At 65.4% G+C, this 222,160-nt stretch carries 228 protein-coding genes, 1 tRNA gene and 1 riboswitch (2 of these 230 only partly in view); of the genes, 126 read left to right on the top strand and 103 right to left on the bottom strand.

All coding sequences use genetic code 11. The features are described 5' to 3' along the window. Both AC2EAL_RS04315 and AC2EAL_RS04310 read right to left on the bottom strand, forming a co-directional pair. On the bottom strand, positions 1–1,234 hold the 5' portion of the coding sequence (locus tag AC2EAL_RS04315) for a TldD/PmbA family protein (protein ID WP_484722932.1). The gene continues 110 nt to the left of window position 1, outside the view; 1,234 of the gene's 1,344 nt are visible here — the first part of the coding sequence; it begins with the start codon at positions 1,232–1,234; its stop codon lies off the left edge, out of view. 60 nt (positions 1,235–1,294) lie between these two features. Beyond that, the gene (locus AC2EAL_RS04310) at positions 1,295–2,803 is read right to left on the bottom strand and encodes a DUF2125 domain-containing protein (RefSeq protein ID WP_484722931.1); all 1,509 of its coding nucleotides are present in this window, start codon (positions 2,801–2,803) and stop codon (positions 1,295–1,297) included. Between the two features lie 106 nt (positions 2,804–2,909). On the opposite strand from AC2EAL_RS04310, the gene AC2EAL_RS04305 reads away from it, so the two are divergent. Genes AC2EAL_RS04305 through AC2EAL_RS04290 form a run of 4 tightly spaced genes read left to right on the top strand, consistent with a single transcriptional unit; the run spans position 2,910 to position 6,905 of the window. Then, complete coding sequence (locus AC2EAL_RS04305) at positions 2,910–3,527, top strand: enoyl-CoA hydratase/isomerase family protein (RefSeq protein WP_484722930.1); 618 nt, start codon at positions 2,910–2,912, stop codon at positions 3,525–3,527. Beyond that, positions 3,524–4,468, top strand: a complete 945-nt coding sequence (gene speB / locus AC2EAL_RS04300; RefSeq protein ID WP_484722929.1) for an agmatinase — start codon at positions 3,524–3,526, stop codon at positions 4,466–4,468. The genes AC2EAL_RS04305 and speB overlap by 4 nt, the downstream gene beginning before the upstream one ends. A gap of 3 nt (positions 4,469–4,471) precedes the next feature. After that, a complete protein-coding gene (locus AC2EAL_RS04295; protein ID WP_484722928.1) occupies positions 4,472–5,761 on the top strand; it encodes a mechanosensitive ion channel family protein in 1,290 nt (429 codons plus the stop codon). Continuing rightward, positions 5,748–6,905, top strand: a complete 1,158-nt coding sequence (locus AC2EAL_RS04290) for a TIGR03862 family flavoprotein (RefSeq protein ID WP_484722927.1) — start codon at positions 5,748–5,750, stop codon at positions 6,903–6,905. Before AC2EAL_RS04295 ends, AC2EAL_RS04290 begins: the two co-directional genes overlap by 14 nt. On the opposite strand, the gene AC2EAL_RS04285 is transcribed toward AC2EAL_RS04290, so the two are convergent. From AC2EAL_RS04285 to AC2EAL_RS04270, 4 genes are all read right to left on the bottom strand, one after another. Next, entirely contained in the window at positions 6,902–7,348 is a 447-nt protein-coding gene (locus AC2EAL_RS04285; RefSeq protein ID WP_484722926.1) for a hypothetical protein, read from the bottom strand. The two genes, AC2EAL_RS04290 and AC2EAL_RS04285, sit on opposite strands and share 4 nt — an antisense overlap. Continuing rightward, positions 7,349–7,876, bottom strand: coding sequence for a hypothetical protein (locus AC2EAL_RS04280; RefSeq protein WP_484722925.1), 528 nt, complete (start codon positions 7,874–7,876; stop codon positions 7,349–7,351). Further along, a complete protein-coding gene (gene pheS / locus AC2EAL_RS04275) occupies positions 7,869–8,942 on the bottom strand; it encodes a phenylalanine--tRNA ligase subunit alpha (protein WP_484723399.1) in 1,074 nt (357 codons plus the stop codon). Before pheS ends, AC2EAL_RS04280 begins: the two co-directional genes overlap by 8 nt. Before the next feature lie 72 nt (positions 8,943–9,014). Beyond that, a complete protein-coding gene (locus tag AC2EAL_RS04270) occupies positions 9,015–9,440 on the bottom strand; it encodes a VOC family protein (protein WP_484722924.1) in 426 nt (141 codons plus the stop codon). A 62-nt stretch (positions 9,441–9,502) separates the two neighbouring features. Between AC2EAL_RS04270 and AC2EAL_RS04265 the strand changes: the two genes are divergently transcribed. Continuing rightward, positions 9,503–10,072, top strand: a complete 570-nt coding sequence (locus AC2EAL_RS04265; protein WP_484722923.1) for a TetR/AcrR family transcriptional regulator — start codon at positions 9,503–9,505, stop codon at positions 10,070–10,072. Here the strand turns inward: AC2EAL_RS04265 and AC2EAL_RS04260 are convergent. Then, on the bottom strand, positions 10,069–10,734 hold the full coding sequence (locus AC2EAL_RS04260) for a class I SAM-dependent methyltransferase (RefSeq protein WP_484722922.1): 666 nt from the start codon (positions 10,732–10,734) through the stop codon (positions 10,069–10,071). The two genes, AC2EAL_RS04265 and AC2EAL_RS04260, sit on opposite strands and share 4 nt — an antisense overlap. 98 nt (positions 10,735–10,832) lie before the next feature. Beyond that, on the bottom strand, positions 10,833–11,588 hold the full coding sequence (locus AC2EAL_RS04255) for an AfsR/SARP family transcriptional regulator (RefSeq protein WP_484722921.1): 756 nt from the start codon (positions 11,586–11,588) through the stop codon (positions 10,833–10,835). Positions 11,589–11,920: 332 nt separating this feature from the next. On the opposite strand from AC2EAL_RS04255, the gene AC2EAL_RS04250 reads away from it, so the two are divergent. After that, the gene (locus tag AC2EAL_RS04250) at positions 11,921–13,066 is read left to right on the top strand and encodes an aminotransferase class I/II-fold pyridoxal phosphate-dependent enzyme (RefSeq protein WP_484722920.1); all 1,146 of its coding nucleotides are present in this window, start codon (positions 11,921–11,923) and stop codon (positions 13,064–13,066) included. Here the strand turns inward: AC2EAL_RS04250 and ubiG are convergent. Further along, a complete protein-coding gene (gene ubiG, locus AC2EAL_RS04245) occupies positions 13,063–13,800 on the bottom strand; it encodes a bifunctional 2-polyprenyl-6-hydroxyphenol methylase/3-demethylubiquinol 3-O-methyltransferase UbiG (RefSeq protein WP_484722919.1) in 738 nt (245 codons plus the stop codon). The two genes, AC2EAL_RS04250 and ubiG, sit on opposite strands and share 4 nt — an antisense overlap. 56 nt (positions 13,801–13,856) lie before the next feature. Between ubiG and pip the strand changes: the two genes are divergently transcribed. Next, positions 13,857–14,828 carry a prolyl aminopeptidase gene (gene pip / locus AC2EAL_RS04240; protein WP_484722918.1) on the top strand — a complete coding sequence of 324 codons (972 nt, stop codon included), beginning with the start codon at positions 13,857–13,859 and terminating at the stop codon, positions 14,826–14,828. A 107-nt stretch (positions 14,829–14,935) separates the two neighbouring features. Then, positions 14,936–15,703 carry a sulfite exporter TauE/SafE family protein gene (locus AC2EAL_RS04235; RefSeq protein ID WP_484722917.1) on the top strand — a complete coding sequence of 256 codons (768 nt, stop codon included), beginning with the start codon at positions 14,936–14,938 and terminating at the stop codon, positions 15,701–15,703. Here the strand turns inward: AC2EAL_RS04235 and dxs are convergent. The 6 genes from dxs to AC2EAL_RS04205 form a co-directional block, all read right to left on the bottom strand. Next, positions 15,700–17,613, bottom strand: a complete 1,914-nt coding sequence (gene dxs, locus AC2EAL_RS04230) for a 1-deoxy-D-xylulose-5-phosphate synthase (protein ID WP_484722916.1) — start codon at positions 17,611–17,613, stop codon at positions 15,700–15,702. The two genes, AC2EAL_RS04235 and dxs, sit on opposite strands and share 4 nt — an antisense overlap. A gap of 19 nt (positions 17,614–17,632) precedes the next feature. Next, positions 17,633–18,502, bottom strand: a complete 870-nt coding sequence (locus AC2EAL_RS04225; protein WP_484722915.1) for a polyprenyl synthetase family protein — start codon at positions 18,500–18,502, stop codon at positions 17,633–17,635. Further along, positions 18,499–18,738 (bottom strand): exodeoxyribonuclease VII small subunit, encoded by a 240-nt coding sequence (locus tag AC2EAL_RS04220; protein ID WP_484722914.1) that lies wholly within the window; start codon positions 18,736–18,738, stop codon positions 18,499–18,501. The genes AC2EAL_RS04225 and AC2EAL_RS04220 overlap by 4 nt, the downstream gene beginning before the upstream one ends. Further along, positions 18,735–19,646 (bottom strand): histone deacetylase family protein, encoded by a 912-nt coding sequence (locus tag AC2EAL_RS04215; protein WP_484722913.1) that lies wholly within the window; start codon positions 19,644–19,646, stop codon positions 18,735–18,737. Before AC2EAL_RS04215 ends, AC2EAL_RS04220 begins: the two co-directional genes overlap by 4 nt. Positions 19,647–19,755: 109 nt before the next feature. After that, positions 19,756–20,451 (bottom strand): response regulator, encoded by a 696-nt coding sequence (locus AC2EAL_RS04210; RefSeq protein WP_484723398.1) that lies wholly within the window; start codon positions 20,449–20,451, stop codon positions 19,756–19,758. Further along, positions 20,448–20,942: a MarR family winged helix-turn-helix transcriptional regulator gene (locus AC2EAL_RS04205; RefSeq protein ID WP_484722912.1), complete on the bottom strand. Its 495-nt coding sequence runs from the start codon at positions 20,940–20,942 to the stop codon at positions 20,448–20,450. Before AC2EAL_RS04205 ends, AC2EAL_RS04210 begins: the two co-directional genes overlap by 4 nt. 139 nt (positions 20,943–21,081) lie before the next feature. Here AC2EAL_RS04205 and AC2EAL_RS04200 point away from each other — a divergent pair, with 139 nt between their 5' ends. Then, positions 21,082–21,948, top strand: coding sequence for a branched-chain amino acid aminotransferase (locus AC2EAL_RS04200; protein ID WP_484722911.1), 867 nt, complete (start codon positions 21,082–21,084; stop codon positions 21,946–21,948). 205 nt (positions 21,949–22,153) lie between these two features. Further along, on the top strand, positions 22,154–22,933 hold the full coding sequence (locus tag AC2EAL_RS04195) for a hypothetical protein (protein WP_484722910.1): 780 nt from the start codon (positions 22,154–22,156) through the stop codon (positions 22,931–22,933). Between the two features lie 57 nt (positions 22,934–22,990). Here the strand turns inward: AC2EAL_RS04195 and AC2EAL_RS04190 are convergent, their stop codons facing one another. Beyond that, positions 22,991–23,419, bottom strand: coding sequence for an organic hydroperoxide resistance protein (locus AC2EAL_RS04190; protein WP_484722909.1), 429 nt, complete (start codon positions 23,417–23,419; stop codon positions 22,991–22,993). A 105-nt stretch (positions 23,420–23,524) separates the two neighbouring features. On the opposite strand from AC2EAL_RS04190, the gene AC2EAL_RS04185 reads away from it, so the two are divergent. Next, positions 23,525–23,956: a MarR family winged helix-turn-helix transcriptional regulator gene (locus AC2EAL_RS04185; RefSeq protein ID WP_484722908.1), complete on the top strand. Its 432-nt coding sequence runs from the start codon at positions 23,525–23,527 to the stop codon at positions 23,954–23,956. A 69-nt stretch (positions 23,957–24,025) separates the two neighbouring features. Here the strand turns inward: AC2EAL_RS04185 and AC2EAL_RS04180 are convergent, their stop codons facing one another. The 6 genes from AC2EAL_RS04180 to AC2EAL_RS04155 form a co-directional block, all read right to left on the bottom strand. Continuing rightward, positions 24,026–24,193, bottom strand: coding sequence for a hypothetical protein (locus AC2EAL_RS04180; protein WP_484722907.1), 168 nt, complete (start codon positions 24,191–24,193; stop codon positions 24,026–24,028). A gap of 81 nt (positions 24,194–24,274) precedes the next feature. After that, entirely contained in the window at positions 24,275–25,039 is a 765-nt protein-coding gene (locus AC2EAL_RS04175) for an SDR family NAD(P)-dependent oxidoreductase (protein WP_484722906.1), read from the bottom strand. Next, the gene (gene queG / locus AC2EAL_RS04170; RefSeq protein WP_484722905.1) at positions 25,027–26,070 is read right to left on the bottom strand and encodes a tRNA epoxyqueuosine(34) reductase QueG; all 1,044 of its coding nucleotides are present in this window, start codon (positions 26,068–26,070) and stop codon (positions 25,027–25,029) included. Before queG ends, AC2EAL_RS04175 begins: the two co-directional genes overlap by 13 nt. Positions 26,071–26,124: 54 nt before the next feature. Beyond that, on the bottom strand, positions 26,125–26,790 hold the full coding sequence (fzlA, locus tag AC2EAL_RS04165; protein WP_484722904.1) for an FtsZ-binding protein FzlA: 666 nt from the start codon (positions 26,788–26,790) through the stop codon (positions 26,125–26,127). Positions 26,791–26,858: 68 nt separating this feature from the next. Further along, positions 26,859–27,626: a monofunctional biosynthetic peptidoglycan transglycosylase gene (gene mtgA / locus AC2EAL_RS04160; RefSeq protein ID WP_484722903.1), complete on the bottom strand. Its 768-nt coding sequence runs from the start codon at positions 27,624–27,626 to the stop codon at positions 26,859–26,861. Continuing rightward, on the bottom strand, positions 27,623–28,147 hold the full coding sequence (locus tag AC2EAL_RS04155; protein ID WP_484722902.1) for a DUF1269 domain-containing protein: 525 nt from the start codon (positions 28,145–28,147) through the stop codon (positions 27,623–27,625). The genes mtgA and AC2EAL_RS04155 overlap by 4 nt, the downstream gene beginning before the upstream one ends. Before the next feature lie 232 nt (positions 28,148–28,379). Between AC2EAL_RS04155 and AC2EAL_RS04150 the strand changes: the two genes are divergently transcribed. Then, positions 28,380–28,880: a DUF1643 domain-containing protein gene (locus tag AC2EAL_RS04150; RefSeq protein WP_484722901.1), complete on the top strand. Its 501-nt coding sequence runs from the start codon at positions 28,380–28,382 to the stop codon at positions 28,878–28,880. Positions 28,881–28,883: 3 nt separating this feature from the next. Here the strand turns inward: AC2EAL_RS04150 and AC2EAL_RS04145 are convergent, their stop codons facing one another. After that, on the bottom strand, positions 28,884–29,888 hold the full coding sequence (locus AC2EAL_RS04145) for a calcium-binding protein (protein ID WP_484723397.1): 1,005 nt from the start codon (positions 29,886–29,888) through the stop codon (positions 28,884–28,886). A gap of 311 nt (positions 29,889–30,199) precedes the next feature. Here AC2EAL_RS04145 and rpsO point away from each other — a divergent pair, with 311 nt between their 5' ends. Together rpsO and hslV are read left to right on the top strand one after the other, a co-directional pair. Then, positions 30,200–30,469 (top strand): 30S ribosomal protein S15, encoded by a 270-nt coding sequence (gene rpsO, locus AC2EAL_RS04140; protein ID WP_137109424.1) that lies wholly within the window; start codon positions 30,200–30,202, stop codon positions 30,467–30,469. Between the two features lie 96 nt (positions 30,470–30,565). Further along, on the top strand, positions 30,566–31,129 hold the full coding sequence (gene hslV, locus AC2EAL_RS04135) for an ATP-dependent protease subunit HslV (RefSeq protein WP_484722900.1): 564 nt from the start codon (positions 30,566–30,568) through the stop codon (positions 31,127–31,129). Positions 31,130–31,132: 3 nt separating this feature from the next. Here hslV and AC2EAL_RS04130 read toward each other — a convergent pair whose 3' ends face one another. Next, positions 31,133–31,417, bottom strand: a complete 285-nt coding sequence (locus AC2EAL_RS04130) for a BrnA antitoxin family protein (RefSeq protein ID WP_484722899.1) — start codon at positions 31,415–31,417, stop codon at positions 31,133–31,135. Between the two features lie 193 nt (positions 31,418–31,610). Here AC2EAL_RS04130 and AC2EAL_RS04125 point away from each other — a divergent pair, with 193 nt between their 5' ends. The 3 genes from AC2EAL_RS04125 (at position 31,611) to mutS (ending at position 37,189) form a co-directional block, all read left to right on the top strand. Next, a complete protein-coding gene (locus AC2EAL_RS04125) occupies positions 31,611–32,684 on the top strand; it encodes a hypothetical protein (RefSeq protein ID WP_484722898.1) in 1,074 nt (357 codons plus the stop codon). After that, a complete protein-coding gene (hslU, locus tag AC2EAL_RS04120) occupies positions 32,681–33,979 on the top strand; it encodes an ATP-dependent protease ATPase subunit HslU (RefSeq protein WP_484722897.1) in 1,299 nt (432 codons plus the stop codon). The genes AC2EAL_RS04125 and hslU overlap by 4 nt, the downstream gene beginning before the upstream one ends. 594 nt (positions 33,980–34,573) lie before the next feature. Next, on the top strand, positions 34,574–37,189 hold the full coding sequence (gene mutS / locus AC2EAL_RS04115; protein ID WP_484722896.1) for a DNA mismatch repair protein MutS: 2,616 nt from the start codon (positions 34,574–34,576) through the stop codon (positions 37,187–37,189). 23 nt (positions 37,190–37,212) lie between these two features. Here the strand turns inward: mutS and AC2EAL_RS04110 are convergent, their stop codons facing one another. Together AC2EAL_RS04110 and hrcA are read right to left on the bottom strand one after the other, a co-directional pair. Then, on the bottom strand, positions 37,213–37,737 hold the full coding sequence (locus tag AC2EAL_RS04110; RefSeq protein WP_484722895.1) for a nucleotide exchange factor GrpE: 525 nt from the start codon (positions 37,735–37,737) through the stop codon (positions 37,213–37,215). Positions 37,738–37,752: 15 nt separating this feature from the next. Then, complete coding sequence (hrcA, locus tag AC2EAL_RS04105; RefSeq protein WP_484722894.1) at positions 37,753–38,820, bottom strand: heat-inducible transcriptional repressor HrcA; 1,068 nt, start codon at positions 38,818–38,820, stop codon at positions 37,753–37,755. Positions 38,821–38,887: 67 nt separating this feature from the next. Here hrcA and rph point away from each other — a divergent pair, with 67 nt between their 5' ends. Genes rph through hemW form a run of 3 tightly spaced genes read left to right on the top strand, consistent with a single transcriptional unit; the run spans position 38,888 to position 41,381 of the window. After that, a complete protein-coding gene (gene rph, locus AC2EAL_RS04100) occupies positions 38,888–39,604 on the top strand; it encodes a ribonuclease PH (RefSeq protein ID WP_484722893.1) in 717 nt (238 codons plus the stop codon). Continuing rightward, entirely contained in the window at positions 39,604–40,209 is a 606-nt protein-coding gene (gene rdgB / locus AC2EAL_RS04095; RefSeq protein ID WP_484722892.1) for an RdgB/HAM1 family non-canonical purine NTP pyrophosphatase, read from the top strand. The genes rph and rdgB overlap by 1 nt, the downstream gene beginning before the upstream one ends. Then, entirely contained in the window at positions 40,209–41,381 is a 1,173-nt protein-coding gene (gene hemW, locus AC2EAL_RS04090; protein WP_484722891.1) for a radical SAM family heme chaperone HemW, read from the top strand. Before rdgB ends, hemW begins: the two co-directional genes overlap by 1 nt. Here the strand turns inward: hemW and AC2EAL_RS04085 are convergent, their stop codons facing one another. The 7 genes from AC2EAL_RS04085 to AC2EAL_RS04055 form a co-directional block, all read right to left on the bottom strand. After that, on the bottom strand, positions 41,382–42,278 hold the full coding sequence (locus tag AC2EAL_RS04085; RefSeq protein ID WP_484722890.1) for a ParB/RepB/Spo0J family partition protein: 897 nt from the start codon (positions 42,276–42,278) through the stop codon (positions 41,382–41,384). It lies immediately after the preceding gene. A gap of 1 nt (position 42,279) precedes the next feature. Next, positions 42,280–43,092, bottom strand: a complete 813-nt coding sequence (locus AC2EAL_RS04080) for a ParA family protein (protein WP_484722889.1) — start codon at positions 43,090–43,092, stop codon at positions 42,280–42,282. Beyond that, entirely contained in the window at positions 43,079–43,711 is a 633-nt protein-coding gene (gene rsmG / locus AC2EAL_RS04075) for a 16S rRNA (guanine(527)-N(7))-methyltransferase RsmG (protein WP_484722888.1), read from the bottom strand. The genes AC2EAL_RS04080 and rsmG overlap by 14 nt, the downstream gene beginning before the upstream one ends. After that, positions 43,708–45,573, bottom strand: coding sequence for a tRNA uridine-5-carboxymethylaminomethyl(34) synthesis enzyme MnmG (mnmG, locus tag AC2EAL_RS04070; RefSeq protein ID WP_484722887.1), 1,866 nt, complete (start codon positions 45,571–45,573; stop codon positions 43,708–43,710). Before mnmG ends, rsmG begins: the two co-directional genes overlap by 4 nt. 9 nt (positions 45,574–45,582) lie before the next feature. Next, complete coding sequence (gene mnmE / locus AC2EAL_RS04065) at positions 45,583–46,866, bottom strand: tRNA uridine-5-carboxymethylaminomethyl(34) synthesis GTPase MnmE (protein ID WP_484722886.1); 1,284 nt, start codon at positions 46,864–46,866, stop codon at positions 45,583–45,585. Between the two features lie 11 nt (positions 46,867–46,877). Continuing rightward, complete coding sequence (gene rho, locus AC2EAL_RS04060; protein ID WP_484722885.1) at positions 46,878–48,149, bottom strand: transcription termination factor Rho; 1,272 nt, start codon at positions 48,147–48,149, stop codon at positions 46,878–46,880. Between the two features lie 120 nt (positions 48,150–48,269). Next, entirely contained in the window at positions 48,270–48,731 is a 462-nt protein-coding gene (locus AC2EAL_RS04055) for a CopD family protein (RefSeq protein WP_484722884.1), read from the bottom strand. Between the two features lie 413 nt (positions 48,732–49,144). Here AC2EAL_RS04055 and AC2EAL_RS04050 point away from each other — a divergent pair, with 413 nt between their 5' ends. From AC2EAL_RS04050 to dnaQ, 4 genes are read left to right on the top strand one after another with little or no spacing between them, the layout of a single operon-like run. Then, positions 49,145–49,744 (top strand): Maf family protein, encoded by a 600-nt coding sequence (locus AC2EAL_RS04050; protein WP_484722883.1) that lies wholly within the window; start codon positions 49,145–49,147, stop codon positions 49,742–49,744. After that, positions 49,741–50,580 carry a shikimate dehydrogenase gene (locus AC2EAL_RS04045; RefSeq protein ID WP_484722882.1) on the top strand — a complete coding sequence of 280 codons (840 nt, stop codon included), beginning with the start codon at positions 49,741–49,743 and terminating at the stop codon, positions 50,578–50,580. The genes AC2EAL_RS04050 and AC2EAL_RS04045 overlap by 4 nt, the downstream gene beginning before the upstream one ends. Beyond that, positions 50,577–51,173 carry a dephospho-CoA kinase gene (coaE, locus tag AC2EAL_RS04040; protein WP_484722881.1) on the top strand — a complete coding sequence of 199 codons (597 nt, stop codon included), beginning with the start codon at positions 50,577–50,579 and terminating at the stop codon, positions 51,171–51,173. The genes AC2EAL_RS04045 and coaE overlap by 4 nt, the downstream gene beginning before the upstream one ends. Continuing rightward, complete coding sequence (gene dnaQ, locus AC2EAL_RS04035; protein WP_484722880.1) at positions 51,166–51,903, top strand: DNA polymerase III subunit epsilon; 738 nt, start codon at positions 51,166–51,168, stop codon at positions 51,901–51,903. The genes coaE and dnaQ overlap by 8 nt, the downstream gene beginning before the upstream one ends. 98 nt (positions 51,904–52,001) lie before the next feature. Here dnaQ and secB read toward each other — a convergent pair whose 3' ends face one another. After that, entirely contained in the window at positions 52,002–52,526 is a 525-nt protein-coding gene (gene secB, locus AC2EAL_RS04030; protein WP_484722879.1) for a protein-export chaperone SecB, read from the bottom strand. 198 nt (positions 52,527–52,724) lie between these two features. Continuing rightward, a complete protein-coding gene (locus tag AC2EAL_RS04025) occupies positions 52,725–53,657 on the bottom strand; it encodes a LysR family transcriptional regulator (protein WP_484722878.1) in 933 nt (310 codons plus the stop codon). 164 nt (positions 53,658–53,821) lie between these two features. Between AC2EAL_RS04025 and chvE the strand changes: the two genes are divergently transcribed. The 8 genes from chvE to AC2EAL_RS03985 all read left to right on the top strand — a co-directional run bounded on the left by chvE (position 53,822) and on the right by AC2EAL_RS03985 (position 63,906). Next, positions 53,822–54,868, top strand: a complete 1,047-nt coding sequence (gene chvE, locus AC2EAL_RS04020) for a multiple monosaccharide ABC transporter substrate-binding protein (RefSeq protein ID WP_484723396.1) — start codon at positions 53,822–53,824, stop codon at positions 54,866–54,868. A 77-nt stretch (positions 54,869–54,945) separates the two neighbouring features. Further along, complete coding sequence (gene mmsA, locus AC2EAL_RS04015) at positions 54,946–56,475, top strand: multiple monosaccharide ABC transporter ATP-binding protein (protein ID WP_484722877.1); 1,530 nt, start codon at positions 54,946–54,948, stop codon at positions 56,473–56,475. Beyond that, the gene (gene mmsB, locus AC2EAL_RS04010) at positions 56,475–57,674 is read left to right on the top strand and encodes a multiple monosaccharide ABC transporter permease (RefSeq protein WP_484722876.1); all 1,200 of its coding nucleotides are present in this window, start codon (positions 56,475–56,477) and stop codon (positions 57,672–57,674) included. The genes mmsA and mmsB overlap by 1 nt, the downstream gene beginning before the upstream one ends. A gap of 7 nt (positions 57,675–57,681) precedes the next feature. Then, on the top strand, positions 57,682–58,650 hold the full coding sequence (gene araD1 / locus AC2EAL_RS04005) for an AraD1 family protein (protein ID WP_484722875.1): 969 nt from the start codon (positions 57,682–57,684) through the stop codon (positions 58,648–58,650). A 12-nt stretch (positions 58,651–58,662) separates the two neighbouring features. After that, complete coding sequence (gene araD / locus AC2EAL_RS04000; protein WP_484722874.1) at positions 58,663–60,408, top strand: L-arabinonate dehydratase; 1,746 nt, start codon at positions 58,663–58,665, stop codon at positions 60,406–60,408. Continuing rightward, positions 60,408–61,328, top strand: coding sequence for a Gfo/Idh/MocA family protein (locus tag AC2EAL_RS03995; RefSeq protein ID WP_484722873.1), 921 nt, complete (start codon positions 60,408–60,410; stop codon positions 61,326–61,328). Before araD ends, AC2EAL_RS03995 begins: the two co-directional genes overlap by 1 nt. Before the next feature lie 41 nt (positions 61,329–61,369). Then, entirely contained in the window at positions 61,370–62,878 is a 1,509-nt protein-coding gene (locus tag AC2EAL_RS03990) for an aldehyde dehydrogenase (NADP(+)) (protein ID WP_484722872.1), read from the top strand. A gap of 2 nt (positions 62,879–62,880) precedes the next feature. Continuing rightward, positions 62,881–63,906 carry an aldose epimerase family protein gene (locus AC2EAL_RS03985; protein ID WP_484722871.1) on the top strand — a complete coding sequence of 342 codons (1,026 nt, stop codon included), beginning with the start codon at positions 62,881–62,883 and terminating at the stop codon, positions 63,904–63,906. Between the two features lies 1 nt (position 63,907). Here AC2EAL_RS03985 and AC2EAL_RS03980 read toward each other — a convergent pair whose 3' ends face one another. From AC2EAL_RS03980 to AC2EAL_RS03970, 3 genes are all read right to left on the bottom strand, one after another. Beyond that, positions 63,908–64,606: an SDR family oxidoreductase gene (locus AC2EAL_RS03980; protein WP_484722870.1), complete on the bottom strand. Its 699-nt coding sequence runs from the start codon at positions 64,604–64,606 to the stop codon at positions 63,908–63,910. 242 nt (positions 64,607–64,848) lie between these two features. After that, positions 64,849–65,511, bottom strand: coding sequence for a flagellar hook capping FlgD N-terminal domain-containing protein (locus AC2EAL_RS03975; protein WP_484722869.1), 663 nt, complete (start codon positions 65,509–65,511; stop codon positions 64,849–64,851). A 7-nt stretch (positions 65,512–65,518) separates the two neighbouring features. Then, complete coding sequence (locus tag AC2EAL_RS03970) at positions 65,519–67,339, bottom strand: flagellar hook-length control protein FliK (protein WP_484722868.1); 1,821 nt, start codon at positions 67,337–67,339, stop codon at positions 65,519–65,521. Positions 67,340–67,488: 149 nt separating this feature from the next. On the opposite strand from AC2EAL_RS03970, the gene AC2EAL_RS03965 reads away from it, so the two are divergent. The 9 genes from AC2EAL_RS03965 (at position 67,489) to AC2EAL_RS03925 (ending at position 74,499) form a co-directional block, all read left to right on the top strand. Next, on the top strand, positions 67,489–67,761 hold the full coding sequence (locus tag AC2EAL_RS03965) for a rod-binding protein (RefSeq protein WP_484722867.1): 273 nt from the start codon (positions 67,489–67,491) through the stop codon (positions 67,759–67,761). Then, entirely contained in the window at positions 67,748–68,059 is a 312-nt protein-coding gene (locus tag AC2EAL_RS03960) for a flagellar biosynthesis protein FlgN (RefSeq protein WP_484722866.1), read from the top strand. The genes AC2EAL_RS03965 and AC2EAL_RS03960 overlap by 14 nt, the downstream gene beginning before the upstream one ends. A 194-nt stretch (positions 68,060–68,253) precedes the next feature. Continuing rightward, positions 68,254–69,459, top strand: a complete 1,206-nt coding sequence (locus tag AC2EAL_RS03955) for a flagellin N-terminal helical domain-containing protein (protein ID WP_484722865.1) — start codon at positions 68,254–68,256, stop codon at positions 69,457–69,459. A gap of 71 nt (positions 69,460–69,530) precedes the next feature. After that, positions 69,531–69,902 (top strand): flagellar biosynthesis regulator FlaF, encoded by a 372-nt coding sequence (gene flaF, locus AC2EAL_RS03950; protein WP_484722864.1) that lies wholly within the window; start codon positions 69,531–69,533, stop codon positions 69,900–69,902. Further along, positions 69,899–70,303, top strand: a complete 405-nt coding sequence (gene flbT, locus AC2EAL_RS03945; RefSeq protein WP_484722863.1) for a flagellar biosynthesis repressor FlbT — start codon at positions 69,899–69,901, stop codon at positions 70,301–70,303. The genes flaF and flbT overlap by 4 nt, the downstream gene beginning before the upstream one ends. Next, positions 70,300–71,091: a DUF1217 domain-containing protein gene (locus tag AC2EAL_RS03940; RefSeq protein WP_484722862.1), complete on the top strand. Its 792-nt coding sequence runs from the start codon at positions 70,300–70,302 to the stop codon at positions 71,089–71,091. Before flbT ends, AC2EAL_RS03940 begins: the two co-directional genes overlap by 4 nt. Positions 71,092–71,400: 309 nt before the next feature. Further along, on the top strand, positions 71,401–72,696 hold the full coding sequence (locus AC2EAL_RS03935) for an ATP-binding protein (protein WP_484722861.1): 1,296 nt from the start codon (positions 71,401–71,403) through the stop codon (positions 72,694–72,696). A 63-nt stretch (positions 72,697–72,759) separates the two neighbouring features. Further along, complete coding sequence (locus AC2EAL_RS03930) at positions 72,760–73,827, top strand: isopenicillin N synthase family dioxygenase (protein WP_484722860.1); 1,068 nt, start codon at positions 72,760–72,762, stop codon at positions 73,825–73,827. A gap of 3 nt (positions 73,828–73,830) precedes the next feature. After that, positions 73,831–74,499, top strand: a complete 669-nt coding sequence (locus tag AC2EAL_RS03925; protein ID WP_484722859.1) for a LysE family translocator — start codon at positions 73,831–73,833, stop codon at positions 74,497–74,499. A 17-nt stretch (positions 74,500–74,516) separates the two neighbouring features. Here the strand turns inward: AC2EAL_RS03925 and AC2EAL_RS03920 are convergent, their stop codons facing one another. Further along, positions 74,517–75,827: a FliI/YscN family ATPase gene (locus tag AC2EAL_RS03920; protein WP_484722858.1), complete on the bottom strand. Its 1,311-nt coding sequence runs from the start codon at positions 75,825–75,827 to the stop codon at positions 74,517–74,519. Between the two features lie 84 nt (positions 75,828–75,911). Here AC2EAL_RS03920 and AC2EAL_RS03915 point away from each other — a divergent pair, with 84 nt between their 5' ends. The 9 genes from AC2EAL_RS03915 to AC2EAL_RS03875 are packed head-to-tail and all read left to right on the top strand — an operon-like array spanning position 75,912 to position 80,428. Continuing rightward, positions 75,912–76,295, top strand: a complete 384-nt coding sequence (locus AC2EAL_RS03915) for a FlgB family protein (protein WP_484722857.1) — start codon at positions 75,912–75,914, stop codon at positions 76,293–76,295. 12 nt (positions 76,296–76,307) lie between these two features. Next, positions 76,308–76,691, top strand: coding sequence for a flagellar basal body rod protein FlgC (gene flgC / locus AC2EAL_RS03910; RefSeq protein ID WP_484722856.1), 384 nt, complete (start codon positions 76,308–76,310; stop codon positions 76,689–76,691). A gap of 12 nt (positions 76,692–76,703) precedes the next feature. Then, on the top strand, positions 76,704–76,994 hold the full coding sequence (fliE, locus tag AC2EAL_RS03905; RefSeq protein WP_484722855.1) for a flagellar hook-basal body complex protein FliE: 291 nt from the start codon (positions 76,704–76,706) through the stop codon (positions 76,992–76,994). 8 nt (positions 76,995–77,002) lie between these two features. Beyond that, positions 77,003–77,269, top strand: coding sequence for a flagellar biosynthetic protein FliQ (locus AC2EAL_RS03900; RefSeq protein ID WP_484723395.1), 267 nt, complete (start codon positions 77,003–77,005; stop codon positions 77,267–77,269). A 1-nt stretch (position 77,270) separates the two neighbouring features. Further along, a complete protein-coding gene (locus tag AC2EAL_RS03895; protein WP_484722854.1) occupies positions 77,271–77,984 on the top strand; it encodes a flagellar hook-basal body complex protein in 714 nt (237 codons plus the stop codon). A 9-nt stretch (positions 77,985–77,993) separates the two neighbouring features. After that, entirely contained in the window at positions 77,994–78,779 is a 786-nt protein-coding gene (gene flgG / locus AC2EAL_RS03890) for a flagellar basal-body rod protein FlgG (protein WP_484722853.1), read from the top strand. Then, the gene (gene flgA / locus AC2EAL_RS03885) at positions 78,779–79,198 is read left to right on the top strand and encodes a flagellar basal body P-ring formation chaperone FlgA (RefSeq protein WP_484722852.1); all 420 of its coding nucleotides are present in this window, start codon (positions 78,779–78,781) and stop codon (positions 79,196–79,198) included. Before flgG ends, flgA begins: the two co-directional genes overlap by 1 nt. 7 nt (positions 79,199–79,205) lie before the next feature. Then, a complete protein-coding gene (flgH, locus tag AC2EAL_RS03880; RefSeq protein ID WP_484723394.1) occupies positions 79,206–79,925 on the top strand; it encodes a flagellar basal body L-ring protein FlgH in 720 nt (239 codons plus the stop codon). Positions 79,926–79,927: 2 nt separating this feature from the next. Further along, positions 79,928–80,428 carry a flagellar basal body-associated FliL family protein gene (locus AC2EAL_RS03875; RefSeq protein ID WP_484722851.1) on the top strand — a complete coding sequence of 167 codons (501 nt, stop codon included), beginning with the start codon at positions 79,928–79,930 and terminating at the stop codon, positions 80,426–80,428. A gap of 105 nt (positions 80,429–80,533) precedes the next feature. On the opposite strand, the gene AC2EAL_RS03870 is transcribed toward AC2EAL_RS03875, so the two are convergent. From AC2EAL_RS03870 to AC2EAL_RS03825, 10 genes are all read right to left on the bottom strand, one after another. After that, a complete protein-coding gene (locus tag AC2EAL_RS03870) occupies positions 80,534–80,875 on the bottom strand; it encodes a hypothetical protein (RefSeq protein WP_484722850.1) in 342 nt (113 codons plus the stop codon). Then, positions 80,872–81,951, bottom strand: a complete 1,080-nt coding sequence (locus AC2EAL_RS03865) for an EscU/YscU/HrcU family type III secretion system export apparatus switch protein (protein WP_484722849.1) — start codon at positions 81,949–81,951, stop codon at positions 80,872–80,874. Before AC2EAL_RS03865 ends, AC2EAL_RS03870 begins: the two co-directional genes overlap by 4 nt. Beyond that, positions 81,948–82,730, bottom strand: a complete 783-nt coding sequence (locus AC2EAL_RS03860; protein WP_484722848.1) for a flagellar biosynthetic protein FliR — start codon at positions 82,728–82,730, stop codon at positions 81,948–81,950. The genes AC2EAL_RS03865 and AC2EAL_RS03860 overlap by 4 nt, the downstream gene beginning before the upstream one ends. After that, entirely contained in the window at positions 82,727–84,802 is a 2,076-nt protein-coding gene (flhA, locus tag AC2EAL_RS03855; protein ID WP_484722847.1) for a flagellar biosynthesis protein FlhA, read from the bottom strand. The genes AC2EAL_RS03860 and flhA overlap by 4 nt, the downstream gene beginning before the upstream one ends. Before the next feature lies 1 nt (position 84,803). Then, complete coding sequence (locus tag AC2EAL_RS03850; protein WP_484722846.1) at positions 84,804–85,475, bottom strand: transglycosylase SLT domain-containing protein; 672 nt, start codon at positions 85,473–85,475, stop codon at positions 84,804–84,806. Between the two features lie 89 nt (positions 85,476–85,564). After that, positions 85,565–87,724: a hypothetical protein gene (locus AC2EAL_RS03845; RefSeq protein ID WP_484722845.1), complete on the bottom strand. Its 2,160-nt coding sequence runs from the start codon at positions 87,722–87,724 to the stop codon at positions 85,565–85,567. After that, positions 87,721–88,590: a flagellar motor stator protein MotA gene (motA, locus tag AC2EAL_RS03840; RefSeq protein ID WP_484722844.1), complete on the bottom strand. Its 870-nt coding sequence runs from the start codon at positions 88,588–88,590 to the stop codon at positions 87,721–87,723. The genes AC2EAL_RS03845 and motA overlap by 4 nt, the downstream gene beginning before the upstream one ends. A 68-nt stretch (positions 88,591–88,658) precedes the next feature. Continuing rightward, positions 88,659–89,225 (bottom strand): MotE family protein, encoded by a 567-nt coding sequence (locus AC2EAL_RS03835; RefSeq protein ID WP_484722843.1) that lies wholly within the window; start codon positions 89,223–89,225, stop codon positions 88,659–88,661. After that, positions 89,222–89,614, bottom strand: coding sequence for a hypothetical protein (locus tag AC2EAL_RS03830; RefSeq protein ID WP_484722842.1), 393 nt, complete (start codon positions 89,612–89,614; stop codon positions 89,222–89,224). Before AC2EAL_RS03830 ends, AC2EAL_RS03835 begins: the two co-directional genes overlap by 4 nt. Positions 89,615–89,624: 10 nt before the next feature. Further along, a complete protein-coding gene (locus AC2EAL_RS03825) occupies positions 89,625–90,107 on the bottom strand; it encodes a flagellar basal body-associated FliL family protein (protein ID WP_484722841.1) in 483 nt (160 codons plus the stop codon). 72 nt (positions 90,108–90,179) lie between these two features. Between AC2EAL_RS03825 and fliF the strand changes: the two genes are divergently transcribed. The 4 genes from fliF to fliP all read left to right on the top strand — a co-directional run bounded on the left by fliF (position 90,180) and on the right by fliP (position 93,419). After that, entirely contained in the window at positions 90,180–91,838 is a 1,659-nt protein-coding gene (gene fliF, locus AC2EAL_RS03820; protein ID WP_484722840.1) for a flagellar basal-body MS-ring/collar protein FliF, read from the top strand. Then, positions 91,838–92,419, top strand: a complete 582-nt coding sequence (locus AC2EAL_RS03815) for a FliH/SctL family protein (RefSeq protein WP_484722839.1) — start codon at positions 91,838–91,840, stop codon at positions 92,417–92,419. The genes fliF and AC2EAL_RS03815 overlap by 1 nt, the downstream gene beginning before the upstream one ends. 8 nt (positions 92,420–92,427) lie before the next feature. Next, a complete protein-coding gene (locus AC2EAL_RS03810; protein WP_484722838.1) occupies positions 92,428–92,697 on the top strand; it encodes a FliM/FliN family flagellar motor switch protein in 270 nt (89 codons plus the stop codon). Between the two features lie 62 nt (positions 92,698–92,759). Further along, on the top strand, positions 92,760–93,419 hold the full coding sequence (fliP, locus tag AC2EAL_RS03805; RefSeq protein ID WP_484723393.1) for a flagellar type III secretion system pore protein FliP: 660 nt from the start codon (positions 92,760–92,762) through the stop codon (positions 93,417–93,419). A 283-nt stretch (positions 93,420–93,702) separates the two neighbouring features. Here the strand turns inward: fliP and AC2EAL_RS03800 are convergent, their stop codons facing one another. The 3 genes from AC2EAL_RS03800 to AC2EAL_RS03790 all read right to left on the bottom strand — a co-directional run bounded on the left by AC2EAL_RS03800 (position 93,703) and on the right by AC2EAL_RS03790 (position 98,061). Then, positions 93,703–94,545: a 4-(cytidine 5'-diphospho)-2-C-methyl-D-erythritol kinase gene (locus tag AC2EAL_RS03800; RefSeq protein ID WP_484723392.1), complete on the bottom strand. Its 843-nt coding sequence runs from the start codon at positions 94,543–94,545 to the stop codon at positions 93,703–93,705. Between the two features lie 16 nt (positions 94,546–94,561). Beyond that, complete coding sequence (locus tag AC2EAL_RS03795) at positions 94,562–96,289, bottom strand: tetratricopeptide repeat protein (protein WP_484722837.1); 1,728 nt, start codon at positions 96,287–96,289, stop codon at positions 94,562–94,564. 128 nt (positions 96,290–96,417) lie between these two features. After that, a complete protein-coding gene (locus AC2EAL_RS03790) occupies positions 96,418–98,061 on the bottom strand; it encodes an electron transfer flavoprotein-ubiquinone oxidoreductase (protein ID WP_484722836.1) in 1,644 nt (547 codons plus the stop codon). A 279-nt stretch (positions 98,062–98,340) separates the two neighbouring features. Between AC2EAL_RS03790 and greA the strand changes: the two genes are divergently transcribed. The 14 genes from greA to ureG all read left to right on the top strand — a co-directional run bounded on the left by greA (position 98,341) and on the right by ureG (position 107,468). Continuing rightward, positions 98,341–98,811, top strand: a complete 471-nt coding sequence (gene greA, locus AC2EAL_RS03785) for a transcription elongation factor GreA (RefSeq protein ID WP_484722835.1) — start codon at positions 98,341–98,343, stop codon at positions 98,809–98,811. 8 nt (positions 98,812–98,819) lie between these two features. Beyond that, positions 98,820–99,866: a hypothetical protein gene (locus AC2EAL_RS03780; RefSeq protein ID WP_484722834.1), complete on the top strand. Its 1,047-nt coding sequence runs from the start codon at positions 98,820–98,822 to the stop codon at positions 99,864–99,866. A 147-nt stretch (positions 99,867–100,013) separates the two neighbouring features. Continuing rightward, on the top strand, positions 100,014–100,664 hold the full coding sequence (locus AC2EAL_RS03775; RefSeq protein WP_484722833.1) for a peroxiredoxin: 651 nt from the start codon (positions 100,014–100,016) through the stop codon (positions 100,662–100,664). A gap of 140 nt (positions 100,665–100,804) precedes the next feature. After that, positions 100,805–101,650, top strand: a complete 846-nt coding sequence (locus AC2EAL_RS03770; protein WP_484722832.1) for an urease accessory protein UreD — start codon at positions 100,805–100,807, stop codon at positions 101,648–101,650. After that, positions 101,647–101,949: an urease subunit gamma gene (locus AC2EAL_RS03765; protein WP_484722831.1), complete on the top strand. Its 303-nt coding sequence runs from the start codon at positions 101,647–101,649 to the stop codon at positions 101,947–101,949. The genes AC2EAL_RS03770 and AC2EAL_RS03765 overlap by 4 nt, the downstream gene beginning before the upstream one ends. 9 nt (positions 101,950–101,958) lie before the next feature. Continuing rightward, entirely contained in the window at positions 101,959–102,129 is a 171-nt protein-coding gene (locus AC2EAL_RS03760) for a hypothetical protein (protein WP_484722830.1), read from the top strand. Beyond that, positions 102,126–102,434: an urease subunit beta gene (locus AC2EAL_RS03755; protein ID WP_484722829.1), complete on the top strand. Its 309-nt coding sequence runs from the start codon at positions 102,126–102,128 to the stop codon at positions 102,432–102,434. Before AC2EAL_RS03760 ends, AC2EAL_RS03755 begins: the two co-directional genes overlap by 4 nt. 63 nt (positions 102,435–102,497) lie before the next feature. Next, positions 102,498–103,313 carry a cyclase family protein gene (locus tag AC2EAL_RS03750; RefSeq protein ID WP_484722828.1) on the top strand — a complete coding sequence of 272 codons (816 nt, stop codon included), beginning with the start codon at positions 102,498–102,500 and terminating at the stop codon, positions 103,311–103,313. Further along, positions 103,313–103,708 (top strand): carboxymuconolactone decarboxylase family protein, encoded by a 396-nt coding sequence (locus AC2EAL_RS03745; protein ID WP_484722827.1) that lies wholly within the window; start codon positions 103,313–103,315, stop codon positions 103,706–103,708. Before AC2EAL_RS03750 ends, AC2EAL_RS03745 begins: the two co-directional genes overlap by 1 nt. After that, a complete protein-coding gene (locus AC2EAL_RS03740) occupies positions 103,708–104,022 on the top strand; it encodes an antifreeze protein (protein WP_484722826.1) in 315 nt (104 codons plus the stop codon). Before AC2EAL_RS03745 ends, AC2EAL_RS03740 begins: the two co-directional genes overlap by 1 nt. Positions 104,023–104,032: 10 nt before the next feature. Beyond that, positions 104,033–105,742: an urease subunit alpha gene (ureC, locus tag AC2EAL_RS03735; protein ID WP_484722825.1), complete on the top strand. Its 1,710-nt coding sequence runs from the start codon at positions 104,033–104,035 to the stop codon at positions 105,740–105,742. Between the two features lies 1 nt (position 105,743). Further along, a complete protein-coding gene (locus AC2EAL_RS03730; RefSeq protein WP_484722824.1) occupies positions 105,744–106,229 on the top strand; it encodes an urease accessory protein UreE in 486 nt (161 codons plus the stop codon). Then, a complete protein-coding gene (locus AC2EAL_RS03725; RefSeq protein ID WP_484722823.1) occupies positions 106,222–106,848 on the top strand; it encodes an urease accessory protein UreF in 627 nt (208 codons plus the stop codon). Before AC2EAL_RS03730 ends, AC2EAL_RS03725 begins: the two co-directional genes overlap by 8 nt. After that, positions 106,845–107,468 (top strand): urease accessory protein UreG, encoded by a 624-nt coding sequence (gene ureG / locus AC2EAL_RS03720; protein WP_484722822.1) that lies wholly within the window; start codon positions 106,845–106,847, stop codon positions 107,466–107,468. Before AC2EAL_RS03725 ends, ureG begins: the two co-directional genes overlap by 4 nt. A 52-nt stretch (positions 107,469–107,520) precedes the next feature. Here the strand turns inward: ureG and pnp are convergent, their stop codons facing one another. The 10 genes from pnp to regB all read right to left on the bottom strand — a co-directional run bounded on the left by pnp (position 107,521) and on the right by regB (position 122,694). Continuing rightward, entirely contained in the window at positions 107,521–109,662 is a 2,142-nt protein-coding gene (gene pnp, locus AC2EAL_RS03715) for a polyribonucleotide nucleotidyltransferase (RefSeq protein ID WP_484722821.1), read from the bottom strand. Positions 109,663–109,835: 173 nt separating this feature from the next. After that, the gene (locus AC2EAL_RS03710) at positions 109,836–110,783 is read right to left on the bottom strand and encodes an NAD(P)H-binding protein (protein ID WP_484722820.1); all 948 of its coding nucleotides are present in this window, start codon (positions 110,781–110,783) and stop codon (positions 109,836–109,838) included. Positions 110,784–110,850: 67 nt separating this feature from the next. Then, a complete protein-coding gene (trxA, locus tag AC2EAL_RS03705) occupies positions 110,851–111,177 on the bottom strand; it encodes a thioredoxin (RefSeq protein ID WP_484722819.1) in 327 nt (108 codons plus the stop codon). Positions 111,178–111,236: 59 nt separating this feature from the next. Further along, positions 111,237–114,557 (bottom strand): double-strand break repair helicase AddA, encoded by a 3,321-nt coding sequence (gene addA, locus AC2EAL_RS03700; protein WP_484722818.1) that lies wholly within the window; start codon positions 114,555–114,557, stop codon positions 111,237–111,239. Next, on the bottom strand, positions 114,554–117,451 hold the full coding sequence (gene addB / locus AC2EAL_RS03695) for a double-strand break repair protein AddB (RefSeq protein WP_484722817.1): 2,898 nt from the start codon (positions 117,449–117,451) through the stop codon (positions 114,554–114,556). Before addB ends, addA begins: the two co-directional genes overlap by 4 nt. Beyond that, positions 117,444–118,148, bottom strand: a complete 705-nt coding sequence (locus AC2EAL_RS03690) for a nucleotidyltransferase family protein (protein ID WP_484722816.1) — start codon at positions 118,146–118,148, stop codon at positions 117,444–117,446. Before AC2EAL_RS03690 ends, addB begins: the two co-directional genes overlap by 8 nt. Continuing rightward, complete coding sequence (locus tag AC2EAL_RS03685) at positions 118,124–119,140, bottom strand: aminoglycoside phosphotransferase family protein (protein ID WP_484722815.1); 1,017 nt, start codon at positions 119,138–119,140, stop codon at positions 118,124–118,126. The genes AC2EAL_RS03690 and AC2EAL_RS03685 overlap by 25 nt, the downstream gene beginning before the upstream one ends. Further along, positions 119,133–119,600 (bottom strand): tRNA (adenosine(37)-N6)-threonylcarbamoyltransferase complex ATPase subunit type 1 TsaE, encoded by a 468-nt coding sequence (gene tsaE / locus AC2EAL_RS03680; RefSeq protein ID WP_484722814.1) that lies wholly within the window; start codon positions 119,598–119,600, stop codon positions 119,133–119,135. The genes AC2EAL_RS03685 and tsaE overlap by 8 nt, the downstream gene beginning before the upstream one ends. 57 nt (positions 119,601–119,657) lie before the next feature. After that, positions 119,658–121,199: a PAS-domain containing protein gene (locus AC2EAL_RS03675; protein WP_484722813.1), complete on the bottom strand. Its 1,542-nt coding sequence runs from the start codon at positions 121,197–121,199 to the stop codon at positions 119,658–119,660. A gap of 103 nt (positions 121,200–121,302) precedes the next feature. Then, positions 121,303–122,694 carry a sensor histidine kinase RegB gene (gene regB, locus AC2EAL_RS03670; RefSeq protein WP_484722812.1) on the bottom strand — a complete coding sequence of 464 codons (1,392 nt, stop codon included), beginning with the start codon at positions 122,692–122,694 and terminating at the stop codon, positions 121,303–121,305. A gap of 93 nt (positions 122,695–122,787) precedes the next feature. Between regB and AC2EAL_RS03665 the strand changes: the two genes are divergently transcribed. The 3 genes from AC2EAL_RS03665 (at position 122,788) to AC2EAL_RS03655 (ending at position 124,377) form a co-directional block, all read left to right on the top strand. After that, on the top strand, positions 122,788–123,414 hold the full coding sequence (locus AC2EAL_RS03665; protein WP_484722811.1) for an SCO family protein: 627 nt from the start codon (positions 122,788–122,790) through the stop codon (positions 123,412–123,414). A 23-nt stretch (positions 123,415–123,437) separates the two neighbouring features. Next, the gene (locus AC2EAL_RS03660) at positions 123,438–123,992 is read left to right on the top strand and encodes an ActR/PrrA/RegA family redox response regulator transcription factor (RefSeq protein ID WP_484722810.1); all 555 of its coding nucleotides are present in this window, start codon (positions 123,438–123,440) and stop codon (positions 123,990–123,992) included. A 70-nt stretch (positions 123,993–124,062) separates the two neighbouring features. Then, the gene (locus tag AC2EAL_RS03655) at positions 124,063–124,377 is read left to right on the top strand and encodes an H-NS histone family protein (protein ID WP_484723391.1); all 315 of its coding nucleotides are present in this window, start codon (positions 124,063–124,065) and stop codon (positions 124,375–124,377) included. A 3-nt stretch (positions 124,378–124,380) separates the two neighbouring features. Here AC2EAL_RS03655 and AC2EAL_RS03650 read toward each other — a convergent pair whose 3' ends face one another. Next, positions 124,381–125,253 (bottom strand): LysR family transcriptional regulator, encoded by an 873-nt coding sequence (locus AC2EAL_RS03650; RefSeq protein WP_484722809.1) that lies wholly within the window; start codon positions 125,251–125,253, stop codon positions 124,381–124,383. Positions 125,254–125,350: 97 nt separating this feature from the next. Between AC2EAL_RS03650 and AC2EAL_RS03645 the strand changes: the two genes are divergently transcribed. Next, positions 125,351–125,509 carry a hypothetical protein gene (locus tag AC2EAL_RS03645; RefSeq protein ID WP_484722808.1) on the top strand — a complete coding sequence of 53 codons (159 nt, stop codon included), beginning with the start codon at positions 125,351–125,353 and terminating at the stop codon, positions 125,507–125,509. Between the two features lie 13 nt (positions 125,510–125,522). On the opposite strand, the gene AC2EAL_RS03640 is transcribed toward AC2EAL_RS03645, so the two are convergent. Further along, positions 125,523–126,113, bottom strand: a complete 591-nt coding sequence (locus AC2EAL_RS03640) for an HD domain-containing protein (RefSeq protein ID WP_484722807.1) — start codon at positions 126,111–126,113, stop codon at positions 125,523–125,525. Positions 126,114–126,188: 75 nt separating this feature from the next. Here AC2EAL_RS03640 and ahcY point away from each other — a divergent pair, with 75 nt between their 5' ends. Both ahcY and AC2EAL_RS03630 read left to right on the top strand, forming a co-directional pair. Beyond that, positions 126,189–127,589, top strand: a complete 1,401-nt coding sequence (gene ahcY, locus AC2EAL_RS03635; RefSeq protein ID WP_484722806.1) for an adenosylhomocysteinase — start codon at positions 126,189–126,191, stop codon at positions 127,587–127,589. A 181-nt stretch (positions 127,590–127,770) separates the two neighbouring features. Beyond that, positions 127,771–128,112, top strand: coding sequence for a DUF2853 family protein (locus AC2EAL_RS03630; protein WP_484722805.1), 342 nt, complete (start codon positions 127,771–127,773; stop codon positions 128,110–128,112). Positions 128,113–128,387: 275 nt separating this feature from the next. Here the strand turns inward: AC2EAL_RS03630 and AC2EAL_RS03625 are convergent, their stop codons facing one another. Continuing rightward, a complete protein-coding gene (locus tag AC2EAL_RS03625) occupies positions 128,388–128,783 on the bottom strand; it encodes a DUF1761 domain-containing protein (RefSeq protein WP_484722804.1) in 396 nt (131 codons plus the stop codon). A gap of 209 nt (positions 128,784–128,992) precedes the next feature. Here AC2EAL_RS03625 and AC2EAL_RS03620 point away from each other — a divergent pair, with 209 nt between their 5' ends. From AC2EAL_RS03620 to gltB, 8 genes are all read left to right on the top strand, one after another. Beyond that, a complete protein-coding gene (locus tag AC2EAL_RS03620; RefSeq protein WP_484722803.1) occupies positions 128,993–129,772 on the top strand; it encodes an L-fucose dehydrogenase in 780 nt (259 codons plus the stop codon). A gap of 37 nt (positions 129,773–129,809) precedes the next feature. Beyond that, positions 129,810–130,550, top strand: coding sequence for an SDR family oxidoreductase (locus AC2EAL_RS03615; RefSeq protein WP_484722802.1), 741 nt, complete (start codon positions 129,810–129,812; stop codon positions 130,548–130,550). 9 nt (positions 130,551–130,559) lie between these two features. Continuing rightward, positions 130,560–131,402 (top strand): fumarylacetoacetate hydrolase family protein, encoded by an 843-nt coding sequence (locus tag AC2EAL_RS03610; RefSeq protein WP_484722801.1) that lies wholly within the window; start codon positions 130,560–130,562, stop codon positions 131,400–131,402. Between the two features lie 218 nt (positions 131,403–131,620). After that, positions 131,621–133,057, top strand: coding sequence for an NAD(P)-dependent oxidoreductase (locus AC2EAL_RS03605; RefSeq protein WP_484722800.1), 1,437 nt, complete (start codon positions 131,621–131,623; stop codon positions 133,055–133,057). Between the two features lie 105 nt (positions 133,058–133,162). After that, entirely contained in the window at positions 133,163–133,858 is a 696-nt protein-coding gene (locus AC2EAL_RS03600; RefSeq protein WP_484722799.1) for a hypothetical protein, read from the top strand. Continuing rightward, a complete protein-coding gene (locus AC2EAL_RS03595; RefSeq protein ID WP_484722798.1) occupies positions 133,848–134,291 on the top strand; it encodes a GFA family protein in 444 nt (147 codons plus the stop codon). Before AC2EAL_RS03600 ends, AC2EAL_RS03595 begins: the two co-directional genes overlap by 11 nt. Positions 134,292–134,305: 14 nt before the next feature. Beyond that, entirely contained in the window at positions 134,306–134,905 is a 600-nt protein-coding gene (locus AC2EAL_RS03590; RefSeq protein WP_484722797.1) for a hypothetical protein, read from the top strand. Between the two features lie 4 nt (positions 134,906–134,909). Further along, positions 134,910–139,448 carry a glutamate synthase large subunit gene (gltB, locus tag AC2EAL_RS03585; protein WP_484722796.1) on the top strand — a complete coding sequence of 1,513 codons (4,539 nt, stop codon included), beginning with the start codon at positions 134,910–134,912 and terminating at the stop codon, positions 139,446–139,448. 48 nt (positions 139,449–139,496) lie between these two features. Here gltB and mgrA read toward each other — a convergent pair whose 3' ends face one another. Further along, positions 139,497–140,522: an L-glyceraldehyde 3-phosphate reductase gene (gene mgrA, locus AC2EAL_RS03580; RefSeq protein ID WP_484722795.1), complete on the bottom strand. Its 1,026-nt coding sequence runs from the start codon at positions 140,520–140,522 to the stop codon at positions 139,497–139,499. An 86-nt stretch (positions 140,523–140,608) separates the two neighbouring features. Here mgrA and AC2EAL_RS03575 point away from each other — a divergent pair, with 86 nt between their 5' ends. After that, positions 140,609–141,442 carry a YihY/virulence factor BrkB family protein gene (locus AC2EAL_RS03575; RefSeq protein ID WP_484722794.1) on the top strand — a complete coding sequence of 278 codons (834 nt, stop codon included), beginning with the start codon at positions 140,609–140,611 and terminating at the stop codon, positions 141,440–141,442. On the opposite strand, the gene AC2EAL_RS03570 is transcribed toward AC2EAL_RS03575, so the two are convergent. Further along, the gene (locus tag AC2EAL_RS03570) at positions 141,443–141,991 is read right to left on the bottom strand and encodes a DUF4202 domain-containing protein (protein ID WP_484722793.1); all 549 of its coding nucleotides are present in this window, start codon (positions 141,989–141,991) and stop codon (positions 141,443–141,445) included. A 400-nt stretch (positions 141,992–142,391) separates the two neighbouring features. On the opposite strand from AC2EAL_RS03570, the gene urtA reads away from it, so the two are divergent. The 6 genes from urtA to AC2EAL_RS03540 are packed head-to-tail and all read left to right on the top strand — an operon-like array spanning position 142,392 to position 149,415. Then, positions 142,392–143,678, top strand: coding sequence for an urea ABC transporter substrate-binding protein (gene urtA / locus AC2EAL_RS03565; RefSeq protein ID WP_484722792.1), 1,287 nt, complete (start codon positions 142,392–142,394; stop codon positions 143,676–143,678). A gap of 56 nt (positions 143,679–143,734) precedes the next feature. After that, positions 143,735–145,672 carry an urea ABC transporter permease subunit UrtB gene (gene urtB / locus AC2EAL_RS03560; protein ID WP_484722791.1) on the top strand — a complete coding sequence of 646 codons (1,938 nt, stop codon included), beginning with the start codon at positions 143,735–143,737 and terminating at the stop codon, positions 145,670–145,672. Between the two features lie 4 nt (positions 145,673–145,676). Continuing rightward, a complete protein-coding gene (urtC, locus tag AC2EAL_RS03555; protein WP_484722790.1) occupies positions 145,677–146,909 on the top strand; it encodes an urea ABC transporter permease subunit UrtC in 1,233 nt (410 codons plus the stop codon). After that, the gene (gene urtD, locus AC2EAL_RS03550) at positions 146,906–147,649 is read left to right on the top strand and encodes an urea ABC transporter ATP-binding protein UrtD (protein WP_484722789.1); all 744 of its coding nucleotides are present in this window, start codon (positions 146,906–146,908) and stop codon (positions 147,647–147,649) included. The genes urtC and urtD overlap by 4 nt, the downstream gene beginning before the upstream one ends. Further along, positions 147,649–148,344, top strand: a complete 696-nt coding sequence (gene urtE, locus AC2EAL_RS03545; protein ID WP_484722788.1) for an urea ABC transporter ATP-binding subunit UrtE — start codon at positions 147,649–147,651, stop codon at positions 148,342–148,344. The genes urtD and urtE overlap by 1 nt, the downstream gene beginning before the upstream one ends. A 57-nt stretch (positions 148,345–148,401) precedes the next feature. After that, the gene (locus AC2EAL_RS03540; RefSeq protein WP_484722787.1) at positions 148,402–149,415 is read left to right on the top strand and encodes an NAD(P)-dependent oxidoreductase; all 1,014 of its coding nucleotides are present in this window, start codon (positions 148,402–148,404) and stop codon (positions 149,413–149,415) included. Here the strand turns inward: AC2EAL_RS03540 and AC2EAL_RS03535 are convergent. The 8 genes from AC2EAL_RS03535 to AC2EAL_RS03500 form a co-directional block, all read right to left on the bottom strand. Beyond that, on the bottom strand, positions 149,412–151,076 hold the full coding sequence (locus tag AC2EAL_RS03535) for a thiamine pyrophosphate-binding protein (protein WP_484722786.1): 1,665 nt from the start codon (positions 151,074–151,076) through the stop codon (positions 149,412–149,414). The genes AC2EAL_RS03540 and AC2EAL_RS03535 overlap by 4 nt on opposite strands. A gap of 71 nt (positions 151,077–151,147) precedes the next feature. Further along, positions 151,148–152,815: a glycoside hydrolase family 3 protein gene (locus AC2EAL_RS03530; protein ID WP_484722785.1), complete on the bottom strand. Its 1,668-nt coding sequence runs from the start codon at positions 152,813–152,815 to the stop codon at positions 151,148–151,150. A 100-nt stretch (positions 152,816–152,915) separates the two neighbouring features. Then, entirely contained in the window at positions 152,916–154,217 is a 1,302-nt protein-coding gene (gene xylA / locus AC2EAL_RS03525; RefSeq protein WP_484722784.1) for a xylose isomerase, read from the bottom strand. After that, a complete protein-coding gene (gene xylB, locus AC2EAL_RS03520; RefSeq protein ID WP_484722783.1) occupies positions 154,214–155,650 on the bottom strand; it encodes a xylulokinase in 1,437 nt (478 codons plus the stop codon). The genes xylA and xylB overlap by 4 nt, the downstream gene beginning before the upstream one ends. Continuing rightward, positions 155,650–156,414, bottom strand: coding sequence for an ATP-binding cassette domain-containing protein (locus tag AC2EAL_RS03515; protein WP_484722782.1), 765 nt, complete (start codon positions 156,412–156,414; stop codon positions 155,650–155,652). The genes xylB and AC2EAL_RS03515 overlap by 1 nt, the downstream gene beginning before the upstream one ends. Positions 156,415–156,426: 12 nt before the next feature. Continuing rightward, positions 156,427–157,818, bottom strand: a complete 1,392-nt coding sequence (locus AC2EAL_RS03510) for a sugar ABC transporter permease (RefSeq protein WP_484722781.1) — start codon at positions 157,816–157,818, stop codon at positions 156,427–156,429. 137 nt (positions 157,819–157,955) lie between these two features. Beyond that, on the bottom strand, positions 157,956–158,981 hold the full coding sequence (locus AC2EAL_RS03505; RefSeq protein WP_484722780.1) for a substrate-binding domain-containing protein: 1,026 nt from the start codon (positions 158,979–158,981) through the stop codon (positions 157,956–157,958). 149 nt (positions 158,982–159,130) lie between these two features. Continuing rightward, the gene (locus AC2EAL_RS03500; protein ID WP_484722779.1) at positions 159,131–160,123 is read right to left on the bottom strand and encodes a substrate-binding domain-containing protein; all 993 of its coding nucleotides are present in this window, start codon (positions 160,121–160,123) and stop codon (positions 159,131–159,133) included. A 245-nt stretch (positions 160,124–160,368) separates the two neighbouring features. Here AC2EAL_RS03500 and AC2EAL_RS03495 point away from each other — a divergent pair, with 245 nt between their 5' ends. After that, a complete protein-coding gene (locus tag AC2EAL_RS03495; RefSeq protein WP_484722778.1) occupies positions 160,369–161,649 on the top strand; it encodes an ROK family protein in 1,281 nt (426 codons plus the stop codon). Between the two features lie 6 nt (positions 161,650–161,655). Here the strand turns inward: AC2EAL_RS03495 and AC2EAL_RS03490 are convergent, their stop codons facing one another. Beyond that, positions 161,656–162,501, bottom strand: a complete 846-nt coding sequence (locus AC2EAL_RS03490; RefSeq protein ID WP_484722777.1) for an SDR family oxidoreductase — start codon at positions 162,499–162,501, stop codon at positions 161,656–161,658. A gap of 90 nt (positions 162,502–162,591) precedes the next feature. On the opposite strand from AC2EAL_RS03490, the gene AC2EAL_RS03485 reads away from it, so the two are divergent. The 4 genes from AC2EAL_RS03485 (at position 162,592) to AC2EAL_RS03470 (ending at position 165,668) form a co-directional block, all read left to right on the top strand. After that, positions 162,592–163,233 (top strand): class I SAM-dependent DNA methyltransferase, encoded by a 642-nt coding sequence (locus tag AC2EAL_RS03485; protein WP_484722776.1) that lies wholly within the window; start codon positions 162,592–162,594, stop codon positions 163,231–163,233. 72 nt (positions 163,234–163,305) lie between these two features. Next, positions 163,306–164,784 carry an AMP nucleosidase gene (locus AC2EAL_RS03480; RefSeq protein ID WP_484722775.1) on the top strand — a complete coding sequence of 493 codons (1,479 nt, stop codon included), beginning with the start codon at positions 163,306–163,308 and terminating at the stop codon, positions 164,782–164,784. A gap of 165 nt (positions 164,785–164,949) precedes the next feature. After that, on the top strand, positions 164,950–165,237 hold the full coding sequence (locus AC2EAL_RS03475; protein ID WP_484722774.1) for an HU family DNA-binding protein: 288 nt from the start codon (positions 164,950–164,952) through the stop codon (positions 165,235–165,237). Positions 165,238–165,308: 71 nt separating this feature from the next. Beyond that, entirely contained in the window at positions 165,309–165,668 is a 360-nt protein-coding gene (locus AC2EAL_RS03470) for a VOC family protein (protein WP_484722773.1), read from the top strand. A gap of 45 nt (positions 165,669–165,713) precedes the next feature. Here the strand turns inward: AC2EAL_RS03470 and AC2EAL_RS03465 are convergent, their stop codons facing one another. Beyond that, positions 165,714–166,322: a glutathione S-transferase family protein gene (locus AC2EAL_RS03465; protein ID WP_484722772.1), complete on the bottom strand. Its 609-nt coding sequence runs from the start codon at positions 166,320–166,322 to the stop codon at positions 165,714–165,716. Between the two features lie 69 nt (positions 166,323–166,391). Between AC2EAL_RS03465 and AC2EAL_RS03460 the strand changes: the two genes are divergently transcribed. The 7 genes from AC2EAL_RS03460 (at position 166,392) to AC2EAL_RS03430 (ending at position 174,165) form a co-directional block, all read left to right on the top strand. Then, positions 166,392–167,096: a helix-turn-helix transcriptional regulator gene (locus AC2EAL_RS03460; protein WP_484722771.1), complete on the top strand. Its 705-nt coding sequence runs from the start codon at positions 166,392–166,394 to the stop codon at positions 167,094–167,096. Between the two features lie 52 nt (positions 167,097–167,148). Then, positions 167,149–168,075 (top strand): glycosyltransferase family 2 protein, encoded by a 927-nt coding sequence (locus AC2EAL_RS03455; RefSeq protein ID WP_484722770.1) that lies wholly within the window; start codon positions 167,149–167,151, stop codon positions 168,073–168,075. An 18-nt stretch (positions 168,076–168,093) separates the two neighbouring features. After that, positions 168,094–168,906, top strand: coding sequence for a glycosyltransferase family 32 protein (locus AC2EAL_RS03450; protein WP_484722769.1), 813 nt, complete (start codon positions 168,094–168,096; stop codon positions 168,904–168,906). Beyond that, positions 168,903–170,693 (top strand): glycosyltransferase family 2 protein, encoded by a 1,791-nt coding sequence (locus AC2EAL_RS03445; protein WP_484722768.1) that lies wholly within the window; start codon positions 168,903–168,905, stop codon positions 170,691–170,693. The genes AC2EAL_RS03450 and AC2EAL_RS03445 overlap by 4 nt, the downstream gene beginning before the upstream one ends. A gap of 147 nt (positions 170,694–170,840) precedes the next feature. Then, positions 170,841–170,941: riboswitch (TPP riboswitch) on the top strand. 35 nt (positions 170,942–170,976) lie between these two features. Next, positions 170,977–171,960 carry a thiamine ABC transporter substrate binding subunit gene (gene thiB / locus AC2EAL_RS03440; RefSeq protein ID WP_484722767.1) on the top strand — a complete coding sequence of 328 codons (984 nt, stop codon included), beginning with the start codon at positions 170,977–170,979 and terminating at the stop codon, positions 171,958–171,960. Further along, positions 171,936–173,480: a thiamine/thiamine pyrophosphate ABC transporter permease ThiP gene (locus AC2EAL_RS03435; RefSeq protein ID WP_484722766.1), complete on the top strand. Its 1,545-nt coding sequence runs from the start codon at positions 171,936–171,938 to the stop codon at positions 173,478–173,480. The genes thiB and AC2EAL_RS03435 overlap by 25 nt, the downstream gene beginning before the upstream one ends. Next, positions 173,467–174,165, top strand: coding sequence for a thiamine ABC transporter ATP-binding protein (locus AC2EAL_RS03430; RefSeq protein WP_484723390.1), 699 nt, complete (start codon positions 173,467–173,469; stop codon positions 174,163–174,165). Before AC2EAL_RS03435 ends, AC2EAL_RS03430 begins: the two co-directional genes overlap by 14 nt. A gap of 48 nt (positions 174,166–174,213) precedes the next feature. Here AC2EAL_RS03430 and AC2EAL_RS03425 read toward each other — a convergent pair whose 3' ends face one another. The 9 genes from AC2EAL_RS03425 to AC2EAL_RS03385 all read right to left on the bottom strand — a co-directional run bounded on the left by AC2EAL_RS03425 (position 174,214) and on the right by AC2EAL_RS03385 (position 179,967). Then, complete coding sequence (locus AC2EAL_RS03425; protein ID WP_484722765.1) at positions 174,214–175,005, bottom strand: cytochrome c1; 792 nt, start codon at positions 175,003–175,005, stop codon at positions 174,214–174,216. A gap of 13 nt (positions 175,006–175,018) precedes the next feature. After that, positions 175,019–176,341, bottom strand: coding sequence for a cytochrome b (petB, locus tag AC2EAL_RS03420; protein WP_484722764.1), 1,323 nt, complete (start codon positions 176,339–176,341; stop codon positions 175,019–175,021). A gap of 11 nt (positions 176,342–176,352) precedes the next feature. After that, positions 176,353–176,925 carry a ubiquinol-cytochrome c reductase iron-sulfur subunit gene (gene petA, locus AC2EAL_RS03415; RefSeq protein ID WP_484722763.1) on the bottom strand — a complete coding sequence of 191 codons (573 nt, stop codon included), beginning with the start codon at positions 176,923–176,925 and terminating at the stop codon, positions 176,353–176,355. Between the two features lie 182 nt (positions 176,926–177,107). Continuing rightward, entirely contained in the window at positions 177,108–177,716 is a 609-nt protein-coding gene (locus AC2EAL_RS03410; protein ID WP_484722762.1) for a glutathione S-transferase, read from the bottom strand. Then, positions 177,713–178,012: a hypothetical protein gene (locus tag AC2EAL_RS03405; protein WP_484722761.1), complete on the bottom strand. Its 300-nt coding sequence runs from the start codon at positions 178,010–178,012 to the stop codon at positions 177,713–177,715. Before AC2EAL_RS03405 ends, AC2EAL_RS03410 begins: the two co-directional genes overlap by 4 nt. 243 nt (positions 178,013–178,255) lie before the next feature. After that, a complete protein-coding gene (locus AC2EAL_RS03400; protein ID WP_484722760.1) occupies positions 178,256–178,726 on the bottom strand; it encodes a hypothetical protein in 471 nt (156 codons plus the stop codon). A 66-nt stretch (positions 178,727–178,792) separates the two neighbouring features. Then, entirely contained in the window at positions 178,793–179,416 is a 624-nt protein-coding gene (locus tag AC2EAL_RS03395; RefSeq protein ID WP_484722759.1) for an FMN-binding negative transcriptional regulator, read from the bottom strand. Positions 179,417–179,695: 279 nt separating this feature from the next. Beyond that, positions 179,696–179,821 (bottom strand): type B 50S ribosomal protein L36, encoded by a 126-nt coding sequence (gene ykgO / locus AC2EAL_RS03390; protein WP_023666132.1) that lies wholly within the window; start codon positions 179,819–179,821, stop codon positions 179,696–179,698. 71 nt (positions 179,822–179,892) lie between these two features. Further along, positions 179,893–179,967 (bottom strand) — tRNA-Val (locus AC2EAL_RS03385). Positions 179,968–180,155: 188 nt separating this feature from the next. Between AC2EAL_RS03385 and AC2EAL_RS03380 the strand changes: the two genes are divergently transcribed. Further along, on the top strand, positions 180,156–181,019 hold the full coding sequence (locus tag AC2EAL_RS03380) for an N-formylglutamate amidohydrolase (protein ID WP_484722758.1): 864 nt from the start codon (positions 180,156–180,158) through the stop codon (positions 181,017–181,019). Between the two features lie 105 nt (positions 181,020–181,124). Here the strand turns inward: AC2EAL_RS03380 and AC2EAL_RS03375 are convergent, their stop codons facing one another. Then, positions 181,125–181,712, bottom strand: coding sequence for a response regulator (locus AC2EAL_RS03375; protein ID WP_484722757.1), 588 nt, complete (start codon positions 181,710–181,712; stop codon positions 181,125–181,127). Between the two features lie 173 nt (positions 181,713–181,885). Here AC2EAL_RS03375 and AC2EAL_RS03370 point away from each other — a divergent pair, with 173 nt between their 5' ends. Genes AC2EAL_RS03370 through AC2EAL_RS03325 form a run of 10 tightly spaced genes read left to right on the top strand, consistent with a single transcriptional unit; the run spans position 181,886 to position 190,363 of the window. Further along, entirely contained in the window at positions 181,886–182,560 is a 675-nt protein-coding gene (locus tag AC2EAL_RS03370) for a FadR/GntR family transcriptional regulator (RefSeq protein WP_484722756.1), read from the top strand. Between the two features lie 10 nt (positions 182,561–182,570). Next, entirely contained in the window at positions 182,571–183,773 is a 1,203-nt protein-coding gene (locus AC2EAL_RS03365; RefSeq protein ID WP_484722755.1) for a mandelate racemase/muconate lactonizing enzyme family protein, read from the top strand. 32 nt (positions 183,774–183,805) lie between these two features. After that, entirely contained in the window at positions 183,806–184,777 is a 972-nt protein-coding gene (locus AC2EAL_RS03360) for a substrate-binding domain-containing protein (protein WP_484722754.1), read from the top strand. A 55-nt stretch (positions 184,778–184,832) separates the two neighbouring features. Then, entirely contained in the window at positions 184,833–185,822 is a 990-nt protein-coding gene (locus AC2EAL_RS03355) for an ABC transporter permease (protein ID WP_484722753.1), read from the top strand. Continuing rightward, positions 185,819–186,550, top strand: a complete 732-nt coding sequence (locus AC2EAL_RS03350; RefSeq protein ID WP_484722752.1) for an ATP-binding cassette domain-containing protein — start codon at positions 185,819–185,821, stop codon at positions 186,548–186,550. The genes AC2EAL_RS03355 and AC2EAL_RS03350 overlap by 4 nt, the downstream gene beginning before the upstream one ends. Before the next feature lie 7 nt (positions 186,551–186,557). Continuing rightward, positions 186,558–187,265, top strand: coding sequence for an SDR family oxidoreductase (locus AC2EAL_RS03345; RefSeq protein WP_484722751.1), 708 nt, complete (start codon positions 186,558–186,560; stop codon positions 187,263–187,265). Further along, the gene (locus AC2EAL_RS03340) at positions 187,265–188,128 is read left to right on the top strand and encodes an aldose 1-epimerase (protein WP_484722750.1); all 864 of its coding nucleotides are present in this window, start codon (positions 187,265–187,267) and stop codon (positions 188,126–188,128) included. The genes AC2EAL_RS03345 and AC2EAL_RS03340 overlap by 1 nt, the downstream gene beginning before the upstream one ends. Next, entirely contained in the window at positions 188,125–189,219 is a 1,095-nt protein-coding gene (locus AC2EAL_RS03335; RefSeq protein ID WP_484722749.1) for a fatty acid desaturase family protein, read from the top strand. Before AC2EAL_RS03340 ends, AC2EAL_RS03335 begins: the two co-directional genes overlap by 4 nt. An 11-nt stretch (positions 189,220–189,230) precedes the next feature. Further along, complete coding sequence (locus tag AC2EAL_RS03330) at positions 189,231–190,049, top strand: 3-methyl-2-oxobutanoate hydroxymethyltransferase (RefSeq protein ID WP_484722748.1); 819 nt, start codon at positions 189,231–189,233, stop codon at positions 190,047–190,049. Next, complete coding sequence (locus AC2EAL_RS03325) at positions 190,046–190,363, top strand: MocE family 2Fe-2S type ferredoxin (protein WP_484722747.1); 318 nt, start codon at positions 190,046–190,048, stop codon at positions 190,361–190,363. The genes AC2EAL_RS03330 and AC2EAL_RS03325 overlap by 4 nt, the downstream gene beginning before the upstream one ends. A gap of 45 nt (positions 190,364–190,408) precedes the next feature. Here AC2EAL_RS03325 and AC2EAL_RS03320 read toward each other — a convergent pair whose 3' ends face one another. Genes AC2EAL_RS03320 through AC2EAL_RS03310 form a run of 3 tightly spaced genes read right to left on the bottom strand, consistent with a single transcriptional unit; the run spans position 190,409 to position 192,873 of the window. Then, the gene (locus AC2EAL_RS03320) at positions 190,409–191,422 is read right to left on the bottom strand and encodes an ABC transporter ATP-binding protein (RefSeq protein WP_484722746.1); all 1,014 of its coding nucleotides are present in this window, start codon (positions 191,420–191,422) and stop codon (positions 190,409–190,411) included. A gap of 12 nt (positions 191,423–191,434) precedes the next feature. After that, complete coding sequence (locus tag AC2EAL_RS03315; RefSeq protein WP_484722745.1) at positions 191,435–192,172, bottom strand: sugar isomerase domain-containing protein; 738 nt, start codon at positions 192,170–192,172, stop codon at positions 191,435–191,437. After that, positions 192,169–192,873 carry a GntR family transcriptional regulator gene (locus AC2EAL_RS03310; protein ID WP_484722744.1) on the bottom strand — a complete coding sequence of 235 codons (705 nt, stop codon included), beginning with the start codon at positions 192,871–192,873 and terminating at the stop codon, positions 192,169–192,171. The genes AC2EAL_RS03315 and AC2EAL_RS03310 overlap by 4 nt, the downstream gene beginning before the upstream one ends. A 164-nt stretch (positions 192,874–193,037) precedes the next feature. Here AC2EAL_RS03310 and AC2EAL_RS03305 point away from each other — a divergent pair, with 164 nt between their 5' ends. Genes AC2EAL_RS03305 through AC2EAL_RS03280 form a run of 6 tightly spaced genes read left to right on the top strand, consistent with a single transcriptional unit; the run spans position 193,038 to position 198,839 of the window. Further along, on the top strand, positions 193,038–194,303 hold the full coding sequence (locus AC2EAL_RS03305) for an ABC transporter substrate-binding protein (protein ID WP_484722743.1): 1,266 nt from the start codon (positions 193,038–193,040) through the stop codon (positions 194,301–194,303). A gap of 3 nt (positions 194,304–194,306) precedes the next feature. Continuing rightward, positions 194,307–195,206 carry a carbohydrate ABC transporter permease gene (locus AC2EAL_RS03300; RefSeq protein WP_484722742.1) on the top strand — a complete coding sequence of 300 codons (900 nt, stop codon included), beginning with the start codon at positions 194,307–194,309 and terminating at the stop codon, positions 195,204–195,206. Next, a complete protein-coding gene (locus AC2EAL_RS03295) occupies positions 195,193–196,026 on the top strand; it encodes a carbohydrate ABC transporter permease (protein ID WP_484722741.1) in 834 nt (277 codons plus the stop codon). Before AC2EAL_RS03300 ends, AC2EAL_RS03295 begins: the two co-directional genes overlap by 14 nt. Positions 196,027–196,034: 8 nt before the next feature. Further along, entirely contained in the window at positions 196,035–197,369 is a 1,335-nt protein-coding gene (locus AC2EAL_RS03290) for a beta-N-acetylglucosaminidase domain-containing protein (protein WP_484722740.1), read from the top strand. Further along, positions 197,362–198,000: a GNAT family N-acetyltransferase gene (locus AC2EAL_RS03285; RefSeq protein WP_484722739.1), complete on the top strand. Its 639-nt coding sequence runs from the start codon at positions 197,362–197,364 to the stop codon at positions 197,998–198,000. The genes AC2EAL_RS03290 and AC2EAL_RS03285 overlap by 8 nt, the downstream gene beginning before the upstream one ends. Next, positions 197,997–198,839, top strand: a complete 843-nt coding sequence (locus AC2EAL_RS03280; protein WP_484722738.1) for a glucosamine kinase nucleotide-binding domain-containing protein — start codon at positions 197,997–197,999, stop codon at positions 198,837–198,839. The genes AC2EAL_RS03285 and AC2EAL_RS03280 overlap by 4 nt, the downstream gene beginning before the upstream one ends. Here AC2EAL_RS03280 and AC2EAL_RS03275 read toward each other — a convergent pair. Together AC2EAL_RS03275 and AC2EAL_RS03270 are read right to left on the bottom strand one after the other, a co-directional pair. After that, on the bottom strand, positions 198,823–199,047 hold the full coding sequence (locus AC2EAL_RS03275) for a hypothetical protein (protein ID WP_484722737.1): 225 nt from the start codon (positions 199,045–199,047) through the stop codon (positions 198,823–198,825). The two genes, AC2EAL_RS03280 and AC2EAL_RS03275, sit on opposite strands and share 17 nt — an antisense overlap. Positions 199,048–199,560: 513 nt before the next feature. Then, entirely contained in the window at positions 199,561–200,817 is a 1,257-nt protein-coding gene (locus AC2EAL_RS03270; RefSeq protein WP_484722736.1) for a DNA polymerase IV, read from the bottom strand. A gap of 114 nt (positions 200,818–200,931) precedes the next feature. Here AC2EAL_RS03270 and AC2EAL_RS03265 point away from each other — a divergent pair, with 114 nt between their 5' ends. The 7 genes from AC2EAL_RS03265 to AC2EAL_RS03235 are packed head-to-tail and all read left to right on the top strand — an operon-like array spanning position 200,932 to position 209,235. Next, positions 200,932–202,059: a GSCFA domain-containing protein gene (locus tag AC2EAL_RS03265; RefSeq protein ID WP_484722735.1), complete on the top strand. Its 1,128-nt coding sequence runs from the start codon at positions 200,932–200,934 to the stop codon at positions 202,057–202,059. Then, positions 202,052–202,819, top strand: coding sequence for a hypothetical protein (locus AC2EAL_RS03260; protein ID WP_484722734.1), 768 nt, complete (start codon positions 202,052–202,054; stop codon positions 202,817–202,819). Before AC2EAL_RS03265 ends, AC2EAL_RS03260 begins: the two co-directional genes overlap by 8 nt. A 14-nt stretch (positions 202,820–202,833) precedes the next feature. Next, the gene (locus AC2EAL_RS03255) at positions 202,834–203,580 is read left to right on the top strand and encodes a hypothetical protein (RefSeq protein ID WP_484722733.1); all 747 of its coding nucleotides are present in this window, start codon (positions 202,834–202,836) and stop codon (positions 203,578–203,580) included. Then, entirely contained in the window at positions 203,561–204,553 is a 993-nt protein-coding gene (locus AC2EAL_RS03250) for an alpha/beta hydrolase (RefSeq protein ID WP_484722732.1), read from the top strand. Before AC2EAL_RS03255 ends, AC2EAL_RS03250 begins: the two co-directional genes overlap by 20 nt. Before the next feature lie 52 nt (positions 204,554–204,605). Beyond that, positions 204,606–205,496: a glycosyltransferase family 2 protein gene (locus tag AC2EAL_RS03245; protein WP_484722731.1), complete on the top strand. Its 891-nt coding sequence runs from the start codon at positions 204,606–204,608 to the stop codon at positions 205,494–205,496. After that, positions 205,496–206,920: a hypothetical protein gene (locus AC2EAL_RS03240; RefSeq protein WP_484722730.1), complete on the top strand. Its 1,425-nt coding sequence runs from the start codon at positions 205,496–205,498 to the stop codon at positions 206,918–206,920. The genes AC2EAL_RS03245 and AC2EAL_RS03240 overlap by 1 nt, the downstream gene beginning before the upstream one ends. Further along, positions 206,920–209,235, top strand: coding sequence for a sulfatase-like hydrolase/transferase (locus AC2EAL_RS03235; RefSeq protein WP_484722729.1), 2,316 nt, complete (start codon positions 206,920–206,922; stop codon positions 209,233–209,235). Before AC2EAL_RS03240 ends, AC2EAL_RS03235 begins: the two co-directional genes overlap by 1 nt. Positions 209,236–209,300: 65 nt before the next feature. Here AC2EAL_RS03235 and AC2EAL_RS03230 read toward each other — a convergent pair whose 3' ends face one another. After that, a complete protein-coding gene (locus AC2EAL_RS03230) occupies positions 209,301–210,323 on the bottom strand; it encodes a TerC family protein (RefSeq protein WP_484722728.1) in 1,023 nt (340 codons plus the stop codon). Between the two features lie 310 nt (positions 210,324–210,633). On the opposite strand from AC2EAL_RS03230, the gene aroC reads away from it, so the two are divergent. Beyond that, a complete protein-coding gene (gene aroC / locus AC2EAL_RS03225; protein WP_484722727.1) occupies positions 210,634–211,734 on the top strand; it encodes a chorismate synthase in 1,101 nt (366 codons plus the stop codon). A gap of 14 nt (positions 211,735–211,748) precedes the next feature. Here the strand turns inward: aroC and AC2EAL_RS03220 are convergent, their stop codons facing one another. The 10 genes from AC2EAL_RS03220 to AC2EAL_RS03175 all read right to left on the bottom strand — a co-directional run. Beyond that, positions 211,749–212,858, bottom strand: coding sequence for a Gfo/Idh/MocA family protein (locus AC2EAL_RS03220; protein WP_484722726.1), 1,110 nt, complete (start codon positions 212,856–212,858; stop codon positions 211,749–211,751). Further along, positions 212,855–213,931, bottom strand: coding sequence for a Gfo/Idh/MocA family protein (locus tag AC2EAL_RS03215; protein WP_484722725.1), 1,077 nt, complete (start codon positions 213,929–213,931; stop codon positions 212,855–212,857). Before AC2EAL_RS03215 ends, AC2EAL_RS03220 begins: the two co-directional genes overlap by 4 nt. 11 nt (positions 213,932–213,942) lie before the next feature. Further along, a complete protein-coding gene (locus AC2EAL_RS03210) occupies positions 213,943–214,917 on the bottom strand; it encodes an ABC transporter permease (protein ID WP_484722724.1) in 975 nt (324 codons plus the stop codon). Further along, positions 214,914–215,864 (bottom strand): ABC transporter permease, encoded by a 951-nt coding sequence (locus tag AC2EAL_RS03205; protein WP_484722723.1) that lies wholly within the window; start codon positions 215,862–215,864, stop codon positions 214,914–214,916. The genes AC2EAL_RS03210 and AC2EAL_RS03205 overlap by 4 nt, the downstream gene beginning before the upstream one ends. A 169-nt stretch (positions 215,865–216,033) precedes the next feature. After that, a complete protein-coding gene (locus AC2EAL_RS03200; RefSeq protein WP_484722722.1) occupies positions 216,034–217,524 on the bottom strand; it encodes a sugar ABC transporter ATP-binding protein in 1,491 nt (496 codons plus the stop codon). 72 nt (positions 217,525–217,596) lie between these two features. After that, entirely contained in the window at positions 217,597–218,613 is a 1,017-nt protein-coding gene (locus tag AC2EAL_RS03195; RefSeq protein ID WP_484722721.1) for an ABC transporter substrate-binding protein, read from the bottom strand. A 37-nt stretch (positions 218,614–218,650) separates the two neighbouring features. Further along, complete coding sequence (locus AC2EAL_RS03190; protein WP_484722720.1) at positions 218,651–219,565, bottom strand: sugar phosphate isomerase/epimerase family protein; 915 nt, start codon at positions 219,563–219,565, stop codon at positions 218,651–218,653. A 3-nt stretch (positions 219,566–219,568) separates the two neighbouring features. Continuing rightward, entirely contained in the window at positions 219,569–220,717 is a 1,149-nt protein-coding gene (locus tag AC2EAL_RS03185; protein ID WP_484722719.1) for a Gfo/Idh/MocA family protein, read from the bottom strand. Further along, positions 220,710–221,435, bottom strand: coding sequence for an SDR family NAD(P)-dependent oxidoreductase (locus tag AC2EAL_RS03180; protein ID WP_484722718.1), 726 nt, complete (start codon positions 221,433–221,435; stop codon positions 220,710–220,712). Before AC2EAL_RS03180 ends, AC2EAL_RS03185 begins: the two co-directional genes overlap by 8 nt. Continuing rightward, a protein-coding gene (locus AC2EAL_RS03175) for a MurR/RpiR family transcriptional regulator (protein WP_484722717.1) crosses the window boundary here: on the bottom strand, positions 221,432–222,160 show its 3' portion. The gene runs 189 nt beyond the window's last position; the window shows 729 of its 918 coding nt (coding positions 190–918); the start codon falls outside the window, past its right edge — the gene reads right to left on this strand; the stop codon is at positions 221,432–221,434. The genes AC2EAL_RS03180 and AC2EAL_RS03175 overlap by 4 nt, the downstream gene beginning before the upstream one ends.

Raw genomic sequence — 222,160 nt, 5'->3', positions numbered from 1 at the left:
TCCCCGCAATCGTGCACTCATGCACCGGATAGGCCAGTTGCCCGTTCTCCACCCAGAAGCCAGAAGCCCCGCGCGAATAATCCCCTGTCGTCGGGTTGATCGTCGACCCGATCATCGAGGTCACCAAGAGCCCCGTCCCCATCTGCTTCAACAGGTCCTCACGCCCGATAACCCCTTGCGTCAGATCAATATTCGTTGTCGACGGCGACGGCGGAGCACTCGTCCCCCGCATCGCATTCGCCGTCGAAGCCATCCCCAGCTTCCGCCCCGTCGCCAGGTCCAGCACCCAGCCGGTCAGCACCCCATCCGCCACGATCTCGCGCCGCCGGGTCGCCAGCCCCTCCCCATCGAAGGGCCGTGAGGACCCGATCCGCACCCGATGCGGGTCCTCGACCAGCGAGAGGCCCTTGGGCAGCACCTGCTTGCCCAGCAGATCCCGCGCCCAGCTTGACCCCCGCGCAATCGACGTCCCGTTGATTGCCGAGAGCAGATGCCCAACCAGCGACGCCGCCACCCGTTCGTCATAGACCACCGGATAGGTCCCGGTCTTCGGCTTCACCGATCCCACGCGCTGCAGCGTCCGCTCTGCCGCAAGCCGCCCGATCTCCTCGGCCGAGGGCATGTCGGACGCGTATATACGCCCCTCGCCCGCATAGTCCCGCTGCATCTCCGTGCCGGAACCCGTGAACGCAACCGCCGACAGGCTGGTCGAGGTCCGCCCATACCCGCCCGAAAACCCGTTCGTCGCCGCCATGTGCAGCGCCCGCTGACTGTAGCTCGCCGCCGCCTCCACCTGGGTGATCCCCTTGGTCTCCAGCGCCGCCGCCTCCACCGCGCGGGCCGAGGCCTCCAGCACCGCCGCCCCCGGTTCGCCAGCCGGATCGGCCAGGTCCAAGGCCCCGACATCCCAAACAGACGCCAGCTCCGACGCCTCCGCCAGCCCCGCCGTGGCATCCTCCGGCGCCTCGCGCGCCATCGCCACGGCCCGCTCGGCCAGCGCCACAATCGTCGCGTCCGAGGTGTCCGAGGCCGACACGCAGGCCTGCCGCCGCCCGATCAGCACGCGCAGCCCGATCTCCACGTTTTCCGACCGCTCTGCCGTCTCCAGCGCACCCTTGCGGATCTCGATCGAAACCGCCGTCCCCTGCACCGCCAGCGCATCGGCACTGTCCGCCCCCGCCTTGCGCGCGGCATCCAGAAGGGCGTGGCTCAGGTCGGACAGGCTGCGGGTCATGGCTTTTCCTCTGCTCAGGTGCAGGAGGTAGTCCCGCCCGCCGCCGGGTGCAAGGCCGCCTTATTGCAGCTGCATCCCGTTCGCGAACATCCCGCCATCCCTGAACTCGACCTCCGAGACCAGCTCATCCGGTCCGGCCCCCGGCCGCGCGAACATCCCCAAGCCCATGCGGAAGCCCATCGCGTCGTCCTCGGTCAGAATGCCCAGCGCGATCAGGTTGTCGACCAGCTGGTTCACGCCCTTGATATTCACGGTGATCTTGCCGTCCGGCCGGGGCATCCCGCCAAAGGTCGCCAGGTCCGTGTTGTCAAAGGTCAGCCCACCGGCCGCCAAGACCTCGGCCCCCGCCGCCTTGGCCAGCACCTGCGTCAGGACCAGGGTATGCAGCTCTCCCGGAGGTTCCATCCCGTCCATCTGCGCTTCGGGGTCCATGATGTCCTGCGTCCAGAGCCCCGTGCCCTTCAGGTCGACGATCACACTCGCCGGTTCCCGCGACAGCGATCCCGCCGGATCGAACAGGCCCCAGACGTCTTCCGACACGGTGAAATCCACCAGCTTGGTCAGGAAGCGGAAGTCCTGCGGCGTGTCGGACTTGGTCACCGGCATCAGCACGTTGAACCCGCTTTCGGCAAAGGCGACCTCGACCTGCGGGAACGGGATCTCGGCCCCCGACATCACCAGCTTGCCGCCGTTCAGCGACGTACCGTAATCCAGCCGCACCTTGTCCATCGCCACGTTGAACCCGCCACCCGTGGCCGTCATCACGATCTTGGTGGGCCCGCTCGCTTCGGTGATATCGGCATCCACCGACATCGCGCCGAAGGTCATGGAGCTGTCCATGGTGAAGCCCGCATTCAGCGCCGCCGCCATGTTCGCCATCATCTCGGCCGGCAGGAAGTTGCCCTTCGTCACCCCGGCCAGGTCGGCAAAGCTGACCTTGACCACCCCCGTCCCGCCACCATCGTCCGCTCCGCCCGACAGGTTCAGCACCGCCGACTTCGCCGCAAAACTGGTATCGAGCCCCAGCGTCCCGCCCGTCTTGGTCATCTTGTAGCTGCCGGTCACCTCGGTCATCGCCAGGTCGCCCGTGGTGTCCAGCACCTTCCCCGTCTCGTCCGTGACCTCGTCCAGCGTCATGGCCATCTGAGGCGCGCTGAAGTCATAGCTCGTCTCGGTCGCACTGCCCCCGGCAATCACCTTCGCCCCCGGCTGGCTTATCGTCAGCTTCAGCGACCCCGGCCCGTCCTCCTGCGCCGGGAAGGCCATCTCCAGCGGATAGCTGTCCGGCATCGTCACCGTGACCGTCCCGTCGCCATTGTCGGTGAACACCAGCTTGTCAAACGTGACCGAGGTGCTGCCCCCCATCTGGTCCTTGTAGGCGACGACCACATCCGTCACCTCAACCGCACTGCCGCTGTCAGCCGTGTTCCCGACCGTCATTTCCTGCCCGGCCGAGGTCATCATCGCCTGCCAGCTCGCCCAGACCTCTTGCGGGGTCACCTCGGCGCCGGCGGAAGTGGCAAGGAACACCAGTGCAAGCGCCGAGGAACAGGTAAGCTGACGGGTCATCGCATATGCCTTTCGGGTTGAAATCGCTGCCCGCAACCTTTCTATCTCGTCCTGACAGCGTCAAGGGCTTCGCTGACGCAGGTTGGGAAACACGGACGGGGACCGCATGATACGGGTCGAACACACCGGAGACTGCTGCACGATCACGCTGGCCCGGCCCGACAAGGCCAACGCCCTGACCGAAGCCATGCTGGAATCGCTTGCCGCGGCCGTCACCCAAACCACCGCCAAGGTCCTGATCCTGACCGGAGAGGGCAAGGTCTTCTCCGCCGGGGCCGACCTCGACGGCATGAAGGCGGGCCTCGGCCTCTCCCCCGCCTGGGAAGCCGCCTCTGGCGCCATCGCCGCCTTCCCCGGCCTCTCCATCGCCGCCCTGAACGGCACCCTCGCTGGTGGAGCCATGGGAGCAGCCCTCGCCTGCGACCTCCGCATCGCCGTCCCCACGGCCAATTTCTTCTACCCGGTCATGCGCCTCGGCTACCGCCCGCAACCTTCGGACCCCGGCCGCCTCGCCGCCCTGATCGGCCCAGCGCGCGCCAGGATGATCCTGCTCGCAGGCCAGAAGATCGACGCCGACACCGCCCTTTCCTGGGGCCTCATCGACCGCATCTGCGAGGCCCACACACTTATCGACACCGCCATGTCGCTGGCCGAACATGCGCTCGCCGCCGATCCGGGGCATGTTGCCGCCCTGAAACGCATGACCAACTGGGAAACGCCATGACGAACGCCTACGAAACCGGCCGCCTGAACCTGCCCTTCGTCGGCATCTCGACCTTCGGCAAGAACCCCTACCAGCCCGACTGGTCGAACATCGACGCCGACTTCGCCATCCTCGGCGCGCCCTTCGACTTCGGCACCCAATTCCGCGCCGGAGCCCGCTTCGGCCCCCGTGGCATCCGCGAGGCCTCCACCCTCTTCTCCTTCGGCCACGCCGGGGCCTATGACCACGAAGACGACGTCACTTACCTCGAAGGCGTCCGCATCCTCGACATCGGCGACGCCGACATCGTCCACACCGACACCGAAACCTCCCACGCCAACATCGAAACCGGCGTCCGCGCTATCCTCGCCGCCGGCGCCGTCCCCGTGGTGCTAGGCGGCGACCACTCCATCAACATCCCCTGCATCCGCGCCTTCGCGGGCCGCCCGCTGCACATCGTCCAGATCGACGCGCACCTCGATTTCGTCGATGTCCGCCACGGCGTCCGCCACGGCCACGGCAACCCCATGCGCCGCGCCGCCGAACAGGACCACGTCAAGGGCATCACCGCGCTTGGCATCCGCAACGTCTCCTCCACCGCCAAGGATGGGTATGAGGCCGCGCGGAAGATGGGCGACGACATCCTCTCCGTCCGCCAGATCCGCAAGCTGGGGGTCGAGGCGACCCTCGCCCGCATCCCCAAGGGCGTCGACTACTACCTGACCATCGACATCGACGGCTTCGACCCCTCCATTGCCCCCGGCACCGGCACCCCCTCGCACGGAGGCTTCCTCTACTACGAAGTCCTTGAACTGATTGACGGATTGACCAAACAGGGAAACATCATCGGCATCGACCTGGTCGAGGTTGCCCCGGACTACGACCACACCGGCACCACCGCGATCCTCGCCGCGCAGATCCTGCTGAACACCATCGGGCGCATCGCCCATAACCGGAGGTAGGCTGTGGATCGGGTCCAGGACTGGCTGCAACAGGCAACCGATACCGCAATCGGCTGGCTTAGCTCCCCCGCCGCCTTGATGCAGTTCGGCCTCCTGATTGCCGCGTATATACTGGCCAGCCTTCTCGCCCGCCGCCTGACGCCTACGCTGGAAAAGACCCTCACCCCCAAGCCCGAGGCGACCCACATCATCGCCCGCCTCCGCCGCTTCGCGCTCCTCTTCCTGCCGCTCCTCCTCCCCCTCCTCGCCTACGCCCTCACCGCCGCCGGGGAAGGCCTGACCCGCGCCACCTTCGGCAGCGGAGAAGTCATCGCCTTCGGCAAACGCGTCTTCCTCTTCCTCGCCGCGCTCGCCCTTGTCCGCCAGGTCCTGCCCCCCGGCTTCCTGAAGCTGATGGGCCGCTACGTCCTTCTCCCCGTCATGGCGCTGCACGCGCTCGGGGTCCTCGATGACGTAACCACAAGGCTCGACGCCGCCCAGGTCAACCTCGGCAACATCCAGTTCACCGCCCTGGCCCTGATCCGTGGCCTGATCGCGGGCTCCCTCCTCTTCTGGCTCGGCGGCTGGTCCAACCGCCAGTCCGCCGGCTACATCAAGGCCCAACCCGACCTCCGCCCCGCGACCCGAGAGCTTGCGATCAAGGCCTCCGAGGTCGCCATCTTCGGAGCGGCCTTCCTCCTCCTCATGTCCATCATGGGCATCGACCTCACCGCAGTCGCCGTTCTCGGCGGTGCGCTGGGCGTCGGCATCGGCCTCGGGTTGCAACAGATCGCCGCCAACTTCGTCTCCGGCATCATCCTGCTACTCGAAGGCCAGACCACCGTCGGAGACTACGTCGAACTCGACGGGGGCGAGAAGGGCACCATCGTCAAGATGACCGCCCGCGCCTGCATTCTGGAAACCTTCGACGGCAAATGGATCGTCGTCCCGAATGAGCATTTCATCACGTCCCGCGTCGTCAACTACTCCGACCAGGGCAGCGCCAACCGGTATGAGGCTTTGTTTTCAGTGTCTTACGAGACCGACATAAACATCGTGCCCGATATAATCGAAAGCGCTGTATCCAAACTCCCCTTCGTCCTGCAGTCCCCCGACGGTCCCGACTGCGAACTACGCGGCTTCGGCGAATCCTCCGTCGACTTCGCGGTCGAGTATTGGGTGGCAGGCATAGACGACGGCAAGAACAAGTACGGCTCCCCCGTCCTCTTCGCGATCTGGAACGCGCTGAAAGAGGCTGGGATCGAGATGCCATACCCCCACCGCGTCGTCGAACTGCGCAATGCCGGGGCCTGACGCCCTCGTCATCGGCGCCGGCCCCGCAGGCCTGATGGCCGCCGAGGAACTGGCGAAGGCAGGCGTGCAAACCCTTGTTGTCGAAGCCAAACCCACCGTCGCCCGCAAATTCCTGATGGCCGGGAAATCCGGCCTGAACGTCACAAAGGACGAGGGATGGGAAACCTTCGTCTCCCGCTACGATGCCCCGCAACTCCTTCCAATCCTGAAGGAATTTGGCCCGGAGCAAGTGCAAGACTGGTGCCGCGCCCTTGGCCAAGACGTATATACAGGCTCGTCCGGCCGCGTCTTCCCCGTGGCGATGAAGGCCTCCCCCCTGCTGCGAGCCTGGCTCAACCGCCTGACCTCCCAAGGCGTCGAAATCCGCACCCGCTGGCGCTGGACCGGCTTTGACGGCCCCGCCCTGACCTTCGACACCCCCAACGGCCCGCAAACCCTCAGCCCCAAAGCCACCATCCTGGCCTTGGGAGGGGCAAGCTGGTCCCGCCTCGGCTCTGACGGCGCCTGGGTCCCGTGGCTGCGCGAGAAGGGCGTCCAGATCACCGACTGGCAACCCGCCAACATGGGCTTCCGCGTCGACTGGTCCCAGCACATGACACCGTTCTTTGGCCAACCCGTGAAAGGCGTCGCGCTGATCGCAGGCCCGCACCGCGAACGCGGAGAATTCATCATATCGGCCAAAGGCTTAGAAGGCGGCGGCATCTACAGTATATACAAGTATCTACGCGACGCATATACACTCGTCCTCGACCTCCTCCCCAACCTGAGCGCCGAGGAAATCACCCGCCGCCTGTCGAAAATGAAGCCCGGCGACAGCGCCACCAACAAACTCCGCAAACTCGGCCTTGACCGCACCCAGACCGCCCTGGTGATGGAATTCGCCCGCAAAGACCCCTTTGGCCATCTCAAGCACCTGCCCATCCCCCTGCAAGGCCCGCGCCCCTTGGACGAAGCCATCAGCGTTGCCGGAGGCATCGCCTGGGACGCCCTCACCCCCGACCTGGAACTGAAAGCGCTCCCGGGAATCTTCGCCGCCGGGGAAATGCTGGATTGGGAGGCCCCAACGGGCGGCTATCTCCTCACCGCCTCCTGGGCCACGGGCCGCTGGGCCGGCCAGGCCGCCGCGCGCCGGATTCGTCTCTAACCTTGCGGAAAATGCAGTGCGTCGAACCACGGCAGCACCTGCTCCTGCAGGATTTCCACCGCCTGATCCAGGCACTCCGGCGTCTCCAGCACGTCGATGAAGGCCAGCGTCCCCGGGTCCTTCACCGGCTGCTCGAAGAAATCAGCCAAAGTCACATCCTCGCCGCCCGGCCAGTCCGGATGATCCGGCACCTCGCCTGACGGTGTCACGAACCGCAGCACGATCCGCACATCCCAGCCATAGCGGTCCCGCTGCAGATGCACTGCCGACTTCCCCGCCGCCGTCACCTTGTTCCAGGTCGTCCGGCTCAGCACAAACCCCGCCGGCCCAAGCACCCCGTCCAGCGCCGCAACGATCCGCCCCCAGGCCTCCTCCCGCCGCGCCGGAAAGGCCGGGTCATTGGCGGCAAGGTGCTTTCGAGCGGAAAGGTCCGGATCGTCCATTCACGAGCGCTCCGGCTGCTCAGGCTTTGCTTGACCTGCAGAAGACACTCCCTGGTTCTCGACTGCTTTCACCATTCCAAACTTCAAGGTCCGAACAGGATCAGAGAGGTGCTCAAGTCCCATGCTCTCCCGAAACCTATCTCGCAATGCTGTAAGGAGCGGCTCGTACGTGATCCACGTCTCTCCTCGCGCGAAAGCTTCTGCAATCTCTCTAGCCTTCAAGCGCGTCGCGCTATCAGCATAGAGGTCTATCGTGTTGAATGCCTTCTCAAGCTTAAGTTTTCGGTCGAAAGCCTCCTTGGCGTCCATACCGGGGTACTCGAGCGCGTCACAAACCGAAAGATATGCTTCCTGAAGCTTTCCAGCGACATACTCGCGCCTTCTAGCCTCCCGATCATCTCGTTTCCGATACCAGCGAGTAAGCCAAGCGCCCACTGCCCCGGCAATTATCGGGGAGACAAAAGCCCAAATTTGGGCCGCGCTGAAGCCCAAGAGCAGTGGAACTTCGTACCACGCAACTTCAGGCACTCAACCCCCCCGCCAGGTCCGGCACGTCCAGCGCGCTGAACCCATAGTGCCGCAGCCAGCGCAGGTCCGCCTCGAAGAACGCGCGCAAATCCGGGATGCCGTATTTCAGCATCGCGATCCGGTCGATGCCCATGCCAAACGCAAAGCCCTGCCACTGCGAGGGATCAACCCCCGCAGCCTGCAGCACCTTCGGATGCACCATGCCCGAGCCAAGGATCTCCATCCACTTGTCGCCTTCGCCGATCTTCAGCTGGCCGCCGACGTTGGAATAGCGGATGTCGACCTCCGCCGATGGCTCTGTGAACGGGAAATGGCTGGCGCGGAACCGCAGCTCCACCTTGTCCACCTCGAAGAAGGCCCGGCAGAACTCCTCCAGGCACCACTTCAGGTTCGCCATCGAAATCGACCGGTCAATCGCGAGCCCCTCGACCTGGTGGAACATCGGCGTATGCGTCTGGTCCATGTCCATCCGGTACACGCGCCCCGGAGCGATCACCCGGATCGGAGCCCCCTGCGCCATCATCGCCCGGATCTGCACCGGCGAGGTATGTGTCCGCAGCACATGCGGAGGCCGGTTGTCCCCCTCGGCCCGCGCCATGAAGAACGTGTCATGCTCCTGCCGCGCGGGATGCTCCGGCGGGATGTTCAATGCGTCGAAGTTGTACCAGTCGGATTCCACCTGCGGCCCCTCGGCCACGGAAAACCCCATGTCGGCAAAGATCGCCGTCAGCTCTTCCATGACCTGAGACACCGGATGCACCGTCCCGCGGGGCCGAGGCCGGCCCGGCAAAGTCACATCCAGCCATTCCGACTTCAGCCGCTCATCCAGCGCCGCATCCGACAGAGCCACCTTCCGCGCCCGCAGGGCCGCATCGATCTCATCCTTCAGCGCGTTCAGCGAAGCCCCCGCCGCCTTCCGCGCTTCGGGGTCCATCTTCCCCAGACCCGCCATCAGGCCCGAGATCTCACCCTTCTTGCCCAGCGCACCCACGCGGACCTCTTCCAGCCCGGCCTCATCCGCCGCACCGGCCACCGCCGCCAGATACTTGGCCTTGAGCGTGTCGATCCCGTCCATCGCTGGTCTCCTGCAAATCGGCTTCCCTGCTAATGGCGAAGGCCCCGCGATGCAAGATCAGGCTCAGCTCGGCAGGGCCTCGGTCACATAGAGCGCGGCGTTCTCGGCATCGGGAGCAATCGGTCGGATCAGGTCGATCAGCACGCCATCCGGTCCTTGGACGATGAAGTGTCGTTGCCCGAACACCTCATCCCGCAGGCCCAGTGCGATCTGTACACCCTCGGCCCGAAGCCGCTCATGCTGCGCATCCACATCCTCGATCTCGAAGTTCAACAGCATCGCGCCTGTCTTGCCGCGCCCCTCCTTGGGGATCGTCTCATGGTCCTTCGTCACCAGCCCCAGATTCACCGACGTGTCCTCGACCGACTGAAGATGCACATACCAATCCGCCTGATACAGCGGCTGGAACCGGAAATGCCGGATGTAGAACTCCGCCGCCTGCGCCACGTCCGACGAAAGAAGCACGGGATAGTAGCTCGTCACCTTCATGGATTTTCCTTTCCTGCAAAGTTCGATACACTGTGTACGTAAATAACATACAGGCTGTATGTATGCAAGAAGCCACCCGCCGCTCCCAGAAAGACCGCAGCGACACCATGCGCGCCGCCTTGATCGCGGCAGGCAGGAAACTGTTCGTCGACAAGGGCTTCGCCGCCACCGGCACCCCCGAAATCGTCGCCGCTGCCGGGGTCACGCGCGGCGCGCTTTACCACCACTTCGCCGACAAAGAGGCGCTCTTCGCCACCGTCATCCGCGCCGAGGCTGAAGCCGTCGCCACTCTGATCGAATCAAGCGGCTCCCCCGGCCTGACGCCAGCCGAAGCCCTGATCCAGGGCGGCGAGGCCTTCCTGGCAGCCATGCGCCAGCCAGGCCGCGCGCGCCTGATGCTGGTAGAGGCCCCAGCTGTCTTGTCCCCGGACATCCTTGCCGACATTGACGCCACCACTGGCGGCCGCACTCTGGAAGAGGGTCTGCGCGCGGTCGGCATGGCAGAGCCAGGGCCTACGGCGGCCCTTCTTTCCGCCGCCTACGACCGCGCCGCGCTGGCCATCGAACGGGGCGACCTGCCCGGGCCGTGGCATGCCGCGCTGCGACGACTGGTCTCTGGGGTCCTGCCCTAAAAGATCGACCGCCGCCCCCGGACCTCCAGAATGCGACGCGACCGGCCCACCTGACCGTTCTGGACACTGATCGAGACCGGAGGCTCCTTCACCCGCTTTTCGATCACCACCATGCTGTCAAAGAACCGGATGCCACCGATCTCCCGCGCCAAAGGGTGCAGCGGAAACCCGGCGTCGTCCTCGGTGTACCAGGAGTGCATCTGGTCGATCAGGTCCTTGGCGAATTCGATGAAGCTTGCCGGTTCGCGCAGGCCCCCGCCGAAACCCGGCCAGTAACTGGTGTGGACATCTTCGACGATATACAGCCCCCGATCCTTCAGGCGCGGCCACAGATGCCGGAAACTGGTGATCTGCTGGTGCATCTTGTGCCCGCCGTCATCGACGATCAGCTCGAACGGCCCATAGGCCTGGCCTAGCCGCTCCAGAAACACCGGGTCCGCCTGATCGCCGATCTCGACCGTCGTCCCCGGCAAGGCCAGGTCCCGGCAGGCCGGGTCGATGTCGCAGAACACCAGGCGTGAGCCCGCCCCCAGGAACCCTTGCCACATCGGCAGCGAGCCCCCCTTGTAGATCCCGATCTCCAGGAACGACACGTCGCGGCCCTGCCATCCGGCCAGGATCTCGTCATACAGCTCCAGGTAATGCTCCATCTTGATCAGCATCCTGTCGCCGCTTTGCGCAGGATAATCGCGGAAGTATCGCGTCAATTCTGGGCCTCTTGCCTGCCTGTCCCGACCCGGTTCCGGGCCCGGCCGCAAGCCTACATGATCGGCGTGTCGCTTGTCTCGAACACCAGCGTGGGGACCGCGCCCGTGGCATCTTCCCCCTGGACCGAGCGATGGGCGATCAGCCGTTGGGTCCAGATCGTCTTCTGGCCCGACTGCGCCACCAGCCGCAGCTTCAGATGCGCGCGATCCTCGCTCCAGGCACCCTCGATTTGCAGGTCCAACCCCTCTGGCATCGGCGTCCCGGCCGAGCGCAACAGATATTCCGCCGCCAAACGGGCAATCGCCCCGGCGAGCTCGCGCGCCATCCCCGCTTCCATTCCTTCCGGCAGGGCGCCCAGCCGCAGCGTGAAGGGCTGGGCTCGTTGCGCCTCGTCCCCCTGACCAAACCGTTGCGCCAGCCGCTGCCGCTCATCGGTCAGCCATTCGCGGAAGGCCGCATCCAGGATGTCGATGCCCTCCAGGAACTCACGGCCATGGATCAGCGCCCGCCGCGCCGCTTCGGGGTCCTCGTCCAGATCGGTGACGAAGTCCTTCAGCATCACCTGGTCCCGGTCGCTGTGCAGGTGGTCGGCCAGGGGGCCAAGCGTCTTGCGCAGCTCAGTCAGCGCCTGCCGCAAACTGCCCGAAGCCTGTTCCGCCCCGCGATCCGACCAAAGCCGCGCCTCCAGCCAGCGCCGCGGGCGGCAATGACCCGGGGTCTGGCACAGCAATGCCAGGATCGCCCGTGCCTTGGCACTGCGGGGGGTGAAGTCCCGCCGCGTTGCGTCCTGTACCTGAAATTGTCCCATCAGCCGGATGAACATCCCTATCGCCTCGCATGTCCCTGCGTTTGTCGTCTTCCGGCAGATTCGGACAGCCCGCGTGAAATTTGCGTCAATCGCCGGGGGCCGGGCCGGTCCAGCGCTAGAAACTCGTGAAATCGCGTGAAATGCGCGGCTGCGCACAGCCCGTTCCGGTCGTGATTCGCGGCGTCAAGGCTGGGCCGGGCCCGCGGATTCCTGAAGGTTTGGGCGTTTCACGGGGAATTAACGGCCATTTTTCCCCCCTGATCGCAGGGTCAGACACAAGCCGCGGCCAGACATGGCCCGGCAGGACCCCGGACCCTGCGAAAGGCCACACCATGACCAGACCCGCACTTTCCGTTCTTGGCCGTTCCGATGTCGATGCTAACGAAGGTCTCACTCGGCTTCTGTCGGACGGCCTGCTCCCCGCCAGCCGGTCCCGAGAGCGAGAGACACTTCGCGCCGGGCTCGATTTTGTCAGCCAGAACGCCCTTGGCCTGTCATTTCTACCTGCGCAGGGGGCCGCTGGTCCAGCCGGTGCCGCCGCCCGCGCCCTGGAACACCGCATCGCCGAAATCCTGTCCCAGCCCGCCGCCCTGACCTTCGCCTCGGCGACCGACGCAGTCCGCGCCACCCTGGCCAGCCTCCTGCAGCCCGGCGATGAAGTGCTGATCGATGCAGGTGCCGATTCAGCCATGTTAGAGACTGTTTTGGCCACCCGCGCCAACCTGCACCGCTTTCCTTCCGGTTCGCTCGACGCGGTGGAACGCCGCCTCCAGCGCCTGTCCCGGCAACCCGGTCGCGGGCGTCAGGCGATTGCCGTTCCCGCCGTGTCCGCCCACGGCGCGCGCATCGCTGACCTGGCGGGACTGGCCGATCTGGCCCGCCTTCACGGGGCGACGCTGATCGTCGATGTCGCGCAGGATTTCGGCACCATGGCCCCGAACGGGGGTGGCGTTCTGGAACTGCAGAACTGCCTCGACCGCGTCGATGTCGTCATCGGCAGCTTCACCCGCTGCTTCGGGGCTGACGGCGGCTTTGCCGCTTTCCGCGATCCCGCCCTGGCGCAGGCCGCCCATCGCGCCGCGCCCCTGCCCGATGCCGCAGCCCAGGCGATCCTTGCAGCCGCCGAGACCGCCTTCAGCCCGCTCGGCACCCGCCTCCGCCGCAAGCTGATGGGCATGTCCCAGCGCCTGCGCAACCATCTGATGGCGGATGGCACCCGCGTCCTCGGCTCTGCCGCGCCATTCGTCCCGGTCCTGCTTCCGCCGCTCACCGCCCTGCCGCGCACCGCGCTTCTGGAAAGCGCCGGGCCCCGGGTCACGCTGCTGATGGCGCCGACCGTACCAATGCAGGCCCCGCGCTGGCGAATCGAGCTGAACGCGCGGCATATCCTCGCCGAAATCGACGACCTGGCCGAGCTGATCCGCGACGTCAGCCGCGCCTTCGATCGCCAGCCCTCGCGCGCCCGGGTGGCCGCCTAACCCTTGACCGAAGCCGTCACGTAGTTGCAGCTCAGATCCCGGTCCGACAGGCTCCACCGCCAGCTGACCGGGTTGAACACCATCCCCTTGCGGTCCACCGGCCGCAATCCCGCCTTCTCGATTAGCGCATAAAGCTCATCAGGGGTGATGAACTTCGCCCAGTCATGCGTGCCCTTCGGCAGCCAGCGCATCACCCATTCCGCCCCGATGATCGCCATCACAAAGCTTTTCGGGTTCCGGTTCAGGGTCGAGCAGATCATCAACCCGCCCGGCTTCAACAGCTGCTGACAGGCGGTGAGGTAGGCCTGCGGGTCGGCCACATGCTCCACCACCTCCATATTCAGGACCACATCGAACTGCTCGCCTGCTTCGGCCAAAGCCTCCGCCGTCGTGTGGCGATAGTCGATCACCAGCCCCGACTGCTCCGCATGCACACGCGCCACCGGAATGTTCCGCGCCGCCGCATCCGCGCCCACCACTTCCGCCCCCAGCCGCGCCATCGGTTCAGACAGCAATCCCCCGCCACAACCGATATCCAGGATCCGCAGCCCCTTGAACGGCGCCTGCGCCGAAAGGTCGCGCCCGAACTCGGCAGCGATCTGGGCGCAGATATAGTCCAACCGGCACGGGTTCAGCATGTGCAAGGGCTTGAACTTGCCGTTCGGATCCCACCATTCCGCCGCCATGGCCTCGAACTTGGCCACTTCCTGCGGATCAACCGTGTCGACTGCCATCGCCGTCTCCTATTGCCCTTCGACTCCAGGCTTTCCCTTGGCTATATAGAGTGGAGATGGATCAGAGATCAGGTCAAAAGCGCGCAGTCGAATACCTTTACCCGCCGATCGACCCCTTCGATCAGCGCGTGATCGATGTTGGCGACGGGCACCGGGTCTATGTCGAACAATGCGGCAATCCCGAAGGCATCCCGGTCTTCGTGTTCCACGGCGGGCCCGGCGGCGGCTGTTCGCCCGCCATGCGCCGCTATTTCGACCCCCGTGCCTTCCGCACGGTCCTCTTCGACCAGCGCGGCTGCGGCCGGTCACGCCCCCACGCCTCGGTCACCGCCAACACCACCTGGCATCTCGTCCAGGACATCGAGACGATTCGTCAGGCGCTGGGCATCGACCGTTTCATCGGCTTTGGCGGCAGCTGGGGCGCGACCCTGGCGCTGATCTACGCGATCACCCACCCCGACCGCGTCTCGCACCTTGTCCTGCGCGGCGTGTTCCTGGCGACAAAGGCCGAGCTCACCTGGTTCTATGGCGGCGGGGCAGGGGCCTTCTTCCCCGACCTCTGGTCGCGCTTTACGGAAGTCATCCCCGCGGCCGAACGGGGCGACCTGATCGCCGCCTACCACCGCCGGCTCTTCTCCGGCAACCTGGTCGAGGAAACCCGCTTTGGCCGCATCTGGGCCAACTGGGAAAACGCGCTGGCCTCGATCCAGAACGAAGGCGCGCTGGGCGAAAGCCCCTCCGACTATGCCCGCGCCTTTGCCCGCCTGGAAAACCACTATTTCCAGAACGCCGGTTTCCTGGAATGCGACGGCTGGATCCTGCGCGAACGCCACCGGATCCAGCATCTTCCCGCCACGATCATCCAGGGCCGCTACGACATGATCTGCCCGCCGCACTCGGCCTGGTCGCTGGCGCAAGGCTGGTCAAAATGCGAGCTGAAGATGGTCCCGATGGCCGGCCACGCCCTGTCCGAACCCGGGATCTCCGAGGCCCTCGTCCGCGTGATGGACAGCCTCCGCCAACCCTGACCCGGGCGTAGGTCGGGCTTCAGACCGACTCTCCTCCGCCCCGTAGGGTGGGCAACCTGCCCACCATCCGCTAGACAACGCCGAACCGGGACGACACGAAGGGCCCAATGTCCAGCCTGTTCGGCACCGCCGACTACCTCCCCGCGCACGGCCTTCTGGTCGCCGTCACCCTTGCCGCCAGCCTCGCCCGCGGCTTTTCGGGCTTCGGTGCCGCGCTGATCTTCATTCCCCTAGTCAGCGCGCTCCTCGGCCCCCAGGTCGCCGTGCCGCTTCTCCTCGTAACCGACGGCATCATGACCGCCGCGATGATCCCCGCCGCCGTCCGCCGCGCTGACCGCCGCGATGTCCTGACCATGTCCACCGGCGCCCTGGTCGGAGTGCCCGCCGGCACCTGGCTTCTGACCTCGCTTGATCCCCTGACCCTGCGCTGGGCTATCGTGGCCCTTGCCGGTGTGATGCTCGCCGTCCTCGTCTCCGGCTGGCGCTACCGCAACCGCCCAACCCCGCCCCTGACCGTCCTCGTTGGCCTCGTCTCCGGCCTCTGCTCCGGCGCAGCCCAGATCGGCGGTCCCCCGGTCGTGGCCTACTGGCTTGGAGGGACGAGCCCCGCCCAGACCGTCCGCGCCAACATCATCTTCTACTTCGCCATCACCAGCCTGATCGGAGCCGTGGGCTATGTCTGGGGCGGGCTCATCACCCTCCACATCCTCGCCCTCGCAGCCCTGATCGCCCCGGTCTACGGGTTTGGCGCCTGGGCCGGAACACGCATGTTCGGCCTCGCCTCCGAACAGACCTTCCGCCGCATCTGCCTCGGCATGATCGCCTTCGCCACCCTGGTCAGCATACCGCTCTTCGACCAATGGCTGCGCGGCTAGGCCCGCCTCCCCACCACCGCAACCCCCAGCGCCTGCAGCACCTTCGCCTCGATATGCGCCGCATCCAGCCCGGCTACCCGGTACATCGCCTCGGGTGAGGCCTGGTCGATGAAGATGTCCGGCAGGACCAGCGACCGGAACTTCAGCCCCCGGTCGAACACCCCTTCCTCGGCCAGAAGCTGCGCCACATGGGACCCGAAGCCCCCGACTGCGCCTTCCTCGACCGTCACCAGCGCTTCATGCCCCGCCGCCAGTTGCAGGATGAGCTCCCGATCCAGCGGCTTGGCAAACCGCGCATCCGCCACCGTCACCGACACGCCCCGGCCCGCCAAGGCCTCCGCCGCCTTCAGGCTCTCCGACAACCGCGTGCCAAACGACAGGATCGCCACCCGCGACCCCTCGCGCACCACTCGGCCCCGCCCGATCTCCAGCGGCACGCCCCGCGCGGGCATCTCCACCCCCACGCCCTCGCCACGCGGATACCGGAACGCAATCGGCCCCGCGTCATGCGCCGCCGCCGTCGCCACCATATGCACCAGCTCCGCCTCATCGGCCGCCGCCATCACCACGAATCCCGGCAGGTTCGCCAGGAACCCCACATCGAACGCCCCCGCATGCGTCGCCCCGTCGGCCCCCACCAATCCCGCCCGGTCGATGGCAAACCGCACCGGCAGCCGCTGAATCGCTACATCGTGCACGACCTGATCGTACCCGCGCTGCAGAAACGTCGAATAAATGGCGCAGAACGGCTTCATCCCGCCCGCCGCAAGGCCAGCCGAGAACGTCACCGCGTGCTGTTCCGCAATCCCCACGTCGAAACACCGCATCGGGAACCGTCCGGCGAACAGGTCCAACCCCGTCCCGTCCGGCATCGCCGCCGTCACGGCCACAATCTTCTCGTCCCGCTCCGCCTCGGCCACCAGCGACTGCGCAAAGACCTTGGTATAGCTCGGAGCATTCGACGCCGCCTTCACCTGCACGCCGGTCAGCACGTCGAACTTGCCCGTCGCATGCCCCTTGTCCCGCGCCGCCTCGGCCGGGGCATAGCCCTTGCCCTTCTTGGTCAGCACATGCAGCAGCACCGGCCCCGTCGCCCGCGCCTTCAGGGTGCGCAGGACCGGCAGCAGCTGGTCGAGGTCATGCCCGTCGATCGGCCCGACATACTCGAACCCCAGCGATTCAAACAAAGTCCCGCCAACTGCCATGCCCTTCAGCATGTCCTTGGCCCGCTTCGCCCCCTCTTGCAGCGGCCCGGGCAGCAAACCGACAAACCCCTTCGCCATCTGCTTCAGGTCCTGCATCGGCTCGGCCGCATACAGCCCGCTCAGATACGAAGACAGCGCCCCGACCGGAGGCGCGATGGACATCTCGTTGTCGTTCAGGATGACGAACAGCCGCTTTTTCAGGTGCCCGGCGTTGTTCATCGCCTCAAACGCCATGCCCGCCGACATCGCCCCATCGCCAATGACCGCAATCGCATCGCCGGGGTCCCCGCCCAGCTCTGACGCCATCGCAAAGCCCAGCGCCGCAGAGATCGAGGTCGAGGAATGCGCCGCGCCGAACGGGTCATAGGGGCTCTCCGACCGCTTGGTGAACCCACTCAGGCCCCCCTCCATCCGCAAAGTCCGGATTCGATCCCGCCGTCCGGTCAGTATCTTGTGCGGATAGCACTGGTGGCCCACGTCCCAAACCAGCTTGTCGCGCGGCGTGTCGAACACAGCGTGGATCGCCACCGTCAGCTCGACGACCCCCAGCCCCGCGCCCAGATGCCCGCCCGTCTCAGACACCGTCGAGATCGTCTCCGCCCGCAGCTCTGCCGCAAGCTGGTGCAACTCCCGGTCGCTCAGAGCCTTCAGGTCTGACGGAGCATGCACCCGGTCCAGCAGCGGAGTCTTCGGTCGGTCGGTCATCATGCCTGCCTTTGGCGGTTCAACTGTCCCGCGCGATAACGAAGCGCGCCGCGGCGATCAAGTTGTCCGCGCCTTTTCCATACCCGGCCAGCGCCGCCTCGGCCTCGGCCACCAGTTCCGCCGCGCGCGCCCGCGCACCCTCCAGCCCCAGCAGTGAGACGAAGGTCGCCTTCCCCGCCTCGGCATCCTTGTGCAGCCGCTTGCCCGTCTTGGCCTCGTCGCCGGTCACGTCCAAAATGTCGTCCGCGATCTGAAAGGCCAGCCCCAGGCTCGCGGCATAGCGCCGCAACGGCGCGCGATCCGCCCCCGCGATCACCGCCCCGGCCTCGGCAGCGAACCCAATCAAGGCCCCGGTCTTACCCGCCTGCAGCGCCGTGATCTCCGCCAGCGTCAGTGACCGCCCCGCCGTCTCGGCCGCGATGTCCAGCGCCTGGCCCAGCACCATCCCATCGATCCCCGATGCAACCGCCAGACCCCGGACCAGTTCCATCCGCACCTCGGCGGACCCCAAAGCCGGGTCGCAAAGCAACTCGAACGCCAGCGTCTGCAAGGCATCCCCCGCCAGCACCGCCGTCGCCTCGTCCCATTTCCGGTGCACCGTCGGCTGCCCCCGCCGCAGGTCGTCATCGTCCATGCAGGGCAAATCATCGTGCACGAGGGAATAGGCATGCAAGGCTTCAATTGCTGCGGCAGCCGACACCGCCCGGGTCTCGGAAACCCACAGCATCCGCGCGCCTTCCAGCACCAGGAACCCGCGCAGCCGCTTGCCCCCGCGCACCGCATAGCGCATCGCGGCGGTCACCGGCTGGTCCGCGCGCCCCTCCAGGGCAGCCAGAAGCCGGGCCTCACACAGCCCCGCATCCGCCGCCAACCGCTGCGAGAAATTCACATCCCCTCCGCCGGCGAGGTCCCCACCGCCCGGCCTTCCTGCGCCCGGATCAGCTCCACCTTCTCCTCGGCCTCGGCCAGTTTCTTCGCGCAATGCGCCTTCAGCGCGGCCCCGCGTTCATACAGCGCAATCGACTGCTCCAGCGGCACCTCGCCTCGCTCCAGCGCCCCGACGACCTGCTCCAGGGCGGCCATCGCCTCCTCGAAACTCAACGCATCAACCGGCTTTTCGCTCATCGGCCCCGCTCCTCCAGCACGCCCACATGCGCGGCAACGCATGCCGCCAGCGCATCCAGATCATAGCCGCCCTCAAGTGTCGAGACCACACGCCCGCCCGCGAAATCGCACAAGCGATTGGTCAGCCAGCGAAAATCCTCTGCCTGCCACTCCAGCCCCGCCAAGGGATCATCCGCATGGGCATCGAAACCCGCCGATATGAGCAACAACTCAGGTTTCCAATCCGCCAGCGCCGGGAACACCACGCCCTCATAGATCTCGCGCATAGCCCGGCCCCCGGATCCACCCCGCAATGGCACGTTCAGCACCTGCCCATGCGCCCCCCGCTCCTCCGGTCGCCCTGTCCCAGGGTACAGCGGCATCTGGTGGCTGGAGATGAACAGACACCGCCCTTCATCCCACAGCAGGTCCTGCGTTCCGTTCCCATGATGCACGTCGAAGTCCACGATGGCCACGCGCTTCAGCCCATGATGATCCAGCGCCCGCTTAGCCCCGATCGCCACCGTCCCGAACAGGCAGAACCCCATGGCAATGTCCCGCTCGGCATGGTGCCCAGGGGGCCGCCCCGCCACAAAGGCCGTCTTCGCCTCGCCCGAGACCACTGCATCCACCGCCGCGCAAATCCCCCCAACCGCCCGCATCGCCGCGTCGAAAGACCCGGGGGACATGAACGTATCGCCATCCAGCTGCGCCCAGCCTTCGTCCGGCACCGCCGCCTTCACCCGCGCCAGATAGCTTGCCGGATGACAGCGCAGCACCTCAGCTTCGTCGCCAAACGGACACTCCCGCCGCTGCACCGGAATCCCCTCAAGCCCCCGCTCCACCGCCGCAAGCCGCTCCACCCGCTCCGGATGCCCAGGAGGAGTCACATGGCGCGCGCAGTCCGGATGGGTGAACACCAGAACCATGTCTTTCTCTTCTCCAAACATCCCACGGGTGCGTTCAGTGGTGCGCCATTGGTTCGAGAACCACTGGACGCGGGGGGTGTGAAATCCCCGGTCCGACGCTAGCCAACCCTCAATCCGGCTGCAGCATATAGCCCTCGCCCCGCACCGTCTGCAGATAGCGTGGCACCTTCGGGTCGTCCTCGATCTTCCGCCGCAGCCGAGTGATCTGGACATCCACCGCCCGTTCCTGCGCCGCGTCCTCGCCCTGGTCGGCCACCAGCTTCTCGCGGCTCAAGGGCACCCCCGGCTGGGCGGCAAAGATCCGCATCAGCGCCGCCTCAGTCGCCGTCAGCCGCACCGGCACCTCGCCGCGCCACATCTCGCCCCGGTCCAGATCATACCTGACCGCCCCCAGATGCAGGAACTGCCGCGCCGGTTCCGCCGGCACCACCTGAGGCATCCGCCGCAGGATCGCGTTGATCCGCAACAACAATTCCTTCGGCTCGAACGGCTTGACCAGATAATCGTCCGCCCCCGCCTCCAGCCCCTCGATCCGGTTCGCCGCCTCGCCCCGCGCGGTCAACAGCAGGATCGGCGTCGTCATCCGTTTCCGCAAGTCCCGCGTCAGGCTGACCCCGTCCTCCCCAGGCATCATCACGTCCATGACGATCAGATCGAATTCCAGCCCGCCCAGAATCCGCCGAGCCTGAGATGCATCGCGCGCGACTGAAACCAGAAAGCCGTTTCTTACCAGGAACTTCTGCAACAGCCCCCGAATTCGCTCGTCATCATCGACGATCAGCAGGTGCGCGTCCGGAACCATCAGCCGCCCTCCTTCAGGCGATTGAACTGGCGCCGCATCTCCGGGTCCATCATCGCCTCCAGCACCTGCCGGAAGCCCGCCACTGCCTGCGGCCCCGCCGCGCGATACGCCGCCCGCATCCGCGCCCGCTGCGCGTCCGACAATTCCCGTTCCAGCATCTGTCCCTTGTCCGTCAAATGCAGATGCCGTTCCCGCGCATCCACCTTGCCCTTTTCACTGCGAACAAGGCCATCCTCGATCAGGGTGCGCAACACACGATTCAACGACTGCTTTGTAACACCCAGGATCGACAGCAGGTTCGAAACCGTCGTCCCGGGCGAGCGATGGATGAAATGGATCGCCCGGTGGTGCGCCCGGCCATAGTCCTTCCCCTCCAGGATCCGGTCCGGGTCCGCCGTAAAGCCACGATAGGCAAAGAACATCGCCTCGATGCCCTTCCGCAGCTGCTCATCCGTCAGGTACAGCAGGTTTTCCCCGCCTGGGTGCTCGGCCATGACGCCTCTCCTTTTCGGGGAATTTACGTCAGCCTTGTTGACTTTCCAAGCACGAACCCGTAACTCTCCCCCGATTTCGCGCAAGAATCTGTCCGAAGCGGACCTTTCAGGCGCAACATTCGCAAAGCTGGAGGGTGGAATGTCAGGCTACGACGATCGTGACGGGTTCATCTGGATGGATGGCAAGCTGGTGGAATGGCGTTCCGCGAACGTCCACATCCTGACCCACGCGCTCCACTATGCCTCGGCCGTCTTTGAAGGCGAACGCTGCTACAACGGCAAGATATTCAAGGGCCACGAGCATTCCGTCCGCCTGCTGAAGTCCGGCGAACTGCTTGACATGCCGATCCCCTTTACCGCCGACCAAATCGACGCCGCGAAAGAGGCGACCCTCAAGGCCAACGGCCTGACCGACGCCTACATCCGCGCGATCGCCTGGCGCGGCGCGGGGCCCGACATGGGCGTCGCCTCGCTCCAGAACCCCGTCCGCCTGGCCGTGGCCTGCTGGACCTGGGGCAGCTATTACGGCGACGCCAAGTTCAAGGGCGCGAAACTCGACATCGCCAAGTGGAAGCGCCCCTCGCCAGAGACGATCCCGTCCGAGGCCAAAGCCGCCGGTCTCTACATGATCTGCACCATGTCCAAGCACGCCGCCCAGGCCAAGGGCTGCTCGGACGCGATGATGTTCGACTATCGCGGCTATGTGGCCGAGGCGACCGGCGCCAACATCTTCTTCGTCAAGGATGGCGAGGTCCACACCCCCAAGGCCGACTGCTTCCTGAACGGCCTGACCCGGCAGACCGTAATCCAGATGCTCAAGGACATGCAGATCAAGGTCCACGAACGCCACATCATGCCCGAGGAACTGGAAAGCTTCGAACAGTGCTGGCTGACGGGTACGGCAGCCGAGGTCACCCCCGTGGGCCAGATCGGCGACTACAACTTCGAGGTCGGCGACCTGACCAAGCGCGTGGCGACGGAATACGAACGCCTCGTCCGCGCCTGATTGGCAGAGCAGTGCTTGGAAAGGGCTCCGCTGCCGGTGCGGCGGGGCCTTTCCTTTGCAAGGCCTGGGGCTTTCAACAGGCCTGCCCGGCCCGACTTTGTGGCCGACAATTGCTCAGACCAGCCATTATCTCGCCGCGTTACTGCGTGAATGCTACGCTTCCAGACTTGGTAAACCTGTCAGAAACGATTCGAAGTCGACCGAATTGGCCAGCGCGCGCAGCCTTCTCACCGCCTTATGTCCACCGCTCTTGGGTGGGTCCGGGCCGCTGCCAGACCACGCCCGCCCGCTTTCGTTCGTCAGCCAGTCCTTCAAGACGATCCTCATCGCCTTCATCGTCATCGACCTGACCTTCATCGGTCTGAACGCCCTGGCCATCGCGGCGCATGCCCTGGGCCTGATCGACGCCGTGCCCGAGCTGTTGAAAATCACCAAGGACCACGCCCTGCCCGAGGATTTCAACTATCTGAAGTGGGCCATCATCGTCCTGGCACTGATGTGGCTGTCGATCCGCGACCATTGGCTGCCCCCGCTGATCTGGGCCTTCGTCTTCGTGATGATCCTCGCCGACGATTCCCTGCAACTGCATGAAAAGCTGGGTTCTTTCCTGTCGTCCTGGTCGGAACTGCCGTCCAGCACCTACTTCTACGCCGATGACATGGGCGAGCTTCTGGCCTTTGCTTGCATGGGGCTTGTAGCCCTTCTGCTCACCGTAACCCTCTTCACCCGCGGTGGCGCCGCGGCTCGGGCGATCAGTCTGCGCTACGGGCTGGTGATTGTCGCCCTGGGAACCTTCGGGGTCGGGATCGACTCGCTTCACCAACTCGTCTCGCACCTGACCGAGGGAACTTCGGCAGCGACGATCCTGTCGCAGTTTTTTGGCGTCCTGGAAGAAGGGGGCGAGATGATCGTCGCCAGCTTTGCCACAGCCATGACGCTGGCCGGAGAGTTCGGCCCCCCGCCCAGCGATCACGACCTCATCTAGCGGCACGCCGGACCGGCGCCGGTTTCGTCGACGCCGGCCGGTTTGTGCGGCTCCGGCTCAGACCACTTCGGTCTCGACCTCGATATTGCCCTTGGTCGCGTTCGAATACGGGCAGATGAAGTGCCCGTGCTCGGCGATCTTTTCCGCCACTGCCCGGTCCACACCCGGCATGGCGACCATCAGCTTCACCTTCAGCCCGAACCCGCCATCCGACCGCGGCCCGATTCCGACATGCGCGGTCACCGTCGCGTTGTCCGGTACCGTGCCCAGCTTCTCGCTGGTGGCGGCAAAGCGCATCGCGCCCAGATAGCAGGCGCTGTAGCCCAGCGCGAACAGCTCTTCCGGGTTATGCCCCAGGCCCGAGCCGCCCAGTTCCTTCGGGCTGGCATGCGTCACGGTCAGCTGGCCATTCGCCAGGCTGGCAACCCCGTTGCGCCCACCGCCGGTGGCCTTGGCTTCGGTCCAGTATTTCGCATCAACTGTCATCCACATATTCCTTCCATTACGATTAAATCGTGCGCGATCTTTATTGTCCGCCCTGTCTTTGCTGTCAAGTCTTGAGTTTAGATCGCCCGCGATCTAAACTGAATCATGACCCTTGCGCCTTCTGACATGCTCTGCTTCGCGCTGCATTCCGCTGCCCATGCGGTCCATGCAGCCTATGCGCCGCTGTTGCAGCCGCTGGGTCTGACCTATCCGCAATATCTCGCCCTGTCGGCGCTGAATGTCGCCGACGGTCAGACCGTCACCCAGCTCGGGGCCGAACTGCGGCTTGAGTCGAACACGCTGACGCCGCTCCTCAAGCGGATGGAAACCGCTGGCTGGCTGACCCGCAGCCGCGACACCAGGGACGAACGCCAGGTCCGCCTGCGCCTGACCGAGGCTGGTCGTGCCCTCGCAACGCAGACCGCCACGATCCCCCGCGCCTTTGCCGAAATGACCGGGCTGCAGCAGTCCGAACTGGCGGACCTGCGCGACATCCTCGCCGCGCTGCGCGACAAGCTCAAGCCGACCAAAGCTTGACAGGGCGTTAACGCCCGCGCCCAAGCCGTTGATTCTGCTGGCCCCGAACCTCTGTCCACGGTGGACAGATCAGGCGCTCCGCCCCCGTTCGATCCGCAGGAACTGGACCAGCCGGCCTGTCCCCGAGGCCCCCCGCGGCCGCAACCAGGTATCCCGAGGCGTCCGGGACAGCCGCAGGAAATGCTTGACGCGGCCCCCGTTCGTCCGGGCGCGATGATCGGCAAGATGTCGGCTCATGCTCTCCTCCCACGGTTCTGCACGGTCCCAGCTTGCACCCGAATCGCCGGATTCCCAACCGAGATCCGCAGGGCCCCGGCGTCAAACTGCCGAAAAGCCGCCATCCACGAACAGCTGCGCCCCGGTGACGAAGTCCGACTCGTCCGAGGCCAGGTACAGCGCCGCCCGCGCCACATCCTCGGGCTGCCCCATCCGCCCCTGCGCCGCCGCAATCGCCGCGTCCGAGACGTCGACCCCCAGCTTCATCAGCCCCTCGACCTCGCGGTTGCCGTGCGGCGTCGCGATGAACCCGGGGCAGACCGCGTTGCAGCGGATGCCCCTGTCCCGGAACTCCACCGCAATCGCCCGCGCGAACATGTGGCAGGCCCCCTTGGTCGCGTCGTACAGCACCTCGTTCGGCGTCGCATAGACTGCGCTGATCGAGGAAGTGCAGACAATCGACCCGCCCCCCGCCGCTATCATCCCCGGCAGTACCGCGCGGGTCATCAGGTACATCGACTTGACGTTCACATCGAACAGGAAGTCCCAGTCCGCCTCCTCGGTCTCCAGGAACGGCTTGATGACGATGGTCCCCGCGTGGTTGAACAGCACGTTCACCGGCCCCAAGCCTTCGTTCACCGCCGCCACCGCCGCCTCGACCTCGGCTTTCGAGGACACATCCGCGCGTGCAAACACCGCCCGCTGCCCCTTGGCCACCAGTTCAGCCACCAGCGCCTCCCCGGCCTCGACGTTCCGGTCGATCACGCCGACCGCGGCGCCCTCTGCGGCGAACAGCCGGGCCGAAGCCGCGCCCATCCCCGTTGCCCCACCCGAAATGATCGCCGTCTTGCCCTTCAACCGGTCCATGCCTGCCCCCTCAGCCGCTCTACCGCCCAGCGCGCCGCATCCGCCACCGCTGGATCGGCGTCATTGACCAACCCCGCCGCCACGTCGGCCAGCGCCGGCGTAGCCGAGTTTCCAATCGCATAAAGCACGTTCCGCACGAACCTGTCGCGCCCGATCCGCTTGATCGGCGACCCCGCGAACCGCGCGCGGAACGCTGCGTCGTCCAGCGCGGCCAGCTCTGCCAACTCTGGCAGCCCGTGCCTAGGCTGATAGCCGATCTCCCGCGCCGCAACGGCGAATTTGTTCCACGGGCAGACCGCCAGGCAGTCATCACAACCGTAGATACGATTGCCAATACAGGCCCGCAGCTCTGTATCTACAGCGCCCTTGTGCTCGATGGTCAAGTAGGAAATGCAGCGCCGTGCATCCAGTTGATAAGGCGCGGGAAAAGCGCGGGTCGGGCAGACGTCCAGGCAGGCCGTGCAGGTCCCGCAATGACTGACCTCGGCCGCATCCGGCTCCAGCTCCAGCGTCGTGAAGATCGCCCCCAGGAACACCCAGTTCCCCAGGTCGCGCCCCAGAAGGTTGGTATGCTTTCCCTGCCAGCCCAGCCCCGCAGCCTGAGCCAACGGCTTTTCCATCACCGGAGCTGTATCTACAAACACCTTGATCTCACCCCCGGCCTGATCGATCAGCCACCGCCCAAGCCGCTTCAGCCGCCGCTTCACCAGGTCGTGGTAATCCTTCCCCTGCGCATAGACGCTGATGACACCCCGATCCCGCTGCGCCAACCCCGCCATCGGGTCACCGTCCGGGGTATAGGCCTCGGCCAGCATCACCACTGACCGCGCCTCGGGCCACAGCGCCGTGGGATCGGCGCGCCACGCCTCCCGATCGGCCATCCAGCCCATCTGCCCGTGCCGCCCCGCCTCCAGAAACGCCCGCAACCGCCCCGCCGCCTCTGGCACGGCATCGGGCCGGCAGACACCTGCCTTCACGAACCCCTCCTCCAAGGCCCGCGCCACCAGCTGCTCTTTCGTGAGCGTTTTCATCTGTCCAGAAATATCCCGGGGGTCCGGGGGCTGGCCCCCGGTCCGCCGCCAGCCTCAGAAGTCGAGGTCGGCATAATGCGCCGCTGGCGGAAAGCCGGAGATCTGGTCAGCCAGCAAGGGCCGGAACGACGGCCGCGACTTGATCTTCGCATACCAGTCCTTCAGCACCGCGTGCCGGTTCCAGTCCACGTCGCTGATATAGTCCAGGCAGCTCAGATGCGCGGCCGCAGTGAAATCGGCCAGCGTCATCACGTCCCCTGCCAGCCAGCGCCGCTGGTCCAGAAGCCAGGCCATGTAATCCAGGTGATACTTGATCCGTGTCGACCCCAGCTTGACGTTCTTCGAATCCGGATAGCCCTGCCCGGTGACCTTCTTGTTCACTCGCTCGTACAACAGCTTGGACGTGACCTCGTTGTGAAACTTGTCGTCAAACCAGGCACATAGCCTACGCACCTCGTAGCGGCCGTCCGGATCCTTCGGCATCAGCGGCACCTGCGGCGCGATCTCTTCCAGGTATTCGCAGATCGCCTGGCTCTCGCTCATCACGCGGTTGCCCATCTTCAGGATCGGCACCTTGCCCGCCGGGTTGCGGCGCAGGAAATCGGGCGAGGGCTCCCAGTACCGCTCCTCGACCAGCTCGGCCTCGATCTTCTTTTCTGCCAGCGTCAGGCGCACCTTGCGGCAGAAGGGCGACAGGGGGACGTGGTAGAGACGGTTCATCGGTCGGAGGCCTCCGGGCTTTCCCTTCATTGCCGCGCCGGGGGGCGAAATTCAATCCCCGGGCCGCGTCAGTCTTCGAAACAGGCGGATCTGCCGTCCGCGGCAATGGTCTCCGCGCCCGAGATGATCGACCGGGTCCGGCTGCGGACAAAGCTCGACGGGTTCGACGCGCTGCGCCCTTTCGGGTCCGGCAGGACCGCCGCCAGCCTGGCCGCCTGCAGCGCCGTCAGGTCCTTGGCGTCCACGCCGAAATGATGCTGCGCCGCCGCCTGGATGCCGAACACGCCCTCGTCGAACTCGGCCACATTCAGGTAGACCTCCAGAATGCGCTGCTTGGTCCACACGAGCTCCACCACCGGGGTCATCACCGCCTCCATCGCCTTGCGCAGATAGCTGCGGCCGTGCCAGAGGAAGACGTTCTTCACCACCTGCTGGCTGATGGTCGAGGCGCCGCGGTTGCCGCCTTCTTCGATGGCCTGCCGGATCGCGGCCATGTCAAAGCCCCAGTGGTTGCAGAAATTCGCGTCCTCCGCCGCCACCGCCGACCGTCCCACGACCGGAGCGATCTCCTCCCAGCTGACCCAGTCCTTCTCGATCCCGCCCAGCCGCCAGGATTCCCCCAGCTGGTACAGGTTGATCGGTGGCGGCACGACGGCGAACAGCAGGATCAGCACCGCATAGAACCCGGCCACCGCGCCAAGGCCACGCATCAGCCACCGGGCACCCCGGCGCAGGCGCGATTGCGGAACCGGGGCGGCCGCTTGGGCCTTTGCCTTCCGCTTGCGTGCAGTCCCGCCGGGCTTTGCCGCGGGCTTGTCGACAGAGTTCTCGGTCACGGCCCGTCCCACGCCGCCGACTGGTTCAGCGCCGCGTCCGGAATCTGGCCCTGCATGTCGACCAGCGCGTCTTCGGTATCGGGGCTCAGCCGCGTCCAGAGGATTTTCGGGTTGCCCTTCAAACTGGTCAGCTTGTCGATGACCCGGTCCTTGCCCAGAAGGCGCACCCGCATGCCGATTGCGGCACCGCCCTTGCCCAACGCTTTGGTGATCTCCGCCAGGAACCTTTCGTCCACACCAACCGCCCGGAACTGCGCCGCAAGCCCCTTGGCCCCCGGCTGCGCCTTGCGCCGATCCAGGAACATCGTGCCGATCAGCGTCCCCCAGCCACCGCCACCCAATGGCCGACCGGTAGCCAGGTCGATCGACTGGTTGACCGACACCCGCCCCGCCGCATCGCGGGTGATGACGACGATATCCTCCGGTTCCGTGCCCGCTTCCTGCTGAAATGCCGCCAGCGCCTCGCCTGCAACAAAGGCAGGATTCTGGGTGCGGTAGAAGGCCAGGATCAGGTCAGACATATGGCACTCCAGGATCGTGTCGATGCGACTGTATCCTTAGTCGGAAATCCTGCAGCAAGCAGAATCGGTGACCGCGCCGATTTCTGCCGCGCCTGGGGCTGTTCGCCACCCCCTCGCAGCCAGCTTTTGGGCTTGACCCTGCGCGCCGGTAGCGATTCCCTGCGCGCCCAAGTGACCGGCACGCCCTGCCAGAGCGATCCGCCGCGCCACGAAACACCAGGAAGCCGGACCCATGATCCTGCGCAGTCATGCCAGTGCCGGCACCAAGTCCGAGGCGGTCTACTCCGATTGCAAACGCTATCGCTATCTCTTGACGCGCACCTGGGGGCCGGGGCCGCGCGCCCTGTTCATCATGCTGAACCCCTCCACCGCGACCGAGCTGCAGAACGACCCGACCGTCGAACGCTGCCAGCGGCGGGCTCAAGCTTTGGGATATGGGGCGTTTCGGGTGACGAACATCTTTGCCTTCCGCGCCACCGACCCCAAGGTCATGCGGGCCGAGGTCGATCCGGTCGGTCCCGCCAATGACGCCGCGATCCTGGACAGCTTGCCCTGGGCCGACATGGTGCTGTGCGCCTGGGGCAATCATGGCCTGCATCTGGACCGCGGGGCCGCGGTGACACGGTTGCTGCGGCAGAACGGGGCGCCGCTGTTCCATCTGGGCCTGACCGGCCAGGACCAGCCGCGCCATCCGCTCTATGTCGGCTATGACCGCCAGCCTCAGCCCTGGTGAGCCTCACTCCGCGACCAGTCGGATATCGGCCAGATCGACCGGTTCGCCATGCACCACGGCGACCTTGGCGCCATCCAGATAGATCACCTGGCCCTGACCGCCGTCATTCGGGCCCATGGTCAGAACCGGATCGGTGTGAACGGTGGGGTCGTAAACGATGACCAGGTCATCGAATTCGGGGTCATAGTCGGCAATCTGCGAGACGTTGTCTTGCTGCGACCAGTCCTGGACCACGAACTCATCCGCGCCATCCCCGCCGGTCGCATAGTCGCCCGACCCCAGGACCAGCTGGTCATCCCCGGTGTCGCCGTTCAGGTAGTCGGTTTCCTGCTCTTTTCCGTCAGCCTCGACCCCGTACAGCGCATCATTGCCCCAGCCGCCATCCAGGATGTCCGACCCGGCGCCGCCGATCACGGTGTCATTGCCAAGTCCGCCGGTCAGCCAGTCGTCATCTTCCAGGCCATCCAGCCAGTCATCGCCTTCGCCGCCCAGAAGCGAGTCCTTGCCTTCGCCGCCATACAGGCTGTCATCGCCGTCCCACCCGGCCAGGCTGTCGTTGCCGGCGCCACCATACAGCTGGTCATTGCCCGCCTGACCAAGCAGGCTGTCTTCGCCCTCATCCCCCCAGACCGTGTCCTCACCGTCCCCGGCCCAGACCGCGTCGCTGCCCTCGTCGGCATCGATCCAGTCGTCGCCACCACGACCGTCGATCAGGTCCGAATCGGCCTTGCCATAGATTTCGTCGTCATTCCCAAGGCCCGACAGGAAGTCGACCCCCGGGCCGCCCTGCAGCGTCACCGGGCTATCGACCGGTTCCGGGATGTCGTCCGATACCGGGACCCCGGGCTCGTCGACGTAATCATCCAGAAGGTCGCCATGGTCGACCGAAAGCTCGTCGTCGTCCGGCGGAAGCTCGGACTCGTCCTCGTCCGGTTCATCCTCACGGTTAAACAGCACCGCATCCGCGGCAAGGCCGACCATGATGACCCCGAACAACCCAACCAACATAAGCACGCCGGTACACTCCCAGACGACGGGCACCATAGGCGCCCCACCCCTAACTCCCTGCGTTAACCGCCTGTTAACACACGGAAACCCAAGGAAAAAATATCACGGCTGGAAGAACCAACAAAGAACAGATGGGCGCCACGCCCCGGGAATCTGAACGGGTGGTTAATCCCGGTTTACCCTGCGCCTAGCCCCTTTCCTTTTCCGGCATTTCCGCCTATACGCCCGCATCCGCCTGAACGCGGACCCTCCAAGGGCCCTGCTGGACGACATCCCGGCTTGCGCCATAACCCTTTTGACAGGAGATCCCGATGTCGATCACCGTTGAAGAAAAAGCGAAGCTCATCAAGGAATACGCGACCAAGGAAGGCGACACCGGTTCGCCGGAAGTCCAGGTTGCGATCCTCTCCTCGCGCATCGCCACCCTGACCGAGCACTTCAAGGGCCACAAGAACGACAACCACTCGCGTCGTGGCCTTCTCATGCTCGTCGCCCAGCGCCGCAAGCTGCTGGACTACCTGAAAAAGACGGACGAAGCGCGGTATTCCTCGCTGATCACCCGCCTCGGCCTGCGCCGCTAATCCCGGTCACAGCCATACGGAACGCCCGTACCGAAAGGTGCGGGCGTTTTGCATTGCTGGCGCCGCCCGACTATATGGGCTGAAACGGAGGGCATCATGGCTGACGAAAAATTCCCCGGCTGGCACGGCACCACCATCCTCGCCGTTCGCAGCGGCGGTGAGGTCGTGGTGGCGGGCGACGGCCAGGTTTCACTTGGCCAGACCGTGATCAAGGGCACCGCCCGCAAGGTTCGCCGCCTCTCCCCCGGCGGCCACGACGTCGTCTGCGGTTTCGCCGGATCGACCGCCGACGCCTTCACCCTGCTGGAACGGCTGGAGAAAAAGCTCGAATCCGCCCCCGGCCAGCTGGCCCGCGCCTGCGTCGACCTCGCCAAGGACTGGCGGATGGACAAGTACCTCCGCAACCTGGAAGCCATGCTGATCGTCACTGATGGCAAGGCTCTGTTCGTCATCACCGGCGCCGGCGACGTGCTTGAACCCGAACACGACGTCGCCGCCATCGGCTCCGGCGGCAACTTCGCCCTCGCCGCTGCCCGCGGCCTGATGGCCACCGACCTCGACGCCGAGGCCATTGCCCGCCAAGCCATGGCCATCGCCGCAGATATCTGTGTATATACGAACGGCAACCTGACCGTGGAAAAGATCAGCCGCCCCGCCTGAGCCCTATCCCTGGCCCAACTCTTTCTTCACCTGCATGTAGGCCTGCAGCACCGCGTTCATCCGCGTCTGATACCCCGGCCCCTGCGCCTTGAAGAACTCGATCACGTCCGGGTCCACCCGCAGCGAGATCAGCTTCTTCCGCGACTGCTCGGGCAGCGCGGCATTTGCCCAGTCCGACAGCGCCTCGACCGGCAGCTCGTCGACCTGATCCTCGGCTCCCAGCACCAGAGGCGCGTTCATCGCGCGCTTTTCGGCGATGCTCAGCCGCTTCGGAACTTCCTCCACCATTGACCCACTCCTTCCCGGTGCCCCGGCCTTCGTGTTTTTCTTGTCTTGTCAGCTCTTTGCCGCCCGAAGCGCATGTATATATGCATGTAGCTGCATGTATATACGCCCGGTAGCTACTGTTTTACCTGACTTGGTTTGCTGCGACAAACCCCTTATCTGTGCCTGAACGATTTCCTGCCGAAGAAGGCCGAAGATGACCCCAGAAGATCTACGCGCCGCCGTCGCTGCCGGAATTCTCAGCGAAGCGCAGGCCGCCTCGCTGTCGGCACTCGCCAACGACCGCGCCGGCAAACGCGCCGCCCTCCCCCAAGAAGACGAGCCGTTCGAGTTCTTCCGCGGCTTCTCGGAAATCTTCATCTCGATCGGCCTTGTCATCCTCCTGACCGGCATCCTGGGCCTGTTCACCCTCCTCACCCGCGGCCTCCTCCTCACCGCACTGCCGCTCGTCACCGCCGCGGTCGCCTGGTGGTTCGCCAGCTACTTCACCCTGAAGCGCCGGATGACCCTGCCCTCGATGGTCCTTGCCGTGGCCTTCGGGGCCGGGCTCCTCACCTTCGCTTTCACCATCGTTGCCCCCACCGTGACCAACGGCCGGATGATCTCCATCCTCGGCTTCGGCCTCGCGGCTACCGGGATGGTCGCCTGGTACCTGCGCTTTCGCCTGCCTTTCGCCGCCTTCCTGACCGGCTGCTTCGCGCTGGGCCTGGTCTATTCCATCACCGCCTCGGCCACGAATGTCGGCGGGCTGGTGGCCGGAGGCGTGCTGGGTGAGGGCGGCTACCGCGCCTTCTTCGACCTGTCGGAAAGCCCCGCCTTTGCCACCGCCACGCTCCTCTTCGGGATCGGCGCCTTCCTGGTGGGCATGTGGTTCGACACCCGCGATCCCCACCGCCTCGGCCGCCATTCCGCCACCGCCTTCTGGTGCCACCTCCTTGCCGCGCCCGCCCTGGTCAACACCGTTGCCATCACGCTGATGAACGGCGGCGGCACCGGTTTTCTCGCCATCGCGCTGGTCCTGATCGCGCTTCTCGCCCTGGTCATCGACCGCCGCAGCTTCCTCACCGCAGCCATCGCTTACATCGCCATCGTCATCACCTGGGCCACGGGCGAAGGGAGCGGCATGGGCTGGATTCTCACCCTCCTTATCCTCGGCGCCTTCATCACCGCCATGGGGACCTGGTGGGTCCAACTGCGCGCCCGCGTGATGGCGCTTCTTCCCGATTTCCCCGGCAAATCCCGCCTGCCGCCCTATGGATCGACCGAATGACCGACCTGACCCCCCGCGAAATCGTATCCGAGCTTGACCGCTTCATCATCGGCCAGCGCGACGCCAAGCGCGCCGTCGCCGTGGCGCTCCGCAACCGCTGGCGGCGCAAGCAGCTGGGCGATGACCTGCGGGATGAGGTCTACCCGAAGAACATCCTGATGATCGGCCCGACCGGCGTCGGCAAGACCGAGATCAGCCGCCGCCTCGCCAAGCTTGCCAAGGCACCGTTCCTCAAGGTCGAAGCCACCAAGTTCACCGAAGTCGGCTATGTCGGCCGCGACGTGGATTCCATTGTCCGGGACCTGGTCGATGTCGCCATCAACGACACCCGCGCCCGGATGCGCGACGATGTGAAAGCCAAGGCGCAGAAATCTGCCGAGGACCGGGTGATCGAGGCCATCGCCGGCAAGGACGCCCGCGAGCAAACGCGCGAGATGTTCCGCGCCAAACTGAAACGCGGCGAGCTTGACGACACGATGATCGAGATCAACGTGACCGACACCGCCCCCGCCATGCCCTTGGGCTTTGGGATGCCGGGGATGGAACAGCAGATGCAGGGCCTGCAGGATCTCTTCAAGGCCTTTGGTGGCCGCTCGACCCGCAAGCGGATGACCGTCGCCCAAAGCTATGAGGTGCTGATCGGACAAGAGGCCGACAAGCTTCTTGACGACGAGGCCGTCCGCGCCGCAGCGATGGAAGCCGTGCAGGAAAACGGCATTGTCTTCCTGGACGAGATCGACAAGATCTGCGCCCGCAGTGACGCGCGGGGCGCCGACGTCAGCCGCGAAGGCGTCCAGCGCGATCTCCTGCCGTTGATCGAAGGCACCACCGTCTCCACCAAACATGGCCCGGTGAAGACCGACCACATCCTCTTCATCGCCTCGGGTGCCTTCCACATCGCCAAGCCCTCGGACCTTCTCCCCGAACTCCAGGGCCGCCTGCCAATCCGGGTTGAGCTTGCCCCGCTGACCGAGGAGGACTTCGTCCGCATCCTGACCGAAACGGACAACGCCCTGACGCGGCAATATACCGCCCTGATGGCGACCGAGGAGGTGCAGGTCACCTTCACCCCCGACGGCATCGCGGCGCTGGCCCGCATCGCCGCAGACGTGAACCGCAGCGTCGAAAACATCGGCGCCCGCCGCCTCTACACGGTGATGGAACGGGTCTTCGAGGAGCTTAGCTTCAACGCCCCCGACCGGTCGGGCCAGTCCGTTACCGTCGACGCCGGTTTCGTCGAAACCAACATCGGCGCCCTCGCCCGCTCCGCCGACATCTCGCGCTACGTGCTGTAACTCGGGCTCCAGACCGACTCCCGGCCAGCGACCACACCGGCAACCGATCTCCGCGCGACCCACAGGGTGCGTCACCTTCCCTCTTGCCCATGTCCAAAATACTCCCGCCGGAGGCATCCACGCCCCCAACTTGCCTACCGCTCCAACAGAGGCGCCCTGGCGCCAACCCCCAGACCTTGCTCTTTTCCCAAATACTCCCGCCGGAGGCTCCGCCCTTGCGGCCCTCCCGCCGTCAATAGCCGGGCACCACGGCACAACCCGCATTCCCTCTCCCCTTGGGGGAGAGGGTCAGGGTGAGGGGCGCGCGCCAGGTCACATCTCTCACGCCTGACCAAGGCAAGTGGCATCCGCCGCCAATGCCCGGCGCCGCCACCGGGCAGAAGCGCGCCAGTTCGCCCAGGGTCACCCCTCTCCCCTTGGGGGGAGGGGCCGGGGGAGGGGGGCACCCGGCCAGCATCAATTCCTAACGCCCGGTAAACGCCCACAGCCAACCCATTGAAACCAATAGACCTCCACAGATCGCCCAGCGTGGACAGCCCCCTTTCCCGACCCCAAGCAACCCGATACTCTCCCCCCCAACCCGGGGGAAACGCAGTGACCGAAGACACCGTCACGCCGATGATGGCGCAGTATCTGGAGATCAAGGCCCAGAACCCCGGCGCCCTCCTCTTCTACCGGATGGGCGACTTCTACGAGATGTTCTTCGACGACGCCGACGCCGCCGCGGCAGCCCTCGACATCGCTCTCACCAAGCGCGGCTTCCACCTCGGAGAGCCCATCGCCATGTGCGGCGTCCCGGTCCACTCGGCCGAGGGCTACCTCCTCACACTGATCCGCAAGGGCTTCCGCGTCGCCATCGCCGAACAGCTGGAAGACCCCGCCGAGGCGAAGAAGCGCGGCTCCAAGGCGGTCGTCCGCCGCGACGTCGTCCGCCTCGTCACCCCTGGCACGCTGACCGAAGACTCCCTCCTCGAAGCCCGCCGCCACAACTTCCTCGCCGCCTTCGCCGAGGTCCGTGACCAGGCGGCGCTGGCCTGGGCCGACATCTCTACCGGCGAGTTCCGGGTGATGCCCTCCTCCCTCACTCGCCTGGGCCCCGACCTCGCCCGCATCGCCCCCCGCGAGCTTCTCCTCTCCGAGGCCCGCGAACGCGACATCGCCCCCCTCCTCGACAACACCGCCGTCACCCCGCTCAGCCGAGGCAGCTTCGACTCCACCAATGCCGAGCGCCGCCTCTGCGACCTCTTCCACGTCGCCTCCCTCGACGCCTTCGGCACCTTCGACCGCGCCGAGATCTCCGCGATGGGCGCGCTGGTCGACTACCTCCACCTCACCCAGCGCGGCCGGATGCCCCTCCTCCGACCCCCGGTCAAGGAACCCCTCGGCGGCACGATGCAGATCGACGCCGCAACCCGCCGCAACCTCGAACTCACTCAGGCCCTTTCCGGCGGACGCGAAGGCTCGCTCCTGGCCGCGATCGACCGCACCGTCACCGCCGGCGGCGCGCGCCTCCTGGAACGCCGCCTCTCCTCCCCCTCGCTCGACCTCCACGTGATCCACGCGAGACAAGCCGCCCTCGACCACCTCCTCGAAACCCCCACCCTCCGCGACCAGCTCCGCGAGGCGCTCCGCCGCGTCCCCGACATCGACCGCGCCCTCTCCCGCCTCGCGCTCGACCGCGACGGCCCCCGCGACATGGCCGCCATCCGCGCCGGTCTCGAACAGGCTGGCCGCATCGCCGGATTGATTGCCGAAGCGCCACCCTTGCTGGCGGAAGCTGCCCAATCGCTGATCGGCCACGACCAACTCGTCCAACTCCTGACCCGCGCTCTCGTCGCCGAGCCCCCGCTCCTCACCCGCGACGGCGGCTACATCGCGCCCCACTACGACCCCGAACTCGACGAAACCCGCGCCCTCCGCGACGAAGGCCGCAGCGTCATCGCCCGGATGCAGGCCGACTACATCGACCAGACCGGCATCGCCTCGCTGAAGATCAAGCACAACAACGTGCTGGGCTACTTCATCGAGACCACGACCACCCACGAAGACCGCATGCGCGCCATGCCCGAGCTTTTCATCCACCGCCAGACCACCGCCGGGCAGGTCCGCTTTACCACCCTCGCGCTTTCCGACCTGGAAACCCGCATCCTCAACTCTGCCAACCACGCGCTGGAGATCGAAAAGCGTCACTATTCCGGCCTGAAAGCCGAAATCCTCGACCACTCCGCCGCCATCGCCCTAGCCGCCCGTGCCCTGGCCGAAATCGACCTCGCCGCCGCTTTCGCCGACCTCTCCGCCGAAGAAAACTGGTGCCACCCGGAAGTCGACGACAGCCGCGCCTTCCAGATCACCGCAGGTCGCCACCCCGTCGTCGAACGCGCCCTCCGCAAGGACGGCCAGCCCTTCGTCGCCAATGACTGCGCCCTCACCGACAAGGACACCCCGGCGATCTGGCTGCTGACCGGCCCCAACATGGCCGGCAAATCCACTTTCCTCCGCCAGAACGCGCTCATCGCCCTTCTCGCCCAGGCCGGCTCCCACGTCCCCGCCACGTCAGCCCGCATCGGCCTCGTCTCCCAGCTTTTCAGCCGGGTTGGCGCCTCCGACGACCTCGCAAGGGGGCGCTCCACCTTCATGGTCGAAATGGTCGAAACCGCCGCCATCCTGAACCAGGCCGACGACCGCGCCTTGGTGATCCTGGACGAAATCGGCCGCGGCACCGCCACCTATGACGGCCTCTCCATCGCCTGGGCAACCCTCGAACATCTGCACGAGGTCAACCGCTCCCGCGCCCTCTTCGCCACCCATTACCATGAGATGACGGCACTCGCAGGCAAGCTGCCGGGCGTGAAGAACGCCACCGTCACCGTCAAGGAATGGGAAGGCGAGGTCATCTTCCTGCACGAAGTCCGCGAAGGCGCCGCCGACCGCAGCTACGGCGTCCAGGTCGCCCGGCTGGCGGGCCTGCCCGCATCGGTCATCGAACGGGCCAAGGTCGTCCTCGACGCGCTGGAAAAGGGCGACCGTGAGGGCGGCAAACAGGCCACCCTGATCGACGACCTCCCCCTCTTCCGCGCCGCGCCCCCCGCTCCCCCACCGCAAAAGCAGAAGGTCTCAGCAGTCGAAGAGCGGCTGAAGGACATCCACCCGGATGAACTCACCCCGATGGAAGCCCTGAAACTGATCTATGAAATCAAGGGGCTGGCGTAGGGTGGGCGACGCGCCCACCGCCCTTATCCAGCCGTGTTCGACGACACCCCGACCTGCGCCGGGCGCAGCAGGCGGTCGTGCAGAAGGAACCCTTCCGTCGCCACCTGGATGATTTGCCCGGCCTTGGTCCCTGGCAGCGGCGCCTCGAACATCGCCTGGTGCAGTTGCGGGTCGAACTGGTCCCCCACCGCAGGAGAAATCATCGTGATCCCGTGCTTCGTCATCACATTGGTCAGCTCACGCAGGGTCAGCTCGACGCCCTCGATCAACGCCGCCGAAGCTGCCCGAGACTCCTCCGGGATCGCCTGGATCGCGCGGTTCAGGTTGTCGTAGACCGGCAGCAGGTCCCGCGCCAACCGCGTCCCGCCATACATCTCGGCCTCTTTCCGGTCCCGCTCGGCCCGCTTGCGGCTGTTCTCGGCATCCGCCAGCACCCGCATGAACTTGTCGCGCAACTCATCGCGCTCGGCCCGCAGGGCCTCCAGCTCATCCATCTGGGGTTCAAACTCTTCCAGCTCCACCGGCGAGGTGGCTTCTTCCTGCGACATTCGCAACGTCCTCTTTCAGCCCTTGCCGCGGTCAGAGACCAGGCGGCCCACCAGCTGGGCGGTGTAATCGACAATCGGGACGATGCGGCCGTAGTTCAGCCGAGTCGGTCCGATGACGCCCACCGCGCCGATGATCTTTCGATCAGCGTTCATATAGGGAGAAACCACCAGACTTGAACCGGAAAGTGAGAAAAGCTTGTTCTCTGAACCGATAAAAATGCGCACACCTTCGCCCGCCTCGGTCAGGTTCAGGAATTCGGCGATGTCCCGCTTGCGTTCCAGATCGTCGAACAGCACGCGAATCCGGTCGATCTCCGCTTGATCCGCCGCTTCGCCGATCAGGTTCGACCGGCCGCGCACGATCAGCCGCTCCGACGGCTCCCCGGCGTTTTCCCAGAGGGCCAGGCCACTTTCGACCAACTCCCGCGCCAGCGAGTCGATCTCCTGCCTGCGCCGGGCTATCTCATTGACCATATTGGCGCGAAGCTCCGACAGCGTCCGCCCCTCAGCCAAGGCATTGAGAAAGTTCGCCGCTTCCCGCATCGAGGATGGTGTCTGCCCCGGCGGTGGCACAAAGACTCGGTTCTCGACCTGTCCATCGGCAAAGACCAGCACCACCAGCGCCCGGTCCGGGCCAAGGCTCACGAACTCAATATGCCGGATCGCCGCTTCCCGCTTTGGCGCAAGCACTACGCTCGCCCCACGGGTGATGACCGACAGCGCGGCGCCGACCTCATCCAGCAGGGTCGTCACGTCGTGGTCATTGATTCCCAGCGTCGCGTCGATCTTTTCCTGATCCTCCGGCGCGACTTCGCCTACTTCCAGCAGGCTGTCGACAAACATCCGCAGCCCGGCCTGCGTCGGCACCCGGCCCGCCGAGATATGCGGGCTGTCCAGAAGGCCCAGATATTCCAGATCCTGCATGACATTCCGCACGGTCGCCGCCGAGACCTTTTCGGACAAGGTCCGGGTGAGCGTCCGAGACCCCACCGGCTCGCCCGAGTTCAGATAGCCCTCGACCACGCGGCGGAAAACCTCGCGCGTGCGGTCGTTCATGTCGGACAGGATCGGCTGGCTGGTCATGGTAATCGGGGTTGCATCCTTGGCCCGCGGTTGCATATGTGGCCGCATCCCTAGGAAAGGTTCGGCGATGCGTCCGTCAGGCAGAAAACTAAGCGATCTACGGGCGGTTTCAATCGAAACCAACGTGATGAAGCATGCCGAGGGCTCTTGCCTCATCAAGATGGGCGAAACGCATGTGTTTTGCTCCGCCACGATCGAGGACAAGGCGCCCCCCTTCCTGAAGAACACCGGGCAGGGATGGGTGACGGCGGAATACGGGATGCTGCCGCGCGCGACAAACTCGCGCACGAGGCGTGAGGCCGCGGCGGGCAAGCAATCCGGCAGAACCCAGGAAATTCAACGGCTTATCGGTCGATCCCTGCGCGCAGGCGTGGACCGCCAGGCCCTGGGCGAGCGCCAGATCGTCGTCGACTGCGACGTGATCCAGGCCGACGGCGGCACCCGCTGCGCCTCGATCACCGGCGGCTGGGTCGCGCTGCGTCTGGCGGTGAACAAGCTCTTGTCCTCGGGCGTCATCGTGTCTGACCCGATCCTCGACCACGTCTCGGCGGTTTCCTGCGGCGTCTACGCTGGCCAGCCCGTCCTTGACCTCGACTACCTGGAGGATTCGGCCGCCGGCACAGACGGCAACTTCGTGATGACCGGCGCGGGCAAGCTGATCGAGGTGCAAATGTCCGCCGAGGGCTCCGCCTTCAGCCAAGACGAGCTCCTGCACCTCCTCGACCTCGCCCGCCAGGGCAACGCCGCACTCGTCGCCGCCCAACGCGCGGCCCTGGGCCTCTGATGCTGCACCGCGGGGATCGCCTTCTCGTCGCCACGCACAACCGTGGCAAGCTGGAAGAGATCGCCGACCTTCTGGCGCCCTTCGACGTGACCGTCGTCGGCGCCGGAGACCTCGGCCTCCCCGAGCCTGAGGAAACCGAAACCACCTTCGTCGGTAACGCCCGCCTCAAGGCCCACGCCGCCGCGAATGCCTCGAGCCTCGTCGCGCTGGCCGACGACTCTGGCCTCGCTGTCGACGCGTTGGGCGGAGCCCCGGGCGTCTTCACCGCCGACTGGGCAACCACGTCCAAGGGCCGCGACTTCAAGGTTGGCATGGAGCGTGTCTGGCGCGAGCTGGAGGCCATTAGAGCCCCCGAACCCCGCACCGCCCAGTTCTGCTGCACCCTCGTCCTTGCCGCTCCAGACGGCCAAGACCTTGTCTTCGAAGGCAAATCCCTCGGCCGCCTCGTCTGGCCCGGTCGCGGCGAACAGGGCCACGGCTTCGACCCCATCTTCATGCCCGACGGCTACACCCAGACGTTCGGCGAGATGGACCGCTGGGAGAAGAACCGCCTCTCCCACCGCGCCGACGCCTTCCGTAAACTCGTCGCGGCGCTGTTTCCCTGATGGAGGACTGGCGCCACGCCGGCTTCGGCCTGTATATACACTGGCCCTTCTGCCAGTCGAAATGCCCCTACTGCGACTTCAACAGCCACGTCGCCGCGCGCGTCGACCAATCCCGCTGGCTGCAGGCCTTCCAGCTTGAAATCGACCGCATCGGCGCCCTGACCCAAGGCCGCATCCTCAACACCGTCTTCTTCGGCGGCGGCACCCCCTCCCTCATGGAGTCCTCCACCGTACAAGGCATCCTCGACCGCATCCGCGCGACTTGGACCCTTGCGAACGACATCGAGATCACGCTGGAAGCCAACCCCGGCTCTGTCGAGGCCGCGCGCTTCGAGGGCTACGCCAAGGCGGGCGTCAACCGCGTTTCCCTTGGAATCCAGTCCCTTGACCCAGGCGACCTCCGCCGCCTCGGCCGAATGCATACGGTGGACGAGGCCGCAAAAGCCATAGCCATCGCCCAATCCACTTTCGACCGCGTCTCCATCGACCTGATCTACGCCCGCCAGAACCAGACCCTGCCCGCATGGCGCGACGAGCTTCGCCGCGCACTCGACTTCGGCACCAGCCACCTCTCGCTCTACCAGCTGACCATCGAGGACGGCACCGTCTTCGGCCAGATGCACGCGAAGAACCTCCTCAAGGGCCTGCCCGAGGAAGACCTCTCCGCCGACATGTTCGAACTGACGCAAGAGATCACCCGTGCCGCCGGGCTCCCCGCCTACGAAGTCTCGAATCACGCCCGCCCCGGCGACGAATCGCGTCACAACCTGATCTACTGGCGCATGGGCGACTACGCCGGCATCGGCCCCGGAGCCCACGGCCGACTCACCCTCGATTCGACCCGATTCGCGACGGAGGCCGAGCGCCAGCCAACCCCTTGGCTGACTCGCACGCTCGCGTCCCCCGGTTCCGCCGAAACCACCGACCGCCTTTCGCCCGAGGACCGCGCCAGCGAATACCTGATGTTCGCTCTCCGCCTCCGCGAAGGCGCGTCGCTCTCCCGCTTCGCCGCCCTCGCCGGACAGCCCCTATCGGACCAAGCCCTCGCCGAAGTCGAAACCCTCGGCCTCCTCACCCGCGACGGCGACCGCATCCACACGACCGATCAGGGTGTGGTGATGCTGAACGGCATCCTCCGCGCGCTGCTGGCTGACCGTCAGTCTGCCGACTGATCAGTCTTCATCTGGTAGCTGCGAAAGGATCCGGCACAACCTATCGAGGTCATCCAGCGATCCATAGCGGATCACCAGCTCCCCGCTCTCTGCGCCCGCGGAGTGCTCGATCCGCACCGGCATCTTTAGATTGGCCGAAAGGTCGCCTTCCAGCGCCCGGGTGTCCGCGTCTTTCTCGGACCCCTTGGCGGGCTTCGGCGCAGACGGCTTCACCGACTCCTGCGCCTTCATCAGCCGCTCGACCTCACGGACCGACAGCCCCTTGGCCACGACCTGCGCCGCAAGCTCGCTGGCCTTCGGACTGCCGATCAGCGCCCGCGCATGACCCGCCGAAAGCTTTCCGTCGCGGACGTAGTCCTGAACGTCATCGGGTAGTGTCAGCAGCCGCAACAGATTCGCCACGTGGCTGCGGCTCTTCGAGAGCGCCTCGGCCAGCTTTTCCTGCGTATGCCCGAATCGGGTCATCAGCTGGCGGAACCCCAGCGCCTCTTCGATGGCGTTCAGGTCGGCGCGCTGGATGTTCTCGATGATCGCGACTTCCAGGACCTCGGTGTCGTTAAGTTCGCGCACGACAACAGGAACTTCGTGCAGTTGCGCCAGTTGCGCCGCCCGCCAACGCCGCTCGCCAGCGACGATTTCATAGACATCGCGGCCCGGCTTGCGGCGCACGATCAGTGGTTGGATCACGCCCTTCTGCCGAATCGAATCAGCAAGCGACTCAAGCTCGGATTGCTTGAAGTCCAGCCGCGGCTGTTGCGGGTTCGGCTCAAGCTTGTCGACCGGAACCTGCAGTTCGGCTTTCCGGGGGGCCGCCATCTGCTCCGGCCCGGCAAGATGCACGTCCGCCATCAGCGCGGAAAGCCCCCGGCCAAGGCCTCTTCTCTCATTCTTGGACATCTCAGGCCTCTGTCATCACTGGAGTTTTTCGGCGGTCGGCAATCTCTTTCGCCAAGGCACGATAAGCCTCCGCGCCCTTGGAGGCCGGGTCATAAGTCAGCACAGGCAGGGCGTAGGACGGCGCTTCGCTGATTCGCACATTCCGGGGAATCGTGGTCTTCATCACCAACTCGCCCATGTTGGCGCGCGCATCTGCTTCGACTTGCGCTGTCAACCTGTTGCGGCGGTCATGCATCGTCAACACAATCCCTTCGATCCTTAGGTCCGGGTTGGCCGACCTGCGTACGTCGCGAATTGTCAGCATCAGCTGCGACAGGCCCTCCAGGGCAAAGAACTCGCATTGCAGGGGCACGAGCACCGAATCACATGCGACAAGCGCGTTCACAGTCAGCAGGCTCAGCGCTGGCGGGCAGTCGATCAGAATGTAGTCGAAGCCATAGCTGTCCATTTCCGGCCGGTGCAACGCATCGTGGAGCAAGTAGCTGCGCTTTTCGTTGGACACGATGTCCAGGTCTGCCGACGAAAGATCCGCGTTCGCGGGAATGATGTGGACGTCAGGAATCCCGGTTTCGATCACAACATCCTGTAGGTCGACGCCGTCGACGATCAAATCGTAGCTGGTCTTCTTCCTGTTGTCTGGTCGGATACCCAAACCGGTGGACGAGTTGCCCTGCGGGTCGATGTCCACTAGCAGGACTTTCTTGCCAAGCTCGGCAAGGCCGGCAGCAAGATTGATCGCTGTCGTTGTCTTTCCAACGCCACCTTTCTGGTTCGCTAGAGCAAGGATGTACGGCTCTCGGTCAGTTCTGGGCACGATGGATGTTCCTGATCACAAGAATTGCAGCTTCGCTGTCGGACAAGCTTGGCAGCGTGTCCAGATCAAATGACCACGCCCGCCGAGCTTCCGCGATCTCTTCAGCATGACGCGCGCCTTTTGGAAAGATCGCGACGCCCTGCGCATTCAAGTGGAGTTCCGCGAAGGCCAATAGGTCGGAAAGGGGCGCGAGCGCACGTGCTGAAACAACATCGGCAGCAAGCGGGGCAAGCGATTCGATCCGCTGGCTACGGACCTCGGCTTCGAGGCCCAGCGTCTGGACAGCTTGCCGTAAGAACGTCGCTTTTCTCAAGTCCGACTCGACAAGCGTTACACGCAAGTCTGGCATGCTGTCCCTTGCAAGAAGAGCAACGACAAGCCCCGGAAAGCCACCGCCCGATCCGAAATCGGCCCAGCGTGTCGCTGATGGCGGACACAACGCAAAGATCTGCGCGGAATCTGCAATGTGACGCGCCCAGAAATCCTGCAGCGAGCCTTTGCTGACAAGATTGATGGCAGAGTTCCAGCGTCGCACAAGTGCTTCATAGGCCCGCAAGGCTGCGAATGTTTCACGTGAAACATTCACTCCACCAACTGAGGCTTCAGCAGCCTCCGTCATCCTGCAAGCCGCTCCCCTTGCGGCTTCCGCAAGTGCGCCAGGACAAGGAGCAAAGCTGCGGGCGTAACGCCTTCGATTCGCGAGGCTTGCAGAATCGTGTCTGGTTTCGCTCGCTGGAGCTTTTGCTTCATCTCGTTAGAGAGGCCGGAAATGCCGCTGTAGTCGAGCGACGAGGGGATTCGCTGCGTCTCCTGGCGCCGAAGGTCCGCGACTTCCTTCGCTTGCCGGTCCGAGTACTGGTCATAAGTCGCATCAATCTGCAACTGAACGAGCACGTCGCGCGACAACATCTGGTAGGCTGAGAACGCTGGCACGACTAGATCAAGCTCTGCCCCGGGAAGTGAAAGCACATCATAGGCAGACCGCTTTCCCCCGTCCCGACTTACAGCTATCCCCGCGTCATTCAGCGCTTTCGGACCAATCATTTCCGCCTGCAAGGCGAGCCGTCCCGATTCGAGCAATTCGAGCTTGGCTTCAAACACCTGGCGACGACGCTCAGTGACACAGCCGGCTTGCAGACCGATCGGAGTAAGGCGCCGGTCCGCATTGTCCGCCCGCACCGTCAGCCGGAACTCGGCGCGCGAGGTGAACATGCGGTATGGCTCTGTCACTCCGCGCGAGGTCAGGTCGTCGATCATGACGCCGATGTAGCTGTCCGTCCGGCTGAACTCCACGGGCGCCTTGCCACAAGCAGCGGCGGCGGCATTCAGGCCGGCTACAATCCCTTGTGCTCCCGCCTCCTCGTACCCGGTCGTTCCGTTGATCTGGCCCGCGAAGTACAGGCCCTGCACTGCGCGGGTTTCCAGCGTCCGGTGCAAGCCGCGCGGGTCGAAGTAATCGTATTCGATGGCATAGCCCGGCTGCAGGATCACCGTCTGCTCCAAGCCTGGAATCGTGCGGATATAGGCGTGCTGCACCTCTTCCGGCAGCGAGGTGCTCAGCCCGTTCGGATAGATCGTGTGATCGTCCAGCCCCTCCGGCTCCAGGAACACCTGGTGCGAGGTCTTGTCGGCAAAGCGCACCACCTTGTCCTCGATCGACGGGCAATAGCGCGGACCGACGCCCTCAATATGACCCCCATACATTGCGGAGCGCCCAAGGTTGTCCCGCACGATCTGGTGGGTCGCCTCACTCGTGTGCGTGATCCCGCAGGAAATCTGCCGCGCTTCCGGCGCGCGGTTCAGGAAGGAAAACACCGACGGGTCCTCGTCCCCCGGCTGGCTTTCCAGCCGCGCCCAGTCGATGGTTCGCCCATCCAGCCGGGGCGGAGTACCCGTCTTCAGCCGCCCCACCGGCAGCGCCAGCTCCGCCAGTTGCGCCGCCAGCAGCTTCGAAGGCGAATCGCCCATCCGGCCGCCAGACATCCGCCGGTCGCCGATGTGGATCACGCCGTTCAGGAACGTCCCCGCCGTCAGCACAACCCGGCCCGAGGACAACTCCACCCCAGACGCCAACACGACCCCAGCCACCGCGCCGCCCGCCATCCGAAGCCCGGCAACTTCGCCCTCGATCACATCCAGCCCTGAGGTCGCCAGCAACTCCGCCCGCATCGCCTCACGATAGAGACGCCGGTCGATCTGCGCCCGCGGTCCTTGCACGGCGGGCCCCTTCCGGCGGTTCAGCAGGCGGAACTGGATCCCCGCCCGGTCCGCCATCCGGCCCATCACCCCGTCCAGCGCGTCGATCTCGCGCACCAGGTGGCCCTTCCCAAGGCCGCCAATCGCCGGGTTGCAGGACATCGCGCCCAGCGTCTCCACCCGCAATGTCACCAGCGCCGCCCGCACACCCATCCGGGCCGCTGCCGCTGCCGCTTCGGCCCCTGCATGGCCGCCGCCGATCACGATGACGTCGTAGTGTTTCACGTGAAACCCTCACTTACCGATGCAGAAGCTGGCGAAAATCTCGCCCAGCAGGTCGTCGACATCCACTCGGCCAACCAGAGCATCCAGTGCCCGGACCGCCTGCCGCAGATGCTCCGCCGCCAGCTCGACGCGCGAGTCATCCCTTACCACTTCCGCCCGTGACTCGGCCAGAGCAGCAATCGCCGTTGTAACAGCCACGCGATGCCGTTCCCGCACCAAGGCGCCGGCGGACCCCACGCGGTCGCCCAGGATTTCGCCAATCCGGGCCATCAGCTCTGCCACGCCCTGCCCGGTCTTCCCCGAAACCGCCAGACCGGGACAACCAGATTTGGTGTCTGCCTTGCCCAAAACCACCAGATCATCGCCCACCGGCTCCAGCGGCAACTCTGAGCCATCCGTCAGGAACAGCCGCAAATCCGCCGCCTCGGCCCTAACCAAGGCCCGCTCGATTCCGGCGCGTTCCAGCCGATCCTCGGTGTCGCGCAGCCCTGCGGTGTCCAGGAACGTGACCGGCAGCCCGGCGATCTCCATCCGCACTTCGATCACATCCCGCGTCGTCCCCGCGATCTCTGAGGTAATCGCCGCCTCCCGCCCCGCGAGCTGATTGAGCAGCGTCGACTTCCCCGCATTCGGAGCACCGACGATGGCGACCTCGAACCCGTCCCGGATGCGTTCCGCCGCCGTCACCCCCGCCGCCTCACGCCCGAGGTCGGCCATCAGCCCGTCGATCAACGCCAGCACCTCGGGCGAGACGTCCACCGGCACGTCCTCATCCGCGAAATCAATCGTGGCTTCCAGAAGCGCCCCTGCCCGGATCAGATCACGCCGCCAGCCATCCACTTTCTGGCCCACCGACCCCGACAGCACCCGCACCGCCTGGCGCCGCTGCGCCTCGGTCTCTGCGTCTATCAGGTCCGCCAGGCCTTCGACCTGGGCCAGGTCCAGCACACCGTTCTCCAGCGCCCGCCGCGTGAACTCCCCCGGCTCCGCCAGACGCAGCCCCGGTTGCGCAGACAAAGCCCGCAACACCGCGCCCACCACCGCCGGGCCGCCGTGGCAGTGCAGCTCCACCACCGCCTCACCGGTGAAGCTGGCGCCTTCCGCGAATGAAACCACCAAAGCCTCGTCCAGCAGCTCTCCGCCCCAGACCAGCCGCCGCAACCCCGCCACCCGTGGCGCAGGCAGGGACCCACAAAGCGCAAGACCGGCCGCAAACGCGCCCGGTCCCGAGATCCGTACCACGGCGAGGCCCGACCGACCCCGCGCCGTGGCGAGGGCATAGATCGTATCCATCGCCGCCCGCCTTAGGTGTTCATCGACTCGAAGAATTCGCTGTTCGTCTTCGTCTGCTTCAGCTTCGAGATCAGGAACTCGATCGCATCGGTCGTCCCCATCGGGTTCAGGATGCGGCGCAGGACGTAGGTCTTCTGCAGGTCCATCTTGTCGACCAGCAGGTCCTCTTTCCGGGTGCCGGACTTGAGGATGTCCATCGCCGGGAACACGCGCTTGTCGGCCACTTTCCGGTCCAGCACGATTTCGCTGTTACCGGTGCCCTTGAATTCTTCGAAGATCACTTCGTCCATCCGGCTGCCGGTGTCGATTAGCGCGGTCGCGATGATGGTCAGCGACCCGCCTTCCTCGATGTTCCGGGCCGCACCGAAGAACCGCTTCGGGCGCTGCAGGGCGTTCGCATCCACACCACCGGTCAGCACCTTCCCAGAGGACGGGACCACGGTGTTGAACGCGCGGCCCAGACGGGTGATCGAGTCTAGCAGGATCACCACATCGCGCTTGTGTTCGACCAGGCGCTTGGCCTTCTCGATCACCATTTCCGCCACCGCGACGTGCCGTGTCGCCGGTTCGTCGAAGGTCGAAGCGACGACCTCCCCCTTCACCGTGCGCTGCATGTCGGTGACTTCCTCGGGGCGTTCGTCGATCAAGAGGACGATCAGGTAGCACTCCGGATGGTTGGTCGCGATGGAATGCGCGATGTTCTGGAGGAGCACCGTCTTGCCGGTCCGCGGCGGCGCCACGATCAGCCCACGCTGGCCCTTCCCGATTGGCGAGACGAGGTCAATGATCCGGGCAGAGCGGTCCTTGATCGTCGGGTCCTCGACTTCCATCTTCAGCCGCTCATCGGGATAGAGGGGCGTCAGGTTGTCGAAGTGGACCTTGTGCTTGGCCTTCTCGGGATCGTCGAAGTTGATCTTCGTGGCCTTGGTCAGGCTGAAGTAACGTTCGGTCTCGGACGGTGCCTTGATCACGCCCTCGATGGTGTCGCCGGTCCGCAAGGAGAACTGGCGGATCATCTCGGGAGAGACGTAGATGTCGTCAGGGCCGGGCAGGTAGTTGGCCTCGGGCGAGCGGAGGAAGCCGAAGCCGTCCTGCAGCACTTCCAAGACGCCGTTTCCGCCGATCTCCCAGCCTTCCTCGGCATGTTCCTTCAGGATCGAGAACATCATCTCGCCCTTGCGCATGCTGGGGGCGTTCTCGATCTCCCACTCCTCGGCCATGGCGAGGAGATCGGCCGGGGTCTTGGCCTTGAGGTCGGCGAGGTTCAAGCGTTCAACGGTCATGGAATACCTTTGGGCGGACCACGGCCTTTGCGGCGGGTCTCAGCGGATTTGCAACGGGAGATGCGACGGACCGGACGGCCCTGCAAGCCGCCACGTAAGACCTGGCGGCCCGAAAGTCAATCAGTAGCGCAGGATGACCGAGAAGACGATGACCAGCATCAGGATCGTCGGGACCTCGTTCATCAGCCGGTAGGTGCGACCGGTGCGGGTGTTGGTCCCTGCCAGGAACTCTTTCCGGCGCAGGCCCAGCCAGTGGTGGAACCAGGTCATCGCCAGCACGCAGGCGGCCTTGACCCAGGCCCAGGCGAAGGACCAGTCCACCACGCCCGGCGTGAAGACCAGCGCAAGACCGAACACCCAGGTCGCAATCATCGCCGGATTCATGATCCCGCGCAGCAACCGCCGCTCCATCGTCTGGAACATCTTCTCGGTACGACTGCCCGCCTCGACCTGTTCCACGTGGTAGACGAACAACCGCGGCAGGTAGAAGATCCCCGCCATCCAGGAAATGACCGAGACGACATGCAGTGACTTGGTCACCAGGTACCAGTCGGCCAGGAAATCGGTGATCGTCTCAAGCATGTCCCTGTCCCAAGTCCGGCGCGCCAACCTTCTTCTATAAAGAAAGAATGAAAGAAGGAATGTGGATGATGTAGGCCCTGTGGAGGACGGGATTTCTTCGCCAGTCCCCGGATCCGTCCACAGGGAGGGCGCTGGGGAAAAGTTTGGGAAAACTGTTGGCACACAGAGATACTCCGAGAAAAACACTTTAATTCCAGTTACTTAACAAAGAATAACACCGCACACTATCCACAGGAAACCGCCAGCCCCTCCCCCCGCACAACTTCTTCTCCCGTCCTTCGTGACAAACCCGCGCACAGCGGGATATCTCTGTCCCGACAATCCCGGGACGCCCCTTCCGTCCACAGACTCCCCGATGCGCCCGCAATCGCCCCCACCCGGGACCCAGGAACAAACCAAGGATATTCACAACCTTGCCCCAACCCCTCATCCTCGCTTCCACCTCACCCACGCGCCTGCAAATGCTCCGCGCCGCCGGCCTTGACCCCACCCCGATCGCGCCGCGCGTCGACGAAGCCACCATCCGCGATGCCCTGACGGCCGAGGGCGCCTCCCCCCGCGACATCGCCGATGCCCTGGCGGAAATGAAGGCCCGCAAGGTCGCCGAGAAACACCCGACCGCCCTTGTCCTCGGTTGCGACCAGGTCCTCGCGCTGGACCGTGAAACCTTCGCCAAACCCGAAAGCCCCGACCACGCCCGTACCCAGCTGCGCCAACTGAGAGGGAAAACCCACAAACTCCTCTCCGCCGCCGTCGTCTACGAAAACGCCGAACCCGTCTGGCGCCATGTGTCTGAGGCCCGCCTGACCATGCACCCCATTTCCGACGCCTATCTGGACGACTACGTCCAGCGGAACTGGGAAAGCGTCCGCCACTCTGTCGGCTGCTACAAGGTGGAAGAAGAAGGCGTCCGCCTCTTCTCGGCCATCACCGGCGACCATTTCACCATTCTCGGCCTACCGCTTCTCCCGCTGTTGGCATGGATGGGCAACCGGGGCATGATCGCCACATGACCGATCATCCCCGTATCCCGCTTGCCGCCGTTCTGGGTCACCCCATCGCCCACAGCCGCAGCCCCGCCCTGCACGGCTACTGGCTGAAACGCTACAACATCAAGGGCCACTACATCCCCATCGACATCGCCCCTGTCGATCTGCCCCGCCTGATCCGCACTCTGCCGGACCTCGGCTTCGTCGGCTGCAACGTCACTATCCCGCACAAGGAGGCCATCCTCCAGATCGCCGATGTCGTCACCGACCGCGCTGCGCTGATCGGGGCGGCCAACACGCTGATCTTCCGGAAGGACGGCAAGATCCACGCCGACAACACCGACGGCTCCGGCTTCATCGCCAATCTCCGCCAGAACGCCCCCGACTGGAAACCCGCCTCCGGCCCTGCCGTGGTCCTGGGTGCCGGGGGGGCTGCCCGCGCCGTCGTCGCCGCGCTGATCGAGGTCGGGGTCCCCGAAATCCGCCTTGCCAACCGCACCCGCGCCCGCGCGGACGCCATCCGCCAGGACTTCGGCGCCAAAATCCACGTCCACGAATGGGTGCAGGCCCCGAACCTTCTCGACGATGCCGTCACCGTCATCAACACTACCTCGCTCGGCATGACCGGCAAGGCTGAGTTCAGTGTGCCGATGCACCGCCTGAATCCCGGCGCGGTCTGCAACGACCTCGTCTATACGCCACTCAAGACCCAGTTTCTGATCGAGGCCGAGGACCGTGGCGGCATCATCGTTGACGGGCTTGGCATGCTCCTCCACCAGGCCGCCCCAGGCTTTGAGCGCTGGTTCGGTACCCGGCCCGAAATCGACGACGCCACCCGCAAGGCCGTCCTTTCGGCATGAAAAGGCCTTTCGTTCTTGGCCTTACCGGGTCCATCGGGATGGGCAAGTCCACCACGGCCCAGATGTTCGCGGAAGAGGGGCTTCCCGTCTGGGATGCCGACGCCACCGTCCATCGTTTGTATCAGCCCGGCGAACCTGCGGCATTGGCCATCGCCAACCTGTTCCCCGACGCGATGGACCCGGACGGCCGCGTCAACCGCCCCCGCCTGCGCGCGCTTATCAACGAAGACGCCTCGGTGCTTGACCGCCTGAACGCCGCAGTTCACCCGCTTGTTGCGACAGACCGTGCAAGCTTTCTGTCCCACACCCGCGCCCCCATCGTCCTCCTTGACGTGCCGCTCCTCTATGAAATCGGTCTCGACAAGGACTGCGATGCCGTGGCCGTCGTCTCTGCCCCTGCAGAGGTCCAGCGCGAACGCGTCTTGATGCGCGGCATGACCGAGGCGGAACTCCAGATGATCCTTGCCCGCCAGATGCCCGATGTCGAAAAACGCGCCCGGGCGGACTACATCATCCCGACAACCGGCCTTGAAGCGGCCCGGCAAGCCGTGAAAGATGTGCTGGCAGACATCCGGCGGAAACTTGATGCGTGAAATCGTCCTCGATACCGAAACCACCGGCTTTGAACCCGCCGAGGGCCACCGCATCGTCGAAATCGGCGCGGTCGAACTGTTCAACCACCTGCCAACGGGCCGCACCTACCACCAGTACATCAACCCCGAACGCGGCATGCCCGTGGGCGCCTTCGAGGTGCACGGCATCGGCCACGACATTCTGGAAACCCCCGCCCAGCCGGTACCCGGCGGGGTCACCCTGCGCGACAAGCCGGTTTTCGCCCGGGTGGGACAGGCCTTCCTCGATTTCATCGGCGACGCGCAACTGGTGATCCACAACGCCGCCTTCGACATGAAATTCCTGAACTTCGAGCTTGAGCGGATCGGCCTGCCCGGCCTGCCCTATGCGCGGGCCACCGACACGCTGGCCATCGCCAAGACGAAATTCCCCGGCTCGCCCGCCTCGCTCGACGCGCTCTGCCGCCGCTTCGGCATCGACAATTCGATGCGCGAAAAGCACGGCGCGCTTCTGGACAGCGAAATCCTGGCCGAAGTCTATCTGGAGCTGATCGGTGGCCGCCAACCGGACCTTGTCCTTGGGTCTGCCGCTCCGGCCCCGGCACGCAACGCCAGCGGGGAAGCCATCACCTGGCGTCCCCGCCCGCGGCCGGAACCCCTGCCGCCGCGCATCACCGAAGAAGAGCTCGCCGCCCATGCGGCGATGGTGGCCAAGCTGGGCGACGCGGCGATCTGGAAGAAAGACGTCTGACGTCCAAGGAACCGGGTGCTGCCCGTTCCCCAAGCGTCCCCTCTCCCCCAGGGGGAGAGGGTCAGGGTGAGGGGGCGCCGCCCCCCACCCGACAGAGGTCAGTTGACCTTTTCGGTCGGGGCCGCCGCCTGGGCCTGTGCCCGCCGCGCCAGTTCCTGCCGGTACAGCGCCATGAAATCCACCGTGTCCACGTTCAAGGGCGGGAAGCCACCGTCGCGCGTCACGTCCGAGATGATCCGACGCACGAAGGGGAACATCAGGCGGGGGCATTCGATGAGCAGGAACGGATGCAGCTGCTCTTCGGCGACACCTTCGATGTGGAAGGTCGAGCCGTACTCGACCTCCAGCAGGAACAGCACGTCGCCGTTGACCTTGTTCTTCGACGTGACCTTGTACTTGGTGACCACCTCGTACTGGTTGGCCACCGGGCGCTTGCGGGCATCAAGGCTGACCGCGACCTGGATGTCGGGCTGCACTTCGCCGGCGCTCAGGCCCTTCTGAACCACCATGTTCTCGAAGGACATGTCGCGCACGTACTGGGCCAGCACCTGCATCTTGATCTGGGCCGGTGCTTGGGCCGCTTCCGCTGCCGCGCCATTCCCAGCCGGGGTTTCTTCTGCCATGTACGGGTCTCCTTGGACGGATTTGAGGCCTTCTATCAGGTCGGGTGCCGGCCCTCAATGCTGCGGTTATCCTGGACGAAAAAGGCTGCTTTGCGGGGCATTTCCAAGTGTTAATTTTCCGTATACGTCCGCGACCAAGCTACTGAAATCTAAGACATTACCGGAAATGTCCACCGTGGACACTTTCGTGGCCCCCGGTCAGAGGCTGGCCATGATCGCGTCGACCAGCCGCTGGGCAGAGGGGGTCAGCTGCGATCCTGCCCGGGTGACCAGGCTGAAGGGGGCAACGGTCAGGCCCAGGTCGATAGGCAGCGACACGAAGGGCACTGACGGGTTGCCCGACAGGCTGTCCACCACCGGCGTCGCCAGCGGGGCGATGGCGTCGGTCTGGTTCAAGAGAGCCAGCGTGAACAGAAAGGATGAGGTCGAGATGCGGCGGTTCGGGACCGGCATACCAATCTCATCCAGCCGCGCCATCACCGTCTGGGTCAGCAGGGTCTCATCGTCCCCCATGACCCAGTCAAACTGCAAGAGATCCGGAACCGTGATCTCCGGCCGCAACAGAAGCGGATGTCCCCGCCGCACCACCAGCGAAAGCGGCTCGCTGGTCATGACGGTCGACTTCAGCTGACCGTCGCCCGCCGGCGCACGAGCCAGGGCGAAATCCAGCCGCCCCTCCCGCAGCATGTCGCAGAGGGTGATTGACGTGGTGACCGTCACCTCGGCGCGGAAGTCCGGCAAGGACCGCTGCATGGCGGTGAGGGTCGGCAGGATCAGGCTGAGGGCCGGACCCGTCACCGCGCCGACTCGGACGATCCCGGCGCGCCCCGTCGCCGCCTCGGCCACTTCCTGCGCCGCGTCGAACAGTTCCATCTCGATCCGCGCGGCCCGGCGTGCCAGGGCGGCCCCGACATGGGTCAGCCGCAGCCCGCGCCCCTGACGCTCGTGCAGGACAAGGCCCAGCGCGGCCTCCATCTCTGCCAGTAGCCGCGACGCCGCCGGCTGGGCGATTCCAAGCCGCTCTGCCGCCGCCCCCAGTGCGCCCACCTGTTCAAGCTGTGCCAGCAGCCGCAACTGGATCGGCTTCAGCCGACGAAGTTGCGACACCAGGGTCGCGGCGGCCTGATTCATGGCATTTCCGTTATCAATAACTTCCCAAACCCTATTTGACAGGTATGGGTCTTCTGCGCAATGTGCGCGGCATCCGTGAGGAGGTGCCGCGAATGCGGGCTTGATGCGGATGCAAACAAGATATCATCGGGAGGAAACAGATGATTTTGACCCGTCGCGGCCTTATGGCGCTTGCCGGTACTGCCGCCGCACTGTCGGCTCTGCCGGCCTTTGCCCAGGACAAGGGCACCGTTGGCATTGCAATGCCGACCAAGTCGTCCTCGCGCTGGATCTCGGACGGCAACTCGATGGTCGAGCAGTTCACGGCCGCCGGTTACGGCACCGACCTGCAATATGCCGAGGATGACATCCCGACCCAGCTGGCCCAGGTCGAGAACATGATCACCAAGGGCGTGAAGGTCCTGGTCATCGCCGCCATCGACGGCACCACCCTGTCGAACGCGCTGGAGAATGCCGCCGCCGCCGGGATCAAGGTCATCGCCTACGACCGTCTGATCCGGGAATCCGGCGCGGTCGACTACTATGCGACCTTCGACAACTTCAAGGTTGGTGTCCAGCAGGCGGAATCGCTGGTGGCCGGCCTGAAGGAACGCTTCGGCGATGTGAAGCCGTGGAATGTCGAGCTGTTCGGTGGTTCGCCCGACGACAACAACGCCTTCTTCTTCTACAACGGCGCAATGTCCGTCCTGCAGCCGATGATCGACTCGGGCGACATCGTGATCCCGTCGGGCCAGATGGGCATGGACGTGGTCGGCACCCTGCGTTGGGACGGTGCGGTGGCACAGGCCCGGATGGACAACCTCCTGTCCTCGAACTACGGCGACAAGCAGCTGCACGGCGCGCTTTCCCCGTACGACGGGCTGTCCATCGGCATCCTGTCGTCGCTGAAGGGCGTGGGCTACGGCTCGGGCGACCTGAAGATGCCGATCGTCACCGGCCAGGACGCCGAGATCCCCTCGGTCAAGTCGATGATGGCGGGCGAGCAGTATTCGACCGTCTTCAAGGACACCCGTGCGCTGGCTGGCGTGACCGTGAAGATGGTGGATGCGATCCTGCAGGGCGGCGAGCCCGAGATCAACGACACCACCACCTACGACAACGGCGTCAAGGTCGTGCCGTCCTATCTGCTGGAGCCGATCTCGCTTGGCGTCGCCGACATCGAGAAGGTTCTGGTGGAATCCGGCTACTACACCGCGGACCAGCTGAAGTAAGCTGACCCGACCCTGCCCGTCGCGCCCGGAAAGCTCCCCCGGGTGCGGCGGGCATCGGCACGACTTTGGGGAACCACATGCCTGCCCTTCTGGAGATGCGGGAGATCAGCAAGGTCTTCCCAGGCGTACGCGCGCTGGATCGCGTCAACCTGACCGTGGAACAGGGCGAAATCCACGCGATCTGCGGCGAGAACGGCGCAGGAAAATCCACGCTGATGAAAGTGCTTTCGGGCGTCTATCCGAATGGCACCTATGACGGCGACATCCATTATGACGGCCAGGTGCTGCACCTGAAGGGCATCCGCGACAGCGAGGCCAAGGGGATCATCATCATCCACCAGGAGCTTGCCCTGGTACCCCTGCTGTCGATTGCCGAGAACCTGTTCCTGGGCAACGAGGTTGCGCCCAGCGGCGTCATCAACTGGCGACAGACCTTTCAGCGGACCGAGGAATTGCTGGCCAAGGTCGGGCTGAAGGAAGCGCCAACAACGAAGGTCGAAAAGCTGGGCGTCGGCAAGCAGCAGCTGATCGAGATTGCCAAGGCCCTGGCCAAGGACGTGCGGCTTCTGATCCTGGACGAACCGACGGCCGCGCTGCAGGAAAACGACAGCCAGAAGCTGCTGGACCTGATGCTGGAACTGAAGGCGCAGGGCGTCACCCAGATCATCATCAGCCATAAGCTGAACGAGATTTCCCGTGTCGCCGACCGGATCACTGTCATCCGCGACGGCGCCACTGTGTCAACGATGGAGCGACACGAGATTACCGAGGACCGGATCATCCGCGACATGGTCGGCCGCGACATGGCCCACCGTTACCCGGAGCGCACGCCGAAGATCGGTGAGGTGCTTATGGAAGTGCGGGACTGGAACGTCTGGCACCCCGAGCAGGCGGGCCGCCAGGTCATCAAGTCCGCGAGCTTTACCGTCCGCAAGGGTGAGATCGTCGGGATCGCGGGCCTGATGGGAACCGGTCGCACCGAACTGGCGATGAGCCTGTTCGGTCGCAGCTATGGCCGAAACATCAGTGGCGAAGTGCGGATCGGCGGGCGGGAGGTCGACACCTCGACAGTGGCCAAGGCCATCGATGCGGGCTTGTCCTATGTGACCGAGGACCGCAAGGTTCTGGGCCTGGTGCTGGAAGAGCCGATCACCCGCAACATCACCTTGGCGAACCTGGCGGGTGTCGCGATGCGCGGCGTCCTTGACAAGCGGCGCGAGACGCGCGTGGCAGAGGACTACCGCAAGCAGATGTCAATCCGGACCCCCGGGGTCTACCAGAAGGCGGTAAACCTTTCGGGCGGGAACCAGCAGAAGGTGGTGCTGTCCAAGTGGCTGTTCACCGACCCCGAGGTGCTGATCCTCGATGAGCCGACGCGCGGGATCGATGTGGGCGCGAAATTCGAGATCTACGGGATCATGAACCAGCTGGCCGAAATGGGCAAAGGCGTGGTGATGATCTCGTCTGAAATGCCCGAGCTTCTGGGCATGTGCGACCGGATCTACGTCATGAACGAGGGCCGCATCGTGGGCGAGTTGACCCGCGAGCAGGCAAGCCAGGAGGCGATCATGGCGCTGATCCTGAAAGACAGCGGAAAGGCAGCGTGATGGAAGATACCGGGATCAAGGCTCGACTGGGCGGGCACTTGCGGGAAAACGGGATGCTGCTGGCGCTGGTCGCCATCGTGTTCTTCTTCACGGTGATCGTGCGGGCGACGATCGACGTCGACTTCCTGTCGGCGCAAAACATCACCAACCTGTTCCTGCAGAACTCCTACGTCATCATCATGGCGCTGGGGATGCTGCTGGTGATCGTCGCCGGGCATATCGATCTGTCCGTTGGGTCGGTCGCGGCCTTTACCGGCGCGGTTTCGGCGGCACTGACGGTACAGGCAGGCCTGCCGGTCTGGATCGTGATCCCGGCCACGCTGATCGTCGGAGGAATCATCGGCGCGGCGCAGGGCTATTGGATCGCCTTCTGGCGCATTCCGTCCTTTATCGTGACGCTGGCGGGGATGCTGGTCTTCCGTGGCCTGACGCTGTGGCTGTTGGGCGGGCAGAACATTGGCCCATTTCCCAAGGAATTCCAGGCGATGGCGAACGGGTTTGTCCCGGATCTGATGGGCGACTGGGACCAGGCGATGCTGGGGCTGGAGCGGTTGAACGGAACCGCCGTACTGGTCGTGGTCGTCGCCGCGCTGGTGCTGATCTGGCTGGGCCTGCGGGCGCGGGCGCGAGACGCGGAGTTCGGAATTGCTCCGGAACCGAGCGGCCTGTTCTGGGCGCGCAACATCGTCGTCTCGGCCGCGCTGATCTTTGTCGGCTGGAAGCTGGCGCAGTTCCGGGGTTTGCCCAACGTGCTGGTGATCCTGGTGATCCTGACCGTGCTTTATGCGTTCTTCACCGAGAACACGTCCGCCGGGCGCCGCATCTATGCGACCGGGGGGAATGAGAAGGCGGCCAAACTGTCTGGTATCCGCACCAACCGGCTGGTCTTCTGGTGCTTTGTCAACATGGGGGTCCTTGCGGCCCTTGCCGGCATGATCGTGACCGCGCGCCTGAACAGCGCCACGCCAAAGGCCGGGACCGGGTTCGAACTGGACGTGATCGCCGCCGTGTTCATCGGTGGAGCCTCGATGGCGGGCGGGTCCGGCAAGATCGTCGGTGTCGTGGTCGGCGCGCTGATCATGGGCGTGATGAACAACGGCATGTCGATCATGGGCATCGGCATCGACTACCAGCAGGTGATCAAGGGCCTCGTGCTTTTGGCCGCCGTGATCTTTGACGTCTACAACAAGAACAAGTGAGGCCAAGGTGCATCTTTCCACAGTCAAAGGGGCCGGCGTCGTCGTTCGCGAAGGCACCAGCGCGCATGTGTTGCGGAACACTGTCTCGGTCTATGAGTTGGCCATGGCCGCGATACTGGCCGGGCGCAGCCTGAAGGACGAGATCGCAACGCGCGGGCGGGGCGATAGCATCGACTTGTCGCGGGCTGAGTTCGACCTGCCTGTCAGTCACCTTGATCCGGCCCACCTGCATCTGACCGGCACGGGCTTGACCCATCTTGGCTCGGCCTCGGCGCGGGATGCGATGCATGCCAAGCTGCAGGGGGCAGAGACCCTGACCGACAGCATGAAGATGTTCCGCATGGGGCTGGAGGGCGGCCGCCCCGCTGCCGGAGACGTTGGGGCGCAGCCGGAGTGGTTCTACAAAGGCAACGGTTACGCTGCAGTGGCACCCGGTGCCGCACTGGAAGCGCCGGGCTTTGCCGAAGACGGCGGCGAAGAGCCCGAGATCGTTGGCATCTACCTGATCGGCCCTGACGGAACCCCGCACCGGATCGGCTGGGCGCTGGGCAACGAATTCTCCGACCATGTGACGGAACGGGTCAACTACCTGTGGCTCGCCCATTCCAAGCTGCGCGTTGCGTCCTATGGGCCGGAAATCCTGGTGGGTGACCTGCCGGCCGATGTGCGCGGCCATTCCCGCATCCTGCGCGACGGCAAGACCCTGTGGGAAAAGCCGTTCCTGAGCGGTGAGGCCAACATGTCCCACACGCTGGCGAACCTGGAACACCACCACTTCAAGTATTCCATTTTCCGCCAGCCAGGCGATCTGCATGTCCACTATTTCGGCACCGCCACCCTGTCCTTCGCCGACGGCATCAAGACGCAGGCCGGAGACACGTTCGAGATCGAGGTCGCCGATTTCGGGCAGCCGCTCCGCAATACCCTGACTTTCGCCCCGAAGGCGCCGGGCGCGACCAAAGTTCACCCCCTGTAAAGAGGCCAGCCGATGTCCAAGTTCAAGCCTGCCCCGTGGCCCCGCAAGCTTCGCAGCCAGGAATGGTTCGCCGGCACCTCGAAGGATGCGATCTACCACCGCAGCTGGATGAAGAACCAGGGCCTGCCCGCCGACCTGTTCGACGGTCGCCCGGTGATCGGCATTCTCGACACCTTCTCTGAACTCAACCCCTGCAACGCGCATTCCCGTGACCTGGCCGAGCGGGTGAAGCACGGCGTGTATGAGGCGGGCGGCTTCCCCGTCATCGTGCCGGTCTTCTCCGTTTCGGAATCCGGCTTCCGCCCGACCGCGATGATGTTCCGCAACCTCGCCGCTATGGCGGTCGAGGAAACCATCCGCGGCCAGCAGATGGACGGCGTTGTCTGCATCGTCGGCTGCGACAAGACCACGCCCTCGCTTCTGATGGGCGCGGCCTCGGTCGACCTGCCGACGATCATGGTCTCGGGCGGGCCGATGCTGAACGGCTACTACAAGGGCGAACGTGTTGGGTCCGGCACCCACCTCTGGAAGTTCTCCGAGGCCGTCAAAGCCGGTGAGATGACCGCCGAGGAATTCGTCGAGGCCGAGGCGTCGATGTCCCGCTCCCCCGGGTCCTGCAACACGATGGGCACGGCGTCGACGATGGCGAGCATGGCCGAGGCGCTGGGCATGACCCTCTCCGGCAACGCCGCTATCCCCGCCGTGGACTCGCGCCGCCGCGTCATGGCGCACCTCACTGGTCGCCGCATCGTCCAGATGGTGAAGGACGACCTGAAGCCGTCCGACATCCTGACGCGCGAAGCCTTCCAGAACGCCATCCGCACCAATGCGGCCATCGGCGGATCGACCAACGCGGTGATCCACCTCCTTGCCATCGCGGGTCGTTGCGGCATTGACCTGACGCTGAACGACTGGGACGCATGGGGCAAGGACGTGCCCACGATCGTCAACCTGATGCCGTCGGGCAAATACCTGATGGAGGAATTCTTCTACGCCGGCGGCATCCCCGCCGTGATCAAGCGACTGGGCGAGGCAGGCCTTCTGAACAAGGACGCGCTCACCGTATCCGGCGGCGCGATCTGGGATGAGGTCAAGGACGTGAAGTCGCACAACGACGACGTGATCCTGCCGACCGAAAAGGCGCTGACCCAATCCGGCGGCATCGTCGTCGTGAAGGGCAACCTCGCCCCCGATGGCGCGGTCCTGAAACCCTCGGCGGCAACGCCCGCATTGATGCAGCATCGGGGCAGGGCGGTCGTGTTCGAGGATATCGACGACTACAAGGCCCGGATCGAGGACGAGGCGCTGGATATTGATGAGTCCTGCGTCATGGTCCTGAAGAACTGCGGCCCGCGCGGATACCCGGGGATGGCTGAGGTCGGGAACATGGGTCTGCCGCCCAAGGTCCTGCGCAAGGGCATCACCGACATGGTCCGCATTTCTGACGCCCGCATGTCCGGCACAGCCTATGGCACCGTGGTTCTGCACACCAGCCCCGAAGCCGCCCGCGGTGGCCCGCTGGCCGTGGTCCGATCCGGCGACTTCATCGAGTTGGACGTGGCCAACCGCCGCCTGCACCTCGACATCTCGGACGAGGAGCTGAAGGCCCGCCTCGCCGCGTGGAAACCTGCCGTTGAACCGCCGGGATCGGGCTATGCGAAGCTGTACCACGACCACGTGCAGGGTGCGGACAAGGGCGCCGACATGGACTTCCTTGTTGGCTGCCGCGGCAACGCCGTCGCGCGGGAGAGCCACTGATGGCCAAGATTAAGGTGGCTCTGGTCGGCATTGGCAAGATCGCGCTTGACCAGCATGTGCCTGCCATCGCCGCCAGCCCGGATTGGGAGCTGGCGGCGACGGTCAGCCGCAAGGGGCAAGTCGCGGGGGTTGAGGCCTTCACCGACTTTGCCACCTTCCTGGCCGCACGGCCGGATGTGCCGGTCGTCTCGCTGTGCCTGCCGCCGGTGCCGCGCTTTGACTATGCGGAAGCGGCGCTGAAGGCCGGGCGGCATGTCATGCTGGAAAAGCCCCCTGGCGCGACATTAGCGGAAGTGCATCAGCTGCAGGCGCTGGCGGGTGATCGCGGCCTGTCGCTGTACGCGACATGGCACAGCCGGATGGCGCATGCCGTGGCTCCGGCAAAGGCCTGGCTGGCGGACAAGGCGGTGAAGTCGGCACATATCACTTGGCGCGAGGATGTGCGGAAGTGGCATCCAGGTCAGGATTGGGTGTTCGAACCGGGCGGGATGGGTGTGTTCGACCCGGGCATCAATGCGCTGTCGATCCTGACCGAGATCTTGCCGTCCCCGGTCCATTTGACTTCAGCAGAGCTTGAGTTTCCTGAGAACTGCCAAACCCCTATCGCGGCGAAGCTGGCATTCAGCAACAAGGTCACCGCCGATTTCGATTGGCGACAAGAAGGTCCGCAGACCTGGGACATCGTCGTCAGCACCGACAAGGGTGACCTAGCGCTGCGCATGGGCGGCAATGTGCTCGAGATCGATGGCAAACCGGCGGGCGGCGAGAATTCGATCATGGGTGAGTATCCCTCGCTTTACGCCCGCATGGCCAAACTTGTCCGCAACCGCGCTTCGGATGTCGATCTTGCGCCGATGGTGCATGTCGCGGATGCGCTGACCCTGGGGCGCCGTAAGACCACGGCGGCGTTTCATTTCTAGACCGCGCCGACATCAGGCGGACTGTACAAGAAAGGCACCTCATGCTGACCGGAAAACATCTGATCGCGGGCGACTGGGTCGGGTCTGCGCAAAGCTTCATGTCCTCGCCTGCCCATGGACCCGTGCGCAGCTTTGCCGCTGGTTCGCCGTCCCATGTCGAAACGGCCTGCGAGGCAGCCGAGGCGGCCTTTCCCGAGTATTCAACCATGGGGAGGGTCGAGCGCGCCGAGTTCCTGAACCGGATCGCGGACGAGATCGATGCAAGAGGTTCCGAGATCACAGAGATCGGCACCCAGGAAACCGGTCTGCCTGCAGGGCGTCTGGAAGGCGAGCGCGGGCGGACGGTCGGGCAGCTGCGCCTGTTTGCAACCCATATCCTGTCGGATGGCTGGCTAGACCGGCGCCATGACCCGGCACTTCCAGACCGCCAGCCTGCCCCACGCCCGGACCTGAAGCTCATCCAGCGCCCGGTTGGCCCGGTCGCGGTATTCGGAGCGTCAAACTTCCCGCTCGCCTTTTCGGTCGCCGGGGGGGACACTGCCTCGGCCCTCGCGGCTGGATGTCCGGTGGTGGTGAAGGGGCACTCTGCCCATCCCGGGACCGGAGAGATCGTCGCCCAGGCCATCCATGCGGCAGTGAAGGGCACGGGTGTTCCGGCAGGAACGTTCAGCCTGGTGCAGGGCGGCAAGCGCGATGTCGGCGAAGCACTGGTGCAGAACCCGTTCATCAAGGCGGTCGGCTTTACCGGGTCGCTGGCTGGCGGGCGAGCGCTGTTCAACCTGTGCGCCGCCCGCCCTGAGCCGATTCCGTTCTTTGGTGAACTGGGCTCGGTGAACCCGATGTTCCTGCTTCCGGCGGCACTGGCCGCGCGGGGGGAAGCCATCGCCAAGGGCTGGGCCGGCTCGCTGACCCTGGGCGCTGGCCAGTTCTGCACCAATCCCGGGATTGCTGTGGTGATCGACGGTCCCGACGCGGATGCCTTTGTCGAGGCGGCGAAGGCGGCTGTCGGCGCGGTCGGTCCGCAGACCATGCTGACCGATGGCATTGCGGATGCGTTCCGCTCGGGCCGCGATCGCGTCGCCAAGGGCGGTGGTGTCCGGTCCGTGCTGAACGGAGCCTGCGAACGGCGGACGGCCGCGCCCAGTCTCTTCGAAGTCTCCGGAGCGGACTGGTTGGCCGATCACAATCTTTCGGAAGAGGTCTTTGGTCCGCTGGGTCTGATCGTGCGGGTGCGTCATGCCGCTGAGATGCAGGCCGTAGCCCGCAGCCTTGTGGGGCAATTGACCTGCACGTTGCACCTTGATGCCAGCGACATGGACCTTGCCCGGCTCTTGATGCCTGTGCTGGAGCGCAAGGCTGGCCGGATCCTCGCCAATGGCTTTCCGACCGGGGTCGAGGTCGTTGACGCGCAGGTCCATGGCGGACCCTATCCGGCGTCGACCAACTTTGGCGCGACCTCGGTCGGCACGCTTTCGATCCGCCGCTGGTTGCGGCCGGTGGCGTACCAGAACGTGCCAGATGCCCTTTTGCCGCAAACCTGGTCGGCGTGACGATGGCTGGCCTTGTCTCAGTCGGCCAACTTGGCGGCACGGATGTACACCGGATCACCCTGAGCGGGCAGGATGGGCTGCGGGCCGCGATCCTGACCAACGGCGCAAGGCTGGCAGAGCTGTGGGTTCCCGACCGCAAGGGCGCTTTGGCAGACATCGTCCTGGGCTTTGACAAGCTGACGGACTGGCAGGATCAGGGTGGCTATCTGGGCGCGACCTGTGGGCGCTATTCCAATCGGGTCGCCGATGGGCAGTTCATCCTGGATGGTCGCGTGATCCAGCTGGACTGCAACGAAGGCCAGCAGCACCTGCATGGCGGCCGGTCGGGTCTGGACACCAAGCTCTGGCAGATCGAGGACCATTCGGACAAACATGTGACCCTAGCAACCCAGTCGCCCGCAGGAGAGATGGGTTACCCAGGGGCGATGACGGCGCGGGTGACCTATCGGGTCGCAGGTCTGGGGCTGACTATCGAGATGGAAGCCCGGAGCGATGCGCCGACGGTCGTCAATCTGGTCAACCATGCCTATTTCAATCTGGCCGGGCACGGCTCTGGCGATGTCCTGGGGCAAAGCCTGCAGGTCGACGCGGCCTACTACCTTCCGGTGGATGAACGGCTGATCCCGACGGGTGAAGTCCGGCAGGTCGCGGGGACGCCGTTCGATTTTCGTGTCTCGCGGACGATTGGCGCGGACATGCCGGGACCGGGCGGCTTTGACCACAACCTCTGCCTGTCCTCGCCCACGGACGCCGCGGGCTTGCGGCCCTGTCTTCGAGCCGAAGACCCGATCTCCGGCCGTCGGATGCAGGTCTCGACCACCGAGCCCGGCCTGCAGCTGTACACCGGCGCGCATTTCGACGGGACGCCCGGCAAGGCGGGGGCACGATATCCGCGCTTTGCCGGATTTGCGGCGGAAACCCAACGCTTCCCGAACTCTCCCAACAGCCCGCACTTCCCGTCGGCGCGTCTGGAGCCCGGTCAGGTCTACCGGCATGTCATGAAGTTCGACTTCACCCCTGCTGGATAGGCTAGACCGAACGGGTCAGGCCGCCATCGACCCGCAGGGTCTGGCCGGTGATATAGCTGCTGTCGTCCGACAGAAGGAACGCTGCGGCCTTGGCCTGTTCCTTGACAGTCCCGATCCGCTTCAAGGCGGCAAGCTCACCGTACTTTGCAACATCGAGGCTGTCGGTGAAGCCAGGGGCAAGGCAGTTCATTCGGATGTTGGCCGGACCGTAGCGGTCGGAATAAAGTTTGGTGAAGGTCGAGACGGCCGCGCGATAGGTGCAGGACGCCGGGAACCACAAGGACGGCTCATGGCTGGCGTAAGTGGTGACGTTCACGATGGACCCGGACTTCTGGGTTTCCATCACCGGGGTGACAAGGCGTGCCATCCGGATCACCGAGGTCAGGATCATGTCGTGTGCAAGGTCCCAGCCTTCGTCGGGGATCGACAAGAGATCGCCCTTCGGCGGATGGCCGGTATGGTTCAGCACGGCATCGATCCGGCCATAGGTGGACAGGGCAAGGTCGACCACGGCCTTCAGGTCTTCGCCATTCTGTGCAACGCCGCGATGGGCGACGCCACCGAGTTCGGCCGCAAGCGCTTCGCAGCTTTCCGAAGGAGACATCAGCACCAGGGCGTAGCCGCGATCGTGCATTTCGCGCGCAACAGCGGCCCCGATCCCGCGTCCGCCACCGGTAACCAGACAGACCTTGCTTGCCATTTCACGATCCTTTCCATCGGTGGGCCCTACGGGCGTTCAGGCCAATGGGCCAACCTGCGCCCAAGCGCGCTGAAAAGGCCGATGCCCGTGCACAAAACCGATACGAACTACACTGCGGCAGGTTCTTGCGCGCGGGCGCCGGTCTGGCACCCAACCCAATTGACGGCGCGGTATGCCTGCACAGCGAATGTTGTCAGACCCGCAGTCAAGCCGCAAGGCAGGTGACAACAGGAAAGACCTCGTCAGTCAGTGGGGCTCCGCAGGGCGGTCACCCGCGTGGCTGGAACCTCGATACCGCCTTCCAGAACGAGGGTCGTGCCCGAACCACCCGTCTTCGCCTCGACCACGCGCGCGTAGTGCTCTACCGGTGTTGTCGTGATCAGGGTTTCCCCGTTCAGGCTTTCCAGCTGGATCGAGTAGTTGCCCGGCGGCAGCGGCGATCCGTCCATGCCGCCACCAAGCCACTGGTAGGGCTCAGAGCTGACCGGAATCTCTTCGCGCGACACCAGGTTGCCGGCGCTGTCGCGGACGGCCAGCACCGCGCGGTTCGATCCGACAGCCGGGTTCACGGTGAGGGTGACGGGCTGCCCGTCGTACCGGACCGGGGCGTCGGATCTGGCTTCCTTGCCGATCCAGGTGGCCATTTCCGCCAGCCCCAACTGCTGGAACCGGCCCTGAAGATCAGCCAAAAGCTGGTTCGTGCGCACCTGCTGTTCCACCCCGGAGAAGGTGGCAAGCTGAACCGCATAGTCTGCGGAATCGATCGGATTCAGCGGATCCTGGTTCTGCATCTGCACGGTCAGCATGCGCAGGAAGGTATTGAAGTCCGAAGTGATCTTCGACGGGGCTGCTGCACTGTTGGCAGGGGAGGTGCTCATCGTCGTGGTGGCGGAAGTGACGTCCATCATTGCCTCACAGTCTGAGATCGAGAGAAGCCCCAAGGGCATGCGGGCGGGCGGTTTCGACGGGTCCGATCTCTTCGAACGGACTTCCCGGACCTGCGGAAGTTGATTCCCTTCTGTGCCCGGATCCGTTGTCCTGAGTGTTCTGGCCAAAGCTGATGTCGGCCCCCGAATACCCTGCATTTCTGATCGCTTCGGCCAAGTCGCTGGCATGACGGCGGAACAGGTCAAGGGTTTCGGGACGCTCAACACTGATCAGGATCACCATTCGATCGGGGTTCGCGGAATCCGGCTCCATCCGAAGCCTGACCTTTCCCAACTCCTCCGGCGCCAGCGCAAGCTCGGACATGTTCATATCGTTGCGGACCAGAACGCTTGCGATCTGCGAGGCGATGTACGGAACCGGGAACTGCGGGGTGACGACGGTGGCGGTTGGTGACCCTGGCGAAGGTCCGCCAGACAGGAAGGGAACAGAGGAGAGGGAAAGCTCAGGTCGCTGATCAGGTTGGGAAAGTTCGCCCTGCCAGTCAGCGAAGACGAGCTGTGGCAGTGCTTTCGACAGGATATCGCCAAGCAATTGCCTGGACCAGGCCGCCGCCTTCGACAAGGTCGGGCCGGTCGGTACCGCTGCGTGCGGTTCGACGACTGATGTCTCTTGGGCGATCACATGCTCCCGCTCCGGTTCAGAAAGCGGTCTTGCCGCAAGGGCGATCAGGGCGGCTGCAGGGGGTGGAACAGTCCCATTCGACACAGTGTCGGATGGAGAGCGTGATCCGGTCGGCGCGGACGCCGATCCTTCGGCGAAGAAGCGTTCCCAGAAACTGACGACGCGCGGGTGAGGGTCGGCTTCCATATCGGCAGGTGGAGTATCGGACGGATCGACAGCGGCCGGGTCCGGCACAGACTGATCCATCGCTGTGACGGCATCCAACCTCGCAAGCACGGGCTCGACCGGCCCGGGCAAATCCTGCCTGACCGGATGTTGCGACGATACTGTTGCCTGCCAGGTTTGCTCAGGAACATCTGGCTCAACCCGGACTGCTTTGCCCGGCAGGGCGGCAATTGCGGCATTCGCACGTTCTGCCCGCTTAACGGTCCCAATTCCGCGATCCATCGCCCAATCGGAGTTGCCTTGCGGATGATCTGCACTAGCAGCCGGCCCACCTTTCCCGGTCGATTGGTCGGCGGATTCCACAGTGGCGAGAGCAATGTCTGATGCATTCTTCGCAGGGACAGCAGCCACCGGCCTGACGGATTCGACCGAAGCCACCTTCTGCATGGCTTCAGACGAAACAGAGAGAGGCCCAACCGTCGGATCCGGACTCGGCGGAACCATTGCGGCGGACGGCACCTCAAACGACGTCGCTGAATAGGATGGCTCCGAAGGGGCCTGGATCATTCCAGCCGATGGTCCGACAGCAACCGGCACGCCCGCCGTCAGGTTGAGTTCGGTATCCGGCGACGGGAATGTTGAGCCGACCTGCGGCGAAGTCGGCGAAGAGTTTTCAGAAGCGGGTGGCTGATGAACCGAAGGTTCGGACACTGGACCAACAACAGTAGCCGAAGGCGCCAAACCGCTGAAATCGGCCACCGCGCCTTCCGACAAGAGAAGATCGGTATCCAGCGCCGAAGCGATCTCGGCCGAAGCGGACGCTGGTGGCGTAGCTAGGAAAAGCCCGCCCCAGGCCAACGGCGAAATTACCCCGATACCAGTGCCGTCATCCGACTTCGCGACCGGTTCAGATGACGACACGACATCGACAAACGTTTCACCAAACGAACCGTCTCCGACTTCGGTCGGGGACACGGCCGGGCTGACGGCCTCAGTCAAGGGTGCAATTGGCAACAGGGCTGCAAGAGGGTTCTGCATGGTTCCACGACTTCTGCCGCTACATCCCAAACTTATCCGGGGCAGAAGTTACCCAATCTTTACCCGCTTGCCGGATGGTTCCTGAAAATACGACCTATCGGGAGCATGACATGGACCTTTCCCCAATCACGACCGTCCCGCCCACGCGGCAACAGCAGCTCATGGTCAAGGCGCAAGAGCTGGAGGCGACGTTTCTTTCAGAGATGCTGGCACATTCGGGCCTGTCCGAGATGGAGGGCGCCTTCAGCGGCGGGCAGGGCGAGGCCCAGTTTACCTCGTTCCTGCGCCAGGAGCAGGCAAAGCAGATCGTACAAAGCGGTGGGCTCGGGCTGGCCGAGCTGATCTTCAACTCCATGACCGAGGCCGAAAATGCAGCACCTTGAAGCTCTACTAGATTCGGCGGCGGCCGCCTTGATTGCGGGAGATTTCGACGCGCTTGCCCGCCTGACGCCGCAGATCGAATCGCTGGAGCTCGTCCCGCCCGACCGCAAGACTGCCGAGATCCTGCAGGCCAAGGCGCTTAGAAACGCGCGGCTGCTGGATGCCGCGTCGCGCGGACTGAAGGCCGCAAAGCATCGCCTGGCGGAAGTCACCCGCGGTCCCACGCTTACCACCTATGACGCGCGCGGGCAGAAAGCGCAGATCAATCCACTGGCGAACGGCGCTGTCCGACGCGCGTGAAGTCATTCAAATTCGGCGCAGTTGGTCGGCGGGCATTAGGAATTGGTTAGGGGCTTTGCGGCCTGATGGGTCTCGCGCCTCATGACGGGGCGGCGCTTCCCGGATCCCGGGGAGCATGGACAGAATGCCCCTTCCGCCACGCCTTGTGGCTTCTCCGGCCGTGAAACCTGCGGCCTTTTGTGAAGGACTGAATAATGTCGTCGATCCTGACCAATACCAGCGCGATGGTTGCCCTGCAGACGATGAAGGGCATCAACGCCAACCTCAACAAGACCCAGGCCGATATCTCGACTGGCAAGACCGTGGCCAGCGCCAAGGACAACGCCGCCGTCTGGGCCATCTCGAAGGTGATGGAGTCCGACGTCGAGGGCTTCAAGGGCATCTCGGACAGCCTCTCTGTCGGCTCTGCCACCCTGACCGTGGCGCGCAACGCCTCGGAAACCGTCAGCAAGCTTCTGACGGAAATGAAGGGCAAGATCGTTGCCGCCCAGGCCGAAAACGTCGACCGCAGCAAGATCCAGACCGACATCGACGCGCTGACCGGTCAGATCGAATCCGTCGTCGGGGCCGCGCAGTTCAACGGCCTGAACCTTGTCGATGGATCGCAGACCCAGGTCAACGTGCTGGCCTCGCTGGACCGCAGCCAGACCGGCGTGACCTCGTCCAACATCACCGTCGGTGCCCAGAACCTGTCCACCAACGCGGGCGCGGCGCTGACCGCCGGCGGCGGTACGCTCTCGGCCGCGAACGTGGTCACCGGCACGCCGGTCACCCTGAACGGCTTCACGCTGCAGGGTGGGGCCGGGGCACTTGCCGCCAACGCTCCGACCGCCGCTCCCGCCACGCTGACGGGCATCATTGCCGGCGACAAGATCACGCTCAACATCGGGTCGGTCGCGGGCAGTTACGTGGTGCAGCAAGGCGATACCGCCGACTCGCTGGTGTCCGGCCTGAAGAACTCGCTGACCGAAAACGGCCTGTCGGACAGCGACTTCACCCTGTCGCTTGCGACTGGCGCGCTGACCGTTGCGAACAACACCAACCAGTCGGCCGCGATCTCGGTCGGTACCACGCGCGGCACCGGCGGCCTGGCCGGGCTTAACAGCATCGATGTGGTCAACCAGCCTGCCAACGCGCTGAATGCGATTGAAGGCATGCTGCAGACCTCGATCGACGCTGCGGCTGCCTTCGGTTCCTCACAGAAGCGCATCGACATCCAGAACGAGTTCGTCAGCAACCTGTCTGACTCGCTCAAGACCGGCATCGGCGTCATGGTCGACACCGACATGGAGGAAGCCTCGGCCCGGCTGCAGGCGCTGCAGGTGCAGCAGCAGCTTGCGACCCAGGCGCTGTCGATCGCCAACCAGCAGCCGCAGGGTCTGCTGTCTCTGTTCCGCTAAGCACTACCGGGCCGCGGGGATGATCCTCGCGGCCCACCCCACCCCTTCGCTTTCGAACAGATGGACACCCCATGACCCTTCAAACCGCCATCAGCTACGCCCGGCCCGAGGCACCGACCCGTTCGCTTCGCTCGGTCGAGTACGACCTTCTGGCATCGACGACCCAGCGCCTTCGCGCAGCCTGGGCGAATCGCACCACGGATTTCCCTGGCCTTGTCCGTGCCGTCGCCGACAACACCCGGCTCTGGTCGACACTGGCTTCCGATGTTGCGCTGCCCGGCAATTCCCTGCCCGCCGCCCTGCGCGCTCGCCTGTTCTACCTGTACGAGTTCACGGCAATGCACAGCCGTTCCGTGCTGGACGGCAAGGCCAGCGTCGATGTGCTGGCCGACATCAACCTGGCCGTGATGCGCGGGCTTCGCGGCGAAAGGGGGGCCGAATGACTGGCCTTGTCCTGAAGCTCGGCCCGCACGAGCGTGTGCTGATCAACGGCGCCGTGATCGAGAATGGCGAAAAGCGTTCCCGGCTTGCGATCATGACGCCGAACGCCAACATCCTGCGTCTGCGGGACGCGATCCACCCTGAGGCGGTAAACACGCCGGTACGAAGGGTCTGCTACATTGCTCAGTTGGTCCTGTCCGGTGATGCTGACCCGGAAGAAGCCAAGCTGCAGCTTCTCCGCGGGATCGAGCAGCTGTCCCAAGTGCTGACCGACTACGACAGTCGCACGCAGCTTACGCTTGCCAGCCGGGCCGTCATGGAAAACCAGCACTATCAGGCGCTGAAGGCCCTCCGCAGTCTCTTGCCCAGGGAGGAGCGGCTGTTCGCGGCCGGAAAGGCATGAGCTTCCAGCCCGTCCTGCCGCTTACCGGATTTGCCGGCTGGGGTTTCCTCAAGCGGACCATGGAACGTCAGCAGCAGGTGCAGCAGTCGCTTCCGGTCCAGCAGCGGGACGAGGCTTACTTTCGCGAAAAGATCGGCAAGGCAGATACCGCCGAAAAGCTGGTGAATGACAAGCGCCTGCTGCGCATCGCCCTTACGGCCTTCGGGCTGGAGGGCGATGTCAACAGCAAGGCGTTCATCCAGAAGATCCTGGAAGGTGGCACGCTCAAGGAAGGCAGCCTGGCCAACAAGCTGGCGGACAAGCAATACACGAAGTTCGCCGCCGCCTTTGGCTATGGCGATTTCTCGGTTCCGCGCACCAAGCTTTCGACCTTTCCCGATGAGATCCTGGCCCAGTTTCGCGCCCGCAGTTTTGAGACGGCGGTCGGCGCGCAGAACAACACCTATCGACTGTCTTTGAATGCAGAGCGCGAGATCCCCGCTCTTGCCGCCAAGTCCACCAGCGAGCTTGCGAAATGGTACACGCTCTTGGGCAACGCCCCCTTGCGTGAAGTCATGCGAACTGCGCTGGGTTTGCCGAAAAGCCTGGCGTCGATCGACCTTGATCAACAGGTTTCCGTGTTGAGAGCGAAGACCGACGCGATATTCGGATCGCCGGATCTCAGCCAGTTCAAGGACCCGTCCAAGATGGATGCGCTGGTCCGGAGATTCATCCTGCAATCAGAGATGCAAGGCCAGACCGCAGCATTCTCGCCAGCGGCAACAGCACTTGCCTTGCTGAGACGATAGGCCTTCTTGGCCGGGCAACTCCGTTGTCGGGATTGGGCGTCCCAAACCGCTCCAATCCGCTGCCAAACATTGCAGCAAGCTGCAGACACGTCAGAGGCATTCGTCGCATGAGCTATGGGCGCGGTCCATGTGCTGTCAGAATCACATGTGTCGCATCACAGTGCTCTTGGGCAGGATGTCGCTTTGGGGCGAACAATTTACCTTTGCCATGCTGTCGGCATTGCCTAACGTGTGCGCAAGAACAAGCCCAAGGGAACCAAAAGAGTGTCGCATCCTGCCGTCGCAAAGTCCGATCCACACGGCTTGCCGATGGACGTGTCCACGCTGCGGACCCTGAACCAATTCGCGGTCGATCTGATCCAGATACCCAGCATCGAGGATCTTTTTTGGTATGTGGCGCAGAATGTGGTCGGCAAGCTGCACTTCGTCGATTGTGTGATCTACAAGGCAAACGAAGATCAGACCACGCTGCAGCAGGTGGCAGCCTGGGGGGACAAAAACCCTTTCGGTCGCAATATCCTGAATCCTCTGGTTATCCCGTTTGGTCGCGGGATCACTGGAACTGTTGCCCAAACTCGCAAGCCGATGATCGTTGACGATCTGCTGACGGACAAGAACTACATTCCGGATACGCAACCGGCGCGGTCCGAGATCTGCGTTCCGCTGATGCTCCGAGGGCGGCTTGTCGGCGTGATCGACAGCGAACACCCCGAGCCGAACGCCTTTGGCGAGCATGAACTGGAAATACTGGACACGGTGGCGGCAATGGCCGCCGCCAAGCTGGAGCTCCTGGCAGAAGCAGAACGCTCTGCACAACGCTATCGAGACCTTGTGTCATCGCACGAGCAGCTGAGCCAGGAAATCAGCACGCGTAAGGCGCTGGAAGCGAGACTTTTCGAGGCGCGAAGAGCGGAAGCCATCGGTAAGTTGACTGGTCGTTTCGCGCACGAGTTCAATAATCTTCTTACAGTCGTGCTGGGGAACCTCGAAATTGTCGAGGCCGAGCCTCTGTCACCCCTGGGTCGCCAGGGATTGGCCGATGCCCAGCTGGCGGGAGAGCGCGGCGCCCGCCTTGTGCGGGACATGCTGACCTTTGCACAGCGCGCGCGGCTGAACCCGGTGGAGACAAACCTGAATCAGGTCATCCTGGAGCATGTCGAGCGTGAGTACGGAGCCCTTTCCGGGCGCCTGATGCTTGATCTGCAGCATGGACTTTGGCCGATTTCTGTTGATGCATCGGCCTTCAGCCAGATCCTGTCGCATCTGATCGAGAATGCGGTCCTAGCGACCGAACCGCATGGCAAGATATTGATCCGAAGCGAAAATGTGCAGAAGTCCATGGCGGAAAGTCTTGGCCGACCCGCCGACCCGCCCCCCGGACGTTATGTTCAGATAAGCGTGACCGATACCGGCATCGGAATACCGGCCGAGCGCCTGTCGCAGATCTTCGACCCCTTCTACACAACCAAACCCATCGGGTCCGGGACAGGTCTTGGTCTTTCCATCGTCCGGGGCCTGACTCAGCAGTCCGGTGGTTCCGTTCTGGTGACGTCGGAACCGGAGCGGGGCAGCACCTTCCAGCTATTGTTTCCAGCGCTGCGGTAACTCGGGAACACTTTGTTAACCATGAATTCCTAACCTCCTCCTTCCGTACAAGAGGAGGATTTCATGATAACTTCACTCGCCCGTCAGCAGGCGATTGCTGACGAACTTCCCTTGATCGATGTGGGAGCGCTGCGCTCTGGTTCCGCCCGCGATGTACTTCGCGTCGCCAACCAGATCGGTGCTGCCGCACGCGACATCGGATTCTTCCGGATCCGCAACCACGGCGTTAGCCTAGAACTCATCAACGAAACCTATCGCGCAGCCGAAAGGTTCTTCGCGCAGCCTGATGCAGAGAAGCAGAGATACTACATCGGGCGAAGCCGCAACCACCGGGGCTATGTTCCCTTCACCGAAAAGGGGGACTATGCCGATGAAGTCCACCGAAACTATGAGGCCTTCGATCTGGGGCTGGACTTGCCCGAGACCGATCCGGATTTCCTGGCCGGAAATCTTGTACTGGGTCCGAATGTCTGGCCAGAGCTCGCCGGCTTCAAGGTCGCGGTTTCGCGCTACTACTCTGAGGTCGCGCAACTGGGTCAGCTGATCTGCGGTGCACTTGAGATGTTCCTCGGGCTGCCGAAAGGCCTGATGACCGACCAGATGACCAAGCCGATCTCGCAGCTTCGCCTGCTGCACTACGTCCGGCCCGAGGTCGCAAAGGATCATGGGTCGGTCAACATGGGCGCCCATACCGACTATGAATGCCTCACCCTGCTGCACACCAGGAATGCAGGCCTTCAGGTGATGACCCAGGCGGATCATTGGATCGACGTGCCGGTCGACCATACGGCATATGTGGTCAACATCGGCGACATGCTTGAGGCCTGGACAAACGGCATCCTGCGATCCACGCCGCATCGAGTGGTCAACCGCAGTCGCGAACGGTTCTCGATGCCGTACTTTGTGGCGGCCAACCATGACACGGTCATCCGGCCGTTTCCCCAGTTGGTCGGCAAGGGGCCGGCGCTGTACGAGCCCTTCCAGGCCGGGGCGCATCTGGAGCGCATGCTCATGCGGGATTTCCCCTATCTGCGGCAGCGGCGTCTTCTGGAAATGACCGCTCATCCAGCCGAATCCGCCGGGTCCTACAGCAATCCGTTCGAAGCGCGCATTCAGCGAGAAGGTGTCTAGGCCATGCCACCGCTCGAATCGATCCTTGCTGTCGCCCTGGCAGGCCTTGCCCTTAGCGCGACGCCAGGCCCGTCCATGCTTTACGTCCTGTCCCGAACGGTAGGGCAAAGCCGTTCCGCCGGCTTTGCATCGGCCGTCGGTCTGTGCCTGGGCGGCATTCTGCTGGCCATCGCTACCGCCTGGGGCCTGGGTCAGGTGTTCATGGCCTTCGACGGCCTGGTGCAGGCTCTCAGATATCTCGGGGCGGCGTACCTGGTTTGGTTGGGTGTCGGGATGATCCGGGAGGCCCGTGCCAATGCCCGACAGGACCTTGCGGCAAGCGCCGTCTCCAGACGGCCCTTGGCCGAGGTGATTTGGCAAGGCGTGCTGGTCGAACTGCTGAACCCCAAGACGGTCCTGTTCTTCGCGCTGTTCCTGCCGCCCTTCGTGGCGCTTGATCCGGGGTCTGACGTCACGCACGACATGACGATCCAGCTTCTGCTGCTGGGCATTCTGGTGCCCCTGACAGCGATTCCGGCCGATCTGGTCGTTGCCTGGCTAGGCGGCGGTCTGTCGGAAACGCTGAACAGCAACCGCAAGGCCCGCGAAATGCTGGCCTGGGGCGGCGGGATGATCCTGATCGGGATCGCGGCGATGTTGGTTGCCGAGAACCTGCGACCCGTCATGCACTGACTGAACGCGCAGCAGACCTAGTCGGTCAGGGTCGCCTTCAGCCGTGCAAAGCTCCCCGCAACTCCGGTTGCGGGGGCAGCCTCGGCCAGGAAACCATCGAGTTGCGGCCAGACCTTGATCGCGCGGTCGATCAGGGGATCGGTTCCGTGGGCATAGAGTCCGGCCTGGATCATCATTTCCGCCCGGTCGTATGTCCCGAGCAGCCGCCGCGCCTCGGCGATCAGCTGGTTCTCTTCTTCCGTTGCTGCCTCGGGCAGCGAACGCGACACGGATCGCAGAAAGTCGATCGCCGGATACCGTCCGCGTTCCGCAATGCGCCGGTCCAGGACGACGTGCCCATCCAGGACCCCGCGCAGGATATCGGCGACCGGTTCTTCCATGTCGGACCCGGCAACCAGGACCGAAAACACTGCCGTGATATCGCCCGCGCCTTCCGGCCCAGGACCCGCGCGTTCCGCCAGTCCCATGATCGCCTGGGTCAGCGATGGCGGAAAACCTCGCAGCGAGGCGCCTTCCCCACCGGCCAACGCCACCTCACGGTGAGCCTCGGCAAAGCGGGTGACGCTGTCGACCAGCAACAGCACATGCTTGCCCTGGTCGCGGAAGTGTTCGGCCACTGCCATCGCGGTCAGGGCGCACATCCGCCGCATCAGCGGCGACTGGTCAGAGGTCGCCGTGACCACCACACTGCGCGCCATGCCCTTGGGCCCAAGGACACGTTCAGTGAATTCCCGCAGTTCGCGGCCCCGTTCGCCGACCAGCGCGATGACGACAACGTCGGACTCCACCCCTTGCGCGAACCTTGCAAGAAGCGAAGATTTCCCGACGCCTGAACCCGCAAAGAGACCGATCCGCTGACCGCGCACCAGGGGCAACAGCGTGTCGAAGATCGCCACCCCGGTTTCCAGCCGTTCACCCAGGCGACGACGATGTGCGGCCGATGGTGCAGGCGCACGCAAGGACCGCAGTTGCGACCCGCGCAACAGGGGCCGACCGTCAAGCGGCTGCCCCGTCGCATCGATGATGCGCCCGATCCAGCTGTCATCCGGCGCGATCTCTGCCTTGCCCAGCAGTTCCACCCGGTCGCCGATGGACATCCCGTCGCCCGACGCGTCCGGAAGAACCGAGCAGCTGCCCGGAACCAGCCGCAGCACCTCACCCCCTGCGGTGCCGTCGCGGCTGTGAATCAGGACCCTGTCGCCGATCGCCGCAGAGTCGAGACCGGTGACCTCGACCAGGCCGCGACGGGTTTCTGCAACCCGTCCGATCCGCCGAATGGGCGAGCTTGCGCCGATTTCCGCCATAAGCCCGTCGAAGAGACCAGTCACGGGATTCTCCCTTTGTTCGCTCTCAACCGTTTCTAAACGAATCACCCTTAAGCCTTGGTGAAGCAGGTCGAGGGAGAAGCCCCGATGTTTGAAAAGCTGGAACTCACCCGGATGGCGCAATCACTTGCGGCCTATTCCGGTTCACGCATGTCGGTGATCGCAGAGAATGTCGCGAACGCCGATACTCCTGGTTACAAGACGCAGGATCTGCCTGCCTTTGCAAAGGTGTTCGACGACGCCGGTCTGGAAATGCGCGCCACCCGGAGCGGGCATCTTTCCTCGGCCCTCGGACAGGCGGCTCCAATGCCGGATACCGTGCGCGGGCATGAATCGCCGAACGGCAACTCGGTTTCGCTTGAGGCCGAAATGGTCAAGTCGGTCGAGGCGCGGCAGTCGCATGACATGGCCCTGGCAATCTACCGTGCGACCTCGGACGTGATCCGGGCCAGCCTCGGTCGGCCACGCTGAGGGGGGTAGGTCATGGGCAACGATCTCATCTCTTCGCTGTCGTTCGCGGCCTCCGGAATGGAGACGCAGGCTATGCGGCTTCGGCATGTGTCCGAAAACATCGCGAACGCAGACACTCCAGGCTACCACCGCAAGGTGATGACCTTCGAACAGGCCATGGACAGCGGCCTGGTTGAGGCTGGGCCGGTAAGACTGGACCAGAGCGAGCTTACGAAAGTCTACGATCCCGGCCATCCGCTGGCCGACGAAACCGGTCACTACGACGGCTCGAATGTCGATCTGGTGATCGAAATCGCTGACGCGCGCGAAGCGCAGCGCAGCTATGAGGCGAACCTCAGGATGTTCGACCAGACGCGTCAGATGACGCAAAGCCTGTTCGATCTACTGCGACGGTAAGGGAGATCCAGAATGGATGTGAAATCCTCCTTCGTTACTCAAGCATACGCGAATGCTCGAACGGCTGCCGCCCCTTCGCCTGGCGCAGGGGCGGCGGAACAGGGCTTTGCAAAGCTTGCCGGGAACTTCCTGGACTCACTGCAGGAGCACGAGGCGACGGCCCGCGCCGCAATGTCCGGTGGGGCCGATCCGCATGCCCTGGTGCAGGCGCTCGCATCTTCACAGCTGGCCGTTGAAACGGTGGCGACGGTCCGTGACCGGGTGGTCGAGGCCTATCAGGAAATCTTGAGGATGCCGGTATGACGGGCGCCATGACCGAGGCGGTGATCTATGACCTGACGCGCCAGGGTCTGTGGGTGTCGGTGATCATCTCGGCGCCACTTCTGACTGCGGCGCTGGTCGTGGGCGTGGTGATCGGTCTTCTGCAGGCGCTGACTTCGGTCCAGGAAATGACGCTGACGTTCGTCCCGAAGGCCGGCGCCATGATCGCGGTCTTCTGGCTGTCGATGAGCTTCATGACCTCCACGCTGGTTGTGTTTTTCACCGACACGCTCATTCCCATGATCGCAGGAAGCTGAGATGGACGCGGCCGGATACACAACGCTGAACCGCCAGTCGGGCCTGATGCGCGAGATGGGCATTGTGGCAAACAACATTGCCAACTCCTCGACCACCGGCTTCCGGCGCGAGGGGGTAGTATTCTCCGAGTACGTTGCCGCGCTGGATCAGGACCCGTCCCTGTCGATTGCCCATGCCAGCGGCCGTCATGTGGACCTGTCGCAGTCCACGATCGGCCAGACTGGTGGTGCATTCGATTTTGCCATCCAGGGCGAAGGCTTCTTCCTGATCGAGACGCCGAACGGCAACCAGCTGACCCGGGCGGGCAGCTTTACCCCGTCAGCCGAAGGAGAGCTGGTGACGCCGGACGGCTACCGTCTCCTCGATGTCGGTGGAGCACCGATCTTTGTGCCGCCGGATGCCAAGGGGGTAGCGCTTGCGTCGGACGGCACGCTGTCTGCAGAGGGCCAGCCCATTGCGCAGGTGGGCCTTTGGCAGCCAACGGATCCACTGACACTGCGGCATCAGGCGGGCACGATGTTCTCGGCAGATGCGATTGAACCGGCGACGACGGGCGCGACCATCCTGCAGGGGATGCTGGAGGACAGCAACGTCGAACCCGTCTCCGAGATTGCCCGGATGATCGAGGTCCAGCGGGCCTACGAGATGGGTCAGAAGTTCCTGGATTCAGAAGATGAAAGGGTCCGCGGCGTGATTTCGACGCTCGGGCGATAGGGGTAGGTCATGAAAGCGCTACAGATTGCTGCGACCGGCATGGCAGCCCAGCAGATGAAGGTTGACGTTGTCTCGAACAACCTCGCCAACATGTCGACGACGGGCTACAACCCCCGCCGCGCCGACTTTGCCGATCTGACCTACCAGCAGATGTCGCGCCCCGGAACCATCTCGGCCTCGGACGGCAGCATGCTTCCGACCGGCATCCAGATCGGCCTCGGCGTCAGGCCCGCGGCAGTTTCCGTGGTGATCGGCCAGGGCACGCTTGAGGCGACCGGCGCGGATCTCGACGTCGCCATCGATGGAAACGGCTACATCGAAGTTCAGTTGCCCTCGGGCCAGATTGGCTATACCCGGGATGGATCGCTGAAACGTTCGGCCGAAGGGTTGATCGTGACGTCCGATGGCTATCCGGTGGTGCCTGGCATCACGATTCCTGCCGACGCCCGCGGCCTGACCATAAGCCCGTCGGGTGAGGTCTGGGCCGACTTTGCCGATCGCGTGGATCCGGAGCTTCTCGGTCAGCTGACGATTTCCTCTTTCCCGAACGAAAAGGGGCTTGAGGCGATCGGGTCGAACCTGTTCCTGGAAAGCCCGGCATCGGGTGCGGCATTCTCGGGCACCCCCGGCCTCGATGGGCTGGGAACGCTGCGCCATGGCTACCTGGAAGGCAGCTCGGTCGATGCGGTCCGCGAAGTGACCGAACTGATCAAGGCGCAACGGGGATACGAGCTCAATGCGAAAGTGATCACCGCGGCCGACCAGATGCTGGCGGCGACGACACAGGTCCGCTGATGCTGCGCGTTCTTGTCTTCCTGATGCTGGCCGGGCCGGTCCTGGCCGAAAGCGTGGTCGCCACCCGGACGATCCGCGCCAAGTCGGTGATCGCGCCCGAGGACGTTACGCTTGTCAGCGCCGACCTGCCCGGTGCGCTGTCCGATCCCGCCCAGGCCGTCGGGCTTGAGGCGCGTGTCGCGATCTACGCCGGCAAGCCGGTGCGGCCTGGCGACCTGGGCCCGCCGACCCTGGTGGAGCGCAATCAGCTGGTGACGCTGGTCTACCTCTCGGGAGGGCTGGAGATTTCCACCGAGGGACGTGCTCTGGCGCGCGGCTCGGTGGGCGATGAGGTCCGGGTGATGAACCTCGGTTCGCGGAATACGGTGATGGGCCGGGTCGGTCCGGACGGAGCAGTCTATGTTGGATGGAACGAATAGGATGATGATGCGGTCCTGCATGATTTTGACGCTGGCGCTGGCCGGCTGTGCCAAGCTGGAACAGGTAGGCCGTGCGCCCGAATTCTCGGGACTCGAGGGCACCGACCAGCACTACGCGATGTACGCGGCCGAGATGCCCGAAGACGTGCCACCCGCCACGGTGTCGGATGGATCGTCCCTCTGGACCGGGGGAACCCAGTCGCTGTTCGGTGATCGGCGTGCGGCTCAAAGGGGCGACATCCTGACCGTGGTGATCGAAATCGACGACAGCGCCTCGATCTCGAACTCAACCGGCCGCAGCCGCAATGGCGAGCAAAGCGGCGGCATCCCCGACTTGCTTGGCATCCCGCAGCGCCTGAACGAAGGCCTGCCCGAGGGCGCGAGCATGGGCGACGCCTTCGACATGAATTCATCGTCGACGTTCAAGGGGCAGGGATCCGTGTCTCGCAAGGAAAAGCTGACCCTGCGCATCGCCGCGACGGTGGTTGAACAACTGCCGAACGGCGTCCTGAAGATCGAGGGTCAGCAGGAAGTCCGGGTGAACTTCGAGATGCGCGAGCTGATCGTCACCGGTTATGTCCGCCCGGCAGACATCACGCGGCAGAACGAGATCACCTACGACAAGATCGCGGGCGCGCGGATCGCCTATGGAGGCCGGGGCCAGATCACCGACGTGCAGCAGCCGACCTATGGCCAGCAGGTCGCCGACATCGTGATGCCGTTCTGATCATGCTGCGCAAACTCCTTCCCATCCTCCTTGCTCTGATCGGCCTTGGCGGAGGTGTCGGTGCCGGTCTGGTCCTGCGGCCGAGCGCGGAACACACAGCCGAGGGTGGCGATGCCACGGCCAAGGACGGCGAGCATGCCGAAGAGGGCGAAGGCGAAGATGCCGAGCCGGTCGAAGGCGCGCCGGAATATGTCAAGATGAACAACCAGTTCGTCGTTCCGGTGGTCGAGGAAGGCCGGGTTGCCTCGATGGTGGTTTTGTCCCTCTCGCTTGAGGTTGCGGCCGGGAACACCGAAATGGTCTATCAGCGTGAACCGAAACTGCGCGATGTCTTCCTGAGCGTTCTGTTCGACCATGCCAATGTGGGGGGTTTCTCCGGATCCTTCACTGACGGTACGAACCTTGTCACATTGCGAACCAGCCTGAAGGAAGCGGCAGGCCTGGTCCTTGGCCCGGTCGTATCGGACGTCCTGATCACCGATATTGCGCGCCAGGACAGCTAGTATCCGGTTGGCCTCCTCTCTCAAGCCCGACCCGAAAAGACTGCAGCCGGCAAGGGAAGGTTCGGGACCTGGGGATGGTCCGACGCGCCTCTCCTTGCGCGGCAATCACTTTCTCATCTGGGTTTTCTCGGCCAGAGCACGCAAGGCCTGCACACGTCCAAACGCTGTCTGGGCGTCGCTGCGCGCCTCCAGCCAGGCAGCCGTCTGGCGTGCAATCACCAGGTTCAGTTCGGCTCGTCGCACGTCGGCCCATCTTTCGTAGTCCAGTCCGACCTTGACGGCAGTCACCGGATCAAGATCCACCGGCTCGGCAGTCTGGTTGAGAGCCGAAAGCTGCATCCGGCTTTGCTCCAACCGGTCCGAGTTCGCCTTCAGAGCGCCGAGCCGGTGGTCAAGCATCAGTTGCGCCAGATCTGCAAGCTGCGAAAGGTCCTTGGCCTGGGTCATCGCCTTCTGGCCTTCTTGCGCATCGCATCGGCAAAGCGGATGGCGGCAGCGATCGCGCGGTAGTGTTCGACCCGGATTTCCTGACCGACTTCCACCGTCGCGTGGATCGCCCGGGCTGTCGGCGGGTCGCTGTGGATCGGAACGCCATTCTCGGCTGCGCGCTCGCGGATTTTCCGGGCAACCTCGTCGACACCCTTGGCGACGCAGAGAGGTGCCCCGCCTTTCGTCCGGTCCCACTTCAACGCGACGGCATAGTGCGTCGGGTTCACGACGACGACGTCCGCGGTGGCAACGTCGGTCAACATCCGGTTCGTTGCCACTTCCTGCGCCCGTTGGCGGCGCGCCGACTTCAGATGCGGATCGCCTTCGCTTTCCTTGAACTCATCCATCACTTCCTTGTGCGACATGCGCAGCTTTTGCCGGTGGTGATGGTTCTGCCAAAGGAAGTCGACCGCTCCAATGGCCAGCTGGATCAAGAGAACGATGAAGAGAAACTCCAGCACCAATCGGGCCATAAGTGCAGCCGACATCGCCGGGCTTAGGTAAAGGCTTGCCATAATGTCGGCCATCCGGTTTCCAAGCATGAGATACAGGATGACTGACACAAGGATCAGCTTGGTTGCGCTCTTGGCGAACTCGACCAGCCCGGCGACGCCGAACTTGTGCTTGGCCGTGGCAAGCGGCGAGATGCGCGACAGTTTGGGCGCCAGTTTCTTCGGTGCAAAGACCAACCCGCGACTGGCGATCAACAGAACCACCACCAGCAGCGGTGAGACCAGGAGCAAGGTCATTGAAGGGGCAGCGAGGGCTAGAATCAAGCCCCCAACGATCCCGCTGCTGCCTGCAGCGACCAATGCGGAAAGCTGGTCGGCCTGTTCAAGCAGAACCATCCCCGCGGTCCCAGTTTCCTTGATTGCCCAGCCGCCAATGCTGAACAGGGCAAGCAGAAAACCCCCTGTTGCGGCGGCGGCCTGCAGATCGACCGAACTGGGAATGTCGCCATCCTTGCGGGCCTGATCGAGCTTCTGCTGTGTGGCCTCGTGCTGCTTGTCGTCGTCATCCTCTTCTCCGCTCATGGCACGACCGCAAAGGGCTGAACCAGGTGTTCGGAGAATGCAGTGAACCAGGCCGCGAGCAGGAACGGTGTCGCCACTGCCAGAAGCGCCAACGCGCCCAGGGTAAGCGCTGGCGCACCAACCATCGAGACCATCAGGGTCGGCATGGCCCGGTTGATGGCACCCAAAGCGAGGTTGTACAGCATGGAGGCGATCACGAAGGGCGCGGCCAGGCTGAAAGCCAGACTGAACGTCCGGCTGATCAGCGCCAAGCTCCAATCGGCAGCCTCGGCCGCCGACGGATAGCCGCCCGCCGGTAGGATTTCGTAGGACAAGAGCAACAGCTCGACCGCTTGGACATGGAGCCCCGCGGTCATCGCAAGGGCAATCGCGGCGATCAGGAACAGGTTGCCCATGGCTGGCTGCGGCTCGGGCGCAGCGCCTGCAAAAAGCTGCGAAAGCGTGGTTGCCTGCGCAATGATTGCCGCAGCGGTCTGCAGGGCCACCAGAAACAGCCGAAGACCGATTCCGAGGATCAGACCGGCGAGCGCCTCACCGCCCAGGGCGATGAAGGATGGCTCCGGTCCCGCAGTGGCAAGGCGTTCGGCGAGCATGGGCGACAGGATCACCGTGAAGACGATGACGACCGCCAGTTTCACGCGCTGCGGGACGGCCGGGTCCCCGATCCCGGGCATCAAGGCAACCATCGCGCCGATCCGGACGAAGGCCAGTGCCGCTGCCCAGGCAATGCCGTTGGCAATATCCAACAGGCCGGAAAGTGCTTCGATCACACCGTTCATGCCGGTACTTGCCCTAACAGTGCGGGCCGCGCGTCGGTGCTGATCTCGTCATAGGACAGGACCGGCATCTGCAGTCCCTTGGCTTGCACAACTGTCCGCAGGAACCGCCGTCGCCCGACCGAGGTCACAAGGGCCGGATAGACACCACTCTCGGCCGCCCTGTTGGCCCGTTCGGTCAGGCCGTTGGCCAGTCGAGCAAAAAGTTCTGGTGGCAGAGCGATGTCGCGCTGACCGCGATCGCCGTCGATCTGGTAGGTTGTGAAAGTCTTCTCCCAGTCGGGCGCCAGCTGGATCAGGGGAATCGATCCGTCCGGACGCTTCAGTTCAGCCACGATCTGAAAGCCCAGGCGCTGGCGGACATGCTCGCAGATCGCCTCGGGCGTGCCCATCCCCCGGGCCTCGGCGATGGCTTCCAGGATGAGCGGCAAGTTTCGGATCGAGACCTTTTCGTCCAGCAGGAGGCGCAGGACCGCATGCAGCACATCCAGAGGCACCTTGTCGGGAAGGAGTTCGTCCAAAAGTTTCCGGTTCGCCTCGGCGCGCGCGGTATCGGACAGCCGGACGAACTCATCGAGAAGCCGACGAAGCCCGCGCAGGGTCAGGAGGCGCGACAGGTTCGACTTCAGGACCTCAAGCAGATGCGTCGCAAGAACCTCGGTCGGAGACACGACTGTCAGGCCGGAAAGCGCCGCATCTTCCTGTTGGTCGGGCCGGATCCACCGTGCCGGAGCGCCATAGACCGGCTCTTTCGTTTCCAGCCCGTCCGGCGCGGGCGTGCCGTCTGCCAGCAGGACCAGCACGCGATCCGGGTACAGCCGGTCGGACACCCGCTCCACCCCTTGCAGACGAATGCGATACTGACCCGGGGCCAGAGAGGCTTCATCGGTCAGGCGGATCTCGGGCAGGATCAGCCCGAACGCGGTAGCGACATGATTGCGCATGTTGGCAATCCGGCTGTCCAGTCCAGTCGCCGGATCGAGGACCATGGCAACCAGATTTGGCGCGAATTCGATGTGAATGTCGTCGAAATCGAGCACATCGCCGATGGTTCGTGGCTTCGGTTGCTCTAGCGCGGGCGTATCCGATGCGGCTGCGCTTGGTTTGTGCCGGCCCTGGTAGAAGGCCAGGCCGCCCAGAGAAACGGCGGCGAGAATGAACGGCAGGAACGGCATTCCGGGCACGAGGGCGAACAGCGCCATGAGGGCGGCAACGGTGCCCAGTGCGCCGGGATACCTGCCAAGTTGGGCGAAGAACGAGACGTCGGCTGAGCCCTTCTGACTGCCCTTCGCCAGCAAAAGTGCGGCGGCGACCGAGATGATTACCGCTGGAATCTGGCTGACCAGACCATCCCCGACGGTCAGGATCGTATAGGTCTCGAACGCGGTGCCGACGTCCAGGCCATGAACGAAGATACCGACGATCAGCCCGACGCAGATGTTGAGGAAGGTGATCAGCAGACCGGCAATTGCATCGCCCTTCACAAACTTCGAGGCGCCGTCGAGCGAACCGTAGAAGGTCGTCTCTGCCAGTTCCTGTTCCCGCCGGTGCTTGGCCTCGGCGTGGTCGATGGCACCTGCAGACACGTCGGCATCAATCGCGAGTTGCCGGCCCGGCATGCCGTCCAGCGCAAATCGTGCACCCACCTCCGCCATTCGCCCCGCGCCCTTGGTGATGACGATGAAGTTGACGATCATCAGGACGATGAAGATCACCAGACCCAGGATGATATCCCCGCCCATGATGAACTGGGCAAACCCCTCGATCACATGGCCTGCGGCATCCGTGCCGGTGTGACCCTGGCCGATGATCAGCTTGGTCGACGACACGTTCAGCGCCAGTCGCAAGAGCAGGGATGCCAGGAGAATCGTCGGAAAGGCCGAGAAATCCAGCGGACGGTCGATGAACAGCGTGACCGTCAGCATGAGAATCGCAAGAGAGAAGGACAGCGCCAGTCCGATGTCCAGCACCCATGCCGGAACCGGCAGGATCATCATCACGATCACGGCCATCAGGCCGATCGCCAAGAGGATCGTGGGACGGAAGATCCCTCTGAGCGTGATGCCAGACGCCATGTCAGGGATCTCCGATCAGCGGTCGCCCGCCATTGGCAGAAGGAAAAAGCGAGCCGTTCTGCCCAGGGTCGCCTGCGACAAGCAGGGGAAAGCGGTTCTGCCGATCCGCGACAGGTTCGCTGACCGGACCCTCGCCCTCGGCCAGGCGGTCATGCGCCGCCACGAACTTGCGCTTGTAGGCCTCAGCAAACTCTGGCGTGCCGGAATGATATGCAGCCGCGGCGAGCGCCCAATCCCCGGTCTTCGCGTAGTGCTGCGACAGGTATTCGGCCGCGTAACTTGCGTTCTGCACAGGGTCCAGCATGTCGTCGAGCGATGCGAAAGCCGACGCATGCCAGCGGTAGTTCAACTGGAAGCAGCCGAGGTCAACGTTCGTGGCACCCTCGCCTAGAGCCAGGTCGACATTCCGGGCTGCCTCTGCCGCACTTTCGTACCAGCGGCCGTCACCGCCGAAATTCACCGTCCAGGGCCAGGGCTGGTCGTCGCGCCCGGTCTCGACAATCGAGATCGCCAGCAAGACCTCATACGGCACACCGGTTTCCTTTGCGGCCTTGGCGGCGGCGTCGCGGCACAGGACTGGCGGATCGGAAAGGGCATGGCCTGACGCGGGGACCAGAAGGCAACAGACCGTGGACAGGACGCGCAGGGTCGGACCAGGATTCCCGAAGGCCATTTTCTTCCTTTTTCGCGTCTGGTTCCCAGGCGTTCTGCCGGGGGATGACCGCAATCTAGCGGGCGAATCTTTCCGGTCGGTTACCCGCTTCAGCCGCCATCGGGTTGGGCGACGGATCCGAGCAAGGCTTCGATTGCCGCGCGTGCTGCGGCACTGGACTCGATGGCTTGCGTGCCGCGACCAATCGGCCCGGTATCGGCGTCCGGTTCGATCGGCTGGGTCAGCTCTGCCGCGCTCTGCCAGACTTCCGGCGTTGTCGGGTAAAGGCTTGACCAGTCTTCCTGCCAGAGGCTTGTGCGCGATGCCGCATCCGACTGACCGGTCGCCGCCAACGCCTCACGCGCTGCGGTCAGATCGCCCGCAGCAAGAAGCGCCTCTGCTCGAACGGCAGCGACTTCCGGCCCCGCAAGCCCTTCAAGCAGGTCGACGGCAGTGGTCGGATCGCCGGTGTCCAGAAGGGCCTCTGCGGCAGCGAAACGGCGGTCGGGCTCATCGGCAGGCCCGACCGGACCAAGCCAGGACAAGCTTGCATCGGGGAAACCCAGCGTCAGCAGACGTCGAGATACCTTCAGGCTCAGGTCCGTTGGCACATCCGGAGGCTTTGTTCCTGCTGGCAATACGGCGTGGCGCAGGAATTCGTCATCCGTGGCGCGCTGATCGACAACTCGCCAGAGATCGACAAGGGTTTCTCCCTTGGCCGCCTCGGTCGCAAATGCGGCCTCGGTTTGACCTGAAAGCGCAAGCGCAAGGACAATGGCCCGGTCGACCTCAGCCGCCAGTTTGGTGTCTCCGATTTCCCTGCGCCCCGAAATCAGCGCTTCGGCCACATCGGGGCCGATGGGTTCAAGCGTGCCGAAATGTGCTTCGACCAGGGCAACCAACCCGTCTGGTGTGTTGCCCTCGAGCGAGACCGCTTCTTCGGCATGGGCACGGGCCGCATCGGAATTGCCCTGGTGCAGTTCGCTTTCCGCATCAAGCAGCGCAACGGTTGCGGCATTGATGTTGGGCGTACGCTCCATCGCGTCACGGATAGTGCGCACCGCATCGGAGTCGTCGAGCGCCAGAAATTTCTCTGCCAGACCGCTTCCCAGATGGGCGCGCAGGTGCGGGGGAAGTGCCAGGTAGGACCGCAGAACGGCATCACGGTTCATGCCTTGTCCAGGCGGCAGACGATCCCGCGCCAGCGCTGCCCAGAGCGCTGCCGGTCCATCGCAGTCCAGCATTGTCGCAAAGGGGGTGGTGGGGTCGGTTTCGCCGTCCACGATCCGTGCCATCGACCGGTACAGTTCCAGCACCTCATCGTCCTGCCCGGCGTCAGCAAGCCCGGCAACCTGCGCAGCCTCGGCACCGAAGCCAAGGTAGAGATGCGACTGCACCGACTGCAGCACCGCTTCGGGATCTGCTACATCGAACTCGCCAAATATATCCGCTCGGGCCGCTGCAAGCAGGTCGAGGGGTGAGCCGTCCCCACCCCAGGCCGCCACATCGAGCAGCTTGTCGTCCGGGCAGGTCGCGGTCGTTCCTGAACCCTCGACGAAGGCATCCGGATCAGTGACCACAATGCCCGGCTGCTCACCGAGAAGCACGTTTGACCACGGCAGTTCTTCCCTGGCACCCTTTTCTGAAGAAACCTCTGGACTCGGCAAGCTCATCTCGACCAGGCCGTCTGCCGCGCCTCGCGCGATCTGTTCCAGAAGCTCATCCCGCAAGGGATCAAGTGAGACTTCGCCAGTCGGAAGTGGCAGGGGAAAATCCTGGAGGGGAAGGGTCGCAGGCGACTGCGGCACGTTCAACCAGTCGTATGCAGCCGCAGCAGTTTCGGTCGTCGACGGTGTGTCGGAAGGAAGGTCTGGTTCACCCTGAAAATCTGCCTCGAACACCGAACCCGCCGGGGCAGGTCCGGGCTTGATGTCAAGAACGATGGCACCGGGCCGGTACTCGAAAGGGAAGACATGGCAGTCGCAGCCGAGGGAAAGCAGCAGGGCACCACTTTCGGGATCGACCTGCAGCGCGGCGGCGCGCGTGCGCGAGATTCTTTGCCAGACGCGAGACAAGTCATAGTCGGGCTGGCCAGCTTGCTTGACCGCAAAGGCATAGCCCTCAGGCGTACGGCCCACAGTCCATTCGGATGCTGCGGGAAGTTCGACGACCAGGCGCGTAAACGCACCGTGTTCGCCCGAATAGACCAGCGCCGTTTCGGCACCAGCGGGCCCGGCCAGCGCAAGCAGGACGGCCAGGAAACGGGTCATGCTGCATCCTGCTTCAGGTTCCGCATGGCCTCCTCAAGCTCGCTGAAGCCCGGGCGAACATGGTGTGGCGTGTTCTGCCGGCCAACCTCGATGCAGATGTTTGCCGGATGACGATGCAGGTTCGCGACCAGGACTTCCCGGATCAGCTGGTAGAAATGGATGTCGTCCTCGACCACGGTCTTCACGCGCGCGGCAAAGGGGCCCATCAGACCATAGGCAAGAAAGACGCCCAGGAAGGTCCCGACCAGGGCGCCACCGATCATCTTGCCCAGCACTTCCGGGGGCTGGTCGATCGAGCCCATGGTCTTGATCACGCCCAGAACGGCCGCGACGATCCCCAGGGCGGGCAGACCATCGGCCATGGTCTGCAGCGCATGGCTGGAGTGCATCGCATGGTGCAGCGTCGCCTCCATCCGCTTGTCCAGCACCTCTTCCACCTGATGCGGGTCGTCATAGTTCATCGACGCGGCCCGCAGCGTGTCGCAGATGATTTCCATCGCCTCATGGTCGTGCTGGATGCGCGGATATTTCGCGATGATCGAAGAATTTTCCGGTGATTCGATATGTTCTTCCAGCGCCACCGGGTTTGACCGGGCCAGGCGGATAAGCTCAAACAGAAGGCAAAGGAGATCGCGATAGTCCTCCGTCTTCCACTTTGGTCCCTTGAAAACCTTGCCGATGTCCTTGAGCGTCTGCTTGACCGCCGCCATGTCGTTCGAGATCAGGAAGGCCCCGACCGCTGCACCGCCGATCATGATCATCTCGAATGGCAGCGCCTTGAGGATGATGCCCATCTTCCCGCCGGCCAGGACGTAGCCGCCGAAGACCATGATGAGGATGACGGCGATGCCGACGAAGCCAAGCATGTTGCAGTCCTGTCTTGCTTTTGGTGCGGCCAGTATCCCGGGCGCGGGTTAAGACTCTCTGACCGGATTCATTCGGTGGGTGCCGTCGCGTTCCGGCCGGCGACGATGACGCTGATGCCATAGGCCGCCTCCGCGGACATGCCCGACAAGATTGCGGCCGCCGAGTCCGGAGGCATCCGACCCAGGAAGCCCGCCGCGAACTCGGGAGACATCGTCTCGAACAAGGCGGCGGCATCCTTGGGCTTCATCGCCTGGTACACTGCGGTCAGCTGCTGGATGTCTTCCTCGGCCGCGCCGTCCGCGATGGCGAGGGTGGCCTTCAGCTCCTCTTCGACGGCGCGAAGCTCTTCCATGCGCTTGGTGATCGCCGCATCCGCCAGGGCCAGGGCCGCCAGCCGATCCTTCAGAGCCGCTTCCTTCTCGGCAAGACGTTCCTCTCGCAGGGTCAGGGCCTCGGCCAGGGCGCTGGGCATCTCGCAGGACGTGGGCTCCGTCTCGACGGCGGCGGCTTCGGGGTCCTCCTTGGCTTCTGCAAGGGCGGATCCAATCCCCGATCCCAGGCGCAATGCACCTGACGAAGCGAAGAGCATTGCCACGACGAACAGTGCCCCGTGTCCCAGTCTCCGGCGGCTCATTCGGTGGTCTCCAGGGCATCGCGCGATGCGCGCCGACGCACGAACCGAAGGCGCCGCTCTTCTTCGCGCACCTCTTCGGCGGGCGCTGCCTGCGGGGCCTTCGGCTCCGGAAGGTCATGCAGCGAGGCAACCAGAAGTTCCAGCTTGCGTGCCACCGCCTCGCCGCGCGCGGTCAAGGCCTCCAGACCTTCGGCCGAACCGTTGGCCGCTTGCCGCGCCTTCTCCAACGCGACTGTCATGTCGTCGACCTGGGCGGACAGTACGGCGATGGCCCCGCCCATGCCGGTCTCCAGCGTGGTGAACTTCTTCAACCGCGTCGAAAGCACGTAACAATAGATCGCAGCGCCGAATGAGCCTGCCATCAAAAGAATATCGGCGATCAGGTCCATGGATCCCGTCCTAGTTCAAAACGAATTCGGTAATCAGCAGGTCACGCACCCGACCTTCCCCGGTGACGATCTGGATCCGCCGCAACATCTGCGCGCGGAGCCGCGCCATGGCTTGCGGATCCTCGATTGACGCCGTGTCGATGGCCCGCAGATAGCTGTTCACGACATCCAGAATGCGTGGCGTCAGCGTCGTCACATCCGCTGCGGCCGTGTCCACCACTTCCAGTTGGGAGGTGAACCGCAAATGCTCGCTGCCCGAATCCGGGCCCAGAGACACCACGATCGTTTCAAGCGGAACAAATGCAATCCCGGTAAGCGGACCGGGGATTGCCTCTTCCTCGGTATGCTCTTCTTCCCCGCCCAGGATTAGCCCGGAGAACGTGGCGTAAAACCCTCCGCCACCCAGCACCAGGGCCAGGACCAGCCCAATGAGAAGCGGCTTCTTCGACCGCTTCTTCGGTTCCTCTTCTGCAGTGGCTTCTGCCGTTGCCATGTTTCATCCCTCAGCTTCCGGATGGGAACAAACATAGATCAAAGGTCACTAACCGATTGTTAAGCCGAACCGATGAAAGGTGAGACCACGGCAGAACGCCGGAGCCGGAGAATCGCCTTGCAAAACCTGCTTTCCATCTGGGCCTCGCTTGATCTGCGCCGTCGCGTCATCATTGTGGGTGCAACGGTGGCCATGTTCGCGGCCGTTCTCGCCCTAAGCCGGTTGGCAGGTCAGCCCGAAATGGGCCTTCTGTATGCGGGCCTTGAACCATCGGCTGCGGGTGAGGTCGTTACCGCCCTGGATCAGCGGGGCGTGGCCTACGAAGTGCGTGGTGATTCGATCTTCGTCGATATCGGCCAGCGCGACTCGCTTCGAATGTCGCTCGCCTCCGAGGGGCTGCCGACCGCGGGTGGTGGTGGCTACGAACTCCTCGATTCGCTTTCAGGCTTCGGCACCACCTCGCAGATGTTCGACGCCGCCTACTGGCGCGCGAAGGAAGGCGAGATTGCCCGCACCTTGCTGGCCTTGCCGCAGGTCAAGGCGGCCCGAGTCCACATTGCCAGTGCACCTTCCCGTGCGTTTCAGCCGGATTCGCAACCCACCGCATCCGTCACGCTGACCACAGCGTCGGGCAGCCTGGATGAGGCTCAGGCTCGCGCCATCCGCCACCTGGTCGCCAGTGCTGTAGCTGGAATGACACCCGACAATGTCCAGATCATCGATACCGTGGCGGGGCTGATCGGCGGCAGCGAGCCGGATGCCTTCAATGCCGGCAGCGCGGATGATCGTGCCGCCGCAATCAAAGGGAATGTCGAGCGTCTGCTTGCCGCCCGCGTCGGTGAGGGCAAGGCCATCGTCGAGGTGTCGATCGATCTCAACTCGGAACGTGAAGCGATCACCGAGCGCAGGTTTGACCCGCAAGGCCGTGTCGCCATCTCATCGGAAACCGAAGAGCGTAGCGACTCCAGCACCGAACCCGGTGGCGAGGTGACGGTGGCGTCAAACCTGCCCGAGGGTGATGCTGGGGCCGGTGACCAGGGTCGCAGCCAAAGCTCTGAAACGCGTGAGCGGGTGAACTACGAGGTTTCGGAAACGCAGCGTGAAATCCTGCGCAGCCCGGGTGCCGTGCGGCGGATGACGGTGGCCGTCATGGTCGATGGCGTGGTGACCATCGCCGCCGATGGCACTCGGACCTGGACCCCACGACCCGAGGAGGAGCTTGCGGCTCTGCGGGAACTGGTGGCCTCTGCCGTCGGCCTAGACGAGGCAAGGGGTGATATCCTTACCCTTAAGTCTTTGGAATTCCAGGAAGTTGTGGCCCCCTTGGGCACCGAGCCGACGACCAGCATCCTGCCGCCTATCGGCCAGATCGACGTGATGACCATCATTCAGACGGCTGTTCTGGCGCTGGTGGCGCTGGTTCTGGGGCTATTCGTGATCCGCCCGATCCTGACCTCTGCCAACCGTCAGGCGCTGCCCGCACCTGATGCGACACTTGCCCTGCCTGCAGCCGATGTCCCAGGCGGCATGGCCGCTCTCAACGGGGAAGTGGACAACGGTTTCGACTTCGGCGGCTTTGGGAATGGCATGGGCGACATGTCAGGCCAGCTGGCTGCTGACGATGTTGAAGAGGACCCTGCAACGCGCCTCCGCCGCCTGATCGAAGCGCGTCAGACCGAGTCGATCGAGATTCTCCGCGGCTGGATGGAACATGAAGAGGAGCGCGCCTGATGCCCTCCTTGCGGCTTGAAGTGTTTGACACCGCGATGGCCTCTGACGGCTCGCTGCAGCCGATGGTCGAAGCGACGGCGGTCGAGGAAGCCAAGGTCGCGGCCTTCGAACAGGGCTATGCTGCCGGTTGGGATGATGCAGCGGCCGCTCAGCAAGGCGACCAGACGCGCATCCGGGCCGATCTGGCACGTAACCTGCAAACCCTGGCCTTCACGTTTCAGGACGCCCGCAGCCATGTGTTGCAGGCAATCCGCCCCCTCATGCTTGAGATGATCAGCCGCCTCCTGCCCGAGGTCGCGCGCGAAGCCCTTGCCCCGACCGTGCTCGACACGCTGACCCCGCTTGCGGAAGCGATGGCCGATGCGCCGCTGACACTTGTCCTGAATCCGGCTGTTCGGGCCCAGGTCGAAGACCTCGTGGCCCAGGCGACTGGCCTGCCAATGGTGATCGAGGAAGAGCCGTCCCTGCCCGAGGGGCAGGTCTACATCCGCTTCGGGGCGACCGAAACCAAGGTCGACCTCTCGCAGGTCACCGCTGACATCGCCACGGCCGTCCGCGCCTTTTTCACCCTCAACGCCTGAGGAGCATCATGGAAGACATTTCCGACACGAACCCGTTCAGCCAGGTGCCCATCGAGGTGACGATCTCTGTCGGTCGGGCGCGCCCGCTGGTGCGCGATCTGTTGCGGCTGTCGAAGGACGCGGTCCTGCCGCTGGATCGCCGCGTGGACGACCCGGTGGAGCTTTATGTGGGCGACCGGCTGATCGCCCGGGGCGAACTGATCGAGCAGGAGGGGGAACATGCAGGCCAGCTTGCCGTCCGCCTGACCGAGGTCGCCAATCTGCGGGGCGGACTGTGAAGCTTGTTGCAGGGCTGGCCGTCGCCCTGACACTGCTCGCCGGGCCTGCCCTGGCACAGCAGATGTCGATCGACTTCGGTGGTGCCGGGGGTGAGACCCTGTCGCTGCGGTCGGTGCAGCTCTTGCTGCTGATCACGGTGCTGTCGATCGTGCCGGGGCTTGCGGTGATGGTGACCTGCTTTCCATTCATCGTCACCGTGCTGTCGATCCTGCGGCAGGCGATCGGCCTGCAGCAGGCGCCGCCGAACATGCTGATCATCAGCCTGGCGATGTTCCTGACCTGGTATGTGATGGACCCGGTGTTCACCGAGGCCTGGGTCAAGGGGATCGAACCGATGACGAGCGGGCGGATGGAGCTGGCCCCCGGGTTGGAAGCCGCCATCGCGCCGTTCCGGGTCTTCATGGCGGCGCGGGTCGATCTGGAGACGCTGCAGACCCTGAATGACCTGCGGTCGGCCACCCCGGTCGCGCCAGCAGACGCCCCGCTGTCGCTGCTGATCCCGTCGTTCCTGTTGTCCGAGATTCAGCGGGCGTTCGAGATCGGCTTCATGATCTTCCTGCCCTTCCTGATTATCGACCTCGTCGTCGCGGCGATCCTGATGTCGATGGGGATGATGATGGTCCCGCCGGCCATCGTCTCCTTGCCGTTCAAGCTGATCTTCTTCGTGGTCGCGGACGGCTGGGCGCTGATCTCGGGGGCGCTGGTCCGAAGTTACTTCTGATCGGGGCGGCAAGAGTGTCCACGGTGGACATTTTCGGATAACTTATATTTTAGAATGACTTGCTCGTGGACGGTAACCATCTGTTAACCTGAATTTCTGACGGGGAGAGCGGCCAGAAAAGCGTGCCTTTGGAGCCTATCCAACAGAGGCAACGGGCCAGTAACAACATCCCGGCAACCGACCCGCCCGGGCGCTGCGTGAAGCAGCTTGCGACGAGGAGACGAAGTCGAACGAGGAGCGGTCCGGTGAGCAGTCCGGTGGGCGTCGCGGTGGTTGGTCCGGTTCAGCCGGAAAGAATGCCGCCGGAAGCGATCCACCAGTGGGGGTGGGATCGGCTTAGCGCTCGGGCCGCGGCTTCGGCATCTTCGGCGGTTGCGAAAAGTCCGAAATGCGTACCGCCAGAGCCTGACATGCGGGCCAGCAGGCAGCCGGGAAGCGTCTCCAGCATGGTCTGGACCTTTGCGAGGATCGGAGCGATGGCGCGCGCCGGGGCAACCAGGTCGTTACGGCTGTTGGCGGCAAGCCAGGCGGTGAAGCCCGCCGCTGTACTCAGCGCATCTGGGGGTAGGTCGGGAAGGGGCGGGTTGTCGCGGGATTGAAGCGCCGTGAAGACCTGCGGGGTCGGCACGGCCACCCGCGGATTGACCAGCAGGCAGCCGAGCGGTGGCAGGGGCAGTAGCGGCTGCAGGTCCTCGCCCACACCGCGCATCCGGACCGGGTGCCCAGCCAGACATACCGGCACATCCGCGCCCAGCCCTAGGACCGTTCCGGCATCGGGCAGCGGCAAGCCCGTCTGCCGGGCGATGAGGCGCAATGCAGCGGCCGCGTCCGCCGAACCGCCCCCGATCCCCGATGCCACGGGAAGCCGCTTGTCCAGCACGAAGGCCAGGTCGCGCGCGCCCATCGCCCGTGCCGCCCGCAGGATCAGATTGTCGGCGTCAGCCGAAAGACCCGCGGCCTCTGGGCCGGTGATCTGCAGCGACAGGCCGGCGCCCCTGGTCGCAGAAACGCGGTCACCGACACCGGCGAAGACCACCAGACTGTCGAGCAGGTGGTAGCCGTCTGCGCGACGGCCGGTGACATGGAGACAGAGGTTGATCTTGGCAGGCGCGAATTCGTCGGGCACGAACTGGTCAGGCCCGTCAGTTGCCATTCTCGGCGGCCTTGACCGGCTCGGTTCCCGCGGCCTCTTCGGCCATGACCACGTCCAGCCCGACCTCAAGCTTGCGCAGGATGCGGGCCTTGTCCTTTTCGGTCGGCTCGAACGACAAGGCGCGGCGCCACTGGAAGCGGGCTTCAAGCTTGCGGTCATTCATCCAATAGACATCGCCCAGGTGGTCGGTGACGATCGGATCGACCGGTTCCAGAAGCGAGGCCTTCTCCATCGGCTCCAGCGCCTCGTCATAGCGGCCCAGCTTGAAATAGGCCCAGGCGAGGCTGTCGATGATGTAGCCCTGTTCCGGGTCACCAGCGACCGCCTTCTTGATCATATCAAGTGCTTCGTCCAGCTTTTCGCCGCGGTCGACCAAGCCGTAGCCAAGGTAGTTCAGCACCTGCGGCTGGGTCGGATTCAGTTCCAGAGCCTTGCGGAAATCGGCTTCGGCGGGCGCCCAGTCCTTGGACTGTTCGTGGCAAATGCCGCGATAGAAATACAGGACCCAGTCCTCGTTTCCGCCAGCCTTGGTCAGGTCGATGGCGGCAGTGTAGGCCAGTTCGGCTTCGTCAAAGCGTTCCTCGCTGCGCAGGACATCGCCCAGCGCAAAATGCACCGGGACCAGGTCGCCATGCGCCCGGGCCAATGTCTGCAGCGCTTCGATGGCGGCATCGGCCTTGCCCTGCGCCCGAAGCGCCCCGGCGCGGCCGATTTCGGCGGTCACGAAGGCGGGATCGTCGGACTTGAAGGTGGTGTAGGTCTGAGTGGCGAGTTCGTGCTGTTCCAGATCTTGCAGCACGTCTGCGGTGAGCAGCAGCGCGTCGGAGTGGTCCGGGCGCAGGTAGCTGGCAACGCGCAGGTGGATCAGGGTGTAGACCGGATCCGCCTCGCCGCTGAGCGCGGTCGAGATCGAATAGAATACCTCGGCGATGCCGTCCTTTGCGGTACGGACGGTGTCGAACGGGATCGGCTCGCCCGCCTGCAGCCTGCGGCGGACGGCATCGACGATCGGGTCGGGTCCGGGGCCGAAGCTGCGGTCCAGAAGCTCAAGCGCGTCGGCATTGCGTTCCAGCTGGCTGAGGATCTGGGCATGGGCAAAGACCCCGCGCCGCATCACCCGGATGGGACCGGCGGCCTTGCCCGACAGGATCTCGTCCGCGCCTTCGAAATCGCCGACCGAGGCCAGCGCCAGGGCCTTGTGGAAGTAGCCGAAGGCCTCAAAGCCCTGGCGTTCGGTCACGGCGTCGAAGGCCTCAATGGCCTCGGACATCTTGCCTTCGCCAACCTTGGCCCACGCAAGCACCAGCTGGTCGGCGAGATCACCAAGATCGCGCCCGCCATTCGCCGCGGTCAGGATCGCCGCATAATCCTCACGGTTGGCTTCGTCGGCCAGAAGCGTCATTTCCGCCAGCTGGCTGGGGTCAAGGCCCTGCTCGGTGCCGAGCTTCTGGCGCATCCTTGCGACGTCGATGGCCAAGGGAAAGTCGCCCACGCCGATTTCGGCCAGGATCGCACCGTCCAGGAGGTCGGGATTGCCGGAATCCGCGATGATCGCGCGGCCGTACCAGATCGCCGCCGACCGGAAGTCGTTTTCAGCCTCAGCCACGCGGGCCGCAAGATAGGCGCCGCTGTCCGGAGTTTCCTCGGCCTGCAGGGGAGTGCCCAGGGCCGCCGCAAGTGCCAGGGCGGACAAAGTGCGGAAAACTGCGGAACGCATGGGCCTCTCCTTGACGGTCGAGTGGAAGTTAGCCCGGCTGGCGCTGCCGCGCAATGCAGCGGGGCCCGACCTTGCGGCCGGGCCCCGTGGATCGGGACAAGCTTTCGTGAGTCGCCCTTATGCGGGCGTCACATGTTGGGGTAGTTCGGGCCGCCACCGCCCATCGGGGTGGTCCAGTTGATGTTCTGCGACGGGTCCTTGATGTCGCAGGTCTTGCAGTGGACGCAGTTCTGGAAGTTGATCCGGAAGGTGGCATCCTGGCCCTCGCCCAGCACCTCGTAGACGCCGGCGGGACAATAGCGCTGGGCGGGTTCTGCGTATTTCGGCAGGTTGACGGCGATGGGGATGGACGGGTCCTTCAGGACGAGGTGGGCGGGCTGCGCCTCGTCGTGGTTGGTGAAGGAGAAGGCCACGTTCGTGAGCCGGTCGAAGGAGAGCTTGCCGTCGGGCTTGGGGTAGTCGATCGGCTTGAAGTCGCGGGCCTCGCCGGTGGCGGCGGCGTCGGACTTGCCGTGCTTCAGGGTGCCGAAGGCGGTAAGGCCGATGGTGTTCAGCCACATGTCGACGCCGCCGCCCATCAGGCTGGCGACGAGGCCGTAGCGCGACCAGAGCGGCTTGACGTTGCGGACCTTCTTCAGGTCGCGGCCGATGGCGCCGGTGCGGACTGCGGTTTCATAGGCGGTGAGTTCGTCTTGGGCGCGGCCCGCGGTGATCGCCGCATGGGCGGCCTCGGCGGCGGCCTTGCCGGAGAGCATGGCGTTGTGGTTGCCCTTGATGCGGGGGACGTTGACGAGGCCCGCCGAGCAGCCGAGGAGGGCCACGCCGGGCGCGACCATCTTCGGGATCGACTGCCAGCCGCCCTCGCTGATCGCCCGGGCACCGTAGGCCACGCGCTTCCCGCCCTTGAGGAGTTCGGCGACCATCGGATGGTGCTTGAAGCGCTGGAACTCCATGTAGGGGTAGAGGTGCGGGTTTTCGTAGTTCAGGTGGACGACGAAGCCCACGTAGACCTGGTTGTTCTCCAGGTGATAGATGAAGGACCCGCCGCCAGCGTTCTTGCCGAGCGGCCAACCCATCGTGTGGGTGACGGTGCCCTCGCGGTGCTTGGCGGGGTCGATCTCCCAGATTTCCTTCATGCCGAGGCCGAACTTCTGCGGGCAGTGGCCTTTCGAGAGGTCGTACTTGGCGATGACCTGCTTCGCGAGGCTGCCGCGCACGCCTTCGGAGAGGAAGACGTACTTGCCGCGCAGCTCCATGCCGGGTTCGTAGGAGGGGCCGGGCTCACGGGTTTCGGGGTCGCGGCCGAATTCGCCGGCGACGACACCCACGACCTTGTCATCCTCGAACACAAGCTCGGAGCAGGCCATGCCCGGGAAGATCTCGACGCCCAGGCCTTCTGCGACACCGGCCATCCAGCGGCAGACGTTGGCCATCGAGACGATGTAGTTGCCGTGGTTCGACATCAGCGGCGGCATCGGCCAGTTCGGGATGCGGACCTGACCGGCTGGGCCGAGAAGGTAGAAGTTGTCCTCTTTCACCTCGGTCTTGATCGGTGCGCCCATCGACCGCCAGTCGGGCAGCAGCGCATCAAGCCCCGAGGGGTCCAACACAGCGCCGGACAGGATATGCGCGCCGACCTCGGAGCCTTTCTCCAGCACGACGACCGAACGGTCCGGGTCCAGCTGCTTGAGCCGGATCGCCGCCGACAGGCCCGCAGGCCCCGCGCCAACGATCACGACGTCATAATCCATCTTCTCGCGCTGAACGGTCATTGGCTTCCTTCCCGGGCGGTCCCACCCACCCTGAACCCTGGCTTTTTCGCGGCTTCCCTGTTGCCGCAGCGGCGACCCAAGGTCAACCGTGACGCAACAGCACGGGATCCACAGGCGCATCCCCCGCAAAACTTTCTGTCTTTGCGACGACCGCCTGTCGCCCATGCGCGGCATGACCCCTTGCATTTGCGCATTCCATCGGGTGAGGTGAGCCGAGCCTAGCCCGAAGTCATGGATCGCGCCTCGATCCGTGACTTCTTCTTTTACTGTGGAATGCCGATGGAAAAGATCCCGATGACCCGGCGCGGGTTCGATGCGCTGGATGCGGAACTAAAGCAGCTGAAGACGGTGGACCGTCCGGCGATCATCCGGGATATCGCGGAAGCCCGCGAACATGGTGACCTTTCGGAAAACGCCGAGTACCACGCTGCGCGGGAAAAACAGGGCTTCATCGAGGGCCGCATCAAGGAGCTGGAAGGCACCCTGTCGCTGGCGGACGTCATCGATCCTTCCAAGCTGTCGGGCGCGGTCAAGTTCGGCGCGACCGTGACGCTGGTGGATGAAGACAGCGACGAAGAGAAGACCTTCCAGATTGTCGGCGAGGTCGAGGCCAACATCGAGAACGGGCTGCTGAACATGCGCTCGCCGCTGGCCCGCGCGCTGATCGGCAAGGAAGAGGGTGACAGCGTCGAGGTGAAGACCCCGGGCGGGACCCGATCCTATGAAATCCTGTCGATCCGTTACATCTGATCTGGGGGGTGACCCAGGTGAAACCGGTGATCGAACCGCCCAGAGGTGACAACGGACTTGGCTCCGGCCCCTTGGCGCAGCTGAACGACCGTCCGAGCCGAAGCATGGAGATCGGCGGCATCGCGCTGAGCCTGGTCTGGGTCATCCTGATCCTGGTCTATGTGCTGATCACGCCGCCCGGCAGCGAGACGCGGACGCTGGGCTTGATCATGACGCTGCTGATGGTCTTTCTGCCCATCGCGCTGATCTGGGCCGTTGTCATCACGCTGCGGTCGATCCGTGAGCTGCGGGCTGAGGCAAAGCGGTTGCAGGCTACGGTCGATGCCATGCGGTCAAGCTATGTGCAGGCCCAGTCGCAGGCACAGCCGTCAGGGTTGAAGCCATCGGTCGAAAAGAAGATCGATGAGATCGCCGCCTCGACCAAAGAGGCGCAGACCGTGCTGGCGACGTTTACCTCGCGCCGGGATGCCGCGTTGTCGGTGCCTTCGGCGGATCGCAAGGCCGCGCTGGTCACCCCACAGCCGGAACCATCCGTCGAAGAGCCGACGCTGGCGCTCGGCACCCCGCCGGAGGAGTTCCGCCCACCCCTGTCGGTCGCGAACTTCATCCGGGCGCTGCAGTTTCCCGAAACGCCCGAGGACAAGGAGGGTTTCCGCGCCCTGCGCCTCGCGCTGGAGGACCGGACCTCGGCCAAGCTGATCCGCGCGGCGCAGGATGTGCTGACGCTGCTCAGTCAGGACGGCATCTATGTCGACGACCTGCAGCCCGACCTGTGCCACCCAGAGGTCTGGCGGCGCTTTGCGGGCGGAGAGCGGGGACGGTCGATCGCTGCGCTGGGCGGGATCCGCGACCGCGCCTCGTTGACCTTGACGGCGGCGCGGATGAAGTCGGATCCGGTCTTCCGCGATGCGGCGCACCACTTCCTGCGCACCTTCGACAAGACTTTCGCGGCCTTTGAGCCAAACGCCAGCGATGCCGAGCTTGCCGATCTGGCCGATACGCGAACGGCACGCGCCTTCATGCTGTTCGGACGGGTGACAGGGACCTTCGACTGACGGCCCCTTATGGGACAAACCTGTTGTCTCTTCGCCCCTGAGTGGAACGGTTTTCCTATTTGCCCAGCCAATCACGCGGGGGGATGAAACCCTGTTCTTTTGGGCCTATGTTCCGGCCAGCAGGATTCCAACCGCATGAGGTTCCCCATGGCCATCCGCATCAACGACATCGCCCCCGATTTCACCGCCGAGTCGACCGCCGGAACGATCAAGTTCCATGAGTGGCTGGGCGACAGCTATGGCATCATCTTCAGCCATCCGCGCGACTTCACCCCGGTCTGCACCACGGAATTCGCCGCCGTGGCCCAGCTGGCGGCGGAATGGAAAAAGCGCAACACCAAGGTCATCGGCGTGTCGGTCGACAGCGTGGAAGACCACGGCAAGTGGAAACGCGACATCGAGGCGTTCGGCGGCGCTCCGGCCGATTTCCCGATCATCGACGACACCAGCCTGACCGTCGCCAAGGCCTATGACATGCTGCCCGCCGACTACTATCTGCCGACCGAGGGGCGGACACCCGCGAACTCGGCCACGGTGCGGACGGTCTATATCGTCGGGCCGGACAAGAAGATCCGCCTGTCGATGACTTACCCGATGTCGATCGGCCGGAACTTCGCGGAAATCCTGCGCGCGCTGGACGCGGTGCAGAAGACCGATGGCGTGCCGCTGGCGACCCCCGCGAACTGGGTGCCGGGGCAGGACGTGATCGTTGCGCTGGCGCTTAACAACGATCAGGCGAAAGAGCGGTTTGGCGAGTTGGACATCAAGCTGCCCTACCTGCGCTTTGCCAAGGTGTAAGCAGACCGCCTGATAATTGGGCAATCCGCCCGATTTCAGGGCAGGAAAGGGGTCGAGTCGCGCAGGCGGTCTCGGCCCTTTTGCTGCCCGCGCGATCCGGTTTGCGGGCGGTGCGGCGCGGTCCCTAGAACAGGGGCATCATGCCGCGCGACTGCCTTGCACCACAGACGATCCGCCAGCGGGCCTTTGGCCAGGCCTATGTCCGGCTGGGGCTGCGGGGTCCGGTGACGCGGCTGGCGGATTTGCGGCAGGAGGGCTCGGCCCGGGCGATGCTGCCCAGGTCGGCTCCGGAGTGGCCGGAGGTGGTGTTCCTGAACACCTCGGGCGGGCTGACCTCGGGCGACCGGATCGGGTTTGCGCTGGCTTTGGGCGATGGCGCGAAGGTGCAAGCGACGACGCAGACGGCGGAACGGGCCTATCTGGCGTTGGAGGGTCCGGCGCGGTTGACCGTTGCGATGACGGCGGGTGCGGGTGCGGACCTCGTCTGGGCGCCGCAGGAGACGATCCTCTTCGAAGGCGCGGACCTGGAGCGGCGGACCGAGATCGATCTGGGCGACGGGGCGGCGTGCCTGTTGTCCGAGATGGTGGTGCTGGGGCGGCGGGCGATGGGCGAACGCCCCAGCGCGGCCCGGCTGACGGATCGGCGGCGGGTGACGGTGCGCGGGCGGCCCCTGTGGGTGGAGCAACTGCGGCTCGACGAAGGCGCGCTGGCTATGGCCGAGGGCGCGGCGATCCTGCACGGCGGCGCGGCCTTTGCGACGCTCGCCTTCTGCGGGCCGGGGCGCGAGGCGGCGGTGGATAGCTTGCGCGCAGTTCCGGTGCCCGAGGGCGTGACGGCAGCGGTCTCGGGCTGGAACGGGCGCTGCCTGATGCGCGCCGTGGCTGTCGAGCCTTGGCCGTTGAAAGTTTATCTGGGCGCGGTGCTGGCGCGGCTGACGGGCCGCCCGTTGCCGCGTGTCTGGCAGATGCAGGGAGTGAACCCATGAACCTGACCCCGCGCGAGAAGGACAAGCTGCTGGTGTCGCTTGCCGCGATGGTTGCAAGGGGCCGCCTGGCGCGCGGCGTCAAGCTGAACCACCCCGAGGCCATCGCGCTGATCACCGATTTCGTCGTCGAAGGCGCGCGGGATGGGAGAAGCGTGTCGGACCTGATGCAGGCCGGTGCCCATGTCATCACTCGTGAGCAGTGCATGGCGGGCGTGCCCGAAATGATCCACTCCGTCCAGGTCGAAGCCACCTTTCCCGATGGCACCAAGCTGGTGACCGTCCACCACCCGATCCGCTGAGGTAACCCGATGAAACGACTGACTTTCCTCCTCGCTGCTCTCGCGTCTCCGGCGCTTGCCCATCCGGGGGACCACGGGGGTAGCGGGCTTGTGCACTTCCTGACCCAGCCGGATCATCTGGCGATCCTGGCGCTGGCTGGGCTGGTCGTGGCTGTCGTGGTCTACCGGGTGCGGCGATGATCCCCGGGGAAATCCTTGCCGCCGCGGGCGAGATCGAACTGAACGCAGGCGCGCTGGTCACCGTCTTGATGGTCGCCAATACCGGGGACCGACCGGTGCAGGTGGGCAGCCATTACCACTTTGCCGAGACGAACCCGGGCCTGTCCTTCGATCGCGATGCCGCGCGGGGCCAGCGGCTGGACATTCCGGCGGGGACAGCGGTGCGCTTTGAACCGGGGCAGTCGAGGGAGGTACGGCTGGTTCCGCTCAGCGGCGCGCGCGTTGTCTACGGCTTCAACCAGAAAGTGATGGGCCCGCTGGAATGATGCTTGACGCGAGGGAAGCGCGTGTCGACGCTTCGATCTCCGCATCAACAGGGAGATCGACCGATGTGTGACGCCTGCCTGATCGAAAACATCAAATACTCAATGCTCTCGCGCCGCGCGCTGTTCACTGGGGCTGCCGCGACCACTGCCGCCGTCGTTGCCAGCGGCCTGACCACGGCGAAACCGGCGCTGGCGCAGGCGTCGGGTAAGGTCGTGGACCTGACCCATGCCTATGACGGGGCCTTCCCGACCTTCGACGGCAACCCGGGCATCCTGTACGAGCCCGCCGTCAAGTTCGCCGACTCGGGCTACCAGCTGTGGAAGCTGACGATCTTTGAGCACACCGGAACCCATATCGACGCGCCCTTGCACTTTACTGCTGATGGTACCTCGGTCGCCGACCTTGCGCCCGAAAAACTGGTCTGCCCGCTGTGCGTTCTGGACCTGACCGCCAAGGCCGCAGAGGACGCCAACGCGATGGTCGAGCCGGAAGACATCGAGGCCTGGGTTTCGGCCAATGGCGAGATCCCGGCCGGGTCCTGCGTGGCGATGAACTCGGGCTGGGCTGCCAAGGTCGGAGATCCTCTGTACCGCAACACGCCCGACGGCAAGTTCGCCTTCCCGGGCTTTTCCAAGGCCGCGACGGACATGCTGGCCGGGATGGATGTTGCCTGCATCGGCGTCGATACGCTGTCGCTCGACCCCGGTAATTCCGCTGATTTCGCGGTGCATTTCTCATGGCTGCCGGGCGGGCGCTTCGGGATCGAGAACATGGCGAACCTCGACCAGTTGCCGGCGACGGGTGCCACGGTGTTTATCGGAGCGCCGAAGCACAAGACCGGCACCGGCGGCCCGGCGCGCGTGATGGCGGTGGCGTGATGGCGGTTGTCCCCCTTCTGCGGGATGAAGAGGCGGGGGCCGAGGCCCTCGCCGTCTTCGATGACATCCGGGCCAAGCGGCAGACCGATTACGTCAACAACTTCTGGCGCGCACTGGCGCATGATCCTGCCCTGTTGAAAGCGACCTGGGATCGGGCGCAGGCCGTCATGGCCCCGGGCGCCTTGGACCCGCTGGTCAAGGAGTTGATCTACATCGCGGTTTCCACTGCAAACGGCTGCGATTACTGCGTCCATTCCCACACGGCGGCGGCCAAGGCGAAAGGCATGACATCGGCGCAGCATGGCGAGCTTCTGTCGGTGATCGCGCTGGCCAGCCAGACCAACGCCATTGCCACGGCGCTATCCGTCCCCGTCGACGAAAGGTTCCAGGCCTGATGCATCCCCTGTTCAACCCCATCGAGATCATCCGGCTGCAGATCAAGACGGCCCTCATGCTGGCCGAGGCGCAGATGGTGATCGGCATGCGCCTGATGGGGATGGCGGGGATGTGGCGTGTCCAGCCGTCGGAAAACGCCCGGATGGTCAGCGAAAAACTGGTCGCCGCGCAGGACGCGAGCTTGGCCGCGACCCGTGCGGCCCTGAGGGGCAAGTCGCCCGCTGTCATTGCCGACCACGCCCTGAAACCTATCCGCCGCCGGACCAGTGCGAATGCCAAGCGCCTGGCCCGTCGCGGCCCCGGCACACCGTGAGGGACTGACCATGGCCTACCGCATCGCCCGCGCCGACTATGCCGCCATGTATGGCCCGACCACGGGTGACAGGGTTCGTCTTGGGGATACCGACCTGATCATCGAGGTCGAGCGCGACCTGACGACCTATGGCGAAGAGGTCAAGTTCGGTGGCGGCAAGGTGATCCGCGACGGGATGGGGCAGTCCCAGGTGCCGCGGTCGGGCGGGACTGTAGATACAGTCATCACCAACGCGCTGATCGTCGACTGGACCGGTATATACAAGGCTGACGTGGGCCTGCGCGACGGATTGATCCATGCCATCGGCAAGGCCGGGAACCCGGATACCCAGCCGGGCGTGACCATCATCATCGGCCCGGGGACCGAGGTCATTGCGGGCGAAGGGCGCATCCTTACCGCGGGCGGGATCGACGCGCATATACACTTCATCGCCCCCGGTCAGATCGAGGACGCGCTGCATTCCGGCGTGACGACGATGCTGGGCGGCGGGACCGGCCCGGCGCATGGGACTTTGGCCACGACCTGCACGCCGGGGCCCTGGCACATCGGGCGGATGCTGCAGGCTTTGGATGCCTTCCCGATCAACTTCGGCCTGTCAGGGAAGGGCAACGCGAGCCGCCCCGAGGCCCTGGTCGAGATGGTCAACGCGGGTGCTTGTGCGTTGAAATTGCATGAAGATTGGGGGACGACGCCCGGCGCGATCGACTGCTGTCTTTCGGTCGCAGACGATATGGACGTGCAAGTCATGATCCATACCGACACGCTGAACGAGAGCGGGTTCGTCGAAAACACTCTGGCTGCGATCAAGGGCCGGACGATCCACGCCTTCCATACCGAAGGTGCAGGGGGCGGACATGCCCCGGACATCATCAAGGTGGCGAGCCATCCGAACGTGCTGCCGTCCTCAACCAACCCGACGATGCCCTACACGGTGAACACCATCGAAGAGCATCTGGACATGCTGATGGTCTGCCACCACCTGGATCGCTCGATCCCTGAGGACGTGGCCTTTGCCGAAAGCCGCATCCGGCGCGAGACCATTGCGGCCGAGGACATCCTGCATGACATGGGGGCGTTTTCGATCATCTCGTCGGACAGCCAGGCGATGGGCCGGGTGGGCGAGGTCATCACCCGGACCTGGCAGACCGCGCACAAGATGAAGCAGCAGCGCGGGCGGCTGAGTGACGAGACGGGGGACAACGACAACCTCCGCGTCCGCCGCTATGTCGCGAAATACACGATCAACCCGGCGCTGGCGCATGGGTTCAGTCAGCATATCGGCAGCGTGGAGGTCGGCAAACGGGCGGACCTGGTCCTGTGGTCTCCGGCGTTTTTCGGGGCCAAGCCCGAGATGGTGCTGGTCGGCGGGTCGATCGCGATGGCGCAGATGGGGGATACCAATGCGTCGATCCCGACGCCGCAGCCGGTGTTTTCGCGGCCCATGTTCGCGGCCTTTGGCCGGTCTGTGGAGCGCGGGGCGGTGCTGTTCGTCAGCCAGGCGGCCGAGGCTGCGGGGGTGGGACGTGAGCTTGGGCTGCGGAAGGACCTGGTGGCGGTGAAGGGGACGCGGACGGTGACGAAGGCGGATCTGAAGCTGAACAACGCGATGCCGCAGATTGAGGTGCATCCCGAGACCTATGAGGTGCGGGCGGATGGCGAGCTGCTGACCTGCGCGCCCGCTACCGAACTCCCCTTGGCGCAACGCTATTTCTTGTACTGACATGCCGTTTCCCTTGCCCGCCCGCACGCATTTGCCGAAAGACCAATGGACCGGCCCAGCCGCCACGGTGACCTTGTCCTACGACGAACGCTTTCTGCGCCGGAAGCGGCTGATGACCGATGCCGGGGAGCCGGTGATGGTCGACCTCGCGCAGACGACGAACCTGGAACCCGGCGACGCGCTGAAGACGGACGATGGTCGGCTGGTCGAGGTGCGGGCGGCGGATGAACCCGTGGTACGGGTGACGGGGCCGAACCTTGCGCGGCTCGCCTGGCATATCGGCAACCGGCATACGCCGTGCGAGGTGCAGGAGGGGTGGCTGGTGATCCGGCAGGACCATGTGCTGGAAGGCATGCTGGTCGGGCTGGGGGCGAAGCTGGAGCGTGTGATCGGTCCGTTCCGCCCGGAAGGCGGGGCTTATGGGCATGGGCGGACCCTGGGTCACGACCACGGGCCGCATGGCTTCCCGCTGGCGCATCATGGCTGACCTCGACCGCCTGCGGCTGACGCAGATCCTCTCGCCCGCCTTCCCCATCGGGTCCTTTGCGCATAGCCAAGGGCTGGAATGGGCGATCTCGACCGGCGCGGTGCGGGACGGGGCGGGGATGGAGGCCTGGGTTGCGGCGGTGATCCAACGCGGGTCGGGCTTTGCCGATGCGGTGTTCCTGTCGATGGGGCGTCAGCCGGGAGCGGACCTTGGGGCGCTGGCCGACCTGTACGAGGCGTATATACCGGCCATTGGACGGCGGTTGGAGGCGGCGGAGCTGTCCAGCGGCTTCCGCGCCCTGACGGATGCCACGGCGCCGGACCTGCCATATGTGCTTGTTTTGGCGAAGGAAACGGCGTCTATACAGGTGCCAGAAGTCGAGGTTCTAGGCCTGTATCTACAGTCGCTCGCGGTGCAGCTTCTCTCGGTCGCGGTCCGTTTCATGCCAATGGGCCAAGCCGAAGCGCAACGGATTCTGGCAGCGCTCGCCCCGGTGATCGCCGACGCGGCTGAGCGCGCTTCTGGCGCAGGGGAAGAGGAGCTGTACACCTTCTCCCCGGGCGCGGACATTGCGGCGAAGGCGCAGGAATTTATGGAAACGAGGATATTCCGGTCATGACCTCCCCCAACGGCCCCCTCCGCGTCGGCATCGGTGGCCCGGTGGGCGCGGGCAAGACCACGCTGACGGCGGCTTTGTCGCGGGTTCTGGCACCGCAGCTGTCGATGGCAGTCATCACCAATGACATCTACACCCGCGAGGATGCCGAGTTCCTGATGCGAGCCCAAGTCCTGCCGCTGGACCGGATCAGGGGCGTTGAAACCGGCGGCTGCCCGCATACGGCGATCCGGGAAGATGCCAGCATCAACCTGGCAGCGGTCGCGGACCTGCGGGCGGTGCATACGGACCTGGATCTGATCCTGATCGAGTCGGGCGGCGATAACCTCGCCGCGACCTTCTCGCCGGAACTGGCCGACCTGACGATCTATGTGATCGACACGGCGGCGGGGCAGGATATCCCGCGCAAGAAGGGACCGGGGCTGATGCGGTCGGACATCCTTGTGGTGAACAAGACCGACCTTGCGCCCTATGTCGGTGTTGATCTGGAGATGCTCGAATCCGACGCGGCGAAGGCGCGGGCGGGGCGGCCTTTCGTCCTGTCCGACCTGCGGAGTGGCAAGGGTCTGGAGCGGATTGTCGGCCTGCTTGCGGAACTGGGCGGGCTGGACGTCCACGCATAGAAAAAGGCCCCAGGGTCTCCCCCAGGGCCTTGGTCTGACGTCGAAAAAGGCCTCAGCCCTCGGCGGCTTCTTCCTTCTTCTCGGTGATTTCCTCACCGGTCTCCTGATCGACCATCTTCATGCCAAGGCGCACCTTGCCACGGTCGTCAAAGCCCAGAAGCTTGACCTTGACCTCCTGGCCTTCCTTCAACAGCTCGTTCGGGTGGTTCAGGCGCTTGTTGGCGATCTGGGACACGTGCACCAGACCGTCGCGCTTGCCGAAGAAGTTCACGAAGGCGCCGAAGTCGACCAGCTTCACCACCTTGCCGGTGTAGATCTGGCCCTCTTCGGGTTCCGCCACGATCGACCAGATCATGTCGTAGGCCTTCTTGATGGCCTTCTGGTCGTTCGAGGCGATCTTGATCTGGCCGTCGTCGTTGATGTCGACCTTGGCACCCGAGACTTCGACGATCTCGCGGATGACCTTGCCGCCCGAGCCGATCACTTCGCGGATCTTGTCGGTCGGGATCTGCATCGTCTCGATCTTCGGCGCGTACTCGCTGAAGCCCTGCGGCGCGCTGATGGCCTTGGCCATTTCGCCCAGGATGTGCAGACGGCCGTCTTTCGCCTGGGCAAGAGCCTGCTTCATGATCTCCGGGGTGATCCCGGCAACCTTGATGTCCATCTGCAGCGAGGTGATGCCAGCGGCAGTGCCCGCGACCTTGAAGTCCATGTCGCCGAGGTGGTCCTCGTCGCCCAGGATGTCGGTCAGGACCGCCCAGTCACCGTCCTCTTCCAGCACCAGACCCATGGCCACGCCAGCCACGGGGGCCTTCAGCGGCACGCCCGCATCCATCATCGACAGCGACCCGCCGCAGACCGACGCCATCGAGGAAGAGCCGTTCGATTCGGTGATCTCGGACACGACGCGGATGGTGTAGGGGAAGTCAGTCGGAGCCGGGAGAACCGCCTGCAGTGCGCGCCAGGCAAGCTTGCCGTGGCCGATCTCACGACGACCGGGCGAGCCCACGCGGCCAACCTCGCCGACCGAATAGGGCGGGAAGTTGTAGTGCAGGAGGAAGTTGGAGCGGTAGTTACCATTCAGCGCGTCGATGATCTGTTCGTCTTCGCCGGTCCCGAGCGTGGTGACGACGAGGCCCTGGGTTTCACCCCGGGTGAACAAAGCCGAGCCGTGCGCGCGCGGCAGAACGCCGGTTTCGCAGACGATCGGGCGGACGGTCTTGGTGTCGCGACCGTCGATCCGGGCGCCTTTCTTGACCACGTCACCGCGCAGAACCGCCGATTCCAGCTGCTTGATCGCCGGGTAGAGGTTCGGGTTGGCGGCGTCTTCTTCGTTCATCTTCGCCTTGATCGCGGCGACCGCGGCCTCGATCGCGGTGGTGCGTTCCTGCTTGTCGCGCAGCGCAAAGGCGGCGCGCATCAGGGACTCGCCAGCCTTCTTCACCTTGGCATAGAGGTCCGAGAAATCGGGCGGCGAGAAGTCGTAGGGTTCCTTGGCCGAGGTCTCGGCGAAGTCGATGATCAGGTCGATCACCGGCTGCATCTGCTGATGGCCGAAGACGACGGCGCCGAGCATTTCCTCTTCGGTCAGCTCGTAAGCCTCGGATTCCACCATCATCACGGCGTCCTTGGTGCCGGCGACGACGAGGTCCAGGCGCTGTTCGGGCTTCATGCGCAGCTGCGTCATGTCGTCCATCGCCGGGTTCAGCACGTACTGGCCGTCGACAAAACCAACGCGGGCCGCGCCGATCGGGCCCATGAACGGCACGCCCGAGACGGTGAGGGCGGCGGAAGCTGCGATCATCGCCACGATGTCGGGGTCATTCACCAGGTCGCAGGACAGCACGGTCGCCATGACGAGCACTTCGTTGCGGAAGCCGTCGACGAACAGCGGGCGGATCGGACGGTCGATCAGGCGAGAGACGAGCGTTTCCTTTTCAGAAGGACGCGCCTCGCGCTTGAAGAAGCCGCCGGGGATCTTGCCGGCTGCATAGTACTTTTCCTGGTAGTGAACGGTCAGCGGGAAGAAGTCTTGGCCCTCCTTCGCCGATTTCGCGAAGGTCACGTTGGCCATCACCTGGGTCTCGCCCAGCGTCGCGATCACCGAGCCATCTGCCTGGCGCGCAACTTTCCCCGTTTCCAGAGTGAGCGTTTCGTTGCCCCACTGGATCGATTTCTTGGTCACATTGAACATGTATCGTTTCCTCTGAGGACCCGGCCCCTGCCGGTGCCCTCGTTATCCGGCGGCCCCATTGCCGCCCTTCCCCCGTATCCTTTGCATGTGCCCCGGGGGCGGGCCGCACGTCTCAGATGGCGGGGGCCATACAGGAAAAGTCTTGCCAATGAAAGAACGGATGCGGGGGCCGGTCAGAAGATCGCATGCGCCCCGCGGTCATCCGCAACCTCGCCGCGGAGCATGGCGGCGTAGTGGTCTTCAAGGCGGTCAGTGCCGAATTCGGGGGTGGCGTCCGCGTCGTAGGACTGGGTGGCGGGGTTCCAGACCAGCATGGACTGTGTGGCATAGTAGCGCCCGATACGCGCCAGCCCGGCGCGGGCCGCAAAGCGGGGCGAGACGGTGCCAAGGGCAGTGAGGACCGCGATGATCCCGGTCATCAGAGCGACAGGGACTTTCTTCACTGGAACGGGTCGATCAAAGAGAGCGGCAAGCATTGCGGCCTGGTCCAAGGGCGTGATCGCGGGACCGGGGCCTCCGATGGGCAGGATGCGGTTACGCTTGTCGGGGTCGGTCAGGGTCAGCGTCAGGAACCGCGCCAGATCGGCGTCCGAGATCGGCTTGCAGGCCGTGAGCTTGCCATCACCGAACACCAGGAACGGCCGGTTTTCCTGCACGCGGGCGACTTGGCCGGAGAGCGATTTGAAGAAGGCGGTGGGGCGGACGATGGTCCAGCCGATTGGGGCGGCCTGCAGTTCCGCCTCGAACGCCAGCTTGGCGCGCTGGAACTCCAGCAGCGGCTTCTGCACGCAGATCGCGGAGAGGAGGGTGAAGTGCTGAACACCCGCTGCTACGGCAGCCTTCAGCGCGGCGGAGTTGGCGGCGTGGTCGACGGCCCAGGCGTCCTGCGACGCTCCGGTGCGCGAGGCGAGGCAGGAGACGACGGCCTCGATGCCGGTCATGACGGCGGGAAGCGCTTCGGGGAAATCTCCCCTTATCACCGTGCAGCCAGGCAGGAGGCTGGCGTCGGCCATGGGACGGATCAGCGCGGTCACCCGATGCCCCTCGGCCCGCAGCGCCCGCGCCGTCGCCCGACCGATGGTGCCGGTGCCGCCGAGGAGGAGGACGTTCAGACTGACCATGCCGCCAGAATGCAGAACGCCCGGCCTCTGGCAAGGCCGGGCGTCGTAGGTTGCAATCGGGCCGGGATCAGATCGCCGACTTGATCCAGTTTTCCAGAGCGGCTTTGGGCGCTGCGCCGACCTTGTTCGACACGACCTGGCCGTCCTTGAACATGAACAGCGCCGGGATGCCGCGCACACCCAAAACGGCGGGGCTGTCGGGGTTTTCGTCCACGTTGACCTTCACGATCTTGACCTGACCGGCGTATTGCGAGGCCAGTTCCTCAAGCGCCGGGCCGATCTGGCGGCAGGGGCCGCACCATTCGGCCCAGAAATCCACGACGACCGGAATAGGCGACTTGCGGACTTCGGCATCGAAGGTGGCGTCGGTGACGGCGACTGTGGCAGCGCCCATGATCGTTTCTCCTGCGGGGATTGGTCGGGTAGGGAAGGTAAGAACCCGCGACGACGACGTCAAGGTATCGTGGCACGGGCCAGGGCGGCCCTCACGATGTCGGGATCGACGGGCATCAGGCGGGGGGACTTGGTCCAGAGGATCGCGGTCTCGATCCGGCGGTCGGGGTAGATGGCGGCCAGCATGTGGGCATAGGCGCCCAGCTGGCGGAGGATACCTTCGGGAATCTGGTCGGGTCGGTCGGGGACGAGCGTGTTCGACTTGTAGTCGATGATCAGGATGCGGTCCGGGTCGATCAGCAAACGGTCGATGGAGCCGGTCAGCGTGCGGCCTTGCCAAGGGGCGGTGACGGCGACCTCGGTCAGGCTTTCGGGGGCAAAGAGCGGTGACAGGTCGGGATGTCGCAGCACCCGCTCGGCCTCAACCAGCGCATCGGCGCGATGGACGGGGTCGGGGATCAGGCTTTCGGCATGCCTTGTCCAGTCCGACGGGGCGAGGCCGGGCAGGCGTTCCAGCAGCAGATGCAGTGCGGTGCCGCGCGCGCGGGCTTCGGCCTCGGGCCAGGCGGGTTCGCCGGGGAGGGCCTTTGGTCCGCCAAGATCGGAGGGGGACAGGGTCGGCAGTGGTTTGAGGGCCTCGGGCGCGGGTTCGGTGGCCCAGCCGGGCAGGACGGGAAGGCTGACTTCGGTCGCGGACCTGTGCAGCGGGGCAGGCCAGTCGCCAAAGCTGTGCCGGAGGATGCCGCCTGCCAGTTGTTCATGTCCGAGCGAAGCGACACCGTTGCTGATCAGCCGGTGCCAGGTTGCATCCTTTGTCACCTTCCCGGAGCCTGCGGCCACCAGCCAGCAGCGCGCACGGGTCATCGCCACGTAAAGCAGCCGCAGCCGTTCGGCGGCGTCGCGTTCAGTGCGGATTTCGCGTTCGGCGGCAATCGCGGCGGGGCTTTCGTCCTTGTTGACCTTCCAGACCGCCTGCCCGCCCGCCAGCGTATGGATCTGGTCGCGGTCGGGAGGGGAGTAATCGGCGCATTCCGGGAGGATCACGATCTCGGCCTCCAGCCCCTTTGCGCCGTGGACGGTCATCACCCGGATCAGGTCGCCCTCGCCGTCCATTTGGCGTTTCACCTCGACATCGTCGGTTTCCATCCAGGTCAGGAAGCCGGTCAGGCTGGGAACCTCTGCCGTCTCATAGGCAAGGGCTTGGCTCAGCAGTTCGTCGATTCCGTCTTCCGCCTCGGGCCCCAGGCGACCGACCAGTTTGCGGCGGCCGTCGTGGCGGTGCAGGACGCGTTCGATCAGGTCATAGGGGCGCAGGAAATCGGCCTGGTCGCGCATGTCGTCGAGGAACGCCAGGGTCTGTTCCGCCCCCGGATGGTCGCGCAGGGCTTCCCACAGATAGCCTTTGCGGGGATGGGCCAACTGGAAGAGCTGCGCTTCGGTCCAGCCGCAGAGGGGAGAGCGCAGGACGGCGGCAAGCGAGAGGTCGTCCTCGGGCGTGTCAAGGAAGGCCAGCAGCGCGGACAGGTCCTTGACGGCAAGCTCTCCGCCCAGTTTCAGCCGGTCGGCCCCGGCAATGGGCAGCTTCAGGTCCTTGCAGGCGCGGATGATGTCGTGGAAGACGCCAGACCGGCGCTGGACCAGGATCAGGAAGTCGCCATAGCGGATCGGGCGTTCAGTCGGGCCGCCGTCCTTTGGGGCCTGCGGAATCTGCTCGCCGCCTTCCACCCGGTCCCTGATCCAGCGCGCGATGTCCTGGGCCAGCCGGATCTGCGGGTCCTCGGGGTGGGTGGTGTCGACGGGTTCGTACCAGGGTCCGGGCTTGGGTTTCTCGTCTTTCTCCAGCACGGGCCAGACATCGACGCGGCCGGGCAGTTTGTCGTTTATGGCGATGTGGTGCGAGCCGCCGCCCAGGGCGGTCTGTTCGGCGGGGGTGAAGGTGGCGTCGACGACGTTCAGGATCGCGCGGGAGGAGCGGAAGGAATGCTCCAGGACGCTGTCGTTCAGGCCCCGCCCCCCGGCAAGACGCGAGGCGAAATGGTCGCGCATCCGGTCGAAGGCCGCGACATCGGCGCCCTGGAAGGAATAGATCGACTGCTTCTTGTCGCCGACGACGAACAGGGTCCGGTCGCGGCTGTTCGAGCCCTCACCGGCGATCAGTTCCGCTGCCAGGGCTTCGATCAGGTCCCATTGTTCGGGGCTGGTGTCCTGCGCCTCGTCCACCAGGATGTGGTCGATGCCGCCGTCGAGGCGATAGAGGACCCAGGCGGCAAGCGAGGGGTTGGTCAGCAGGTCCTTGGCGCGCAGGATCAGGTCATCAAAGTCCAAAAGGCCACGGGCAGCCTTGCGCCGTTCGTATTCGGGCAGGAAGACGGCGGCGAAATCGTGCAGCGCTAGGGTCCTTTCGGCTGCGGAGAGGGAGAGTTCGGCAAGCCGCGCATCGCTGACGCGTTGCATGAAGTCGTCGAAGTCGAACACCAGATCGCCCATGTCCGTCCGGACTTTCCGCGAAGGGACAGAGCCGAACTTGGGCTCTGGAATGCGATGATCGCCCTTCTTGAGGAGGAACGCGTCGCAAAGCGTATCAAGGTCCTTGCGCGTCGGGACTTGCAGGTTGATCCCGGCCAGAACCGTGGCAAGGTCCTGCATCGTCGGGGTGGCGGCGCGCAGGAGAGGCAGGGTCTGGGCGATCAGCCAGTCCTCGCGGCCAGTGAAGGCAAGCGACATCAGGTAGGCTTCATCGACAACTTCGGGCAGCCCGAACAGCTGCCAGATCTCGTCTTTGGTCAGTCGCTGGGCAAAGCTGGCGCGGTTGCGGGCGATTTCCTCGACCAGCTTGCCGAAATCCTCGCCGTTCTGGACCTCGGTCAGACGACGCACGACGGTGGCGTCAGGACCGTCGGCCATTTCCTCGACGATCTCGGCCCGCATCAGCTTGCCGGACCGGTCGTCCATTTCGACAAAGCCCGGCGAAACCCCTGCCTCCAGCGGAAAGCGGCGGAGGAGGCTGGCGCAGAAGCTGTGGATGGTCTGGATACGCAGGCCGCCCGGGGCCTCGATCGCGCGGGCGAAGAGCTGCCGGGCGCGAGCCAGCCGGGGGGCCGGGTTGTCGGGTTCACCAAGCTCGGCGAGGGTTTCTTGCAGCTTGGCCTCGGGCATCATCGCCCATTCCCCCAGCCGCTTGAACAGCCGGTTCTGCATCTCGGAGGCGGCGGCCTTGGTGTAGGTCAGGCAGAGGATGTGCTGGGGTTCGACGCCCGACAGCAGAAGCCGCGCCACCCGGTCGGTCAAGACGCGGGTCTTGCCCGACCCGGCATTCGCCGACAGCCAGGTGTTGCTGGCGGGATGGGCGGCGGCGATCTGGCGGGAGAAGGCCTGGTTCATGCCAGGCTCTCGGGTCTGGGTGTGCTGGTCATTTCCCATTCGCCATAGCGCGACAGGTGGTCGTAGTCGCTGGGATCGTCGGTCTTTTCCAGCGCGCGGCGGGACGTATATCCCTGCCCCGGCTGGGCGTAGGCCGAAATGAGCTTGGCGAACTCGGCCCAGACCTCCGCTACCTGACCCGGCTCGAGCACGATCTCAGCCTTTTTCAGTTGTGCCTTCAGGCCGACATAGACCACACGGGCCACCTCTTCGGCGTCCAGACCCTGGAAGCCGCCACCTTCGGCCATTGCGGCGAGCAAGAGGAGCTGCTTGTCAAAGTACTTCTGCTGGTCGGGCGTTGGCGGTGCACCCGTCTTGTAGTCGATCAGCAGAAGCCGCCCGTCGTCCAGCCGGTCGATCCGGTCGGGCTTGCCCGTCAGGGTGAAGTCGACACCTGCGAGCTTGACCGCGCCCTTTTCCTCCAAGAGCACCGGCTGGCCCCCGGTCGAGGCCGAGAAGGCCAGGAATTCATCGGCCGCCTTGGCGATGCGGCTGCGCCAGATCGTGCGCGCCAGGGGCCAGGCGACCCGTTCGGCAAGGACGGCATCGGTGATGGCCAGAAGGCTTTCGCGCGTGCCGTCGCCGTGGCGCAGGAAGACCTCAAGGATCTCGTGCAGCACCACGCCGCGCAGACGGGGGTCGGCTTCGGCGCGCAGGGGGTCGAGCGGTTTCAGCTTCAGCACGTGGCGCGCATAGATCGCGTAGGGATCGCGGATCAGGGTCTTGATCTCGGTCACCGACAGCTTGCGCGGCCGCGCGGCCATTGGCGGGCGGGGCGAGGGACGCGATGCTGCATCCACCTTGGGAGCGGCGTCGAAGGCCTGCGCCAGCTGCAGCCAGCGGTCACCCCGCGCCCGCATGGCAGCCAGCGCCTCGGGGCCGCGCCGTTCCGGCAGGCCTTCCATCAGGTTCACCAGCCGGTTCAGCCAGCGCGAGGGCACGGTTTCCGCCTCGGCCCCGCGTTTCGCGCGGCTAAGGACGACCTGCGGCGCGGCGACGGCCTGCTGATAATCATGCGCGGACAGGCCAATCCGGCGTTCGGGCAGCAGGAGCCCGGCCTCTTTCCGCATGGCCCGGTTCAGCCACGGGTCCGCCGGGGGCTGCGCCGGCCAGATACCGTCGTTGAGGCCGCCCAGGATCACCAGTTCGGCCCCCTGGACACGGGATTCCAGCGTGCCCCAGATCATGATGCCGGGGTGCATGCTTTCTGTCTCGCGCACCTCATGCCGCTGCAGGACGCCCAGGAAGATGCCCGCGTAGTCCATCGGAGTCATCTCGCCCGCTGCGGGGGCTTCTTGCTGCAACTCGGCCAGAGCCTTCGCTGCCTCTTCCCCGGCGGCTTTCTTCCACAGTTCGCCGCTTCCCGAGGCGTCGAAACCCGCTGCCAGACGTTCCGTAAGGCGAAGGTGCAGGGCCACGAACTCGGCCAGCGACTGCCGGCCCAAGGTTTCGTGGCCGCACAGGGTTTCGGCGATGATCCGGGCCCAGTCTTCGGCCATCGGAAGTCCGGACTGTTCTGCCCACAGACGGACGCTGGATGCGGTCGGAAAGGCCGGGCCGTTGCGGCGGATGGTCAGCTCGAACTCGCGCGTCAGGATCAGGTGGGGGCCACGTCCGCTGCCCGAAAAGGCAAGCGGGTGCTTCAGCAGTGCCAGAAGGGCGTCCGCAGTCAGCTTCTGGCCGAACAGGGCCGCGATCTGGCGCATCAGTCGCCCTGGCGCAGAGAGTGCCAGCGGGCGACCGGCGGAATCGTCGGGGCGAATGCCCCAGCGGTCAAGCGCCGCGGTGACCCGGCGGGTGAGGTTGCGGTCAGGCGAGATCAGCGCGGCGCGGGTCCCGTCCTCGGCCGCCTTGCGCAGGATGAGCGCGATAGCGACGGCCTCGGCGCGAGGGCTGGGGGCCTCGATCAGGGTCAGGCCCTGTGTCGCGGTGACCAGGTCGGGCAGGTCCGGCCCCTCGGCCAGCCACTGATGCGTGGTGGGCGCGGGGCGCAGGGACAGCGACACCAGCCGGTTCCGTTGCGGATCGGGGGCCGGGGCAGTGGTCCAGGGCTGGACGTCGCGGGGACCGCAGCCCAGCAGGTCCATCATCCGGCGAAAGCGGAACTGCGGGTGATCCTCGGCCACCAGCACGTCGTCCATGCCGTCCCAGACCTCGGGCGGCAGGTCGAAGTCATAGCCGGGCAGCACGATGGCGCCCTGGGGCAGTTGGGCGATAGCCTGCATCAGAAGCGCCGTGGTGCCCCGCGAGCCGGTGGAGCCCGCAAGGATCACCGGGCCGGGCGGGGGCGTGGCGGCCCATGTGTCCGACAGGCCTTGGACCGCGCGGCGCAGGACCGTCTCGGCATCGGGAGCATCGCCGGACAGGGCCTCGGTCACGATGCCAAGGAAGGCCTGGGTCCGCGACCAATGCGCGGAATGGTTGGCGACGTCCAGCGCGGCAATGCGGTCGGGCGAGACGCCTTCGCCCTGCATCTCCTCGACCAGCGCAGCAAGGCTGTCGGCCAGCTCGTAGAGTGCTGCGCGGGGGAAATGCGTGGTGCCGGTGGCCAGAAGCCGGTCGAGGAGGACCGACAGGACCAGCCGACGGCGCAGAGGATAGACAGGTTGCGGCTGGGGCAGGTTCGACAGAGCGGCGACTTCGGTGACGAGGAGGATGCGGGGCAGCAACCGGGCTCCGTGGCCTTGCAGCTGTTCCACGACGCGCCGCCGCATGCGCTGGGTGTTCACGATCAGGGTGGCGCGGGCCATCGCCTCGGGCGGTGTTCCCTGCATCCGGTGCAACAGGCCCGCCACGAGTTCGGCCGGAAAGTCGGCACCGGGGGGCAGGGCGAACAGGGGAACTGGTCTAGACATCCCGGGCATGGTGAAGCAGGTGCTCTGCCTCGGCAATCCCTTCCGGATGGCCGACGTCGCACCAGTCACCAGGATGCAGGACGCCAAACGCCGTCCCCGCCGCGATCATCTGGTCCCAGACCCGGTTCAGCGAGAAGACATCGTCGGGGAAGGCGCGGACCCGGTCCGGGGCGATGATCTGGGCGCCGATGTAGACGTGATCCTCGCCCCCTGCCCCGCGCGACAGGCGGCCTTCGGCATCAACGCGGAAATCGCCCTTCGGCCCATGCGCGCGGGTCTTGTGCAGCGGCAGAAGCAGCAGAAGCGCCTCCATCCGCGCGCCGTCCCACGCGGCGGCCAGCGTCTGCAGCGGGTTGGCCCCGGTCCAGATGCCGTCGCTGTTCAGGATCGCGACTGGCCCGTTGCCCAAGAGGGGTAGAGCGGCCTTCAACCCGCCGCCGGTTTCCAGGATCCGGTCGGCCTCATGGCTGATCGTAACGCCGCGACCGGCGAGATGCGCGGCCATCTGGTCGGCGCGGTAGTGGGTGTTGACGACGATGCGGCCGACTTTGGCGGCGGCGGCCATGTCCAGTGCGTGGTCGATCAGCGCCCGGCCTGCCACGGGGATCAGCGGCTTTGGCCGGTCGGCGGTCAGCGCCTTCATCCGGGTGCCGAACCCGGCGGCGAACAGCATCAGCGGGAAGGGGTAGGCGGGCATTGATCCTTGATCTTCTGCATAAGGTCGGGGGTCGGGGCGGGCAGCAGCCTCTCACAGACCGCGCGCAGGTCGGCAAGGGCCGGATGGGCGAGGTTCCGCTGCAACTGACCCCAGACGCGGGGGATCAGGGGCAGGTAGCCGGGCTTGCCCGCGACCAGACACAACCGCGCGAAGATGCCCAGGATACGCAGGGCGCGCTGGGCGCCGAGGGTAGCGTAGTGCGCGGCAAAGGCCTGGGGATCGTTGCGGTTGGCATCGACAAAGCGCGCGATCATGGCGGCTTCGGTTGCCGGACTGACATCCCGACGGGCGTCCTGCAGCAGGGAGACCAGATCGTACCCGGGCTGGCCAAGCTGCCCAAGCTGGAAGTCGAGAAGACCGGTGCGCGCAAGACCCGCACGGCCTGGCAGCCAGATCAGGTTCTCGGCATGGAAGTCGCGCAGGATCAGGACGCGCGGACCGTCCGCGTGGGTCTGCAGGGCGAGCGTTAGGCTGGCCAGGAAATCGGCCGGGTCGGGTTGGGTGCCGGTGGAGGCGAAAGCGTACCAGTCCAGCGCGAACCCGGCAGCCTTGGCCCAGTCTTCGGCGGAAAGGTTGGGCAGGCCGGGTGGCGGCGGCGCGGACTGCAGATGCAGGAGCGTGTCGGTCGCAGCGGCGTAAAGCTGGCCCTCGCAGCCAGGGTCGGCAGCGACGAGCCGGGCAAAGAGATCATCGCCCAGGTCCTCCAGCAGCAGGAAGCCCTGATCCAGGTCCTCGGCCAGGATCGCTGGGGCCGACAGGCCAAGCCCGCGCAGGTGGCGGGCCATGACCGAGAAGGCAGCGGGGTCGTCCGCGCCCCCAGGCGGGTTGTCCATCAGGACTGCTGTCGCCGCACCCAGGCGCAGGCGTTCATAGCGCCTGTCCGATGCGTCCCCGGCCAGGTGCTGACGGTCTGCGGAACCCCAGCCGGACCGCTGCAGGAAATCCGCAAGGGCCGCGCTGCGGTCAGGCATGGAACGCCTCGCGCAGCCCGGGCCGCCCGCCCGTCAGCACCGCCCGCCGCCCGTCGCCCTTGGCGTCCAGCCGGATGATCAGAGCGCCCGCGGGGCGATGGCTGCCCAGACGGTCGGGCCATTCCACCAGACAGATTGCCCTCTCGAATGCCTGGTCCAGACCCAGCTCCCAAACCTCGTCCGGGTGGGTCAGCCGGTACAGGTCGGCATGCCAGATCTCGGTGCCGTCATCGTCGTAGACCTGGACCAGAGTGAAGGTGGGTGAAGGGACCTCGGTCGCTGCACCCAGACGGGCGCGGATGAAGGCGCGGGCAAGACAGCTTTTCCCCGCGCCAATGGGGCCTTCCAACAGGATTGTATCGCCCGGCCGGGCCAGGGAGGCCAGCCTCTGGCCGAGAGCTTCCGTGTCGGCGGCGGTCGGCAGGTCGAGGACCGTGGTTGCGGTGGCGGCGGCGGGCATGGCGGGACATTAGGGCCAGTCCCCGCCACTGGCAACGCGCCCGCTTGCCCGGCCCAACTAGGCCGTCATCACCCCAAGCTGGGCAGGATCGCGGACCGGTACCAGCACCGCCGGGCTTTGCACCCGGAAGGTGACCAGCGTCGCCCCCCCGGGAAGCGGCTTGAACCGGCAAGCGACATGCCGCCCGTCCAGGAGGCGGACATCGCCTTCCCAAGGAGAACGGTCGTCCGTGTTGGTGGCATAGTCGATGGCATCATCCCACAGAAGCGTCGGCGCCGCGTGTTCACGCCACCAGGTGCACAGGGTAGAGATGCTGGCTTCGGACAGCATAACCTGCGGATCGTGCCGCCAAAGCTGGGCGTAGGCGTGGTTCGACATCACCAGTTGCCCACCCTGCGAGAAGACCGCGACCGCATCCTCAACCGCATCGATCACCGACTGACCAAGTTCGACATCCGCCCGATAGCGCCTGGTGCGGGACATTTCGTTCGAGATGTCCTCGAACATGAAGGCGAGGGCGCCATTCGGATGCGGGCGACCAATCACGCGGTAGGTCTGGCCACCCGGCAGGCTCCAGGTGTCCTCGAAGGTGCCCATGGCGGCCTCTTCCTCAAGCCGGGTCAGCTGTTTGCGCCAGCTGCGATAGTCGCGCGGTTCCGGGATCATCGCCCGGGCGCGCATCGCATCGAGGAAGGCGTTCAGCGTCGGTCGTGCGATCAGCATTTCCGGCGGCAGGGTCGTGAGGTCGGCCAGAGCCGGGTTGAACATCTGCAAGCAACGGCTGCGGTCAAAGATCGCAAGACCAATCGGCAGGTCGGCAAAGGTCTTGGTCAGGGTCTGCATGAATTCGCGCAGCGCGGTTTCCGCCTGCACCGCCTTGTCGGCGGCCTGGGCGTAGCAGAGCGATTCCTCCCCTGCCGGCATGCGCACCAGATCGTACCATTCAGCCCCGCTGGGCATCTGCAGTTTCAGCCGCGGCAGCTTGGCCGAGGTCGAAGCGGGCTGGTCAAACAGTTTCGGAAGCGGCCAGGACAGGTCTTCGCCTTCCGGCAGAAGTTCGACCGCACGGATCAGATAGGCGTGGTTCGCCCAAATGACCGAGCCATCCCTGGCCTCTTTCCACATCAGCACCGGGGCGCGCGACAGCACGGTCCGCTGCGCCATCACCTCTTGCTGCAAGGCCGCAGAGGTTGCCACATCGACCGGGCCGGACGCCTGTTCAGATTGCGCAGCCGAAATCGTGAGACGGGTCAGGCCCGCAACATGTTCGGCCTTCAGCACGAGCGGCGTCGCGACCCCAGCCTGCGAGGCGATCTGGATCAGCCCGATCCGGGGCAGGTTGGCCAGGCGTTCGGCAAGGTCGGGAAAGTCTGGTCCGAACCGCGCCATCAGCCGACCCCAGGCGCGCTGGTCTTCGCCTTCGGGCAAAAGCGCCCTCGCCGAGGGCGAGGCATCGACCAGCCTTTCGCCGTCGAACAGGTAGGCGATCTGGGTAGGAGTGGAGTCGAACACGCTGGCAACCGGGGCAGGGCGGCGCGAGGTCCAGGCCTGCATGAAGGCCAAGGCCGCAAGCGCAACCATGAATGCGGCGAACACCATTCCAACAGCCGTCGGCAAATCACCCATCGCCTGGAAACCCTGATAATGGACTCAACTTGAATCAAAACTAGGCGTGGAACAGTTAATCGCGGGTTAATCGGCCTTACTCGGCGATCTGCTGGTTCTCTCCGAGGCCACCGGAGGGTGGAATCGCCACGATATCCGCTGCGTCCCAGACCGCCTCGATCACCGCGCCAGAGCGTTCGGGGCGGTCTTCCGGAGCAAGGAACGGGTCGGTCGCATTGGCAAAGGACAGGTCTGCGCCCGACCGTTCTAAGAGCGTCTTCGCGATGAAGAGGCCAAGGCCCATGCCTTCGTAGCCCGGCCGTTTCTCGACCTCTGGCTCGGCCCGGCGGGCGCGGACGAAGGGATCGCCGATCCGGCCGATCACGCTGGGCGGAAAGCCGTCGCCGTCATCGGTGATGCGGACAACGATCTGCCGGGAGGACCATTCGCCCTCGACCCAAACCTTGGACCGGGCAAAGTCGACAGCATTCTGCACCAGGTTTCGCAGTCCATGGATGATCTCGGGACGGCGCTGGATCGAGGGTTGGTCCTCGCCGCCGTCCTGGATCGGGCCAAAGCTGAAACTGACCTGCTTGCCGCGTGACAGGTGCGGCTCGGCAGCTTCGCGCAACACGGCGGACACGGGCGCCTGGCGCAGATGGCGGTCATCCTTTCCGACCCGGCCCATGTCGCGCAGGATGTCCCGGCAGCGGTCGGCCTGGTCGCGGATCAGGCGGGCGTCGTCCTGCAGGTCGGTCTGGCCGTCCAGTTCCTCGATCAGCTCGGCGCTGACCAGCTTGATGGTGGCAAGCGGTGTCCCAAGCTCATGCGCCGCGGCGGCGACGACGCCGGCCAGGTCGGTCAGCTTTTGCTCACGCGCCAGTGCCATCTGCGTGGCCAGAAGCGCCTCGGACATGTGCCGCATCTCGGTGGCGACCCGGCGCGAGTAGAGGCCGAGGAACAGGATACCGATGACGATCGACAGCCAGAAGCCAAAGATGAACAGGGGCGGGATCACCAGCTCGCGCCCGTCGGCAAAGCGCAGGGGCAGGTACCAGAACAGGGCCAGCGTCACGATCAGGATCGCCAGCGCCCCAAGGATGACGGTCGAGCGCAGGCGGAGGACGCTGGCCGAAATGGTGACCGGGGCAAGGACCAGGATCGCGAAGGGGTTGGTCAGGCCGCCGGTCAGGAAGATCAGGAGCGCCAGCTGTGCCAGATCGAACAGCAGGGTCAGGAAGGCTTCGGCCTCGGTCAGACGGCGGTTTTCCGGGAACAGCGTCATGAGCAGCAGGTTCGCCACCACCGACAGCCCGACCGCCAGCGTGGTGAGCCCCAGCGGCAGGTCCAGGCCGTACAGCTGGCTTGCAACAAGGATCGCGGTGATCTGGCCGGCAATCGCCATCCAGCGCAGGACGATCAGCGTCCTGAGCCGAACCCAGTTGGCCCCGGTGTCCCGGGCCTGCAAGCCGGAGGCGAAGGGTGCCATGTGTGACCGGATGTCCCTCTTCCAGGATTGTGCATTGTTAAGTGCGGCCCCATCTGAGATCAATGCGGCCCGTCAGACAGGGGAGGGGTACCGATGACCAAGCTTTTTGCCGGCGTGGCTGCTGCAGCAGTGGCGGCTCTGCTTGGGTTTTCGGCATGGTACGTCACGCTGGGTCGTGCGGATGACGCCTTCGCCGAATGCCGCCAGGGCCAGGTGGCCGGGGGCGATATCGGCGGCCCGTTCACCCTGGTCAACACCGCCGGGCAGACCGTGACCGATGCGGATGTGCTGGCCAAGCCGTCCCTGGTCTATTTCGGCTATACCTTCTGTCCGGATGTGTGCCCGCTGGACATGATGCGCAATGTCGAAGCGGTCGATCTGCTGGCGGAACAAGGGATCGAGGCCACCCCAGTCTTCATTTCAATCGACCCGGAACGCGATACGCCGGAAGCGCTCGCGGATTACGCGTCGAACATGCATCCAAAGCTGATTGCCCTTACGGGAACTGCCGATCAGGTGAAGGCGGCATCACAGGCCTACAAGACGTTTTACAAGCGCCGTGAAACCGGCGACGAGTATTATCTGATGGATCATTCCACGATGACCTACCTGATGCTTCCAGGCCGAGGATTTGTAGACTTTTTCCGTCGCGAAGCTAGTTCAGAGCAAATGGCAAAAAGCGTTGCTTGTTTCGTCGAGGCAGGCAAAGCTGCATCGTGACGGATGAAGAGCAGGTAAGCCGCATGACCGAGGATCCAGCAGCCGACCTTGGGCCGGACCGGACCCTTCTGCTTGTCGATGACGACGAGCCCTTCGTAAAGCGCCTCGCCAAGGCGATGGAGAAGCGCGGCTTCCTGCCCGAAACCGCACTAAGCGTGGCGGAAGGCCGGGCCAAGGCGATGGCGCGGCCCCCGGCCTATGCCGTGGTCGACTTGCGACTGGAGGACGGCAACGGGCTGGAAGTGATCGAGGCCTTGCACGAAAAGCGCCCGTCCTGCCGCGTGGTGGTCCTGACGGGTTATGGGGCGATCGCGACGGCGGTGGCCGCGGTGAAGATCGGCGCCATCGACTATCTGTCGAAACCGGCCGATGCGAACGACGTCACGAATGCGCTTCTGGCGCGGGGCGCGACGTTGCCGGAACCGTCCGAGAACCCGATGTCGGCTGACCGCGTACGCTGGGAACATATCCAGCGGGTGTACGAGATGTGCGACCGGAATGTCTCGGAAACCGCGCGTCGGCTTTCGATGCACCGTAGGACATTGCAGCGCATTCTGGCAAAACGCAGCCCGAGGTAATTCACCTTTCTTGCACTATCCCTCCAATAGGCCTATTGAGTACGGGTCTTTATCCGAGGGGGATCAGACATTGAAAGTTGACTTGAATAGCCTCTCCTTGAAAGAGCTGAAGGACTTGCAATCGCAGGTGGCAAAAGCGATTTCCGGGTATGAGGATCGCCGCAAGCGGGAAGCCCTTGCGGAACTGGAAGAAAAGGCGAAGGCAATGGGCTTTTCGCTGGCCGAGCTGACGGGAACTTCAGCCGGGCGTAAACGGTCGCCTTCTGTAGCGAAATATGCGAATCCGGCGAACAAGGCCGACACCTGGTCGGGCCGTGGCCGCAAGCCGCGCTGGTTCACCGAGGCGCTGGCCAAGGGAAAGAAACCGGACGACATGGCGATCTAGGGCCTAGGCCCGTCTTGCCAGCCATTTCAGGAATGCCCGGGCCGCAGCCCGCTTTGGCCCGGGCAACGTCACGATGAAGTATGCAGGAAGTTTTTCCCGACTTTCGTGCACGATTCGCAGGCGCCCTTCGGCCACGTCCGATTCAATCAGCGCCACGCTTTCCACCACCAGCCCCAATCCCTGACGCGCCGCCGCCAGCGCAAGTTCCTCGCTGCTGATGTCGGTGCTGCTTAGCGCTGAGGGGTCCAATCCCAATTGCCGCAGATAGGAATCCTGTTCGGCCCAATTGCGCGACAGGATCCAGTCCATGTCCGCCATCTCTGCCACCGTCGGATTTCGGTCCCCGATCAGGGAGGGCGCCCCCGCGATCACCAGCCGGGCCGAGGTCAGGTAGGCCGCCTCCACCCCCGGCCAGTCGCCGTTGCCATAGCGGATCGCAAGGTCCATCCGTTCCCGGTGCAGGTCGACGACCTTGCTGTCGGGATGCAGCGACAGGCCGATGTCGGGATGCTTTTCCCAGAAATCCTTCAGCCGCGGCATCAGCCATTGCGCCGCGAAGGTGGCCGTCAGGGTGATCCGCACCGGGCGATCGGCCTCTCCCGCCCGCAGTGCCTCCAGACCCCGCTGGATCGTGCCGAAGCCTTCGCCCAGGGCCTGCGCCAGCTGTTCGCCGTCCGCCGTAAGACTGACCCCTCGCCCTTCGCGCTGGACCAGCGGTCGACCAAGCTGCTCCTCCAGAGCGCGGACCTGCTGGGCAACGGCGGCATGGGTGACGTTCAGCACCCGGGCCGCCTGGCTGAAGTTCCGCAGTTCCGCCGTGGCCGCAAAAGCCCGCAATGCGGTCAGCGAGGGAAGGCTACGCCAGTCAGTCGCCATATGATAGCCAGTCTTACAGTTGAAAAGACTTCCTGAGTCGCATCATGGCCGCATACATGGCAAAAGCAATCATCGAAAGCCGAAAAGGAGAAAGGCCATGTTGAATATCTTCGCCGACGCCCTGCTGATCGCGACGCGCCTGGGCCAGAACACGCAGGAGTATCTGCCGCGCCACTACCCGCGCCGGTCCCCGCGTGAGTTCCAGGATGACGCCGGTCTGCGCACCGCCGATCACCTGCGGCACATGGGCCGCTGATGCCCGGTTCCTGTCAGCAGTCAGCAAGCAGTCTCGCCACCGTCGAGACATAGTCCGCCCGCACCTCTGCGGGCGGACGAAGCTTTATCTCCAGCCGGTGGATCAGTTCCGGCAATGGCCGCCCGAACAACTTGTCGGCCTCCGCCTCCCGGAACCCCGCGATGCGCACCGCCTCCAGCCAGGCCGAAACCTTGTCCGCCGCCTTGATCGCCTTCTTGATCGGTGCGGGTAAGACCGCCGGCAGGCCAAAGCGCAGATGCACCGCCGCTGTCAGCCTTTCGTCCAGCGCGCCATACCCCGGACCTACCGCCGCTTTCACCGGGCTGATCATGTCGCCGATCACGTATTCCGGCGCATCATGCAGCACCGCCGCCAGCCGCCACTTCGCCGCCGTCCCCGGGTTCCCGCGCGCGAAGATCTCCTCGACCAGCAACGAATGCTCCGCCACCGAATAGGGCCAATCCCCCCGCGTCTGCCCGTTCCAGCGCGCGACGAAGGCCAGTCCGTGCGCGATGTCCTCGATCTCGATATCGACCGGGGTAGGGTCAAGCAGATCAAGGCGGCGGCCCGAAAGCATGCGTTGCCAGGCGCGGGGTTGTTTCATCTTCGGGCCTTTGTTGTCTGCGGTGCCGATCAATGCTATCTGCCCGCCCAACCAAGGATCAAGGAGAGCGCAAAGATGGCTGCGGATTACATCGTCAAGGACATCGCACTGGCTGATTTCGGCCGCAAGGAACTGACTATTGCCGAGACCGAGATGCCGGGACTGATGGCCTGCCGCGAGGAATTCGGGGCCAGCCAGCCGCTGAAGGGCGCACGGATCGCCGGGTCCTTGCACATGACGATTCAGACCGGCGTGCTGATCGAGACGTTGAAGGCCCTTGGCGCCGATGTCCGCTGGGCCTCCTGCAACATCTTCTCGACCCAGGACCACGCTGCCGCCGCCATCGCGGCTTCGGGCACCCCCGTTTTCGCCATCAAGGGTGAAACACTGGAGCAGTACTGGGACTACACCGACAAGATCTTCCAGTTCGGCGGCGAGGGCGGGACCTGCAACATGATCCTCGACGACGGCGGGGATGCGACGCTGTATATTCTGCTCGGTGCCCGCGTTGAGGCTGGCGAGACCGGCCTGATCTCTGTCCCGACCAGTGACGAGGAAGTCTGCCTCTTCAACCAGATCAAGAAGCGCCTGGCTGCCAGCCCCGGCTGGTTCACCAAGCAGCGCGCCGCGATCAAGGGCGTGTCGGAGGAAACCACCACCGGCGTTCACCGTCTGTATGAGCTGCACAAGAAGGGCCAGCTGCCCTTCCCGGCGATCAATGTCAACGACTCGGTCACCAAGTCCAAGTTCGACAACAAGTACGGCTGCAAGGAATCGCTGGTCGACGGCATCCGTCGCGCGACCGACACGATGATGGCCGGCAAGGTCGCCGTCGTCTGCGGCTATGGCGACGTGGGCAAGGGCTCGGCGGCGTCCCTGCGTGGCGCGGGTGCCCGGGTGAAGGTCACTGAAGTCGACCCGATCTGCGCGCTGCAGGCCGCGATGGACGGCTATGAGGTGACCCTTCTGGAAGACGAAGTCGCCAGCGCCGACATCTTCATCACCACCACCGGCAACAAGGACGTCATCCGCATCGAGCACATGCGCGCGATGAAGGACATGGCCATCGTCGGCAACATCGGCCATTTCGACAACGAGATCCAGGTCGCCTCCCTGCGGAACCACAAGTGGACGAACATCAAAGAACAGGTGGACATGATCGAGATGCCCTCGGGCAACCGGATCATCCTGCTGTCCGAAGGCCGCCTGTTGAACCTCGGCAACGCCACGGGCCACCCGTCCTTCGTGATGTCGGCAAGCTTCACCAACCAGGTGCTGGCGCAGATCGAGCTTTGGACCAAGGGCAAGGACTATGCCCCCGGCGTCTACATCCTGCCGAAGGCGCTGGACGAAAAGGTCGCCCGTCTGCACCTGAAGAAGATCGGCGTGAAACTGACCGAACTGCGCAAGGACCAGGCCGACTACATCGGCGTCAAGGTCGAAGGGCCGTTCAAGTCGGACCACTACCGCTACTAAGGCTGCCAATCCGTCAGGAGCCCCGGACCGGGCTCCTGACACCGCCTGCGGCGTTTCGTCTTTCCGCCGCCGGGGAAACCGCGACCATCTTTCCCGTTGCCGTTTGACCGCATTTCCTTAAGCTTTGCCGCGTCCGCGGGCACATTGCGGAACGGGACAGGTAACAGGAACGAGGATAAACATGGGTAAGAGAGACGAACTCATCGCGAAATACGCCGATGACCTGAAGAACAAGTGCAAGGTGACGCCGGACATGGCGCTGCTTACCAAGGTCACCATCGGCTGCGGCCCGTCGATCTATGACAACGACGCATCCACCGTCGCTGCCTCGGACAAGGACGAGCTGGAGCGGATCAAGGCGAATTTCCTGGTCAAGAAGCTTGGGCTGAAGGACGGTCCGAACCTGATGGAGGGCATCAACGCCGCCATCGACACCTATGGCAAGTCCGAGCGCAACAAGCTCCGCGCGGTGTTCTACTATCTTCTGGTCAAGCACTTCGGCAAGGAAGCTGCCTACAAGTAACCCCGGCCCGCCGGGAAACCGCAAAGGCCCGTACCACAAGGTGCGGGCCTTTTGCATCGAGTGTACCGGATTTGACTAAACGCCTCGACACTTGCGCCTTGCCGGGGCGGGGGGATTCGAGGCACAAGGATGAAGTCAGGGCAGGATGCTCGGGACCCTATACAGATCACGCGGTGCTTCGGGGTGTACGCGTGGGTTGGATGGAGGGTTCCGTAGGGGTGCGGGGCCCTCCATTCCATTTTAATGGCCGCTTGAACTGTTGTCCGGCGCGCCGGTCAGAACAGCATCAGCACAAGACCCATCAGCCCGCTGCCGATGATGATGTTCACGCCATCGATCACGGTCAGCATGAACTTGCGCTGCCCGAAGGCGTAGTTCATCGCCACCCAGGGCAGCACGGAAAACGCGCCGATTCCCAAGCCTGCGGTCAGGCCCTCCATCACCGTATCGATGGCCGTCATGCCGAAGATATGCCGCATCATTCCGGCGGCCAGGATCATGCCGACAAGGCCGATGACGAATGGCGTCTTGTCCGAGGCGTTTGCAGGTTTCCCGTCCGGGCCAAGCTTGATCTCGGCGGCGGCCATCCACGGCCTGGACATCGAGATGTACCAGACTGCCCCGAATGCAAAGGCTGCCAGGCCTGCGGCGATCACGTTGAGGAATTCCATGGCTGTCCCTTCCTGTTGTTGTCCGGAAAGAATGCCGCAAAACCGGAAATCGGGAAAGCCGGGCGCGGTTTCCGGCAGAGGACCGGCTTGCCGGGATCAGTGAGACATGGACAGCGCGGGGATCGCTGTGGTTCTTTACCGCCGATCAATGAAGTGGTCCGGTCCCGCCAACGCGGCAGGATGCGGTCTGCGAACGGGGGACGGCTGCAATGGACCTGGGGCTGGAAGGCAAGATCATCGTGGTGACTGGAGGGGCTGCGGGTATTGGTGGCGCGATTTCCGAAGACCTTGCCGCCGAAGGGGCCGTGCCCGTCATCTTTGCCCGCCGCGCGCCGGACCCGGACTGGCTGGCGGGCCTTGGGCCCCGGGCCAGCTGGGTCGAGGTGGAACTGTCCAGCGATGACCAGTGCCGCCGTGCGGTAGCAGAGACCAAGGCGCGCTATGGCTCGGTCTATGGGCTGGTGAACAATGCCGGGAGCAATGACGGGGTGGGGATCGAGGCCGGGCCTGAGGCCTTTCGCGCTTCATTGGACCGGAACCTGATCCACTACTACACGCTGGTCCATTTGTTGGCAGACGACATCAAGGCGGCGTCGGGGGCCATCGTCAACATCAGCTCCAAAACGGCGGTGACGGGGCAAGGCAATACTTCTGCCTACGTGGCCGCAAAGGCCGCCCAGCTGGGCCTGACCCGGGAATGGGCGGCGGCCCTTGCGCCGCATGGCGTGCGGGTCAATGCCGTCCTGCCCGCCGAAGTGATGACGCCGCTGTACGACCGCTGGATCCGCACCTTCGACGACCCACAGGCCAAACTGGCGGAAATCACCGCGCGCATTCCGCTTGGCCAACGCATGACCGAGGCCGCCGAGATCGCCGCGATGGTGGTTTTTGCCCTGTCGGACCGCGCGCGGCATTTGACGGGGCAATGGCTGTTCGTCGATGGCGGCTATTCGCATCTGGATCGGGCGCTGGCCGGGGTCGGCAAGTGAAGGCCCATAGGTAACTGGCCAAGGGAGGCTGTTGATCTTGTCGGAACGGTTGAAGGGAAAGCGGGTGCTGGTCACCGCTGCAGGCCAGGGGATCGGCCGCGCCAGCGCCATTGCCATGGCGCGCGAGGGTGCGCAGGTGCTGGCGACCGACATCAACGCTGCAACGCTGGAAAGCCTGGCGGAGCATGGCATTGAGACTCGGCTTCTGAACGTGCGCGATCCGGCCGAGATCGCCGCCACGGTCCAGACCGCCGGGCGCGTGGACGTGCTGTTCAACTGCGCGGGCTTTGTCGCGGGGGGGACCATCCTGGACTGCGACGATGAGCAATGGGCCTTCAGTTTCGACCTGAATGTCACGGCAATGTACCGGATGTGCCGCGCTTTCCTGCCTGGCATGATCGACCAGGGCGGCGGGTCGATCATCAACATGGCTTCGGTCGCGTCCTCGGTGATCGCCGCGCCCAACCGCTTTGTCTACGGCACCACCAAGGCCGCCGTCATCGGCCTGACCAAGGCGATCGCGGCGGATTTCGTGACCAAAGGCATCCGCTGCAACGCGATTTGTCCCGGTACGGTGGAAAGCCCCTCGCTTGAAGGTCGACTGCAGGCCACCGGCGACTACGAGGCCGCGAAGGCCGCCTTCGTAGCGCGCCAGCCCATCGGGCGGATCGCCAAGGCCGAAGAGATCGCGGCTCTGGTGGTATACCTTGCATCGGACGAGGCCTCGTATACCACGGGCGTCGCACATGTGATCGACGGCGGTTGGTCCAACATCTGAGGGAATGCGATGAAGCTTTTGCGTCACGGGACTGCGGGTTCGGAACGGCCCGGCCTTTTGCACAGCGATGGGACGATCCGCGATCTGTCGGGCCTGGTGCCCGACATTGGCGGCGGCGTCCTGTCGGATGCCGGGCTTTCGATGCTGCGGGCGGTGAAGCCAGAGACGCTGCCTGTCGTCGACCCGGCCACCCGGCTTGGCCCCTGCGTGGCGGGCACCGGGAAGTTCATCTGCATTGGGCTGAACTATGCCGATCACGCCGCGGAAAGCGGGATGGCCGTGCCGCCCGAGCCGGTGATCTTCATGAAGGCGACCAGCGCGATCTGCGGTCCGAACGACCCGATCATTATCCCGCGCGGATCGCAGAAGACCGACTGGGAGGTTGAGCTGGCGGTCATCATCGGGACCAAGGCCAAGTACGTGAGTCAGGCCGAGGCGATGGCGCATGTCGCGGGCTATGCGATCACCAACGACGTCAGCGAACGGGCCTTCCAGACGGAAAGGTCCGGCCAGTGGACCAAGGGCAAAAGCTGCGACAACTTTGGCCAGATCGGCCCTTGGCTCGTGACCCGCGACGAGGTTGCCGACCCGCAGGTGCTGGACATGTGGCTGACGGTCAACGGCGAGAAGATGCAGAACGGGTCCACCCGGACCATGGTCTATGGCGTGGCCTATCTGGTCAGCTACCTGTCGCAGTTCATGACGCTGCATCCGGGGGACGTGATCTCGACCGGGACACCGCCGGGGGTCGGGCTGGGCCAGAAGCCGCCGCGCTATCTGAAGGCGGGCGACGTCGTGGAACTTGGAATCGCGGGGCTTGGCCAGCAGAAGCAGCAGGTTATCGCTGACTGAAGTACGGGCGGCCTAAGCGGGCGGCCTGCAAGAATCGATGCCTTCCCGCAGGCTTAGGGCACATAGGTAAGCAAAAGCGACCTAAAAACTGGAAAATGGGACAACATTTCTGCCTTCTCCAGACGAAAAGCCGCATATAGGTCAACATTACTGACTTTTACTGCCTTTCGATCCGCTGTATCCAGCAGGCCCGAAGGATTCCGGTGAAAGGCGCAGCCATGGCCACGCAGAAGATGCTGAAGTTCGTCACGGTCGGCAAGGAAATGCCGGAAAAGCGTGACGCATCCTCGCGCGCGCAGGATTTCAACGAGATTTACCGGGAGTACGCCGACCGCAAGGCCGCCGAACAGGCCAGCCGCTGCAGCCAGTGCGGCGTGCCCTACTGCCAGTCGCATTGCCCGCTGCACAACAACATCCCCGACTGGCTGAAGCTGACCGCCGAGGGGCGGCTGCAGGAAGCCTACGAGATCAGCCAGGCCACCAACACCTTTCCGGAAATCTGCGGTCGCATCTGCCCGCAGGACCGGCTGTGCGAAGGCAACTGCGTCATCGAGCAGTCGGGGCACGGCACGGTCACCATCGGCTCGGTAGAGAAATACATCACCGACACGGCGTGGGAGGAAGGCTGGGTCAAGCCGATCCGCCCGCATGCGGAACGCAGCGAAAGCGTCGGCATCATCGGCGCGGGGCCGGGGGGCCTGGCGGCGGCGGACATGCTGCGGCGGCAGGGCGTGCAGGTGACGGTCTATGACCGCTACGACCGCTCGGGCGGGCTGATGACCTATGGCATTCCCGGCTTCAAGCTGGAGAAGGATGTGGTGGAGCGTCGGAACACCCAGCTGGCCGATGGTGGCGTGAACTTTGTCCTGAACTGCAACGTGGGCGAGGACATCACCTTCGACGCGATCCGCGGCCAGCATGATGCGGTGCTGATCGCCACGGGCGTCTACAAGGCGCGGGACATCGAGGCGCCGGGCGTGGGCGCGAAGGGCATCGTGAAGGCGCTGGACTACCTTACGGTGTCGAACAAGCACGGCTTTGGCGACGACGTGCCGGAGTATGAGAGCGGCGAGCTGAATGCCTCGGGCAAGCGGGTGGTGGTGATCGGCGGCGGCGACACGGCGATGGACTGCGTGCGGACGGCGATCCGGCAGGGCGCGCTTTCTGTGAAGTGCCTCTACCGTCGCGACCGGGCGAACATGCCGGGCTCGCAGCGCGAGGTGCAGAACGCGGAAGAGGAAGGCGTTGAATTCGTGTGGCTTTCCGCACCCAAGGGGTTCACCGGCGGGACGGAAGTCGAAGGCGTCATGGTGCAGAAGATGCGCCTTGGTGCCCCCGACGCGACGGGCCGCCAGACCCCCGAAATCATCGATGGCGCCGACTATGTCGAACCCGCCGACCTTGTGATCCAGGCGCTGGGCTTCGAGCCCGAGGACCTGCCGACCCTCTGGGGTGTGCCAGAGCTGAAGGTCACCCGCTGGGGCACGATCAAGGCCGATTTTCGCACGCATGAAACCAGCCTGCCCGGCGTCTATGCCGCCGGCGACATTGTGCGGGGGGCTTCGCTGGTGGTCTGGGCGATCCGCGACGGGCGCGAGGCGGCGGAGGCGATCCTATCCTACCTGAACCAGACCGGAGCAGTGGCGGCAGAGTAGGCTACACCCCGTCTACATTGCGTATGCATCCCATGCATACGCGCGTATGCGGCAGAGTAAATTAAACGTCAGGCATGTTGACCTGACTTCAGTGGTGAAACGGCGATGCGGAAGTTTCTGATCCTTGCCTGCCTGATCGCCCCGGCCGCCCCCGCGCTGGCCGGCACCTGGGACGTTCCCGCCGGTTGCACCGCTTTCCTGACCGTCCAGTCCAAGGCCTGCCGCGTCTCGCATTACTACCGTTGCGAGGCCGACAATCCGGGCGACCAGTGGCGGGTGGACCTGGATCAGGAGGGGCCGTTCTTCTATTCGAAGATCGATGCCGAGGGGCAGTGGGTCGAAAGTTACGACCCGATCAAGCAGGTGCTGGACCCGAGCCCTGCCGATCCCGCCAGCATGACGGAATTGCTTGGCGAAGGCATGGATACCTGGAGCTTCAGCCTGTCGAAAGCCGACGGGACGGGGAGCAGGGCCGAAGGCTATGACCGGCTGACCGGGAAGAACGTGCTGATCGACGGGATCACGCTGCAGGAAACCGAGGTGGATTTCACCGAGTACGACCTGACGGGCAATGTCCTGCGTCGGTCGAAGGGCAACGAATATGTCCATCCCGAGTGGCGCCTGTTCTTTGCCGGGCCGGGCGAGACCGACCTCGGTGACGGCCAGTGGTTACCGATCGACGGCTCACCCGTTCAGTTCATCTTCCCGGGGGAGGAGGGGTTCCTCTCCAGCCAGCCGCTGTATGACTGCGACGCGCTGACGGCCTCGCTGCCGGTGTGGAGGGTCAGCCATGAGCCTTGAACGGACGGGCGGATGCCTCTGCGGCGCGGTGCGGTTCACGGCGCGGCTGACGGGGACGAACTTCGGGGTGTGCCACTGCCCGATGTGCCGGAAGTGGACCGGCTCGGCCCTGCTGGGGATCACGGTTCCCGAAGGCAACGTGGAGTGGACGGGCGCGGAGCATATCGCCAAGCGCCAGTCCTCCGCTTGGGGGGAGCGGGCCTGGTGCGCGGAATGCGGGTCGGCCCTGTGGTTCCGGGTGACGGTGGAAGGGCCTTACGCGGGCAATCTGGAGCTGCCCATCGGCACGTTCGACGATGCGAACGGGCTGACCATGACGAATGAGATCTACATCGACCACAAGCCTGACAGTTACGCCTTCGCGGCGACGGATCGGCAAGTTTTGACGCGAGCGCAGTGCGTGGAGAAGTTCCCGCTTCTGGCCAGTGAATGAGGAGGTACGCAGAGATGACGCAGCTACCTTCGATTACGGCCTTCGTCCTTTCGGGCGTTTCGATCGCAGGCGGAGCTGCATCGGCGGAAGACGCTGTGACCTTCTATCTAGACGTCGCTTATCTTGCCGCTCCAACGGACTGGTGCCCTGCTGACAAGGGCGTGCCGATGACTGTGACCATGAACGGGCCGGACATCATTCGGGGGCCAGAAGACTTTCCCCGGGGCGTGACGGTCCGACGCGGAAGCGAAGTTACCTACGTAGACGGTGAGCGCACCAACTCTTTCGCTAGGGATGAAGACTTCGTCGGCCCGAATGCAGAAGTCATCGGGCGCTTTTCTGCTGAATTCCATTCCTGCTTCAGTGCGTTCGGCGGGAACAGTTCCAGCGGAACCTGGACACTTCTGGGGCTGGACGGAGTGATCGTGCAAACCGGCTCGATCGAGAACAGCTATCTGTCCTATCCGTTAAGTGTTCCGTTCTTCCGCGCTGTGACTGTGGGCGGATCATCGAAAGCCTACTACGCCAAGTTCGGCGAAGACCGACTTTTCACTGCGGCTCCACCAGTCGCCGAAACCAAACAGACCTTCCTCGCCGAGCCAGCCAAGGAGTAATGCCATGACCAAATACGATGCCGCCTGGGTGAAGGCCGAAGACGAAAAGCGCGCCTGGCTGGATGCGAACGGGCTTTACAAGACCGAGGATGAGCATTCGTCCTGCGGCGTAGGTCTGGTCGTCTCGATCTCTGGCAAGCCGTCGCGGAAGGTCGTGGAGAACGGGATCAACGCGCTGAAGGCGGTGTGGCATCGCGGCGCGGTGGATGCGGATGGCAAGACGGGCGACGGCGCGGGGATCCATGTGCAGATCCCGGTCAGGTTCTTCTATGACCAGGTGCGGCGGACGGGGCATGAGCCGGACGTCCACAAGCTGATCGCTGTTGGCCAGGTCTTCCTGCCGCGGACGGACTTTGGTGCTCAGGAACGCTGCCGGACCATCGTGGAGACCGAGGTCCTGCGGATGGGGCATTACATCTACGGCTGGCGGCATGTGCCGGTGGATGTGTCGGTGCTGGGCGACAAGGCCAATGCGACGCGGCCGGAGATCGAGCAGATCCTGATCCGCTGCGAGAAGGACATCGACCAGGAGCAGTTCGAGCGCGAGCTGTATATCATCCGGCGGCGGATCGAGAAGGCGGCGACGGCGGCGGGCATCCAGGGGATGTATCTGTGTTCGTTGTCGTGCCGGTCGATCATCTACAAGGGGATGATGCTGGCCGAGCAGGTGTCGACCTTCTACCCGGACCTCTTGGACGAGCGGTTCGAGAGCGCCTTCGCGATCTACCACCAGCGCTATTCGACGAACACCTTCCCGCAGTGGTGGCTGGCGCAGCCCTTCCGGATGCTCGCGCACAACGGCGAGATCAACACGCTGAAGGGCAACGTCAACTGGATGAAGTCCCACGAAATCCGCATGGCGTCGAACAACTTCGGCGAGGCGGCCGAGGACATCAAGCCGATCATTCCGGGCGGGACGTCGGACTCGGGCGCGCTGGATGCGGTGTTCGAGGTGCTGGTGCGGTCGGGGCGGTCGGCGCCGATGGCCAAGACGATGCTGGTGCCGGAGGCCTGGTCGAAGCAGACGGTGAACATGCCCAAGGCCTGGGCGGACATGTATTCCTACTGCAACTCGGTCATCGAGCCGTGGGACGGTCCGGCGGCCTTGGCGATGACGGACGGGCGCTGGGTTTGCGGCGGGCTGGACCGGAACGGTCTGCGGCCGATGCGCTATGTCATCACCGGGGACGGGATGCTGATCGCTGGGTCGGAAGCCGGGATGGTGCCGGTGGATGAATCGACCGTCCGCGAGAAGGGGGCGCTGGGGCCGGGGCAGATGATCGCGGTCGATATGGTGGAGGGGAAGCTCTACCACGATGTCGAGATGAAGGACAAACTGGCCGCCGCCCAGCCCTATGGCGAGTGGGTGGGCAAGATCGTCGACCTGAATAGCCTTTTGCGCGACATCCCCGAGACGCAGACCTTTACCGGCGGCGACCTGCGCAAGCGGCAAATCGCGGCGGGGTTCACCATCGAGGAGCTGGAGCAGGTCCTGGCGCCGATGGCCGAGGACGGGAAGGAAATGGTCGCCTCGATGGGCGATGACACGCCGCCTGCGGTGCTGTCGTCGGTCTACCGGCCGCTGTCGCATTACTTCCGGCAGAACTTCAGCCAGGTGACGAACCCGCCCATCGACTCGCTTCGCGAAGGCCGCGTGATGTCCTTGAAGACGCGCTTCGGCAATCTGCGGAACGTGCTGGACGAGAACAACAGCCAGACGGAAATCCTGGTCCTGGAAAGCCCCTTCATCGCGAACCGTGAGTTCGACGTGATGGTGCAGCGCTTTGGCGACCAGGTGGCGTTCATCGACTGCACCTTCCCGGTGGGCGAGGGGCTGGATGACCTGCGGCAGGGGCTGGAGCGGATTCGGGCCGAGGCCGAGGATGCCGTGCGGTCGGGCGCGGGGCAGCTGGTCCTGACGGATGAGCATCAGGGGCCGGAGAAGGTGGGGATGCCGATGATCCTCGCCACGTCTGCGGTGCACAGCTGGCTGACGCGGAAGGGCCTGCGGACGTTCTGTTCAATCAACGTGCGGTCGGCGGAGTGCATCGACCCGCATTACTTTGCCGTGCTGATCGGGTCGGGCGCGACCACGGTGAACCCGTATCTGGCGCAGGATTCCATCGCCGACCGGATCGACCGGGGGCTGCTGGATGGCTCGCTGACCGATGCGATGCGGCGGTATCGGGATGCCATCGACGCAGGGCTCTTGAAGATCATGTCGAAGATGGGGATCTCGGTGATCTCCAGCTATCGCGGGGGTCTGAATTTCGAGGCGGTGGGTCTGTCCCGCGCGATGGTGGCTGAATACTTCCCCGGCATGCAGTCGCGCATTTCGGGGATCGGCCTGACGGGCGTGGAGCAGAAGCTGGAGGAGGTCCACAAGCGCGGCTGGCTGGGTGGGGCGGACGTGCTGCCCATCGGCGGCTTCTACAAGGCGCGGCGGTCGGGCGAGAAGCATGCCTGGGAAGCGCAGACGATGCACATGCTGCAATCGGCCTGTGACCGGGCGAGCTATGACATCTGGAAGCAGTATTCCGCCGCGATGCGGGCGAACCCGCCGATCCATCTGCGCGACCTTCTGGACATCAAGGCGCTGGGCAAGCCGGTGCCGATCGAGGAGGTGGAGAGCATCACCTCGATCCGCAAGCGGTTCGTGACGCCGGGGATGTCGCTGGGGGCGCTGTCTCCGGAAGCGCACAAGACGCTGAACGTGGCGATGAACCGGATTGGGGCGAAGTCCGACAGCGGCGAAGGTGGTGAGGACCCGGCGCATTTCACGCCGGAGCCGAACGGGGACAACCCCAGCGCCAAGATCAAGCAGGTGGCCTCGGGGCGCTTTGGCGTGACGGCGGAATACCTGAACGCCTGCGAGGAGCTGGAGATCAAGGTGGCCCAGGGCGCGAAGCCCGGTGAGGGCGGCCAGCTGCCGGGGATGAAGGTCACGGCGCTGATCGCGCGGCTGCGGCATTCGACGCCGGGGGTGACGCTGATCAGCCCGCCGCCGCACCACGACATCTATTCGATCGAGGACCTGGCGCAGCTGATCTACGACCTGAAGCAGATCAACCCGCGCGCCAAGGTGACGGTGAAGCTGGTGTCGTCGTCGGGTGTGGGCACGATTGCGGCGGGCGTGGCGAAGGCCAAGGCCGACGTGATCCTGATCTCGGGCCACAACGGCGGGACGGGGGCTTCGCCCGCGACGTCGATCAAGTACGCTGGCCTGCCGTGGGAGATGGGCCTGACCGAGGCGCATCAGGTGCTGGCGATGAACAACCTGCGTGAGCGGGTGACGCTGCGCACGGACGGCGGGCTGCGGACCGGCCGGGATATCGTGATGGCGGCGATGATGGGGGCCGAGGAGTATGGGATCGGCACCGCCGCCCTGATCGCGATGGGCTGCATCATGGTGCGCCAGTGCCAGTCGAACACTTGCCCGGTGGGCGTCTGCACGCAGGACGAACGGCTGCGGGCGAAGTTCACCGGCAGCGCGGACAAGGTGGTGAACCTGATCACCTTCTACGCCCAGGAAGTGCGGGAAATCCTCGCGTCGATTGGCGCGCGGTCGATGGATGAGATCATCGGGCGGGCCGATCTGCTGACTCAGGTCAGCCGCGGGGCGGCCAACCTCGATGACCTCGACCTGAACCCGATGCTGATCAGCGTCGATGGGGCGCGGGCGATCACCTATGACCGGTCGAAGCCACGCAATGCCGTTCCGGACACGCTCGACGCCGACATCATCCGCGACGGACATCGGTTCTTTGAGGATGGCGAGAAAATGCAGCTGTCCTACGCGGTGCGGAACACTTTGCGGACCATCGGGACGCGGGCGTCGAGCCATATCGTCAAGAAGTTCGGCATGCGGAACGCGCTGCAGCCTGACCATCTGACGGTGAAGCTGACCGGGTCTTGCGGGCAGTCGCTGGGCGCGTTCAGCGTCCGGGGGCTGAAGCTGGAAGTGCAGGGTGACGCCAACGACTATGTCGGCAAGGGCCTGTCGGGCGGCACGATCACGGTGCGGCCGCTGATGTCCTCGCCGCTGAAGGCGGAGGAGAACACGATCATCGGGAATACTGTGCTGTATGGGGCTACCGATGGGTTCCTGTTTGCCTCGGGTCGGGCCGGGGAGCGGTTCGCGGTGCGGAATTCTGGCGCTTCGGTTGTGGTGGAAGGCTGCGGGTCGAACGGGTGTGAATACATGACCGGCGGCGTGGCGGTCATCCTGGGCCGGATTGGCGCGAACTTCGGGGCGGGGATGACGGGCGGGATGGCCTATGTCTACGATCCCGAGGGCGTGGCCGAGGACTTCATGAACCTGGAGTCGATTCTGACCTGCGCGGTGGAGCATCCGCACTGGGAGATGCAGCTGAAGGGCCTGATCCAGCGCCACCTGGATGAGACCGGCAGCCGGATCGCCGAACGGATCCTCGCGAACTGGGACCGCGAGCGGCTGAACTTCCTTCAGGTCTGCCCCAAGGAGATGGTGGACCGCCTGCCCTATCCGCTGTCGGACGAGGTGGCGAAGGTTCCCGCCGAGTGAATGAGAGACAGGCCCCGGAGATGATCCGGGGCCTTTTCGCATTGGGACTCAGTCCTCGGAGGAGCGGGCCCAGAGGTTGATGTCCTTTTCCTCGGAGATGGCGTCGATCCGGGCCAGTTCGTCGGCGGTGAAGTCCAGTTTCTCCAAAGCGCCAACGCAGTCGACAACCTGCTCGGGTTTTGAGGCGCCGATCAGGGCGCTGGTGATGCCGCCATTGCGCAGCACCCAGGCCAGCGCCATCTGAGCGAGGGTCTGGCCGCGGGCGGCGGCCATGTCGTTCAGCTTCTTCACCGAGCCGATGGCCTTTTCCACCACGGACGGATGCAGGGACTTGTCTTGGGTGGCGCGGCTGCCAGCGGGGATGCCGTTCAGGTACTTGTTGGTCAGGATGCCCTGCGCGAGGGGCACGAAGGCGATGGAGCCGACGCCCAGTTCCTTCAGTGTGTCCTTCAGACCGTCGGTTTCGACCCAGCGGTTCAGGATGTTGTAGCTGGGCTGGTGGATCAGCAGCGGAGTTCCCAAGTCTTTCAGGATCGCCACCGCCTCGCGCGTGCGCTGGGAGTTGTAGCTGGAGATGCCGATGTACTGCGCGCGACCGGAGCGGACGATGTGGTCGAGGGCACCCATGGTTTCCTCTAAGGGCGTGTCCGGGTCGAAGCGGTGGGAATAGAAGATGTCGACATAGTCGAGGCCCATGCGCTTCAGCGACTGGTCGCAGGAGGCGATGACGTATTTCCGGCTGCCCCATTCACCGTAGGGGCCGTCCCACATCAGGTAGCCGGCCTTGGAGGAGATGATGAGTTCGTCGCGCAGGGAGCGGAAATCGGTCTTGAGGAGTTCGCCGAAGGCCTCCTCGGCGCTGCCGGGCGGGGGGCCGTAGTTGTTGGCGAGGTCGAAATGGGTGATGCCAAGGTCAAAGGCGGTGCAGCAGATCGCCTGTTTGGTTGCGTGCGGTGTGTCGTGGCCGAAGTTGTGCCAGAGGCCGAGGCTGATTGCCGGAAGCTTGAGGCCGGAGTTGCCGCAGCGGTTGTAGATCATCCGGCCGTAACGGTCGGGGTTCGGGATATAGCTCATGGGGGTCCTCCTGTTGGCGCTATCATGCGCCGGGCATGGGGCGGCTTCAAGTTGCGCAGGAGGGGATTCCGGGGGATGCTGGCGGCATGAGACAGCTTCGGCAGGTCTGGGATTTCATCGTGGCGGTCTGGCTGCGCGTCGGTGACGGCCATTTCGGCCTGATCGCCGCCGGAGTTGCTTTCTTTGCCATGTTCGCTGTCTTCCCCGGTCTCGCGGCCGCCGTGGCGGTCTGGGGGATGTTCGCGGACCCTGGCGTGATCCAGGGCTATCTGGTGGTAGCCGAACGGTTCCTGCCGCCCGAAGCGGGGACGCTGATCCATGACCAGGTGATGGGCTTGATCACAGCGCCGAAGTCGGCCCTGCAATGGACCACGATCCTGTCGCTGGCGATTGCGCTGTATTCCGCGCGGGCGGGGGTTTCGGCGCTGGTGCAGGGGCTGGACGTGGTGCACCGGTCCAAGCCTCGGAGTTGGCTGAAAGGATGGGCGGTGGACTTCGTGCTGACCGTCGCGCTGATCGGGGCGCTGTTCGTCGCTCTGGTCACTGTCGTGGTCGTTCCGATCCTTCTCAGCTACGTGACTTTCGGCACCTTCGAGGCCTGGCTGACCAAGGTCCTGCCCTGGGGGGCGATGTTCCTGCTGGTGGTGACCTGCCTGTCGATCCTGTACCGGTTCGGCCCCAATGTGCCGGGCGGGTTCCGCAGCCCCTGGATCACCGTGGGGGTGCTGGTCGCCGCGCTGGCCTGGGCCGGGGTGTCGATCGGGTTTTCGATCTACTTGTCGAACTTCAACAGCTACAACGCCATCTACGGGTCCATCGGCGCGGTCATCATCCTGATGATGTGGCTGTACCTGAGTGTCTGGGCCGTCCTGTTGGGCGGGGCGATCAACGCGGAACTGGACGCGCGGCTGCGGCGCTGATCAGGCAGGGCGGAAGGCTTGGGCCAGAGCCTCGGGCAGGGGGAATTCGGCCAGAACCCGGGTGCGAGCGGCCTCGGACATCTTGCGCGCGGTCTTCTGGACGATGTCCAGCACTTGCGCCTCTTCGTGCTTGGCCGCGAAATCGGCGAAATACCAGCGCAGAAAGACAAAGCAGATCACATCCTCCAGCGCCTGCACCTCGGGGTCGCGCTTGATGCCTTCCTTGCGGAGCAGCACACCCACCCGGTCGCAGTCCTCCGCAGGATAGCCCGAGGCGGCCATGATCCCCGCCACGCGCTGGGCATGGCGGCGGCCCTGTTCGCGGCGCCAGTCCAGATAGCCCGCCTTGCCCTCCGGGTAGTCCGACCGCGGCAGAAGCCAGCGTTCGACATGCTGGCCGCGCGCCGCGATCTGCAACACGTCCGAGGCCTGGGGGAACAGCCGAGACAGCTCGGCCGTCATTCGTTCGCCGTAGGCCAGCGCCTCGCCCTTGGGGTCGGCGGCGTTTGCCGCGTCGATTTGTGCAAGCGCTGTCTGCAGCCTGTCCATGGTGGAAGTCCCGTCGTCTGATCCGTTTCGCCTGGCGCGAGTCTGACCCCGGATGCGGCGTTGCGCAACCATTCCGAATCCGGTTCCAGCGGCTGAAAACCGGGCAGTTCGTCGCCCCGAACCGCCCTGCAGACCCGGTCCTGCCTCTGCACTCTGCCCATTTCTGCACCGCAGCAAAGTGAGTCAGCCCCATTTTTGGGCATCTCACCCCGATTGCCGCATTTCCGGGCTGGCCGCACCGGGCAGGATTTGCCGGGTGCCGCCTGCGCCGATCATCTCTGTCTCTGACGCGGGGGAAACCATCGCGCCTTGTCCGCCTAGCGGGGTAACCAGCTGCCCGGGATCGTCCCGTCCACTGCCGGACGGACAGCCACGGAAAGCCCAAACGGGGAAAGTCCTGATGAAACTCAACAGACGTGCACTTCTTGCTTCCGGTATCGCTGCCCTTGCCTTGCCGCGCGTGACCTTCGCGCAGGCCGAGACGATCAAGGTCGGCGTCCTGCATTCGCTGTCCGGGACGATGGCGATTTCGGAAACCACGCTGAAAGACACCATGCTGATGCTGATCGAGCAGCAGAACGCCAAGGGCGGGCTGCTGGGCAAGCAGCTTGAGGCGGTCGTTGTCGACCCGGCTTCGGACTGGCCGCTGTTTGCGGAAAAGGCGCGGGAACTCCTGACCGTGTCGAAGTGCGACGTGATGTTCGGCTGCTGGACGTCCGTGTCCCGCAAATCCGTCCTGCCGGTCATTGAGGAACTGAACGGCCTGCTGTTCTACCCGGTCCAGTACGAGGGCGAGGAATCGTCGAAGAACGTGTTCTACACCGGCGCCGCGCCGAACCAGCAGGCGATCCCGGCAGTGGACTATTACCTGAACGAGCTTGGCGTGCAGAAGTTCGCGCTGCTCGGCACCGACTATGTCTACCCGCGCACCACGAACAACATCCTGGAGGCCTACCTGATCTCGAAAGGCATCCCGAAGGAAGACATCTTCGTCAACTACACCCCGTTCGGCCATTCGGACTGGTCGAAGATCGTGTCGGACGTCGTGGCGCTGGGTGCGGACGGCAAGAAGGTCGGCGTCATCTCGACCATCAACGGCGATGCGAACATCGGCTTCTACAAGGAACTGGCCGCTGCCGGCGTTTCGGCTGACACCCTGCCGGTCGTCGCCTTCTCGGTCGGTGAGGAAGAGCTGTCGGGCCTCGACACCTCGAACCTCGTCGGCCACCTGGCCGCCTGGAACTACTTCATGTCGGCCGACACCCCGGAGAACGCCAAGTTCATCGCCGACTGGAAAGCCTTCATCAAGGACGACAAGCGCGTGACGAACGACCCGATGGAAGCGCACTACATCGGCTTCAACATGTGGGTGAACGCGGTGACCGAGGCAGGGACGACCGCCGTCGATCCGGTGCGCGAAAAGATGTGGGGCCAGAAGTTCCCGAACCTGACCGGGGGCATCGCCGAGATGCTGCCGAACCACCACCTCACGAAGCCGGTGCTGATTGGCGAAATCCGCGCCGACGGTCAGTTCGACATCATCAGCCAGACCGAGCCGGTCCCGGGCGATGCCTGGACCGACTTCCTGCCGGAATCGGCGGTGCTCGATGCCAACTGGAAGGATCTCCAGTGCGGCATGTACAACACCGAAACCAAGACCTGCGTCCAGCTGACCTCGAACTACTGACGCAACGGCGGGAGGGGTCTGTCCCCTCCCGCACCTTCCTTTCCCCCGGACATCCCATGCGCCTGACCGCCCTCCTGTTTGCGGCCATCCTCTGGCTTCTGCCCGGCCTCGCCCTTGCCCAGACGGCGGCCGAAATTGTTGCGCAGAACCGCGACCAGATCGAAAAGCCCTCGCGCCAGACGATCGGCCCGGTGATCGCCGAGCTTGCGGGCAGCGGCGATGCGATGGCTGATGACATCCTGTCGGCCTGGGCCGACAAGCGGCTGGTGATCCGCAAGGCGGACGATGCGATGTTCGTGGCGGTGCCCGAGGGCGACGGCTTTGCCCTGACGGCGCTGGACGGTACGCCTGCCGGGACCGCTGCAAAGGGAGACCTGACCGAGCTGAAACCCAATGCCGGGGTGCGCGGGCTGATCGAGACGGCGCTGGTGCAGTTCACCCTGTCGGACCCCGACCCCGCGCGACGGGCCGAGGCGCTTACCTCGATCGCCCGCGACCCGACGGCCGAGGCGCTGGAGCCTCTGCGGGCATCATTGGCGACGGAAGAGGACCCCGCCCTGAAGGCGCAGAAGGAGCGGTTGGAGCGGTTCCTGACCCTGCGCTTTGACCCCGATCCCGCGGCCCGCATCGCCGCCATCGACAGCCTGTCCGGCGACATCTCGCTGGACACCCGCGCCGCGCTGAACCCGCTGGTGACCAGCAGCCGCGCGGCGTTTCGCGGCGATCCGGCCGGCAACGTCGCCCGTGAGCTGCAGATTGGCCGCGACCTGACCGAGGCCGAAGCTTATGACTTGCTGGTCGCCGCGAGCCTTGCCCCCGCCCGCCTGACGCTGGAAGAACAGAGTGCGGCGCTGGTGGCGAATGTGGCGGACGGCAGTGTGGGTGGCATACCGGTGGCCGAGCTGAACACGCAAAAGGCCCGCGACCGGGCCTACACGGCACTGGAGGTTGCAGGCACCGTCCCCACGGCCGCGACCGATGACGAGGTCGCCGCTGCGCTGGCAACGCACCGCTTTTTCGAGATCTACGCCGAGCCTGACGCCAATGTGACCCTTGCCGCGACCGCCGCGCTGGAAAGCATCGACCGCAAAGTCGCAGCGATGCAGGCAGCCGACCTGGGGCTGGATGCCCTGTCGTTGGCCGCGATCTACTTCCTGGCCGCCATCGGCCTTGCCATCACCTTCGGCGTGATGGGCGTGATCAACATGGCGCATGGCGAGTTCATCACCATCGGCGCCTACACCGGCTTTGTCGTCCAGCTGTTCGTGCCCGACTACACGCTGTCGATCTTGATCGCATTGCCGCTGGCCTTCGCCGTCACCTTCGGCGCGGGGGTCGCGATGGAGCGCCTTGTCATCCGCCACCTGTACAAGCGCCCCTTGGAGACGCTGCTTGCGACCTTCGGCATCTCGATCGCGCTGCAACAGATCCTCAAGAACGTCTTCGGCACCCAAGCCCGCCCGTTGACCGCGCCCGGCTGGCTGGACGGGGCGCTGACGTTCAACGATGTCGTCTCGATCAGCTACATCCGCATCGCGATCTTCGTGCTGGCGCTGATCTTCCTCGCGTTCTTCCTGTACCTGATGAAGCGTACTCGCCTGGGTCTTGAAGTCCGCGCGGTGACGCAGAACCCGGCGATGGCAGCCAGCATGGGCATCAACCCGGACCGCATCAACATGCTGACCTTCGGCCTCGGCTCCGGCATCGCAGGTATCGCCGGGGTCGCCATTGGGCTTTACGCCAAGGTCACCTCGGAAATGGGTGCGGACTACATCGTGCAAAGCTTCATGACCGTGGTCGTGGGCGGTGTGGGCAACGTCTGGGGCACGCTGGCCGGGGCCACCATGATCGGGTCCTTGCAGAAGGTGATCGAGTTCCTGAACCCCTCGAACACCCTCGCGGCCCAGACCTACATGATCCTCTTCATCATCCTGTTCATCCAGTTCCGGCCGCGCGGGATCATCGCGCTGCGTGGCCGCGCGGCGGGGGATTGACGCCATGACCCGCAGCTTCTTTGCCCGGAACCCCTCGGCCCTGGTCTTCATCGCCTGTCTGGCGGTGTTCACCCTGGTCGTCACCCTGATGTCCGAGGCGTACGGGCCGGGCGTCATCTCGACCTCTTTCGTCAAGACGTTGGGCAAGACGCTGTGCTTGTGCCTGGTCGCCCTCGCGATGGACCTGATCTGGGGTTATGCGGGCATCCTGAGCCTTGGCCATATGGCGTTCTTTGCCCTCGGCGGCTACATGATCGGCATGTGGCTGATGTATGCCCGGACCGAGGAGATCGTGGTCACGGCGCTGGCGCAAGGCGGCCTTCCCGCCACGCCGGAAGAGGTGAGCCAGGGCATCGCCACGCAGATCTTCGGGGTCGTGGGATCGTCGGAGCTGCCCGCGATCTGGAGCTTTGCCCACTCTCTGCCCCTGCAACTGATCCTGGCGCTGGCGGTCCCGGGGCTGCTGGCGCTGGTCTTCGGTTGGCTGGCCTTCCGCAGCCGGGTGACGGGGGTCTACCTGTCGATCCTGACCCAGGCGATGACGCTGGCGCTGGCGCTGTACCTGTTCCAGAACGACAGCGGCCTGCGTGGGAACAACGGGTTATCGGGGCTGCAGAACCTGCCGGGCCTTGGGGGTGTTTCGCAGGACCTGATCTCGATCTGGTTCTTCTGGGCCTCGGCCGTGGCGCTGGGCCTTGGCTATCTGACGCTGAACTGGATCGTCTCGGGCAAGTTCGGCAGCGTGATCCGGGCTATCCGCGATGACGAGGCGCGGGTGCGGTTCCTGGGCTATCCGGTCGAGACGTACAAGCTGTTCGTCTTCACCCTGACCGCGATCATCGCGGCTCTGGCGGGGGTCCTTTACTACCCGCAAGCGGGCATCATCAACCCGGCGGAGCTGGCGCCCATCGCCTCGATCTACCTTGCCGTCTGGGTCGCCATCGGCGGGCGTGGCCGACTGTACGGGGCGGTTATCGGGGCGGCTTTCGTGTCGTTGCTCTCGTCGCTCTTCACCTCCGGTCGCCTGCCGGACATCCCCCTGGGGCCGGTCAGCCTGAATTGGGTCGACTGGTGGCTTGTCATCCTGGGCCTGTCCTTCGTCGCGGTTACCCTGCTGGCCCCGAAGGGCATCGGTGGACTGTTTGACCGGTTCCAGCGCATCGGCACGCCCGACCGCAAGGGCGCGCCGCTTGGGCCGGATGACGGCAGCCTGCAGGAACAGGAGGCGCAGAAGTGACGGCTCTCCTTGAGGTGTCCGGCGTTTCCGTCACCTTCGACGGCTTTCGCGCGATCAACAACCTGTCCTTCGAGATCGGCCCGACCGAGCTGCGCGCCATCATCGGGCCGAACGGCGCGGGCAAGACGACTTTCATGGACATCGTCACCGGCAAGACCCGGCCCGACAGCGGCAGCGTGACCTTCGGCGAACGCTCGATCCCGCTGATCGGGATGAACGAGGCGCGCATCGCCCGCGAAGGCATTGGTCGCAAGTTCCAGCGCCCGACGGTGTTCGAGGACCAGACGGTCGAAGCGAACCTGATCCTGGCGCTGAAGGCCAATCGCAGCCCCTGGGCCGTGCTGTTCTGGAAGCCGAAGGCCGCCGACATGACGAGGGTGCGCGAGCTGGCCGAGGAGGTGGGCCTGGCCGACCACCTGCACCGCAAGTCCGGAGAGCTGAGCCACGGCCAGAAGCAGTGGCTGGAGATCGCCATGCTGCTGGCGCAGGAGCCTCGGCTGCTGCTGGTCGACGAACCTGCCGCCGGGATGACCCCTGCGGAACGCGAGCAGACGACGACCCTGCTGGTGAACCTCGCCAAGACCCGCGCGGTGGTCGTGGTGGAGCACGACATGGAATTCATCCGCCGCCTGAACTGCCGGGTGACCGTGCTGCACGAAGGCAGCGTCCTGGCCGAGGGCTCGCTTGATCACGTCACCCGCGATCCGCAAGTGATCGCCGTCTACCTGGGGCGCGGCTGATGCTGTCTACCACTGGACTTACCCTGCACTACGGCGGGAGCCAGATCCTGCACGGCATCGACTTTGCCGCGAAGGCGGGCGAGGTGACCTGCATCATGGGCCCGAACGGCGTCGGCAAGACGTCCTTCCTGAAAGCCCTGGCCGGGACGCACCCCCGGTCAGGCGGGACGGTGACGCTGGGCGACGAAACCCTGCCCGTGAGCCGCCCTCAGGACATGGCCCGGCGGGGGCTTTCGGTGGTGCCGCAGGGGCGGATGATCTTTCCGCTGCTGACCGTCCGCGAGAATCTGGAAACCGCCTTTGCGGTGTTGCCGAAGGCGCAGCATCAGATCCCGGAGGAGGTCTTCACCCTGTTCCCGATCCTGAAGTCCTTCCTGAACCGGCGTGGCGGGGACCTGTCGGGTGGCCAGCAGCAGCAGCTTGCCATTGCCCGGGCATTGATCATGCAGCCGAAGGTGTTGCTCTTGGATGAGCCCACCGAGGGCATCCAGCCCAACATCATCCAGCAGATCGGCGAGGTGATCGACTACCTGAAAGCCAAGGGCACTATGGCAGTGGTGCTGGTCGAGCAGTATTTCGACTTCGCCTGGGCCCGGGCCGATCAGGTCTATGTCTTCCGGCGCGGCGCAGTGGCGCTGGAGGGGCGGAAGGACGCGCTGGACAAGGCGGTGCTGCACCGCGAGGTCTCGGTCTGAGCTTGTCTCTTGGGGGGCATCGCCACTAGGGTCACCGAAACCCGAAGGACCCGACCCATGCGTGTGCTGTACGACCCCGAGCCCCGGACGACCGAGGACATCCTTTCGCCCAAGGAATTGGCCGATTTCCGCGCCCGGTATCAGGTCGCCGAATGGCAGGGCGAGGACCGCGAGGCCTTCTATGCCCGCCACCTGCCGGAGACCGAAATCCTGGTCTCACAGCAGGCGATGGGGGCGGACCGGCTGGCGCTGGCGCCGAAGCTGAGGGCGATCATCAACGTCGAGACGAACTTTCTGCCGAACATCGACTACGAGGAATGCTTTCGCCGGGGCATCCATGTCCTGGCCCCGGCGGCGGTCTTTGCGGCCCCGGTGGCAGAGATGGCCTTGGGCATGGCGCTGTCCTTGGCGCGGAACATCCACGGCGAACATGCGGCCTTCCTGCGGGGGCAGGAGAAGTGGCTGTTCGACGGGAACCGGGAGTCCGAGCTTCTGGCCGGGTCGACAGTAGGCATCATCGGGTTCGGCGATCTTGGCCGTGCGCTGTACCGGCTGCTGGCGCCCTTTGGCTGCCGGGTGCAGGCGCATGACCCCTGGCAGCCCGATGGGCACCTGCGCCGGCTGGGCGTGGAGCCCGTCAGCTTTGACCGGCTGATGGCCGAGAACCGGTTCGTTTTTGTGATGGCCAGCATCACCACGGCGAACAAGGGGATGATCGACGCCCGCGCTCTGTCGCTGATGCAGCCCGGGGCGATGCTGCTCTTGATGTCCCGTGCCGCCGCCGCCGATTTCCCAGCGCTGACGGCGGCTGCGGCCGCGGGCCGGATTCGCGTCGCCTCGGACGTCTTCCCGGTGGAGCCGCTGCCCCAGGACGACCCGATCCGGCAGGTGCCGAACATGCTGTTCTCACCGCACCGGGCGGGGGCGCTGACCTTTGCACTGCGCGAGATCGGGACTCGGATGCTGGAGGACATGGACCTGATCGCGCGCGGCCTGCCCCCCGTCGCCTGTCGCCGGGCGGAACGGGAAACCGTCGCGATGATGCGGTCGAAACCGGTGGAGCGGTCCTAGCCCTTTCCCTGGGCCGCGAGCGCTGCCTTGCGCATGTCCGACAGGGTCTGTCGTGGCGTCAGGGCCTCGGCCGAGATGACAAGGTCAAGGACGGCGCCGGTTTGGCTGGATTGGGCACGGGCGAAGGCTGCGGGGAAGTCTTCGGTCGTCTCGACCCGTTCGGCATGGAACCCGTAGGACCGGGCGAGGCCGACGAAGTCCGGGTTCATCAGGTCGGTTGCCGAGACGCGCGTTGGATAGTTGCGTTCCTGGTGCGCGCGGATCGTGCCGTAGGTGCCGTTGTTCAGGATCAGGACGATGGGCTGTGCCCCGGCTTGCATCGCGGTGCCAAGCTCCTGGCAGGTCATCTGGAAATCGCCGTCTCCGGCAAAGCACACAACCGACCGGTCCGGGAATGCCACTTTGGCCGCGATGGCGGCGGGCAGGCCATAGCCCATCGCGCCGGACTGCGGGGCCAGAAGGCGGGCCTTTGGGCCGAACCGGTAGAACTTGTTCGGCCAGACGGTGAAGTTCCCCGCCCCGTTCGTCAGGATCGCATCCTCGGGCAGCACCTGCCGCAGATGCGCGGTCACCAGCCCCATGTCGACCGGCGAGGGCTGCGGCGGCAGGGTGAAGGTCGCCTCATAATCCGCCCGCGCCCGCTGACGCCAGGCGGCCCAACTGCCCCGCACCGGGGTCAGCGCGGCGACAAAGGCGTTGGGGCCGGCGGGAATGCCCAGGGAGGGAATGTAGACCTTGCCGATCTCGGCCGTCGAGGCGTGGACATGGATGATCTTCTGGCGAGGCGTCGGCACCTCGAACAGGGTGTAGCTTTCGGTGGAAATCTCGCCGAACCGGGTGTTCAGCGCCAGGATCACGTCGGCCTCGGCCATCGTCTTCCGGACGCCCGCCGCGAGGCCAAGGCCCAGGTCGCCCGCGTAACAGGGGGAGTGGTTGTCGAACATGTCCTGATAGCGCAGGGCCGCGACGACCGGGATGTCTGACGCCTCCGCAAAGGCCTGCAGGGCGGTCTTTCCGGCCGTGGTCCAGTTGCAGCCGCCCAGCAGGATCGCCGGGCGTTCCGCCTTTGCCAGAAGCTCCAGCGCCTCGGCCAGGGCGGCGGGGTCGGGGGCGGGCTCGGCAATGCGGGCGGGGCCGGTTAGGGGGGGCGCAGATGCCGGGCCGCTGAGCATGTCCTCGGGCAGGGCGATGACGACGGGTCCGGGGCGGCCCGTGGTGGCGGTGATCCAAGCGCGGGAGAGGAACTCGGGGATGCGGTCGGCCCGGTCGATCTCCACCACCCATTTCGCCATGGTGCCAAAGACCGCGCGGTAGTCGATTTCCTGGAACGCCTCGCGCCCCTTCATGTCGGTGCCGACCTGGCCCACGAACACTAGCATCGGCGCGGAATCCTGCATGGCGGTGTGGATGCCGATGGACGCATTGGTCACCCCGGGACCGCGGGTCACGAAACAGAGGCCGGGTTGCCCCATCAGCTTGCCCCAGGCTGCCGCCATGAAAGACGCGCCGCCTTCGTTGCGGCAGAGGACAAAGTCCAGCTTGCCTTGCGTGTCGTGCAGCGCGTCGAGGACCGCCAGATAGCTTTCCCCCGGCACGCCAAAGCCCTTGGTGGCCCCAAGCGCCACCAGGCATTCCACCAGAAGCTGACCGCCGTTCCGCATCTTCGTCCCTGCCTTCCGTTTCCGCGCAATGTTGCACCGCGGGACGGCGGCGGAAAGCCGGAAAAGCGCGGTCAGTAGCGCGCGTCGGGCAGGCCGCAGAACGGATCGACGGGGTTTGTACCTTGGAAAGGCGCGCGACCCAGAAGGCAGTCGAGCGTGGCGCGCTGCATTGAGTCCATCGTGGCATAGGCGTTGACCACGCAGGGCATCCGGGGCGCGTCGTAGAGGTAGTAGGGGTAGCCGAACGAGATCAGCGCGGTCGGCACTTGGTGCCAGTGCCTTTGCATCGCGCCGAACATGCCGCCGGTCAGGCGGTTCCAGTCAAGGAAGATGCGGCCGCGAGTCAGAAGGGTCTCTTCGGCCATCACGAACAGCACCAGGTCGAAGTCGCGCTGATCATACCGGTCACCGGGCTGGTTGACCGTGACCTCGAAGCCCTCGGCGCGGAGGAGGTCGGGGAAGGCCATTGGCATCCCGTCGCCATGCAAGGGGGTGACGATGCCGGTCGAATAGACCAGCACGCGGCGGTGGCGGTCGGGCGACAGGGGCAGGAGGCCCTGCACGTCCTTGACCAATGTCGGCGCGCGGGCGGTGATGGCTTGGGCGGCGGTGGCATCTTCGCTCCGGGCGAGGCGGGTGCGGTCGGCGGGGGCATTTCCGTCGCTTTGGAGACCCAGCCAGGCCTTCAGGCCGAGGACGCGGGTCATCGCCTCGTCCAGGCGGGCTGCGGTGATCCGGCCGTCGTCGAGCGCGTTCTCGATCCGGGCGATGTCCGCTTCGGGCTCGTCGGAAAACAGGATGATGTCACAGCCCGACGAGACGAGTTCAGGCAGGGTCACGTCCCGATGCGCCCAGGCGCCGAGGCCAGCCATCGGCGTCGCGTCCGAGACGATGATGCCGTTGAAGCCCAGTTCCCCGCGCAAGAGCGTCTGATTGAGGAGCGCGGAGACAGAGGCCGGGCTGTACGCCTCCAGCCCCGCGTCGGGGTCATGCGCTAAGACATAAGCGGGCAGCGCAATGTGGGCGGACATCACCGACATGACGCCCGCGTCGATGGCGGCCTGGTAAAGCGCGCCGTGGGTCGCGCGCCAGTCGTCCATCGACAGCGGGTTGATGGTGGTCACCAAGTGCTGGTCGCGGTCGTCGTGGCCCTCGCCCGGCCAGTGCTTGACGGTCGCCGCCACCCCGTTCGCCTGCAACTCGCGGATATGCGCCAGTGCATGGGCGCGGATGCGGGCGGGATCGGACCCAAGGCCGCGGGTGGCCACGATGGGTGACCGGAAGAGCGCGTTGATGTCGATGACCGGCGTAAAGGACCAGTTGATCCCCGCCGCCCGCGCCTCGGTGGCCATGATCCGGGCGATGGTGCCTGAGGCCTGGACGTCATCCACCGCCGCAAGCGCCAGGGGGTTCGGCACTTCGGTGCCGAAGGACGGGCTCATCCGGCTGCCTTCGAGATCGGCGCTGACGAGGTAGGGGATGTGGGCTGCGGCGCGCAGGGCGTCGAGGGTGTCGAGTTCCCCTTGCGCATCGGGGCCGAAGAACTTGGTGATCCCGGCGGGGGCAAGGGCGGTGATGCGGTCGACGACCTCAGGCCCGGTGCCAAAGCAGATGTGGACGAAAAGCTGCCGGATTTTGGCGGCGCGGTCCATTGCGGAGAGGGTGGACCGCACCCAGTCGCGCCCCGCACCATCAAGATTGAACGGCGGGGCGGAGAGGATGCGGTCGATCTGGTCCACGTCGGGATCCCTTGGGCTTGCCGCTTTGCGGCGGGTCAAAATGAGTGCACCGGAGCCTAATCAGGCCCCGGTGCGATGTCTAAACGAAATCCGCCTCAGCTTAGACGAAGCGGTTCCAGAGGTTTTCCAGACGCTCCTGACGGCCCGACTTCGGCTGCGGCTCGATCTTCTCGGCGGTGACGCGGGCGGCGGCTTGCTCCAGCGAGCCCTTAAGCATTGCCTGCGCCTTGGGGTCCTTCCAGCCGGCATAGCGGTCGGCCTTCGCGGCCTCCATCTCGCCCGACTCCAGCAGGGCCGCCGCGCATTTCAGCGCACGGGCGCAGGTGTCTATCCCGCCGACATGGGCGAGGATCAGGTCCTCGGGGTCCAGCGACTGGCGGCGGATCTTGGCGTCGAAGTTGGTGCCGCCGGTAGTATAGCCGCCCGCCTTCAGGATCTCGTAGAAGGCCACGGCCTTTTCCGCATGGTTGTTCGGGAACTGGTCGGTGTCCCAGCCGGACTGGTAGTCGTTCCGGTTCATGTCGATCGAGCCGAAGATGCCCAAGCTCGCGGCCAGCGCGATCTCGTGTTCGAACGAGTGACCCGCCAGAATCGCGTGGCCCTGTTCGATGTTGGTCTTGACCTCTTTCTCCAGCCCGAAGTCCTTGAGGAAGCCGTAGACCGTCGCGACGTCGTAGTCGTACTGGTGCTTCGACGGCTCCTGCGGCTTCGGCTCGATCAGGATCGTGCCCTTGAAGCCGATCTTGTGCTTGTATTCGACCACCTGCTGCAGGAAGCGGCCCGCGTGGTCACGCTCGGCCTTGAGGTCGGTGTTGAGGAGCGTCTCATACCCCTCGCGCCCGCCCCAGAGGACGTAGTTCGCCCCGCCCAGCCGGTGCGTGACGTCCATGTTCGCCTTCACGGTCGCGGCGGCATAGGCGTAGACGTCCGGATCGGGGTTCGTGGCCGCGCCAGACATCCAGCGGCGGTGGCTGAACATGTTGGCCGTGCCCCAGAGGAGCTTGGCTTTGTGCTTGGCCTGCTTCTCGCCGATGTAATCCGCGACCTCGTTCAGGTTCTTGAGCGATTCCGCGAAGGTCGCGCCCTCGGGCCGCATGTCGGCGTCGTGGAAGCAGTAGAAGGGGACGCCGAGGATATCGAACATCTCGAAGGCGATGTCCGCCTTGAGCTTTGCCAAAGCCATTCCGTCGCCAAACCACGGACGCTCAAAGGTCTGCCCGCCAAACGGGTCGCCGCCCGGCCAGGCGAAGCTGTGCCAGTAGGCGACGGCAAAGCGCAGGTGATCCTCCATCCGCTTGCCCATGACGACTTCGTCCGGGTTGTAGTGGCGGAAGGCGAATTCGTTGGTTGAGGACGGGCCCTCATACTTGATGGCAGGGATGCCCTTGAAGAAGTCGGTCATGTCAGATCCTTGATGGCAGTTTGGGCGGCGCGGAACCTTGCGTGGCCCGCGTCAAAGGCGTCCTTGAGGGAAGGATCAGGGTCGATGGTGCGGGCGATCTGCGGCAGGGTAGCGACTTCCGCGCCAGCTTTGGTCGCGGCCATCAGGCCCAGCCGGGCAGCCCCGAAGGCCCCGCCGAAGTCGCCAGCGACCGGCAGCTGCACCGGGCAGTCAAGCGCGGTGGCGATCAGTTTCAGCCAGTAATCCGACCGCGACCCGCCGCCGACGGCCAGAAGGCTTTCCAGCCGCGTGCCGGTCGCCGCCAAGGCATCGCGGCTGTCACGGATGGCAAAGGTCACGCCTTCCAGAACGGCGCGGGTTGCCGCTTGCCGGTCTGTCGCATGTTCCAGGCCGGTGAAGGCCCCGCGCACCGAAGCCGAGTTCAGGGGCGTCCGTTCGCCGCCCAGATAGGGCAGGAAGATCGTCTTCCCAGGAGCCTGCAAGTCGCCCAGCTCTCCGGTCAGTCGCGCCGCATCGGTGCCGATCAGCTTGGCGTACCAGTTCAGCGCATCGGTCGCGGCCAGGATCACGCCCATCTGGTGCCAGGTATCGGGCAGCGCATGGCAGAAGGTGTGAACTGCCGTTTCCGGATCGGGCTGGTAGCCGTCGTTGGCGGCAAAGAGGACGCCCGAGGTGCCTAGCGAGACAAATGCCTCACCCGCCCGCACCACGCCGACGCCGACGCCCGAGGCCGCATTGTCACCACCTCCACCGGCCACGACCACGCCTTTCGGCAGGCCCCAACGGCTTGAGAGCGCCTCGCGCAGGTAGCCCGAAACCTCGGACCCTTCGACCAGCTTCGGCATGTGGCTGCGGTCAAGGCTGGTGGCCGCCAGAAGGTCATCCGACCAGTCGCGTTTGCCCGTATCCAGCCAGCTGGTCCCGGCGGCATCCGACATTTCGCCAACGTGTTCGCCGGTCAGCCAGAGGCGCAGATAGTCCTTCGGCAGCAGAACCTTCGCCACCCGGTCCCAGACCTTCGGCTCATGCTTGCGCACCCAGACCAGTTTCGGCGCGGTGAAGCCCGGAAAGACGATGTTGCCGGTCAGACGCCGGAACAGCGGATCGCCGTCAAGGTCGGCCGCTTCCAGATGGCTGCGGGTGTCGTTCCACAGGATGCAGGGCCGCAGCACCTCGTCGGCGGCATCGAGGAGCGTCGCGCCGTGCATGTGACCCGACAGCCCGATGCCGCGCACTGCGCCAAGACCGGACTGCGCCAGCTTGTCGAACACGGTCTCGGCGGCGCGGATCCATTCCGAGGGTGCCTGCTCGCTCCACCCTTCGGCGGGGCGCTGGACGGTCAGGGGCGCCGTCGCCTCGGCCAGGACCTGCTGGTCCTCACCGATTAGGATCCCCTTGATCCCCGACGTGCCGAGATCGAGCCCGATGTACATCACGCGGCCAGGTGCTGGGGTTTCTTGCCCAGGATGATCATGCCCAGGATGTCGTCATCGGTGACCTCATTCACGTTCACCGTGCCGACCAGCTGGCCGTTCTTCATCACCGACGCCCGGTCGCACAGCTTCATGACGTTGTGGATGTCATGCTCGATCAGGAAGATGCCCAGGCCCTGCGCCTTCAGTTCCTGGATCAGCTCGGCCACCATCTGGGTTTCATGCGGACCCAGCGCGGCGGTCGGTTCATCCATGATCAGGATCTTGGCATTGAAGTACACCGCGCGGGCGATGGCGACCGACTGGCGCTGACCGCCCGAAAGCATGTTCACCGGCACGTTGAACTTGCGGAAGTTCGGGTTCAGGCGCCCCATGATCTTCCGCGTCTCGGCTTCCATCTTCGATTCGTCCACGAAGCCGAAGCTGTTCACCAGCTCGCGCCCGAGGAACAGGTTCGAGGCGGCATCGAGGTTGTCCGCCAGGGCGAGCGTCTGGTAGATCGTCTCGATGTTCTGGGCGCGGGCGTCGCGGGGGTCCTTGATCTCGACCTCCTGGCCGTTGATCAGGATCTGGCCCGAGTCCTTCTGATACGCGCCCGACAGGCACTTGATCAGCGTCGACTTGCCCGCGCCGTTGTGGCCAAGAAGGCCTACGACTTCGCCTGGGTACAGGTCGACCGTGACGTGGTCCACGGCCTTGATCCCGCCGAAGGCGATCGAGATGTCGCGCAGTTCGACAAGCGGGGTTCCGGTTCTGTCTACCATGATATCAGCCCCTTACTTGATGCGTTTGCGGTAAACGATGTCGAGCCAGACGGCCAACACCAGTGCGATGCCGATCACGATGCGCTGGTAGGAGCCGTCGCCGAAGCCGATCAGCACCATGCCGGTCTGAAGGCTGGTCAGGATCAGCGCCCCGATGATCGCGCCGTAGATCGTGCCCACGCCACCGGCCAGCGAGGTGCCGCCGACAACGGCTGCGGCAATGACGTAAAGCTCGTCCAGGTTGCCCATCGCGTTTGTGGCCGAGTTCTGGCGGGCCGCACCGATGACGGCAGCGACGCCGGCCAGCGCACCCATCAGGGTGAAGATCTTCACCGTCATCGCGCGGGTGTTGATGCCCGACAGCGCTGCAGCTTCGGGATTGCCCCCGATGGCGAAGACATAGCGGCCGAAACGGGTGCGGGTCATCAGGATCGTCATGCCAATCGCCACGATGATCATGATGAGAACCGGGTACGCGAAGCCGTGGCCGAAAGTGGCGCAGACATCGCTGTAGATGTCGCCGCCCTTCTGCGCGCAGGCCGGAACCTCTTCGCCGATGCTGGCATAGTATTTCTGGATGTTCCCGATCGGCCAGACGTAGGAATTGACGATCGTCGTGGCCCCCAGGATTACCGCGCAGACCAGGCCGATCACGAAGGTCTCGGCCCAGACCGGGCGGAGCGCAAAGCCGTGGATCTTGCGCGACCGGCGGCCGTTCAGGAAGGCCCAGACCACGAAGACGCAGGCGATGACCGCGAAGATCCAGCTGCCGGTCTTGCCAAGCGCCCCGAAGGACCCGCCGCCGATCAGCGAGAAAGTGTCGTCCAGCGGAGCGATGGTCTTGCCGCCCGCGACGAGGAAGGCCGCGCCGCGCCAGACCAGAAGACCGCCAAGCGTCACGATGAACGACGGGATCGACAGGAAGGCGATCAGCACGCCCTGGAAGGCGCCTATCAGCGCGCCCATCGCGATGCCGAAGATCACCGTGATGATCCAGATCGACGGATGGCCAAGACCAAGCGCCGGCGACAGGTACTCGACCTGCAACAGGCCCATGTACATGCCGACCATGCCCATGATCGATCCGACGGACAGGTCGATGTTGCGGGTGATGATGACCAGCACCATCCCCGTGGCCATGATGCCGATATAGGCGGTCTGGACCGACAGGTTCCACAGGTTGCGGGGGGTGAGGAAGCCGTTCGCATCGGCCTGGGCAGCGCCCAGAAGCAGCGAAGGCCGGCCAAGGACCAGGGTCGAATAGGCCTCGAAGGCCACCCAGATCAGCAGCAGGGCACCGACCATGCCCAGAAGGCGCGGATCGATCTCTGTCGCGCGGAGGAAACGGGTGAACCCGCCTTCGTTCGGCGCATGGGTTGTGGGCGATTGGGGTGTTGCGGTCATGTCCTCGTCCAGCCTGAGAGGGATGGGGCTGTGCCGGAACCGGGCGCGTCAGTGCGCACCATCAAACCCCGCAGGGCAAAGGTCCAGCCAGGAGAAAAGCGTGGCGCCGCCCCGAAGGACGGCGCCGGTAGGTCAGATCACTGGCAAGCAGCGACGTCAGCTGCCGCGCCTTCGCAAGCCTGCTCTTTCGAGATGTGGCCCGCGTCGATCGCCAGACCGATGGTCTCTTTGGTGATCGGGGTCGGGGTCAGCAGGATGGCGTTCATTTCAACGCCCTTCTCGCCGCCCGAGAACTTGCCAGCACCCGGGATCGCGTCCAGAGCGGTGCCATCAGCCAGCATGCCGGCGATTTCGCCAGCGGCCTTGCCCAGGTCACGCGCGTTCTTCCAGACCGAGACGGTCTGGGTGCCGCGGGCAACGCGGTTGATGGCGGCGAGGTCGCCGTCCTGGCCACCCAGCGGAACGTTCAGGCCCTGAGCAGCCAGCGCGGCGGCAGCGCCACCGGCCATGCCGTCGTTCTGCGACAGAACGGCGTCAACGGCGTTGTTGTTGGCGGTCAGGATCTGTTCCATGTTCTTCTGGGCGTTCTCGGGCTTCCAGCCGTCCGAGTTCGCTTCGCCGACGATCACGATGTCGCCCGCAGCCACGGCAGCGCCGATGACTTCTTCCATGCCCTGACGCAGGAAGCCGGTGTTCGGGTCGCCCGGGTCGCCCTTGATGATGGCGTAGTTCCCCTTGGGCACCAGCTTGAAGACTTCTTCCGCGATGATGCGGCCGACGCCAACGTTGTCGAAGGTCAGGTAGAAGGTGCGGTCGTCTTCGATCAGGCGGTCATAGCCCACGACCGGAATGCCTTCGGCAGCGGCCTTCTCGATGGCCGGCCCGATGGCGTCCTTGTCCCAGGCGTTGATGACGAGGGCGTCGACGCCCTGGGCGATCAGCGCGTCGATGTCCGACAGCTGCTTTTCAGCCGAAGCCTGCGCGTCGGCCGAGATGTATTCGTTGCCAGCGGCTTCGATCGCGGCCTTCATCGCGGCTTCGTCGATCTTCCAGCGCTCTTCCTGGAACTGGGCCCACGAAACGCCGATCTTCTTGCCTTCGGCCAGAGCGGCAGACGAGAAGCCAGTCACCGCCAGAACGGCGGCGAGAATTGCGGTACGCATATGTATCCTCCCTATGGATCGGCCTCTGCGGGCCGGTCCGGCAGATTCGCCGGAACAGGCGGGAAGATGCCGCGAATAATTTCAGTTGTCAAAATATAAAAGCGCCGACGCGGTGAGGGGCCGGCGCGATGCAGGACAGCAGGCGGCGCCTACTGGCAGGCCGCGACTGTCGGCAGGGCGTTCCGGCAGACGTCCCGCTTGGTCACGTGGTCGGCGTCGATCACGATGTCCAGCGACTCGGCGGTGATCGGCGTGGGGGTCAGCAGGATCGACCAGACCGGGATCCCCTTCTCGCCCCCGGTGAACTGCCGGGCTTCGGGGATCAGGCTCATTGGCGTTCCTTCGGCCAGCAGCCCGGCGATGGTGCCGGCCTGCTTGGCGAGATCGAAGTTGTTCTTCCAGACCGACACCGTCTGCAGCCCCTGTGCCACCCGGTTCAGCGCCGCCGGGTCGCCGTCCTGCCCGCCGATCGGAACGCTGAGGCCCGCCGCCGTCAGCGCCTCGATCGCCGCGCCCGCCATGCCGTCATTCTGGGCCAGCACCGCATCGACCTGGTTGCCACTGTCGGCCAGGATCTTCTCCATGATCGCCTTGGCATTTTCCGGTTTCCAGCCATCGGCATTCGCCTCGCCGACGATCTTGATCTGTCCGCCGGCCACTGCGGCCCCGATGACCTCTTCCATGCCTTGCCGCAGGAATCCGGTGTTTGCGTCGCCCGCATCGCCCAGAATGATCGCGTAATTGCCCGTCGGCTGCGCCTCTTTCACGATGGCGGCGATGATCCGGCCCACGCCCACGTTGTCGAAGGTGATGTAGAAGACGCTTTCGTGTTCGATCAGCCGGTCATAGGCGATCATCGGAATCCCGGCCTCAGCGGCGCGTTCGACGCCAGTCATGATCGCTTCCTTGTCGACCGGCTGGATCACCAGCGCATCGACCCCGGCAGCAATCATCGCCTCGATGTCCTGCAGCTGCTTTTCGGCCGACCCCTCGGCGTTCGTCGGAAGATATTCGTTGCCGCTGCGTTCGATGATCGACCGCATTGCCGTGACATCCCACCGCCAGCGCGCCTGCGCCAGGTCGCCCCAGGCCACGCCGATCTTCTTGCCCTCGGCAAAGGCGGTCGATGAGAAGGTGGTCAATACAAGTGTCGCGGCCCAAAGCATGCTCCGCATAAGGCTTCCTCCGGTGATTGCGGCAGGTGGCGTGACTAACCCGCCGGTTGAAAAATACTATTGCCACCGTGCCACATCAATTTCAGTTGTCAAAATTATTCTGCTGCCCTTAGCTATGGAACGGGCATAAGCCGGGGACTTCTGGCAGAATTCCGTCCATCCTGCCTTGGGGCGCAGCAGATTCGAGGTATTTTACTTCGGGGAGTGAAGGAATGCTGGCGAAGGCTAGTCGGTCAGCCAACAGCGAGGGGCGCAAGGGCGTCGGTCCGCTGATTCCGCCGCTGACCGAAAGCCAGCGTCCGCTGCGCCAGCAGGTCTTCGAACTGGTGCGCGCGGCAGGCCTGATCCCCCGGGTGCAGCTGGCCAAGGACCTTGGTGTCAGCCCTGCCTCGGTTACCACGATTTCATCGGAACTGATCGAAGCCGGCCTGATCGAAGAGGTGGCGGTTCCCCGCGACGGCGAGGCCGGGCGCGGCCGACCTGCGGTGTCGCTGGGTGTACGGGCCGGTGCGCATCTGGTTGCCGGAATGAAGCTTTCCGACCGCGAACATACCGCGGTGATCGTCGACTTCGCCGGCAAGCTGATCGCGGATGAGGCGATCCCGCGGCAACCCGGCCCGATGCAGCTCGACGAGATTCTTGCCGCGATCCAGACCCTGCTGGACCGGGTCTGCGCCAAGTCCAAGGTCGATCCGGCACAACTGTCGGGGGTCGGCATCGGTCTGCCGGGCTTTGTCGATTGCGCGGACGGAATGGTGCTGTGGTCGTCGATCCTGGCGGATCGGTCGGTACCCATCGCCGCCCTGGCAACGGCGCGGCTGGGAATCCCGGTCTTTGTCGACAACGACGCCAACCTGGTGGCGCTGGCCGAGCTGTGGTTCGGCGCGGGGCGCAACCTTTCGGACTTTGCCGTCGTGACGATCGAACACGGCGTGGGCATGGGGTTCGTGATGAACCACCGCATCTATCGCGGCGCCCAGCGGCTGGGGATGGAACTTGGCCACACCAAAGTACAACTGGACGGCGCGCTGTGCCGCTGCGGCCAGCGCGGCTGCCTAGAGGCCTATGTCGCCGACTATGCGCTGGCCCGCGAGGCGACGACGGCGCTGAACTGGGGGCACAAGGAAAGCCAGCCGATCAATGTGCTTCTGGAAAGCCTGTACGACCACGCCAAGGCCGGCAATGCGACGGCCAAGTCGATCTTCCGCCGCGCGGGCCGCTACCTGGCGGTGGGGCTGTCGAACGTGGTCAACCTGTTTGACCCGGCATTGATCATCCTGTCGGGTGAACGGATGCGCTATGATTACCTCTATGCCGCCGAGACCCTGTCCGAGATGGACAACCTGTCGATCAACACCGGCCGCCCGCGCCCGCCGATCGAGATCCATGCCTGGGGCGACCTGCTCTGGGCGCATGGCGCGGCGGCCCTGGCGCTGTCTGAAGTGACCGAGGCGATCCTGGCCACCCAACCGCGCGACCTTGCCGCCGAGTGACGGGCGTCAGTCCTGGCCCCCGGCCAGCAGCGCGGCCAGACCTTCCGGATAATCCGGGTACAGAAGCTTGACGCCCAACTCGTCCTTGATCCGGTCGTTCCGGACCTTCTTCGATTCACTGTAGAAGCCCAGCGCCATCGGCGTCATGGTCGGCGCGACCTCTTCGAAGGGCACGGCGGGCGGTTCGGGCAGGCCCAAAAGCTGTGCCGCATAGCCGATTACGTCCTGCGGCGGGCAGGGGTTGTCGTCGCAGACGTTGTAGGCGGCACCCGGGTTGGGGTGGCGGATCGACGCCTCAAGCACCTGGGCGATGTCGTCGACATGAATCCGGCTGAAAATCTGTCCCGGCTTGATGATCCGCCGGGCAGTACCGTCGCGCACTTTCTCGAACGGGCCGCGACCGGGGCCGTAGATGCCGGCCAGACGGAAGATGTGGATCGGCAGGCCTGTTGCCCGCCACTGCCCTTCGGCCAGGACGCGCTGTCGTCCGCGGTCAGACTGCGGGGTCAGGGGCGTCGTCTCGTCCACCCAGCCGCCGTCGTGGTCGCCGTAGACCCCCGTGGTGGACAGGTAACCGACCCAACCGGCCTTGGACCGCGCTATCTCGGGCCGGGCCTGAAGGAACGGGTCGCCTTGTGCATCCGGCGCAGCCGAGCAGAGGATATGGGTGGCCTCTTCGAGCACCCAGTCCAGATCACCGGGCCAAATCAGGGGTTCCACCCCCTCGGCGCGGAACTGGTCGGCCTTGGCCGGGTTGCGGGTGGTGCCGATGATGCGCCAGCCTTGCGGCACGAGGCGACGGGCAAGTGCGCGGGCGGAATAGCCGTGGCCAAGGGAGAGGAGCGTGGACATGGCGCGACTATCGGGGCGCGGGCTTGGGGGCGCAAGGGCTTGCGGCATCGGCTGCCGCATTCCATGCTGGTCCCAGAGCCGGAGAGACACATGGACCAGGGTCTGAAAGGGGCGCTTGGGCTGACCGGGCCCGAGGCCTGCCTTGCCTACTACCGCGACTGGGCGGCAAACTACGATACCGGCTTTGCGACCGAGATGCAGTATCTGCTGCCTGCGCATGTCGCCGCCGCCTACATGGCCACCGGCGCGCGCGGCCCGGTGCTGGACGTGGGGGCGGGGACTGGGCTCTTGGCCGAGGCGCTGCGCGATATGGGCCTCCGGGAGGAAATCGACGCAGCGGATTTCTCGGCCGAGATGCTGGAGCGTGCTGCCGCCAAGCGCATCTATGCCGGGCTACACCAGACCGACATCACACAGCCGCTGGCCTTGCCCCGGCGGTATGGCGGGATCGTCTCGTCGGGAACCTTCACGGCGGGGCATGTGGGACCGGAGGCCCTGCCGCAGCTGCTGGCCGTGGCCGCCCCGCAGGCCCAGTTCGCGCTGTCGATCAACCGACGCGTCTGGACCGAGGCGGGCTTTGACCGGGCGTTGCAGGGATTGGCGGACCGGGGCCGCATCACCGGCCTGCAGCTGATCGAGGTGGAAATCTACGGTGCCGCCGCCGCCGTGATCGACGCGGATCACGCCGCCGACCGCGCACTGATTGCGCTGTTCCGCGCCAGCGGAGAGTGACCGTTACAATCGCTTCACTTGCGGACCAGCCCGGCTTTCGGCTTATATGCCGGATCAACCGCAGGACCTGGAATGCAAGACGATACCAACAGCGCGATCCTTTCCCCCGACGCCCCGGCGATGGAAAGCTTTACCAGTGCCGCCGCCGCCGTCGACCGGCTTGAGGCGCTGTACACCCAGGCCACGACCTTCCTGTCCGATCAGTTCCTGCAGACCGTGTCGAAAGGCCACCCCGGTCGCCGCATCCGCGCCTTCTACCCGGAGATCCGCATCACCATCACCAGCTTTGACAAGGTGGACACCCGCCTTGCCTTCGGCCATGTCTCCGCGCCCGGGACCTATGCCACCACCGTCACGCGGCCCGATCTGTTCCGCAACTACCTGATCCAGCAGATCGAGCTTCTGATCCGCAACCACGGGGTCACGGTGGAAATCGGGTTGTCCGACACCCCGATGCCGGTGCATTTCGCCGTGTCCGGCAGCACAGTCGCCATCCCGCAGGAAGGGGTGATGGACTTCAGCCTGCGCGATGTGTTCGACGTGCCGGACCTGGTGACGACGAACGATGACATCGTGAACGGCGTGATGACGCGGTATGACGATGGCTCGGCCCCCCTGGCCCCGTTCACAGCGCAGCGGGTGGACTACTCCCTCGCCCGTCTGTCGCACTACACCGCGACCGACCCGACGCATTTCCAGAACCACGTGTTGTTCACCAACTACCAGTTCTACGTCGACGAGTTCGAGGCCTATGCCCGCGCCGCGCTGGGTGATGCTGCTTCGGGCTACACAGCCTTTGTCGCGACCGGCAACCAGGTGATTACCACGCCCGATGGCGAAATCGCCCCCGTCGCCAAGTTGCCGCAGATGCCGACCTACCACCTGAAGCGCGCGGACGGGAACGGAATCACCCTAGTGAACATCGGGGTCGGCCCGTCGAACGCCAAGACCGCGACCGACCACATCGCCGTCCTGCGCCCCCATGCCTGGCTGATGGTTGGCCATTGCGCGGGGCTGCGCAATTCTCAGTCGCTCGGCGACTTCGTCCTGGCCCATGCCTACCTGCGCGAGGATCACGTCCTTGACGCTGACCTTCCCGTCTGGGTGCCGATCCCGGCGCTGGCGGAAATCCAGATCGCACTGGAAAAGGCCGTGGCCGAGGTCACCCAGCTGGAAGGCTATGAGCTGAAGCGGATCATGCGGACCGGCACTGTCGCCACCATCGACAACCGCAACTGGGAGCTTCGCGACCAGTCCGGCCCGGTCCGCCGCCTGTCGCAATCCCGCGCCGTCGCGCTGGACATGGAGTCGGCCACCATCGCTGCCAACGGCTTCCGCTTCCGCGTCCCCTACGGCACGCTGCTGTGTGTCAGCGACAAGCCGCTCCATGGCGAGCTGAAGCTGCCCGGCATGGCGTCCGACTTCTACAAGACCCAGGTGAGCCGGCATCTCCAGATCGGCATCCGCGCGATGGAGCGGCTGCGCGAAACGCCAATCGAGCGGCTTCATAGCCGAAAACTGCGCTCGTTCGAGGAAACTGCCTTCCTTTAGCCAGCGAAAAAGCCGTCAAAACCCCTTGTTTTGCGGTTCGGGGCTTGATTTCGGACCTTAAACCGTGTGTTTGGGGCATGGCCCCGCAACCGGGGGTGGACGCTCGTGTTTTGCGGGCTGAACCGTGCATATGTCACGAAACGAATAACAACGAAGGATGATCAAATGTCCAAACCGATGACCAAGACCCAGCTGGTGGCTGCCGTTGCCGAAGCCATGGGCGGTGACAAGAAGACCGCGAATGCGGCTCTGGATGCCATCGCCGCTGTCGTGGCGCGTGAAGTCGCCGCGGGCGGCACCGTGACGATCCCCGGCCTCGGCAAGGTGGCCTGCAAGGCCCGGCCGGAGCGTCAGGTCCGCAACCCCGCCACCGGTGAGACGATGACCAAGCCGGCCGACAAGCAGGTCAAGTTCGCCATCGCCAAGGCGCTGAAGGACGTGGTCAACGGCTGATCGTATCGCCGAATCCCGAAATGTGAGAGGGTCGCCCAAGGGGCGGCCCTTTTGCTTTGCGGGAGGCGGACATGGCCAAGGTCACCGGCATCGGCGGCATCTTCTTTCGCGCGCGCGACCCTGCGGCGCTGAACGACTGGTACAAGACGCATCTGGGGATCACCCAGCCGGATGTGGCGGTCTGGATGCAGGAAGCGGGTCCGACGGTCTTTTCCCCCTTCAAGGCCGACAGCGACTATTTCGCCGCCGACAAGCAGTGGATGCTGAACCTGCGGGTCGATGACCTGGCGGGCATGATCACTGCGCTTCGGGCGGCAGGCATCGCGGTCGAGACGCGGGCCGAGTGGGACGGCGACGGCAGCTATGGCACCTTCGCCCGCATCCACGACCCCGAGGGGACCCCTATTGAGTTGTGGCAGCCGCCGGGGTGAAGGGCCCAAAAACCTACGCGAATTATTTTGGGCCCTTCCGGGTGCTCAGGCTGCCATGCTCGCCGCGTCCCGCTCCACGACCTTCGCCCGTGCGGGCCGGGCCTTGCAGCGCTCGATCCAGTCGCGCAGCACCGGGTCGGCGGGCGTCGCCTCGGCGAACCAGGCGTAGGGAGAATGCAGCAGCAGGTCGGCCGCCGAATAGCTGTCGCCCATGATCCACGGCCCCTTGTCCAGTGCCGTCCGCAGCCGGGCCACCGCCGTCTGGTGATCGCGGATCGCCGCCGTCATCCAGGGATGCGAGACGCCCGCGGCCTCCATGATGAATGCGGGTTCCAGCACGCCCTGATACCAGGCCATCCACATCGCGAAGACACCCCATTCGGGGGTCCCCAGCTTCGGGGCCAGACCGCTGTCGGGGAAGAGGGTCGTCAGATGCAGGATGATCGCGGCGCGTTCGGTGATGACCTGGCCGTCATGGACCAGTGCGGGGACCTTGCCCTCGGGGTGCGGGTTGGACGGGTCCCGCCCGCCACTGCCGTCCATGCGCGGGATGGTCACCTCGCGGATGTCGATCCAGTCCTGGATGCCCATCTCCTCGATCAGGGTCAGGATCGCCGAGGACCGGCTTTGCGGGGAATGAAACAGGGTCAGCATCTTTCTCTCCTTTGCTTTCCAATGTCCTCTGATTAACCTCCCACTCCTGCCAGAAACTGTCAGGATGCCATGCCGAAATCCGACCGCCTGTTCCGCCTTTTGTCCGCCTTCCGGATGCTGCCCCAGCCCGTCACCGCCGCGCGGCTGGCCGAGGAGACAGGGGTGTCTGAACGCACGCTCTACCGCGACATCCAGGCGCTGCGGGCCGCGGGCGCGCTGATCGATGGCGAGGCGGGGACGGGCTATACCCTGACCGAGGACCCCGCCCTGCCGCCGCAGATGTTCACCCGGCTGGAGGTCGAGGCGCTGGTTCTCGGCCTGGCCGAAGTGACGATGTCGGGCGATCCGGCGCTGGCCAAGGCGGCCGCGCAGGCGCAAGCAAAGATCATCGCCACCCTGCCCGACCGCGTCCAGCGCCAGGCGATCCACGCCGTCACCCAGACCTACCGCTTCGACCGCCGCGCGCCCCTGCCGCCGCATATGCAAACACTGCGCGAGGCCGCCTGGGAGGAACGCGCGCTGGACATCGCCTACCGCGACCTGAACGGCGCGGTGACCGAGCGGCGCATCTGGCCCCTTGGTACGGTGTTCCTGGACCGCGAGGTGCAGTGCCTTGCCTTCTGCTGTCTGCGCCAGGACTTCCGCCGCTTCAAGGTTCAGCGGATGGACAGGGTGACACCCGCCGACGAAAGCTTTCGCCCCCGCCGCGTGCCGCTGTTGCGGCAGTTCATCGACCAGCTGCGCCAGGAAGGCCGCCGCACCACCCGTGCTTGAAAGCCGCCGAATCCGCGTGATACCGTCCTGGACGCAGCCCAAGGAAGGCCCGATGTCCGAAACCCCCGTCCAGACTGGTCCGGCAACGCTTGATCCGACCAAGAAGCCTGCCGGGGCCATGACCATGGTCTACAAGGACTACTACTTCCTGCAGCGCTGGGTCGACTACTACGGCCGCCAGTTCGGGCGCGAACACCTCTATGTCCTCTCGCACGGCGGCGACCCGGAACACGACCGCATCTGCGAAGGTGCCAACGTCATCCACCTGCCCCGCGATCCCACGCTGTGGCGGATGGAGCGGCGGCGCTGGGGGATCAACAGCCAGTTCTCTGCCGGGATGCTGCGCTATTACAACTGGTTCATCGTCGGCGACGTGGACGAGGTGGTGATCGTCGACCCCGCCGTCGCGCCGGACCTGGTGACCTACCTCGGCACCTACACCGGCAAGCGCGTTCCGGCCTCGCTTTGTCCCTTCGGGATCGAGCTGATCCACAATCCGGAAGCCGAGCCCGAGCCGCTGGCGGATGATGCGCCGATCCTGTCGCGCCGCCGGGTGTTCCGGGCGAACGCGAACTACTCCAAGCCCTGCGTGCTGCGGAAGGAAACCGGCTTTACCATCGGCGGGCATGCAAACAACCACCAGCCCCGCGTGCTGGACCCGCACCTCTACCTGATCCACCTGCGGTTCTTCGACTATGACATGGTCACCGAGCGCCTGAAGGGCCGCAAGGAGATGCGGGCGACGATGGCCGGGGACCGCGACCTGAAGGACGTTGGCCAAGCCTGGGGCAAGGACTTGGAAACCTTCCTGGCGCTATCCAAGGGCGTGGCCGTCCGCGAAGACGCCGAACTGCCCGAGTTTCGCAAGCGCATGGTCGAGGAACAGCAGCACCTGCACGACGGCAAGATCACCTTCTTCGGCGGGGGGCGCACGAAGTCGCTGTTCCGCCTGCCCGACCGCTTCGCTTCGGTCTTCTGACCACCCAAAGGACGCCCCATGGACCTGAACCGCCGCCCCGTCGCCTCGCTCTGGATTGGCGAAAGCCTGCATTACGTGAACCAGTTGTGCCTGAAGTCGCACCTGGTGATGGGGCATCCGGTGACGCTTTACTGCACCGACCAGGTCCGCAACGTGCCGAAGGGGGTCGAGGTCCGCCCGGCCACCGAGATCATGGACATCGACCGCGCCATCGTCGCGGAAACCTCGGCGTCGTTCCTGTCGAACGTCTTCCGCTACAAGATGATCGCCAAGACCGGTGCCATCTGGATCGACTGCGACGCCTACTGCTACCGCCCTTTCCCCGAAGGCCAGGAGCATATTTACGCCGGCCACGGGATGCGCGGCGCGCTGAACTGCGGCGTGGTGGCGATGCCGAAGACGGGTCGGCTGATCGAAAGCCTGCTCGACTATTACGACAACCTGCCCGACTACCCCGCATGGTGGGGGAACAAGCAGAAACGCAAGATGGACAAGCTCGACCGGTCGATCCCGAAGCCCGTCCGCATCTACCAGACCGAACGCACCGCCTTCGGGCCGCAGGCGTTCACGCACTTTGCGACGAAAACCGGCGACATCGACAAGGCGATGGGGGCGGATACGCTGTACCCCGTGCCCTTCCAGCTGAACGACGTCTTCTACGACCCGCATTCCAACGTCGAGGGCCATTTCACCGACGCGACCCTGTCCGTCCACATCTACACCAACGCCGCCCGACCCTGGTGGCGGAAGAACCCGCCCCTGAAAGGCAGCTACATCGCCCGCATGTGCGAAAAGCTCGACATCGACCCCACCGCCGCGCTGGAAGAATGACCTTCAGCAAACAGACCAGCCCGCATGGGTCTTTGGTGGTCCTGTCCACCATGAAGGACGAAGGCCCCTTCGTCGTCGAATGGGTCGCGCATCACCTGGCCTTGGGCTTTACCGAGCTGATGGTCTACACCAACGACTGCTCGGACGGGACCGATACCCTGCTGAAACGGCTGGAGGCGATGGGGACCGGCGTCCATCACCGCGAGAACGTGATCCCCAAGGGGATGAAGCCGCACCCCTCGATGCTGAAATCCGCCGCCGAAGAGCCGATGATCATCAATTCCGACTGGGTTCTGGTGATCGACGCGGATGAGTTCATGGTGATCAACCACCCCTCGGGCACCTTGGACGGGTTGGTCACCGACCTGAACGCGATGGGCGCGCATGCGATGGTGATGACCTGGCGCATCTTCGGGTCCTCCGGTGTCCGCGACTGGTCCCGCGCGCCGATCACCGACCAGTTCACCCGTGCCGCGCCCGAGTTCTGGAACAAGGGCTGGGGCACCAAGACCATGCTGCGTTTTGACGCCGAGTATCAGCGGCTTGGGATGCACCGCCCGGTCATCAAGGAGAAGTTCCGCGAGACGGAATATCCCGACACTCAACACTGGGTGAACGGCTCGGGCCGCCCGCTGGAGGAATGGTTCAAGTTCCGCGGCTGGCGTTCGATCCGGCGGACGGTGGGCTATGACTGGGCACAGATCAACCACTACGCCATCAAGTCGATGGACGCCTACACGCTGCGCAAGTTCCGCGGCAATGCGAACGGCAAGCTGACCAAGTACGGGTCCGACTACTGGTCCCTGCAGGACCGGAACGAGGTTGAGGACCTGAAGATCGCCCGCTACCGCGACCGCCGCAATGCGATCATGGCAGCGCTCTTGGAGGATGACGAGGTTCGCGGGCTGCACGAGGCCGCCCATGCCCGGGCCGAGGCACGGCTCGCGGAGATCCGGCAGACGCCGGAGTATCAGATCATGGTCGAGGACCTGGTTGCCGGATCGACCGTGCCGATCAGCCAGGTGGTCGCAAAGCCGCCCAAGCTGCGCGACCCCGAGGCGGTGCGGGCGGTGCAGACCAAGATCGAAAAGCGTCGCAACGCCCAGCCGAAAGAGGAACGCCGCACACCGCCCCCGCCCGGCTGGGGGTCGCCCTTCGCCTCGCCCTATGTCTCGGGATCTGCCGACCTGAGCGCCGACATCCCGCTGGAGGTGGTTGAGAACCAGACGCTGAAGATTCCGCTCGATCCCCGCGTTTTCACTGCCGCCACGATGGAAGTGCTGAAGGCCGGCAAGTTCGACCGCCGCCATGCCCGCAACATCGCGGGGTTCCTGAACGGCTGCACCCGGCTTCTCGACCTTGACTGCGGCATCGGCTTTGTCGCGCTGCGCGCCCGGGCCGCGAACCCGGACCTTCAGGTAACGATCCACGAGGAACGCCCCTCGCTCCTGACCCTCTCCCGCCGCATCGCCGGGCTGAACTTCCCCGATCCCACGGGCATCGCCTGGTCGCAGGCAACTCTCAACCCCGACGGCATCTGGTCCGGCCTGCACAAGCTCCTCGCCGACGCCCGCCCCGAGGTCCTGCGCCTCTCCGGCCCGCTCCTCCCTGGCGAGGCCTTCTCCGAGGCAACCCTGACCGGTGTCCGCCGCGTGCTGGTCCCCTTCCTCGACCCCTCCGAAGTCACCGCCGCCCGCGAAAAGCTCGCCCCGGCCCTTGCCACCTTCGGCTTCTCCGAGGACACGAACGGCGAACCCAACGGCACGGTCTACTTCCGCCGCGAATAGCTCTTGCCCATTCCCAAATACTCCCGCCGGAGGCGCGCCCGAGCCGCTTTGCGCCCCTACGCAAAGCGGTGAGACAAAGAGTCTTCGCGCGGAACGCGCTCGATTCAATTGCCGCCCCTTGCACCCAGGTCGCATTCGCTTATGTTCACGCTCACCTCGGGGTGTCTGGTGACAGGCTGAGATGCGCAAGCGAACCCGTCGAACCTGAACCGGATCATACCGGCGGAGGGAAGGTGCATGGGTTCTCCATCCCCGACCATTCCGTCGCAACATGGAGAAAGACATGCAAAAACAACTCCTTGCTGCGGGCCTTCTGACCATCGCCACCCCGGCGCTGGCCGAAACTCCTGTCCTGCAAGTGCTGACCTATGACAGCTTCACCTCGGAATGGGGCCCCGGCCCGGCGGTGGAGAAGGCCTTCGAGGCGACCTGCGCCTGCGACCTGCAATTCGTCCCGGCGGGCGATGGTGCAGCGCTGCTGGCGCGCGTCCAGCTGGAAGGCGCGGCCTCAGACGCTGACGTCGTCCTTGGCCTCGACACCAACCTGACCGCTGCGGCAACGGCCACGGGGCTGTTCGCGCCGCACGGCAAGACGCCCGCGCTAAACCTGCCGGTCGACTTCGCCGACCCGAACTTCCTGCCTTTCGACTGGGGCTGGTTCGCCTTCGTCTACGACAAGACCAAGGTCGCCGAGCCCCCGAAGAGCTTCGAGGCGCTGGCCGCGTCGGACCTGAAGATCGTCATCCAGGACCCCCGTTCCTCGACACCCGGCCTTGGCCTTCTGATGTGGGTGAAGGCGGCTTACGGCGACCGTGCACCGGAGATCTGGCAAGGGCTGGCCGACAACATCGTCACCGTTACCCCCGGTTGGTCCGAGGCCTATGGCCTGTTCCTGGAGGGCGAGGCCGACATGGTCCTGTCTTACACCACCAGCCCGGCCTATCACCTGCTGGCGGAAAGCGATGACACGAAGGCGGCGGCGCTGTTCGACGAGGGGCATTACATGCAGATCGAGGTCGCCGGGAAGCTGGCCGCAACCGACCAGCCGGAGCTGGCGGACCAGTTCCTCGACTTCATGCTGACCGATGCCTTCCAGTCGGTGATCCCGCAGACCAACTGGATGTATCCGGCCGTCACCCCGGCGGCGGGCCTGCCGGAAGGGTTCGACACCTTCCGTCCGGCCAAGTCGCTGCTCCTTTCGCCCGACGAGGCGCAGGCCGTCCGCGACGCGGCCCTGGCCGAATGGCAAGCGGCGCTCGCCCGTTAGGCCTGGCCGCACCAGCGCTGGCGGTTTTGCTGCTGGCGCTGGTGCTCGCCCCTTTGCTGGCCGTGGGCTGGCGGGGGGCGGGGGTTTCGCTTGGCCCGGCAGACTGGGCGGCGGTGCGGTTTTCGGTCACGCAAGCCCTTCTGTCGGCTGTCTTTTCCACCCTTCTCGCCATCCCGGTCGCCCGCGCCCTGGCCCGTCGTCGCTTTCCGGGGCGCAACGCGCTTATCACCCTGATGGGCGCGCCGTTCCTGTTGCCCGCCGTGGTCGCCGTCCTTGGCTTGGTCGCCATCTTCGGCCGCATGGGGCTCTTCAACCAGGGGCTGGGGCTTCTCGGCCTGCCACCCCTGTCGATCTACGGGTTGCACGGCGTCGTTCTGGCGCATGTCTTCCTGAACCTCCCCCTCGCCACCCGGATGATCCTGCAAGGCTGGCTGGCCATCCCCGCCGAGCGCATTCGCCTGGCGCAATCCCTGGGGTTCGGCCCGCGTGAGACCTTCCGCCACCTGGAAGGACCCATGCTGCGCGAGGTGCTGCCGGGGGCCGCTCTGTTGATCCTGGTGATCTGCCTGACCAGCTTCGCCGTGGTCCTGACGCTGGGCGGCGGCCCATCGGCCACCACGATCGAACTGGCGATCTACCAGGCCGTCCGGTTCGAGTTCGACCTTGGCCGAGCCGCCGGACTGGCCGGAGTGCAGCTGGGTGTCGGGGCCGTCGCCGCACTGGCGGCCTGGAGCCTGACGAAACCGGCAGGCTTTGGCGCGGGGCTTGGACGCGAGCTTGGCCTTTCTGCCCCGTCGGGCTGGCGACGGGTTGGGGATGTGGTTGCTCTGAGTGCGGCGACGCTGTTCCTGACCTTGCCCCTGCTGGCGGTCATCTTGCGCGGAGTGCCGGGGCTCATGGACCTGCCGGCCTCGGTCCTGCCCGCGGCCGGGCGGTCGGTGCTGGTCGCGCTGGCCTCGGCCCTGATTGCCACGGGGGCCGCCCTGACACTGGCGCTTGCCGCCGCGCGCCGGACGCGTCCCCTGGTCGAGGCGGCGGCGATCCTGCCGCTGGCGACCTCGGGCCTGGTCCTCGGGACTGGGCTGTTCCTGTTGATCCAGCCCTTCGCCCCGCCGATGACCCTGGCGCTGCCGGTCACCGTTCTGGTCAACGTCGCGCTGTCCTTGCCCTACCTCTACCGCATCCTGTTGCCCGAGGCCCGGGCGCTGCACAGTGACTATGGCCGCCTGGCCGACAGCCTGGCGCTGCAGGGCTGGTCGCGGCTGCGCTGGCTGGTCCTGCCGCGCCTCGCCCGCCCCCTGGGCTTTGCTGCCGGGATCGCTGCTGCGCTCTCGATGGGTGACCTGGGCGTCATCGCGCTGTTTGCCGGTGAGCGTCAGGCGACCTTGCCCCTGGTCGTCAGCCAGTTGACCGGCGCCTACCGGATGGAGGCCGCCGCCGCCGCCGCGCTGATCCTTGTCACCTTGTCCTTCGCCCTCTTCTGGGCATTCGATGCCGGAGGCCGCCGTGCTGCAACTTGACCGCCTGACCTATGCGCAACCGGGCTTTCGCCTGACCGCCGACTGGTCCGCCGCCCCCGGCAGCCGGATTGCCATCATGGGGCCTTCGGGGGCGGGGAAGTCCACGCTTCTGTCGATGATCGCGGGCTTTCTGCCTCCGACCGCAGGCCGGGTGCTATGGGGCGGCAAGGATCTGTCAGCCCTCCCGCCGGGAGAGCGCCCCATCACCATCCTCTTTCAGGACCAGAACCTGTTCCCGCATCTGACCATCACGCAGAACCTTGGCCTTGGCCTGCGCCCTGACTTGCGCCTGTCTGCCGCCGAGCGGGACCAGGTCGAGGACTCGCTGCAGAAGGTCGGACTGGCAGGTTTGGGTTCGCGGCGGCCGGGGCAGCTTTCCGGTGGTCAGGCGAGCCGCGCGGCGCTGGCACGGGCCCTGTTGCGGGCGCGGCCGGTCCTGCTTCTCGACGAGCCCTTCGCCGCGCTTGGTCCTGCATTGCGGCAGGAAATGCTGGTCCTTCTGCGCGAGGTGGCCGAGCGCACAGGGGCGTTGGTCCTGATGGTCACGCATGACCCCGAGGATGCGAGGTCGCTGGCGGGACAGACGGCCTTTGTGGCGGACGGCATCGTGCAGTCCCCGGTTCCGACGGCAGAGCTTCTCGACAATCCTTCGCCAGCCGTCCGCGCTTACCTGGGCCAAAAATGAAAAACCCCGCCACTTGGGCGGGGTTTTCCGAAAGTCATCGCCAAAGGATCATGCGTGCGCCTTCTTGCCCTTGATCCCGGCCCAGAGCCGCTTGTTGGTCAGGTACAGAAGCGTCGAGAGGACCAGAAGGAAGATCACGCTGACAAAGCCCGCGTTCTTGCGGTCCATCAGCTTGGGCTCGGCTGCCCAGTAGAGGAAGGCAGAGACGTCCATCGACATCTGGTCAACCGTGGCCGGGGTGCCGTCGGCATAGGTCACCTGATCGTCCGACAGCGGCGGGGCCATCGCGATCCAGCCGGTCGAGAAAGCGGTGTTCTCGTAGAAGAACGAGCCGAACTCTTCCTTTTCCTCGCCGGTGTAGCTGGTCAGGATCGCGTGGATGTATTCCGGCCCGCCCATGCCCTTGAACAGCTGGTTCATGCCGGTGCCATAGGGGCCATGGAAACCGGCACGCGCCTTGGCCATCAGCGACAGGTCGGGCGCGCCGGCCCCGGTGTTGGCCGGGAAGTTGTCGGTCGGCAGGCCCTCGCGGTCCTCGCCGGTGTCCTTATCGGTGATGGTGAACTGCTTGGCATAGGCGCGGACCTGATCCTCGGGGAGGCCAGGGCCGCCTTCGTCGGACAAGGTGCGGATCGGGACGTATTTCAGCCCGTGGCAGCCCGCGCAGACCTCGGTATAGACCTGCAGGCCGCGCTGCAGCTGGAACTGGTCGAACTTGCCGAACGGGCCTTCATGGGCGAAGGCCACGTCTTCGACATGCCCGCCTTCGCCAGCGGCGATGACGCCACCGGCAGTCAGGGTCAGGGCCGATGCGGCGATGAGTGCGATGTTGCGGAACATGTGTCGTTTCCTCTCACTCGGCCGGATGGGCTTTGGAGCCGTAGTGGGCGTTGAAGTCTTCCTCGATGGTCGCGGGCTGGGCCAGCGGCTTCTCGATCACGCCAAGAAGCGGCAGGATCACCAGGAAGTAGGCGAACCAATAGGCCGAGGCGATCAGCGAGATCGTGGCATAGGGTTCCTCTGCCGGCATGGCACCGGCCCACATCAGGACGATGAAGTCGATCACCAGCAGTGCGAACCACCACTTGAACATCGGGCGATACTTGCCCGAGCGCACCGAGGAGGTGTCCAGCCAGGGCGCCAGCGCCATGACTGCGATCGCGCCGAACATCGCCAGCACGCCGAAGAACTTGGCGTCGATGATGCCGAAGGACAGCCAGTTGGCCGCGATCACGACCCAGACGTCGGCGGTGAAGGCACGCAGGATCGCGTAGAACGGCAGGAAGTACCATTCCGGCACGATGTGTGCGGGCGTCGCCAGCGGGTTCGCCTCGATGTAGTTGTCGGGGTGGCCCAGGTAGTTCGGCATGAAGCCGACGATGGCGAAGAACACCGCAAGGATCACCGCCAGCGCGAACAGGTCCTTGATGACGTAGTAGGGCCAGAACGGCACGGTGTCGCGCTCGGCCTCTTCCTTCGAGCCACGGCGAACTTCAACACCCGTGGGGTTGTTGTTGCCGGTGGTGTGGAACGCCCAGATGTGAACGGCAACCAGCGCCGCGATCACGAAGGGAAGCAGGTAGTGCAGCGAGAAGAAGCGGTTCAGCGTGGCGTTGTCGACGGCAGGGCCGCCCAGCAGCCAGGTCTGGATCGCTTCGCCGACGCCCGGAATCGCGCCGAACAGGCCGGTGATCACGGTCGCACCCCAGAAGGACATTTGGCCCCAGGGCAGGACGTAGCCCATGAAGGCGGTGCCCATCATCAGAAGGAAGATGATCATCCCGATGATCCAGGTCACCTCGCGCGGGGCCTTGTAGCTGCCGTAGTAGAGGCCGCGGAAGATGTGCAGGTAGACGGCGAAGAAGAACAGCGAGGCGCCGTTCTGATGCAGGTAGCGGATGAAGTAGCCGCCGTTCACGTTGCGCATGATGTGCTCGACCGAGGCGAAGGCCTTGTCGACATGCGGCGTGTAATGCATCGCAAGGATGATCCCGGTGACGATCTGCAGCGCAAGGCAGAAGGTCAGGACGATGCCCCAGATCCACATCCAGTTCAGGTTCTTGGGCGTGGGGATCATGATGGTGTCGTACAGAAGCCCGACGATGGGCAGCCGCTTGTACAGCCAGCGCTCACCCCCGGTCTTGGGCTCGTAATGGTCGTGCGGAATTCCGGCCATGTTTCTGGTCCTTACCCAAGCTTGATCGTGGTTTCGTCGAAGAAGGTCGCCACCGGCACCGGCAGGTTGCGCGGCGCGGGCCCTTTGCGGATGCGGCCGGCAGTGTCGTAGTGCGAGCCGTGGCACGGGCAGAACCAGCCGCCGAACTCACCCGCGCCATCGCCCAGCGGCACGCAGCCAAGGTGGGTGCAGACGCCCATCATCACCAGCCATTCGCCGGCGTCATCCAGGGTACGGTTCGCGTCCGAGGCATCGGCATCGGGCTTGTTGGCGTTCTCGGCCATCGCATCGGGCAGCTCTTCCAGCGCGGTCGCGCGGGCGGCCTCGATCTCTTCGGGGGTGCGGCGGCGGATGAAGACCGGCTTGCCCAGCCACTTCACCGTCAGCTGGGTGCCAACCTCGACCGCCGAGACGTCGACCATGATCGACGCAAGCGCCCGGGTGTCAGCCGAGGGGTTCATCTGGTTGACCAGCGGCCAGACGGCAGCGCCAGTCGCTACCACCCCGGCGCCTGCCGTTGCGTAGTACAGGAAATCCCGCCGAGTGCCTTCGCCGGTGCCTGCGTGATCGTCTGCGTGGGACACGAGAACTTCTCCCCTTTCGGACCGGTGGATGCCGACCCATATGATCTGAGGGACAATGGATGGCCATGCCCCGCCGCGCGTGTATCTAGCCAAGGCGCGTCCCCTCGTCCAGCGGACAAAGTCGCGCAGGGCCGCATTTCTGTGCGGCTATTGGTCCGCTGTGTCGCTGCAGTCGCGCGGGATCAGGCCGCGGGAGCCGTGGCGCGCATCGCCGGGCGCGCCTCGAACGCGGTGAACCAGGCGGCCAGCGCCGGGTGGGTCGCCCTCCAGTCCCGGTCGGCATGCCGCAGGTCAAGATAGCCCAGCCCACAGCCCACGGCGATCTGGCCCATGTCCAGCGGACCGGAGAGGTGGCTCATCCAGCGCTCTTCCAGCGCAGAGAGGGCGCGGGCAATCTTTTGCCACTGTCCCTCGATCCAGTCAGGCGATCGGCTGGCCTCGGGGCGGACAAAGACCTCGTACCGCATCAGGACGGCGGCTTCGGCGATGCCGTCGCCGGTGGCCTCGATGGTCAGCGTGTCCCACAGGTGCGGCGCGGCGGGATAGAGACGGGCATGCAGAAGGTCGTCAAGATAGCGGGTAATGACCCGGCTGTCGTAGAGGGTCGGGCCGTCGGGGCGTTCCAGCGCCGGGATCTTGCCCAGCGGGTTGCGGTCGATGGGCATCGTGCCGGGGTCGAGCGGATGGCCCACGGCGGACACCAGGGTCACACGGTCCATAGCCCCGGCTTCGTGCAGGAGGACCATCACCTTCCGGACGAAGGGCGACAGGGGCGCGTGGTAGAGCTTCACTCCTCCGTCTCCCGCAGGCGGAAGCGGGCCATCAGGCCGGCGTCGACTTCGTAGGCGCGGCCGCGGAAGCGGACCACCCGGCGGAGGCGAGCGGTGGCGTTGGTCTGCTCGGCCCGATCAGCGGGGCGGTGGACGGACAGGCCCTCGCCCAACTCGTCCAGCGCGTCCTCGGCCCGCTGGTCGGTGCGACCGGGATGGGTGTTGGAGCGGACCCAGCGGGTGACGGCGAGGGTCGTCGTCGCGACGAGGCCGAGGCGGATCGCGAGCGGGATCAGGGGCGCGAGGGGCAGGGGCATGGGGACCTCCGGGTTATGGAAGGACTGTAGGGGCGGAGGGGGCGGGGTGTAAACAGGCGCGAAAAGTGTCCACGGTGGACAAACGCGATAGGGTAAACGATTCCAATGACTTGGCCGCGGACGGTAACGGAAAATTAACGCGCGGATCTTGCGGGGTTTGGCGCAGGGATGGCTCCTCGTTCGCCTTCGGCTTCTCGTCGCGGGGGGTCATGCGAGGAGTGCCGAAGGCAATCGACGAGCGGCTTATCGCGGTGCAGCCAGCCAGTCGTTCACCGCCTCGGCCATCACCTCGGGCTTCCTGCCGCTGGTGTAGTAGCTGGTGAAAGGCACGGTCTCCTCCGGGCCGGTCAGGCGGAGTTCCGTGCGATAGGTGTTGCCATCGCTGTCATAACTGACGCCGACCTTTGCCTCTTGCAGACGGGCCAACGAATGGGTCGTCTGTTTCAGACCACGGACGGACCGTTCGATCCGGGTGATCTGACCGGAGCTGCGGTCAAGGCTGACGCGCACCCGCCGCACCATCAGCGCCGCGATCAGAAGCGGGATGCCACCGCCGAACATCGCGAAGAACGCCCCGCCAAGCAGCATGCCTTCGCCCATCATTGCCAACCCGCCTGCGACAAAGCAGAGGGACATGGCGATCATGAAGATTCCAAGGAACCAGGGGCGGTCTTCAAGGACAAGAAGCGTGTCGGACCTGTGGATGACCTTCATGGTGAACCCTACGCCGCAACTGCGGGCAAGTTGACACAAGCCCATGTCGCCGACAATGCGGACGCCCTAGTCCAGGTCGCGGCGGAGCAGGGCGGCGATTTCCTGCGCCGAGGTATTGCCCTGGGCCAGCGACGCCGCCGCCCGGGCGCGGACCTCGGGCGTCTTGTTCTGGTTCAGCTTCCAGGTGCCCTCGACCGAAGTGACGACAAAGCGGAACGGCAGGATCATCCGCATCATCCGGGGCATCGCGCCCTCGGTCATCTTGGCGCTGGTCCAGGGGCGTTTGTCGGTGATTCGGGCCTCGTGCTCGGCAGACAGGGCATCGACATGCGGGCGCAGGGCATCTTCGGGCAGGGGTTCCAGATGCCCGCGCAGGTGGACGGCGACGTAGTTCCAGGTCGGGACCTGGTCTGGCACCTGCTCATGCGGGCCGTACCAGTCGGGCGAGATGTAGGCATCGGGTCCGGAGATGGCGATCAGCGCCGGTGCGGGAAGGCCGGCCCGGGCAATGGGGTTCGAGCGGGCGAGGTGCAGATCGGCATGGCTGGCGTCCTCGTTCAAAAGGAACGGGACATGCGCGGCAAGCGGACCTTCCGGGCCGTTGACCGACAGGACGCCGAATCCCCGGTCACGGGCGAAGGCGAGGTTCTTCTCGCGCGGGGATTGGCGGAAGGCGGGGTTGGGGTGCATCTGGCGTCCTGCGCGTGGGTCTGGGAGAGACAAAATCCTTCGAAGGATTTTGGCAAATCTTTTCGAAAAGATTTGGCGCCCGGCGGGTCAGAGAGTCAGGCCCGGGCGGTCAAGCGATTCGGCGTGGTTGCGCTGGGCCGTCAGGGCGGCTCCTCGTTCGCCTTCGGCTTCTCGTCGCGGAACAGCGAGGAGTGACGAAGTCCACGACGAGCGGCGGAATGGAAAAGGCCGCCGAGGTTTCCCCCAAGGCGGCCCCTGATTCCGTCTGCCGAAAGCGGCTCAGCCCTGGCGGGCCTTGTAGCGCTTTTGCGTCTTGTTGATCACATAGACGCGGCCTTTGCGGCGCACGACCTGGCAATCGCGGTGACGCGTCTTCAGCGAGCGGAGCGAGTTGGCGACTTTCATGGTCTGCCCTCCTTCTACGCGGCGCGAGATGCGCCAGATTGAAACCCATGCCCCCCGGGGGAGGCGGCGAATGGTGGGCGGTACTGGGATCGAACCAGTGGCCACTACGATGTCAACGTAGTGCTCTACCGCTGAGCTAACCGCCCACTTGAGCCTTGCGGGTTCCCTGTCCCCTGCGCTTCCCTTTCGGTGAAACGAAAAGGACGCGGGGTGAACCGCGCCGGTCAGGCCGGGTCTATACTGACAAGCGTCGGGGGCTGCAAGGGGTTTTGGCTTTCGGAAAACTCCGGCTATATCGGAATGTAGCAGACAGCGACTGTCACAGAGGGCGCGCATGGAGCGGACCCAGACCGAGGCCTATGTCCTGACCCGCCCGGCGCGCCGGACGAGTTCGCTGATCTTCGCCTCGCCGCATTCCGGGCGCGAGTATTCGTCGGATTTCCTGGGCCGCGTGGTGCTGGACCGCAAGGCGATCCGGTCGTCGGAGGATGCTTTCGTCGACCAGCTGTTCGCTGCCGCCCCCGGGCTGGGCGCGCCGCTCTTGGCCGCCCGGGCGCCACGGGCCTACATCGACCTGAACCGGGCGGCGGACGAGCTGGACCCGGGCGTGATCGACGGCATTGCCCGGGCGCCGCACAATCCGCGCATTTCCTCCGGGCTTGGGGTGATTCCCCGCGTGGTGGCCGGGGGGCGGGCGATTTATCGCGGCAAGCTTTCCCTGACCGAGGCCGAGGCGCGGATCCGGCGGTTTTGGCATCCTTATCATCAGGCTCTGGCCGGGCTGGTCGAGGAGACGCTGGCGGCCTTTGGCGAGGCGGTGCTGATCGACTGCCATTCGATGCCGCATGAGGCGATCGAGGCGCATACAAGGCCGGGGCATCCGCGGCCCGAGGTGGTGCTGGGCGACCGCTATGGGGCGACGGCGGGCAGCGCGGTGATGGACCGGGTCGAGGCGGCCTTTGCGGCGGCCGGGCTGCGGGTGGCGCGGAACAGTCCGTTCGCGGGGGCCTATGTGGCGCAGGCCTACGGGCGGCCGTCGCGGGGGGTGCATGTGGTGCAGGTCGAGATCGACCGGGCGCTCTACATGGACGAGGTGCGGGTGGAGCCCCTGGCGGGGTTCGAGGGCTTCCGCGACCTGATCTCGGGCGTGGTGGCCGAGCTGGTCCAGCCGCCGGGGGTGGCCTTGGCGGCAGAGTAGGCTGTCCGGCGTGGACAGGATGGCGGCCTGCGGGATTTCAAGGGGTTGGCGGTGGGCGTTTACGTGGTCTTTGCCATGATGGCCACCGCTTGAGCTTGCCAGTGGTCAGGCGTCGCCGGACTGCCGGACAGAGGCCCTGGCAGCGGTGAGGGTGGCGATCAGCCGGTCGACCGCGAGCGGCTTTTCGACCTTGGTGTCCTTGGCCAGGTCCGGTGGCGTCTGGACCGTGTCCGAGGAGCCGATCGCGAAGTCGAAGGGAATGCCCTGTGCGCTAAGGGTCTTTGCCACGGGCCAGACCCTTTCGCCGTCGAGGTTGATGTCCAGAACGGCCGCATCAAGCGACGCGGACACGGTCAGGCGCATGGCATCGGCGACGGTCCGGACCGGGTCCAGCACCAGGCAGCCGGCCGAGCGCAGCGTCTCGGTCGTCTTTTGGCCGCCGAGGTAGTCGTTCTCGACCACCGGGACGCTGCGGCGGCTCAGGGTGACCGGGTCCATCGGAAGGTGTCTGCCCCGGGTGCTGGAGCGGGTGCCGCGCTGGCTGCCCTCGGCGCGGATGACGGCGGAAAGCCCGTCGGGCGCGAAGATCTGGGTCACCTTGCAGCCGCGTTCCTGCCAGGTAAAGACCAGGCTCTGCCGGGAGATGGGGTCAGTCGCAATCCCGCTGAACCCGCCACCCCGGACCCGCGGCACCTGTCGTTCAGCACCGATTCCGTAGCATAGCCTTGCAACCAGCGATCCCGCGCCTTGGGCGTGGGATTTCGGTTGACAGAACCCGGCGATGCCAGCACTTTGGCCAAAAGCTATCATACAGGTTTTGCGGTTTTGGCATGAAGAGCGACGCTTCCTTGTCGACAGGTGGTCTGGTGAGCAGCGTGATCGGGGCGATCACCCGGCTGATCCGGGATGAGGATCTGATGCCCGGTGACCGCCTGCCCTCGGAAGCGCAGCTGTCGAAGGATCTTAGCGTGTCGCGCACCGTGGTGCGTGAGGCGATGCGGTCGCTTGAGGCAATGCAGATCGTCGATCTTGCCACCGGGAAACGGGCGACAGTGGCCCATATCAGCCCCAGCGCCATGTCGCTGATGATCGAGCACGGGGTGCATACCGACCAGATCAGCATCCAGCAGATCTATGACGTGCGCCGCACCATCGAGACGCGGATCGTCACTCTGGCAGCCATCCGCCGGACCGAGGCCGAGGCCACTGCCATCCTCGACCACGCACATGAGATGCGCCGCGTCGCTGCCAACCCCGACCGGTTGATGGAGGCTGATCTTGCCTTTCACCTGGCCCTGGCGCGGGCCTCGCGCAATCCGGTGTTCGAACTGATCGTGGGGGCGTTCCAAGGGATCACCCGGCAGACTTGGCCGATGGGCTGGAAAAGCCGGACTACAGCGGAGGCGCGAGAAACCATGGTCGCCACCCATGAGGAAATCGCCCGCGCCGTGGCCGAGGGCGACCCGGTGGCCGCCAACGCGGCGATGGCTGTCCACTTCGACGAAAGCGTGCGTGCGCTGTTGTCGGCAGGAATGGCCTGAGGGGCAAGCGATGCGGATCACGGGCCTGGAAACCATCCGCATCGCCGAACGACCGAACCTGATCTGGCTGCAGGTCCATACCGACGAAGGCATCACCGGCCTGGGCGAGACCTTCTTCGGCGCAGCCACGGTCGAGGCGCATGTCCACGAATACATCGCCCCCCGCGTCATTGGCCGCGACCCGCTGCAGATCGACCGGCTGTCGGCAGAATTGGTGGGCTATGTCGGCTTCCGCTCTTCCGGCGCCGAGACGCGGGGCAATTCGGCCTTCGACATCGCGTTGTGGGACCTGTTCGGAAAGGCCGTGGGCCAACCCATCGCGCAGCTTCTGGGCGGGTTCACCAGGGCCGAGATCCGCACCTACAACACCTGCGCCGGGACCGAATACATCAAGGAGGCGACGGGCCAGCAGACCGCGAATTACGGGCTTGGCGGGGGACGCGATTACGACGACCTGAACGCCTTCCTGACGCGGGCCGACGAACTGGCGCTGTCGCTTCTGGAAGACGGCATCACGGGCATGAAGATCTGGCCCTTCGACACGGCGGCAGAACGCAGCGGCGGGCAGTACATCGAGCTTCCGGACCTGAAGGCCGCGCTGGAACCGTTCGAGAAGATCCGCAAGGCGGTCGGTGACCGGATGCAGATCATGGTCGAGTTGCATTCCCTGTGGCAGCTTCTGCCCGCGATGCAGATTGCCCGCGCGCTGGCGCCCTTCCAGACCGCCTGGCACGAAGACCCGATCCGGATGGACAGCCTGTCCAGCCTGAAGCGCTATGCCGAAGTGTCGCCCGCGCCCATTGCCGCCTCGGAAACCCTGGGCGGACGCGGGGCCTTCCGTGACCTTCTGGAAACCGGTGCGGCGGGGGTCATCATCGTCGACATCAGCTGGTGCGGCGGCCTGTCAGAGGCGCGCAAGATCGCCAGCATGGCCGAGGCCTGGCACCTGCCCATCGCCCCGCACGATTGCACCGGGCCTGTCGTCCTGACAGCCTCGACGCACCTCTCGCTTAATGCGCCGAACGCACTGATCCAGGAAAGCGTCCGGGCGTTTCACCGAACCTGGTACCGGGACATCGTGACCACCCTGCCGCCGATAAGGAACGGCATGATCACGGTGCCGCCGGGTCCCGGCCTGGGGCTGGAGCTTAGCCCCGAACTCGACCGTGCCTTCACGGTCAGCCGCAGAAGATCGGATGCGGCAACGATCTGAAACACCGATCACGGACAGGGAGGAGACAGAGAATGAGACTGAAGGGACTGGCGCTTGTCGCCACACTGCTGTCAGGGACATCAGCCCTGGCACAGGAGCCGCTGGACATCGTGTTCACGGTGCATTCGGGGGCCTCGAACACCTTCTGGCAAGCGGTCCAGAAGGGATTTGAGGACGCCTGCGGCAAGCTTACGGCCAACTGCCAGATGGTCTATGTGCAGACCGATGGCTCGGTGCAAGAGCAGGTGGCGAACATGGAAGCCGCCATCGCGCGGAACCCGGATGCGCTTCTGACCTCGATCGTCGACAACAACGCCTTCGACGACGTGATCAAGCGCGCCCGCGATGCCGGGATCATCGTCATCGCGTCGAACGTGGACGACCTGGAAGGCGCCGCAGGCAATGCGCGGCAGGCCTTCATCGGGCAGGGCTTCGTGCCGGCGGGCTATTCGCTGGCCCAGGCGCAGTGGAAGAACATGCCGGCCGAGGGCGACCTGCATATCCTGGTCGGCGTCTCGGCCCCGGGCCAGAACTGGTCGGAACAGCGGGCGCTGGGGGTGACGAACTTCCTGGACGAGCAAATTGCCGCCAGCCCGGACCGCAAGATCACCTACGAGAAGATCGACTCAGGAACCGACCTGGCGACGGTTGGCGACCGCGTCGGTGCCTATCTGTCGGCAAACCCCAACACCAGCGCCTACTTCGACACCGGCTTCTGGCACGCTGCCGTGGGTCGAGTACTGGCGGACCGCGGTGTGGAACCCGGCAAGGTGCTGCTTGGCGGCTTTGACCTGGTGCCCGAAGTGCTGGACCAGATGAAGGCGGGCTATGTCCAGGTCCAGGTCGACCAGCAGCCCTACATGCAGGGCTTCATGCCGGTGATGCAGGTCTACCTGGCAAAGACCGTGGGCCTGGCGCCGGCCGACATCGACACCGGGCAGGGCATCGTCACCCCGGACATGGTCGACGCGATCATGGAACTGTCGGCCAAGGGCCTGCGCTGAGATCCATAGCCCCCGGCGTCCAGCCGGGGGCATTCCCTTGCCCAGGAAAGCGCCCATGCGACGCCTTTTGAAACTTGCCCTGCAGAAACCCGAACTGGCGGCGACACTGCTGTTGCTGCTTATGGTCCTGTTCTTCCAGGTTCGGTCCGGCGGAGTGTTTCTGGACTACAACAACCTTCGCGGCATTCTCGGCTTCCTGCCGGAAATGGCCCTGGTCGCGATCGGGGTCACGCTTCTGATGATCGCCGGCGAGTTCGACCTGTCCGTGGGGTCGGTCTTCGCCCTGTCGCCGATGACGATGGCGGTGCTGATGGTGGCGGGGTGGAGCTTCTGGCCCGCCTTCCTGGTTGCCCTTCTGGCCTGTGTCGTCGTGGGCCTGCTGAATGGCTGGCTGACGATCTGGTTCGACATCCCGTCGTTCATCACCACGCTGGGCATGATGTTCATGGCCCGGTCGATGACGGTCGTGGTCTCGGGCGGCTTTCCGCCCCGGCTGGACTTCGAGCTGATCCCCGAACATCTGTTCGTGGCCTATGTCGGCCCGGGCGAGATGTTCCGCGCCTCGTTCCTGTGGCTGGTGGCAATCGCGGTGATCGTGGGAATGCTGCTGTCGCGGACGAACTTCGGCAACTGGGTGCGCGCCACCGGCGGCTTCCTGCCCGCGGCCCAGGCAATGGGCATTCCGACGCACCGGGTGAAGCTGGCCTGCTTCGTGATCTGCTCGGTCCTGGCAGGTTTGGCCGGAATCATCCAGGTCTTGCGCCTCGGCTCTCCGCTGCCGTCCTTGGGGATGGGGTATGAGCTGCAGGCCGTGTCGGCCGCGGTGATCGGAGGGACCTCGCTGTCGGGTGGCATCGGGTCGATCATCGGCGGGATCATCGGGGCGACGCTGATCCGGGTGATCGACAACGGCATGGTGATGAGCCAGATCGACGGCACCTGGTTCCAGTTCGCCGTCGGCGCCCTGACGATCTTTGCCGTGGTGGGCAACGCCTGGCTGCGCAAGCGTGGTCGCGCGATGAAGGTGGAGACCGATCCGAAATGACCGATCCGATCATTCAGGTAAAGGACCTGCACAAGTGGTATTCCGGCGTCCATGCGCTGAAGGGCGTGTCGCTGGACATCAATCGGGGCGAGGCGCTGGGCCTTGTCGGCGACAACGGGGCGGGGAAGTCCACGCTGATCAACATCCTGTCGGGCCTGCATCGCCCCGACCAGGGTGAGATCCTGATGGACGGCCGCCCCGTCGACATCCGCAATCCGAAGGACGCGATGGGGCTGGGGATCGAGACGATCTACCAGTACAACTCGATGGTCCCGATCATGTCGATTGCCCGCAACCTGTTCATCGGGCGTGAGCCATTGAAGTTCTCGCTGGGTGGTCTGGGCTGGCTTGACCTCAAGCGGATGCGCGAGGACAGCGTCGCGGCCATCGCTGACGTGGACCTGCACCTGCGGTCCCCCGACGCGCTGGTCGGCGAATTGTCGGGCGGCCAGCGGCAGGGGGTGGCCATCGCGCGGGCGATGCATTTCCGGTCGAAGGTGATGATCCTGGACGAACCCACCAACCACCTGTCGGTCAAGGAGACGAACAAGGTCATCGGCTTCGTGCGCGGCTTGCGCGATCAGGGCGTGACCGCGATCTTCATCAGCCACAACATGCACCACGTCTTTGCCTGCTGCGACCGGGTGGTGGCGATGGCCCTGGGACAGGTGGTGCTGGACAAGCGGATCGGCGACACGTCGATCGAGGAAGTGCAGGACGTTCTCTGAGACGGGCATGGCAGAGCTGACAGGAAAACGCGCGCTGATCACCGGGGGCCTTGGCACCATCGGGCGGGCATTGGCATCGGCCTTCCGCGACGCTGGGGCCGAGGTCACGCTGCTTGACCGGCCCGGCTCTGCGCCCCCGGCGGGCTTTGGCTGGATCGGGGTCGACCTTGCCGACCTTGCGGCCTCGACCCGCGCAGTGGAAGGGGCAGCGCCCTTCGACATCCTGGTCAACAACGCCGCGATGATCCTGAACCGGCCGCTGGAAGAGGTCTCGATCGAGGACTACGAACAGGAGTTGCGGGTCAACTCCTCTGCCGCCTTTGCCCTGTCGCGGGCCGTGGCCCCCGGCATGAAGGCCCGGGGCTGGGGGCGGATCATCAACCTGACATCGTTGACGCTGAACGGCCAATGGGAGGGGTTCGTGCCCTATGTCGCCTCGAAAGGCGCGCTGTACGGGCTGACCAAGGCCCTTGCGCGCGAGCTTGGGGCGCATGGCATCACGGTGAATGCCATCGCCCCCGGCGCTGTGCGGTCGGAGGCCGAGGATCGCGTCTTTGCCGACCGGCTGGAGGAGTACAACGCCTGGATCCTGGCCCATCAGTCGGTGAAGCGGCGGATCGAGCCGGTGGACATCGCCGAGGCCGCGCTGTTCCTGGCGTCGGACCGCGCCCGGATGATCAGCGGGCAGAACCTCGGCGTTGACGGGGGCTGGTGATGCGACTTGCCGCAGGCCAGGCGACGGCGATCCTTGACCCGCAGGCGGGCGCGGGCGTGGTGTCGCTGGACGTCGGCAAGCGGGCCATTCTGTCCACCGGCACCGGGCGCGCGGCGGGCAGCCCCTTTGCGCAGGCGATGAACCTTCTCCTCCCGTTCTCGAACCGCATTTCGGGGCCGTTTCCTTACGAGGGTCGCACCCACCCCGTCCCCGCCAACCTGCCGGGCGAACCCTTTCCGATCCACGGCGACGGATTTCAGAAGGCCTGGACCGTCGCGGCGCAGGGACCGGACCATGCGACGCTGACGCTTTCGGGCGGCATCGGCCCCTACGTCTACGACGCCGAGGTTACCTACCAGCTGACCCCCAGCATGCTGTCCGCCAGCCTGGTCATGACCAACCGCGCCGATATCGCGCTCCCCTACGGCGGCGGCTTCCATCCCTGGTTCCCCCGCCACCCCGACACCCACCTTGGCTTCCGCGCCACCGGCTATTGGCCGCAGGACGACCGCCACCTCCCGCGAACCACGGCGCCGGACCCTCTGCCCCCTGCCCTGGTCTTCGACCCGCCCACGCCCCTGCCCGACGGCTGGATCAACACCGCCTTCGCAGGCTGGGACGGCCAGGCCAGCCTGCGCCAGCCCGGCCTGCGGTTCGACATCCTTGCCACCGGCTGCGAAACCCTCATCCTCTATTCGCCCGCCACCGACGCCCCCTTCCTCTGCATCGAGCCGGTAAGCCACCCGGTCGATGCCCATACCCTGCCCGGCCAGCCCGGCCTGACCCGTCTTGCCCCCGGCGCAAGCCTGGTGCTGGGCCTGGCCCTGTCCTGGACGCCCGACCCCGAAGGAGCCCCCGCATGACCAGCCTTGCCACCCCGGTTTCTGTGCCCCGCGACTACAGTCTGACCGGCCCCTCGTCCAAGCGCGCCATCGAGATCGGCCTCGCCTCGGCCGAGTGGTACCACACCGAGGTGCCGCGCAAGGTGATGAAGGAGCTGATGCAGCGCCGCGACGGCCCGGCGATCCGCGACACGATCATCTGGGCGCTGGGGCATGTGCTGTTCGCGGCGGGGGGCATCTACTTCTGGGGCACCTGGTGGTGCGTGCCGTTCTGGATGGCTTACGGCGTTCTCTACGGTTCAGCCTGCGACTCGCGCTGGCACGAATGCGGCCATGGCACCGCCTTCCGCACCGGCTGGATGAACGACGTGGTCTACAACATCGCCTCGTTCCAGGTGATGCGGAACCCCGTCGCTTGGCGGTGGAGCCACGCCCGCCACCACACCGACACCTACATCGTCGGCCGCGACCCCGAGATCGCCTTCATGCGTCCCCCCGCCGTGGTCAAGCTGCTGCTGGCCTTCGTGGGCGTGCAGGCGGCGTGGGAGTCGCTGGGCATCCTGATCCGTCAGGCCGGGGGGAGGCTTTCCGACGACGAAAAGGACTACATCCCCGAAAGCGAACGCGGCAAGGCGATCGTGGCGGCGCGGGTCCACATGGCGATCTATGCCGGCACCATCGTCGCCGCGCTGGCCTGGCAATCCTTCATCCCGCTGATGCTGATCGGCCTGCCGCGCATCTATGGCTGCTGGCACATGGTGATGACCGGGCTTCTCCAGCACGGTGGCCTCGCTGACAACGTCATCGACCACCGGCTGAACAGCCGCACGGTCTACATGAACCCGATCAGCCGCTTCATCTACCTGAACATGAACTATCACATCGAACACCACATGTTCCCGATGGTGCCGTATCATGCACTTCCGCGGCTGCATGAGTTGGTGAAGGACGACTATCCCCCGCCGAACCGGTCGATTCTGGAGGGCTATGTCGAGATGTACCGCGCGGTGAAGCGGCAGTTGACCGAGCCCGACTACTACCTGAGGCGCGAGCTTCCGCCGGGCGCAAAGCCCTACCGGGACGAATTCCACAACATGTTCGTATCGCGCTGAAGGAGGCCGGAATGCGCAAGAAACCCACGGTTGCCGACCTGCGCGCGCTGAAGGGCAAAGGCCAGCGCACGATGTTGCGGGTGATGACACTGGACGAGGCCGCTGCGGCCGAAACGGCGGGGATCGACATCGTCTCGGTCCCGGCCGAACTGGTCACGCATCCCGAGTACCGCCGGGTCGCGCCGACCCTGTTTTCGATGACCGGGGTCACGCATCTGCAGGCGGGCACCCGTGACGACTACCTCCGCTGGGCCTGTCAGGTGATGGAGGCCGGGGCGGATGCCGTCTATTGCTCGGGCAGCCTTGCCACCGTCGAACATGTCGCGCGTGAACATATCCCCGTGGTGGGACATGTCGGCCTGGTGCCGTCGCGCGCGACCTGGACCGGGGGCTTCAAGGCGGTGGGCAAGACCGCTGACGCAGCCCTGGCGCTTTTCCACGAATGCCGCGCCTACCAGGAGGCCGGGGCCTTCGCCGTCGAGATCGAGGTCGTCCCGGTCGAGGTCGCCACGGCCATTTCGGCGCGGCTTGACCTTCTGCTCTGGTCGATGGGCGCGGGGCCGGGCTGCGATGCGCAGTACCTTTTTGCCTGCGATATCCTAGGTGACCACAAGGGCCACATGCCGCGCCATTCCAAGGTCTACCGCAACTTCGCCGCCGAGTACGACCGCCTGCAGGCCGAACGCGTCGCTGCCTTCCGCGAGTTCATCGCCGATGTCGCCGATGGGTCCTTCCCCGAGCCGCAGCACCTGGTCAGCATGGCCCCGGACGAGCTTGCCGCCTTCCACCAGGGGCTTGCAGACCTTCCCGCCCGGAAGTCCAAGGCATGAGTTCCTGGGTCCGCGCCTGCGCCACGGATGACATCGACCGTGAAGACCTGATCCGCTTCGATCACGAGGGACGGACCTATGCCATCTACCATGCGCCGGACGGCAAGTTCTTTGCGACCACCGGACTTTGCACGCATGAGAACGTCCATCTCTGCGACGGGCTGGTGATGGGCCACCTGATCGAATGCCCCAAGCACAACGGCCAGTTCGACTACCGCACCGGTGAGGCGATGCGGGCCCCGGTCTGCGTGAACCTGAAGACCTATCCGGTGAAGGTCGAGGCCGACGAGGTCTTCATCGACGTTGGCGGCTGACGGCGCTTGACACGGCGGCCGATGGTTCTGGTTGTCGGACTGCGGTCAAGGTGCCAGCCGCATGCCTGCCGCGTCGAACAGATGCAGCCGCGAGGGCTCTGCCCCCAAGGCAAGCGCGCTGCCCGGATCGAGCGCCACGTCTCCGGCGAGCTTGGCAATCATCCCGGCCCCGCTGCCGAGGCGCAGATGAAGGATCGTCACCTCCCCCAGCCGCTCGCTCAGTTCGACCCGGCCCGTCACCAGGGCTTCGGCCTTGGCGACCATGCGCAGGTCCTCGGGCCGCACGCCAAGACAGGCCGCGCCCGGGGGGAGCGCGGAGCCCAGGTCCCCTGCCTGGATGAAGTTCATCGCCGGTGAGCCGATGAACCCTGCAACGAAGCGATTGGCCGGGCGGTTGTAAAGCTCGAGCGGGGTGCCGACCTGTTCGATGCGGCCCGCATTCATCACGATGATCCGGTCGGCCAAGGTCATGGCCTCGACCTGGTCATGGGTGACGTAGATCATCGTGGTCTGCGGCATCGCCGCCTTCAGCCGCGCGATCTCTACCCGGGTTGCGGACCGCAAGGCGGCGTCGAGGTTCGACAGCGGCTCGTCGAAGAGAAACAGCCGGGGGTCGCGGACCAGCGCCCGACCGATGGCCACGCGCTGGCGCTGCCCGCCCGACAGCTGCGCGGGCCGCCGGTCCAGAAGGTCGGTCAGTTGCAGCATCGCCGCGGTCCGGGCGACGCGGCCCTCGATATCGGCGGCGCGGGCGATCTTCAGCCCGTAGGACAGGTTCCCGCGCACCGTCATATGTGGGTAAAGCGCGTAGCTTTGGAACACCATCGCAACGCCACGGCGCGAGGCGTGGACCTCGTTCATGCGCTGGCCGTCGACGCGAAGCTCGCCCGAGGTGATGCTTTCGAGGCCTGCGATCATCCGCAACAGGGTCGACTTGCCGCAGCCGGACGGGCCGACGAAGACCGCGAATTCGCCCGAGGGGATGTCGAGGTCGATCCCGTGCAGCACCTGCTGCGACCCGTAGGATTTGGTGACCGCGTCCAGCGTCAGATGCGCCATGACGGACCTGCCTTACAGCCCATGGATGCGCTGCCTCCACTTCTCGACCAGCGCGGCACTGTTGTCGCCCTCGGCGGCATTGGCGCTGCGCCAGACATCGACCTGGATTCCCTCGGCGGCAAGCTGGGCCACCGCCTCGGCGATCAGGCTGTTCAAGAGGAAGACGCCGACAATGGTCGAGGTCGGGCCCATCGGCGAGGGGTGCCCCGGCACGGCAAGGCCTGCATCCCCCGGCACGCCGCCGTTGTCCAGCACGATGTCGGCCAGTTCAAAGAGCCGCTTGCCGCTGTCGTGCCGCGAGGTGACCTGGGCCGAGTGCCGGAGCGAAGTGATCGCGATCACTTTCGCGCCCGCGTCGCGGGCCGCCAGCGCCAGTTCGACCGGAAAGGCGTTCCGCCCCGAGTTCGATGCCACGATCAGCACGTCACCGGATCCGATCCCCTGCCCGGCCAGGACTGCCGATGCCCGGCCCGACTCGCGCTCAAGCCGGGTCGAGCGTTCGGCACCCCGGTGCAGCATCAGGTCTTCGTCCAGCACCGCTTGTGCAGCCGCGATGCCGCCCGCGCGGTAGAATACCTCGAGCGCCAGAAGATGCGAATGGCCGGAGCCTGCCACCCGCAACAGACGGTCCTCCCGCAGGGCGGCGGCGATGGCGTCGCGGGCGGCGTCCAGCGCCTGGGCATTCTCGGCGAGGACGCGGTCGAGGATGGCAACGATCTGGTCGCGGTAGAGATGGCGCAGCGCGGTCATCCGGTCAGCTCTCCCACGTATTTGTAGCGGTCGCCGCGATACCAGCTGAGCGAATCCTCGACCGCGCGTTCGTCCGCCGCATAGCCTACCTGACGGATGCGCAGGACTGGCGCACCCGTGGGGATGCCCAGCGAGCGGGCGATGTCCTCGGGCACGGCGACCGCTTCCAGCGTCTGCAACATGCGCTTGGGGCGGGTGCCGTAGCGTTCCATCCGGTCGTAGAGCGAGCCCTTGCCGTCGAAATCGGGCCCGACGGCCCAGACCGGCACCGACACGCTTTCGTAAGACAGCGCCTCGCCGTTGGCGCGGCGGAGACGGATCAGGGTCATGACCTCGGACCCCAGCGGCATCCCGGTCCGCAAGGCGGTTTCCAGGCTGGCCGGACCGATGGTCAGGGACAGGATGTCGGACGAGGGCACCAGTCCGCGGGAAAGCGCATCCTCGGTAAAGCCGGAATGGCGCGAGAGGGCCTTCGGGATCTGGTTCACCACCACGGTGCCCGCGCCGTGCCGGGTTTCGACCAGCCCCTGCAGCGCGAGGTCCTTGAGGCAGGTCCGCAGAGTGCTGCGCGAGACGCCGAGAACTTCGGCCAGCTCGCGTTCGGAGGGCAGCGCGCGGTTCGCAGGCAGGCTGCCGTCGCGGATCGATTGCGCCAGCGCCTGGGTCAGTCGATGCGACAGCGGTCCCTTCTGGGTCCTCATGCGCTCGGTTACGGCGGTTAGCATCAGAGTCGGGCGTCCAAGTCGATTTTCATACCAGTGGTATGATTTTCTGCTTGCATTCTTCAAGCGTCTTTTCATTCTTTCAGGAAATGGACGGCAAGAACCAGACCAATTCCAAGCCACTTCCAACTGTGGAGCCCCGAATGAACCGCATGAGCAAACTGGCCTCTGTCTGCGTCCTGGCACTGATCGCCGGGACGGCGGCGCAGGCCGAAACCGAAATCCGCATCACGCACCCGATGTCGGCTGGTACAAGCAAGGAGGCCTTCGACAAAATTGTCGCGGCCTTCGAGGCTGCAAATCCTGGCATCACGGTCAAGCAGATCGTCTTTGACGACGACATCTATTCGGATACCGGCCTGATCACCCAGCTGCAGGGCAGCGAAGTGCCGGATCTCTACTTCCAGTGGGCAGGTTATCCCGTCCAGCGCGATACGGAGGCCGGCTTTGCCGCCGATCTGACCGACGCGATGGCGGGCGGCTGGAAGGAAAGCTTCATCGACAGCGCCTTCGCCCCGGGATCGGGCACGGCCATCGACGGCAAGATCCGGCTGGTCCCCATCTCGCTCGATGTGACCAACACGATCTGGTACAACAAGGCGATCTTCGCCGAGAACAACCTGACGCCTCCCGCCACCTGGGATGAGTTCCTGACCGTGGTGAAGACCCTGGCCGAGGCGGGCGAGACGCCGATCATCACCGGCAACAACGAGCTTTGGCCCCTGGGGAACTGGGCGAGCCATGTCGCGGCGCGCACGGTTCCGGCGGCCGATTACGACGCGGCTTTCCGGCAGCAGAAGACCTTTGCCGAGGCGGGGTTCCTGAAGCCGCTGGAGCTGATGCAGGGCCTGGGCGAGGCGGGGGCGTTCAACAAGGACATGCAGGGCCTGGGCGCGGACCCGGCGATGGCGGGCTTCTTCCAGGAGGCCGCGGTGATGCATCCGATCGGGTCCTGGCTGGTCGGGTCCGAGGGTGATCTGGCGGGCGAGGGCTTCCAGTATGGCCAGTTCGACACGCCGGTGATCGATGCGGCGGCGCCGGGCGCGAAAAGCGTGATCGGCACGATGACCGGCTTTGTCCTAGGTGCCAACGCTGCCCATCCCGAGGAGGCGACAGCCTTCCTGAAATTCCTCACCTCGCCGGAAAGCGCAGTGATCTGGGCGGAAGCGGGGGCGATCAGCCCGGTCAAGGGCGTGGCCGACACCGCCAAGATGTCCGAGCAGATGAAGGGGTTGGCCGACATGCTGGCGGCTGCCGATGCGATGGCCTCGCCGCCTGACACGACCTATCCGGTCCCGGTCGCCGAAGCCTACTACCAGGCCGCCGCCTATGCGGCGAGCGGTGAGAAGACCGCGGCCGATGCGCTGGTCTGGCTGGACGAAACCGTCGGCGCCATGCCAAAACCCTGACGCATGGCCCGCGACGCCAATGCGCCGATCTCGACCGGGGCGGCGAACCTGCTGTTCGTTGCCCCGGCGCTTCTGATCTTCGGGCTTTTCGTGCTGCTGCCGCTGGCCCTGTCGGTCTACTATGCCTTCACCTCGTGGAGCGGCTATGCCGAGCCGACCTGGGTTGGGTTCGACAACTTCCGCCGGGCCCTGTTCAACGACCCGGTGCACCTGGCCGCCTACCTGCATGTCTCGCTTTACATTCTAGGCACCCTGGTGCTGGAGGTCGGCTTTGGCCTGGTGATGGCCGTGGCGCTGAATTCCGACCGGCGCGGTTTCGGAGTGATGCGGGGGATGTTCTTTTCGCCCATGGTGCTGTCGATGACCGCGGCCGGCGTGCTGTTCGCCTTCGTGCTGGATTACCGGCTGGGCCTGCTGAACTCGGCCCTGCGGGGGCTGGGTCTGGACGACTGGGCGCAGCCCTGGCTGTCGCAACCCGGCACGGCGCTGATTGCGATCATGTTCGTCTCGGGCTGGAAGTTCGCGGGCTTCTACATGGTGATCTTCTTTGCTGCCCTCAGGCGCATTCCCCGCAGCATCTACGAGGCTGCCACGCTGGACGGGGCCTCTCCGCTGAAGCAGTTCTTCACCATCACCTTGCCGCTTCTGCGCCAGCAGATGCTGACCTGCGTACTTCTGGCCATCACCGGCGGGTTCGCCGGGTTCGACCTGTTCTTCACCATGACCAACGGCGGGCCGTTCGATGCTACCCAGGTCCCCGCCACCTGGATCATCCGCCAGGGCTTTGACAACAACGAGCTGGGCTATGCCACCGCGATGACGGTGATCCTGGCCATCGTCGTGCTGGCCATCGCAATGCTGTACCTGCGGCTGACCGAGCGGGGCGACCATGTCCGCTACTGACCGCCGCAGCGTCGGGGAATGGCTGCAACTGGCGGTGGGCGGAGCCATCGTGGCGGCGATGTTCTACCCGACAGTCTGGATGTTCCTGTCGGCCTTCAAGTCCAACCGCGAGATCTTCAAGCACCCCTTCGCCCTGCCCGCCGACTGGAAGTGGGAGAACTTCGCCGAAGCCTGGGAGAAAGGCGGGCTGGGCGGGCTCTACCTCAACTCGCTGATCGTCACGGCAACGGCGGTCACGTTGACCGTCTGTCTGGCCACCGCCGCCGCCTTCGCCTTTGCCCGGCTGGAGTTTCCGGGGCGGCGCTGGCTGTACCGGCTGCTCTTGATCGGGCTTCTTCTGCCGCCGCCGGTGGTCGCCATCCCGCTGTTCGGCGTGCTGCGCGACATCGGGCTGTTGAACACGCTGTGGGCGCTGATCCTGGCGGGAACGGCCTGGTCGCTGTCGCTGAGCATCTTCATCATGCACGGCTATTTCAGCACGATCCGCCCCGACATGGAGGAAGCCGCCATGCTGGAAGGGGCAAACATCTGGCAGATCTTCCGCGACATCTCGGTACCGATGGTCTGGCCGTCGATGCTGACGCTGGCCATCGTCAACACCATCGCGATCTGGAACGAGCTGATGTTCGCTCTCCTGTTCGTGGTGGATGACGAGAAGCGGACCCTGCCCGTGGGCCTGATCCGCTTTTTCGGGCGCTATTCGACCGATTACGCTATGGTCTTCGCCGCACTGACCATCACCACGGTGCCGATCCTGGCGCTGTATTTCCTGCTGCAACGCCACGTGATCGCAGGCCTTTCGGCCACGGCGATGGACTGAGGGGACCGATGTTCAAGGGGGTAATCGAGGGCTTCTACGGCCGCGACTGGTCCGTGGGCCAGAAGCATATGATCATGGACTGGATGCAGCAGGCCGGGATGAATGCCTATATCTACGGCCCGAAGGATGACGTGAACATCCGTGCCCGCTGGCGCACGCCCTATTCGCCGTCGCAGCTCTCCGACCTTGCCGCGCTGAAGGCCGAGGCCGAGGCGCGAGGATTGCGTTTCCTGATGTCACTCGCACCCTCGCTGGACATCACCTATTCCAGCGCCGCCGACCGTGCTGCCATCGCCGCCCGCATCGACCAGATGCTGGCGCTTGGTGTCTCCGACGTGGTGCTGCTTTACGACGACATCCCCTCGGTCCTGCCCGAGGCCGACCGGGCGCAGTTCGTGAACTTCGCAGCGGCCCAGGCGGATGTGGCGAACGCGGTCCTGGCGCAGTTGCGCCCGCACGGTGGCAAGGTCCTGTTCTGCCCGACGGAGTATTGTGGCCGGATGGCCGGGGGCGATCCGCGTGGGTCGGACTATCTGCAGACCCTGGGCCGCGCGCTTGCCCCGGAGGTCGAGGTGATGTGGACCGGTCCGGAGATCGTGTCCCCAGTCATCGAGGCCGAGGGGCTGCGCCAGGTGGCAGAAGTCCTGCGCCGGGCCCCGGTGATCTGGGACAACTTCCACGCCAACGACTATGACATCCGGCGCATCCATGCAGGGCCTCTGGGCGGGCGCGGCGCGGAGATCCTGCATCTGATCTCGGGCTGGTTCACCAACCCCAACAACGAGGCCGAGGCGAATTTCGTCCCGATCCGCACCACGGGCGATTTCCTGAACCGCAAGCCCATCGACCTTGGCACGGCCCTTGCCGATTGGACCCCGCGCTTTCGCCTGGCCTTCTCGGACGGGGCCACCGTCCCGTCGGACCTGGTGCGTCTTCTGGCCGACCTCTTCTGGCAACCCTTCGCCCAAGGGCCGGAAAGCGCTGCCATGCTGGATCTTGCAGAGCAGCTGGTCGCTCGCCACCGCCCGGACCCGTCCGACCCCGCCTGGCGCGCGGGGCTTACGACCCTGCGGGGGTTTGCGCAGCGGATCACCCGGCTTTTCGAGCTGATGACCGAGGTGGAGAACCGCGAGCTTTTCCACACCTTCCACCGCTATCTCTGGGAAGCGCGCGAGGAGATCGGTCATCTGATCACGTATCTCGACTGGCTGGATGGCGCGCCGGGGCCGGACGAGGATTTCCCCGACGAGGGGCGCATCCACAACTTCTACCGGCGCGGTTTCGGGGTCGGAGTGCAGGAAATCCTGAAGCGCGACCCCTTCGGCCGGTATCACCATGACTGAGCTTTCCGGCGGCTTCCGGATCCGCCTAGCGGGTCCCGACGACCATCCGGCGCTGAACATGGTCTGCCTGAAGACCGGCGATTCAGGGGCCGACGGGACGGCGCTGCAGGATGATCCGGACCTGTTGGGGCTGGTCTATGCCGTGCCCTACCAGGTCTTCGCGCCCGACTTCGCCTTTGTGCTGGAGGACGCGGAAGGGGTCTGCGGCTATGCCTTTGGCGCCCTGGACACCGCGGCTTTCGCGGGTTGGCTGGAGCAGGTCTGGTTTCCGCCGCTGCGGGCGCGGGTTCGCAATCCGGGGCCGGACCCCGCGGGCTGGCGGATGAGCGACTGGGTGCGCTGGCGCATCTTCGCCCCGGCCGCGCCGCCGCCCGTCGACCTGGCCCGGTTCCCCGCGCATGTCCATATCGACCTGCTGCCGCGTGCGCAGGGCAAGGGTCTGGGGCGGGCGATGATGGAGCGGGAACTGGATGCGCTTCGGCGCGCGGACTGCCACGGGGTCTTCCTGGAAGTCGGCCGCAAGAACCTGCGCGCGCAAGGGTTTTACCGCCATCTCGGCTTTCGGGAGGCGGTGACAAACCCGGATGCCATCGTCATGGTCAGGGAATTGGCACCTCGGGAGGCGGCGTGACGGTCTATCTGGGCATAGACGGCGGGGGCAGCACCTGCCGGGCCCGCGCGGTGGATGCGCAAGGGGCGATCCTTGGCGAGGGCCAGGCGGGGCCATCGAACATCTCGACCGACCTGGAGGGCAGCCTTTCCGCCATCCTGACCGCGGCCGGCATGGCCCTTGCCGGCCATGCCCCGGGGTCTGTCCATGCCGTCCTTGGCCTGGCCGGTGCCAACAATCCGGCCGCGGTCCGGGCGCTGGAGGCGCGTCTTCCCTTCGCGGCCAGCCGCATCGTGACCGATGGCCATATCTCGACCCGGGGTGCCCTGGGGCCAGAGGACGGCATCGTCGCCGCCATCGGCACGGGGTCGGTCTTCGTCCTGCAGCGAGCGGGCGAACAGCGCGAGATCGGCGGCAAGGGGCTGGTGCTTGGCGACGAATGCAGCGGCGCCTGGCTTGGTCGGGCGCTGCTTGCCACCACGCTGCGGGCCACGGACGGGTTCCAGCCCTTTACGCCCCTGCTGGATGCCATGCTGGCCGAACTGGGCGGGGTCGAGGCGATCATCGCCTTTGCCGCCGACGCCCGCCCCGCCGACTTTGCCGCCCTGGCGCCGCGGGTCACCCGGTCCGACGATCCGGCCGCGCGGGCGATTCTGGCGCAGGCCAAGGCCGATTGCCTGGCTGCGGTCCGGATCCTGCAAGGGGATGCAGAACTTCCGGTCGTCTGCCTGGGTGGGCTCGCCCCGGTCTATGTGCCCGATCTTGCCCGCCACTGGACAGTGCGCGACCCGCGTGGAACAGCGCTGGACGGGGCGGTAGCGCTGGCGCGAAGCTTGGCAGGGCCTATGGCGAGAGGGTGATTTCGGTGACGCGGCAGCGCCCAAGGTTGGCGGTGTAGAGCCGGTTGCCCTTCAGCGCGATGTTGGTGGGGTGGGCCAGCACCGAGGCCAGCGGGTCCTCGATCAGGATGGCGACGCTTCCGTCGGGGCTGCGGCGGTAGATGCGGCCCGGTTCGTAGCAGGATATGTACAGCGTCCCGTCCGCGGCCTGCGCCAAGCCGTCCAGCACGCGGCCCGGCCCGGTGACGGCATCGGTGGCCGGAGCCGCCGCGCCATCGACCCGGACCGCAACGTGACGCGCCCGGTGAAGCTTTCGACCACGTAAGGCCCGCTGCGGCTTTCATCCAGGCACATCCCGATGGCGAAGTCCCAGTCCTCGCTGCTCCAGACCCCGCCATGGCCGGTCTTGAGGTCGATGCGGAAGATGCCGGGCCGCAGAATGCCCTAGCCCCGGCTGTCCCAGACCCAGAGCGCCTGTCGCGCCTCGTCCACCACGGGATAGTTCGGCACCAGGATGCCGCTGTCGGCGAACCGGTCGAAGCGTCCGGTGGCGGGGTCGTGGCAGAAGATCGCGCGATGAAACAGGTCGCAGGCGAAGCGGCGGCCACGGCCGTCGAGGCCGCCGCTTGCAGCGCCTCCGGACTGCTGATCGCGGCGATGGTCAGGTGGCCTTTCCAGATGGCGTGCGGTTCCGTGGCAACCCGCAGCGACGGGACAGGTACCTGTGAAAGTTGCCCGCCGGTCAGCGCAGCGCGCGGCCCTTGATGATTGCCTCGGCTCCGAACTTGGCGCGGATGGCGTCGGTGGCGCGTTCGGCGGCGGCTCGGCGGGTGGCTTGAGGGTCGAGGAGGTCGCCCGACAGGTCGGCCTGGTCTTCGGGGGCGAGGTCAGAGATGCCGACGCCGATCAGGCGGAAGGGGCCGGTGGTGCCCGCGTGGTCGAACAGGTCGCGGGCGGCGCGGTAGATGCGGTCGGTCAGCTGGGTGGGGTCCGTAAGGGCGTGGCGGCGGGTCACCAGTTGGAAGTCGCCCTTCTTCAGCTTCAGCGTCACCGTGCGGCCGGAGAGGCGCTTGGCCTTGGCGCGGTCGGCGACTTGCTCGGACAGGCGCCAGATGTGGCCGTCGAGGAGGTCAGGGTCGGAGGTGTCCTCGAAGAAGGTCGTCTCCTTGGAGATCGATTTCAGCTTTTCGTCGCGGTTCACGCGGCGGGTGTCGAGACCGCGCGCCAGGTGCCAGAGGCGGTCGCCCATTGACCCGAAGCGGGCGACAAGGTCGGTGCGGTCCCAGCGGAGGAGGTCGGCGATGGTGCGGATGCCGGCGGATTCGAGGGCGGTCTGAGTCGCGGTGCCGACGCCCCAGATAATGCGGACGGGTCTGGGTTTGAGGAAGGCCTCCGTCTCTGCCTTGCCGATCACGGAGAAGCCTCGGGGTTTGTCGAGGTCGCTTGCGATCTTGGCGAGGAACTTGTTGTGCGACAGGCCGATGGAGCCGGTGAGGCCAAGCTCATCCTCCATCCGCTTGGTCAGGCGGGCCAGAAGGACGGCGGGGGGTGCGCCGTGCAGGCGGGCGGTGCCGGTGAGGTCCATGAAGGCCTCGTCCAGCGAGAGGGGTTCGATGGCGGGGGTCAGTTCCTCCATCATCGCGCGGATGGCGCGGGAGGCCTCGGTGTAGGCAGAGAAGCGGGGTTTGACGACGACGGCCTCGGGGCAGAGCTTCAGGGCCTGGAACATCGGCATGGCGGAGCGGACGCCCTTGATGCGGGCGATGTAGCAGCAGGTCGAGACGACGCCGCGTTGGCCGCCGCCGACGATGACGGGCTGGTCGCGTAAGCCTGGGTTGTCGCGTTTTTCGACGGAGGCGTAGAAGGCGTCGCAGTCCATGTGGGCGATGGAGAGCCCGGTCAGTTCCCCATGCGCGACCACCCGGGGGGACCGGCAGGCGGGGCAGCGCGGTGCCGGAATCTCGGTCAGGGTCAGGCAGTCGCGGCAGAGGCTGGGCATGGGGCGAAGCTACCACGCCGCTTGCGGGCTTTGGAAGGTGGTGGTCAAAAGCGGTTGACCTTCCCGCAACCTCTCCATCCTATCCTGAACCAGGACACAAGACCGGTTTCGCGCATGACGCATCCGTATGAGACCCTGCCCGAGGACCGTTTCTGGCGCACCGCCGTTGCCGAACGCGACGCGATGGAGATCACCGGACTTTGGAAACCGAAGCATGCCATTGCCCGCCGGACGCGGATCGTCACGGCGGGATCTTGCTTTGCGCAGCATTTTTCCAAGGCGCTGGTGGCGCGGCGCTATCGCTGGCTGGATTATGAGCCGGGGCCTGCCGGGCTGACGCCAGAGCAGCGGAAGGACTATCACTACGGCACCTTCAGCTTTCGGACCGGCAACATCTACACCCCGAAGATGCTGAATCAGTGGCTGATCTGGGCGCTGACGGATGCAACACCTCCGGACGAGGTGTGGGAGAAGGACGGGCGGTTCTACGATCCGTTTCGCCCAGGGGTCGAACCGGGCGGCTTTGTCAGCCCTGAGGAGCTATACGCCTCGCGCAAGGATACGCTGCGCGCGGTGGCCGAAGCGGTGCGCGGATCGCATGTCTTTGTCTTCACCATGGGGCTGACCGAGGCGTGGCAGGACAAGGCGACGGGGGTCGAATATGCGGTTTGCCCGGGCACGGTGGCGGGAGAGTTTGATCCTGACCGCCATGTCTTCGTGAACCATGGCTTCGCCGCGCTGTTCCGGGAAATGACAGCGGCGCTGCGGCTGATGTTCCGGGCGAACCGGCGGCTTCTGGTCTTGCTGACGGTGTCGCCGGTGCCGCTGACTGCGACGGCGTCGGGGCAGCATGTGCTGACTGCGACCAGTCATTCCAAGTCGCTCCTCAGGGCGGTCGCGTCCGAGCTGGTGGCGACACAGCCGCGGGTGGATTACTTTCCGTCCTACGAGATCATCACCCATCCCGCCTACAAGGGGCGGTTCTTCGCGCCGAATCTGCGGTCGGTCCTGCCGGTTGGCGTGGACCATGTGATGGCGCAGTTCTTCCACGATCAGGCGGCGGCGTTTGACGGCGAAGCTGCAATCCCTGCCCCTCAGCTGCCAGAGGAGCCGATGCCCGAGCCGCCTGTGGTCGAGGCTTTGCCCGAAGATCCGGCAGAGCCGGAGCTGACCGAGGCCGACGAGCTGCGCTGCGAAGAAGAGATTCTTGCGGCCTTTGCGCCGGATCAGCGCCATGTCTGACCGGTTGCCACGGCTTTGCATCTTTGGCGACAGTCACTACGCCTGCCTGAAACTGGCAGAGATCCAGGGGCTGGTCGACGTATCCGGGGTCGAGCTGGAATACTGGGGCCATGTCGGGGGCCGGTTCCGCTATCTGGAGTTTCGCGATGGTGCCATCCATCCGCTGGACGATTTCACCGCCCGTCGATTTGCCAAGTTCAACGCGAACGGGCGCGAATTCCTGCCCGCTCGCGACTTTGACACGATCCATGTCACCGGCGCTCGGGTCTATGTCTGGGGCATGTTCAACCAGATCCTGCGCGGCCTCGCACAAGGGCCGTTCCTGAGCTCGGGCCTGGTGCAGCGCATCCTGGTCGATGGCTTGCGGGGGCAGGCAGGGTATCGGCTGACCAAGGGGCTGGCGGCGACCGGAACGGCGCGGGTGCTGTTGTCGCCAATCGCCTATTACACCGCCGACCCGGAGCGCTTTGCCGATGTGGTGACGCCCGGGATGGCGGCGTTGATCCCCGACCAGGTGCCGCTGTTCTGGGCCATTCTGGAGGAGGCCGCAGCCGAGGACGGGATCGAGCTGTTGCGCCAGCCCGAGGCTACGGTGACGGCGGGGATCTTCACCGACGAGGCCTATGCCGTGGCGAACCATGTCGAGAAGCGGGATTTCGAGCACCACAATGCCGCCTATGGCGCGCTGATCCTGTCCCGCGCGGTAGATCTGGCGCGGCGGGGTCGGGCTTGCAGCGGCGAGACGGGGCCTGCAAGATAGGTCAAGGAGGCCCGATGCTTCAGATCGCCGCGAAACTGCCGCCCGGAGCCTTGATCGGGGGGGATGAGCACCTGCTGGCCGAGGCCGTGTTGCACACCGGCGGGGCGCGCTTTGTGGCGCGGGACATCGACATGATCTGGTCCGCTGGCAAGATCACCGGCTGGCGCGAGCAGTACGGGGCGATCGAAGCGGTGCAGGCCGCGCCAAACGATGGCAACAGCCGCCATCACGCCGGCCCGCCCGAGGCTGTGGTTTTTCAGGAGGGGCTGAACTGCGGTTTCACCCTGCCCCGCTTTGCCGCCGAGGTCGAGGCATTCACCGTGGCCGTGGTCTACCGGTCCGAGGGCGAGGCGAAGACCCTGGCCTCGGTCTTTACCGGACAGTCGCACAACATGATCTTCCTGTCGGAAAGCGAGGGGCAGCTGCTGGCCAAGGACCGGGAAAACACGGTTGAAGTCTCGGTCCCGGTCCAGCGCGGCAAGGGGGTGAAGCTGGCGGTGCTGGGGTTCGGCAAGCAGTCGCTGCGGCTGGAGCTGGGCGACCTGCGGGCCGAGGGTCGGGGGATCATTCCGGGTCTGCAACACTCGGCGGATTTCTTCATTGGCTGCCGGTCGAACCGGGCGGGGTTGGGCAAGACGCTGGGCCAGTCGCTGGTGCACGAGGTCCTGTTCTGGCCCGACCGCTGCCTTCTGGGGTCCGAGGATGCAGAGGACCGCATGGTCCTGTCCAGGTTGAATGCGCATGTCCGCTGGACCTACTGACGACCCGGAGGGCGACGGGGTGGAGGAGGCCGCCGCGCCCGCTTTGCTGGACGTGCCGCCCGAAATGGCGCTGGACGCGGCGGCCGAGGCCCGGCGCTTTCTGGTGAAGGGCGCGCATGCGAACCTATGGTTCGAGGGGCAGGGGCCGGAACGCGGCGGGGCACTTGTGGTGTCCTTCGACAATCTGGCGACCATCGACGAAGGCTGGCCGCGCGGGCCATGGGCCTGGTCGCGATTGGGGCCTTTGGGCCATTCGGTGCTGGGGGTGCAAAGCCATGCGAAGGACTGGTTCCGCCAGCCGACGGCCCCGGCGCTGATCCGGGGGCTGGAGGAATGCGGCTTTTTCCGCCGGTTTGACCGGGTGGTGCTGACTGGCGCGTCGATGGGCGGGTTCGCGGCGCTGAACTTCGCCCCCCTGATCCCCGAGGCGCGTGTCCTGGCCTTCAGCCCGCAGTCGACGATGAACAAGGTCATCGCGCCGTTCGAGCAGCGGTTTCCCTTTGCGGTCCGCAAGTCGAACTGGGAGGGGATGCCGTTCCTCGATGCGGCGGCGGCGATTCCCTACATCCGGCGGGCGGTGGTGCTGTATGATCCCTTCGTGCCCGAGGACCGCGCCCATGCTGCGCGGCTGGCGGGGTCGAATGTCCAACAGCTCCGCATCCCCTTCACCACGCATGAAGCGATCCGGGTGGTGCTGAAATCCGGGACCTTGCCGCTCTTGATCGACGGGCTGGTCCAGGGCGACACGATCGGGACGGACTTCTGGGCGGGCTACCGCGCGCGGCGGGGGGTGCCGAAGTGGCAGCGCGCGCTTCTGGCGGCGGCGGCGAACCGGGGGCGGCATGCCCTGGTGATGCTCGCGGCCGAGGGGATGCTGCGGCTGGGCGCAGACCTGCCGGATGAAGAGAAGGTCTTCATCCGCCGGGCGCGGCGGGCGGCGGCAAATGCCATGAAAGCGGCAAGCGCGGGCTAGGCCTTGGGCGCGGCCTCGTGCTAAGCGGTTGGTGGAAGACGGGAACGGCGGAATGGACCAGACGCGCGGCCGGATGATGGCGATGACCATGGTGGGCGGGGATCACTTCTTCCTGTCCCGCTGGGTCGACTATTACGGGCGCCAGCTGGGCCGCGAAAACTGCTTTGTCCTGAGCCACGGCGGCGACCCCGAGCACAAGCGCATCGCCAAGGGTTGCAACGTCATCTACCTCCCCTTCGACGAGACGCGGAACTGCTTCAACCAGCGGCGCTGGCAGATGCTGTCGCGGCTGACGACGGGGTTCACCAATTTCTACAACTGGGTGCTGGTGGGCGATGTGGACGAGATCGTCTGCGTCGATCCGGCGGTGTCGGACAGCCTGCCGGACTATATGGAAAGCCTGGTGGTGAAGGGCGGGCCGCGCGTGGTGACGCCTTTCGCTATCGAGATGGTGCATAACCCGAAGCTTGAGCCCGAGCCGATCAGCGAGGGGCGCAACATCCTGGACGTCCGGCGGATCTTCCGGCTGAACGCGAACTACGCCAAGCCCTGCATCACCTGCGACAAGATCGACATTGCCCCTGGCGGGCATTTCGCCAACCACCCGAAGCTGCACCTCGACCCGCATCTGTACCTGTTCCACCTGCGCTTCATCGACCATGACATGACGGAAAAGCGTCTGGCCACGCGGCGTGCCCAGCGGGTGATCCAGAGCGGGGCGCTGGAGGAGGTGGAGCGGGAGAAGACCGGCTGGGATACGGCGTGGGAGACGTATCAGGCCCTGTCCAAGGAAAAGCCGCGCGCGGAAACCGTTGATTTCCCCGAGTTCCGCAAGGAAATGGTGGATGGCTGGAGGGAGAAGAAGGTGGTCTATTTCGCCCCCGGCGGCGCGCGGCCCAAGGGGGTGTACCGGCTGCCGGAACGGTTCAAGGTATTGTTCTGATGGCTGAAAAGATCCCCCCAGAAGGCGTCATCATCCAGGCCGAAAACGGCGACGTGATCCGCTATGACGCGACCGGGCTGGTGTTGCGCCTGTCGGACAAGGTGATTGCCGATATTGCGGCCCGGCTGGAGTTGAAGCCGCAGGTGGCCCCAGTGGCCGAGGCGCTGCCGTTGCCCGACCTGCCCGAGGAGATCGACCTCTGGGCCCCCCGGCGCGAGGGGGACTGGGTCTACTTCCACGCCAACCTGCCGGGTGCGGACGGCCCGCGCGGCTATCGGCGGCATGTCGATGGCGGGGCGATCCTGGCCGAGACGCGGGGGCCCTTGTACGCGATTCTGGGGATTGGCGGGGCGCGGGCGGGGCTCGGCTCACCCGGTCCGGCGCGGTTTCCCTGGTATGTGCTGGCCCCGGCCGACGACATCGGGGCGGTCGGCCAAGGTGGCGAGGGCGAGGCGCTGTTGACCGACGCGCTGGAGCCATTGCGCGAGCTGACGGTCGAGGCGCTGGTGGCGGACGAAATCCTGGCGCGGCGGCGGGCGGCGCACCAGTCCTTGCCGCTGGTCATGGTCCGGACGGAAACCGACATGGCAAGCACCTCGCATGAACTGGGCGCGGGGACGGCGGTTGCGAACCTGGACCGGGCCTGCGTCAACCTGCTGGCGGCGGCGGCGCGCCTTGGCCAGCGCGCCCAGGTGCTGGCGGTGGTGCTGGACTATGCGCTGGAAGACCTGACCGGCGATCCCTTGTCCTATCGCGACGGAATGATCGGCCTGATGGAACGGGTCACCCGGGGCATGGCGAAGGCGGGTCTGGCGCGGCCGATCTTCCTGACCGCGTTTGACTGCGGCACGCAGGATGTGACGCGCGGACCGGGGCTGGAGGGGCAGTGGGAGCTGTCCTGGAACCACGGCGACCACCAGCTGGTCTTTGCGGCTCCGTCTTATGCCTTCCAGATCGACGACACCGGGCGGCTGACCGACACCGGGCGCGCCGAGAAGGCACAGCTAATGACCGAGGCGCTGCTGGCGGTGCAGGGTGGGGGCAGGTGGCTGTGCCCGGTGATCCAGCTGGCGGAGCGGTCGGGCGATGACATCGTTCTGACCTGCGAGGCGCAGGACGGGCTGGTGATCGATCCCGAGGACCCGTTCGGTGCCGGCCCCACGGCGGGTTTTGCGCTTGAGGGAGTGACCAATGGCGCGACGATCACAGGGATCGAGTTCGGGAAGTATGATCCGAAGGCGGTGATCCTGAAGTGCTCGAAGCGGCCCGAGGGGGAGGTGTTCGTGACCTACGCCTATGGCCTGGGCAAGGGCGAGGGCCCCTATCCCGCGAACCGCGGCGCATTGCGGGGGGATTTCGGCGCAGGCCTGGTCCGGCGCTGGGCGCTGCCTGCGCGGTTGAAGTTGAACGACGGAACCCCGTGATGGCGTTCACCGCCGAGACGATCAGGAACGACAGCATCTGTGTCATCTGGGTGGATGACATGATCGACGTCTTCACCTGGCGCGACACGTTCGGGTTGACGATCCAGACGCCGAACCTGGACCGGCTTCTGAACCGGGGGGTCCGCTTCGGGAACGCCTATGCGACGATCCCCTTGTGCGCGCCCTGCCGGGCGGAGCTTGCCACGGGGCTGTCGCCGTTCCGGACGGGGCTGGTCGACCTCAACCGCTTCTGGCGTCAAGTGTTGCCGCCGGAAAAATGCTGGGCCTATGACCTGCGGCGGGCGGGGTTCTACAACTTTACCACCGGCAAGGTCGACGCGACCTACACTCCGATGCCGCTGCGGTTCCGGCGCGTGTTGTTCCACGAGGACCCGCAGGCCCATGATTCCGGCGGCCGGACGAAGCTGAAGGCGTACCTGGACCGGGGACCGGGGATCAACGGGGTGAACCACCCAGACGACGACGGGTCGCAGGACAAGCTGTTCTACGACTTCACCGTGGCGCAGAACGCGATCGACTTTCTGAACCGGGGCGTCGACCCGAACCGGCGGCATCTGATCCAGCTGGGGTTCAAGCACCCGCATTACAATCTGGAATGCCCCGACCGGTTTTACCAGCTGTACGACCCCGCCGACATCCGCTGGCCCGACATCGCGGCGCCCGAGGATTACTACGGCCCTCCGCCGGGCTTTGCGGTCTACGAGGCGGCCTATATCGCCAACGGCAACTGGACGCCCGAGAAGGGCGGGGATGATGGCTGGCGGCAGGTCGTGCGCGCCTATTTCGCAGCGATCAGCCATGTGGACCACGAGATCGGGCGGTTCCTGAATGCGCTGGAGGCCTCGCCCCTGGGGGACCGTACGACAGTCGTGTTCCTGTCGGACAACGGGTTCAACCTGGGGAACCACGACAGTTTCCACAAGATGAGCCAGTGGGATTCGGCGGCGCATGTGCCCTTTGGCATCTGGTCGCCGCGGATGGAGGCGGGCCGGGTCATCGACCTGCCGGTCAGTCTACACAACTTCCCGAAGACGATCCTGCAGCTGGCCGGGCTGCCCCCGCGGCCAGACTGGGTGTCGGGGCAGAGCCTTTTGCCGCTGATCGACGAAAGTTTCGGGGCGTTTGACGATACGAAGTCGCCGATCACCTCGGTCTTTGGCACTCTGTCCGTGCGGCCGTCCATCGAGGGGTACCGGCAGTACCGTTACTTCCGCTATCCGAACGGCGAGGAGCATGTCTACGACGTGGTGGCCGATCCCGGCGAGACGGAGAACCTGATCGCCAACGCCCCGATGGACGTGCTGCGGGGCGAGCTGGTGAAGGGCGCGCTGGAGCTGGGGCTGGATCTGCGGGGGTTCGAGAATCCGGCGGACGGGGTCAATGCGATGATGGCGGTCGACGGGTCGGTGGTGCTGGAAGGCCACCGGGGCAACGACAACTATTGGGTCTATGGCGCCGAGGCGGAGAAGATCCGGGAAACCAAGGACGGCGGCAACGACACGCTGTGGTATCTGGGCGGGCCGGACAGCTATGTGCTGCACTGCCCGATGAACGTGGAGAACATCCGGATTGCCACGGTGCTGGCGCGGAACGAAGGGGATGATGTCTCCAAACGCGCGGGCCGGGTGCTGCGGATCGTGGCGCATCCTGACAGTCCGATCAATTTCGAGACGACGGAGCGGGTGATGGTGAACGTCACCGGGTCCCGCGGGAACGACGTGATGGTCGGACCGAAATACGGGGGGGCCACCTTCTATGGCGGCGAGGGCGACGATGTCCTGAAGGCGATCACGCTGCACCCGAACTCACGCCATTTCTTCTATGGCGGGGCCGGGAACGACCGGATTTCCGGCGGCGGCGGGCGGGACGTGCTGGACGGCGGGACGGGCGACGACACGATCTTGGGCGTCGGGGGCCGGAACCAGATTTTCGGCGGGCATGGCAATGACGAGATTCACGATGGCGATGCGTCGTCGGTCGTCCATACCGGGCCGGGGCGGAACCGGGTGAACCTGAACGGCGGCAACGACACGCTGCACGGGGGGACGGGGATCAATCTGGTGAACCCGGGGCCGGGGGCGGTGGTCTTTGTCCTTGCCTACGGGGGCGTGACGCATGTCAGCCAGTGGACGGCAGAGCAGGTCTATGACCTCTCGGCCTGGCCGAAGCCGCCACAGGTGACGCGGCGGGCAGACGGACTGGTCGACGTGACGCTGGGCCTGTCGGTCCTGCGCATCGCGGGTGTCCCCGAGGGCCACGACCTGACGACGCAGATCAGGCAGGGCACCGAATAGGAACGCCCGCCCCGTGAGGACACACGGGGCGGGCGCCACTGCTTGCCTGCCTCAGACCGGCGGCCTTACTCGGCCGCCTTGACCTCTTTCCCGTGTCCGTCGTCATCGCCGCGCGTCTTCCACAGCGAGTAGAAGATGCCGGCCGCGATGATGCCGATGGTTATGGCCAGCGACAGGTAGGGGTCGAACTTGCCGAAGAAGTAGCTGTAGAAGCCCTTCAGGCCGATGAAGATCAGCACCACGGCCAGCGCATACTTCAGGTAGTGGAAGCGGTGCACCAGGGCGGCCAGCGCGAAGTACAGCGCGCGCAGGCCGAGGATCGCCATGATGTTCGCGGTGTAGACGATGAAGGTGTCGGTGGTGATCAGGAAGATCGCGGGCACCGAGTCTACGGCGAAGATCAGGTCGGCGAAGTTGATGACGATCAGCGCGACGAAGAGGGGCGTCGCGAAGAGGACCAGCTTGCCTGTGGTCGGGTGTGGCTGGCGGACGAAGAACTTCTGCCCGTGCAGGTCCTTGGTCACGTTCATGTACTTCGCCGTCAGCTTCACCACCGGGTTCTTCGACACATCCATGTCGCCTTCCGGCACAACCAGCATCTTGATCCCGGTCAGCGCGAGGAAGGCTGCAAAGACCAGCGTGACCCACGCGTAGGTCGAGATCAGCTCGGCCCCGATGGCGATCATGATGCCGCGCAGGATGATGACGCCGATGATGCCCCAGACGAGTGCCCGGTACTGGTATTTCCGGGGAATGGCGAAGTAGCCGAAGATCAGCGAGATGACGAAGACGTTGTCGATCGAGAGCACCTTCTCGATGATGTAGCCCTGGAAGTAACTGGCCACCGGGTTGGTGCCGTCGCTGGTGACCAATGTGCCGTTCTGCCAGGCCCACCAGATGTAACCGCCAAACAGGATCGCGATGAAAATGTAGAAAGCGGAAAGCTTCAGGCTTTCGGCAACGCCAAGCTCGTGGTCATCCTTGTGCAGCACGCCCAGGTCGAAGGCCATCAGCGCGATGACGATGGTCAGGAACATCATCCACAGCCAGAGCGGCTTGTTGACGAATTCGTAGAAGAGGAAATCCATCCCCGTGAACCTCTATTCGGGTGCGTCGAGAGGTCAGCCTTGTTAGGGGCAGAGTGCCGGGCTGACATCGAGCACGATTTCTCGATGCGGTCCGACATCACGTGCGCCAATAGGGAATTGGCGACGCCAGAGGGGCCCGGCCCGCAGTACCGTTAGGTGGGGCTGGGGTGCGACAATTCAACCCCATGCAACGCGCATTTTTCACGGAGGCGTGAGTCGGCTGTGAAGTTTGGCCGGGTTTCGCAGGCTCAGGGGGCTTGTGGCGGGGGCCGCGTGGCCTGTATGCCCAACACCAAGCGAGGATGAGCCCATGAGCCTGAACACCTTCGGTCACCTGTTCCGCGTCACGACCTGGGGCGAAAGCCACGGGCCGGCCATCGGCTGCACGGTGGACGGGTGTCCCCCCGGCGTCAGCGTGAGCGAGGCGGATATCCAGCCCTGGCTGGACAAGCGGAAGCCGGGGCAGAACAAGTTCACCACCCAGCGGAAAGAGCCGGACGAGGTTCGCATCCTTTCGGGGGTGTTCGAGGGCAGGACCACGGGCACGCCGATCCAGCTGATGATCGAGAACACCGACCAGCGGTCGAAGGACTATGGCGAGATCGCCCAGTCGTTCCGGCCGGGGCATGCCGACATCACCTATCACCAGAAGTACGGCATCCGGGACTATCGAGGTGGCGGGCGGTCTTCTGCTCGTGAGACGGCTTCGCGCGTGGCGGCGGGTGGCGTGGCCCGCGCTGCTCTGGCGGCGCTGGTGCCGGGGCTGAAGATCACGGGTTACATGGTGCAGATGGGGGTCAAGGGGATCGACCGCAGCCGGTTCGATGCCGAGGAGATCGAGCGGAACCCGTTCTGGGTGCCCGATGCCGTGGCAGCGGTCGAATGGGCCGAGTATCTGGATGCGCTGCGGCTGTCGCACAACTCGGTCGGGGCGGTGATCGAGGTGGTGGCGGAAGGCGTCCCGGCGGGTCTGGGGGCTCCGCTTTACGGGAAGCTGGATAGTGACCTGGCCTCTGCGATGATGTCGATCAACGCCGTGAAGGGCGTGGAGATCGGCGAGGGGATGGCGGCGGCGGCCCTTACGGGGGTGGAGAACGCCGACGAGATCCGGATGGGCAAGGATGGGCCGGAGTTCCTGTCGAACCACGCGGGCGGCATTCTTGGTGGGATTTCCACCGGGCAGCCGGTGGTGTGCAGGTTTGCGGTAAAGCCGACGTCAAGTATCCTGACGCCGCGGCAGACGGTGACCCAGGGCGGTCAGGAGGTCGACCTGATCACCAAGGGCCGGCATGACCCCTGCGTCGGCATCCGCGCGGTGCCGGTGGGCGAGGCGATGATGGCCTGTGTCTTGCTAGACCACCTGTTGCTTGATCGCGGCCAGACTGGCGGCGTGCGCGGCCGCATCGGCTAACGGGCCGGCGCCTGTCAGAGGCTGAGGCGGGTTGCCGTGCCGACCTGCACCGGCTGGCCCGTGCGGCGCGACTGGATGGCGGCGAAGGCGAGGGCGAGGCTGTCGAGGTTTTCCTCGGCGCCGTTCGCCGGTTCGGTGTCGTCCTCGATGGCGACGAGCAAAGCGCCCATTGCCCCGCGGAAGCCGTCGTTGAACCAGGTACCCTGCAGGTGCGGGCGGGCGATGCCTGCGGCGGTGGTCAGGGTGACGGACTGCTGGCCAAGGTCCGGCCCATCGCTTTGCAGGCTGCCCTTCGTGCCCGCGATGTAGGTCGTGTCGCGGGGGCCGTGCGGGGTGGCGCCGTCGAAGACCAGCGAGGCCTGGCCGCCCTCCATCTGCACCAGGCATTGCGCAAGGAGCGGGGCCTTGGCGGTCTGGCCGGTGGCGGTTGCGGCGGTGGCGAAGACGGTCTGTGCCCGGGGGCCGATGACGCTGCGCAGGAAGTCGAACCAATGGATGCCGAAGTCGTAGAGGATAAGGTCGTTGATTTTCTCGAATGGTGTCCCGGCGATCCAGCCGTGGTTCCAGTGGATCGAGATGTGCGTGGAGATGACGTCGCCGACCAGCCCGGCACGGACGGCTTCACGCATCCAGGCGAGGTGCGGGGCCCAGCGGCCGTTCTGGTTGATCGCGAGCTTCACGCCGTTGTCGCGGGCGAGGGCGACGAGGCGGCGGCCTTCCTCCAGGTCCAGTACGAAGGGCTTTTGCGACAGGACGTGTTTGCGGGCCTTCAGCGCCGCCTCGATGATCGGCAGGCGGTCGGCGGGGTGCGGGGTGATGTCGACCACGTCGATGGTGGGGTCTGCGAGGACCTCTTCCCAGCGGTTGGTGACGCGGGCCTTTGGGGTGAATTCGGCGGCCTTGGCTTCGGCTTTCGCAAGGGTCCGGTTGCAGATTGCGGCGACCTCCCAGCCCGCCGTGCGGTAGGCGTCGAGGTGGGCGGAGACGATGCCGCCCGCCCCGATCACGCCGATCTGCGGGCGGTAGGCACGCGGCATGGGCGGCTGGTAAGGCAGGTCGGGGGCGGCGACCTCGGCCAGAGCGGTGGATTTCAGGGCATAGCTGTCGGCGTCGGGTTCGCTCATGGGACCAGCGGGAGAGTGCGCTTCTGGCGGGCGGATTCGGCGGCGGTGTCGACGATGCGCTGGCCAATCAGGCTGACGGCGGGGTCAAGGGGGCCGTTCAGGGGTTCACCCCGCGAGATGCAGCCAAGGACGTATTCGATGGCATTGCGTCCGCCCGGTGGCAGGGGGTCGGACGGGATGGGGTGCGGCTCCGGGTTCGCGCGAGTCTGCACGGTGACGTGGTCGTCGTAGTCCCATGAGGAGATGGTGCCTTCGGTGCCGACAAGGATGAAGCCGCATTTAGGTTGCGGCTGGATCACCCAGGGGTCGGTGAAGGTGCCCCAGCGGGTCTCCATCTTCGATAGGCCCTTGGCGTAGCGGCAGATGGTGACCGAGTGCTGGTCAACCTCGATCCCCGGGGTTTCGTCGGTGACGCAGGTAACTTCCAGTGGGGCCTCGCCATTGCGGTACCAGGTGCCCAGGGTCGCACCGTAGCCGAGGTAGTCCAGAAGGCTCCCCCCGCCGCTGGCGCGCTTGTACCACCAGGAGGTGGGCTTCTGGCGTTCCACTTCCTCGCGGCTGACCTCGATCTTGTCGGCCAGGTGGTAGAGCGGCCCGCGGTTGCCGCCGTAGGAGTGGATCTCGATCACCTCGCCGATCAGGCCTTCGTCGACCAAGCGCTTGGCGGTGACGTGGGATTCGACCCAGCGGAGCGGCCAGTTGATGGCCAGGTATTTGCCGGTGGGTTTGACGGCGTCAATCATCGCGCGGGCGTCGGCGACCGAGGCGGCGAAGGGTTTCTCGACGAAGACATGGACGCCGTAGTCCGCAAGACGCTTGGTGTAGTCGGCGTGGTTCGCCGTGGCGGCGCAGAGGATGGCGAGGTCGGGTTTTGCCGTCCGCATGCAGGTGTCGAAGTCGGTGAAGACGCGGTCCGATGGGATGCCGAAGGTGTCGATGGCGCGCTGCATCGTGGCGCGGTCGGGGTCGAAGATGCCGGCGATCTCGGCATCGGGGTGGTCGTGCACGCAGCGGAGGAGGTCGCCCATGTGCATGTGGTCGAAGCTGATGCCGACGATGCGGAACTTTGCCATGAAGGGTCCTTTCAGCTGCGTTCGGTGAGCCGGATGAAAAGCGCGGTGACGGCCAGGATGATGAGGCCGAAGAGGATGCGACGGCCCCCTTCCGGGATCTGCATGAGGGTCAGCATGGAGGTCAGGACGGTCAGGATCAGCGCGCCGACGATGGTGCCGCCGTACCCCCCGCGCCCGCCGAAGATCGAGGTGCCGCCGATGACGGCTGCGGCGACGGAAGGAAGGTCGAGGGGGAGTGCCAGCGACAGCGAGGCGGTCTTGATCTGGCCGAGGTAGAGGAGGCCCGTCACCCCCGCGATCAGGCTGGAGAGGGTGTAGAGCGTGAGGTGGACCTGCCAGACGCGGACTCCGGAGAGCCTCGCGGCGGCCTCATTCGCGCCGATGGCGTAGAGGAGGCGGCCAAAGCCGGTGCGGCGCTGGGCCCAGATGACAAGGATCGCGAAGGGGATGAAGAGGGCGAGACTGTTCGGCAGGCCCCAGGTGCGCCCGGTCCCGAGCCAGAGGAGGGCGTCGGGGATCAGGACTCCGGTCGCGATGACATAGCGCTGGTAGACGAGGAGGCAGCCGGTGGCGATCAGCGCGGTGCCGAGCGTCATGATCAGCGGGTGGACGCGGCAGATGGCGATGCCGAAGCCGTTGACGAGGCCAATGACCAGGGCCGAGGCGATGGCAATCGCGATGGCCGGGGGGACGCCGATCAGGGGGGCGAGGGTCGCGGTCAGGTAGGCGGCGATGGTGGCCGCAGTGCCGACGGAAAGGTCGATGCCGCCGGTCAGCATGGTCATGGTCTGGCAGGCGGCGAGCATGGCCAAGGGGATCGCGATCTTCAGCGTGTTCGACACCCAGAACATGCTGAGGACGCCGGGGTTCAGGATCGCAAGCACGGCGATGAGCAGGATCAGGAGGCCGATCAGTGGCAGGAGCGGGCGGTCCACCATCAGGCGGCCAAGGCGGTTCATCGCGGTGGGGGTGTCAGTCATCGTCATGTGCGCCTCGCCCGCGTTGCCAGAACCGCGCCGAACATCACGACTACGACCATGATCGTGCCCTCAATGATCGCGGCGACGTTGGGGTCGACCGACAGGAGCGTCAGGTCCAACCGCACAGTGCGCAGGATGAGGACGGCGAGGATGGGGCCGAGGATGCCGCCGCGTCCGCCGCCGAGGACCACGCCGCCAAGGACGACGGCGGCGACGGAGGCGAGGAGGTAGGGGCCGGGGATCGGCTCGCCGATGCCGGTGCCCATGGAGACGGAGAGGCCGCCGAGGGCGGCGAAGAGGCCGCAGAGGGCGTAGGCGATGATGCGGGTCTGCCCCACGGGCACGCCGGAGCGGAAGGCGGCGAGGGGGTCGGAGCCGATGGCGTAGAGGCGGAGGCCCAGCTTGGAGCGGCGGATGGGGAGCCAGATGACGGCGGTGACGACGGCGAGGAAGACGATGGCTCGCGGGAGCCAGTCGGGGCCGAAGCTGCCGGTGATGAGGGAGCGGAGCCAGGGGGCGATGGACCCTCCGGGCGCGTTGAGGATCAGGAGGGCGACGCCCTGCCAGACGAAGAGCATGGCGAGGGTGACGACGATGTCGGGGACTTTCGTCACGACGATGAGGGTGCCGTTGATGGTGCCCATGAGGAGGCCGAGGAGGAGGACGCCGATCACGATGGGGATGGACTGCGCGTCGGTGGCGCCGTCCATCAGCACGGCGGCGGTGACGCTGGCGACGGCCATCATCGCAGCGATGCTAAGGTCGATGCCGCCGGCGATGACGACGATGGCCATGCCGACGGTCGCCAGCGCGAAGGGGAGTGCTGCACGGGCGAGGCTGTCGAGGCCCGAGGCGCCGAAATCGGGCTGGATGAGCTTGGTGAGGAGGAGGAGCGCCACCAGGAGGACGGCGAGCCCCAAGGTCCAGCTGTTGGCGTCGATCCAGCGCTTCATGGCTGGACTCCGGGGTGTCGGGCAGAGCCCCCCACCCCCATCCCCTCCCCACAGGGGGGAGGGGAGGCGCTTGGAGTTTCCGGTGTGCGCTGTGGTTGGCGGTAAGCGCTTCCCTCCCCCCATGTGGGGGAGGGAGAGGGTGGGGGGGCTGTCACGAAAGCCAAACGCTTCATGCCGGGGCCTTCTCGGTCAGGCCGTAGGCGGCGCGCATCAGGGTGGGTTCGTCGGCGTCGTGCGCGTCGATCACATCCACCACGCGGCCGTTGAAGATCACCACGGCGCGGTCGCAGGCGAGGCGAATTTCGGCAAGTTCGGAGGTGTAGAAAAGGACCGCGGCACCCTGATCGGCGAGATCGCGGACCAGGCCGTAGATCTGCCGCTTGGTGCGAATGTCGATGCCGCGCGTCGGGTCGAAGAGGAGGAGCGTCTGTACCCCCTTGGCGATCCACCGGGCGATGGTGACCTTCTGCTGGTTGCCGCCGGAGAGCCTGCGGACCTCTCCTTGAGCGCGGGTGTCGATCTGCAGGGTTTCGATGGCTTGGCCGACCTTCGTCGCTTCCTCGCCCATCCGGATCGCGCCCCAGTTGCGGATGCGGGCCAGAAGCGGCACGGCAATGTTCTCGCGGACGGAGCGGGACATGAGTAGCGCATGGGCGCGGTCACCGGGGACGAGCGTGAGGCCGGCCGCAATGGCGTCGGCAGGGTGGTGGAAGGTCTTGGGGGTGCCGTCGACCTCGACCGTCCCGGCGCTGGCGCGGCGGTTCCCGGCGAGGACGTCGAAGAGTTCGTCCTGCCCCTGGCCTTCGAGGGCGACGACGCCCAGGACCTCGCCCTTGTGGAGGTCGAAGGAGACGTCGGTGAGGCGGGTGCCTGTCTTGAGGCTGCGGACCCGCAGGCGCGGGGCGGTGGTGGGGACGGGCTTCAACGGGCGGTCCTCGGCCACGGCTGCGGCGACGGTGCTGCCGAGCATCATCGCGACGATGCGCTCCTCGATGCCGGGTTCGATGGCGACGTCACCGACGGTCAGGCCGTCGCGCAGGACCGTGGCGCGGTCACAGATCGCGGCGATTTCGTTGAAGCGGTGCGAGACATAGACGACGGAGCGGCCTGCGTCGGCCTGGGCGCGGACGGTCTTCAGCACGCGCTCGACAAGGTCGGTTGGCAGGGCGGCGGTCAACTCGTCGAGGAGGAGGACGTCGGGCTCGATAGCCAACGCGCGGGCGAGGTCGACGATGCGGAGGGAAGCGAGGGGGAGGGAGCGGATCACCGCCTCGGGGTCGAGGTCGGGGAGGCCCAGTTCAGCGACCCAGTGGCGGAAGGGATCGACCGGCGTGTCGCCGAGGCGGAGGTTGTCGAGGACCGAGAGGTCGGGGATGAGGGACGGCTCCTGGTAGACCGGGACAAGGCCCCAGCGCCGGGCCCCGGCGGGGTTGGCCACGGTGCTGTCGCGGCCCTTGATCTTCACATGGCCGGAGTCGGGTTTGAGGACGCCGGTCAGGATCTTGACGAAGGTGGACTTCCCCGCCCCGTTCGCGCCCATCAGGGCCACGACCTGCCCCGCCTTCACCTGCAGCGAAGCGTTCTTCAGGGCCTGGACCGCGCCGAAGCGCTTGGCGACTCCCGTGGCGTCGAGAACGGCGTCGGAGGGGGCATCCGGCATGGCAGGCTTTCGGGTATGGGAAGGCGGCCCCCGGAAGGTATCCGGGGGCAGCAATGGATCAGGCGACGGGGCTTATTCGCCCGGGCCCTTGCAGGCGATGATCTGGTCCATCGAGTAGTTCGTCCAGCCGGGGATCGAGACTGAGACCGGCCATTCAGGCGACAGGTTCGGGTTCGCGGCGGCGGCAAGCTTGGCCTTGCCCTCGTCGGTCACGTTCTCCCACAGCTCCGGGTTCACCAGCACGGTCTTCTCGGCCGGCATCTTGCCGTCGAGGATCTGGATCGCCAGCGCCACGCCCGCGCCGCCGACCGAGCCGGGGTTGGTGACGGCAGCGCCCATCAAGCCCTCGACGCTGGACAGCTGGCCGACGAAGCCAGCGTTGTCCGCGCCGACGACCGGGACCATCGGCGCGCCTGCTTCGACCAGCGCATCAACGATCACGTTGTCGATGCCAGAGGTCCAGATGCCCTGGAACGGCACGCCCGCCGCGATGATGTCGTTGATCTGCTGCTTGCCCTGGTCCTGCTGCCAGCCGGTGAAGACCTCTTGCGCGACGGTGATCTCCGGGAACTCGGCCATCGCCCGCTTGAAGCCCTTGTCGCGGTCGTTGTCGGCGCCGGCACCCGCGGCCCCCCGCATATAGACGACGGCGCCCTTGCCGCCCATCTGTTCGAACAGCCACTTCGCGCCGAGGTAGGCGTACTCTTCCTGGTTGTTCGACAGGATGTAAGCCGAAGGCTCGGTCACCGCCTGGTCGACGGCCACCACGACGATGCCCGCGTCGGTCGCTTCCTTGATCGCGGCGTTGATGCCGTCGGCGTTCGCGGGGTTCACGACGATCGCATTGACGCCCGCCTGGATCAGGTTGCGGATGTCTTCCAGCTGACCTGCCGCGTCAGTGTTGCGGTGGGCGATGTTCAGGCTTTCGACCTTGCCCGAGGCCAGTGCCTCGGCCTTCATCGCGCAGACCATCTGTTCGCGCCAGCCGTTCCCCTGCACGGTGTTCGAGACGCCGATCTTGTAGCCCTCGGCGGCGGCCATCCCGGCCAGACCCATGGCAAGGGCGGTTCCAAGCAACAGTCGTTTCATCGTGATCCTCCCAGATCGTTGGTTGTCGTTGGTCGTTCTATTTGACGAAGGGGCGCAGGACGTCCCTGGCCAGTGCGAAGCCTCGTTTCACCTTATCATCGGTGCCTTCGAAGGTCCGGTCCTCGTGTTCGATGATGATGGGGCCATCGTAGCCCGCGCGATAGAGATTCGCGAAAAAATCCGGCCAGTCGACTTCGCCAAGGCCCGGCATCCGTGGAATCTGCCATCCCATCCCCAGCGACATGATCCCGTGGTCATAAAGCCCGTCGCGGTCGATCATCAGGTCCTTGGCGTGGACGTGGACCATGCGGGGGCCGAATTCGCGGACAAAGCGGGCGGCGTCGATCATCTGCCAGACAAGGTGGCTGGGGTCGTAGTTCATCCCCACGGCATCTCCCCAGGTGTCGAAGATGCGCCGCCAGACCTTGGGCGAGTAAGCGATGTTGTGCCCGCCCGGCCATTCGTCGTGGCTGAAGATCATCGGGCAGTTCTCGAAAGCAAGCGTGACGCCCTTGTCCCTGGCATGGGCGACGATGGGGGCGAAGATCTCGGTGGCGCGGGTCCAGTTCTGGTCGACGGTCAGTGTCCGGTCACCGCCGACAAAGGTGTTCACCACCTTGATGCCCATCAGGCTGGCGGCGGTGATGACCTTCTTCAGATGGCTGATGACAGCGTCCCGGTGGCCCGCGTCAGAATGGAGCGGGTTCGGGTAGTAGCCTAGGCCCGAGACACTCAGGCCCTTGGCCTTCAGCATCCCCATGATCTCGCTGCCGCGCGCGGCGGTCATGTCCTCGATCGGCAGGTGCGCGGTCCCGGCATAGCGGCGCTTTTCGCCCCCGGCTTGTGGCCAGCAGGCGATTTCCAGCGCCTCGAAGCCCGCGCTGGCGGCGTAGTCGGTGACGGCCTCAAGGGGCGTGTCGGGGAAGGGGGCGGTGAGGATGCCAAGTTTCATGTCTTATCCCACATTGACCCAGGTTCCGCTTGCGGCGCTGGCAAGGACCGCGTCGCAGAAGAGCATCTCGTAGTGGCCGTCGTCGAAGGTGGCCCAGGTGGAGTCTTTCCCCCGGCCCCCGCGCGCCACGTCGCGGTAGACTTGCGTAAAGAAGGCGGCCCAGGTGTCGGCGAAGCCTTCCGGGTGGCCGCCGGGCATGAAGGCGGCGGCGGTGCCGGTGGGGTTCATGAGCGACGGGTCGCGGAGGAGGATCTGGTTCGGCCCCTCGCGGTGGCCGATCCACAGGTCCTCGGGGTGTTCGGCGGACCAGGCGGCGGAGGCCTTGGAGCCGGAGATATCCCAGGAGAGGAGCCCCCGGCGACCGTGGCTGACCTGGCTCGTCGACATCATCCCCCGCCCGCCGTTGCCGTAGCGCAGCAGGATGGTCGCCGCGTCGTCGGTTTCGATCTTGCGCGTCTCGGTCGGGCCCTTGGTGGCAGTGAAGGTTTCGACCGGGCCGGTGGGTTTCTGGCGTTCCTTGATGAAGGTCGCCAGTTCCGCTATCACCGCTACGGGCTTCTGGCCGGTGATGAAGTTCGTCAGGTCCACCCAATGCGTGCCGATGTCACTGACCGACCGCAGCGGCCCGCCCTCGGACGCCTCCAGCCGCCAGTTCCAGTCAGTGTCCTTGGCCAGCCAGTCCTGGTGGAAATGGCCGGTGATGAGGCGCAGGTCGCCAAGGTCGCCAGCCTTCATCATCCCGTGGGCGTGCTGGTTCAGCGGGTAGAAGCGGGTGTTGTAGCAGACCGCCGCGACCTTTCCGCTCGCGCGGGCCATCTGCACCATCTCGGCCGACTGGGTCGAGGTCATGGCCAGCGGCTTTTCGCAGATGACGTGCTTTCCGGCGGCGAGGATCGCCTTGACCTGCGGGTAGTGCGCAACGTTGGGCGAGGTGACATGGACCACCTGCACGCCCGGGTCGGCGAGGAGTTCATCCAGCGACGAATAGGCCTTTGCCACACCAAGCGCGCGCGCACGCTCCGCCCCTCGCGCGGCGCTGGAGCCAAGGACCCCGACGATGGGGATGCCGAGGCGGCGAAGGGTGGAGAGGTGCACCGCGCCGATGAAGCCGGTGCCGATGACGGCGGCGCCGATGCTGGAAAGGTCAGACAACGGAATATCCCCCATCAATGGCAAGGCAGGTGCCGGTCATGAAGCCCGCCGCATCCGAGGCCAGGAACAGGACCGGCCCGGCGATGTCCTGAGGCTCGCCCCAACGGCCCATGGGCGTGCGGGCCGAGACGTTGGCGACATGCACCGGGTCGGTCCGGCTGCGGGCAGATTGCTGGGTGACGATGAACCCCGGCGCGACGGCATTCACCCGGATGCCATCCCCGGCCCAGGCAATCGCCAGCGACTTCGTCAACTGCACCACGGCGGCCTTCGACGCGCCATAGGCCGGGTTCTTCGGGCTACCGAACATCGCGTACATCGAGGCGATGTTGATAAGCGCCCCCTTTGCGGCCTTGAGTTGGGAATGGAACGCCTCGGCCATGCGGAAGGTACCGTGCAGGTTCACGTTGACCACATGGGCGAAGAAGTCAGGCGCCATCTCCTCACCCCGCGCGGTGATCGCGGCGCAGTTGACCAACACGTCGACCTTGTCGTGCTTCGCGGCGAAGTCCCGGACGGCCACCCCGTCGGTCACGTCCAGCTGGGTGTAGGCAAAGCGCGCCGCATCCTCGGGCGCGGGCTCGGGTTCAGCCCCAGTGATCGCCACCTTTGCCCCCGCGTCCTGGAAGGCCCGGGCAATGGCTGCACCGATTCCCGCCTTGCTGGCGCCGACGACAACAACCTCGGCCCCCGCAAAGTCAAAGCGAGTGTGCATCATGACGTCCTCCCCCCGGAGTTCTTGCCGTCATGTTTGGCCAAGCGATGAGTCGATGCAACGGATTTTTCATTTCCGGGATTTTGGGTATTCCCAACCGCCCCGAGCCTGTGGCCCAACCCGACGATCATCGCCTGCGCCACGACAAGAGCGGGGACCTGGCTGCGGAAATGGCCAAGCCGCGCCTCGTTGACGTAAAGGACATGGGTGCCAAGGCCCGCAACGGGTGACAGCGCGTTGTCGGTGATGACCAGCACCCGGTTGCCCCGCGCTGCCGCCATTCGAACGACCTCTACCGTCTCGGGCGTGTAGTCGTCGAAGGTCATCGCCAGCAGCGTATCCCCTGGCCCCATCGCGGCCACCTGCATTGCCCGCATGGCGCCGAGGTTGTCGATCAGCTGCGCTCGCCGTCCGATGCTGCCGAGGCCATAAACCGTATAGGCCCCCAGACCGAATGCCCCCCGCGCGGCTGCGACATGGACCACCTCGGTCGCGGCAAGTACCTCGACGAAGGCCGCAAGCTGGTCACGGTCCAGCGCCTCTTCGATGCGGAGGAGGGACTGCACGGCGGCCTGCACGAAACTGCCGAACACCACCCCGGGCTGGTCCAGGTCACTGTCCCCCGCGCCAGTGACCCGTTCGGCATAGGGCAGACGCGGGCCAAGCAACCGTTCCCGGAACACCTGCTGCAGGTCGGCAAAGCCCTGGAAGCCCATTTCCTTTGCAAA

The organism is Tabrizicola sp. T74, from assembly GCF_057219935.1.
This window is presented reverse-complemented; position numbering and strand designations above follow the sequence as displayed.

Bases quoted from the DNA above. Each gene is read 5' to 3' on its own strand.
- AC2EAL_RS03610 (WP_484722801.1), top strand. From the start codon at position 130,560: ATGAAGCTTTTGCGTCACGGGACTGCGGGTTCGGAACGGCCCGGCCTT.
- flhA (WP_484722847.1), bottom strand. From the start codon at position 84,802: ATGGCGTCTGGCATCACGCTCAGAGGGATCTTCCGTCCCACGATCCTC.
- AC2EAL_RS04175 (WP_484722906.1), bottom strand. From the start codon at position 25,039: ATGGACCGGTTGAAGGGCAAGACGGCGATCATTTCGGGTGGGGCAACG.
- AC2EAL_RS03220 (WP_484722726.1), bottom strand. From the start codon at position 212,858: ATGAGCGAACCCGACGCCGACAGCTATGCCCTGAAATCCACCGCTCTG.
- AC2EAL_RS03285 (WP_484722739.1), top strand. From the start codon at position 197,362: ATGACTGAGCTTTCCGGCGGCTTCCGGATCCGCCTAGCGGGTCCCGAC.
- ykgO (WP_023666132.1), bottom strand. From the start codon at position 179,821: ATGAAAGTCGCCAACTCGCTCCGCTCGCTGAAGACGCGTCACCGCGAT.
- AC2EAL_RS03640 (WP_484722807.1), bottom strand. From the start codon at position 126,113: ATGAAACAACCCCGCGCCTGGCAACGCATGCTTTCGGGCCGCCGCCTT.
- AC2EAL_RS03590 (WP_484722797.1), top strand. From the start codon at position 134,306: ATGACGCAGCTACCTTCGATTACGGCCTTCGTCCTTTCGGGCGTTTCG.
- dxs (WP_484722916.1), bottom strand. From the start codon at position 17,613: ATGACCGACCGACCGAAGACTCCGCTGCTGGACCGGGTGCATGCTCCG.
- AC2EAL_RS03865 (WP_484722849.1), bottom strand. From the start codon at position 81,951: ATGAGCGGAGAAGAGGATGACGACGACAAGCAGCACGAGGCCACACAG.
- AC2EAL_RS03365 (WP_484722755.1), top strand. From the start codon at position 182,571: ATGCGGATCACGGGCCTGGAAACCATCCGCATCGCCGAACGACCGAAC.
- mnmE (WP_484722886.1), bottom strand. From the start codon at position 46,866: ATGGATACGATCTATGCCCTCGCCACGGCGCGGGGTCGGTCGGGCCTC.
- AC2EAL_RS03570 (WP_484722793.1), bottom strand. From the start codon at position 141,991: ATGGACAGGCTGCAGACAGCGCTTGCACAAATCGACGCGGCAAACGCC.
- fliE (WP_484722855.1), top strand. From the start codon at position 76,704: ATGGATGTGAAATCCTCCTTCGTTACTCAAGCATACGCGAATGCTCGA.
- AC2EAL_RS03605 (WP_484722800.1), top strand. From the start codon at position 131,621: ATGGCCACGCAGAAGATGCTGAAGTTCGTCACGGTCGGCAAGGAAATG.
- AC2EAL_RS04200 (WP_484722911.1), top strand. From the start codon at position 21,082: ATGTCAGGCTACGACGATCGTGACGGGTTCATCTGGATGGATGGCAAG.
- AC2EAL_RS03595 (WP_484722798.1), top strand. From the start codon at position 133,848: ATGAGCCTTGAACGGACGGGCGGATGCCTCTGCGGCGCGGTGCGGTTC.
- AC2EAL_RS04055 (WP_484722884.1), bottom strand. From the start codon at position 48,731: ATGCTTGAGACGATCACCGATTTCCTGGCCGACTGGTACCTGGTGACC.
- AC2EAL_RS03955 (WP_484722865.1), top strand. From the start codon at position 68,254: ATGTCGTCGATCCTGACCAATACCAGCGCGATGGTTGCCCTGCAGACG.
- AC2EAL_RS03495 (WP_484722778.1), top strand. From the start codon at position 160,369: ATGCTGGCGAAGGCTAGTCGGTCAGCCAACAGCGAGGGGCGCAAGGGC.
- rsmG (WP_484722888.1), bottom strand. From the start codon at position 43,711: ATGACGGAGGCTGCTGAAGCCTCAGTTGGTGGAGTGAATGTTTCACGT.
- AC2EAL_RS03815 (WP_484722839.1), top strand. From the start codon at position 91,838: ATGCCCTCCTTGCGGCTTGAAGTGTTTGACACCGCGATGGCCTCTGAC.
- AC2EAL_RS03795 (WP_484722837.1), bottom strand. From the start codon at position 96,289: ATGCGTTCCGCAGTTTTCCGCACTTTGTCCGCCCTGGCACTTGCGGCG.
- AC2EAL_RS03535 (WP_484722786.1), bottom strand. From the start codon at position 151,076: ATGCGGAACGGCGGTCAGCTTCTGGTGGAATGCCTGGTGGCGCTTGGG.
- AC2EAL_RS03490 (WP_484722777.1), bottom strand. From the start codon at position 162,501: ATGTCCACGCTCCTCTCCCTTGGCCACGGCTATTCCGCCCGCGCACTT.
- speB (WP_484722929.1), top strand. From the start codon at position 3,524: ATGACGAACGCCTACGAAACCGGCCGCCTGAACCTGCCCTTCGTCGGC.
- flgA (WP_484722852.1), top strand. From the start codon at position 78,779: ATGCTGCGCGTTCTTGTCTTCCTGATGCTGGCCGGGCCGGTCCTGGCC.
- AC2EAL_RS04265 (WP_484722923.1), top strand. From the start codon at position 9,503: ATGCAAGAAGCCACCCGCCGCTCCCAGAAAGACCGCAGCGACACCATG.
- AC2EAL_RS04235 (WP_484722917.1), top strand. From the start codon at position 14,936: ATGTCCAGCCTGTTCGGCACCGCCGACTACCTCCCCGCGCACGGCCTT.
- motA (WP_484722844.1), bottom strand. From the start codon at position 88,590: ATGCTTGGCTTCGTCGGCATCGCCGTCATCCTCATCATGGTCTTCGGC.
- AC2EAL_RS03835 (WP_484722843.1), bottom strand. From the start codon at position 89,225: ATGAGCCGCCGGAGACTGGGACACGGGGCACTGTTCGTCGTGGCAATG.
- AC2EAL_RS03675 (WP_484722813.1), bottom strand. From the start codon at position 121,199: ATGGTGTTCGCCGCATTCATGGTTGCGCTTGCGGCCTTGGCCTTCATG.
- AC2EAL_RS03205 (WP_484722723.1), bottom strand. From the start codon at position 215,864: ATGAAGCGCTGGATCGACGCCAACAGCTGGACCTTGGGGCTCGCCGTC.
- AC2EAL_RS03475 (WP_484722774.1), top strand. From the start codon at position 164,950: ATGTCCAAACCGATGACCAAGACCCAGCTGGTGGCTGCCGTTGCCGAA.
- AC2EAL_RS03940 (WP_484722862.1), top strand. From the start codon at position 70,300: ATGAGCTTCCAGCCCGTCCTGCCGCTTACCGGATTTGCCGGCTGGGGT.
- AC2EAL_RS03180 (WP_484722718.1), bottom strand. From the start codon at position 221,435: ATGATGCACACTCGCTTTGACTTTGCGGGGGCCGAGGTTGTTGTCGTC.
- AC2EAL_RS03295 (WP_484722741.1), top strand. From the start codon at position 195,193: ATGTCCGCTACTGACCGCCGCAGCGTCGGGGAATGGCTGCAACTGGCG.
- AC2EAL_RS03435 (WP_484722766.1), top strand. From the start codon at position 171,936: ATGGCAAGCGGCGCTCGCCCGTTAGGCCTGGCCGCACCAGCGCTGGCG.
- tsaE (WP_484722814.1), bottom strand. From the start codon at position 119,600: ATGCCCGCCGCCGCCACCGCAACCACGGTCCTCGACCTGCCGACCGCC.
- AC2EAL_RS03915 (WP_484722857.1), top strand. From the start codon at position 75,912: ATGTTTGAAAAGCTGGAACTCACCCGGATGGCGCAATCACTTGCGGCC.
- AC2EAL_RS03315 (WP_484722745.1), bottom strand. From the start codon at position 192,172: ATGACCGCGCTGCGCCATCTCTACCGCGACCAGATCGTTGCCATCCTC.
- AC2EAL_RS04085 (WP_484722890.1), bottom strand. From the start codon at position 42,278: ATGTCCAAGAATGAGAGAAGAGGCCTTGGCCGGGGGCTTTCCGCGCTG.
- flgG (WP_484722853.1), top strand. From the start codon at position 77,994: ATGAAAGCGCTACAGATTGCTGCGACCGGCATGGCAGCCCAGCAGATG.
- AC2EAL_RS03270 (WP_484722736.1), bottom strand. From the start codon at position 200,817: ATGCCCAGCCTCTGCCGCGACTGCCTGACCCTGACCGAGATTCCGGCA.
- AC2EAL_RS03845 (WP_484722845.1), bottom strand. From the start codon at position 87,724: ATGACCCGTTTCCTGGCCGTCCTGCTTGCGCTGGCCGGGCCCGCTGGT.
- AC2EAL_RS03195 (WP_484722721.1), bottom strand. From the start codon at position 218,613: ATGAAACGACTGTTGCTTGGAACCGCCCTTGCCATGGGTCTGGCCGGG.
- urtA (WP_484722792.1), top strand. From the start codon at position 142,392: ATGAAACTCAACAGACGTGCACTTCTTGCTTCCGGTATCGCTGCCCTT.
- AC2EAL_RS03310 (WP_484722744.1), bottom strand. From the start codon at position 192,873: ATGAGGACCCAGAAGGGACCGCTGTCGCATCGACTGACCCAGGCGCTG.
- AC2EAL_RS03350 (WP_484722752.1), top strand. From the start codon at position 185,819: ATGACCGATCCGATCATTCAGGTAAAGGACCTGCACAAGTGGTATTCC.
- AC2EAL_RS03445 (WP_484722768.1), top strand. From the start codon at position 168,903: ATGACCTTCAGCAAACAGACCAGCCCGCATGGGTCTTTGGTGGTCCTG.
- AC2EAL_RS04155 (WP_484722902.1), bottom strand. From the start codon at position 28,147: ATGTCTGACCTGATCCTGGCCTTCTACCGCACCCAGAATCCTGCCTTT.
- AC2EAL_RS03340 (WP_484722750.1), top strand. From the start codon at position 187,265: ATGCGACTTGCCGCAGGCCAGGCGACGGCGATCCTTGACCCGCAGGCG.
- AC2EAL_RS03645 (WP_484722808.1), top strand. From the start codon at position 125,351: ATGTTGAATATCTTCGCCGACGCCCTGCTGATCGCGACGCGCCTGGGC.
- ureC (WP_484722825.1), top strand. From the start codon at position 104,033: ATGGCCTACCGCATCGCCCGCGCCGACTATGCCGCCATGTATGGCCCG.
- urtC (WP_484722790.1), top strand. From the start codon at position 145,677: ATGACCCGCAGCTTCTTTGCCCGGAACCCCTCGGCCCTGGTCTTCATC.
- AC2EAL_RS03975 (WP_484722869.1), bottom strand. From the start codon at position 65,511: ATGGACGTCACTTCCGCCACCACGACGATGAGCACCTCCCCTGCCAAC.
- AC2EAL_RS03875 (WP_484722851.1), top strand. From the start codon at position 79,928: ATGCTGCGCAAACTCCTTCCCATCCTCCTTGCTCTGATCGGCCTTGGC.
- AC2EAL_RS03690 (WP_484722816.1), bottom strand. From the start codon at position 118,148: ATGCCCGCCTACCCCTTCCCGCTGATGCTGTTCGCCGCCGGGTTCGGC.
- flgC (WP_484722856.1), top strand. From the start codon at position 76,308: ATGGGCAACGATCTCATCTCTTCGCTGTCGTTCGCGGCCTCCGGAATG.
- AC2EAL_RS03360 (WP_484722754.1), top strand. From the start codon at position 183,806: ATGAGACTGAAGGGACTGGCGCTTGTCGCCACACTGCTGTCAGGGACA.
- chvE (WP_484723396.1), top strand. From the start codon at position 53,822: ATGGCGCTTGCCGGTACTGCCGCCGCACTGTCGGCTCTGCCGGCCTTT.
- thiB (WP_484722767.1), top strand. From the start codon at position 170,977: ATGCAAAAACAACTCCTTGCTGCGGGCCTTCTGACCATCGCCACCCCG.
- AC2EAL_RS04145 (WP_484723397.1), bottom strand. From the start codon at position 29,888: ATGTTGGTTGGGTTGTTCGGGGTCATCATGGTCGGCCTTGCCGCGGAT.
- AC2EAL_RS04045 (WP_484722882.1), top strand. From the start codon at position 49,741: ATGACCGATCATCCCCGTATCCCGCTTGCCGCCGTTCTGGGTCACCCC.
- fliF (WP_484722840.1), top strand. From the start codon at position 90,180: ATGAAAGGTGAGACCACGGCAGAACGCCGGAGCCGGAGAATCGCCTTG.
- AC2EAL_RS03575 (WP_484722794.1), top strand. From the start codon at position 140,609: ATGAGACAGCTTCGGCAGGTCTGGGATTTCATCGTGGCGGTCTGGCTG.
- AC2EAL_RS03650 (WP_484722809.1), bottom strand. From the start codon at position 125,253: ATGGCGACTGACTGGCGTAGCCTTCCCTCGCTGACCGCATTGCGGGCT.
- AC2EAL_RS03925 (WP_484722859.1), top strand. From the start codon at position 73,831: ATGCCACCGCTCGAATCGATCCTTGCTGTCGCCCTGGCAGGCCTTGCC.
- pip (WP_484722918.1), top strand. From the start codon at position 13,857: ATGGATCAGAGATCAGGTCAAAAGCGCGCAGTCGAATACCTTTACCCG.
- AC2EAL_RS03395 (WP_484722759.1), bottom strand. From the start codon at position 179,416: ATGCACCCCAACCCCGCCTTCCGCCAATCCCCGCGCGAGAAGAACCTC.
- AC2EAL_RS03425 (WP_484722765.1), bottom strand. From the start codon at position 175,005: ATGTTCCGCAACATCGCACTCATCGCCGCATCGGCCCTGACCCTGACT.
- ahcY (WP_484722806.1), top strand. From the start codon at position 126,189: ATGGCTGCGGATTACATCGTCAAGGACATCGCACTGGCTGATTTCGGC.
- AC2EAL_RS03260 (WP_484722734.1), top strand. From the start codon at position 202,052: ATGTCTGACCGGTTGCCACGGCTTTGCATCTTTGGCGACAGTCACTAC.
- AC2EAL_RS03625 (WP_484722804.1), bottom strand. From the start codon at position 128,783: ATGGAATTCCTCAACGTGATCGCCGCAGGCCTGGCAGCCTTTGCATTC.
- AC2EAL_RS03245 (WP_484722731.1), top strand. From the start codon at position 204,606: ATGGACCAGACGCGCGGCCGGATGATGGCGATGACCATGGTGGGCGGG.
- AC2EAL_RS04215 (WP_484722913.1), bottom strand. From the start codon at position 19,646: ATGGTTCTGGTGTTCACCCATCCGGACTGCGCGCGCCATGTGACTCCT.
- AC2EAL_RS04310 (WP_484722931.1), bottom strand. From the start codon at position 2,803: ATGACCCGTCAGCTTACCTGTTCCTCGGCGCTTGCACTGGTGTTCCTT.
- AC2EAL_RS04110 (WP_484722895.1), bottom strand. From the start codon at position 37,737: ATGTCGCAGGAAGAAGCCACCTCGCCGGTGGAGCTGGAAGAGTTTGAA.
- AC2EAL_RS03980 (WP_484722870.1), bottom strand. From the start codon at position 64,606: ATGGCAAGCAAGGTCTGTCTGGTTACCGGTGGCGGACGCGGGATCGGG.
- AC2EAL_RS03870 (WP_484722850.1), bottom strand. From the start codon at position 80,875: ATGACCCAGGCCAAGGACCTTTCGCAGCTTGCAGATCTGGCGCAACTG.
- AC2EAL_RS04180 (WP_484722907.1), bottom strand. From the start codon at position 24,193: ATGAGCCGACATCTTGCCGATCATCGCGCCCGGACGAACGGGGGCCGC.
- AC2EAL_RS03685 (WP_484722815.1), bottom strand. From the start codon at position 119,140: ATGCCTGACCGCAGCGCGGCCCTTGCGGATTTCCTGCAGCGGTCCGGC.
- AC2EAL_RS04130 (WP_484722899.1), bottom strand. From the start codon at position 31,417: ATGGTGGAGGAAGTTCCGAAGCGGCTGAGCATCGCCGAAAAGCGCGCG.
- AC2EAL_RS03290 (WP_484722740.1), top strand. From the start codon at position 196,035: ATGTTCAAGGGGGTAATCGAGGGCTTCTACGGCCGCGACTGGTCCGTG.
- AC2EAL_RS03850 (WP_484722846.1), bottom strand. From the start codon at position 85,475: ATGGCCTTCGGGAATCCTGGTCCGACCCTGCGCGTCCTGTCCACGGTC.
- AC2EAL_RS03325 (WP_484722747.1), top strand. From the start codon at position 190,046: ATGAGTTCCTGGGTCCGCGCCTGCGCCACGGATGACATCGACCGTGAA.
- araD (WP_484722874.1), top strand. From the start codon at position 58,663: ATGTCCAAGTTCAAGCCTGCCCCGTGGCCCCGCAAGCTTCGCAGCCAG.
- AC2EAL_RS03515 (WP_484722782.1), bottom strand. From the start codon at position 156,414: ATGGTAGACAGAACCGGAACCCCGCTTGTCGAACTGCGCGACATCTCG.
- AC2EAL_RS03730 (WP_484722824.1), top strand. From the start codon at position 105,744: ATGCCGTTTCCCTTGCCCGCCCGCACGCATTTGCCGAAAGACCAATGG.
- rho (WP_484722885.1), bottom strand. From the start codon at position 48,149: ATGACCGTTGAACGCTTGAACCTCGCCGACCTCAAGGCCAAGACCCCG.
- AC2EAL_RS03210 (WP_484722724.1), bottom strand. From the start codon at position 214,917: ATGACGATGACTGACACCCCCACCGCGATGAACCGCCTTGGCCGCCTG.
- AC2EAL_RS04125 (WP_484722898.1), top strand. From the start codon at position 31,611: ATGACCCCAGAAGATCTACGCGCCGCCGTCGCTGCCGGAATTCTCAGC.
- mmsA (WP_484722877.1), top strand. From the start codon at position 54,946: ATGCCTGCCCTTCTGGAGATGCGGGAGATCAGCAAGGTCTTCCCAGGC.
- AC2EAL_RS04220 (WP_484722914.1), bottom strand. From the start codon at position 18,738: ATGAGCGAAAAGCCGGTTGATGCGTTGAGTTTCGAGGAGGCGATGGCC.
- AC2EAL_RS04255 (WP_484722921.1), bottom strand. From the start codon at position 11,588: ATGGGACAATTTCAGGTACAGGACGCAACGCGGCGGGACTTCACCCCC.
- AC2EAL_RS03825 (WP_484722841.1), bottom strand. From the start codon at position 90,107: ATGGCAACGGCAGAAGCCACTGCAGAAGAGGAACCGAAGAAGCGGTCG.
- AC2EAL_RS04150 (WP_484722901.1), top strand. From the start codon at position 28,380: ATGATCCTGCGCAGTCATGCCAGTGCCGGCACCAAGTCCGAGGCGGTC.
- AC2EAL_RS03485 (WP_484722776.1), top strand. From the start codon at position 162,592: ATGGACCAGGGTCTGAAAGGGGCGCTTGGGCTGACCGGGCCCGAGGCC.
- fzlA (WP_484722904.1), bottom strand. From the start codon at position 26,790: ATGAACCGTCTCTACCACGTCCCCCTGTCGCCCTTCTGCCGCAAGGTG.
- AC2EAL_RS03770 (WP_484722832.1), top strand. From the start codon at position 100,805: ATGCCGCGCGACTGCCTTGCACCACAGACGATCCGCCAGCGGGCCTTT.
- AC2EAL_RS03765 (WP_484722831.1), top strand. From the start codon at position 101,647: ATGAACCTGACCCCGCGCGAGAAGGACAAGCTGCTGGTGTCGCTTGCC.
- AC2EAL_RS03240 (WP_484722730.1), top strand. From the start codon at position 205,496: ATGGCTGAAAAGATCCCCCCAGAAGGCGTCATCATCCAGGCCGAAAAC.
- AC2EAL_RS03540 (WP_484722787.1), top strand. From the start codon at position 148,402: ATGCGTGTGCTGTACGACCCCGAGCCCCGGACGACCGAGGACATCCTT.
- addB (WP_484722817.1), bottom strand. From the start codon at position 117,451: ATGTCTAGACCAGTTCCCCTGTTCGCCCTGCCCCCCGGTGCCGACTTT.
- AC2EAL_RS03750 (WP_484722828.1), top strand. From the start codon at position 102,498: ATGTGTGACGCCTGCCTGATCGAAAACATCAAATACTCAATGCTCTCG.
- AC2EAL_RS03380 (WP_484722758.1), top strand. From the start codon at position 180,156: ATGGAGCGGACCCAGACCGAGGCCTATGTCCTGACCCGCCCGGCGCGC.
- AC2EAL_RS03965 (WP_484722867.1), top strand. From the start codon at position 67,489: ATGGACCTTTCCCCAATCACGACCGTCCCGCCCACGCGGCAACAGCAG.
- AC2EAL_RS03665 (WP_484722811.1), top strand. From the start codon at position 122,788: ATGACCAAGCTTTTTGCCGGCGTGGCTGCTGCAGCAGTGGCGGCTCTG.
- rdgB (WP_484722892.1), top strand. From the start codon at position 39,604: ATGCTGCACCGCGGGGATCGCCTTCTCGTCGCCACGCACAACCGTGGC.
- trxA (WP_484722819.1), bottom strand. From the start codon at position 111,177: ATGGGCGCTGCCACAGTCGCCGTCACCGACGCCACCTTCGATGCCGAA.
- AC2EAL_RS03480 (WP_484722775.1), top strand. From the start codon at position 163,306: ATGCAAGACGATACCAACAGCGCGATCCTTTCCCCCGACGCCCCGGCG.
- AC2EAL_RS03320 (WP_484722746.1), bottom strand. From the start codon at position 191,422: ATGGCGCATCTGACGCTGGACGCGGTCACCAAATCCTACGGGTCGCAG.
- AC2EAL_RS03660 (WP_484722810.1), top strand. From the start codon at position 123,438: ATGACCGAGGATCCAGCAGCCGACCTTGGGCCGGACCGGACCCTTCTG.
- AC2EAL_RS03790 (WP_484722836.1), bottom strand. From the start codon at position 98,061: ATGACCGTTCAGCGCGAGAAGATGGATTATGACGTCGTGATCGTTGGC.
- AC2EAL_RS03235 (WP_484722729.1), top strand. From the start codon at position 206,920: ATGGCGTTCACCGCCGAGACGATCAGGAACGACAGCATCTGTGTCATC.
- AC2EAL_RS03335 (WP_484722749.1), top strand. From the start codon at position 188,125: ATGACCAGCCTTGCCACCCCGGTTTCTGTGCCCCGCGACTACAGTCTG.
- pnp (WP_484722821.1), bottom strand. From the start codon at position 109,662: ATGTTCAATGTGACCAAGAAATCGATCCAGTGGGGCAACGAAACGCTC.
- AC2EAL_RS03465 (WP_484722772.1), bottom strand. From the start codon at position 166,322: ATGCTGACCCTGTTTCATTCCCCGCAAAGCCGGTCCTCGGCGATCCTG.
- AC2EAL_RS03990 (WP_484722872.1), top strand. From the start codon at position 61,370: ATGCTGACCGGAAAACATCTGATCGCGGGCGACTGGGTCGGGTCTGCG.
- AC2EAL_RS03460 (WP_484722771.1), top strand. From the start codon at position 166,392: ATGCCGAAATCCGACCGCCTGTTCCGCCTTTTGTCCGCCTTCCGGATG.
- xylB (WP_484722783.1), bottom strand. From the start codon at position 155,650: ATGTACATCGGGCTCGATCTCGGCACGTCGGGGATCAAGGGGATCCTA.
- AC2EAL_RS03510 (WP_484722781.1), bottom strand. From the start codon at position 157,818: ATGACCGCAACACCCCAATCGCCCACAACCCATGCGCCGAACGAAGGC.
- AC2EAL_RS03600 (WP_484722799.1), top strand. From the start codon at position 133,163: ATGCGGAAGTTTCTGATCCTTGCCTGCCTGATCGCCCCGGCCGCCCCC.
- AC2EAL_RS03230 (WP_484722728.1), bottom strand. From the start codon at position 210,323: ATGGATTTCCTCTTCTACGAATTCGTCAACAAGCCGCTCTGGCTGTGG.
- rpsO (WP_137109424.1), top strand. From the start codon at position 30,200: ATGTCGATCACCGTTGAAGAAAAAGCGAAGCTCATCAAGGAATACGCG.
- petB (WP_484722764.1), bottom strand. From the start codon at position 176,341: ATGGCCGGAATTCCGCACGACCATTACGAGCCCAAGACCGGGGGTGAG.
- AC2EAL_RS03300 (WP_484722742.1), top strand. From the start codon at position 194,307: ATGGCCCGCGACGCCAATGCGCCGATCTCGACCGGGGCGGCGAACCTG.
- AC2EAL_RS03710 (WP_484722820.1), bottom strand. From the start codon at position 110,783: ATGGTCAGTCTGAACGTCCTCCTCCTCGGCGGCACCGGCACCATCGGT.
- AC2EAL_RS03755 (WP_484722829.1), top strand. From the start codon at position 102,126: ATGATCCCCGGGGAAATCCTTGCCGCCGCGGGCGAGATCGAACTGAAC.
- AC2EAL_RS04260 (WP_484722922.1), bottom strand. From the start codon at position 10,734: ATGCTGATCAAGATGGAGCATTACCTGGAGCTGTATGACGAGATCCTG.
- flgH (WP_484723394.1), top strand. From the start codon at position 79,206: ATGCGGTCCTGCATGATTTTGACGCTGGCGCTGGCCGGCTGTGCCAAG.
- AC2EAL_RS03255 (WP_484722733.1), top strand. From the start codon at position 202,834: ATGCTTCAGATCGCCGCGAAACTGCCGCCCGGAGCCTTGATCGGGGGG.
- aroC (WP_484722727.1), top strand. From the start codon at position 210,634: ATGAGCCTGAACACCTTCGGTCACCTGTTCCGCGTCACGACCTGGGGC.
- flbT (WP_484722863.1), top strand. From the start codon at position 69,899: ATGACTGGCCTTGTCCTGAAGCTCGGCCCGCACGAGCGTGTGCTGATC.
- AC2EAL_RS03960 (WP_484722866.1), top strand. From the start codon at position 67,748: ATGCAGCACCTTGAAGCTCTACTAGATTCGGCGGCGGCCGCCTTGATT.
- AC2EAL_RS03900 (WP_484723395.1), top strand. From the start codon at position 77,003: ATGACCGAGGCGGTGATCTATGACCTGACGCGCCAGGGTCTGTGGGTG.
- ureG (WP_484722822.1), top strand. From the start codon at position 106,845: ATGACCTCCCCCAACGGCCCCCTCCGCGTCGGCATCGGTGGCCCGGTG.
- AC2EAL_RS04025 (WP_484722878.1), bottom strand. From the start codon at position 53,657: ATGAATCAGGCCGCCGCGACCCTGGTGTCGCAACTTCGTCGGCTGAAG.
- AC2EAL_RS04305 (WP_484722930.1), top strand. From the start codon at position 2,910: ATGATACGGGTCGAACACACCGGAGACTGCTGCACGATCACGCTGGCC.
- urtB (WP_484722791.1), top strand. From the start codon at position 143,735: ATGCGCCTGACCGCCCTCCTGTTTGCGGCCATCCTCTGGCTTCTGCCC.
- fliP (WP_484723393.1), top strand. From the start codon at position 92,760: ATGTCGATCGACTTCGGTGGTGCCGGGGGTGAGACCCTGTCGCTGCGG.
- xylA (WP_484722784.1), bottom strand. From the start codon at position 154,217: ATGACCGACTTCTTCAAGGGCATCCCTGCCATCAAGTATGAGGGCCCG.
- ubiG (WP_484722919.1), bottom strand. From the start codon at position 13,800: ATGGCAGTCGACACGGTTGATCCGCAGGAAGTGGCCAAGTTCGAGGCC.
- AC2EAL_RS04270 (WP_484722924.1), bottom strand. From the start codon at position 9,440: ATGAAGGTGACGAGCTACTATCCCGTGCTTCTTTCGTCGGACGTGGCG.
- dnaQ (WP_484722880.1), top strand. From the start codon at position 51,166: ATGCGTGAAATCGTCCTCGATACCGAAACCACCGGCTTTGAACCCGCC.
- hemW (WP_484722891.1), top strand. From the start codon at position 40,209: ATGGAGGACTGGCGCCACGCCGGCTTCGGCCTGTATATACACTGGCCC.
- coaE (WP_484722881.1), top strand. From the start codon at position 50,577: ATGAAAAGGCCTTTCGTTCTTGGCCTTACCGGGTCCATCGGGATGGGC.
- hslV (WP_484722900.1), top strand. From the start codon at position 30,566: ATGGCTGACGAAAAATTCCCCGGCTGGCACGGCACCACCATCCTCGCC.
- AC2EAL_RS03985 (WP_484722871.1), top strand. From the start codon at position 62,881: ATGGCTGGCCTTGTCTCAGTCGGCCAACTTGGCGGCACGGATGTACAC.
- hslU (WP_484722897.1), top strand. From the start codon at position 32,681: ATGACCGACCTGACCCCCCGCGAAATCGTATCCGAGCTTGACCGCTTC.
- hrcA (WP_484722894.1), bottom strand. From the start codon at position 38,820: ATGACCAGCCAGCCGATCCTGTCCGACATGAACGACCGCACGCGCGAG.
- AC2EAL_RS03200 (WP_484722722.1), bottom strand. From the start codon at position 217,524: ATGCCGGATGCCCCCTCCGACGCCGTTCTCGACGCCACGGGAGTCGCC.
- gltB (WP_484722796.1), top strand. From the start codon at position 134,910: ATGACCAAATACGATGCCGCCTGGGTGAAGGCCGAAGACGAAAAGCGC.
- AC2EAL_RS03215 (WP_484722725.1), bottom strand. From the start codon at position 213,931: ATGGCAAAGTTCCGCATCGTCGGCATCAGCTTCGACCACATGCACATG.
- AC2EAL_RS03405 (WP_484722761.1), bottom strand. From the start codon at position 178,012: ATGCCCCTGCCCCTCGCGCCCCTGATCCCGCTCGCGATCCGCCTCGGC.
- AC2EAL_RS03470 (WP_484722773.1), top strand. From the start codon at position 165,309: ATGGCCAAGGTCACCGGCATCGGCGGCATCTTCTTTCGCGCGCGCGAC.
- AC2EAL_RS04250 (WP_484722920.1), top strand. From the start codon at position 11,921: ATGACCAGACCCGCACTTTCCGTTCTTGGCCGTTCCGATGTCGATGCT.
- AC2EAL_RS03620 (WP_484722803.1), top strand. From the start codon at position 128,993: ATGGACCTGGGGCTGGAAGGCAAGATCATCGTGGTGACTGGAGGGGCT.
- AC2EAL_RS04290 (WP_484722927.1), top strand. From the start codon at position 5,748: ATGCCGGGGCCTGACGCCCTCGTCATCGGCGCCGGCCCCGCAGGCCTG.
- AC2EAL_RS03775 (WP_484722833.1), top strand. From the start codon at position 100,014: ATGGCCATCCGCATCAACGACATCGCCCCCGATTTCACCGCCGAGTCG.
- AC2EAL_RS03760 (WP_484722830.1), top strand. From the start codon at position 101,959: ATGAAACGACTGACTTTCCTCCTCGCTGCTCTCGCGTCTCCGGCGCTT.
- AC2EAL_RS03860 (WP_484722848.1), bottom strand. From the start codon at position 82,730: ATGAACGGTGTGATCGAAGCACTTTCCGGCCTGTTGGATATTGCCAAC.
- AC2EAL_RS03450 (WP_484722769.1), top strand. From the start codon at position 168,094: ATGGACCTGAACCGCCGCCCCGTCGCCTCGCTCTGGATTGGCGAAAGC.
- AC2EAL_RS03265 (WP_484722735.1), top strand. From the start codon at position 200,932: ATGACGCATCCGTATGAGACCCTGCCCGAGGACCGTTTCTGGCGCACC.
- AC2EAL_RS03355 (WP_484722753.1), top strand. From the start codon at position 184,833: ATGCGACGCCTTTTGAAACTTGCCCTGCAGAAACCCGAACTGGCGGCG.
- AC2EAL_RS04205 (WP_484722912.1), bottom strand. From the start codon at position 20,942: ATGGCCGAGCACCCAGGCGGGGAAAACCTGCTGTACCTGACGGATGAG.
- rph (WP_484722893.1), top strand. From the start codon at position 38,888: ATGCGTCCGTCAGGCAGAAAACTAAGCGATCTACGGGCGGTTTCAATC.
- AC2EAL_RS03895 (WP_484722854.1), top strand. From the start codon at position 77,271: ATGGACGCGGCCGGATACACAACGCTGAACCGCCAGTCGGGCCTGATG.
- mgrA (WP_484722795.1), bottom strand. From the start codon at position 140,522: ATGAGCTATATCCCGAACCCCGACCGTTACGGCCGGATGATCTACAAC.
- AC2EAL_RS03935 (WP_484722861.1), top strand. From the start codon at position 71,401: ATGGACGTGTCCACGCTGCGGACCCTGAACCAATTCGCGGTCGATCTG.
- AC2EAL_RS04190 (WP_484722909.1), bottom strand. From the start codon at position 23,419: ATGACAGTTGATGCGAAATACTGGACCGAAGCCAAGGCCACCGGCGGT.
- queG (WP_484722905.1), bottom strand. From the start codon at position 26,070: ATGAAAACGCTCACGAAAGAGCAGCTGGTGGCGCGGGCCTTGGAGGAG.
- AC2EAL_RS04285 (WP_484722926.1), bottom strand. From the start codon at position 7,348: ATGGACGATCCGGACCTTTCCGCTCGAAAGCACCTTGCCGCCAATGAC.
- AC2EAL_RS03995 (WP_484722873.1), top strand. From the start codon at position 60,408: ATGGCCAAGATTAAGGTGGCTCTGGTCGGCATTGGCAAGATCGCGCTT.
- AC2EAL_RS03305 (WP_484722743.1), top strand. From the start codon at position 193,038: ATGAACCGCATGAGCAAACTGGCCTCTGTCTGCGTCCTGGCACTGATC.
- mmsB (WP_484722876.1), top strand. From the start codon at position 56,475: ATGGAAGATACCGGGATCAAGGCTCGACTGGGCGGGCACTTGCGGGAA.
- urtE (WP_484722788.1), top strand. From the start codon at position 147,649: ATGCTGTCTACCACTGGACTTACCCTGCACTACGGCGGGAGCCAGATC.
- AC2EAL_RS03345 (WP_484722751.1), top strand. From the start codon at position 186,558: ATGGCAGAGCTGACAGGAAAACGCGCGCTGATCACCGGGGGCCTTGGC.
- AC2EAL_RS03505 (WP_484722780.1), bottom strand. From the start codon at position 158,981: ATGCGTACCGCAATTCTCGCCGCCGTTCTGGCGGTGACTGGCTTCTCG.
- AC2EAL_RS03630 (WP_484722805.1), top strand. From the start codon at position 127,771: ATGGGTAAGAGAGACGAACTCATCGCGAAATACGCCGATGACCTGAAG.
- regB (WP_484722812.1), bottom strand. From the start codon at position 122,694: ATGGCACCCTTCGCCTCCGGCTTGCAGGCCCGGGACACCGGGGCCAAC.
- AC2EAL_RS03400 (WP_484722760.1), bottom strand. From the start codon at position 178,726: ATGAAGGTCATCCACAGGTCCGACACGCTTCTTGTCCTTGAAGACCGC.
- AC2EAL_RS03930 (WP_484722860.1), top strand. From the start codon at position 72,760: ATGATAACTTCACTCGCCCGTCAGCAGGCGATTGCTGACGAACTTCCC.
- AC2EAL_RS03250 (WP_484722732.1), top strand. From the start codon at position 203,561: ATGTCCGCTGGACCTACTGACGACCCGGAGGGCGACGGGGTGGAGGAG.
- AC2EAL_RS03830 (WP_484722842.1), bottom strand. From the start codon at position 89,614: ATGGACCTGATCGCCGATATTCTTTTGATGGCAGGCTCATTCGGCGCT.
- secB (WP_484722879.1), bottom strand. From the start codon at position 52,526: ATGGCAGAAGAAACCCCGGCTGGGAATGGCGCGGCAGCGGAAGCGGCC.
- flaF (WP_484722864.1), top strand. From the start codon at position 69,531: ATGACCCTTCAAACCGCCATCAGCTACGCCCGGCCCGAGGCACCGACC.
- AC2EAL_RS03810 (WP_484722838.1), top strand. From the start codon at position 92,428: ATGGAAGACATTTCCGACACGAACCCGTTCAGCCAGGTGCCCATCGAG.
- AC2EAL_RS03740 (WP_484722826.1), top strand. From the start codon at position 103,708: ATGCATCCCCTGTTCAACCCCATCGAGATCATCCGGCTGCAGATCAAG.
- AC2EAL_RS03745 (WP_484722827.1), top strand. From the start codon at position 103,313: ATGGCGGTTGTCCCCCTTCTGCGGGATGAAGAGGCGGGGGCCGAGGCC.
- greA (WP_484722835.1), top strand. From the start codon at position 98,341: ATGGAAAAGATCCCGATGACCCGGCGCGGGTTCGATGCGCTGGATGCG.
- AC2EAL_RS03190 (WP_484722720.1), bottom strand. From the start codon at position 219,565: ATGAAACTTGGCATCCTCACCGCCCCCTTCCCCGACACGCCCCTTGAG.
- AC2EAL_RS03725 (WP_484722823.1), top strand. From the start codon at position 106,222: ATGGCTGACCTCGACCGCCTGCGGCTGACGCAGATCCTCTCGCCCGCC.
- AC2EAL_RS04185 (WP_484722908.1), top strand. From the start codon at position 23,525: ATGACCCTTGCGCCTTCTGACATGCTCTGCTTCGCGCTGCATTCCGCT.
- addA (WP_484722818.1), bottom strand. From the start codon at position 114,557: ATGAACCAGGCCTTCTCCCGCCAGATCGCCGCCGCCCATCCCGCCAGC.
- AC2EAL_RS03330 (WP_484722748.1), top strand. From the start codon at position 189,231: ATGCGCAAGAAACCCACGGTTGCCGACCTGCGCGCGCTGAAGGGCAAA.
- AC2EAL_RS03455 (WP_484722770.1), top strand. From the start codon at position 167,149: ATGTCCGAAACCCCCGTCCAGACTGGTCCGGCAACGCTTGATCCGACC.